The sequence below is a fragment of the Ottowia thiooxydans DSM 14619 genome, assembly GCF_000422885.1.
In the GTDB taxonomy this organism is placed as follows: Bacteria; Pseudomonadota; Gammaproteobacteria; order Burkholderiales; family Burkholderiaceae_C; genus Ottowia; species Ottowia thiooxydans.
This window is the reverse complement of record NZ_AUGX01000008.1, coordinates 57,672-287,622: the sequence shown is the minus strand read 5'-3', so window position 1 is coordinate 287,622 and position 229,951 is coordinate 57,672. Positions and strand designations below refer to the sequence as shown.

General features: G+C 58.6%; 209 protein-coding genes, 2 tRNA genes and 1 pseudogene (2 of these 212 only partly in view). 76 read left to right on the top strand and 136 right to left on the bottom strand.

The features are described from left to right. The 3 genes from G518_RS33945 to G518_RS0105070 form a co-directional block, all read left to right on the top strand. Positions 1 to 356 carry the 3' portion of a YchJ family protein gene (locus tag G518_RS33945; protein WP_036593595.1) on the top strand. The gene continues 82 nt to the left of window position 1, outside the view, so the window shows 356 of its 438 coding nt (coding positions 83–438); its start codon lies beyond the left edge, outside the window; it ends in the stop codon at positions 354 to 356. An 81-nt stretch (positions 357 to 437) separates the two neighbouring features. Further along, positions 438 to 1,826 (top strand): Trk system potassium transporter TrkA, encoded by a 1,389-nt coding sequence (trkA, locus tag G518_RS0105075; protein WP_028601609.1) that lies wholly within the window; start codon positions 438 to 440, stop codon positions 1,824 to 1,826. A gap of 82 nt (positions 1,827 to 1,908) precedes the next feature. Then, positions 1,909 to 3,369: a TrkH family potassium uptake protein gene (locus G518_RS0105070; protein ID WP_028601608.1), complete on the top strand. Its 1,461-nt coding sequence runs from the start codon at positions 1,909 to 1,911 to the stop codon at positions 3,367 to 3,369. A gap of 93 nt (positions 3,370 to 3,462) precedes the next feature. Here the strand turns inward: G518_RS0105070 and G518_RS0105065 are convergent, their stop codons facing one another. From G518_RS0105065 to G518_RS0105055, 3 genes are read right to left on the bottom strand one after another with little or no spacing between them, the layout of a single operon-like run. Further along, positions 3,463 to 5,085 (bottom strand): GMC oxidoreductase, encoded by a 1,623-nt coding sequence (locus tag G518_RS0105065; RefSeq protein WP_028601607.1) that lies wholly within the window; start codon positions 5,083 to 5,085, stop codon positions 3,463 to 3,465. Further along, entirely contained in the window at positions 5,075 to 6,781 is a 1,707-nt protein-coding gene (locus G518_RS33940; RefSeq protein ID WP_084651485.1) for a sugar porter family MFS transporter, read from the bottom strand. The genes G518_RS0105065 and G518_RS33940 overlap by 11 nt, the downstream gene beginning before the upstream one ends. Next, a complete protein-coding gene (locus G518_RS0105055; RefSeq protein WP_028601606.1) occupies positions 6,778 to 8,097 on the bottom strand; it encodes a DegT/DnrJ/EryC1/StrS family aminotransferase in 1,320 nt (439 codons plus the stop codon). The genes G518_RS33940 and G518_RS0105055 overlap by 4 nt, the downstream gene beginning before the upstream one ends. Before the next feature lie 337 nt (positions 8,098 to 8,434). Here G518_RS0105055 and G518_RS0105050 point away from each other — a divergent pair, with 337 nt between their 5' ends. After that, the gene (locus G518_RS0105050) at positions 8,435 to 9,769 is read left to right on the top strand and encodes a sugar porter family MFS transporter (protein WP_028601605.1); all 1,335 of its coding nucleotides are present in this window, start codon (positions 8,435 to 8,437) and stop codon (positions 9,767 to 9,769) included. Positions 9,770 to 9,819: 50 nt separating this feature from the next. Here the strand turns inward: G518_RS0105050 and G518_RS33935 are convergent, their stop codons facing one another. The 4 genes from G518_RS33935 to G518_RS0105030 all read right to left on the bottom strand — a co-directional run bounded on the left by G518_RS33935 (position 9,820) and on the right by G518_RS0105030 (position 13,525). Next, positions 9,820 to 10,356: a DUF421 domain-containing protein gene (locus tag G518_RS33935; protein ID WP_051236046.1), complete on the bottom strand. Its 537-nt coding sequence runs from the start codon at positions 10,354 to 10,356 to the stop codon at positions 9,820 to 9,822. Next, the gene (gene gluQRS, locus G518_RS33930) at positions 10,344 to 11,408 is read right to left on the bottom strand and encodes a tRNA glutamyl-Q(34) synthetase GluQRS (protein ID WP_084651483.1); all 1,065 of its coding nucleotides are present in this window, start codon (positions 11,406 to 11,408) and stop codon (positions 10,344 to 10,346) included. Before gluQRS ends, G518_RS33935 begins: the two co-directional genes overlap by 13 nt. A gap of 77 nt (positions 11,409 to 11,485) precedes the next feature. Beyond that, positions 11,486 to 12,556: an NAD(P)/FAD-dependent oxidoreductase gene (locus G518_RS0105035; protein WP_156909284.1), complete on the bottom strand. Its 1,071-nt coding sequence runs from the start codon at positions 12,554 to 12,556 to the stop codon at positions 11,486 to 11,488. Between the two features lie 33 nt (positions 12,557 to 12,589). Beyond that, the gene (locus tag G518_RS0105030) at positions 12,590 to 13,525 is read right to left on the bottom strand and encodes a LysR family transcriptional regulator (RefSeq protein ID WP_028601603.1); all 936 of its coding nucleotides are present in this window, start codon (positions 13,523 to 13,525) and stop codon (positions 12,590 to 12,592) included. 156 nt (positions 13,526 to 13,681) lie between these two features. Between G518_RS0105030 and G518_RS0105025 the strand changes: the two genes are divergently transcribed. Continuing rightward, the gene (locus G518_RS0105025) at positions 13,682 to 14,380 is read left to right on the top strand and encodes a pirin family protein (protein WP_028601602.1); all 699 of its coding nucleotides are present in this window, start codon (positions 13,682 to 13,684) and stop codon (positions 14,378 to 14,380) included. Between the two features lie 102 nt (positions 14,381 to 14,482). Next, the gene (locus G518_RS0105020; RefSeq protein ID WP_028601601.1) at positions 14,483 to 14,893 is read left to right on the top strand and encodes a DoxX family protein; all 411 of its coding nucleotides are present in this window, start codon (positions 14,483 to 14,485) and stop codon (positions 14,891 to 14,893) included. 150 nt (positions 14,894 to 15,043) lie between these two features. On the opposite strand, the gene G518_RS0105015 is transcribed toward G518_RS0105020, so the two are convergent. The 5 genes from G518_RS0105015 to G518_RS0104995 form a co-directional block, all read right to left on the bottom strand. Next, on the bottom strand, positions 15,044 to 15,403 hold the full coding sequence (locus tag G518_RS0105015; protein ID WP_028601600.1) for a hypothetical protein: 360 nt from the start codon (positions 15,401 to 15,403) through the stop codon (positions 15,044 to 15,046). A gap of 97 nt (positions 15,404 to 15,500) precedes the next feature. Further along, positions 15,501 to 15,866, bottom strand: a complete 366-nt coding sequence (locus tag G518_RS0105010; RefSeq protein ID WP_028601599.1) for a hypothetical protein — start codon at positions 15,864 to 15,866, stop codon at positions 15,501 to 15,503. Continuing rightward, entirely contained in the window at positions 15,863 to 16,255 is a 393-nt protein-coding gene (locus G518_RS0105005; RefSeq protein WP_028601598.1) for a roadblock/LC7 domain-containing protein, read from the bottom strand. Before G518_RS0105005 ends, G518_RS0105010 begins: the two co-directional genes overlap by 4 nt. A gap of 1 nt (position 16,256) precedes the next feature. Next, complete coding sequence (locus G518_RS0105000) at positions 16,257 to 16,793, bottom strand: GTP-binding protein (protein WP_028601597.1); 537 nt, start codon at positions 16,791 to 16,793, stop codon at positions 16,257 to 16,259. Positions 16,794 to 16,801: 8 nt separating this feature from the next. Beyond that, positions 16,802 to 17,482 (bottom strand): hypothetical protein, encoded by a 681-nt coding sequence (locus tag G518_RS0104995; protein WP_028601596.1) that lies wholly within the window; start codon positions 17,480 to 17,482, stop codon positions 16,802 to 16,804. 291 nt (positions 17,483 to 17,773) lie between these two features. Here G518_RS0104995 and dnaE point away from each other — a divergent pair, with 291 nt between their 5' ends. From dnaE to G518_RS0104970, 4 genes are all read left to right on the top strand, one after another. Then, complete coding sequence (dnaE, locus tag G518_RS0104990) at positions 17,774 to 21,283, top strand: DNA polymerase III subunit alpha (protein WP_028601595.1); 3,510 nt, start codon at positions 17,774 to 17,776, stop codon at positions 21,281 to 21,283. Between the two features lie 737 nt (positions 21,284 to 22,020). Next, a complete protein-coding gene (locus G518_RS0104985) occupies positions 22,021 to 22,566 on the top strand; it encodes a hypothetical protein (RefSeq protein WP_028601594.1) in 546 nt (181 codons plus the stop codon). Positions 22,567 to 23,160: 594 nt separating this feature from the next. Next, a complete protein-coding gene (locus G518_RS33925) occupies positions 23,161 to 24,420 on the top strand; it encodes a hypothetical protein (protein ID WP_169457898.1) in 1,260 nt (419 codons plus the stop codon). A 44-nt stretch (positions 24,421 to 24,464) separates the two neighbouring features. Then, positions 24,465 to 25,001, top strand: a complete 537-nt coding sequence (locus G518_RS0104970; protein ID WP_028601592.1) for a hypothetical protein — start codon at positions 24,465 to 24,467, stop codon at positions 24,999 to 25,001. 106 nt (positions 25,002 to 25,107) lie between these two features. On the opposite strand, the gene tolA is transcribed toward G518_RS0104970, so the two are convergent. The 8 genes from tolA to ribBA form a co-directional block, all read right to left on the bottom strand. Beyond that, positions 25,108 to 26,145: a cell envelope integrity protein TolA gene (gene tolA / locus G518_RS0104965; RefSeq protein ID WP_028601591.1), complete on the bottom strand. Its 1,038-nt coding sequence runs from the start codon at positions 26,143 to 26,145 to the stop codon at positions 25,108 to 25,110. Between the two features lie 19 nt (positions 26,146 to 26,164). Next, complete coding sequence (locus G518_RS0104960; protein ID WP_028601590.1) at positions 26,165 to 26,575, bottom strand: ExbD/TolR family protein; 411 nt, start codon at positions 26,573 to 26,575, stop codon at positions 26,165 to 26,167. 4 nt (positions 26,576 to 26,579) lie between these two features. Continuing rightward, the gene (tolQ, locus tag G518_RS0104955) at positions 26,580 to 27,284 is read right to left on the bottom strand and encodes a protein TolQ (protein WP_028601589.1); all 705 of its coding nucleotides are present in this window, start codon (positions 27,282 to 27,284) and stop codon (positions 26,580 to 26,582) included. 102 nt (positions 27,285 to 27,386) lie between these two features. Beyond that, positions 27,387 to 27,818, bottom strand: coding sequence for a tol-pal system-associated acyl-CoA thioesterase (ybgC, locus tag G518_RS0104950; protein ID WP_028601588.1), 432 nt, complete (start codon positions 27,816 to 27,818; stop codon positions 27,387 to 27,389). An 18-nt stretch (positions 27,819 to 27,836) separates the two neighbouring features. Beyond that, entirely contained in the window at positions 27,837 to 29,054 is a 1,218-nt protein-coding gene (locus tag G518_RS0104945) for a pyridoxal phosphate-dependent aminotransferase (protein WP_028601587.1), read from the bottom strand. Then, positions 29,051 to 29,596, bottom strand: coding sequence for a transcription antitermination factor NusB (nusB, locus tag G518_RS0104940; RefSeq protein ID WP_028601586.1), 546 nt, complete (start codon positions 29,594 to 29,596; stop codon positions 29,051 to 29,053). Before nusB ends, G518_RS0104945 begins: the two co-directional genes overlap by 4 nt. Next, positions 29,593 to 30,057: a 6,7-dimethyl-8-ribityllumazine synthase gene (gene ribH / locus G518_RS0104935; protein ID WP_028601585.1), complete on the bottom strand. Its 465-nt coding sequence runs from the start codon at positions 30,055 to 30,057 to the stop codon at positions 29,593 to 29,595. Before ribH ends, nusB begins: the two co-directional genes overlap by 4 nt. 96 nt (positions 30,058 to 30,153) lie before the next feature. After that, positions 30,154 to 31,296, bottom strand: coding sequence for a bifunctional 3,4-dihydroxy-2-butanone-4-phosphate synthase/GTP cyclohydrolase II (ribBA, locus tag G518_RS0104930; RefSeq protein ID WP_028601584.1), 1,143 nt, complete (start codon positions 31,294 to 31,296; stop codon positions 30,154 to 30,156). Between the two features lie 157 nt (positions 31,297 to 31,453). On the opposite strand from ribBA, the gene G518_RS0104925 reads away from it, so the two are divergent. Then, positions 31,454 to 32,410 carry an AEC family transporter gene (locus tag G518_RS0104925; RefSeq protein ID WP_036593592.1) on the top strand — a complete coding sequence of 319 codons (957 nt, stop codon included), beginning with the start codon at positions 31,454 to 31,456 and terminating at the stop codon, positions 32,408 to 32,410. A 23-nt stretch (positions 32,411 to 32,433) separates the two neighbouring features. Here the strand turns inward: G518_RS0104925 and pdxH are convergent, their stop codons facing one another. Both pdxH and G518_RS0104915 read right to left on the bottom strand, forming a co-directional pair. Continuing rightward, positions 32,434 to 33,069: a pyridoxamine 5'-phosphate oxidase gene (gene pdxH, locus G518_RS0104920; protein ID WP_028601582.1), complete on the bottom strand. Its 636-nt coding sequence runs from the start codon at positions 33,067 to 33,069 to the stop codon at positions 32,434 to 32,436. Positions 33,070 to 33,129: 60 nt separating this feature from the next. Then, a complete protein-coding gene (locus G518_RS0104915) occupies positions 33,130 to 33,777 on the bottom strand; it encodes a gamma-glutamylcyclotransferase (protein ID WP_084651481.1) in 648 nt (215 codons plus the stop codon). Between the two features lie 120 nt (positions 33,778 to 33,897). On the opposite strand from G518_RS0104915, the gene G518_RS0104910 reads away from it, so the two are divergent. Beyond that, positions 33,898 to 34,431, top strand: coding sequence for an OmpA family protein (locus G518_RS0104910; protein ID WP_028601580.1), 534 nt, complete (start codon positions 33,898 to 33,900; stop codon positions 34,429 to 34,431). Between the two features lie 41 nt (positions 34,432 to 34,472). Here the strand turns inward: G518_RS0104910 and G518_RS0104905 are convergent, their stop codons facing one another. The 3 genes from G518_RS0104905 to G518_RS38280 form a co-directional block, all read right to left on the bottom strand. Further along, positions 34,473 to 35,990, bottom strand: a complete 1,518-nt coding sequence (locus tag G518_RS0104905) for a CYTH and CHAD domain-containing protein (protein WP_028601579.1) — start codon at positions 35,988 to 35,990, stop codon at positions 34,473 to 34,475. A gap of 99 nt (positions 35,991 to 36,089) precedes the next feature. After that, positions 36,090 to 36,512 (bottom strand): lactoylglutathione lyase, encoded by a 423-nt coding sequence (gloA, locus tag G518_RS0104900; RefSeq protein ID WP_028601578.1) that lies wholly within the window; start codon positions 36,510 to 36,512, stop codon positions 36,090 to 36,092. A gap of 170 nt (positions 36,513 to 36,682) precedes the next feature. Then, a complete protein-coding gene (locus G518_RS38280; RefSeq protein WP_084651479.1) occupies positions 36,683 to 37,558 on the bottom strand; it encodes a metallophosphoesterase in 876 nt (291 codons plus the stop codon). Positions 37,559 to 37,948: 390 nt separating this feature from the next. Here G518_RS38280 and G518_RS0104890 point away from each other — a divergent pair, with 390 nt between their 5' ends. After that, on the top strand, positions 37,949 to 38,332 hold the full coding sequence (locus G518_RS0104890) for a cupin domain-containing protein (protein ID WP_028601577.1): 384 nt from the start codon (positions 37,949 to 37,951) through the stop codon (positions 38,330 to 38,332). A gap of 86 nt (positions 38,333 to 38,418) precedes the next feature. Here the strand turns inward: G518_RS0104890 and G518_RS0104885 are convergent, their stop codons facing one another. From G518_RS0104885 to G518_RS0104870, 4 genes are all read right to left on the bottom strand, one after another. Next, a complete protein-coding gene (locus G518_RS0104885) occupies positions 38,419 to 38,799 on the bottom strand; it encodes a hypothetical protein (RefSeq protein WP_028601576.1) in 381 nt (126 codons plus the stop codon). Between the two features lie 163 nt (positions 38,800 to 38,962). Beyond that, entirely contained in the window at positions 38,963 to 39,670 is a 708-nt protein-coding gene (locus G518_RS0104880; protein WP_028601575.1) for a hypothetical protein, read from the bottom strand. A 140-nt stretch (positions 39,671 to 39,810) separates the two neighbouring features. Beyond that, positions 39,811 to 41,607 carry an acyclic terpene utilization AtuA family protein gene (locus G518_RS0104875; RefSeq protein ID WP_028601574.1) on the bottom strand — a complete coding sequence of 599 codons (1,797 nt, stop codon included), beginning with the start codon at positions 41,605 to 41,607 and terminating at the stop codon, positions 39,811 to 39,813. Between the two features lie 2 nt (positions 41,608 to 41,609). Beyond that, entirely contained in the window at positions 41,610 to 42,602 is a 993-nt protein-coding gene (locus G518_RS0104870; RefSeq protein WP_028601573.1) for a Bug family tripartite tricarboxylate transporter substrate binding protein, read from the bottom strand. 117 nt (positions 42,603 to 42,719) lie between these two features. Between G518_RS0104870 and G518_RS0104865 the strand changes: the two genes are divergently transcribed. Then, entirely contained in the window at positions 42,720 to 43,622 is a 903-nt protein-coding gene (locus G518_RS0104865; RefSeq protein ID WP_028601572.1) for a LysR family transcriptional regulator, read from the top strand. Between the two features lie 141 nt (positions 43,623 to 43,763). Here G518_RS0104865 and G518_RS33915 read toward each other — a convergent pair whose 3' ends face one another. After that, positions 43,764 to 44,990, bottom strand: a complete 1,227-nt coding sequence (locus tag G518_RS33915; protein ID WP_051236040.1) for an ArgE/DapE family deacylase — start codon at positions 44,988 to 44,990, stop codon at positions 43,764 to 43,766. A gap of 12 nt (positions 44,991 to 45,002) precedes the next feature. Next, positions 45,003 to 45,983, bottom strand: a complete 981-nt coding sequence (locus tag G518_RS0104855; protein WP_051236038.1) for a Bug family tripartite tricarboxylate transporter substrate binding protein — start codon at positions 45,981 to 45,983, stop codon at positions 45,003 to 45,005. Positions 45,984 to 46,149: 166 nt separating this feature from the next. On the opposite strand from G518_RS0104855, the gene G518_RS0104850 reads away from it, so the two are divergent. The 5 genes from G518_RS0104850 to G518_RS0104825 all read left to right on the top strand — a co-directional run bounded on the left by G518_RS0104850 (position 46,150) and on the right by G518_RS0104825 (position 50,541). After that, positions 46,150 to 47,076 (top strand): LysR family transcriptional regulator, encoded by a 927-nt coding sequence (locus tag G518_RS0104850; RefSeq protein ID WP_169457897.1) that lies wholly within the window; start codon positions 46,150 to 46,152, stop codon positions 47,074 to 47,076. 218 nt (positions 47,077 to 47,294) lie between these two features. After that, positions 47,295 to 47,801 (top strand): DUF2726 domain-containing protein, encoded by a 507-nt coding sequence (locus G518_RS33910; RefSeq protein ID WP_084651475.1) that lies wholly within the window; start codon positions 47,295 to 47,297, stop codon positions 47,799 to 47,801. Positions 47,802 to 47,975: 174 nt separating this feature from the next. After that, positions 47,976 to 48,494, top strand: a complete 519-nt coding sequence (locus tag G518_RS40610) for a hypothetical protein (protein ID WP_028601569.1) — start codon at positions 47,976 to 47,978, stop codon at positions 48,492 to 48,494. Between the two features lie 526 nt (positions 48,495 to 49,020). Further along, complete coding sequence (locus G518_RS40910; protein ID WP_245597901.1) at positions 49,021 to 49,197, top strand: Eco29kI family restriction endonuclease; 177 nt, start codon at positions 49,021 to 49,023, stop codon at positions 49,195 to 49,197. A 198-nt stretch (positions 49,198 to 49,395) separates the two neighbouring features. Further along, positions 49,396 to 50,541, top strand: coding sequence for a DNA cytosine methyltransferase (locus tag G518_RS0104825; RefSeq protein ID WP_028601567.1), 1,146 nt, complete (start codon positions 49,396 to 49,398; stop codon positions 50,539 to 50,541). Here the strand turns inward: G518_RS0104825 and G518_RS39845 are convergent. The 4 genes from G518_RS39845 to G518_RS40340 all read right to left on the bottom strand — a co-directional run bounded on the left by G518_RS39845 (position 50,518) and on the right by G518_RS40340 (position 54,260). Then, on the bottom strand, positions 50,518 to 51,501 hold the full coding sequence (locus tag G518_RS39845) for an O-methyltransferase (RefSeq protein ID WP_156909281.1): 984 nt from the start codon (positions 51,499 to 51,501) through the stop codon (positions 50,518 to 50,520). The genes G518_RS0104825 and G518_RS39845 overlap by 24 nt on opposite strands. After that, the gene (locus G518_RS0104820; RefSeq protein ID WP_051236037.1) at positions 51,502 to 52,962 is read right to left on the bottom strand and encodes an ATP-binding protein; all 1,461 of its coding nucleotides are present in this window, start codon (positions 52,960 to 52,962) and stop codon (positions 51,502 to 51,504) included. Between the two features lie 225 nt (positions 52,963 to 53,187). Further along, the gene (locus G518_RS33900; protein WP_051236036.1) at positions 53,188 to 53,787 is read right to left on the bottom strand and encodes a helix-turn-helix domain-containing protein; all 600 of its coding nucleotides are present in this window, start codon (positions 53,785 to 53,787) and stop codon (positions 53,188 to 53,190) included. A 320-nt stretch (positions 53,788 to 54,107) separates the two neighbouring features. Continuing rightward, complete coding sequence (locus G518_RS40340) at positions 54,108 to 54,260, bottom strand: hypothetical protein (RefSeq protein WP_169457896.1); 153 nt, start codon at positions 54,258 to 54,260, stop codon at positions 54,108 to 54,110. A gap of 74 nt (positions 54,261 to 54,334) precedes the next feature. On the opposite strand from G518_RS40340, the gene G518_RS39145 reads away from it, so the two are divergent. After that, the gene (locus G518_RS39145; protein ID WP_028601563.1) at positions 54,335 to 54,646 is read left to right on the top strand and encodes a hypothetical protein; all 312 of its coding nucleotides are present in this window, start codon (positions 54,335 to 54,337) and stop codon (positions 54,644 to 54,646) included. Here the strand turns inward: G518_RS39145 and G518_RS0104795 are convergent. From G518_RS0104795 to trxB, 4 genes are all read right to left on the bottom strand, one after another. Beyond that, positions 54,632 to 54,719: transfer RNA gene (locus G518_RS0104795), tRNA-Ser, on the bottom strand. The genes G518_RS39145 and G518_RS0104795 overlap by 15 nt on opposite strands. Positions 54,720 to 54,828: 109 nt before the next feature. Beyond that, complete coding sequence (gene rpmG / locus G518_RS0104790) at positions 54,829 to 54,999, bottom strand: 50S ribosomal protein L33 (protein WP_019425810.1); 171 nt, start codon at positions 54,997 to 54,999, stop codon at positions 54,829 to 54,831. Between the two features lie 22 nt (positions 55,000 to 55,021). Further along, complete coding sequence (gene rpmB / locus G518_RS0104785; RefSeq protein ID WP_028601562.1) at positions 55,022 to 55,255, bottom strand: 50S ribosomal protein L28; 234 nt, start codon at positions 55,253 to 55,255, stop codon at positions 55,022 to 55,024. 256 nt (positions 55,256 to 55,511) lie between these two features. After that, positions 55,512 to 56,465 (bottom strand): thioredoxin-disulfide reductase, encoded by a 954-nt coding sequence (gene trxB, locus G518_RS0104780; protein WP_028601561.1) that lies wholly within the window; start codon positions 56,463 to 56,465, stop codon positions 55,512 to 55,514. 140 nt (positions 56,466 to 56,605) lie between these two features. On the opposite strand from trxB, the gene G518_RS0104775 reads away from it, so the two are divergent. The 3 genes from G518_RS0104775 to lolA all read left to right on the top strand — a co-directional run bounded on the left by G518_RS0104775 (position 56,606) and on the right by lolA (position 60,784). Next, on the top strand, positions 56,606 to 57,280 hold the full coding sequence (locus G518_RS0104775) for a Crp/Fnr family transcriptional regulator (RefSeq protein WP_028601560.1): 675 nt from the start codon (positions 56,606 to 56,608) through the stop codon (positions 57,278 to 57,280). A 247-nt stretch (positions 57,281 to 57,527) separates the two neighbouring features. Further along, complete coding sequence (locus G518_RS0104770; RefSeq protein WP_028601559.1) at positions 57,528 to 59,858, top strand: DNA translocase FtsK; 2,331 nt, start codon at positions 57,528 to 57,530, stop codon at positions 59,856 to 59,858. Positions 59,859 to 60,106: 248 nt separating this feature from the next. After that, a complete protein-coding gene (gene lolA, locus G518_RS0104765) occupies positions 60,107 to 60,784 on the top strand; it encodes an outer membrane lipoprotein periplasmic chaperone LolA (protein WP_084651473.1) in 678 nt (225 codons plus the stop codon). Between the two features lie 66 nt (positions 60,785 to 60,850). Here lolA and G518_RS0104760 read toward each other — a convergent pair whose 3' ends face one another. The 3 genes from G518_RS0104760 to G518_RS0104740 form a co-directional block, all read right to left on the bottom strand. Next, a complete protein-coding gene (locus tag G518_RS0104760; RefSeq protein ID WP_051236035.1) occupies positions 60,851 to 62,167 on the bottom strand; it encodes a glycerate kinase type-2 family protein in 1,317 nt (438 codons plus the stop codon). 19 nt (positions 62,168 to 62,186) lie between these two features. Next, the gene (locus tag G518_RS0104755; RefSeq protein ID WP_156909280.1) at positions 62,187 to 63,116 is read right to left on the bottom strand and encodes a hypothetical protein; all 930 of its coding nucleotides are present in this window, start codon (positions 63,114 to 63,116) and stop codon (positions 62,187 to 62,189) included. A 792-nt stretch (positions 63,117 to 63,908) separates the two neighbouring features. Then, a tRNA-Thr gene (locus G518_RS0104740) sits at positions 63,909 to 63,984 on the bottom strand. Between the two features lie 133 nt (positions 63,985 to 64,117). Between G518_RS0104740 and G518_RS0104735 the strand changes: the two genes are divergently transcribed. From G518_RS0104735 to G518_RS0104725, 3 genes are all read left to right on the top strand, one after another. Continuing rightward, positions 64,118 to 65,032, top strand: a complete 915-nt coding sequence (locus tag G518_RS0104735; protein ID WP_028601555.1) for a dienelactone hydrolase family protein — start codon at positions 64,118 to 64,120, stop codon at positions 65,030 to 65,032. A gap of 84 nt (positions 65,033 to 65,116) precedes the next feature. Next, complete coding sequence (locus G518_RS0104730) at positions 65,117 to 66,076, top strand: ZIP family metal transporter (RefSeq protein WP_028601554.1); 960 nt, start codon at positions 65,117 to 65,119, stop codon at positions 66,074 to 66,076. 349 nt (positions 66,077 to 66,425) lie between these two features. Continuing rightward, complete coding sequence (locus G518_RS0104725) at positions 66,426 to 68,108, top strand: IPTL-CTERM sorting domain-containing protein (RefSeq protein ID WP_028601553.1); 1,683 nt, start codon at positions 66,426 to 66,428, stop codon at positions 68,106 to 68,108. A gap of 304 nt (positions 68,109 to 68,412) precedes the next feature. On the opposite strand, the gene G518_RS0104720 is transcribed toward G518_RS0104725, so the two are convergent. The 3 genes from G518_RS0104720 to rodA form a co-directional block, all read right to left on the bottom strand. Further along, positions 68,413 to 69,939, bottom strand: a complete 1,527-nt coding sequence (locus G518_RS0104720) for a phospholipase D family protein (protein WP_245597900.1) — start codon at positions 69,937 to 69,939, stop codon at positions 68,413 to 68,415. Between the two features lie 129 nt (positions 69,940 to 70,068). Then, positions 70,069 to 70,404, bottom strand: a complete 336-nt coding sequence (locus G518_RS0104715; protein ID WP_028601551.1) for a YegP family protein — start codon at positions 70,402 to 70,404, stop codon at positions 70,069 to 70,071. A gap of 90 nt (positions 70,405 to 70,494) precedes the next feature. Then, positions 70,495 to 71,643 carry a rod shape-determining protein RodA gene (rodA, locus tag G518_RS0104710; protein ID WP_028601550.1) on the bottom strand — a complete coding sequence of 383 codons (1,149 nt, stop codon included), beginning with the start codon at positions 71,641 to 71,643 and terminating at the stop codon, positions 70,495 to 70,497. A gap of 47 nt (positions 71,644 to 71,690) precedes the next feature. Between rodA and G518_RS0104705 the strand changes: the two genes are divergently transcribed. Beyond that, the gene (locus G518_RS0104705) at positions 71,691 to 72,275 is read left to right on the top strand and encodes a YqiA/YcfP family alpha/beta fold hydrolase (protein WP_028601549.1); all 585 of its coding nucleotides are present in this window, start codon (positions 71,691 to 71,693) and stop codon (positions 72,273 to 72,275) included. A gap of 18 nt (positions 72,276 to 72,293) precedes the next feature. On the opposite strand, the gene G518_RS0104700 is transcribed toward G518_RS0104705, so the two are convergent. The 3 genes from G518_RS0104700 to G518_RS0104690 form a co-directional block, all read right to left on the bottom strand. Further along, the gene (locus G518_RS0104700; RefSeq protein ID WP_028601548.1) at positions 72,294 to 74,138 is read right to left on the bottom strand and encodes a patatin-like phospholipase family protein; all 1,845 of its coding nucleotides are present in this window, start codon (positions 74,136 to 74,138) and stop codon (positions 72,294 to 72,296) included. A gap of 116 nt (positions 74,139 to 74,254) precedes the next feature. After that, a complete protein-coding gene (locus G518_RS0104695; protein WP_028601547.1) occupies positions 74,255 to 74,722 on the bottom strand; it encodes a hypothetical protein in 468 nt (155 codons plus the stop codon). Next, positions 74,719 to 75,150 (bottom strand): hypothetical protein, encoded by a 432-nt coding sequence (locus G518_RS0104690; RefSeq protein WP_028601546.1) that lies wholly within the window; start codon positions 75,148 to 75,150, stop codon positions 74,719 to 74,721. Before G518_RS0104690 ends, G518_RS0104695 begins: the two co-directional genes overlap by 4 nt. A 311-nt stretch (positions 75,151 to 75,461) precedes the next feature. On the opposite strand from G518_RS0104690, the gene G518_RS0104685 reads away from it, so the two are divergent. The 7 genes from G518_RS0104685 (at position 75,462) to hmgA (ending at position 83,096) form a co-directional block, all read left to right on the top strand. Further along, positions 75,462 to 77,534 carry a ribonuclease catalytic domain-containing protein gene (locus G518_RS0104685; RefSeq protein ID WP_028601545.1) on the top strand — a complete coding sequence of 691 codons (2,073 nt, stop codon included), beginning with the start codon at positions 75,462 to 75,464 and terminating at the stop codon, positions 77,532 to 77,534. Continuing rightward, entirely contained in the window at positions 77,534 to 78,415 is an 882-nt protein-coding gene (locus G518_RS0104680) for an energy transducer TonB (RefSeq protein WP_156909291.1), read from the top strand. The genes G518_RS0104685 and G518_RS0104680 overlap by 1 nt, the downstream gene beginning before the upstream one ends. Positions 78,416 to 78,565: 150 nt before the next feature. Continuing rightward, a complete protein-coding gene (gene mtgA / locus G518_RS0104675; RefSeq protein WP_028601543.1) occupies positions 78,566 to 79,291 on the top strand; it encodes a monofunctional biosynthetic peptidoglycan transglycosylase in 726 nt (241 codons plus the stop codon). Continuing rightward, complete coding sequence (locus G518_RS0104670) at positions 79,288 to 79,923, top strand: lysophospholipid acyltransferase family protein (protein WP_084651471.1); 636 nt, start codon at positions 79,288 to 79,290, stop codon at positions 79,921 to 79,923. Before mtgA ends, G518_RS0104670 begins: the two co-directional genes overlap by 4 nt. Before the next feature lie 240 nt (positions 79,924 to 80,163). After that, positions 80,164 to 81,168 (top strand): phosphatidate cytidylyltransferase, encoded by a 1,005-nt coding sequence (locus G518_RS0104660; protein WP_028601541.1) that lies wholly within the window; start codon positions 80,164 to 80,166, stop codon positions 81,166 to 81,168. Positions 81,169 to 81,207: 39 nt separating this feature from the next. Beyond that, positions 81,208 to 81,747 carry a crossover junction endodeoxyribonuclease RuvC gene (gene ruvC / locus G518_RS0104655; RefSeq protein WP_028601540.1) on the top strand — a complete coding sequence of 180 codons (540 nt, stop codon included), beginning with the start codon at positions 81,208 to 81,210 and terminating at the stop codon, positions 81,745 to 81,747. A gap of 35 nt (positions 81,748 to 81,782) precedes the next feature. Beyond that, complete coding sequence (gene hmgA, locus G518_RS0104650) at positions 81,783 to 83,096, top strand: homogentisate 1,2-dioxygenase (RefSeq protein WP_028601539.1); 1,314 nt, start codon at positions 81,783 to 81,785, stop codon at positions 83,094 to 83,096. Between the two features lie 214 nt (positions 83,097 to 83,310). Here hmgA and G518_RS0104645 read toward each other — a convergent pair whose 3' ends face one another. After that, positions 83,311 to 84,141 carry an urease accessory protein UreD gene (locus G518_RS0104645; RefSeq protein ID WP_028601538.1) on the bottom strand — a complete coding sequence of 277 codons (831 nt, stop codon included), beginning with the start codon at positions 84,139 to 84,141 and terminating at the stop codon, positions 83,311 to 83,313. Positions 84,142 to 84,441: 300 nt separating this feature from the next. Here G518_RS0104645 and G518_RS0104640 point away from each other — a divergent pair, with 300 nt between their 5' ends. The 7 genes and pseudogenes from G518_RS0104640 to ureG all read left to right on the top strand — a co-directional run bounded on the left by G518_RS0104640 (position 84,442) and on the right by ureG (position 89,382). After that, positions 84,442 to 84,744, top strand: coding sequence for an urease subunit gamma (locus tag G518_RS0104640; protein ID WP_028601537.1), 303 nt, complete (start codon positions 84,442 to 84,444; stop codon positions 84,742 to 84,744). A 38-nt stretch (positions 84,745 to 84,782) separates the two neighbouring features. Beyond that, the gene (locus G518_RS0104635) at positions 84,783 to 85,391 is read left to right on the top strand and encodes a HupE/UreJ family protein (RefSeq protein WP_028601536.1); all 609 of its coding nucleotides are present in this window, start codon (positions 84,783 to 84,785) and stop codon (positions 85,389 to 85,391) included. Between the two features lie 13 nt (positions 85,392 to 85,404). Further along, a complete protein-coding gene (locus tag G518_RS0104630; RefSeq protein ID WP_028601535.1) occupies positions 85,405 to 85,713 on the top strand; it encodes an urease subunit beta in 309 nt (102 codons plus the stop codon). A gap of 44 nt (positions 85,714 to 85,757) precedes the next feature. Continuing rightward, the gene (ureC, locus tag G518_RS0104625) at positions 85,758 to 87,476 is read left to right on the top strand and encodes an urease subunit alpha (RefSeq protein ID WP_028601534.1); all 1,719 of its coding nucleotides are present in this window, start codon (positions 85,758 to 85,760) and stop codon (positions 87,474 to 87,476) included. Positions 87,477 to 87,492: 16 nt separating this feature from the next. Further along, a pseudogene (gene ureE / locus G518_RS0104620) lies at positions 87,493 to 88,023 on the top strand (urease accessory protein UreE); the annotation flags it as partial. Beyond that, the gene (locus G518_RS0104615) at positions 88,010 to 88,723 is read left to right on the top strand and encodes an urease accessory protein UreF (protein WP_028601532.1); all 714 of its coding nucleotides are present in this window, start codon (positions 88,010 to 88,012) and stop codon (positions 88,721 to 88,723) included. The pseudogene ureE and the gene G518_RS0104615, both read left to right, overlap by 14 nt. Beyond that, entirely contained in the window at positions 88,720 to 89,382 is a 663-nt protein-coding gene (ureG, locus tag G518_RS0104610) for an urease accessory protein UreG (protein WP_028601531.1), read from the top strand. Before G518_RS0104615 ends, ureG begins: the two co-directional genes overlap by 4 nt. A gap of 64 nt (positions 89,383 to 89,446) precedes the next feature. On the opposite strand, the gene G518_RS40335 is transcribed toward ureG, so the two are convergent. The 22 genes from G518_RS40335 to G518_RS0104500 form a co-directional block, all read right to left on the bottom strand. Next, entirely contained in the window at positions 89,447 to 89,623 is a 177-nt protein-coding gene (locus G518_RS40335; RefSeq protein WP_169457895.1) for a hypothetical protein, read from the bottom strand. 9 nt (positions 89,624 to 89,632) lie between these two features. Next, a complete protein-coding gene (lpxC, locus tag G518_RS0104600; protein ID WP_028601530.1) occupies positions 89,633 to 90,556 on the bottom strand; it encodes a UDP-3-O-acyl-N-acetylglucosamine deacetylase in 924 nt (307 codons plus the stop codon). Positions 90,557 to 90,713: 157 nt separating this feature from the next. Then, positions 90,714 to 91,925 carry a cell division protein FtsZ gene (ftsZ, locus tag G518_RS0104595; RefSeq protein WP_028601529.1) on the bottom strand — a complete coding sequence of 404 codons (1,212 nt, stop codon included), beginning with the start codon at positions 91,923 to 91,925 and terminating at the stop codon, positions 90,714 to 90,716. 134 nt (positions 91,926 to 92,059) lie between these two features. Beyond that, on the bottom strand, positions 92,060 to 93,289 hold the full coding sequence (ftsA, locus tag G518_RS0104590; protein ID WP_028601528.1) for a cell division protein FtsA: 1,230 nt from the start codon (positions 93,287 to 93,289) through the stop codon (positions 92,060 to 92,062). Between the two features lie 36 nt (positions 93,290 to 93,325). Beyond that, on the bottom strand, positions 93,326 to 94,120 hold the full coding sequence (locus G518_RS33890) for a cell division protein FtsQ/DivIB (protein WP_036593579.1): 795 nt from the start codon (positions 94,118 to 94,120) through the stop codon (positions 93,326 to 93,328). Continuing rightward, entirely contained in the window at positions 94,117 to 95,100 is a 984-nt protein-coding gene (locus G518_RS0104580; RefSeq protein WP_028601527.1) for a D-alanine--D-alanine ligase, read from the bottom strand. Before G518_RS0104580 ends, G518_RS33890 begins: the two co-directional genes overlap by 4 nt. Next, a complete protein-coding gene (gene murC / locus G518_RS0104575; RefSeq protein ID WP_028601526.1) occupies positions 95,097 to 96,530 on the bottom strand; it encodes a UDP-N-acetylmuramate--L-alanine ligase in 1,434 nt (477 codons plus the stop codon). Before murC ends, G518_RS0104580 begins: the two co-directional genes overlap by 4 nt. Further along, positions 96,527 to 97,621 (bottom strand): undecaprenyldiphospho-muramoylpentapeptide beta-N-acetylglucosaminyltransferase, encoded by a 1,095-nt coding sequence (gene murG / locus G518_RS0104570; protein WP_028601525.1) that lies wholly within the window; start codon positions 97,619 to 97,621, stop codon positions 96,527 to 96,529. The genes murC and murG overlap by 4 nt, the downstream gene beginning before the upstream one ends. After that, entirely contained in the window at positions 97,618 to 98,889 is a 1,272-nt protein-coding gene (ftsW, locus tag G518_RS0104565; protein WP_028601524.1) for a putative lipid II flippase FtsW, read from the bottom strand. Before ftsW ends, murG begins: the two co-directional genes overlap by 4 nt. Beyond that, a complete protein-coding gene (gene murD, locus G518_RS0104560) occupies positions 98,886 to 100,406 on the bottom strand; it encodes a UDP-N-acetylmuramoyl-L-alanine--D-glutamate ligase (RefSeq protein WP_028601523.1) in 1,521 nt (506 codons plus the stop codon). The genes ftsW and murD overlap by 4 nt, the downstream gene beginning before the upstream one ends. Beyond that, positions 100,406 to 101,584 (bottom strand): phospho-N-acetylmuramoyl-pentapeptide-transferase, encoded by a 1,179-nt coding sequence (gene mraY / locus G518_RS0104555; RefSeq protein WP_028601522.1) that lies wholly within the window; start codon positions 101,582 to 101,584, stop codon positions 100,406 to 100,408. Before mraY ends, murD begins: the two co-directional genes overlap by 1 nt. Continuing rightward, positions 101,574 to 102,983, bottom strand: a complete 1,410-nt coding sequence (locus G518_RS33885; RefSeq protein ID WP_036593577.1) for a UDP-N-acetylmuramoyl-tripeptide--D-alanyl-D-alanine ligase — start codon at positions 102,981 to 102,983, stop codon at positions 101,574 to 101,576. The genes mraY and G518_RS33885 overlap by 11 nt, the downstream gene beginning before the upstream one ends. Positions 102,984 to 102,988: 5 nt before the next feature. Further along, a complete protein-coding gene (locus tag G518_RS0104545) occupies positions 102,989 to 104,500 on the bottom strand; it encodes a UDP-N-acetylmuramoyl-L-alanyl-D-glutamate--2,6-diaminopimelate ligase (protein WP_036593575.1) in 1,512 nt (503 codons plus the stop codon). Beyond that, positions 104,500 to 106,230 carry a peptidoglycan D,D-transpeptidase FtsI family protein gene (locus G518_RS0104540; RefSeq protein ID WP_028601520.1) on the bottom strand — a complete coding sequence of 577 codons (1,731 nt, stop codon included), beginning with the start codon at positions 106,228 to 106,230 and terminating at the stop codon, positions 104,500 to 104,502. Before G518_RS0104540 ends, G518_RS0104545 begins: the two co-directional genes overlap by 1 nt. Beyond that, on the bottom strand, positions 106,227 to 106,526 hold the full coding sequence (gene ftsL, locus G518_RS0104535; protein WP_028601519.1) for a cell division protein FtsL: 300 nt from the start codon (positions 106,524 to 106,526) through the stop codon (positions 106,227 to 106,229). Before ftsL ends, G518_RS0104540 begins: the two co-directional genes overlap by 4 nt. Continuing rightward, positions 106,523 to 107,437, bottom strand: coding sequence for a 16S rRNA (cytosine(1402)-N(4))-methyltransferase RsmH (gene rsmH, locus G518_RS0104530; protein WP_028601518.1), 915 nt, complete (start codon positions 107,435 to 107,437; stop codon positions 106,523 to 106,525). The genes ftsL and rsmH overlap by 4 nt, the downstream gene beginning before the upstream one ends. A gap of 7 nt (positions 107,438 to 107,444) precedes the next feature. After that, on the bottom strand, positions 107,445 to 107,873 hold the full coding sequence (gene mraZ, locus G518_RS0104525) for a division/cell wall cluster transcriptional repressor MraZ (protein ID WP_028601517.1): 429 nt from the start codon (positions 107,871 to 107,873) through the stop codon (positions 107,445 to 107,447). A gap of 844 nt (positions 107,874 to 108,717) precedes the next feature. After that, a complete protein-coding gene (gene hslU / locus G518_RS0104520; protein WP_036593573.1) occupies positions 108,718 to 110,055 on the bottom strand; it encodes an ATP-dependent protease ATPase subunit HslU in 1,338 nt (445 codons plus the stop codon). Positions 110,056 to 110,164: 109 nt separating this feature from the next. Then, positions 110,165 to 110,710, bottom strand: a complete 546-nt coding sequence (gene hslV / locus G518_RS0104515) for an ATP-dependent protease subunit HslV (protein ID WP_028601515.1) — start codon at positions 110,708 to 110,710, stop codon at positions 110,165 to 110,167. A gap of 56 nt (positions 110,711 to 110,766) precedes the next feature. Continuing rightward, complete coding sequence (locus G518_RS0104510) at positions 110,767 to 112,545, bottom strand: STAS domain-containing protein (RefSeq protein WP_028601514.1); 1,779 nt, start codon at positions 112,543 to 112,545, stop codon at positions 110,767 to 110,769. 173 nt (positions 112,546 to 112,718) lie between these two features. Beyond that, the gene (dksA, locus tag G518_RS33880; RefSeq protein WP_028601513.1) at positions 112,719 to 113,462 is read right to left on the bottom strand and encodes an RNA polymerase-binding protein DksA; all 744 of its coding nucleotides are present in this window, start codon (positions 113,460 to 113,462) and stop codon (positions 112,719 to 112,721) included. Positions 113,463 to 113,739: 277 nt separating this feature from the next. Beyond that, complete coding sequence (locus G518_RS0104500) at positions 113,740 to 114,807, bottom strand: CobW family GTP-binding protein (RefSeq protein WP_028601512.1); 1,068 nt, start codon at positions 114,805 to 114,807, stop codon at positions 113,740 to 113,742. Positions 114,808 to 115,147: 340 nt separating this feature from the next. On the opposite strand from G518_RS0104500, the gene G518_RS33870 reads away from it, so the two are divergent. Both G518_RS33870 and G518_RS0104490 read left to right on the top strand, forming a co-directional pair. After that, positions 115,148 to 115,975, top strand: a complete 828-nt coding sequence (locus G518_RS33870) for a phosphate/phosphite/phosphonate ABC transporter substrate-binding protein (RefSeq protein WP_245597899.1) — start codon at positions 115,148 to 115,150, stop codon at positions 115,973 to 115,975. Between the two features lie 103 nt (positions 115,976 to 116,078). After that, complete coding sequence (locus tag G518_RS0104490; RefSeq protein ID WP_084651469.1) at positions 116,079 to 116,993, top strand: LysR family transcriptional regulator; 915 nt, start codon at positions 116,079 to 116,081, stop codon at positions 116,991 to 116,993. Positions 116,994 to 117,037: 44 nt separating this feature from the next. Here the strand turns inward: G518_RS0104490 and G518_RS0104485 are convergent, their stop codons facing one another. From G518_RS0104485 to G518_RS0104440, 10 genes are all read right to left on the bottom strand, one after another. After that, positions 117,038 to 117,655, bottom strand: a complete 618-nt coding sequence (locus G518_RS0104485) for a glutathione S-transferase family protein (RefSeq protein WP_028601510.1) — start codon at positions 117,653 to 117,655, stop codon at positions 117,038 to 117,040. Between the two features lie 131 nt (positions 117,656 to 117,786). Then, positions 117,787 to 118,614 (bottom strand): amidohydrolase family protein, encoded by an 828-nt coding sequence (locus G518_RS0104480; RefSeq protein WP_028601509.1) that lies wholly within the window; start codon positions 118,612 to 118,614, stop codon positions 117,787 to 117,789. A gap of 26 nt (positions 118,615 to 118,640) precedes the next feature. Then, positions 118,641 to 119,045 (bottom strand): nuclear transport factor 2 family protein, encoded by a 405-nt coding sequence (locus G518_RS33865; RefSeq protein ID WP_051236033.1) that lies wholly within the window; start codon positions 119,043 to 119,045, stop codon positions 118,641 to 118,643. Further along, a complete protein-coding gene (locus G518_RS0104470; protein WP_028601508.1) occupies positions 119,046 to 120,206 on the bottom strand; it encodes a CaiB/BaiF CoA transferase family protein in 1,161 nt (386 codons plus the stop codon). A 91-nt stretch (positions 120,207 to 120,297) separates the two neighbouring features. After that, the gene (locus G518_RS33860; RefSeq protein ID WP_084651468.1) at positions 120,298 to 121,278 is read right to left on the bottom strand and encodes a tripartite tricarboxylate transporter substrate binding protein; all 981 of its coding nucleotides are present in this window, start codon (positions 121,276 to 121,278) and stop codon (positions 120,298 to 120,300) included. Then, on the bottom strand, positions 121,272 to 121,718 hold the full coding sequence (locus G518_RS39140) for a Zn-ribbon domain-containing OB-fold protein (protein ID WP_169457894.1): 447 nt from the start codon (positions 121,716 to 121,718) through the stop codon (positions 121,272 to 121,274). The genes G518_RS33860 and G518_RS39140 overlap by 7 nt, the downstream gene beginning before the upstream one ends. Position 121,719: 1 nt before the next feature. Continuing rightward, the gene (locus G518_RS0104455; protein ID WP_028601507.1) at positions 121,720 to 122,865 is read right to left on the bottom strand and encodes a thiolase C-terminal domain-containing protein; all 1,146 of its coding nucleotides are present in this window, start codon (positions 122,863 to 122,865) and stop codon (positions 121,720 to 121,722) included. A 16-nt stretch (positions 122,866 to 122,881) separates the two neighbouring features. After that, complete coding sequence (locus G518_RS33850; RefSeq protein ID WP_084651464.1) at positions 122,882 to 123,706, bottom strand: polysaccharide deacetylase family protein; 825 nt, start codon at positions 123,704 to 123,706, stop codon at positions 122,882 to 122,884. Further along, positions 123,703 to 124,584: a polysaccharide deacetylase family protein gene (locus G518_RS33845; RefSeq protein ID WP_211231672.1), complete on the bottom strand. Its 882-nt coding sequence runs from the start codon at positions 124,582 to 124,584 to the stop codon at positions 123,703 to 123,705. The genes G518_RS33850 and G518_RS33845 overlap by 4 nt, the downstream gene beginning before the upstream one ends. 39 nt (positions 124,585 to 124,623) lie before the next feature. Then, the gene (locus tag G518_RS0104440) at positions 124,624 to 125,781 is read right to left on the bottom strand and encodes a C45 family autoproteolytic acyltransferase/hydrolase (RefSeq protein WP_028601506.1); all 1,158 of its coding nucleotides are present in this window, start codon (positions 125,779 to 125,781) and stop codon (positions 124,624 to 124,626) included. A 237-nt stretch (positions 125,782 to 126,018) separates the two neighbouring features. On the opposite strand from G518_RS0104440, the gene G518_RS0104435 reads away from it, so the two are divergent. Beyond that, the gene (locus G518_RS0104435) at positions 126,019 to 127,146 is read left to right on the top strand and encodes an oxidoreductase (protein WP_036593565.1); all 1,128 of its coding nucleotides are present in this window, start codon (positions 126,019 to 126,021) and stop codon (positions 127,144 to 127,146) included. Between the two features lie 250 nt (positions 127,147 to 127,396). Here the strand turns inward: G518_RS0104435 and G518_RS0104430 are convergent, their stop codons facing one another. From G518_RS0104430 to dapF, 3 genes are read right to left on the bottom strand one after another with little or no spacing between them, the layout of a single operon-like run. Further along, positions 127,397 to 128,368: a tyrosine recombinase XerC gene (locus G518_RS0104430; protein WP_051236029.1), complete on the bottom strand. Its 972-nt coding sequence runs from the start codon at positions 128,366 to 128,368 to the stop codon at positions 127,397 to 127,399. A gap of 21 nt (positions 128,369 to 128,389) precedes the next feature. After that, positions 128,390 to 129,055 (bottom strand): DUF484 family protein, encoded by a 666-nt coding sequence (locus G518_RS0104425; protein WP_245597897.1) that lies wholly within the window; start codon positions 129,053 to 129,055, stop codon positions 128,390 to 128,392. An 11-nt stretch (positions 129,056 to 129,066) separates the two neighbouring features. Continuing rightward, positions 129,067 to 129,933 carry a diaminopimelate epimerase gene (dapF, locus tag G518_RS0104420; RefSeq protein ID WP_028601502.1) on the bottom strand — a complete coding sequence of 289 codons (867 nt, stop codon included), beginning with the start codon at positions 129,931 to 129,933 and terminating at the stop codon, positions 129,067 to 129,069. A 53-nt stretch (positions 129,934 to 129,986) separates the two neighbouring features. Between dapF and G518_RS0104415 the strand changes: the two genes are divergently transcribed. Then, positions 129,987 to 130,529, top strand: coding sequence for a carboxymuconolactone decarboxylase family protein (locus tag G518_RS0104415; protein ID WP_028601501.1), 543 nt, complete (start codon positions 129,987 to 129,989; stop codon positions 130,527 to 130,529). A gap of 127 nt (positions 130,530 to 130,656) precedes the next feature. Here the strand turns inward: G518_RS0104415 and aqpZ are convergent, their stop codons facing one another. The 3 genes from aqpZ to G518_RS0104400 form a co-directional block, all read right to left on the bottom strand. After that, positions 130,657 to 131,343 (bottom strand): aquaporin Z, encoded by a 687-nt coding sequence (aqpZ, locus tag G518_RS0104410; protein ID WP_028601500.1) that lies wholly within the window; start codon positions 131,341 to 131,343, stop codon positions 130,657 to 130,659. A gap of 356 nt (positions 131,344 to 131,699) precedes the next feature. Continuing rightward, positions 131,700 to 132,773, bottom strand: coding sequence for a Holliday junction branch migration DNA helicase RuvB (gene ruvB / locus G518_RS0104405; RefSeq protein ID WP_028601499.1), 1,074 nt, complete (start codon positions 132,771 to 132,773; stop codon positions 131,700 to 131,702). 80 nt (positions 132,774 to 132,853) lie between these two features. Then, positions 132,854 to 134,335, bottom strand: coding sequence for a trypsin-like serine peptidase (locus G518_RS0104400; protein WP_028601498.1), 1,482 nt, complete (start codon positions 134,333 to 134,335; stop codon positions 132,854 to 132,856). Positions 134,336 to 134,544: 209 nt separating this feature from the next. Between G518_RS0104400 and radA the strand changes: the two genes are divergently transcribed. Next, the gene (gene radA, locus G518_RS0104395) at positions 134,545 to 135,933 is read left to right on the top strand and encodes a DNA repair protein RadA (RefSeq protein ID WP_028601497.1); all 1,389 of its coding nucleotides are present in this window, start codon (positions 134,545 to 134,547) and stop codon (positions 135,931 to 135,933) included. An 18-nt stretch (positions 135,934 to 135,951) separates the two neighbouring features. Here the strand turns inward: radA and G518_RS0104390 are convergent, their stop codons facing one another. The 4 genes from G518_RS0104390 to G518_RS0104375 all read right to left on the bottom strand — a co-directional run bounded on the left by G518_RS0104390 (position 135,952) and on the right by G518_RS0104375 (position 139,813). Then, a complete protein-coding gene (locus tag G518_RS0104390; protein ID WP_028601496.1) occupies positions 135,952 to 136,746 on the bottom strand; it encodes an ABC transporter ATP-binding protein in 795 nt (264 codons plus the stop codon). Then, positions 136,743 to 137,657 (bottom strand): ABC transporter permease, encoded by a 915-nt coding sequence (locus G518_RS0104385; protein WP_028601495.1) that lies wholly within the window; start codon positions 137,655 to 137,657, stop codon positions 136,743 to 136,745. The genes G518_RS0104390 and G518_RS0104385 overlap by 4 nt, the downstream gene beginning before the upstream one ends. A 99-nt stretch (positions 137,658 to 137,756) precedes the next feature. Continuing rightward, positions 137,757 to 138,737: an ABC transporter substrate-binding protein gene (locus G518_RS0104380; protein ID WP_051236028.1), complete on the bottom strand. Its 981-nt coding sequence runs from the start codon at positions 138,735 to 138,737 to the stop codon at positions 137,757 to 137,759. Between the two features lie 179 nt (positions 138,738 to 138,916). Continuing rightward, entirely contained in the window at positions 138,917 to 139,813 is an 897-nt protein-coding gene (locus G518_RS0104375; RefSeq protein WP_211231671.1) for a LysR family transcriptional regulator, read from the bottom strand. Positions 139,814 to 139,905: 92 nt separating this feature from the next. Between G518_RS0104375 and G518_RS38270 the strand changes: the two genes are divergently transcribed. The 3 genes from G518_RS38270 to G518_RS0104360 are packed head-to-tail and all read left to right on the top strand — an operon-like array spanning position 139,906 to position 142,267. Further along, positions 139,906 to 140,226: a hypothetical protein gene (locus tag G518_RS38270; protein WP_156909275.1), complete on the top strand. Its 321-nt coding sequence runs from the start codon at positions 139,906 to 139,908 to the stop codon at positions 140,224 to 140,226. A 9-nt stretch (positions 140,227 to 140,235) separates the two neighbouring features. Next, complete coding sequence (locus tag G518_RS0104365) at positions 140,236 to 141,246, top strand: alpha/beta hydrolase (protein WP_156909274.1); 1,011 nt, start codon at positions 140,236 to 140,238, stop codon at positions 141,244 to 141,246. Between the two features lie 43 nt (positions 141,247 to 141,289). Then, on the top strand, positions 141,290 to 142,267 hold the full coding sequence (locus G518_RS0104360) for a Bug family tripartite tricarboxylate transporter substrate binding protein (RefSeq protein ID WP_051236024.1): 978 nt from the start codon (positions 141,290 to 141,292) through the stop codon (positions 142,265 to 142,267). A 44-nt stretch (positions 142,268 to 142,311) separates the two neighbouring features. On the opposite strand, the gene G518_RS0104355 is transcribed toward G518_RS0104360, so the two are convergent. The 17 genes from G518_RS0104355 to G518_RS0104270 all read right to left on the bottom strand — a co-directional run bounded on the left by G518_RS0104355 (position 142,312) and on the right by G518_RS0104270 (position 163,360). Next, the gene (locus tag G518_RS0104355; protein WP_084651501.1) at positions 142,312 to 143,292 is read right to left on the bottom strand and encodes an ABC transporter substrate-binding protein; all 981 of its coding nucleotides are present in this window, start codon (positions 143,290 to 143,292) and stop codon (positions 142,312 to 142,314) included. 113 nt (positions 143,293 to 143,405) lie between these two features. Continuing rightward, entirely contained in the window at positions 143,406 to 144,143 is a 738-nt protein-coding gene (locus G518_RS0104345; RefSeq protein ID WP_028601489.1) for an enoyl-CoA hydratase/isomerase family protein, read from the bottom strand. Between the two features lie 52 nt (positions 144,144 to 144,195). Then, complete coding sequence (locus G518_RS0104340; protein WP_028601488.1) at positions 144,196 to 146,319, bottom strand: acetate--CoA ligase family protein; 2,124 nt, start codon at positions 146,317 to 146,319, stop codon at positions 144,196 to 144,198. A gap of 267 nt (positions 146,320 to 146,586) precedes the next feature. Continuing rightward, on the bottom strand, positions 146,587 to 148,026 hold the full coding sequence (locus tag G518_RS0104335; RefSeq protein ID WP_028601487.1) for an NAD-dependent succinate-semialdehyde dehydrogenase: 1,440 nt from the start codon (positions 148,024 to 148,026) through the stop codon (positions 146,587 to 146,589). Positions 148,027 to 148,114: 88 nt separating this feature from the next. Further along, a complete protein-coding gene (locus G518_RS0104330) occupies positions 148,115 to 149,758 on the bottom strand; it encodes an ABC transporter ATP-binding protein (RefSeq protein ID WP_028601486.1) in 1,644 nt (547 codons plus the stop codon). Further along, the gene (locus tag G518_RS0104325; protein WP_028601485.1) at positions 149,755 to 150,588 is read right to left on the bottom strand and encodes an ABC transporter permease subunit; all 834 of its coding nucleotides are present in this window, start codon (positions 150,586 to 150,588) and stop codon (positions 149,755 to 149,757) included. The genes G518_RS0104330 and G518_RS0104325 overlap by 4 nt, the downstream gene beginning before the upstream one ends. After that, the gene (locus G518_RS0104320; protein ID WP_028601484.1) at positions 150,585 to 151,562 is read right to left on the bottom strand and encodes an ABC transporter permease; all 978 of its coding nucleotides are present in this window, start codon (positions 151,560 to 151,562) and stop codon (positions 150,585 to 150,587) included. The genes G518_RS0104325 and G518_RS0104320 overlap by 4 nt, the downstream gene beginning before the upstream one ends. Positions 151,563 to 151,587: 25 nt before the next feature. After that, entirely contained in the window at positions 151,588 to 153,168 is a 1,581-nt protein-coding gene (locus G518_RS0104315) for an ABC transporter substrate-binding protein (protein ID WP_051236021.1), read from the bottom strand. 23 nt (positions 153,169 to 153,191) lie between these two features. Next, complete coding sequence (locus tag G518_RS0104310) at positions 153,192 to 154,574, bottom strand: aminotransferase (protein WP_028601482.1); 1,383 nt, start codon at positions 154,572 to 154,574, stop codon at positions 153,192 to 153,194. Between the two features lie 28 nt (positions 154,575 to 154,602). Beyond that, on the bottom strand, positions 154,603 to 155,637 hold the full coding sequence (locus G518_RS0104305; protein WP_028601481.1) for a histone deacetylase family protein: 1,035 nt from the start codon (positions 155,635 to 155,637) through the stop codon (positions 154,603 to 154,605). Between the two features lie 296 nt (positions 155,638 to 155,933). Beyond that, the gene (locus G518_RS0104300; protein WP_028601480.1) at positions 155,934 to 156,971 is read right to left on the bottom strand and encodes an AraC family transcriptional regulator; all 1,038 of its coding nucleotides are present in this window, start codon (positions 156,969 to 156,971) and stop codon (positions 155,934 to 155,936) included. 348 nt (positions 156,972 to 157,319) lie between these two features. Then, the gene (locus G518_RS0104295; protein ID WP_028601479.1) at positions 157,320 to 158,885 is read right to left on the bottom strand and encodes an acetolactate synthase large subunit; all 1,566 of its coding nucleotides are present in this window, start codon (positions 158,883 to 158,885) and stop codon (positions 157,320 to 157,322) included. Positions 158,886 to 158,900: 15 nt separating this feature from the next. Continuing rightward, positions 158,901 to 159,896: a Bug family tripartite tricarboxylate transporter substrate binding protein gene (locus G518_RS0104290; protein ID WP_028601478.1), complete on the bottom strand. Its 996-nt coding sequence runs from the start codon at positions 159,894 to 159,896 to the stop codon at positions 158,901 to 158,903. 102 nt (positions 159,897 to 159,998) lie between these two features. Continuing rightward, positions 159,999 to 160,991 (bottom strand): acrylyl-CoA reductase (NADPH), encoded by a 993-nt coding sequence (gene acuI / locus G518_RS0104285; protein WP_028601477.1) that lies wholly within the window; start codon positions 160,989 to 160,991, stop codon positions 159,999 to 160,001. A gap of 88 nt (positions 160,992 to 161,079) precedes the next feature. Next, positions 161,080 to 161,748: a 3-oxoacid CoA-transferase subunit B gene (locus G518_RS0104280; RefSeq protein WP_028601476.1), complete on the bottom strand. Its 669-nt coding sequence runs from the start codon at positions 161,746 to 161,748 to the stop codon at positions 161,080 to 161,082. After that, positions 161,745 to 162,443, bottom strand: coding sequence for a 3-oxoacid CoA-transferase subunit A (locus G518_RS33835; RefSeq protein WP_036593563.1), 699 nt, complete (start codon positions 162,441 to 162,443; stop codon positions 161,745 to 161,747). Before G518_RS33835 ends, G518_RS0104280 begins: the two co-directional genes overlap by 4 nt. Next, positions 162,440 to 163,360 carry an enoyl-CoA hydratase/isomerase family protein gene (locus tag G518_RS0104270; RefSeq protein ID WP_028601475.1) on the bottom strand — a complete coding sequence of 307 codons (921 nt, stop codon included), beginning with the start codon at positions 163,358 to 163,360 and terminating at the stop codon, positions 162,440 to 162,442. The genes G518_RS33835 and G518_RS0104270 overlap by 4 nt, the downstream gene beginning before the upstream one ends. A 209-nt stretch (positions 163,361 to 163,569) precedes the next feature. On the opposite strand from G518_RS0104270, the gene G518_RS33830 reads away from it, so the two are divergent. Next, a complete protein-coding gene (locus G518_RS33830; protein ID WP_051236019.1) occupies positions 163,570 to 164,355 on the top strand; it encodes an IclR family transcriptional regulator domain-containing protein in 786 nt (261 codons plus the stop codon). A 24-nt stretch (positions 164,356 to 164,379) separates the two neighbouring features. Here the strand turns inward: G518_RS33830 and G518_RS0104260 are convergent, their stop codons facing one another. The 3 genes from G518_RS0104260 to G518_RS33825 all read right to left on the bottom strand — a co-directional run bounded on the left by G518_RS0104260 (position 164,380) and on the right by G518_RS33825 (position 168,279). After that, on the bottom strand, positions 164,380 to 165,438 hold the full coding sequence (locus tag G518_RS0104260; RefSeq protein WP_084651460.1) for a PDR/VanB family oxidoreductase: 1,059 nt from the start codon (positions 165,436 to 165,438) through the stop codon (positions 164,380 to 164,382). Positions 165,439 to 165,720: 282 nt separating this feature from the next. After that, entirely contained in the window at positions 165,721 to 166,707 is a 987-nt protein-coding gene (locus G518_RS0104255) for an NAD(P)H-quinone oxidoreductase (protein ID WP_211231674.1), read from the bottom strand. Between the two features lie 216 nt (positions 166,708 to 166,923). Beyond that, complete coding sequence (locus G518_RS33825; protein ID WP_156909273.1) at positions 166,924 to 168,279, bottom strand: amidase; 1,356 nt, start codon at positions 168,277 to 168,279, stop codon at positions 166,924 to 166,926. Positions 168,280 to 168,419: 140 nt separating this feature from the next. On the opposite strand from G518_RS33825, the gene G518_RS0104245 reads away from it, so the two are divergent. The 6 genes from G518_RS0104245 (at position 168,420) to G518_RS0104220 (ending at position 176,399) form a co-directional block, all read left to right on the top strand. Further along, the gene (locus tag G518_RS0104245; RefSeq protein WP_028601472.1) at positions 168,420 to 169,406 is read left to right on the top strand and encodes a Bug family tripartite tricarboxylate transporter substrate binding protein; all 987 of its coding nucleotides are present in this window, start codon (positions 168,420 to 168,422) and stop codon (positions 169,404 to 169,406) included. A 112-nt stretch (positions 169,407 to 169,518) separates the two neighbouring features. Continuing rightward, entirely contained in the window at positions 169,519 to 170,295 is a 777-nt protein-coding gene (locus G518_RS0104240) for an IclR family transcriptional regulator (RefSeq protein WP_028601471.1), read from the top strand. A 189-nt stretch (positions 170,296 to 170,484) separates the two neighbouring features. After that, complete coding sequence (locus tag G518_RS0104235; protein WP_028601470.1) at positions 170,485 to 171,813, top strand: (Fe-S)-binding protein; 1,329 nt, start codon at positions 170,485 to 170,487, stop codon at positions 171,811 to 171,813. Between the two features lie 339 nt (positions 171,814 to 172,152). Continuing rightward, positions 172,153 to 173,310 (top strand): acyl-CoA dehydrogenase family protein, encoded by a 1,158-nt coding sequence (locus tag G518_RS0104230; protein WP_028601469.1) that lies wholly within the window; start codon positions 172,153 to 172,155, stop codon positions 173,308 to 173,310. A 13-nt stretch (positions 173,311 to 173,323) separates the two neighbouring features. Next, positions 173,324 to 175,423, top strand: a complete 2,100-nt coding sequence (locus G518_RS0104225) for an acetate--CoA ligase family protein (protein ID WP_051236015.1) — start codon at positions 173,324 to 173,326, stop codon at positions 175,421 to 175,423. A gap of 133 nt (positions 175,424 to 175,556) precedes the next feature. After that, positions 175,557 to 176,399 carry an alpha/beta fold hydrolase gene (locus G518_RS0104220; RefSeq protein WP_028601467.1) on the top strand — a complete coding sequence of 281 codons (843 nt, stop codon included), beginning with the start codon at positions 175,557 to 175,559 and terminating at the stop codon, positions 176,397 to 176,399. A 39-nt stretch (positions 176,400 to 176,438) separates the two neighbouring features. On the opposite strand, the gene gcvA is transcribed toward G518_RS0104220, so the two are convergent. After that, positions 176,439 to 177,356, bottom strand: coding sequence for a transcriptional regulator GcvA (gene gcvA, locus G518_RS0104215; protein ID WP_028601466.1), 918 nt, complete (start codon positions 177,354 to 177,356; stop codon positions 176,439 to 176,441). A 158-nt stretch (positions 177,357 to 177,514) separates the two neighbouring features. Here gcvA and G518_RS0104210 point away from each other — a divergent pair, with 158 nt between their 5' ends. Both G518_RS0104210 and G518_RS0104205 read left to right on the top strand, forming a co-directional pair. Continuing rightward, on the top strand, positions 177,515 to 178,444 hold the full coding sequence (locus tag G518_RS0104210) for an SDR family oxidoreductase (RefSeq protein ID WP_036593558.1): 930 nt from the start codon (positions 177,515 to 177,517) through the stop codon (positions 178,442 to 178,444). A 17-nt stretch (positions 178,445 to 178,461) separates the two neighbouring features. Beyond that, complete coding sequence (locus tag G518_RS0104205) at positions 178,462 to 179,319, top strand: MaoC/PaaZ C-terminal domain-containing protein (RefSeq protein WP_028601464.1); 858 nt, start codon at positions 178,462 to 178,464, stop codon at positions 179,317 to 179,319. A gap of 120 nt (positions 179,320 to 179,439) precedes the next feature. Here the strand turns inward: G518_RS0104205 and G518_RS33820 are convergent, their stop codons facing one another. After that, the gene (locus G518_RS33820) at positions 179,440 to 180,369 is read right to left on the bottom strand and encodes an alpha/beta fold hydrolase (RefSeq protein ID WP_051236013.1); all 930 of its coding nucleotides are present in this window, start codon (positions 180,367 to 180,369) and stop codon (positions 179,440 to 179,442) included. Then, the gene (locus G518_RS38265) at positions 180,366 to 181,454 is read right to left on the bottom strand and encodes a mandelate racemase/muconate lactonizing enzyme family protein (RefSeq protein ID WP_051236011.1); all 1,089 of its coding nucleotides are present in this window, start codon (positions 181,452 to 181,454) and stop codon (positions 180,366 to 180,368) included. Before G518_RS38265 ends, G518_RS33820 begins: the two co-directional genes overlap by 4 nt. A 183-nt stretch (positions 181,455 to 181,637) precedes the next feature. Between G518_RS38265 and G518_RS0104190 the strand changes: the two genes are divergently transcribed. Continuing rightward, on the top strand, positions 181,638 to 182,600 hold the full coding sequence (locus G518_RS0104190) for a Bug family tripartite tricarboxylate transporter substrate binding protein (protein ID WP_036593557.1): 963 nt from the start codon (positions 181,638 to 181,640) through the stop codon (positions 182,598 to 182,600). Positions 182,601 to 182,610: 10 nt separating this feature from the next. Here G518_RS0104190 and G518_RS33810 read toward each other — a convergent pair whose 3' ends face one another. Then, the gene (locus tag G518_RS33810) at positions 182,611 to 183,540 is read right to left on the bottom strand and encodes a LysR family transcriptional regulator (RefSeq protein WP_051236009.1); all 930 of its coding nucleotides are present in this window, start codon (positions 183,538 to 183,540) and stop codon (positions 182,611 to 182,613) included. A 658-nt stretch (positions 183,541 to 184,198) separates the two neighbouring features. On the opposite strand from G518_RS33810, the gene G518_RS0104175 reads away from it, so the two are divergent. Then, positions 184,199 to 185,185, top strand: coding sequence for a Bug family tripartite tricarboxylate transporter substrate binding protein (locus tag G518_RS0104175; RefSeq protein ID WP_028601461.1), 987 nt, complete (start codon positions 184,199 to 184,201; stop codon positions 185,183 to 185,185). Positions 185,186 to 185,310: 125 nt separating this feature from the next. Here the strand turns inward: G518_RS0104175 and G518_RS0104170 are convergent, their stop codons facing one another. The 15 genes from G518_RS0104170 to G518_RS0104100 form a co-directional block, all read right to left on the bottom strand. Continuing rightward, positions 185,311 to 186,117, bottom strand: coding sequence for an alpha/beta fold hydrolase (locus tag G518_RS0104170; protein ID WP_051236007.1), 807 nt, complete (start codon positions 186,115 to 186,117; stop codon positions 185,311 to 185,313). 50 nt (positions 186,118 to 186,167) lie between these two features. Continuing rightward, positions 186,168 to 186,944: an enoyl-CoA hydratase/isomerase family protein gene (locus tag G518_RS0104165; RefSeq protein ID WP_028601459.1), complete on the bottom strand. Its 777-nt coding sequence runs from the start codon at positions 186,942 to 186,944 to the stop codon at positions 186,168 to 186,170. A gap of 21 nt (positions 186,945 to 186,965) precedes the next feature. Beyond that, positions 186,966 to 189,137: an acetate--CoA ligase family protein gene (locus G518_RS0104160; RefSeq protein WP_028601458.1), complete on the bottom strand. Its 2,172-nt coding sequence runs from the start codon at positions 189,135 to 189,137 to the stop codon at positions 186,966 to 186,968. Between the two features lie 5 nt (positions 189,138 to 189,142). Then, complete coding sequence (locus G518_RS0104155; protein WP_028601457.1) at positions 189,143 to 190,111, bottom strand: NAD(P)H-dependent flavin oxidoreductase; 969 nt, start codon at positions 190,109 to 190,111, stop codon at positions 189,143 to 189,145. 32 nt (positions 190,112 to 190,143) lie between these two features. Then, on the bottom strand, positions 190,144 to 191,133 hold the full coding sequence (locus G518_RS33805) for a Bug family tripartite tricarboxylate transporter substrate binding protein (RefSeq protein WP_036593555.1): 990 nt from the start codon (positions 191,131 to 191,133) through the stop codon (positions 190,144 to 190,146). Between the two features lie 31 nt (positions 191,134 to 191,164). Beyond that, positions 191,165 to 191,926 (bottom strand): SDR family NAD(P)-dependent oxidoreductase, encoded by a 762-nt coding sequence (locus tag G518_RS0104145; RefSeq protein WP_028601456.1) that lies wholly within the window; start codon positions 191,924 to 191,926, stop codon positions 191,165 to 191,167. Between the two features lie 48 nt (positions 191,927 to 191,974). Next, positions 191,975 to 193,372, bottom strand: coding sequence for an aldehyde dehydrogenase family protein (locus G518_RS0104140; protein WP_028601455.1), 1,398 nt, complete (start codon positions 193,370 to 193,372; stop codon positions 191,975 to 191,977). Between the two features lie 52 nt (positions 193,373 to 193,424). Beyond that, a complete protein-coding gene (locus G518_RS0104135; RefSeq protein WP_028601454.1) occupies positions 193,425 to 194,411 on the bottom strand; it encodes a Bug family tripartite tricarboxylate transporter substrate binding protein in 987 nt (328 codons plus the stop codon). Positions 194,412 to 194,667: 256 nt separating this feature from the next. Then, positions 194,668 to 196,104, bottom strand: coding sequence for an NAD-dependent succinate-semialdehyde dehydrogenase (locus G518_RS0104130; RefSeq protein WP_028601453.1), 1,437 nt, complete (start codon positions 196,102 to 196,104; stop codon positions 194,668 to 194,670). An 18-nt stretch (positions 196,105 to 196,122) separates the two neighbouring features. Continuing rightward, positions 196,123 to 197,250, bottom strand: coding sequence for an iron-containing alcohol dehydrogenase (locus tag G518_RS0104125; RefSeq protein ID WP_028601452.1), 1,128 nt, complete (start codon positions 197,248 to 197,250; stop codon positions 196,123 to 196,125). Positions 197,251 to 197,319: 69 nt separating this feature from the next. Continuing rightward, positions 197,320 to 199,449 (bottom strand): acetate--CoA ligase family protein, encoded by a 2,130-nt coding sequence (locus G518_RS0104120; protein WP_084651454.1) that lies wholly within the window; start codon positions 199,447 to 199,449, stop codon positions 197,320 to 197,322. A 31-nt stretch (positions 199,450 to 199,480) separates the two neighbouring features. Beyond that, positions 199,481 to 200,638 carry an acyl-CoA dehydrogenase family protein gene (locus G518_RS0104115; protein WP_028601450.1) on the bottom strand — a complete coding sequence of 386 codons (1,158 nt, stop codon included), beginning with the start codon at positions 200,636 to 200,638 and terminating at the stop codon, positions 199,481 to 199,483. After that, positions 200,635 to 201,783 carry an acyl-CoA dehydrogenase family protein gene (locus tag G518_RS0104110; RefSeq protein WP_028601449.1) on the bottom strand — a complete coding sequence of 383 codons (1,149 nt, stop codon included), beginning with the start codon at positions 201,781 to 201,783 and terminating at the stop codon, positions 200,635 to 200,637. Before G518_RS0104110 ends, G518_RS0104115 begins: the two co-directional genes overlap by 4 nt. A 62-nt stretch (positions 201,784 to 201,845) precedes the next feature. Then, the gene (locus G518_RS0104105; RefSeq protein WP_028601448.1) at positions 201,846 to 202,991 is read right to left on the bottom strand and encodes a thiolase; all 1,146 of its coding nucleotides are present in this window, start codon (positions 202,989 to 202,991) and stop codon (positions 201,846 to 201,848) included. After that, positions 202,988 to 203,437: a Zn-ribbon domain-containing OB-fold protein gene (locus tag G518_RS0104100; RefSeq protein ID WP_245597896.1), complete on the bottom strand. Its 450-nt coding sequence runs from the start codon at positions 203,435 to 203,437 to the stop codon at positions 202,988 to 202,990. The genes G518_RS0104105 and G518_RS0104100 overlap by 4 nt, the downstream gene beginning before the upstream one ends. 487 nt (positions 203,438 to 203,924) lie before the next feature. Here G518_RS0104100 and proV point away from each other — a divergent pair, with 487 nt between their 5' ends. The 8 genes from proV to G518_RS0104060 all read left to right on the top strand — a co-directional run bounded on the left by proV (position 203,925) and on the right by G518_RS0104060 (position 212,058). Continuing rightward, positions 203,925 to 205,190, top strand: coding sequence for a glycine betaine/L-proline ABC transporter ATP-binding protein ProV (gene proV / locus G518_RS0104095; RefSeq protein ID WP_028601446.1), 1,266 nt, complete (start codon positions 203,925 to 203,927; stop codon positions 205,188 to 205,190). 16 nt (positions 205,191 to 205,206) lie between these two features. Then, on the top strand, positions 205,207 to 206,469 hold the full coding sequence (gene proW / locus G518_RS33800; protein ID WP_051236000.1) for a glycine betaine/L-proline ABC transporter permease ProW: 1,263 nt from the start codon (positions 205,207 to 205,209) through the stop codon (positions 206,467 to 206,469). 24 nt (positions 206,470 to 206,493) lie between these two features. Beyond that, the gene (gene proX / locus G518_RS0104085) at positions 206,494 to 207,537 is read left to right on the top strand and encodes a glycine betaine/L-proline ABC transporter substrate-binding protein ProX (RefSeq protein ID WP_028601445.1); all 1,044 of its coding nucleotides are present in this window, start codon (positions 206,494 to 206,496) and stop codon (positions 207,535 to 207,537) included. Positions 207,538 to 207,619: 82 nt separating this feature from the next. Continuing rightward, positions 207,620 to 208,057, top strand: a complete 438-nt coding sequence (locus G518_RS0104080; protein WP_028601444.1) for a hypothetical protein — start codon at positions 207,620 to 207,622, stop codon at positions 208,055 to 208,057. Positions 208,058 to 208,406: 349 nt separating this feature from the next. Further along, entirely contained in the window at positions 208,407 to 209,345 is a 939-nt protein-coding gene (locus G518_RS0104075) for a branched-chain amino acid transaminase (RefSeq protein ID WP_028601443.1), read from the top strand. Between the two features lie 13 nt (positions 209,346 to 209,358). Then, complete coding sequence (locus tag G518_RS0104070; RefSeq protein WP_028601442.1) at positions 209,359 to 209,565, top strand: zinc-finger domain-containing protein; 207 nt, start codon at positions 209,359 to 209,361, stop codon at positions 209,563 to 209,565. Positions 209,566 to 209,615: 50 nt separating this feature from the next. After that, positions 209,616 to 210,896, top strand: coding sequence for an O-antigen ligase family protein (locus G518_RS0104065; RefSeq protein ID WP_156909272.1), 1,281 nt, complete (start codon positions 209,616 to 209,618; stop codon positions 210,894 to 210,896). Positions 210,897 to 210,960: 64 nt separating this feature from the next. Then, positions 210,961 to 212,058 (top strand): glycosyltransferase, encoded by a 1,098-nt coding sequence (locus G518_RS0104060; protein WP_028601440.1) that lies wholly within the window; start codon positions 210,961 to 210,963, stop codon positions 212,056 to 212,058. 147 nt (positions 212,059 to 212,205) lie between these two features. Here G518_RS0104060 and G518_RS0104055 read toward each other — a convergent pair whose 3' ends face one another. The 4 genes from G518_RS0104055 to G518_RS0104040 form a co-directional block, all read right to left on the bottom strand. Then, positions 212,206 to 213,480, bottom strand: a complete 1,275-nt coding sequence (locus tag G518_RS0104055; protein ID WP_028601439.1) for a sensor histidine kinase — start codon at positions 213,478 to 213,480, stop codon at positions 212,206 to 212,208. A 93-nt stretch (positions 213,481 to 213,573) separates the two neighbouring features. After that, positions 213,574 to 214,281, bottom strand: coding sequence for a response regulator (locus G518_RS0104050; RefSeq protein WP_028601438.1), 708 nt, complete (start codon positions 214,279 to 214,281; stop codon positions 213,574 to 213,576). Between the two features lie 105 nt (positions 214,282 to 214,386). After that, entirely contained in the window at positions 214,387 to 215,766 is a 1,380-nt protein-coding gene (locus G518_RS33795; protein ID WP_051235998.1) for an AmpG family muropeptide MFS transporter, read from the bottom strand. 70 nt (positions 215,767 to 215,836) lie between these two features. Then, a complete protein-coding gene (locus G518_RS0104040) occupies positions 215,837 to 216,316 on the bottom strand; it encodes a winged helix-turn-helix transcriptional regulator (protein ID WP_036593554.1) in 480 nt (159 codons plus the stop codon). A 120-nt stretch (positions 216,317 to 216,436) separates the two neighbouring features. On the opposite strand from G518_RS0104040, the gene G518_RS0104035 reads away from it, so the two are divergent. Then, positions 216,437 to 217,738 (top strand): D-amino acid dehydrogenase, encoded by a 1,302-nt coding sequence (locus G518_RS0104035; RefSeq protein WP_028601436.1) that lies wholly within the window; start codon positions 216,437 to 216,439, stop codon positions 217,736 to 217,738. A gap of 42 nt (positions 217,739 to 217,780) precedes the next feature. Here G518_RS0104035 and G518_RS0104030 read toward each other — a convergent pair whose 3' ends face one another. Further along, positions 217,781 to 218,419, bottom strand: coding sequence for an MBL fold metallo-hydrolase (locus tag G518_RS0104030; RefSeq protein WP_028601435.1), 639 nt, complete (start codon positions 218,417 to 218,419; stop codon positions 217,781 to 217,783). 487 nt (positions 218,420 to 218,906) lie between these two features. Next, a complete protein-coding gene (locus tag G518_RS0104020) occupies positions 218,907 to 219,272 on the bottom strand; it encodes a hypothetical protein (RefSeq protein ID WP_028601433.1) in 366 nt (121 codons plus the stop codon). A 1,829-nt stretch (positions 219,273 to 221,101) separates the two neighbouring features. On the opposite strand from G518_RS0104020, the gene G518_RS0104010 reads away from it, so the two are divergent. The 7 genes from G518_RS0104010 to G518_RS0103980 all read left to right on the top strand — a co-directional run. Beyond that, entirely contained in the window at positions 221,102 to 221,863 is a 762-nt protein-coding gene (locus G518_RS0104010; protein ID WP_028601432.1) for an SDR family NAD(P)-dependent oxidoreductase, read from the top strand. Beyond that, positions 221,860 to 222,630 carry an SDR family NAD(P)-dependent oxidoreductase gene (locus G518_RS0104005; RefSeq protein WP_028601431.1) on the top strand — a complete coding sequence of 257 codons (771 nt, stop codon included), beginning with the start codon at positions 221,860 to 221,862 and terminating at the stop codon, positions 222,628 to 222,630. Before G518_RS0104010 ends, G518_RS0104005 begins: the two co-directional genes overlap by 4 nt. Before the next feature lie 39 nt (positions 222,631 to 222,669). Further along, positions 222,670 to 223,800, top strand: coding sequence for a DUF5938 domain-containing protein (locus G518_RS0104000; protein ID WP_028601430.1), 1,131 nt, complete (start codon positions 222,670 to 222,672; stop codon positions 223,798 to 223,800). 10 nt (positions 223,801 to 223,810) lie between these two features. After that, positions 223,811 to 225,370 (top strand): AMP-binding protein, encoded by a 1,560-nt coding sequence (locus G518_RS0103995; protein ID WP_028601429.1) that lies wholly within the window; start codon positions 223,811 to 223,813, stop codon positions 225,368 to 225,370. After that, on the top strand, positions 225,363 to 226,619 hold the full coding sequence (locus G518_RS0103990) for a lipid-transfer protein (RefSeq protein WP_084651452.1): 1,257 nt from the start codon (positions 225,363 to 225,365) through the stop codon (positions 226,617 to 226,619). Before G518_RS0103995 ends, G518_RS0103990 begins: the two co-directional genes overlap by 8 nt. Positions 226,620 to 226,629: 10 nt before the next feature. Further along, entirely contained in the window at positions 226,630 to 229,371 is a 2,742-nt protein-coding gene (locus G518_RS0103985; protein ID WP_028601427.1) for a winged helix-turn-helix domain-containing protein, read from the top strand. Between the two features lie 75 nt (positions 229,372 to 229,446). Further along, positions 229,447 to 229,951: the 5' portion of an FMN-binding negative transcriptional regulator gene (locus G518_RS0103980; RefSeq protein ID WP_028601426.1), read on the top strand. 146 nt of this gene lie beyond the right edge of the window; 505 of the gene's 651 nt are visible here — the first part of the coding sequence; it begins with the start codon at positions 229,447 to 229,449; the stop codon falls past the right edge of the window.

Genomic DNA, 229,951 nt, shown 5'->3' with positions numbered 1-229,951 from the left:
GAGATTGTTGTGGCCGTTGGATAGAGCAACTCGCTGAAGCTCCCGCGCCTGACGCGCAGGCGCTCATGCGATCACGGTACTCGGCTTTCGTTCGCGAGGACGCGTCGTATCTGCTCGCCACCTGGCATCCTTCAACCCGACCCGGTGCGCTCGAATTTGAGCCAGGGATCAAATGGCTTGGCCTGGAAGTGCGTTTGCACAGAACTATGGATGATCAACAAGCCGAAGTCGAGTTCGTGGCCCGCTCACGCTTGCACGGCCGGGCTACAAGATTGCACGAATTAAGCCGTTTCAAGCGCGAGGCAGATCCCGCCGGGCAGATGCGCTGGTTCTACCTGGACGGTACGCTTTATTGAAGGATTTCACAGACGCGCGAAGAGAAGCCACCAATATGGGGGTTGGCCAAGCTAGTATCGGTAAATAACGGAACGCGACTCATGAGAATCATCATCCTCGGCGCAGGCCGTGTAGGCGAAAGCGTCGCAGAAACCCTGGTGACGGAAGCAAACGACATCACGGTGATTGATACCGACCCAGAGCGCCTTCGCGATCTGGAAGCGCGGCTTGAGCTGCGTGGAGTGGCTGGCAACGGTATCCAGCCTTCGGTGTTGCGCGGCGCGGGGGCGGAAGATTGCGATATGTTCATCGCTTGCACCGCAATGGACGAAACCAACCTGGTCGCCTGCAAGATCGCGCACGATGTCTTCGGTATCCCCACCACCATTGCGCGCTTGCGTTCGCCCGAGTTCCCGCAAGGTGACAAGTTGCTGGACAAGACCGGTTTTGCGGTCGACAAGGTCATTTGCCCGGAGGCCACGGTCACGCGCTATGTGCAGCTGTTGATTGAGTACCCCGGGGCCTTGCAGGTGGTGAAGTTTTCACAGGGGCAGGCTCATCTGGTGGCAGTTCGCGTGGCCCCAGGTAGCCGGCTGGCCAATCATTCCATTGCAGATTTCCGCGCAGAAAATCCGGATGTGCCGCTGCGCATTGTCGCGATCTACCGGCAAGATGAAGCACTTCCCGTAGAAGGTGACACCCGTGTCCAGCCCGGCGATGAAATTTATGTGCTGGTGGCGCGTGAACAGGTACGACAGGCGCTGCAGGCCATTGGCAACCCTGACCGACCGGTGCGCCGGGTGATGATCGTGGGCGGCGGTAAAGTGGGCCTGCGTTTGGCCCGCAGCCTGACCGGCGTGTGTCAGGTCAAGATCATCGAGTCCAACCGCAAGCGGGCCGAATATCTGTCCGGGCAGCTCCCCCCGGAGATGCTCGTGTTGGAAGGCGATGGGGCCGACGAAGACCTTCTTGAGGAGGAAAACGTGGGTGATATGGATTTGTTCATCGCGCTCACCAGTGACGACGAAGACAACATCATGTCGGCCATGCTGGCCAAACGTATGGGCGCGCGCCGAGTGATGGCGCTGATCAACCGCCGCGCTTACGCGGACATGATGCAGGGAAGCACCATCGATATCGCCATTTCGCCTTCACATGCAGTCATTGGTGAGCTGCTGATGCACGTACGGCGGGGCGCGGTTGCGGCGGTGCATAGTCTGCGCAGTGGTACCGCGGAAGCGCTCGAAGGCATTGCCCATGGAGATGCAAAAACATCTCGGTTGGTGGGGCGGCGCATTGGAGACATCAAGCTGCCTGCCGGCGTGCGCATTGGCGCTCTCGTACGAGGGCAAGATGGTGAGGCGCGGGTACTGATGGCAAGTGACGAAACCATGATCGAGTCTGACGACCACGTCATCATCTTCCTGCCTCACAAACGTATGGTGCGGGAAGTAGAGAAGCTGTTCCAGGTGCGAGCTACATTTTTTTAAGAGACTGAATTTCGCGTCCAACACTCACAGGACTTGAGCGCGCAAGAAGTGCACGAACCAGGCCCCACGTCGAACAACAAAAATGAAGCGCTTTTCTGCCACTTTCCTCGTGCTGTCATGGGTCATCATGGGTTTCTCGTTCGCCTTTCTGGTGCCGGCGGCCTGGGATTGGTTTGGGGAAGATGGGCGCAATTGGAGCGTATGGACGTGGTGCTTTCTGTTCACGCTCGCTACGGGGGCCTGGCTGTGGGAGCGCAACCGTAAGTCGCATGGGGAGCTATCTGCGCGAGATGGCTTTTTGCTTGTGACCCTCGTCTGGGTGGTGCTCCCGGCCTACGCCGCGCTGCCGCTGATGTTTGTGGTGAACGGCATCTCATGGACGGATGCGTACTTTGAGGCCATGAGCGGCCTCTCCGCCACCGGCGCCACCACGTTGGCGGGGGTCGACCTGCTGGCCACGTCTGTCAATATCTGGCGTTGCTTCCTGCAATTGGTCGGAGGCCTGGGCATCATGCTGCTGGCGGTGGCCATCCTGCCGTTTTTAGGTCTGGGGGGCATGCAGCTGTATAAGGCCGAGATGCCAGGCCCTATGAAGGAGCAGCGTCTGACACCACGAGTGGCGGAAACGGCTCGCGGCCTGTGGGGGGTGTATTTCGTTCTGTCTGTAGCTTGCCTCCTGGCCTACCGTGCCGGCGGGATGAGCTGGCCAGACGCGTTCATGCACATGTGCACTACGGTGGGTTTGGGCGGTCTCTCGTCGCACGATCAAAGTTTCGGTTTCTGGAATTCAGCGCAACTAGAATGGACGGCGGTGTTGTTCATGGCGCTGTCAGGCATCAGTTTTGCGCGCTATTTCGTTTTGTGGCAGCAACGCTCCCTTGCGCCGGTAGCTCACGATACCGAGGTGCGTGCGTATTTCAGCGTGATGCTGCTGGCCACGGTGGTGATCACCCTGATGCTGATGGGCAGCTCGGTCTATCCGGAGTTTGAAACGGCGCTTCGGCAGGCGGCGTTCCAGGTGGTGTCCGTGAGCACGACGACAGGGTATGCGACGACAGACTATCTGCTATGGCCGACGTTCGTGCCAGTTCTATTGCTGTTTCTGGGTTGTTTCGTTTCATGCGCCGGCTCTACCGGAGGCGGCATCAAGATGGTGCGGATGTTGGTGTTGGTACGCGTGGCGCAGCGAGAGTTGCTAAGGATCATTCATCCACGAGTGGTCCATCCGGTGGCACTGGGCCGAATGGCCGTTCCGCAAGACGTGATCAGCGCGGTCATGGCCTTTATGCTGATCTACGGGGCGGTGATGGTGGGGCTGACCTTGATGATGTTGGCTACAGGCCTTGATGTGGTCACCGCTTTTACGGCCGTGATCGGTTGCCTGAACAACATCGGGCCAGGTATGGGTAAGGTGGGCCCGGCAGGAAACTTCGGTTCGTTGAACGAGATCCAGATCTGGATCTGCAGCCTCGCCATGCTTTTGGGGAGGCTGGAATTGCTGTCAGTGCTGGTGCTCTTTACGCCACAGTTTTGGCGTCGTTGAGCGGAGTAGATCGGGTTTCGCTCTACATCCGCCAGCCTCCTTGAGGGTTGCATCTATCTCGTCGCTCACCGCATATTTCAATGCGTGAGGAGATCATTTGCCCAGGCGCTTGGCTAGGTGTCCACTAAGCCGATCTGCCAACGCCATGATGGTGAGCGTCAGGTGCTTATCTGGCAATACGGGGATGACCCCACCATCACAAATGTATAGGTTGTCCAGGTCATGGGCCTTGAGGTTGGCGTCCACCACGCCTGAACGCGCGTCGTTTGACATGGCGGTGGTACCTGCATAGTGAATGCCCGTGCCGCTGTTGTCTCGGGTGATATGGTATTGCGTGCCAGAGGCGCTACGCAACACGCGCTGTCCCCAGGCGGTCATGGCATCCATCTGGTGATGGGCAGAAGTAGGGATAGTGAAGTCTATGGCGACCTGGCGGGCGCCGTGCACATCCTGGGTGTCACCGGGGCGAACTCGATTTTTCTTCTCAGGCTCCCCGGCGCAGAACAGGCCAAGCGTCACATAGCTGTGGAACATCGTCCGGGCCAGCCGCTTCTTGACGGCTGCAGGCAGCGGTCCCATGGCTTCGGCATAGTGAGGTACCTCGGGTAGCCCGTGAATGGCATGGCCGATGAAGGGGAAGCGGCTGCCGTCAGGCAGACTTCCGTTGGCCATGAGGATGAGCAAGTCACCGTAGCCAATGTCATAGTCGCGCTGCTTACCCCACAGACGGTATAACGAAGTGGACAGCACGACTTTAGGGTTGTCTTGCAGCCGCCTTCCCAATTGATCATGTGGGTTGGCGAGGCCGCCCGGGTGATGTTCATCTGCTGAATTGAACAGGATGCGTGGCGTCTCGACGGCACCCGCGGCCAACACCACGTACTTCGCTCGAATGATGTGGCGAGTTTGGGTGGCGGTATCCAGATACTCTACGCCTGTGATTCGGCTTTCACTACCTTCTTCGGGCTGCGTGAGCAGGTGCAGCACCTTGGCGCCCGTACGCAATTGGTAGTTGGATCGGTTCGCGATTTCCGGAAGCAACCGGGTGGAGAACTTGTAGACGGCATGGACGCTGCAGCCTGAAGTGCAGATGCCGGTGGAGATGCAAGACTGGGGTGTACCGGCTATCGTGTTGATGGCTTTCCGATTGGGGATGGCATAGGCATCAGGCTCATCGAGGCGGCGCACCGCATCGACGATGAGCTGGTCGGCGGGCCGCAGGGGCTTTGGGGGAATGAACTCACCGTCGGGTAATGCGGGGATTCCTTCCCGTGTTCCGCAGACCGTGATTCGACGCTCTACCGCGCTGTAGTGTGGCGCCAGCGTTTCATAGTCCACAGGCCAGGCCGCGAGGTCTTGCGGGGAGAAGCGCACGCTCACGCCGTTCCACAGGTTTTGCAGGCCATCGAGCGCCAGCACCTGAAAGTGCTGGAATGTGCCCGGTGAACGTGCTGTCGCACCGTGGCGACCATCCGCAAAAAGAGGGTGAATGAACAGGTTGTCGTGTGGATCAGATGGCCATGATGTGTTGGGGCCAATGCCGAAACTCTCGCGGGGCAGGGAGGGCGTGACCCGGGTGAACTGGTCTTTGGGGAGAGCGGGGCCTTGCTCCAGTGAGATCACGTTCACGCCCGCCTGGGCTAGCGCGTGTGCCAGTATGCCGCCACCGGCACCCGTACCGACGACGCAAACTTCGCAGTCGAAATCAGTGTGCATTGGGATTCCCAGGCGTGGCGCCACCTTCTCGGACGGAGGCCAGGAACTCTGGCGAAGCGTAATGGATATGTTCCAGGAACCGCCAGATCGTTCCCTTGTGAGCGCTAAGGTCAGAGGCGCGCAGGGTGCCTGTGCGCGCGAACGCACTGTCTTGCCAAATGGCATACAAGGCGGTCCGAATCTGGTGATTTTCGTAGGCCAGTTCCGCAATGCGCGGCAGCATCGGTGTGAGTGTGCTGCGGTAGGGGTTGTGCATCACGATCGCTGCAACCAGCGCACCGGTTTTTTCCCGAGGGAGCGCGAGGCTGGCCTCGGCCGCTGCAGCGTTCGGGCGGCCAGCTGATTCAGGGCGCAACTGGTGAAAGGGCAAGCCTGAGAGCAGATGCGCTTCAATCACTTCCAATGGAACGCCGCTGGTCTCTGGAACGTAGCGCAGGGTGAACCAGATGCCAGTCAGGCAAGCGAGTGCGAACACCGCGAACACACCGCCCAAACCGATGGTGGCGATCAACACCGGAAAAAGGAACACCACCAGGAAGTTCAGGCCCCAATTGGCCAACGTGGCAGCGCTCATGCCCAGGCTGCGCACGCGTCTGGGAAAGACTTCGGCCATCATGACCCAAGGCAGAGCGCCCAGACTGACGGCAAAAGCGGCAATGTAGAGCACCAAGCCGATAGTGGCGACAACATCCAGCGATTGGCTTTCGGTCATCGCGCCAATGGAGATCATGCTCAGGCTGACGGCCGTTCCCACGAAGCCCACTGCCAGCAGACGGCGTCGGCCTATGCGATCGATCAGCAGCATGCCGACGACTGTCATCAGCACGTTCACGATGCCTATGCCAATGGTGGCCATCAGACCCGTAGAGTGGGAGTCAAATCCAGCTTCCTTGAAGACCGTGGGGGCGTAATAGATGACAGCATTGATACCGCTGAGCTGCTGTAGCAGGAACAAGCCCATGGCTACGATGAGTGCGGGGCGCACGGCTGGCGCGGCGAGTTCACGCCAGCGCGCCACATCACGGGATTCGGTCTGCCCTGCCTGAGCGATCTGAGCCAACTCCGCATCAATGCGAGCATCACTTGGCGGGAGTCCGTGCAAGCGAGCCAAGGCGGCCCGCGCTTCTCCGGTTCGACCGCGCGCTTGCAACCAGCGCGGCGTGTCGCGCATGAAGAACATCCCCACGAACAGGGCTATGCCTGGCAACGCACCCAAGAGGAACATGCTGCGCCAAGCATCGCCCAGGCCGAAGTTAGCGAGGTAGGCCAGCAAGATCCCTAAGGTGATGGCCAACTGGTACACCGCCACCAGTACGCCGCGTTTCGCTGGTGGAGCGCTTTCCGAGATATACAGCGGCGCCACCATGGCGGCTATGCCAACAGCCACGCCCAGAGCGAGCCGGGCTGCGCTCAGCATCCAGATGGCTGTGATCATGCTGGCTCCGACAGCGCCCAGGGTAAACAGAATGCCTGCAGCCATCAGCATGGCGCGGCGGCCATAACGTTCGGCCGCGCGGCCAGCTAACATGGCCCCAAAGAGTGCGCCCAGCGGAACGGCAGCCGTCATCAGGCCTTCATCCAGGGGGCTGATGGTGAATGCCCCCCGTAGCGGGCCAAGGGCACCGGCGATGATGCCTTCGTCGAACCCGAAGAGAATGCCAGCCAGGCCGGCTAGTGCAGCAACAAGGTAGATCATGCTTTCAGTTCTGGAGCTACTTTGCGCATGGCTTCAATGATGTCCAGGATGTCCTGATCCGACAAGGTGGAGGCAATCGTCAACAGCACTGACCGGGTATGCAGATCGTCGCAGACCGGCAGGGCGCCTTGGGTGTATTCGTAGTTCTCGGCAAACTGGTTGGCAGGGTGACTCCAAGGGAAGCCATCCCGGCTGTTCGATCGTTTATGGACCAGGCTCGGAATATTGAAGTACCAGTGCATGCCCCATTCACGCATGGTCAAGCAGGCCAGGCTGCCAGCGGGACCGGCGATGCCTTCGGCCCTCAGCGCGCTTACAAAAAAATCCGCCTGTGCAGCATCAGGCAGAGTCATCAGGAGGAACGGTCCGGTGTCGCCAGCAGGATCGGGTACTCGGCGGAAGGAGAGGCCGGGCGTGCCTTCCAGTGCTTCGCGGATACGCCATTTGGCGCGCCGCATGGCGCCGGTAATCTGCGGAAGCTTTCGGGCCTGAGCCAGCCCCAGCGCGCCTGCCAGTTCTGACATACGTGCGCCCTGGCCCCAGAGCTGCACATTGGGGTCACTGGTGTCCAGGCGGCCAGCCGGGGTGCGCGCGTAGCCCAGGTCATGCAAGGCGACGATGCGTCGGTACAGTTTCTCGTCTTCGCAGACCACCATGCCGCCTTCGCCGCAGGTCATGTTCTTGTTCAACTGAAAGCTGAAGATGCCGATATCCCCATGGCGCCCTACGGGAAGGCCCTTGAAGCTGGCGCCCGCGGTTTGGGCGCAGTCCTCGATCAAGGCCAGGCCATTGGCTTTGCAGACAGCCTGAATTTCGTCCAGGCGCCCGGGAACGCCACTCATGTGCACGCACAGCACAGCCCGTGAATGCGAGCCGATCTTGCGGGCGAGATCATCCGGGTCGAGACAAAACGTGGAGTCCACATCCACCAGCTTTGGAATGGCGCCACAGCGGACGATGGCCGAGACACAGCTTACCCAGAGATAACCTGGTACCAGTACTTCATCGCCCGGGCCCAGTTCCAAGGCGCTCATCGCGATGCTGAGCGCTGCGGTGCCTGACGAAACCCCCAGTGCAAATTTATGCCCGTACGCGTCCCGCCACTCCTTCTCGAAGGTGTCGACCATGTGCTGCGCGTCCAGGCCGTAATAGCGGAAGGGACTGCGCGCTTGCAAAACCTGATCGACCAGGGCGCGCTCTTCGGCGCCGATCCAGTGAGCGCCTGGAAGCTCCCAGGGCAGTGGTTCCGTTCGGACGGGGGTGCCACCATTCAAGGCCAGTTTCATCGCGTCGCGTGTCGGGGTGGCGAGGGTCATCTACGAACTCCTGAGGTGTTGCGAGCATGCTGGTATTCCCCTCATGCTCATACTATTTGCACTGAATTGGATAAAAATCCATTCATATTTAACATCATTCTCTAGAAAGTTTTATTTTTTTACAATGAAGTAGACATTAATGCTTCAATGGTTGTAGCTGAGCGAAGTGGCTTTAGTGGTCGCGAGTGAGTGTCGTGAGTGGAAAGCCTGCATGGACGTAGCGTTAGGTGGAGTCAAGAATCAGCGGTTCGGGGTTTCAGCAGTCTTCCCTTGTTTGATGTTCATCCAGGCCAATTCGTTTTTTAGCGAAATTTCAATCCCCAGGAGTACAAACGCCATGGCGTTGCCCAGTTCAGTTTTGCGCGTTGCCTGCATGGTGTGCTCAGCGGGGACCATCTTTGGTTTTGGCATTGCGGCCATCGCGGGAGTGCTCCCCGCTCTGGAGCGTTCTTTTGACCTTGGTTTGGCCAGCGAGCAGAGGCTGGTCTTCTCTTTGGTCATCGCGTGTTTCTTTGGTGCGCTGGCCGCCGGACCGCTGTCACTTCGTTGGGGGCGCAGGCCGGTACTGTGGCTGGCGGCGCTGGTATCAGCGGCAGCCAACGCCTGGATGCTGACGTCACCAAGCTACGGTGCTTTGGTCGCTGCGCGAGTGTTGGCCGGCTTTAGCATCGGCCTGCTGTCCATGGTGGCGCCCATGTATGCCGCAGAGGCTTGCACCGCGAGATATCGAGGGGGGGTGGTTTGCCTGTTTCAACTGGCCATTACAGGAGGCATTCTGGGGGCGTATGGCGCTGCTCTGGCGTTCGAAGGCCAGGGTCAGTGGCACCTGGTCCTGGGCATCGGCATGGTGCCTGCGCTGCTGCTGATGGCCGCGCTGGTCGGACTACCGGAAAGCCCTCGATGGTTGCATCGGCAGGGCCGCGTGGAGGAGTCTGCAGAAGTGGTTGCCAAGCTGGGTTTGCAGCAGGAATGGGAAGCGGCCCCACCTGCTTCGGCTTCAGCCCCGGCCGATTGGATAGCCTTGTTACGCCAAGGTCGTGTCGCCGCAGTTTTGGCACTATGCGCGGGACTCTTTGTGCTGCAGAACTTGAGCGGTATCGACGGCATTCTCTATTACGCTCCACACATCTTTCGGGACATGGGCTTCTCTGGCGAGCGCGCAGCGCTACTGGCCACTTTCGGTCTCGGCCTGGCCAACTTTCTGGCCACCCTGGTTGGGGTTGTCCTGGTTGATCGTCTGGGGCGCCGGCCTCTTCTGATCGGAGGGAGTGCGGCTATGGCGGTCGGGCTGGCTATTGTGGTTCTGGCTGCCTTTCAGGGCTGGCCATTGGTGGGCTTGTTGGGGCTTTGCCTGTATATCGTCGCGTTCGCACTGAGCTTGGGTCCGCTGCCTTACGTGATGATGGCTGAATTGTTTCCTGGCGCGCTACGTGAGCGGGGCATTGCATTCGCGTCGGCGGTCAGTTGGCTTTTCAATGCCCTGATTGCGCTGACTTTTCTGTCCCTGATGGACGCAGTGGGATTAGCTACGGCCATTGGCCTTTTCCTGGGCGTTTGCGTTCTATCGCTGATCGTCAGTTTGCGTTGGGTGCCTGAAACGCGTGGCGTTTCCCTGGAGGAGATTGAAGCCCGGGTTTTGGCGGGCGAGCGCTTGCGGCGGCTGGGGCGTTGAAAGCTGGGTGCCTGCACTCAGATCAGTAGTGGGTATGTGAACCTTGCGTTCTAAGGGGCGCCGGAAGGGCCATCGTTCACAGCCCCAGGCGCACTGTCCGGTGAGTCGGAAGTGGGCACACCGCGCTGGCGTAGAACCACTGTAATTTGACCGCTGGTCTCTATGGTTGCTTGCTGTACCTCATAGCTGTGCAGGCATCCGGCGGCGCGTAACGCGGCTTGCACATCGTCCGGCGTGAGCCGTTCGTTGCGCATCGTCTCCTTGTTCAACTGTCCGGCGTGGATCAGGACCTTCGGTTTGCCATCTATCCACCTGGCAAGGCGAGGGTAGCGCCAGCCCAAGCGCGCCAGCAGCACGTGGCAGCTGATCAGTGTCAGCGCGGAGATCAGCCCGCCAATCAGGGAGTTGTCTCCTGCGTTCATCGAGTTCTGAACGGCATTGGAGAGGATCAGGAGCAAGATTAAATCAAATGGGTCGTATTGCCCAATCTGACGTCGCCCGGTGAGACGCAGAAAGAACAGCAGGAACACATACACCACAATCCCGCGAATAATGAATTCCCACCAAGGCACGCTTAGTTGGAGCATCTGGAATCCTTCTTGTGCGGAGTTGGGTTCAATTGATAGACACCGTTCGGGTTTGTCGAAGCTTCTCGCGGTACCTCGACAGGCTCCGCGTTAACGGCACTTATGTTCGAAAGCGAATGGGTGTCAGAGCTCGTGGACGTCGCGGCATATTTTTCAGCCCATTCACGGGTCCATCTGGACAGTGCGGCAACCAGGCTGTCTCCGGCTTGAGAAGGCGCTAGCCCCAAGTGCTCTGCAGCTTGGGTCAAGGCCCGCAGGGGATTGGTGAGATCAAGCGCTTGAGCGCCATTTTGTTTGCTGAGCTTTTCGCCATCAGTGGCCATGACAAGCGGCGTGTGCAGATAGGTGGGCGTGGCCTGCCCGAGTGCCTGCTGCAGCAGAATCTGCCGGGGTGTGTTGTCCGCTAAATCTTGTCCTCGAACTATGTGGGTCACGCTTTGGGCAGAGTCATCCACCACCACAGCGAGTTGGTAAGCCCAAAGACCATCAGCGCGCTTGAGGACGAAATCACCGACCGCAGATTCCACATGTTGCTGCTGAGCGCCCAGTCGCCTGTCGTGCCAGTGAACGAGGCCATCTTTGAGCAAACCTCTGGCTGCCAGGCCGCTATGAAAACGCCAAGCCCTTGCCTGTCGGCCGAGAAGGGCGTCGGTATCATTTTGTGGTGGCCTGCAGGTGCCAGGGTAGGGCAATTCGCCACCGCGCAAGCGCGCCACCCCGCGCGCAGCCTGTGCTTGCTCGATCTCCTTGCGTGAACAAGCGCAGGGGTAGGCCAACCGCTGAACCACAAGTTCGTCAAGGGCCTGTTGGTAGAGCACGCCGCGCAGCGATTGACGTACCGGAGGCTCATCAGGATGCATGCCGCATGCCGCAAGTTGATTCAATATGAGCTCTGCCCCTCCAGGCACGCAGCGGGGAGCATCGATGTCTTCAATGCGTATCAGCCAGCGCCCACTATGTGCGCGTGCATCAAGCCAGCTCGCCAGCGCGGCGACCAGTGAGCCAGCGTGCAGGGGGCCGGTGGGTGAGGGAGCGAAGCGGCCAACGTACATGGAAGATGCTTGGTGTTCAACGCGAAGAATCACGTGACTTCAAACGCCTGACCCTCCTCACTAACCCCTGAAAGCCTCTACGACTGCTCTAGCGTACGCAGCGCCAGGTCCAGGCCGGAGACGAACGCATCCTCCATCCGGGCTCCCAGGCACCAGTCACCGGCGAGGCCGACACGAAGTTCGGCGTCCCATACGAAAGACTCGCCCAGCGGCTCCGTGGTCTTCGCCTCATGCCAAAGCACCGCCTTGGACCACGCTGGAGCAGCCCGAATTCCGGTGACTTCCGAGAAGGCTTTCAACAGTTTGGCGGTAGCGCGTGCCTCGTCGTCGCTTTCGTGTTCCCGTGACCAGACGGCGCTGGCTTGCACCGTCCAGCGCTCGATGGGGTTGCGCCCGGGTTTCGACGATTCACGAGCAAGCCATGCCACGCGGTGGTGGGTGCTGCGAGCAGCGTTCCACTGCGGTCCCAGCGTTTGCAGGCCGGGCTGAGCAGCATTCGGGAAGGCCATCATCAGTGTCCAGCAAGGAGCCACTTCGACAGCCTCAATGCGTTTGGCCAAACGGGCAGCGTGTTTCGAGCGGGAAAGCAGCAGGCGAAGATCGGACGGCGGCAAAGCCAGCAGGACTGAGTCGAACCCTCCAAAAACCTGTTGGCCGCCATCCGCGCTTTCCGTATGCAGTTGCCAACGGGTTGTATCGAGTGCGTCACGCTGAAGTCGCGTCACGCGGGTGCTGGTCTGAAGCTGGCCTGAAGCCTGCAAGGGAAGCGCCCAGCGCCGCGGCAATTCAGACATGGCGGGGGTGGTCACCCAATGGGCCTCCCGGCCCGGTGGAGAAGCCTCAACCACGCGGCCTCCGGCGTCCAGTACGCGCACCGCATTGGCACTCCAGCGTCGGGCCAAGCCGGGCACCGTAGCTTCGAGCGCTCTGGCGAACCGGTCGTCGCGGACGGTGAAGTATTGCGCGCCGGCGTCGAATCCTCCAAAAGGGGATTCATACGTGGTCACGCGACCGCCAGCAACGTCTGAGGCCTCAAATACTGAAACCTGATGGCCGGCTTGCGCCAGTGTTCGTGCGCAGGCCAGGCCAGCGATGCCAGCGCCGACGATGGCGATACGGCGCGATTCGGATGGGGAGCGATTGGTCACGCAGTCTCTTTCTTCTTTGCAATAGGTAGCACTCTACACGCCGCGGTGCTGTTCCAGCAATGCACGGCGTGTAATTGGTCGGTCAAGCTGCTCCAACCACCATTCCAGAGCCTTGCCAGGTGCCCCGCTGGCACGCCAAGCGTAGGAGAGACTGACCTCACGCGTGCTCCGCTCGACCTGGCGAGCCACCAGCCGACCGGTTTCCAGGTAAGGCCGCGCCATGGGTTCGGCGAGGAAGCCCGAACCCAGTCCCCGTAGTTGGGCATCGAGCTTGGAGGCGATGCTGCTCACAACAAAGCTGTCCTGCCCTTCAATCAGGCCAAACGATTGAGTGGTGGCGCTCTGCGTCGAATCGGAGACCACTACCGCGCGGTGTTTCTGCAGTTCCGCGTCGCTGAGTGGTTCGGGCATTTGCGCCAGAGGATGATGGGGTGCCACGGCATAGACAAAGCGCACTGTCCCGAGTGGCCTGGCCTTGAGGTCAGCCACGTTGGAGGGCTCCAGGATGGCGCCCAGGGCCAAATCCGCTCTGCCCGAGGCCAGCGCCCCAACCGTGCCGCTGAGGATTTCATCGCGAATGCGCAGCCGTGTAGGCGGATTCAAATTAAAAAACTCGCAGGCCAGCTCCATCAAGGCTGGGTGAGCGATCAGCCCATCTACAGCGATGGTTAGCTGAGGCTCCCAGCCGGTGGCCATGCGCTTGACCCGGTTCACAACGGCTTCGACTTCGCCACGCAGGCGTTCTCCCTGGCGCAGCAATTCGGCACCTGCGGCCGTGGGTACCGCTTGGCGCGAGGAGCGGTCGAACAACAGGACATCCAATGCGTCTTCGATCTGACGTACTCGATAGGTCAGTGCGCTCGGCACCACGCCTATCGCACGGGCGGCGCCCGCAAAGCTCCCGGCTTGGGCAATGGCCCGCAAGATTCGGAACGCATCGGGCGTCAGTACATCGCTCGGGTTTTGCATGACAAGGTTTGTTTGATTCAATAAATTTGAATGATGCCATCAATGGCGTGCGGTTTCAGCAGGGTGTGAAATCACTAAAGTTGCTTCTATTCCCACCGGATGAAGGAAATGACGAAAGCGTCCATCTCCGTCATCCACTTCAAAAAGGAGCCCAAAGTGCTTAAAGTTCGCAAATCACTGGATCGAGGCTACGCTGACCATGGTTGGCTGAAGTCGTTTCACAGTTTTTCGTTCGCAGGCTATTACGATCCGGACCACATGGGGTGGGGAAACCTGCGTGTGATCAATGAAGATCGTGTGGCACCGGGCAGGGGTTTCGGCACGCACGGCCATCGAGACATGGAGATCATCAGCTATGTGCTTGAAGGCAACCTGGCTCACAAGGACAGCATGGGTAACATCAAAGGCATTCCGCCTGGCGATGTGCAGAGAATGAGCGCAGGCACGGGCGTGACGCATAGTGAGTTCAATCATGCTGAAGGGCAAACGACTCACTTTCTGCAGATCTGGATTGAGCCTAACGTGACCGGCGTGGCGCCGAGCTACGAACAGATCACGGTGCCGAAAGGCAGTACGCGTGGCCAGCTCAAGCTGGTTGCGGCCGAGCAGCCAGCGGATGGGGCGGTGCAAATAAATGCAGATGCCGCCATGTACGCTGGCCTGTTCGACGGAGCTGAAAGCGCTTCGGTCGACATTGACCCAAGCCGCAAGGCTTATGTACACCTGGTTCGAGGTGCTTTGAGTGTCAACGGTACACCCTTGGCTGCGGGAGACGCCGCGCTGATCGAAGGCGAATCGCGGATCACACTGGATTCCGGCAAAGATGCCGAAGTTTTGTTGTTCGACTTGGTTTGAGCGTGAGAGGGCGGGGCTGCATCTGCGATACAAGCCCTGGCCTTGATCCCCGAGCTGATATTTAGAGTTCTTTTTAAACCACTACTTCCAAAGGAAGCTTTCATGACAGCACTGCAAAATCCCCTGGCTCTGATTGGCCGCCTTTTAATTGCCTATTTGTTCATCCCTGCTGGTTGGGGCAAGATCGGCGCCGGGTTCGCTGGTACCGCAGGCTACATCGCATCAAAAGGGCTGCCCTTGCCGGAGGCTGGCGCAGCGCTGGCGATCATCGTAGAGCTCGGCTGCGGTTTGATGGTGCTCGTGGGGCTCAAGACACGTTGGGCGGCACTGGCCTTGGCACTGTTCACCTTGGCTTCAGCCATCTTTTTCCATAATTTCTGGGCCGTGCCTGAAGCTCAGCAAATGGTGCAAAAGCTTATGTTCAACAAGAACATCGCCATCACCGGTGGGTTGCTGATTCTCGCCGCGTTCGGCGCAGGCGCATTTAGCCTGGATGGCCGCAACAAGCGCTAATTACTTTTGTTGAGGGGACGCCCTTTGTCTTGAGAGCGGTCCGGCGAGCAAAGAAAATAGCCCCTACGCTTCCCAGCATTGCGAGGTGTGCTGCCCCTCAATAAAAAAACCGCGCCGTAGCGCGGTTCTCTGGAAATCCTGAGTCTTGGCTCAGAATGTCATTTCTTTGTCCACGTCTGTCACTTTGCGGCGGGCCATGGCCAGGTTGGCACGCTGTTTGTCGAGCACGAAGTAGATGAACACGCCTTCTTTGCGCGCTGAGGGGCGCAGGATATGGTAGTGCTTGCCCAGAGTGATCAGGATGTCTTCGATCACATCATTCAGGCCGAGCGCCCGCATGGTTTTCATTTTCGAGCGGATCACTTCGGTGTTGCCCGCAGCGGCTACTTCCAGATCCACGCCAGAGCCAATCGATCCCAGCATCATGCCGCTGGAGGAGTCCACTACGGCAGCGCACAAAGCGCCGTCCAACGTCATGAGTTCTTCGAGGGTTTGTTTGATATTTGCCATTTGGTATCTCCTAGGGAGGGTGAGCTTAGCGTGATTGTGAATGAAGCGAGTGCCACGCCGAAAACACTTCCGCTTCTGTTTTAAAAATAAAAACCAATCATAGGGCGTCCACCACCAAAGCCAACTCCTTCGCTTTGGTCTGCACCTTAGTCCAGTCCGTACCTGATTTATCGCGGGTGAGCATCACCAGCAAGACACCAACGCCGCAGGGTAGTAATGTAATACGTCCGTATGCATGCATCATGACCGATGCGCGCAAGTCTCCAAGGCCCTCAAATTGGTGCGAAAGGCGTTGATAAAGACGCCAATAGTCGCTGGCGGCTTCCGCGAAGGTCTGAACGCCTTCGATGTGTCCCACGTGATGCCAGACCATGCCGGCTTCGATCTCAACGAGCGCGCAACCTTCCACTCCCTGCATCGCAGCCATCGACTCCAGGGCCGTGCGCAAGGCTTTTTCTGTCATATGTTCGCGAGTGTCCTGGAGAATTCTGCCGCCCGGTACGCCACCTGGGCCAGGATGGCATTGCCGTCTGCGATCACATTCACAATGAGTTCCGCATCAGTGCGGTGTACCGCATAGACCATCGCGAAACCTGACTCCGTGTTGATCGTGACGCTTTTGCTACGCCCTAGATTGGCTTCCTGGGAAACGACCGAACCGATGGCAGAGATTGAGCTGGCCATGGCCGCGACCCGGGCCGCATCACCATGCTTCATGGCGGCAGCGATGTCGAAGCCGTCAATGCTCGCAACCACTACTGCAGTGACACCATTCACTTCGTTCAAGAACAGCTCTGCCTCCCGGGAAGCAATCTCCTTGACGCCAGGCGCCAAGTTCAAATTCGTGGACATCTTAATCTCCAAACATGCCGGCTTCTAGCTGCGCCAGCAAAGTATCGATCAGCAAAAGTACGTCTTGCCGCTCGCGAACATCCACTTCAAGGACGGGAAGCATACGGTCATGTCGGGCCAACTCGTCAATGTAATCGTCTAACGATGGGGTCGGGTGCTCAGCCAACCTGCCCACGCCGATAGTGCAAGGCATGATATCCAGGTCTTCGGCAAAAGCCTCCAAATAAATACGCAGATCCGCGAGCGGGTCGGGGCGTGAATTGTCCGCGAGGATGACCATGCCGATGGCGTTCTTCGCAAGAATTTTCCAGAGAAAATCGAAACGCGATTGCCCCGGCGTGCCAAACATCCGGATGCGGTCTCCGTTATCCAGTGTGAACTGGCCGAAGTCCAGACCGACTGTCGTGAATGTTTTTGAATGCGACGAGTCGTTGTTGAACACGTCGGTCACGATCGGCGCCTCTTCGCTTACCGTTCCGATGGCCGTAGTTTTGCCGGCACCCATGGTGCCAGTGAAAAGTATCTTGTATTCGCGCACGACTATTTCTACAGGCCCAGGCGACGGCGAATGCTGGAAATGAGACCGCTTGAGAATTTAGGCCGGGAAGCGTGGGCTTTGCTGCCTGATGCTGGAGCGGGAGTCTCCGCCACAGGCTGCTCTACCATGTCAATAAGACTGGCTGCGCGCAGTACTTGCAGAAATGTTTCACATACGCTCACGGGTTGCTGGCATACGATTGAAAGATCGCCAACGCTCAACGCCCGCCGGGAAAGAATCGTAGCCATCCGAATGCGGGTAGCATCGCCTCGCAGCAAGATAGCGGGCGGCCAGCGGCGCAGCTTGAAGCGCGCCTGGCTTGGGAAAGCCGTTAGTTCGGACTCGGGCTCGGGCGCGTGGGAAGAGCTGCTGGACAGGGTCTCCCGCAGGTTTTTCTCAGTGGCGGTGAGCCAGTTCTGCAATTGGTCCGCGCGGATGGGACGTTCCAGCGTGTTCGGGCCTGAGCCTGAATTCATGCGCTTCAAAAAAAGAACCGCTTTCGCCAGGCGGCTGAGGTCTTTGTTCTCGGCATCAAGCGTGGTCCCATCGACCAGCAGGGCGTCATAGGGCGGTGCATTGACAAACGTCCATTGAAACGTGTTGCCATGGGAGAACAAGCGGAAAAGTGTCTTGATCAGCGCGACCTCGGCAGGGGGCAGGTTATAGGCGCCGAGTTTTAAGGAAGACATAATTTATGTGCTACGTTTAGGCATCTTTGCCTGACTTACAAACGGCGCAACAGCTAAGTCGTTGGCCACTAATTGTTTTCTTTGAGACGCTTTTTTTTGGTTTTTTGCATCCGATGGACTGAGTATATTTTTCTAAGCTCCACTGGTGAGAGGTCGATTGGAGTCCGTGAGAAGTAATGCACAACTAGCCCCGTAAAAACCCGAATAAGAGTGTCTTTTTGCAACAGGCGCATGAATGCTTTACAGGTAGGCGCCCCTCCCAATCCATCGTTTGTCGCTCACATATTTGAAATGTTCGTTCACCTTCGTTTGCATACTGAGTTTTCTGTCATCGACGGTACCAATCGTGTCGATGACATCGTGGGAGCGGCTTGCGCGGATGGCCAACCCGCTTTGGCCATCACCGATCTGAATAATCTGTTCGGGGCTATAAAGTTCTATAAAGCGTCTCGCTCGGCGGGGGTCAAACCGCTTCTCGGCGCTGAAATCCTGCTTGAAGGAGCCGATGCAGAAAAAGGCACGCTATCGCGGGTGTTGCTCCTGGTTCAAAGCCACCAGGGTTACCTGAATTTGTCGGAACTCCTGGCTCGGGCGTGGACGCAAGGATCAGTTAAGTCTCAGGCCGTCACTACCTGGGCTTGGCTCAGTGAACTCTCTGAAGGTTTGCTGGTGCTATCTGGTGCGCAGGCCGGCCCGGTTGGGCAGGCTTTGGTGCGAGGTGATCTTGCGCGGGCTAGCGAGCTGGCGCTTCGTCTGGCGGGGATCTTCCCGCATCGCTTTTACCTGGAACTGCAGAGAGCCGGCAGGCCGGATGACGAGAACCATGTGGCTGCAGCGGTTCAATTGGCGGCGCGACTTCAACTGCCGGTGGTCGCAACGCACCCCATTCAGTTTCAGCGGCCAGACGACTATGAGTCACATGAGGCGCGCGTGTGTATCGCCGAGGGCGAGATTCTGGGCAACCCCCGTCGGGTACGCCGGTTTACAGAGGATCAATACTTCAAGTCGCAAGCAGAAATGCAAGCGCTGTTTGCCGATGTGCCTTCGGCGCTGGCCAATACGGGGGAAATCGCGCGCCGATGCAACCTGACGCTCACGCTCGGCAAGCCGCAGTTACCGGATTTCCCCACGCCAAACGGCATGCCCATTGGCGACTACTTCCGCCTTGCGTCGGAAGAAGGCCTGCAGGAGCGCATGGCGCACCTCTACCCTGATGCCACCGCGCGCGCGGCCCAGATGCCGCTTTACCAGGCACGGCTGGAGTTCGAGATCGGCACCATCTTGAAGATGGGTTTCCCGGGCTATTTTTTGATCGTGGGCGACTTCATCAAGTGGGCCAAGGCCAACGGTTGTCCGGTAGGACCGGGGCGTGGATCGGGTGCGGGTTCCCTGGTGGCGTACGCACTGAAGATCACCGACCTCGATCCGCTCCAGTACAACCTGCTGTTTGAGCGGTTCCTGAACCCCGAACGCGTCAGCATGCCTGACTTCGATATCGATTTCTGCCAGGCCAACCGTGACCGCGTGATCGATTATGTGAAGGATAAATACGGCAAGAACGCCGTGAGCCAGATCGCCACCTTCGGCACCATGGCGGCACGCGCGGCCATTCGTGACGTGGGCCGCGTGCTGGACATGAGCTACATGTTCTGCGATGGCATCAGCAAGCTCATTCCTAACAAGCCCGGCCAGCACATCACCATTGATGGCGCCATCAAAGTCGAGCCCGTGCTGGCGGAGCGCTTGGAAAAAGAGGATGAGGTCAAGACCTTGCTCGCGCTGGCGCAGAAGCTGGAAGGTATGACGCGAAACGTCGGTATGCACGCCGGTGGCGTGTTGATCGCCCCGGGCAAGCTCACTGACTTTTGCCCTCTCTACCAACAGCCGGGCAGTGATTCAGCTGTGAGCCAGTACGACAAGGATGACGTCGAAGCCGTCGGCCTGGTCAAGTTCGACTTCTTGGGCCTCGCCACCCTGACGATCCTGGAAATCGCCAAGGATTTGATTGTTCGCCGCCACCCGAGCCAGAAAGATTTCGCTTTCGAAAACATCCCGCTCGTGGATGCCAAGACCTACAAACTGTTCCAGGATGGCCGCACTGAAGCTGTGTTCCAGTTTGAAAGCCGCGGAATGCAAGGCATGTTGCGTGACGCCCGGCCCACCCGGCTTGAGGACCTGATCGCGCTGAACGCGCTGTATCGTCCCGGCCCTATGGATCTGATCCCAAGCTTCGTTGCGCGTAAGCACGGGCGCGAACCGGTCGAGTACCCGCACCCCCTGGTGGCCGAGATGCTGAGCGAGACCTACGGCATCATGGTCTACCAGGAGCAGGTCATGCAGACTGCGCAGATCCTGGGCGGCTATAGCCTGGGCGGCGCCGACTTGTTGCGCCGTGCCATGGGTAAGAAAAAAGCCGAGGAAATGGCGGAACACCGGCAGATATTCCGGGAAGGTGCGGCCAAAAACGACATTTCCCAAAGCAAGGCCGACGAAATCTTCGATTTGATGGAGAAGTTCGCAGGCTACGGCTTTAACAAGTCGCACGCTGCCGCTTATTCTCTGCTGGCGTATCACACGGCCTGGCTCAAGGCGCACTACACCGCCGAGTTCTACTGCGCCAACATGACGGTTGAGATGGACAACACTGACAAGCTCAAGGTGTTGTACGAAGACGCGCTGAAGAGCGGCATGACTTTCGAACCACCAGACGTCAATCGGGGAACCTACCGCTTCGAGCCCATCAGCAATACCTTGATTCGCTATGGCCTGGGGGCCATCAAGGGTACGGGCGAGCAGGCTATTGAAGCCATTGTCGCTGCGCGCGAAGGGCGAGGAGCTGGAGATTCAGGAAGCGAGTCGGGGCCATTCAAGAGCCTGTTTGACTTCTGCAATCGCGTCGATCGTTCGCGCGTCAATAAGCGCACCGTAGAGGCGCTCATTCGCGCCGGAGGCTTTGATTCATTGCAGATGAACCGGGCTGCGCTGGCCACATCCTTGGATCTGGCCTTCGACTATGGGGCTGCCTGCGCGGCGAACGCCAACCAGAGCGGGTTGTTTGATCTGCTTGATGACAGCCATGGATCGGTCACGCAAGAGCCGGAGCTTGCGCAGGTGATGCCATGGGGCGTGAAGGAGCGACTTTCCCTGGAGAAGACCGCCATTGGGTTCTATCTTTCGGGCCATCTTTTCGATGAAGTCGAACGCGAGGTGCGGCAATTCGTGCGCCGGCGTATTGACGATCTGGTCGATAGCCGAGACCCTCAGTTGCTAGCCGGGATTGTGGGAGATTTTCGGGTCATCAACGGCCAGCGCGGCAAGCTCGCGCTGTTCAAGCTTGACGACAAATCGGGTGTGATCGAGGCGCGTGCGGATGAAGCCTTGATCAACCAGCACCGCAACCTCTTGAAAGACGATGAACTGATCATTGTCATGGGCAAGGTGCAACCTGATCGATTCTCCGGTGGAGTTCAAGTCACGATCACGCAAATATTGGATCTGCCATCGGCGCGTTGCCGGTTTGGGAAGTTCCTGCGCGTCGCCGTGAATGGCCAAGTTCCGGATGTGAAACGACTACTCGCAGAGCATCCGCCCAAGTCTGAAGTCACTGAGCATGGCGAGTTGCTGAAAGGCATGCTGGTGCGTTTGGTGCTGGAGCGACGTACAGACGAGCACCGTGGCATCAAAGGCGTCATGGCCCAGATTCAGTTGGGAGAAGAAGCCCGCTTTTTCCCAAGTGATGCCGCGCTCGCCGGTTGGATGGCGCAGGCTGATGAGGGGCGGGCGATGATAGTGTACGAGTGAGCTCCCCCTGAGTCGCTGCCGCGCCTTCCCCCTGAGGGGGACGCAGCCAGCGGCCTGGAGAGATGGGCTCCCCCTGAGTCGCTGCGCGCCTTCCCCCGGAGGGGGACGCACCCAGCGGCCTGGCAAAGCCAGCTCCGCGGCTACACCCGTATGGCCTGCTCCGCGGCCTTTTGGTGGCGCCGCCATTTATGGAACTCCGAGGCAATTCAAGTGTGGTCGCGTTCCGCGACCAGCCATGTATTTCTCCCTCTCCCGCTCGCGGGAGAGGGTTGGGGTGAGGGCCGGAGCGCCACCGATGCAGGGCGCCGTGAGTCTGCACGCTTTTCTACTCCTTCCCCCGCTGGGGGAAGGTTGGGATGGGGGCAAGCGGCATTTGACGGACGCGCAGCTTTTGCATCACTCCATTTCCCCCACACCCGCAAGCAGGTGAGGGTAGCCGCGCCGCCGATGTACAGGGCGCCATGAGTGTCTGCTGACTCATATACCGAAGTGCCGCCGCGGCTATCGGTTCCTAGTGCCTTCCTTGGGTCTCAACTCCTGAAGTCTTGCGCGCACCTCCCTTACGAGGGGCCGTGGTTCCACAGGCGTGTCCTGTGCGGAAAAGTGCAAGACACACACGAAACATCAATTTTTTGAGAACTATAATATTAATTTATACGAATATAAAAGTGCGCGCAACTAAGTCATCCAGCCTAACAAATAGTGCTCGTTCAGTCCGCATTCTGGGGTTAGTAGCGATGTCCGTTCAAGTAGCTCATGCCTTGCTTTCGCTTCGCCGGCTAGTTTTCAGTGCCCTCACATTGGCGATGCTGTTTTTCTCAATTGGCTGCAGCGATGCAGAAGGAGCCGGGCGCGAAGCAGCCGCTCAGATAGAAAACCTGGAAAACATCGGTCAAATACCCCGGCTCGACCGAGGCACCAGCATTGCCGGCGTAGATGTCAATGGGAACGGCGTGCGTGATGACATCGAGGACGTTATAGCCGCACAGCCGTTTAGTGACGTGCAGAAAAAGGCGTTGCTGCAAGCTGGCAGAGCCCTGCAGCTATCTCTGATCACGCCATTAAATGACAAGGTTGCACTTGATCGAATTGGCGCTCTGAGTGCAGCGTCAGTCCGCTGCATCGGCCGTGTTTTTGATTCCCGGGACAGCGACGTTTGGTTAACGAAAATCGAAGCCATGACCGCCAATACGCGGCAGCGCGCACAGCGATATCTCGACTACAACAAGGCAGTTTCCGGCTCGTTTACACGCATGCCGGACGGCGATACCTGTGAGCCATGATAAAGACCCAGCGCGCTGTAGGCACAGTCCGGATCTGCGCCGTTTTCCCGGCAATCCCACGACCGGCGGCGCCGAACAGCTGGCAACCTGAGGGCGAGACCGCCGGCCTTGCCTAATCCCTGAGTTTGAATTGCATCACCATCGGATTCCAAAAACGCCCATTGTCCGAAGGCAGCTCCGCGGCTACACCCGTATGGCCTACTCCGCGGCCGTCTGGTTTTCCCCCTCTCCCGCCTGCGGGAGAGGGTTGGGGTGAGGGTTGGGGTGAGGGTTGGGGTGAGGGTTGGGGTGAGGGTTGGGGTGAGGGTTGGGGTGAGGGTTGGGGTGAGGGTTGGGGCGCCACCGATGTGCCGGGCGACATGAGTGCATGCTGACTCATTTAGCCGAGGTTCTCTTTGCGTCGACGGCTCCGAAGGCCCACCCAGAGCCTCGACTGCGACAGCCTTGCACGCAGCTCCTTACGGGAGGCCGTAGCTCCTCAGGCATAAGCCGCGCGGATAAGTGCGGAGGGCAGCCACCCTTGATTGCCTGTCGGATATATACGAAATTCTCAATTAATTGAGAACTATAATATTAATTTATTCGGTTCTCAAGGTGAGCATATCTAATCTATCCGGCCTAATGAGGCTTGTTTGTGCAGCCTCTGTTGTGTGGCTAGTAGCGATGCTCGCTCACGCTGCCCATGCGACTCCCTACGCATGCAGTTTTAACTCTGAGGGCGATGGGCAAGTTGGCGGATGCAGCGGGTTCAGATTTGACTTATTTGCTCATTCTCCACAGGAGGCATATCAGCTGTATCTTCAAGAAGGAGGCTTTCCAAACGATCCCACCGCTGAAGAGCAGAAGAAAGGCCAAAGGTTTAATCGTCCTTCCTATGCAGATCCTTGGGGGCCACAAGTTGACTCAGGCGGGCGAAGTTCGTTGGTGACCGAAGGATTTTTTATCGATTGCCAATACGGGGGTCGCAGACAGGATGGAACGCCTTGGAGCAAGCGTGGGCGAGTTTTCGCCGTCACATGCACGAAAGAGATCAAGCCAGTTTTCGTAGGTTTCTTCAATGGGGTTTGGAACACACGCTGGCAAGCCGTTGATGGACTTGATGAGATTAAAACGGTGCATGGTCGCATCTACAAGAACCATGTTTTGAGCTATAAGGTGCTCTACAACCAGACCGGTAGCGTCAGTGGCAGCACCGGGTTACAGGACTTGGCCGAGGTTTTTATCCAGCGTGACCGTGAGTTAAATGGGTTACTTAATCAACGCTGGGAGTATTTCTGGGAAATGCTGTCAGGCACCCACCGCCAAGACGGTGCACTGACGCAAAACCTGCTCAGCAAGCTGGGCCACTACGGGGGCGGCCTAATCGAGTTGGTGGACGCGACGGTTGAAAACTTGATCAATAAGGTCGCGAGCGGCTGGGCACATCTACTTAGCAATCCACCCACTGCCGCTGACATCATCGAACAAACTCGTGTTCTCAATGCGTTTGCGCAGGACGGCTATCACTTGGTGCTGTTAGGACATTCACAAGGCAATCTGTTCCTCAACCCGGCATATGACCACGCTAAGAACGCCCATCCCTTCACGAAGGTGGCGGCTGTGCATGTGGCTCCTGCTTCACCTACCCTGCGAGGCGAGCATTTACTGGCAGATATTGATTTGGTGATCAATGGTCTACGCTTGCATGGTGGCCCCAACACAGTGCCGCCAGTAAACATCAACATTCCCGCAAATCTACTCGAAGATGCTAGTGGTCACACCCTGGTCAAAACCTATCTTGATTCGGCTCGCGCTGCGCGAGGCAGCATTAAGGCACTGTTGGGCGCAGCGCTGGACCAGGCTTCGGAGCTTTAACCCACCCATGTTCGATCACAGCTGAGTTTTCCGGACACATTTGCATGACATCTCCTTTTTCTTCCTCTTTTCGCAGAGTCTTCGCCGGCGCTCTTACTTTGCTGACTTTGTATAGCTCGACGGGCTGTAGTGATCCCGATGGCGCTGTGCGTGAAGCAGCAAGCAAAATAGCCGATTTGGAGAGCTCTGGCCAAATACATCGTCTCGACCAAGGTACCAGCATTGCCGGTACTGACTCCAATAGAAATGGCGTGCGCGATGACATCGATGCCTATATTGCTGCCCAACCACTCAGCGATGAGCAGAAAAGAGCATTGTTGCAGGGTGGCAGAGCCTTGCAGTTATCTTTGGTCACGCCCTTGAATGACGAAGCGGCACTTGATCGGATTGGCGCTCTAAGTGCAGCGGCTATCCATTGCATTCGCAGTGTCTTTGTTGAGAGTCGACCTGGGGTATGGACGACAAAAATCGAAGCCATCACTGCCAACACGCGACAGCGCGCCCAACGCTATCTCGAATACAACAAGGCCGTTTCTGGCTCAGTAATACACATGCCGGATGGCGACACCTGCGAGCCATAATGAGTGCATACTGAATCCCACGCCGAGCTGGCATTTGTGCCGTCTCGCTGCCGATCGGGATAGCGGCGACTAAAAACTGGCAATCGAGGGGTTATGCAACAGCTCCCTAATCCCTCAACTTGAACTGCATCACCATCGGATTCCAAAAACGCCCGTTATCCGAAGGCAGCTTTTCCGTCCGATCAAGTGCTCGCAGCACAGCATCGTCCCAGCTCTTCACTCCACTGGATTTGATGATGCGGCGGCTGATGATGGTGCCGGTGGGGCCGGTGCGTACTTCCACTTCAGCGACTGGGTTACCGGGCACATCGTCGGAGAACACGATATTGGGCCGGACGGCGGAGCGGATTCTGCCGGCGTAGTTACCTGATGGGCCGGCGTCGCGTTCGTCAGTACCGCCAGCACTGCCTTTTGTGGCACCTTTCCCATTGGCGGAGGTTCCACCGTCGCTATCTGCACTACCTGCCAGTTTGGCCATGCGTGCAAGCTCGGCTTTGCGGCGGCTGTCGGATTCTTTGGCCTCGCGGCTAGCTTCTGCCTTGGCTTTGGCGTCTGCTGCCTTGCGTTCGGCGGTTTCTTTTTCCTTAGCGGCTTTTTCGGCGAGCTTCTTATCGGCGGCTTTCTTTTCAGCCACTTCTTTGGCTGCAAGATCTTTGCGACGTTTGTCTTCGGCGGCTTTCTTTTGCGCCAATTCTTTGCGCTCAAGCTCTTCTTCGCGTTTCTCTTCGCGGCGTTTCTCCTCGCGCGCTTCAGCCGCTTTGCGACGAGCTTCTTCTTCTTTCTTCTTCTTTTGCGCCAAGGCGATCTCTGCCTCTCGTGCATCGTCCACCGCAGGTTTGGGCGGTGGGGGCGGCTTCACGACGGGTTCGGGCTTGGGGATTGGCTTGGGCGGCACAGGAGGTTCTACCCGCTCTACCGCTGGCTCTGGCGGCGGCTTGGGTGCAGCCTTTGGCGCGGCGCGTTGCACGGCCGGCGCCCAGAGCTCGGCCTCTACTGCGTCTTCTGGCGCTTCGCTGCGCCAGCTGATGCCCCAGGTCAGCGCGAGGATCAGCAGCAAATGGGCAAAAAGTGCCAGCGCCATGGCGCGCCCCATTCCACCTTGTTGGGGAGGGGCGAACTCTTGGCGTTCGGCTGCGGCGTTCATGCGTGTTCAGTCTTCCGGATTACTTGACTGCCAAACCAACCCGCTGAACACCCGCTTCTTGCAACTGCTTCATCATGCTGATGACCTGCTGGTAGCGCAAATCGCTGTCAGCAGCGAGCATCACAGGCATATCAGGTGTGTCCTCCAACGCTTTCTTGATGGCGGAAACGGCTTCCTTTTCACTGGCTTCGGCCAGTTTGACTTCTCCAGAGAGGGACACCTGGCCCTTTGCATCAATGTTCACGCTGATGAGTTTGTCAGGCGCCTTCGACGATTTGCCAGCGCTGGGAACATTGATCACACCGGGTGTGATGAGCGGCGCGGTCACCATGAAGATGATGAGCAGCACCAACATGACATCGATGAACGGCACCATGTTGATTTCATTGATGGTGCGACGGCCACGGCCGCGAGAGCTAACGGCGGGCATGGTGTCAGTGCCCCGAGGCCGTTGTAGATTGCGTATGTACGCCCAGGTTGCGCTGCAGGATGTTGGAGAATTCCTCTATGAACGTTTCCTGCTTGTTGGCGATGCGGTCAATGTCTCGCGCAAAACGGTTGTAGGCGATCACGGCAGGGATGGCGGCGAACAGGCCAAGCGCGGTAGCGACCAGGGCTTCAGCGATGCCTGGTGCCACGGTGGCAAGGGTTACCTGCTGGAGGCTGGCCAAGCCGGTAAACGCGTGCATGATGCCCCACACCGTGCCAAACAAACCCACATAAGGGCTGACTGAGCCCACGGAGGCGAGAAAAGAGAGGTTGGATTCAGTCTCATCCATCTCGCGCTGGAAGCTGGCCCTCATGGCGCGGCGTGCACCGTCGAGCAGTGTCCCGGTGTCCTGAATTCGGCGCTCGCGCAGCTTTTGATATTCCCGCATGCCACTGGCAAAAATACGCTCCATGGGGCCAGTGCTTCTGGCATTTTGGGTGGCGGCAGCGAAAAGATCGTTCAAGCTCGTGCCTGACCAGAATTCGCGCTCAAAGTCATCATTGAGCTGCTTGACCTGCTTGAGGGAGCGAAGTTTTCTGAAAATCGCAGCCCAGCTGGCAATCGACACGCCCAGCAAGAGCAGCATGACCAATTGCACGACAAAACTGGCGTGCAATACGAGTTGGACGATGGAGAGATCCTGGTTCATGCTTGGAGCCTTGGAGTGGAGCGCGGTGCCTGCAAGTGCGTAGCGCTCACATCTGATAGGTGAAGACCAACGAAGTGGCGGGAATCGGTATTCATGTGGCTTCTAGGAAGATGACAAGCGGTCAATGGCTGTTTCTGAATTCAACTGATCAATGATCGCGGCAGGAATGCGCGCGGGTCTGAGCGTTTGAGCGTCCACCCAGCCGATACGGATACTGCCCTGGCAAAGCAGGGCACCGGTCGACTTGAGGGTAGCCCGCTGTTCAATGTTCAGCGTCACCCGGCCCGCTTCTTTGAGCGCTGCGGTGACGATAAGTTCATCGTCAAGACGAGCAGGGGAGTGGTATTTCACATTGGTCTCGCTGACCACGAACATGCCACCTTCGCGTTCACGAAGTATTTGCTGTCCCACGCCCAGGGCGCGCAGCCACTCAGTACGAGCGCGCTCGAAGAATTTTAGATAGTTGGCGTAGAAAACAATGCCGCCAGCGTCGGTATCTTCCCAGTAAATTCGAATGGGAAACTCGAACGCCATAGCTTTCAGAAACAGAGCTCAGGCCAGCAAAGCGCGCAGGCGGCCTACGGCGGCTTCGAGCTGTGCCATGGAATTGGCGGTGGAAAAGCGAATGTAGCGTGCTGTATCTGCACGCCCGAAATCGCGCCCTGGCGTGATGGCCAGATGTGCGCGCTTCATCAGTTCGAAGGCGAATTCCCAGCTGCCGGCGATCTGCATGTCGCTATTATATTCGGAGCTAGCGGGCAGCAATTTCTGGCAAGCCGCAGTGCAGTCGGCCCAGGCGTAGAAGGCTCCGTCGGGTGTGACGGGAACGGGCAATCCCAGGGCGGCCAGTTGCGGCACAAACCAGTCGCGGCGCGCTTTGAATTCCGCTCGCCTGCTTTCGTAGATCGCCAGGCTTTCGGGTTCGAAGCATGCCAGCGCCGCGTGCTGGGCAATCGTGCTTGGGCAAATGAACAGGTGCTGCGCGAGCTGCTCCACCACGTCAACCAACGAATCTGGCACCACCAACCATCCCAGGCGCCAGCCTGTCATGTTGAAATACTTGCTGAAGCTGTTGATGCTGATGATTTGATCGTCCAGCCCAAGCGCGCTGTGTCCGTAGGTCTCTTCGTAGCTGAGGCCCAGGTAAATTTCATCGATCAGGGTCACGCCACCACGCTCCTGCACCACGCTATGGATGCGGCGCAACTCGTGCGGATGGATGGAGGTGCCCGTGGGGTTGGAGGGTGAGGCCAGCATCACGCCGCGCGTGTGGGCGCCCCAGGCCTGTTCTACCTTGTCGGCGCTGAGCTGGAACCGCTCCGCTTCGGTGGCCGGAAGCAGCACCGCTCTGCCCTCTGCCGCACTTACAAACTGGCGGTTGCATGGGTAGCTCGGGTCTGGCATGAGCACTTCGTCGCCTGCATCCAGCAGGGCAAGGCAGGCCAGTTGCAATGCCGCAGAGGCCCCTGCGGTCACCACGATGCGCCGTGCCGGCACCTGCACGCCAAAGCGTTCGGCATACCAATGGCTGATGCGCTCGCGCAGTTGGGGCAGGCCGGTGGCTTGGGTGTACTGAGTGCGTCCGTCGCGAATGGCTTTTTCGGCAGCTTCCTGAACCAGAGGCGGGGCCGTGAAATCTGGCTCGCCGATGTTCAGATAGATCATGGGCCGGTCAGTGCCGGCAGCCTCTTTGGCGATGGCCGCGGCCGATTTGGCCATTTCCATTACATAGAAGGGCTCCACACGCTGAGCCCGGGCCGAGATTTTCATGGAGTAGGCGAGGCGGGGTCCGAAGATTTCTTGGGAGCCGCACGATCTGCCTGCACTTCCGCAGGGCGCAGTGTGGGCGCAATGCCGTTGAGTACGCCGTTGACATACTTGTGTCCGTCGGTGCCTCCGAAATCCTTGGCCAGTTCGATGCACTCGTTCAAAACCACTCGCCACGGTACGTCGGGGCAGCGCAGGAGTTCGTAGGCTCCAATCCACATGCAACCATGCTCAATGGGCGAGATCTGATCCATCTTGCGGTCGAGCAAGGGCAGGATCAGTGCATCCAGATCGTCCTTGAGTTCAATGCAGCCGTAGAGCAGGGCGTCATAGTGCACTGCGTCGGCCTTGGAAAAACCTTGCAATTCACGTGTGAAGGCGTCAATGACAGCGGGATCGCCACCGCCAACGAAGTGCTGGTACAGCGCCTGCAGGGCAAACTCACGAGCGCGTGAGCGCGGCGATTTGGTGGACGACCTGCGTGTGCCATTGGGTTTAGGGGCCAGAGCCTTGCTCGCGGACGCTTTTTGTTCTTCTTCACTCATTTCAGGCGCTCCAGCAGTTGTGCCATTTCCACTGCCACACGTGCAGCGTCTCGTCCTTTTTCGACTTGGCGTGCCACGGCTTGTGCCATGTTTTCCGTGGTCAGGATGGCGTTGGCGATAGGAATGCCGTGTTCCAGGCCTACACGTGTCACGCCAGCCCCGGACTCATTGGCCACCAGCTCGAAATGATAGGTTTCGCCGCGAATGATGCATCCGAGAGCGATCAATGCGTCGTATTTTTCAGAATCAGCCAGGGCTTGCAGTGCCAGCGGCACCTCCAGGGCTCCAGGAACACTCACGTACTCTATGTTGTCACTGGGCACGTTCAGAGCTGCAAGCTCGGTCGTGCAGGCGTTCAGCAGGGCGCTTGTCACGTCATCGTTGAAGCGAGCCCGCACGATGCCGATTCGCAGCTGACTGCCATCCAGCTCGGGTAGTGCGCCTTGGTTTGCGTTTTTCATTGACTGTTTTCTTCTATCTTGTTTCGCGTGGCGCGGGGAAGGGGAGCGGTTTTTTCGACAATCCCTTCCAGGTTATGGTGCGGCGAATGCCAGGCGTTATTCGTTCGGGATGTAGCCTACGACTTCGAGCCCAAATCCGCCTGCCATACTGGGCAAGCGGCGCGGAGTGCCCATCAGTTCCATGCGCTGGACGCCGCAGTCGCGCAATATTTGCGCACCTACGCCGTAGCTACGCAGATCCATCCGGCCGCGCTCGGGCGCATGTGCGGCGCGGGCTTTGCCTTCGAACTGCGCCAGGAGTTGGTCGGCGCTTTCCCCGCAGTTAAGCAGTACGGCCACACCCTTGCCCTGCGCCTGGATGTAGCGAAGGCTGGCATGCACACTCCAGGAATGCATGCCGGTTTGGACTTCCAGCGAATCGAGCACCGAAAGAGGCTCGTGCACGCGAACGGGAACCACGTCCTGCGCGTCCCATTTCCCCATGACGAGGGCCAAATGCAGCTCGCCACTGGGTTTGTCGCGGTAGGCGTGTGTCATGAACTCGCCGTGAGCAGTGGTCAAAGAGCGCGAGGCTACTTTTTGCACCAGGGATTCATTGCGGCTGCGGTATTCGATCAAATCGGCAATGGTGCCTATCTTCAGGCCATGAGTGACCGCGAACTCCTGCAGATCCGGCAAACGAGCCATGGTGCCGTCGTCTTTCATGATCTCGCAGATCACGGAAGAGGGTGAGCAACCCGCCATGGCGGCCAGATCGCATCCGGCTTCCGTATGACCAGCGCGCATTAACACGCCACCGTCTACGGCCTGCAACGGAAAAATATGCCCTGGTTGCACCAGATCATCGGCGCGGGCATTGGCGCCTACGGCGGCTTGCACAGTGCGGGCGCGATCGGCAGCTGAAATACCGGTGGTCACGCCTTCAGCTGCCTCTATGGAAACGGTGAAAGCGGTGGAGTATTTGGTGCCATTGCGCGTGGCCATGGGCTGCAGCTGCAAGTGTTCGCAGCGCTCACGCGTCAATGTGAGGCAGATCAGGCCTCGGCCAAACCTGGCCATGAAATTGACAGCCTCAGGGGTGACGTGATCGGCGGCAAGCACCAGATCGCCTTCGTTTTCCCGGTCTTCTTCATCGACAAGGATCACCATGCGGCCGGCGCGTAACTCGGCGACAATCTCTTCCACAGGGGCGATGGCTGCGGGTGCAAGGGGCGTGGCTTGGGATAGGGGGGCGTTCATGGTGTGCCTGGCGCGTGTGGCCAGCCGCAAGTGCGGCAAAAGGTGACATTATCGGCGCTTTGAGGCCTTCTATTCCTTTAGCTGCATTAGCGGTCCCAAACCTGGGGGCCGTCTTGCCTCTGAAATTTAGCTTTGCTCGCAATCCACCGTTTTCCATATGGCCTTATCGCTCGACCACCCCGTTCTGTCCTCCCTGCTTCCGGTGGTGCTGCTGATTGGTATTGGTTTTCTGGCGGGTCGAATGAAGCTGATTCGCGGCCAAGCCGTGCGCGATCTCTCCAACCTGGTGTTTCTGGTGCTGGTGCAGGCATTGCTATTTCGAAGCATGGCCACGGCGCAATTGGAACGGCTGGATCTGCGCTCTGTCGCGTTGTATTACGTCGTGGCGGGCGTCCTGTTTTTCGTCCTGTTGTTCATTCAAGGCCTGAATAGCCGGTCAGCAGTGGTGGCAATGGCAGCCATTTTTAGCAATACGCTGATGATTGGAGTGCCGCTTGTCCAACTGGCGTACGGCCCGGCGGGCCTGTTGAATCTTTTTACCCTGATTTCAATGCATGCGCTGGTGCTGCTGACCCTGGCCACGGTGGTCATTGAGCTGCTGGTGGCGCGAGAGCAGGAAGCCGCGGGTGAGGGGCGCCAACGCCACATTGCCGCCACCGTGGTGCAGGCGGTCAAGAACGCGATCTTCCATCCGGTTCCGCTTCCCATCATCGCGGGCTTTTTGTATTCACTGACAGGGATCGGGCTGCATCCCATAGTGGAGCGTCCACTCAAGCTGCTGGGAGACGCGTTTGGTCCAGTGGCACTCGTCCTGGTGGGCGTGACGCTGGCTCAAACCGCCATCGGTCCGCATCTGCGCGGTGCGCTGGTCATTTCTACTCTTAAGACCGTCGTGCATCCGGCGCTCATGGCTCTGGCTGGCTGGGCCCTAGGCCTTACCGGCCTGCCTCTGGCGGTGATGGTGGTCGCCGCGGCCTTGCCGGTGGGCGCCAACGTGTTTCTGTTCTCGCAGCGCTATCACAAGGCTGAGGAGCTGGTCACGGCCTCGGTAGCGATTTCCACCGCCATGGCGGTGGTTACGGTGTCTGTGGTGATGTGGCTGCTGCCGCGATAAGCCTGCTCAACTCCTGCGGCCCACTAAGGCGCCAAGCGCTCGCGCAACCAGCCACTCTCACCCATTCGATACTGCAGCCTGTCGTGCAGCCGGCTTTTGCGGCCTTGCCAGAACTCCCAGCGCTCCGGTACCAGCCGAAACCCGCCCCAGTGCGGCGGGCGCGGGGGATTGAGCAGAAATTTGGCACCGTACTTGGCAGCACTTGTCACCAGTACCGAACGGCTTTCAATGATTTGGCTTTGTGGGCTGGCCCAGGCGCCAATGCGGCTGTCTAGAGGTCGGCTGGCATAGTAGGCATCGCTCTCGGCATCGCTTACTTTTTCCACGAGACCTTCGATGCGCACCACGCGCTCCAGTTCTACCCAGTGAAACTGCAGTGCAGCATAAGGGTTGCCGCCCAATTCGCGCCCTTTTCGGCTGTCGTAATTGGTATACCAGACGATGCCACGTTCATCGAAATCCTTGATCAGCACGATGCGCGTGCTGGGTCTTAGATCACCGCTGACGGTCGCCAGCGTCATGGCGTTCGGCTCTGGCACCTCACTTTTCCGGGCTTCGTCGAACCATTTCCCAAACTGGTGAAGTGGGTCGGCATGCGAGGCGTCGTCCGAAAGTTCGGCACGCTCGTAACTCTTGCGCAGGTGTGCGATATCGCTCATGCAGGCAGTGTAAAGGCAGGCGCTGTGATGCCCTTTGTGCGCGACACTCCTGTAGGGTGTTCAGGGCGAATCCGGCTTCGCATGTCCCAGGAGCCTGGTGAGCGATGCATCGTCAATCCCGTGGGCGCGCAGGGCTTCATGGGTTTGGCGTGCGTAGTCCAAAGTGGTGCCGTAGCGCCCGCTCGCTCCGCTGAAAATATGGCTGTATTGCTCTGGCGTCAGCTCGCCGGTGAAAGCGGGGCTGCGCCTCGACAAGGTGAACGCCAGCGCAGATACCGGGCCGTGCGGCGTCGAGCAGGGGAGCCAGCGCGGGTCGTAGACCGCAGTGGGCATCTCGCGGGCCCATAGCAAATCCAGCACCTCGTTCGCATTGCGGTGAGGAATGCGGTAAATCACGCCGCGGCAGCTGCCGCCGGGTAAAAGCGCGAAAACCAGACCAGGAATTTCAGGGGTGCCGCGGTTAACTCGGCTCCACATGGCCAGTGCCCGATGCCAGCCATGCACACGTGTGGCATGACGTTCGGTATGATCGAAATCTGGTCGCCAAATTAAAGAGGCATAGCCGAAGACCCACAAATCCTGTGCATGGCCCTGTTGCAGCCATTGCCGGCGAGCTTTTTCCAGCATTTGAGCGGGCTCTCGGCCCGGTCTGAACAGATGCCGAAATGAATCGGACGCCGGGGTTGGATGGTCTTCCAGGGGCTTCATGGCCAAACTTTATAATTTTCCAGGATGCCTTGCATGGTTGCCTGTGTAGTGCGTGGAGTCTTTTTCTCCACGGTGCGCAGGAAATCACGCAAGGCTTTATTAAAAGCAGGAGCTTAGTTAATGAATTCTCAAGACGACGATAACCAAGGTTTGGCGCTGGGCGTGGTGTTCAGTATGGTGCTATTGGCTGTTGGTCTGACGCTTGGCGTCGGTATCTACAAGTCCAGCAAAAAATCCCCAGCAACGAGTGCGGCGATTGTCGCAACCCCAGGTGCGGGTGTGGCCTTAGGCGGCGCGGCTGCGGGCGCAACGGTCATAGCAGTCGACGCGGCCAGCATCGTGGTCGAAACAGGCGTTGTCAAGTTTTACTTCGCCAGCGGCAAAGCAGAATTGGCACCGGGCGCCAAAGATGCGTTGGGTGACATCGTGAAAGGCGTCGCGGCCGGCCAAATCGCCCTCATCAGCGGTTTCCACGACACTTCCGGCGATCCCGCCTTGAATGAGGAATTGGCCAAGCAGCGCGCCATCGGCGTGCGCGATACCCTGATTTCCCTCGGCATCGGTGAAGACAAGCTTGATTTGCGTAAACCTGAGGTCACCCTGGCCGGTGGCACAAATGCCGAGGCGCGGCGAGTCGAAGTGCGCTTGCAATAACCTTGGCGACCTGAGCAGGTGCTCAATACCTGGTAGCCGATCTACCGGGGTGCCATCCGGGCGGCTGAAATGCCGCGCAGAAACCCCAGGATGGCGCGGTCTACTCCCAGAGGCTCCAGCATCTCTGCCAATATGAGCAGGTCACGTGCGGCGCCTATGCTGCTCTGCAGCTCTGTCGCCTGGTCTGCCCATCGGCGCGTGCGTGCTTTGGGGAGCACGGGCTCCATCGCTTCCAGGCAATAGCGCGTTCGCTTTGCTAGCAATCGCACGCGATGCTGCCGTACCGTGACCTCGGCGTTTTCCGGGGCCGGCAGCGCGTGCATGGCATCCACTTCGCCCGAGAGCCTTGCGTGCAGATCGCGCGTACGGTCTTTAGCCCATTCTCCCAAAGCCTGAGACGCTTCCTGGGTACGTTCCAAGCCATGCAACCAACGGCTCGTGCGCACAAGAGCCAATCCGGTTGAGGGCGCAGCGAGCGCTTTCAGCAGCGAACGACGGCGCGCTTGTCGTTCGGCCTGCAACGTGGCTTCCATGAGGTGCCAGTCTGCACTGCGGTGAGGGTCGCCAGCGATGAACGCCTCAGCCCATGTCGGCAGGCTCTCCAGTGCCGCGACGTCGAGATCACGCACCGCCCCCAGAGCCTTCAGCAATGGACGCAGGTCATCGTCATCAGGTGCAGGGCAATGCTTGCATAGTGGCTTGAATAGCCATAGCCCGCTGCGCCATCTGCGCCAGCCAACGCGCGCTTGATGCACCAATTCCGTGTGGTCTGCATGCAAAATGCCCACAAGATTCTCGGTGAACTGGCTGAACATTTCTCCCAGCACGGCTTGCGCCGCTGGCATGACTGGCTGATCGGGATCAAGGGCGAGCGCGTGCGCCCTCAATGGCGCAGCGCTGATGCCCGCCGCGAGTCGCCAGCCTTGCTGCGCCTTGCTGGTTTGCGCCGGCAAAACGGCTATATGTGAGGCAATTTGTTCGGCCAGGGTAAAGAGTGCATCTGCACTGCCCTGGATCAATTCAAGTTCGAGCTCGCAGATTGGCAAGCGCCTGCCGCTGGCATGTATCGAACCGATGTCGAGCGCCACTTCCACGTGGCTTGCGTCTTCGCCCCTCACTTGCCAGACAGTTCTCGTGCTTCTGGTTTCAAAACACGGCATCAGCTGACCAAACAACTCGTTATGGTCGTCGATCGCACTCCATGGTGTACCTTGTAATGCCATGGGATCGAGTTCTCCACGGCGCAGCGAGGTTTCCCATTCGCCACGTTGGCTCAGCCCGGCTGTACTGTTACCCGCGGTTTTGAACGTTTGAATCCATCGTGGCCTGCTTCCCGCACCTTCGCGGACGCTGCGCAGGCGCAAGGCCGCCTTTTGCTGGCGCAGATTCTGCTCCGGTGTGTCGAAGTAAATGTTGCGCAAACGCAGCACTTGGAATGCCACGCCCGCCAGCGGTGGTGTAGTCGCCAATTGATCGGCAATTCGGCGCCGATCGGCTCCGGGCAGGACCAGTTTCAACTCGATTTCGCTGGATTGCGAGGCCCTTGAAGCATTTTTCATGATGTCATTCTAAGAACGTCCCTACGATTCATACGAAGGGATCGTAGGGACGTTCAAAGACAGAATGAATGCAGAATTTCTGCATTCTGTTTCGCTCATCTAGGAATCCGTTCTAAGCCCTTGTCCGGCGCTGTCTTCGTTGCGCTGGATGAGTTCGATCTTATAGCCGTCAGGATCGGTGACGAAGGCAATGACCGTAGTGCCTCCTTTGACTGGGCCTGCCTCGCGCGTGACATTGCCGCCCGCTGCCTTGATTTTTTCGCAAGCAGCATAGGCATCTGGTACGCCCAGGGCGATGTGACCGTAGGCAGTGCCCATTTCGTACTGCTCCGTACCCCAGTTGTAGGTCAACTCAATCTCGGCTTGGCCGGGATTGCCGCCGCCGTAGCCTAGAAAGGCGAGCGAATACTTGTATTCCGGGTTTTCGGAGCGGCGCAGAAGCTGCATGCCCAGCACTTCAGTGTAGAAATCAATCGAGCGGTCAAGGTTGCCAACGCGCAACATGGTGTGGAGGATTCTCATGCTGCTATTTTCGTCGTAACGGTTGATCTGTGCTGAGCATCACCGTGCAAGCGGTGGGCATGGGCTCGCGTGTTCCACTCTGGCGGAGCAACGTACGATTGCTTCGGGCCGCCACGATCCAAACGTTTAGGCCTTAAAACAAACACCTCGAACATGCGCAGAAAGTTCGGTCATATAGCAAACGGACCAGGGAACGGATTCACGTGGCTGAAATGGCAAGCCATGCCGTCCTCGAGGGACCAGCGGTAGAGGCCGATCATGGGCGGCTCCATCCGGCAGGCCAGGGGTGCCCCAGGCTGCAGATTTAGATCTATCTGGTGGGACGATGAAGGGGCAACTACCACCGGCGCTCCGCCTAACGTGCCAAGAATGAGCCGGTGGACGTGTCCCGCGGCGATCAATTGAACGCCCCCATGTGCCGCCACTAATTTGCCTAGCTGTGGGCCTCCCTCCAGCAGGCCGCAGGCATCCATCGCTGAAATACCGGAAACCAACGGTGGATGATGCATGAACAGCAAGACTGGGTGGCCTGCGCAGGCCGTCAGTTGTGCCTCCAGCCAATGGAGCTGAGCCTCATTCAGATGCCCATGTGCAAAGCCGAGGTGCACCGTATCCAGCCCTATGAAGTGCAGGCCACCGCGTTCGACGTGAAGGCACATAGTTCCGTCGGGCGCATCGGCCGCCACCGGCATCAACTCACCGAGCACGGCTTTCGCTACGGCCGGTGTGTCGTGATTGCCGGGGATGGCCAGGACAAGGGGCCCGCAGGAAGCCAGTGTGGCCAACTCTTCTTCTACGATGGCTGCCAGTGTGATGTAGTCCTCTTCGCGACCGGTTTCACTCAAATCACCGCTTAACAGCAGAACATCGGGCGCCGGCACAAGTTGGCGCACATGGATGAGCGCACGTCTGAAGGCCTCAGTCGTGCCGGGGTGGGCCTGCATCCGGTTGGTTCGCAACCCGATGTGCGGGTCGGTGACATGGGCGATCAACATGATGAGCTTGAAATCATGTAGACACAGGGTGACCGGTCGCTGCGCAACCATCAGAAACCCAGAGAATTTTGCCCATGCTTGTACGCGACGAAATGTTGTAAGTGGTTGAGTTCATTTCCGCGTATTCCCTTCATCCGACTGAGCCAGTTCTTGTTGGTTTTGCGTGCTTAAGAGTCTACCGCTGCATGCTTTTTCCGTATCTGGTGGTCAGGCGCTCGCTTCAGCGAAAGTTGGTAGCGAATCATGAGAGCTTGCGAGCGCGTTGAGCCTTCATTTTGTACCGTTCGCGTGTGCATGTCATGGGCCTAAATCGAGAGATATGTCACAGGGGGGACTTTTTTCAACCCTGCACTCCAGTTTGAACAATAGGTGAAAATCGTCGCCACCGTCGCTTTGCCATTGGCTGCGTCGTCCTGATTGAACGCTGGAAAGAACATCGCCATGACTACGCTCACACAACCCGTGCTCTACACCGATGCCGAAGGCCGGGCCCGCTGGCGCGATGACATCACGCCACTGACAGAGGGCACACCTGCGGCACGCCTCAGTCCGCTGCAGGCGTCAGGCGGAATGCAGTGGCGCCAGAGTCCCATTGGCTTCAAGAGCGATTTCCACTGCACTACAACGCCGCAATGGCTTGTGGTAATTCAGGGACGCATGGAAATCGGATTGCAAGATGGCAGTAAACGCGTATTTGGACCTGGGGAGTTTTTCTACTCCGATGACACGCTGCCGCCTGGGCAGACCTTCAACCCCCTGGTTCACGGCCATTGCAGCCGACAAGTAGGGGACGATCCACTTGTGACGCTTTTCGTTCGTTCCTGACGGCATTGAACGGCTGGCTGACGCTTAACCATTCGACCAAACGTTTCGAGCGGTTGAGTCAGCGTTCAACGATTCGCGAGGCACCGTTAATGTGGGGTCAGATCGCTTAATCGATCTTGAAGTGCAGTGATTTGCTCCTTGACCGCCAAGATTGCGCCCGGATCATTGCCGCACATCTCTAAATATCCCCAGTCATCAGTCGGTGGGTCAATCATATTTTTCAAGATAAGAATCGCTTTGCGCAGGAGCGGTTCTAACTCGTCACTGTGATCCACAGGCCAAACAAAGGTAATTCCTAGTGTTTGAAGCAAGTAACTCGCGGCTCTGATTGAATCGTATTTTTCCTGGCGCTCATCGAATTCTTCGAACTCCCGAATAAGAACCGCAATTCCTCCTTTTGTCCAAAATCTATGGAACCAGTCTGCGGCTTCATCGCAGCCCCAAGGCTTTGTACTCCAATCACCCATATTAATATCCAGTAGTTGGCACTTGCTTTGTCTGGGTCAGCTGTACCTCGCGCACGGACTCGATCTGATCGAAACGGACTGGCGCATCCACGCCGATCACATCGTTTATCTCAAACGATGTTCCCCGCAGGGCAGTGACGATAGAGAAAACTCACTCCTCGATTTACTTGCTCTCCGCCCTATAGCGCTTGAACAGTTGATCATGCATGGCGTCGGGGCTGGTCGCCACGGTAGATAAGATTTGCTTGTTCAGGGCACTGTACGTAGATGGGATCGTGCCAGCGCCTAACTGCTCCAGACTTTTTCTGGCCCGTTGGTACTTGCTAGCAGCATTCTTTTCTTCGAGGGACACGAATTCCAGCAACAAGGCTTCGGTGATGGTGCGGCCCGGTTCCAGGCTGAACTGGCCTTCGGTGTCGTAGCGCACGATGCGCGCAAGGGCAAGAGGCGTGCCACGGGGCGATTCCCAGTAGCCAAGAAAATCGCCATTGTCAGTCTTGACGGCAAAGGTAATTTGCGACATCACCGCATGGGTGGCCTTGACGTTGGCAGCGATGTCAGGATTTTGGCGTTCCTTTTCGTTCAAATACGATGTATCGCGTGGTTCGTGTGCGGTTCGAGGGGTGAGGCAGACCGCACCCATATCGGCCCAAGCGTCGTAACCGGGGTGTTTTTTTCCAGTGTCACGGCGCAGTTGCTGCACGCACATGGCCACTAGATCGGGAGGCATGGCTTGCGATTTGAAAACGTCTTTCGCAATGGCCGAAAGCTGGGTTTGCTCTGTGGCGGACAAGGCAGGCGTCTCCGCCTGTGCCGCACCGGCCAGCAAAACGGCGCAAACACAGCAGTGGACTAGGGTTCGAAACAGCATGGTTTTCCGGATCTTGATATCACCGGTTCAATATAGCGGAAGTCGCTATTGCTGCGATGAATCACAGGGGGGCGGTGCCCGGTTGTTGACGCCGGTATCGCTGTAGTCAGTGGTGCCGGGAGCAGCCGACACACCCTAGATCAGGAGCTCGCTGCGGGGCGAGCAATCTTCATCTCAAGGAGCATTTGCGCCATTCCTTTGCCCATGGGGTCGTTGCGCAGGGAAGAGGGCCCCCCTCCGTCCAAGGCCTGATCCATTACGAAATTCAAGGCGTGCAGGCCAGAGGCTTCGTAGCGATTGATGCCACCTTTTACCAAATGGCCCAGGTGTGTGCGAACGCGTTGGGTGGTCAGAACTCGTCTCAAATGATCGAAGTGCGCCGCGTTCCGAGCGAACACCGCCACGTTAGAGGTATCGCCCTTGTCGCCCGATCGAGCATGCGCAATTTCCATAAGTGGCACACAGGCGGCTTCGGGACTATCCGTGGTGGGCTCGCCCTGCGCGCGCTCAGCTTCAATATAGGGGTGAGGCGCCGAGCCGGTGGTGGTTAGCACCACCTCATGCGTTTCACCCGCCATGATCACCTGAGGCAGGCTCAACCGCGCTTTTTTCACCAAGCAGGTGAACAAACGGTGCAAAGGCTCCACCGCAGGCCTTGTGTTCAGCGTTAGCGAGCTTCCGCTGGTGGTTCCCGGTGCGAAGGAAACCCCCGGCGCTCGCGACTCTCTGGAAAACAGGTCCAGAGCTTGCGCGCAATCATGTGTGACCACAAGCCGAGCAATGGCCTCGCGGCAATGGCTAGGTTGCGCATGCGGCCCGTAGCCGTCTTCGGCACCTACAACGGTCCCCGCATGCCGTACGAAATCCGCGAACCCGCGCTCTTTGAGCAAGCGACGAGTTCGATTCAGCAAGGCTTCGTTGGTGCGACGGGCCTTACCCGTTGCGTTCATTCCAAAAACCGAAACCTGGGCCGTGCATCGGTAACCTGCCTGGTAGCTGGCGGACATTTTGTAGGTGTCGGGCGCAAGGCTGCCGCGCGCCCCTTGCACCAGAACTTGATCGGGTCCTATGGCACTGGTGCTGACTGCGGTGAAATCGCACACGACATCAGGAAGTACGTAATGCGCGGGATCAGCCACTTCGTACAAAATCTGTTCATTCACCGTCATGGGTTCCACGAGACCGCCTGTGCCAGCAGCTTTGCTGAGCACGAAGGAGCCGTCGGCATGGCAGGTGGCGTAGGGATAACCTATATTTTCCCAATCAGGCACGCGCTCCCAATCGGTGAAGATTCCGCCGGTCGCCTGAGCGCCACATTCCAGGACATGGCCCACCAGAGATCCGCTGGCGAGCAAATCCCACTGGTCTGTACCCCAACCAAATTCGTGCATCAAGATGCCCAGCGTCGCTGCACTGTCCACAATCCGCCCGGTCACCACAATGTCGGCACCCAAGGCTAAAGCCTTGGCGATGGGCGGTGCGCCTAGATAGACGTTGGCGCTATCGACGCTGTGGGGCACCGGTGCCTTCGTGTAGAAATCCTGAGTGCCTGACGCACGAAGTTGATCCACCATGTGCATGCAGTCGTCGCCCACCGCATAAGCCACTTTAAGTGGCAGGTTCAGCTTCGCGAGTTGTGCTCGGATGGCGCCGGCACAGGCTTCGGGGTTGAGCCCACCCGCATTGGCCACCAGGCGAATGCCCTTTTCAGCGCAGGCCACGGCGATCTGCGGCAGCACGTACTCAACGAACTCGGTGGAATAGCCCAGCTGCGCATTGGTTTTGCGCGTTTGGGAAAATCCTGAGAGCGTCATTTCGGCCAGGTAATCGAATACGAGGTACTGCATACCCGGCACTTTGACGAGCTGGGTTGGTCCGAGAATGCTGTCTCCTATAAACGCTGAAGCGCCACCAATCAAGACGGTTTTGGGATTCATGCTCAGTCCAGAGAAATGTTCAGCGCTTTGATGACTTTGCCGTTGACGTCTGACTCGCTGATGAGAAATTTGTCGAAATCGGCGGGCGTGCTGCCCACAGGATCGGTGCTGATGGAGGCCAGTTTGGCGACCAGTTCGGGATCCTTGAGCACTTCCGAGATGGTCAGCGCCAACTTGTCAACGATGGCCTTGGGGGTTTTGGCTGGTGCCAGCAAGCCAGACCAGGCGTAAGCCACCATGTCGGGGTATCCCGCCTCGCGCATGCTCGGAGCTTCAGGCAAAAGGGGTGAGCGGCTCCCCCCGGTAACGGCCAGTGCGGTCAAACGACCGCTCTTGATATGCGCGCCCATGGCAGAGACGGCGTCGAACATATAGCCAACGCGCCCCGCCAAAAGATCTGAAACAGCTTCAGCAGAACCCTTGTAAGCCACGTGCTGCGTGGAAGTCATACCAGAACTTCTTGAAAAACGTTCCCCGAGCAGATGCGCGGCCGAGCCCACGCCGCTGCTGGCGAAGGTGAGTGGGGCATTCTTGTCCTGGCCTGAAGTCAGCAATTGCTTGACGCTTGTGATGCCCGGCCGGCCTGTGACCAGCACCAGTGAGGTGTTCGTCAGTTGCGAAACCGGCGCGAGATCCGAGCGGGCATAGGGCAGCTTTTTGTAAAGCGCGAAATTGTTGGCGTAAGCGCCAATCGCCATCAACAGGGTATAGCCGTCTGGCGCAGCCTTGGCCACAGCTTCAGTCCCAATGATGCTGTTGGCGCCCGGCTTGTTGTCGATGATGAAGTTCTGACCAAGTTTCACTGAGAGGCGTTTGGCCACCTCCCGCGCAATGATGTCGGTGTTCCCTCCAGCAGGGTAGGGCACTACCACGCGCACGGGGCGATCGGGGTAGGCCGTATCGGCGAATGCTTGCGGGCTGGTGGCCAGAAGCCACGTGGCGGTTAGCGTGGCGAGGAGGCGGGTGATGCCGCCGAACTTGAAAAGTGTGTTCATTCCATGTCTCCTTTGATGTCTCGTTGTCGTCCTGATTATCGGAATCGACGTGGAATTGCGCTATGCTGAAACACGGTTTATTGTGATAACTACCAGGAATCACCTGCTCGGACCTCTATGGAACTCAACGATCTGCTCTGGTTCAAGCGCGTCGCCGAGCGAGCGAGTGTCCGGCGGGCAGCAGCCGAACTGGGAGTAAGTCAACCCGCGCTCTCAAAATCCATCCGGCGGCTTGAAACTTCGTTTGGTCTGAAGCTATTCGAACGCTCGGCACGAGGAGTGCTGCTGACGGATGCCGGTCGCGTGGTTTATCAACGCGCCATTGAAATATCAGACTGGAGCCTGAACGTCTCGGCTGACGTCGCTGGCCTGAAGTCTGGGAGCACTGGCTCCCTTCGCGTGGGCGTGGTGCCTGCCCTCATTCAAACCTTACTGATACCGGCTGTCAAAGCCATGCTGGAGCAAAGCCGCTTCGCGATCCGTGTGCAATTAAGCGATCAGCTGTTTCAGCTACTGAGTAATGGCGAAATTGATTGCGCCATTGCGGCCATGGACGATCGTGTGTCGAATGAGTTCAATCATCAACTGCTTGGCCAGCAGCGGAGCCTGGTGGTGGGGCGTATCCATCATCCGTTGCAAAAAAGAGCATTCGATGTCGCTGATCTGGGTGCTCAGCAGTGGGTCTTGTCATCCAGAAACATCGTGCTCAGGCAGTGGGTGGACCGTTTCATGAGAGACGAGGCGGGCGTGCAGTTGGTGCCGGCGGTGGAGGTAGACGCTACGCCGGCGGTGTTGGCTCCGTTGATCGAATCGACGGACCTGTTAACCGTCATCACGGAAGACGCGCTGGCGTCAGCGGCATGCAGAAAGCTGCGTGCCTTGCCAGCGCCTGCGCCGGTCTGGCGTTTGGATATTGGCCTGTTCTGGCGTCGCACGGCGCAGTTTGGCCCGCAGATGGAGCGTTTTCGCAGCTTGGTGGCTGGCGCTCAAGCCAGTAGGAGCGGAGGGGCATTTCAATGAGGCTTGCGCCGCAGGTTTGCCAAGTGATCGAGCAGAATCAGCGCGGTGCCCGCACCTGCCCAGAAGGTCGATCCGCTGGCGACGCAGTCCGTCCGTTCCCGACAGCGTGACAGGGCGGGGTAGGCTGGGTGTAGTGTCCGCTCATTCAATAGATAGCAACTCCTTTGCCACCGCCAGTTGTACCTGGAATACGGACTCGACCTGTTCAACAAGCACATGCTCATCCACGCCGCCCATGTTGAAAGCGGTGGGTCCGTAGACTACGGCGGGCATGCCTGCATGCCGGAACAGCCGAGCATCCGTCAGGCCCACTCGCATATTGGCCACGGCCTCAGGCGCTACTTTTTCTCGGGCATGTTTCAAGAAGCACTGAACGAGGCGGTTGTCTGGTGAAGTGAGTGCCGGCTCTGTCTCACTACCAGGGATCGTTTCCCATTGAACGCCGGGGTGCGTTGACAGACGCTCTGCGATCAAACGCTTGATTTCCTCACCGCTGAAGCCCGATGGGAATCGGATGTCCACAGTGGCCTCCGCATGGCCAGGAACGATATTGGGAACATGTCCGGAATGGAGGGAGCCGATATTCATTGTGATATCGCGCAGATTCTCGAACTCGCCCACGCCACCCTCCTGCTCGGAAACCTCGCGTGCTTCTTCCATAGCCTTCAGCACATGGTCCGGTAGCCTGGTGGGCAATTGGCGCAATGTCAATAAATCCTGAAGCGCGGCCATCAACAATTCGATGGCGTTGATACCCAGGTGAACGTGGGCGCCATGGCAAGCCTTGCCGGTGCTGGTGAGCTTGAGCCACATGACGCCTTTTTCACCGTAACGCACCACCCGTGGATGCCCGGCATCTGCATTGAGCAGGTAGTCGCCCCGAGACTCAGGCACGTTCGCGAGCAACCAGCGCGTTCCCCATATGCCTCCAGTTTCCTCATCGGACACCAGAGTGAGAACCAGCTCGCCCTTCATTTGGCTCTGTTTTTGCGCCAGCTCCCGCACCACCGTGACGAGGATGGCAATGCCAGATTTCATGTCTCCGGCGCCGCGTCCATAGAGTCGGCCGTCGCGCACCTCACCACCAAAAGGGTCTGTTGACCATCCGGCGGGATCGCCCACCGCAAAGGTATCCAGGTGGCCATTGAGAACCACGCGAGGCCCAGTTTGGGCGCCGCGAACGATGGCCACCAGATTGACAACGCCTTTTTGCGGCTCGAACCGTTTGATCTCGACGTTGGGAACATTCAGCAGCTTAGTGAGCGCCTCAGCCACGGCAGTGGTGTCGCCTGGAGGGTTCTCACTTGGAATTTGAATCAGGCGACGGGCGATCGAAATCAGCGCTGTTTCTGCGACGGGAGTAGTCATGCCTTGCACTATCTAGTTCACGGTAATGTTTCGCGTTTTGACGACCTCGCCCCAACGCTTGTATTCAGCCTGAATGGCGCGAGTCAGCGCGGGCCCAGAAGTGTCGGTGGCCTTGGTGATGGCAAGCGCAGTGAATTTCTCCTGGACTCCACTGGACTGCAGCGCTTTATCGAGTGCGGTTCGGACTCGGTCCACCACCGCCTTGGGTATGCCCGCCGGGCCTACGATGCCCAGCCAATAATCGACCGTTACGTCGCGATAGCCGACTTCAGCAAAGGTCGCAGCAGAAGGAAATTCGGGCACTCGTTGGTCAGACGCAATGGCAAGCATGCGGAGCTTTCCGCCGTCGAGGTAGGGTTTCGTGGCCAGGTAGCTGTTGAACAATCCATCGAGGCGCCCCGCCAATAAATCAGGAATGGCCGGCCCGGTGCCGAGGTAGGGAAGATGCGTCAGCTTGAATCCGGCAGATTGGGCGAACACCTCCGCCATCAGGTGGGTCAAGCTTCCATTGCCGCCCGAGCCTATGCGCATGCCTTCCGGTCGGGCGCGGGCCAGCGTGACGAACTCAGCCAGCGTTTTCGCCGGCAAAGCATCTGGCACCACAAACCCGAGGGATGACCCGCCAATCAGGCCAATGGGTTCGAGATCCTTCACAGGGTTGTACTTGGCCGATGCTTTCAGCACGTGCGGAACGATGGTGACCGGCAGATCCGTGAGGAGCAAGGTGTAGCCGTCGGCTGGGCTTCGCACCACGATCTCGGTTCCCACCATGGAGCCTGCGCCTGGCTTGTTGTCAATCACCAAAGGCTGGCCCAAAGAGCGGCTCATTTCATCGGCGATCACGCGCGCCACGATATCCGAGGGGCCACCTGGTCCGTAGGGCACGACGAGGCGGATGGGCTTGCTGGGATAAGCCGCTGGTTGGGCGATGGCAGCGGCGCACGCCAGCGATAGCAAGCTTGTGAAAAGAGATTTTCGGATAAAGCGAATCATGTTGAGTTCAGCTCGATTGAAGAACGGCCAAAGGACCCTTTGTAAAACCCATCGCGGGCCCTGCGAGGGGGGGGTTACAACGGATCCTGGAGTTTCCCAAGAGACCAAAGCATGAGTCAAATGAATGTTTTGAGATATATCCAAACCTGGGGTTATGATTTTTTGCATGAAAAGTGCTCCCATACGCCCCCATCACATTGCTTTGCTGCAGGTGCTCTCAACTTCGAGCACATTGACCGAAGCTGCGCACCGCTTAAACGTTACCCAGCCGGCTGTCAGCAAGCAGTTGTCTCAACTGCAAGAAGCTCTGGGGTATCGGCTCTTTGAGCGACGCGGCCACACGTTGCGACCTACGTTTGAGGCACGTGCCTTGTTCGATCAGATCGGCCGCGTGAACTCCTCCTTGCTGGTGCTCAATGAACTTGCGACCGAGTTTAGAGAGGCCCGCCCGGGGCATCTGCAGATCGGATGCATTCCATCGGCGGCCATTCACGTCTTGCCCCATGCCTTGTTGCAGATTCAGTCTGCGAACAAAGACCTTCTTAGCACCATTCATACCGGTAATACCGCTCAAGTGATTCAATGGGTGGACACCCGGCAAGTGGATGTGGCGATTGGTATGAAGGTCAGCGACTCGGAAAAATGGCACTACGTGCCTTTGCTGCCACTCAAGCTGGAGTGCCTGATGGCTCGCGACCATCCGCTGGCGAAACTGAGCATGATCACGGCGAGCGATTTGAATGGGTGTCAGGTAATCGGCATCGAGTACCCGTCGGTCGTTTGGCGAGGGGGAGGGCAGCAGCCATCGTGGGATCACGAGCTCTTGTCCGTGCAAACGCGAGTAGATTCCGCTCACGTCGCGTGCAAGATGGCTGAGCTAGGCATGGGCGTGGCCATTGCAGACAGCTTGTCCGTGGCTTCATTTGCAAACGAGCGCATGTGCCGCAGGCCTTTCAAGAACCTGGTGCGGGCAGAAATCGGTGTTTACATGGCCACGGATCGTCCGGGCAATGATTTCTCCAAAAGTCTGGTGAGCGCACTGCAAAGGTATGTGTCTTCGCTCGAACTGTCGTCTGAATTCAATCCGGCATAGATATCTATCGGACGCGCGCAAGGTGCGTGTGGAAGATCGATGAACTTCCAATTCCCATCAGCGATAGCACGCACAAGTTGAATCGTTGTGGGCGCCTGCGCTATCCCCGGTCATGGCGGAGCGGTCAAGATCAACCGTCGTAGTGTTTTGGGCGAGAGCGCGATAAGAGCACGCTGGTGTGGATGAACCCCTTAAGATGCGATGAAAGGGAGGAAGCCATGACGTTAGCGATACTTGCTATTTTTTTTATAGCTTTGCTGGTGATCGTTTTAAAGCTAACGAAGCAAGGGAAGGTGCCGGAAGAGCCAGTTCAGGAGTTACTAGAACCCACCTCAGAAAAGCCGGTCGCTAAAGCCTTGCTGACTGATCGAGAGCAAGCCATGTTCAATCGATTAAGTGAAGCCTTGCCTTCATTGATCGTATTGACACAAGTGAGCTTTGGGGCCATCTTGCACGCGAATCTGCAAGGAACGCGCAACACGTTCTCCCGGAAAATTGCAGACTTCGCGATCTGCTCAAAAGCGTTCGAAGTATTGGCCGTCATCGAACTGGACGATGCCACGCACCGCAGCAAAAAGGCCGAGGACGAAAACAGAGATCAGATGCTCAGAAGCGCTGGGTACGAGGTATTGCGATATCCGAACGTTCCCGACAGGGAACAAGTCCAAAAGGATTTTGTCGCGCTGCTGACGAAACGAAGAAACATGACGGCTGCGGCAAGCTAAGCGATTTACCAATGAGTGAGAAGTGCCTAGTCGCCGACGAAATTGAACAACTAGCAGGGCTTGTTGGACGGGACTAGGGCCAGACCTACTTTCAATTCGCTCGGCGGAGGGGACTCTCGCACGCATGCCTTCAACAGGCACTCCTGTAACATGGCGTGACATGCAGAGAGAGCCATGATCAAAGTGCTTCTAGCCGTGCTTGCAACCACACTGGGTATGCCCGCACCCACATCAGCGCAGGTGTTTCGATGCGGTAGCAAGTATCAGTCATCACCTTGCGCGAACGGTCGAGAAGTGAACGTGAGCGCGCCGCTCTCCAGCGACACCCCAAGCTCAGAACTTGTGTACCTGTGCAAGCAGCACAACGGGCAGCTTTTTTGGATAGACAAGCCGTGCTACCACTACCAAAAGGCGATGCTAGAACGCGAGGTGCGTGTGCCGTACGGACTGACATGGGAAGAGCGCGTGGCATACGCACAGCGAGAGAAGTACGCGGCAGACACCCTTCAAATTGCACCAGCGCACCCAGTGTTTAGACACGCTGGAAAGACAGCGCCAAACTGCGACGGATACAGGCAAGCACTCGAGAGCAACGCTTCAGCAGCTCGAGCAGGAGGGACTGCCAGATATATGGAAGGGCTGGCAGAGCAAAGACGAGCCATCTCTAAGCAAATGCACGCCGCGGGATGCTAGCCCGTCTCCGTTGGATGTTACATAGAAAAGAGACACATTTTCATGGATCCCTTTTGACCGCTACGTCGATTGGCGCGTTGCAAGATAGAGGCCACTGCCGTTGAATCGAAATCCCAAAGATCTCGCTGTGAAAAATATAGTGTCAGGCCACTAGTTGCGCGCCGGTTTCGTGACCGAAGCGGCGATGGTAGGTGTGCAGACCAGTGTGATCATGGGACCGACGGGACACAAATCTATGGAAATGCTGTTGCGACACATGCGACCTGTTCAAAAGCGCCAGAACCTGCTCTAGTGGCACGGTAAGGCCTCGTGCCGCTGGGAAGGACTTCTTCGCCAGCTGAAAAACGACCTGCCCGATGCTGGTGGTTTTCTCCGTCATAACCACTACGTTGTATCGCTGGGCGATGTCCTCGATGGCTTTGGCCTGGGCTCGAAATCCATGCCCCTGAACTGCTGTGTATGCAGCACCCGCATCTGCCGTTGCTTGGTGGTGGATGAAATCTAGATTCCGCTGAGCAAGTCGCTGATGATTACTAAGTTCTCACCCCTGTGGAACCAATTTCTGGAAGGCCTTGTGAATCACGACGCTGGGAATGGAAGCTACAACGGGCTGAGCCCCAAGTGGAACAATTTGCACCCAGGCCGGGCGTGGGCACTCGAAGTGCAAGCAGCGAGAGGAAACGCTGAGCGACATACAGAGTAAAGTTCAGAACTAGCTTACGAACACGATGTCGCCTGAACCGCCTCACTTCCTGGGCCGGTTGGACATCTAGATCGAGAGCCATCCATTTGGAGCGTCGCCCATAGCAGTGCGCGCCGCGCCCACACGCCTGTAAAGGTTTGTCGATCGACAGGGTACCCGTGAACTGATAGAGTTCCGCGCAACTCATAAAAGTGTGCCATGTCGCTGAAAAAAAATAAGGTTATAGATTTGTACGCAGGGGCAGGAGGACTGTCTCTGGGGGCCGCACGAGCAGGTTTCACGCTGGCTGCCGCCGTGGAGATAGACAAGCATGCGAATGAAACGCATAGGCGCAATTTTCCTGCCACTTGCCACCTGGATCAAGACATTGCCACGCTTTCTGCAGCTGACATCCTGCGTCAAGCAAATATTCAAGACGGGGAGCTTATGGGCGTCATTGGCGGCCCGCCTTGTCAGGGTTTTAGCTCAATTGGTCGACGTGACCCTAAGGATGTGCGGAACAAATTGTTCGCACATTTCATGCGAATTGTGGCCGAAGCCAAACCCATTTTTTTCTTGGCTGAGAATGTGCCTGGCATTCAGGATGACAAAAACATAGGGATGCTTGAAGACGCCTTTCAGTACGTAACAGACGACTACCATTGCCTTCAACCAATAGTTGTTAAAGCGTCTGAGTACGGCGCGCCTACTTCGCGTACACGCCTATTTTTTATTGGTTTGCGAAAAGATGTCTGCCAAGATCCGGAGGCTGCCCGTGCCTTAATTTCTGCACCGGCTGAAATCCCTGCTGTGACCGTTGCCTACGCACTCAAGGGCTTGCCTAAGCGGGTTCGCTCCGATTGGCAAACGGAAGCCCAAGGAGTTAGAGCAGTAGAGAAGCTGCCCGAATCACACTACGCACTACGCATCCAGGGGTTGATTCCCGAAGGTGTCGGGGATTTGGCAGCCATTGCCCAATTCACTAAACAGCAGTTGGTCAATGGCAACATGGGAACGGTTCATAGCGAAGATGTGCGCAAGCGGTATGCAGCCTTACTTCCAGGAAAAACCGACTCCATTTCAAGATCATCAAGGCTTGAAGCCAATGGGTTTTGCCCGACACTCAGAGCAGGCACAGGCTCGGACAAAGGCAGCTACCAAGCGGTGCGACCTATTCACCCAACGATCGGAAGGGTGATTACGCCGAGAGAGGCTGCAAGACTGCAGGGTTTTCCTGACTGGTTCTCATTGCATCGCACTAAATGGCATAGTTTTCGGCAAATAGGAAATAGCGTCTCCCCTATAGTTGCCGAGATAATTTTGAAAAATATTAAAAATGCGTTAAACAACGATTTTTGTAAATAAACTATACGATCTATAGTATTCTGCATAATTTTCTAGTGCTGCAATTCCAGCGTCCTCGGTTTCTTCAGGATGAAAGTTGAGGGTACTCTTCAAAAATAGACCCCTGTTCTTATCATCGCAAGGCAAATGACTATCAAGTTCTATGCGCTCTTTGATAGACAGTGACGGCACCCTTATAGCACGAGGATTCTCCCAACTGGTGTTATGAAATTTCCAATGGGCTAGCCGTGTATTTTTCTCAAATGCTGAAATGGTCTCAGCATCATTATTATTCAGAACAATTCCCGTCACAGTCAGCATTTTATTGTTGGTATCTTGGTAGATGAAAGATGCCACCGGATGAAAATGAATTTTTCGCCCGGACGCTATTCCATCAAGGGATAGTTTTATACATTTCATTAGCGTATTCGGGAAATTAGCTGCCAATAAATTTTCTTCAACTAAGTTGACGGGGGAAAATCGTGACATTCGCGACTTAAAGCTAGCGACTTTGTCCGGTCCTTTTAAGGTGGCGGGATTCGCATTCAATGTTATTTTAATGACATCATTAGGTGATGAATTAGCAACAAGTTCCCTGAATTCTTGCAACTGCGGCAATGTTTGTTTTGCATCAGCATAGTCTAGCCAAGTTATAGCATTTGCCTCACCTTTGTGTGACTGATAAAATTCATCTTCCAAGAAGCTTTTAAAACTTTTGTTGTAGTACTCAATAAAACTTGGGGAGTAATTGAATTTTTGTCGCCTGAATACATTTTCATCAATTTCTAAGCTTTTCATTTTTGTTATGCGGAGCGCACTATGAATGAGTTTGAAATCTTCGGAAAATGGCCCAGCAAAACCAACATACCAATAGTCCGAAATATTTGTATGTCTACTGACTATTTTCAGTAAATCAATAAACAAATTTCTCTCTATGGATTTGTTTAGTCTTAAATGGTACGGTGAACTTCCGCCGCTCATTTATTTGGTCTTTCCGAGATAGATGTCAAAACATTGCTCACCTACTTCACTCGGCGTCTTCTCTTCATCTCCAAAAATAAACTCTTTTACCCTCATATATTCATCGCGAGGTTTCGTGTATTGAATCTTAACCCTTCTAGACTGCGTAGCTCTCTCAGGCACTGGCAAGCTTGGCTTGAATCTGACTCCACCAAGCTGTGAGGTTACACGCCGGAGACTTGCAGAGGGAATGCCGGTCTTTGCAGAAAGAACGTCCACATTCTTAGAGGACTCTTGAATTTCGTCTCGCTCGACACTACGAGATTTCCATTTATTAGTGAAGGCAACCATGACTTTGATTGCCTGCTTCATTTCTTCTTTGACTTGCATATACAAGACGGAACCTTGGTCAATCTCACGCTTGGTGGTAGTCAAAGGAAGTTTCTTCGGATCTGTCGCATTAAATATTACATAACCACCGATCGCCGCGTACTGTGTATGAAAATGCGGAGTCGTTGGATAAAGCCCCCAACCAGTTTTTTCAGAAATATCATTGCTTAGAATAACGCGATCATTGCAGACCACAGTCCACCCAGCATTGTATTTAGATCGTTCCATTGATTCCGCGATACCCGACTCCACTTCATCGGCCTCTTCATTCTCATTTTCATCGGCCAGCTGTGGGAATTTTGCATAAAATCCCATTATCAGCATTATCGAAACCCCATCACTTATCGTCTCGTAGAAGTATGGAGCAATGCCACTGCCTTCAAAGCCGTTATCGGAAATTTGTAGGGTGCTATTTTTTTGAGGCACCCGCACTGAGTTAACTTTTACAGAAAATCCCTTTTTTATAAGGAAGCTGTAATTGTTTGATATTGATTTGATCAATCGATCGGCATATGAATTTAAATTATCATTGAATTCAATTCTTATATGCTCCTTTAAATCACTCACCTCAATGAGACTTCCATCGGCCTCAAGCTCCTGATGAGTTTCATCCTCAATTACAAGGTCCCAATTATCTTTATTTTGAATCCAATCTTTTGTAAATTTAACAAGATATTGATCTTGTTTGTTTTTTGTCTTTATTACCGCAGATGATCCTATTTTAAATATAGCTCGCTTCATCCCTATGCCGTAAAGACCAACTGTTGCGATTCCATCGTCGCGATTTACATCTTCACGCCCAAACTTAAAAGCATAGTTTTTTGCGATTTCTTTGCTTATGCCGCCACAATTATCTTTTATCGAAAATTTATCAGGCTCGATGAAAATTTCTGCCCAATAACCGTGATACGGGTAATTCAAATCTGGAGTGGAAATCTGCTCTTTGCTATTTCTAAGTGCACCATCCACACAGTTATCTATCAGATCTAGGATTGCCCCGTCTAGATCAATGTCTCTGGTCAACATGTCAACGAAAAACCGTTTGACAGGAACAGCATGAATTGTGTTTTCCTCAGTCATTGCAGTACTCATAGTCAAGTTTCCTATCGATTTCAAAAATTTTTAAGCAAAATTCATTGCATGTGCGAATGGCAAGGCTAATGTGACTTGACGATCAAGGCATTACAAACATGGTCTAAAACCGCCACCCGTTCCACCAGTACACAATCCGCCCGCAGATACGAACTTGGTGCGATCCTCGAGGCACTTCCACAGTACGCACGTTGGGGTTGTCGCTGGTGATTTCGCGGCTGCCATCTAGAAGGCGGGACACGCGTTTAATGAAGAGCTAGTCGTTTGCCTCCAGAGCATGGAAACCACTGACGTCGGCCACGCGGTGGTCGGTGTCACGAAAGCGAAATCACCAGAGCGCAGCGTGTCGCCCATGCTGTCGCAGTGTGAGTGCACCAGCTGCAAGGCGCCGGGCCGACAACCGGGCAGGTGTAAAGCGCTCCACTTACGCGATACAGGCACTTCGCCCGGGATCACATCTTCTGTGATGAGGTGGTTGCACTGCCCCAGGCTGCCCGTGGCACTGAGCAACAGCAACGGCAGGTAAATGGCTTTCGAATCCCCAGCCGGAGCGGGTGCGGGGCCAGACAATGTTCTGACTGAACGGTGCCCCGCGAGGATGTAGGCCACGTCAAAGCCAAGGTCTTGGGTGCTTGCGTAGAACTCGGATTTGGGAGAGGCCTTACCCGCTTCCCATCCATAGGTCGTGCTGGCAGACCAACCACCATGATTATCGAGATCCGCAGTCCTTAAGTTGAGCCGCTTGCGCTGACTCCTGAACCTACAGCCATTGTTGACCCTGAGACTATGGTTTTTCGTAGTTGCTTTATCGATTTTCGTCGTCATAGTTGTTTGCTAGGAATTTCCGTAGCAATATTCGGCGAAACATGTAAACACGCCATCTAACACTATGGTACACGCGCCGAAATCGGTGGGGCGCGTTTCAATGTCAACTTGCACTGAGCGATCACAGGCGATGCGCCCCACGCCGGCAGCAAGGCGCTGCTGAAGCAGCGCAAACCCAGTTGGGTGACGGGCTGCAATAGATCGAAACATATGGGCCGCAGGTCGCAGCTGGACGGCTATATGTGCTGGCGCAGCAGATCGGTGGCGGAGCTTTCCCCATAGCCGTGTTTCTGTATGTGGGCGATGATGCGGTCGAAAGGCTATTGCTTGACCGAAACTTCCATCACGCTCTCGTGGTTGAAACCGAAGGAGAGATCGAGTTCATTGAAAGCGATCGGTTCAATATGGTTTTCATCCCGGCAAGCGGAGGTAAGAGCTAGCTCGAAGTTACTGACATCACAAACGACTTGCATTGAAGGCTCCGGTAAGATGAGCAATCCGCCAACGTTGTCAAAATGCTAACAAATGCCGCTGGAGTATTGGCAAAATGCCAACATTTGATAAAATAAGTCAACTAATAGAGCGCGCCAGTCTTGAAGCCGGAGGGCAAAACAAGTTAGCTGCGCTTATAGAAATTGATTCGCCCAGCCTTACGCAGATGAAGCAGGGGAAAAGGCCTACGAACTGGCGCGTACGCGGCAAGCTGCGGGCGATCTTGGGAGAAGACCCCGCTCAAGCTTTCATGGCCGCGATGGCAGAAGACCTGGAGCAGTCGGAAAATGCAGACGAAAAAAAAGCCGCCGATGGCTTGAAGGCCATACTGGCGGCGTTCCCTGAGAGGGATTGGCGGAAGCGGTGAGATTCGAACTCACGAACGGTTTCCCGTTGCCGGTTTTCAAGACCGGTGCAATCGACCACTCTGCCACGCTTCCTGCAACTTGAGACTTGGATTCTAGCTGCTCAAGATGAGCAACTTTCCTCCGACTCTCTTCAAAAAGAAGCCCGCTGCGCACAGCGGGCTCGCTTTTTGGAAAAGCTGAATTACTTCAGCTTGATTTCCTTGTATTCGACATGCTTGCGAGCTTTAGGGTCGAACTTCATGATCGACATTTTCTCGGGCATGGTTTTCTTGTTTTTGCTGGTCGTGTAGAAATGACCTGTGCCGGCAGTGGATTCCAGCTTGATTTTTTCGCGTCCGCCTTTGGATGCCATGATGCTGTTCCTTTAATTAGGTTTAGGCTTGGCCGCGGGCACGCATGTCAGCGAGCACGGCATCGATACCATTCTTGTCGATCAGGCGCAATGCAGCGCTTGACACGCGAAGGCGCACCCAACGGTTTTCGCTTTCGACCCAGAAACGGCGGTATTGCAGGTTCGGCAGGAACCGGCGTTTGGTTTTGTTGTTGGCGTGGGAAACATTGTTTCCGACCATCGGGCCTTTGCCCGTTACTTCGCACACGCGTGCCATGATGTGACTCCACTGTCATCGGCCGTTACTGACGCCGCAAAAATGCGACTCGCTTCGGCCTCACCTCGCCAGAATAAGGGTGGCGGTAACCCGTCAGCCGGCAAGCCAATTAAGGCAAGCCGACCTTCCAAAATCAGCGAGCCAAAAGCCAAGCCAATCCAGAAAAGCCCTCGATTATAGCCAGATTCCTAAGCGTTGGCTCACAGGAGCTTGCCAGCAAGCTTTTTGAGGGGGCTAAAGTGCCCGGCGAAAGCTCTTATTCGCCTTCTTGGTCCAGAAAGCGCTGGGCGTCCAACGCGGCCATGCACCCCGTCCCAGCACTGGTGATGGCCTGGCGGTAAACGTGATCCTGAACGTCGCCAGCTGCAAACACGCCCGGTACAGACGTTTGGGTGGCAAAGCCCTTCAAGCCACCTTGCGTCACGATGTAGCCATTCTCCATGCTCAGGTGGCCCTGGAAAATCTCGGTATTGGGAGAGTGACCGATGGCGATGAAGCAGCCTTTGAGCTCAAGGTCTTCTGTACTGCCATCGGCGGTGCTTTTCAGGCGTATGCCTGTCACGCCAGAGGCGTCGCCCAGCACTTCTTCCAGTGTGCGAAAGGTTTTGAGTTCGATCTTGCCTGCGCGCACCTTGTCCATCAGCTTGTCTATGAGGATGGGCTCCGCGCGAAAACGATCGCGCCGGTGCACGAGGACAACCTTGCTCGCAATGTTGGACAAATAAAGTGCTTCTTCCACAGCCGTGTTCCCACCGCCGACCACGCACACCGGCTGTTCACGGTAGAAAAAGCCATCGCAGGTAGCGCAGGCCGAGACGCCTCGCCCCATGAACGCAGTCTCTGAGGGCAAGCCGAGGTATTTGGCCGAAGCGCCAGTAGCGATAATGAGCGCATCGCAAGTGTAGGAGCCGTTGTCGCCCGTAAGGGTAAAAGGGCGTTGACTGAAGTCGACTTGGCTTATATGGTCGAAGACGATCTCAGTATTGAAGCGTTCCGCGTGTGCCAAAAAGCGCTGCATCAAATCAGGGCCCTGTACGCCATCAACATCCGCAGGCCAGTTGTCGACCTCCGTAGTGGTCATAAGCTGGCCGCCTTGAGCCATTCCAGTGATCAGCAGGGGCTTCAAATTGGCGCGAGCGGCATAGACTGCTGCGGTGTAGCCGGCGGGACCTGAGCCTAGTATCAGGACTTTGGCGTGTTTGGCATTCATTCAATAACTCTTGGGGAAGTTTGCGTGCTACGTTACGATACAACTAAGTGAATCATTCCACATCGCTGCTGAGCACGCGTAAGTAGGGTGATTCTAAGAAGTTGGGGGGAGGGAAGAGTGAAGAGTGGAGATTATTTGATATGACGATGTTGTCGAGTCTCGATCTAATCCGCAGGGTGCCATTGTTCTCGATGCTGACAGATGCCCAGGCGGCATCTGTGGCGGAAGCCGTGGTGAAGCGCCGCTTCAAGCGTGGCGAGACAATTGTTGAGCAGGGTAAAAAGAGCAATGCGCTGTTCATCTTGCTCAACGGCCGGGCTCGGGTCATTACGGCTGACGGCCGAGGTCGTGAAGTCATTCTGGCCACGCTGCAGCCGGGCGATCATATTGGTGAGATGAGCCTGATCGACAACGAGCCGCACTCAGCCACAGTACGCGCCGAGGTGCAGACCGACGTGCTGATGCTTGGCCGCTTGGAGTTCGCTCGCTGTTTGCCGGAAAACTCGTCCATGGCCTACGCCATCATGCGAGGCTTGGTGCAACGCCTGCGCCAGGCTGACCGCAAGATTGAGTCGCTGGCGCTGATGGACGTTTATGGGCGTGTTGCTCGCTCGTTGTTGGAAGCCGCCACCGAGGGCGCCGACGGAGAGTTGCTGATTCGCGACAGAATTTCGCGCCAGGATATTGCCAAGATGGTTGGCGCTTCGCGCGAAATGGTGAGCCGCGTGATGAAGGATCTGGAAGAGCGTGGCTTTATCAAGACACAGGAAACTGGCCTGATTCTTGTCAAAGAACGCTTGACCATGCTGGGCTGAGATTGGTGATCCGCCGGGTGCTGCGGCCCGGCGGGGAAACGGGCCCCTGAGCTTTCTCACTTCGTGAGATTCTCTACCCCCCGAGGGGGTTTTTTTCCCCTTGGGACGGCCCGGCGGGGAAATGACCCCTTGAGCTCCTTCACTTCGTGAGATTCTCTACCCCCCAAGGGGGTTTTTTTCCCCTTGGGGCGGCCCGGCGGGAAAAACCGCCTCTCATGCGGTAAGCTTGATGGCTGTAGTTATATCCATGGCCTACTCACTCAACACTCTCAATACGCCAGTTGGTACACCGGCGCCTCGCACAGGTGCAAGCCGCTTCGCGCAAGAGCTTGTCTTGGTGCTCGGACTTGCCGCGCTGATTTTTTTCATATTGGCTCTTGCCAGCCATTCACCGCAAGACGCCGCCTGGTCTACCTCCGGCTCCGGTGGTCCTATCCGTAACTGGACGGGTAAATTGGGCGCCTGGATTTCAGATCTGGCCTATGTGTTGCTGGGTTTTTCCGCTTGGTGGATTGTGGCTGCGGGCGTCCGCTCCTGGATCTCGGGCGTTGTCAGGTGGTTGAGTGGAGGCGCCGTAGAGGCGCCCACTGATATCTGGGGTAAGTTCTTACACACCCGCGTCGCGTTCTGGATCGGACTTGCGCTGCTGCTCGCTGCCAGCACCGGGCTTGAATGGACTCGCCTTTACCGCTGGGAAGGGCTTTTGCCCGGGTCAGCCGGTGGCGTGCTGGGCTATCTTGGCGGTCCGGTAGCGGTCAAATGGCTGGGCTTTACAGGCTCAGCGCTGCTCGGTATTGCCGCTGGCCTGGTGGGTGCGGCACTGACTTTCCGGTTCTCCTGGAGCCGAGTAGCCGAGCGCATTGGTTCTACCCTGTATTCGCTGCTTGAGACGCGGCGCGAAAAGCGGGAGGTCGCCCAAGACAAGGCGCTGGGACAGCAGGCCGCTCGGGAGCGTGAAGAGGTGGTGCACCTTGAACGTGAGGAAATTGAGGAGCAGCACCCCATTCCCGTTCTGATCGAGCCAGCCATTGCCCCCGTTCCCAAGAGCGAACGGGTCGTGAAAGAGAAGCAAAAGCCGCTATTCACTGATTTGCCGGACAGTCGCCTGCCGCAGGTCGATCTTCTCGATGGTGCTCTGGCGCACCAGGAAACCGTGGCGCCGGAAACGCTGGAGATGACCAGCCGCCTGATCGAGAAGAAGCTGAAGGATTTTGGTGTCGAAGTCCGAGTGGTCATGGCCTCACCGGGACCAGTCATCACGCGATACGAGATTGAGCCTGCAACAGGAGTGAAGGGCTCTCAGGTGGTCAATCTCGCCAAGGATCTGGCCCGTAGCCTGAGCCTGGTGTCTATCCGCGTCATCGAAACGATTCCTGGCAAGAACTTTATGGCGCTGGAGTTGCCCAACGCCAAGCGGCAATCCATCCGTTTGTCTGAAATCCTGGGCTCTCAGGTCTATCACGAGGCCAAGTCCATGCTGACCATGGGCTTGGGCAAGGACATCGTTGGTCACGCCGTGGTCGCAGATCTGGCCAAAATGCCGCATGTGCTGGTGGCGGGTACCACTGGTTCGGGTAAATCGGTTGGTATCAACGCCATGATTCTCAGCCTGCTCTATAAAGCAGAGCCCAAGGATGTGCGCTTGCTGATGATCGATCCAAAAATGCTGGAAATGTCCATGTACGAAGGCATCCCGCATCTGCTGGCGCCGGTCGTGACTGACATGAAGCAAGCTGCCAACGGCCTCAATTGGTGCGTCGCCGAGATGGAGAAGCGCTATAAAATAATGAGCAAGGCCGGGGTGCGAAACCTGGCAGGCTTCAATCAGAAGATAGACGAAGCCAAGGCGCGCGGCGAATTCATCTTCAATCCATTCAGCCTCACCCCAGATGACCCCGAGCCACTGGAGCGCCTGCCTCACATTGTGGTGGTGATCGACGAACTTGCTGACCTGATGATGGTGGTGGGTAAGAAGATCGAGGAATTGATTGCACGCCTGGCCCAAAAAGCGCGGGCTGCCGGCATTCACCTGATCCTGGCCACGCAGCGGCCCAGCGTGGATGTGATCACGGGTTTGATCAAGGCGAATATTCCTACGCGCATCGCGTTCCAGGTTTCCAGCAAAATCGATAGCCGTACCATCCTCGATCAGATGGGTGCTGAAGCACTGCTGGGCATGGGCGACATGCTTTACATGCCGAGCGGCACCGGTTTGCCGATCCGTGTGCACGGCGCGTTCGTCAGCGACGATGAAGTGCACCGGGTAGTCCAATACCTGAAGAGCCAGGGTGAGCCCAATTACATTGAAGGGGTGCTGGAAGGTGGCACTGCCGACGGCGAAGACGGCGGTCTGGGCGAGGGTGGCGAAGGCGGCGGAGAGAAAGATCCTATGTACGACCAGGCTGTAGAGGTCGTGCTGAAGAACCGCAAAGCCAGTATTTCGCTTGTGCAGCGCCACTTGAAGATTGGCTATAACCGAGCTGCACGCTTGGTCGAGGATATGGAAAAAGCGGGGCTCGTCAGCGCCATGAGCGGTAGCGGCCAGCGCGATATCCTGGTGCCGACCCGCAACGAGTAAATTGCTCGCGGCGTACTGCCACGATGTATCCAATCGTTGCGCAGTTGAACCTTGCCCGGGCAGATGCACTCCAAAGGGGGCTGTCGGGCTTGGAGCGCCGATAGCGAGAATGAGCCCCAGCGAGGACAGTTTTCGCTGGATTCGCAGGCCCATAGCCCAAGCTGTGGGTCAAGAAGCCGGGGGAAATGGACTGCTGTGGTTCATTTGCAGCCGGCGATTTCCAAGTCCGGCAGTCTCCTACAGGTACCATGAAATCAAGTGTTTTTTTCACGCGCGGCTTGGTCAAAACCGCCACATTCGCACTCATAGCCGTTGCTGCCTCTACCGGGGCGTGGGCAGGTGGCCTCGAAAGCCTTGAACAGTTTGTGAAGTCCGCCCACTCCGGTAAGGCTGCATTTACTCAAGTCGTCACCGCGCCTGCCAAGCAGGGGCAAACCCCGCGTAGCAAAACGCAAAGCGGCACGTTCGAGTTTCAAAGGCCAGGGAAATTCAGGTTCCATTACGTCAAGCCTTTCGAGCAGACCATCGTCGCTGACGGAAAAACGCTCTGGCTCTACGATGTGGATCTGAAGCAGGTGACTGCCCGCGGTCAGGAGCAGGTCCTGGGGTCTACGCCTGCCGCTATCGTTGCAGCGGCACCTGATGTGAAAGCGCTGGAGAAAGACTTCAGTCTTGCGGAAGAGCCCGACAAAGACGGGCAGCAGTGGATTAAAGCAACTCCTAAAACGCGCGATGGCCAGCTACAAAGCATTCGGGTGGGCTTCAAGCCAGGCACCAAGGGGCCTGAACTTAGCACTCTGGAGATTCAGGACAGCTTTGGCCAGCGCTCCGTGTTGACCTTCACCGCATTCGAAATGAATGCCCAACTGCCCTCCAATGCCTTTCAGTTCACGCCTCCCGCGGGTGTGGATGTGCTGCGCAATTAATCGCCGGGTTTTTGGATCAATCGAACTTGCAGCGCTCTAGGAAAACTCGGTGGGGCTCACCAAGTTTCAGTGAACCAGCAGTGCTCGAAAGTCATTCACGTTGGTATGCGTGGGCCCGGTGATGACGAGATCACCTAGTGCTTCAAAAAAACCATAGGCGTCGTGCCGTGACACGTGATCGGCGAGATCCAGTCCTAGGGTTTTGGCCCTCGTGAGCGTGTCTGGCTTGACGAGGGCGCCAGCGTTGTCTTGCACACCGTCGATCCCATCAGTATCGGCCGCCAGGCCCCAGACCATTTCTTGCCCTTGCAGGGCTTGAGCCAAACCCAGGCAGAACTCACCGGCCCGGCCTCCTCGGCCTGGCTTCGCACCAGGCCTCGTGGCCTGAACGGTGACCGTAGTCTCACCGCCACTTAGAAGCACGCAGGGCTTTGCGAACGGCCCATCGCCGCGCGCCACTGCCCGTGCCAGTGCGGCGTGTACTTTGCCGACCTCGAGAGACTCTCCTTCGATCTCGTCGCTCAGAATGTGTGCAGCTAGGCCCGCTGCGCGGGCAGCCTCAGCGGCGGCCTGAAGGGACTGGCGGGGTGTGGCAATCAGCTTTGCCTCATGGCGCGCGAAAAGCTGGGCGCCGGGCTTGGGTGTCTCCAGTACCCCGTTTTCCAGCGCTTCCCTCACTGATGCAGGGAGGTCTATGCTGTAGTGTGTGGCCACGGCAAGAGCCTCTGCGCAGGTGCTTTCATCTGCCACAGTGGGGCCACTTGCAATGACCGAAAGCTTATCTCCTGGCACGTCACTGATGGCCAGTGTCAACACGTGTGCGGGTCCACAAGCTGCTGCGAGGCGACCACCCGTGATGCGGGAAATGTGTTTGCGCAGCGCGTTCATCTCATGGATGCTGGCGCCGCTAGCGAGCAATTGCCGGTTGATGCGCTGTGCATCTTCCAGACTCAAACCTGCCGCTGGCAGCGTCAAGAGTGCCGAACCACCGCCTGAGATGAGGCAAAGCACCAAATCATCCGCTGTCAATCCTTGGGTCAAGGCCAACAGGCGCTCGGAGGCATGCATTCCCGCGATGTCTGGTACCGGGTGAGCGGCGTGCGCAATCTCGACGCGCGGCACCTGGCCTGCCGGGCGCGGAGCGCTGTGACCATAACGTGTGATGACCAACCCTGAGAGCGGTGCTGCTGCCGGCCACGAGGCTTCCACCGCGTGCGCCATCGCTGCGGCTGCCTTGCCGGCCCCTAAGACCAGTGTGCGGCCTTTGGGTGGAGGAGGTAGGAAACCCGGTAAGCAATGGCTTGGTTGCGCGCGCGCAATAGCGACACGGAGCAGGTGATGCAAAAACTGGAGCGGCGCAGTGGCGTGATCGGGCATTTGCATCGGGTTCGGAGCGAAAGGCTTACTTCACAATCACATTGAAAGGCAGTGGCAGTTGGTAGGTTTCAAGTGAAAACTCGCTCCAGAACTGAAGCCCGCTCAGCTGCAGAGTAGTGGTTGTTTGAGTGCCGTCGAAGCGAAGCGAGCAGATCAGAGGGCTGCCTTGAATTCTTGGTTTGGGCTTGATCACTTGCATTTCGCTGATAGGCTGATTCCACATGACTCGGAGCTGATGCAATTCACTCTCGAACTTGATCATGAGGTCATCCCGCCATTCCGTCAATGTGCTCAGATCTTCTTCTGATAACAAAAGGCCGAAGGGGTGTTTGCTCGGGAGTTCGTCGTTGTAGCGTTTCCACGCCTGTTGAAACGTGGCATCGGCCAGACGAGCGCTATCCGAGGCATGCAGGCGCTGCCCACAATCGTGGGCCCATTCGATCTCCTGATCCGTGAACCGGCGATCGCGTAAGGGCTTTTTTGGCTCATTCCGCACAGCCGCTACAAGGGCTTTCGCAGCACGAACCATGGCGAACCCGGACTGTACCGTTTGGCGGCTCTTGACCGCATCCCGAATGGTCTTGACCTCTTTTAGCTTGTCTGCGAAATCATTCGGAAGCGTGGCCCAGCAATCGGCCAGATCGAGCATTTCATCTTCTGTGAAGGCCAAATGGATGGGGCGGGCCGGGAGGTTTGCTGAATCCTCATTCGGATAGCGACCACGTGCGGTATCGACTATCTGGCGGACCTTTTGTGCCGTGACGGTTTTGTACAACCCCGCGCGGCAAGTTGTTAGCGTGCGCAACTCGTCGATCGTCAGGTGTAGGCGCGAGCGGTGATAGTGCGCGGGCAATGTGTTGCGGAAGTCTTGGTTCTCGTTCTTGCGAAGCCGAGTCAAGAGTTCCACGAGCTCCCGGCGAACGGGATCGGTATGGTTGTCAAGGGTGTCAAACACCTCTTCAGCGTCTCTTATCGCCGCCACAAGGTTCATGAGCTCAAGGGATATTTCCGATCGTCTCGCGATCGGGGTGAAGTGTGATGCTTGCGCGCGCACTGCATCGCCTCCTCTAAAGTCGACCTCATGCCGACCTGCCCTTCGATGGTTTTCTGCAAGAAGTGCGGATCTCTCATGCCCGTGTCCTACCGAAATCCTGTTGGCTTTATGGTGGCCGTGAGGCGCTGATGTGTGTCGGGATGTCATTTTTCAAATCTATTCGGCGGGGTACTTAAGACTCTGGCACCAGTCACCAGGTGCCGAAGTCATTCGGAAAGTCGATGCATGGTCAAGCGCGCGACTTGCTGGCGCGCATTGAGCGCATAGGGGCAAGAAGCAGATCGCAGGATCGGGGAAATCTCATCGAACCTGCTGAAAGTCCGGTGATCTACAGGTAAGTAACCGCTCGCCCTTGAGGGTTCCATTTGTCGGTTGGATGAGGGGCGCGCGCTACCGCCATGTGAAGGCCCGCAGGCCAGTCCTTGACGGCAGGCTGCGTGAACCAGGTTTCGCAGGTGTTTGGCTTGGCGTCTGCGAACTTGCCAAGTCGCTTCTCCGGGGCGAACGCGTTATTTTTCCCCCAGGCTACCAGCCAGCCCCTGTTTTTTTGAGCGCTTCAACTGCACTGCCGCCGTGAGCACGGGTGCCGTTTTTGGGAGCAATATTCACGCGAGACATCTGCAGCCAAGAAAAAACCCGCATCACTTGGAAGTGAAGCGGGTTTGAGGTTTTTTCGTCTGCTGGAGACTATTTTGGTGCCGATGACCGGAATCGAACTGGTGACCTACGCGTTACGAGTGCGTTGCTCTACCAACTGAGCTACATCGGCTAATTTTCGAAAGACAAAATTATAGCCGCAGCATTTGGTAAGGTTCATGCGCGCCCTAAATCGCCTTGGCTGTCGGCGGAAGGCGCTATCCCAGCTAGACTGCAGTGTTTTTACCGACCCAGGAGTGCTTGCCATGCTGAAGACCGATCACGTTCTTGATGCCCAGGCTTTGTTGTCTGCCTCGAACGACCAATCAGGCGGAGCGACTCGCCGCACCGCGCTCAAGATGAGTATCGGCGTCGGTTATGCAGCCTCCACATTGCCCATCATGGCGCAGACGGAGATCAAGACCAGCGCTGATGGTCTGGACGCGGGAGAAGTGACGATCGATGTGGCGGGCTTCAAAATGCCGGCCTACCGCGCGCGGCCAGCCGGCAAAACCAATCTGCCCGTCGTGCTGCTCCTCTCCGAGATTTTTGGAGTGCATGAATACGTGGCAGATACTGCCCGCCGCTTCGCCAAGGCGGGCTATCTTGCCATTGCGCCTGAATTGTTTGTGCGCCAAGGCGATGCTCAGAGCTATGGCGAGATGGCTAAGCTGATGAGTGAAGTGATTTCCAAGGTACCTGATGCCCAAGTCCTGGGCGATCTGGACGCCGCGGTGCTCTGGGCTGCGGCCAACGGGGGCAATACAGACAAACTCGGTGTGACCGGATTCTGCTGGGGAGGGCGCCAGACTTGGCTCTACGCTGCGCACAACCCAAAGGTGAAGGCAGGTGTGGCTTGGTATGGCCGGCTTGTGGGCAATGCCTCGGCACTCACCCCTACCAATCCTGTCGATGTGGCGAACAAGCTAAAAGGGCCGGTGTTGGGGCTTTACGGTGCTGCAGACACAGGAATACCACTTGACACGATTGATAAGATGAAAGAAGCCCTGGCAAAAGCTGGTGAACAGGGCAATGCGGCCGCCAAGGCATCTCAGTTCGTGATTTACCCGGATGCGCCGCATGCTTTCCATGCCGACTATCGGCCGAGTTTCCGTAAAGGCCCGGCTGAAGATGGGTGGACACGCGCCTTGGCTTGGTTCAAGCAACAAGGCGTAGCCTGAGCAGGGGTGCTTCAGGAATGCGAGCCGCTTCGCCGAAGCGGCTTTTTTGTTTTTCGCACGTAGGCGGATGTACCGCGAGCAGTTATGTTATTGATATCGATTCTCTTGGGTACCCTGATTGCGGGTATCGGCAGCGTCTGGATAGCTGCAGCGCTATCCTTCGGTGTGCTCGCGCGCTACACGCAGCATATGCTGAGCATGGCGGCTGGCGCGCTGCTGGCCACGGCTTTCACTCACCTTTTACCCGAGGCATTTGAGAGTCAGATCGATGCGCATTCGCTGTTCATGGTGCTGCTTGGCGGATTGATATTTTTCTTTCTGCTTGATAAGGCTGAGCTGTGGCACCACGGGCATGAGCATGCTCCAGCCCTACCTACGTTAGCCCAAGCGATGCGCGATGACGGAGCGGCTCAGGCTCATCAACACGGCACGCCTCATGATCATGGCGCTCATAGCCACGCCGCTCACGACCACGCCGCTCATGCCTCGGCCGCTCATGGGCATTCACACGGACATACGCACCATGCTACTGGCGGATGGGCCGTGCTTGCCGGAGACACTGTGCATTGCTTCGGCGATGGGGTGTTGATTGCTTCCGCTTTCATGGCGGATACCCGCCTGGGCGTGCTCGCTGCAGTGGCGGTATTGGCGCATGAGGTGCCGCACCACATGGGTGATCTGGCGGTCTTGCGCCAGGCTTCCAGCAACCGCCGTGCAGCCCTTACCAAGGTGTCGCTTGCAGGAGCCATGACGGCGTTGGGCGGTCTGGCAGGCTATGTGCTCGTAGGGCAACTGCACCATTGGCTGCCTTACTTTTTAGTCGTCGCCAGCAGCAGCTTTATCTATGTGGCGTTGGCTGATCTGATCCCGCAGCTACAAAAACGTCTCAGCGCGCCGCAAACTTTAGCCCAACTTACCTGGCTGGCTGTGGGAATGGGGCTAGTGATACTAGTGGGAAGCCTTAGCGGTGAACACGAGCATTCCCATGCCCCGGATCATGAACATCACCATGCGCCAGGTGAGGTGCATGACCACAAGCACTGACGCCTTCAATTTCGAAGCTCGCTGAAAACTCAGCGGGTTTTCATGGATGAAGCGCATCGCACCTATAAGTAGTTAGTTTGCCGAAACGTGATAAGTTTCATGCGTTCGCTTTCTTCATCTCGCTAACTGGTTGTAATTCCCGAACCTGCGCAGTCCAATACTTACTCTGGTTATTTGGGTAGTTTGGTGAAAATGGGGTGGAATCATGACTTGTGCAAAAGTCTCAGTTCGTAGTCTCGCAATCGGGATCTTTGAGGCATTAGCACTCGTTACATTGAGTTCTACGGCGTGGGGTGCGGCCGGTAATCCATTACCTCGCTGCTCGGCAGATGCGCGGTCTTTCTATTTGATGCGCTACTCAGAGGCCCCAAGCACGGCCACCAACACCCCACCTACGACAGCCTTGGAGCTCGCCACAGTGCCAGCAACAGGTGACGTAACCCTCAGCACAATATGGAACGGGGCCACTGCTCCTACCCCATCACAATGGGATGGCTCTGCCGCTGCCGGGGCCACAGTCGCTGCGGGGATGGGAAAAGACGGGTATATCTACGCCATGCGAGCTGTCGGGACTCAGGAAGGCTGGACCTATCCTGGTACATGGGGTCCTCCTGGCAATGCATGGCAAACGCATTCGCGGCGCTACGAAATGCTGCGTTATGGCCGCAGCGGAGTGGACAACCTGGGAATCGTCAGCGGCCTGGGCACCTATCGGACCGTCGCCAACAATCCAGCGACTCAAGTCAATGGAGTGGTGGATAACCGTATTGGGGTCAACTTCAATGCGGCGGACATTCACCCGATAACAGGGGTGATGTATCTCGCCAGCTTTCAGAGCGGCGGGTTCCTCAATAGGCTGTATTTGATCGATGTCACTCAAACACCACCGCAGTACCTGAGTACACTGAATCTGGACGCCAACATTCCGGGCGCTCAGTCTGGTGATTTCGCGATTGACGCCGCAGGCGAATATGCCTACGGCGTTGCCAAAGCGACAGGGTTCCTCGGCACCTCCACCAGTTACCGGATCCGGCTTTCTGACGGCCACGTAGAAAGTCTCACAGCCAATCTCGGCATCTTTCCATTTGGCGCGGCAGCACGGCTTCCCAACGATCCCACGAAGATGGCTTTCTATGGGGCGTTCACTCAGGTCATGAACCTACCGGCGGGAACTTTGGGGGCGATTCAAAATACAGCCTTCTCTGATAGTGCTGACGCTGCATCCTGCTTACCCAAGCTTAAGGCGACGCTTCAATGTACGCCTCTGTCGTTGTTCGACGCGGATGCCAACGTTTCTACGTGCACGGTCACGTTGGATCAGCCTGCACCAGTGGGTGGAATAGACGTGGCGTTGACACCCCCAGCGAGCAACCCTCGCTATAGCACTACATGCGGCACCTCGATCGCCGTTCCTGCAGGGCAGGCCACAGCTCAATGCACCATCACAGCTACGCCGAACACCGTGCCGGCCGATGGCAACGTGACTGCAGACATCGCTCTTGCGGCTCCAGCGGCCACGGCAGACTACGAACTGGGTACCCCAACGAGCGCGGCCGTCTTGGTCCAGAACGACGACGCGCTACTTGCCAGTGTGATCTGCACTCCCACAGATCTTGTGGATTCTGCTGGCAATGTGTCTACATGTACGATAAGCCTGAATGGGCCAGCTCCCGAGGGGGGCATCATGCTGAATCTAAGCCCTCCCGGCGCCAATCCCCGCTACACCACCGATTGTGGAAGCTCGGCGCAGATCGCTGCCGGTGCCAGCCAGACTCAGTGCACCATCACTGCAACGCCCAACACCACGCCAGGCGACGGAGATGTGCAGGCTCCCCTCGCTCTGCTGGCAGGCAATGGTTACTCCCTGGGTTCACCAAATGCTGCCATCGTGAACGTGAAGAACGATGACCAACCCGTCGTGCCACCATCCCGAGACCGGGTTGAACCTGTTCCCACCCTCGGTGAATGGGCTATGTTCTTCCTCAGTCTCTGTATGGTCGGCCTGGCAAGGCGGCGGAATTTTCTACGCTGAGAAACTAGGCTAGGGCGTGTTCACACTAAATTCACCCCCGCGTGAGGTTCTGGCGAGCCGCAATCAAGGCGCAAACCGCAGCCGGGTTGGACACCCGGCGAGGGTTTGCGCGGCCGGCGTCGGCAACGCCGAGTGCGGTTTGCCAGAGCCTCACCCTTCGGGCCGGGGCTTGCCGGGCCGCATTGCCGCGTTGCGCCTCTTGCCAAGGATCGCTACCTTGGCGGCACGCGCGCCTTGCACTACAGCGCGGCCGGCTTCGGTACGGCAAACCCCGGCGCGGGGGCGAATTTAGTGTGAACACGCCCTAAAGCATCTCATCAGGCGCAAACGGCCCAAGCAACCTGAGAATCACACGCAGCATCAGGCTGGCGTCTGGCTCAGTAGTGGCATCGTCAAAATCTGCACCGGGCGGAGCGCGCCAGACCAAACTGTCATCGGCTCCGTCCAAGCCGAGCAGCCAGGCGCCTTCATCGAGCGTCTCCTGAATGAGTTTGCTCGCCTGGGTGGAGAGTGCTCGGCTGCGGATGAGCAAGGCAACTTCGCTGTTTTGCAATTTGGATCGGAGGTCCAGGTTCATTGAACCTATGCTGATCAACCGGCCGTCGATCACAATCAATTTGGCATGCAGGCTGGCTTTGGAGCCGCCACCGGATGAACCAAAGACCGTGCGCGCCATCTGCCGTTGCAAAGCGCGCATCTCATGCACCTCTGCTCCGATCTTGATCAACTCCCGCCTGTAGCGCGCATACCCGACATGGGCCAATGGCGCATCATTTGAAGCCAGGGAATTGGTCAATATGCGTATGCGCACGCCGCGAGCGCGCATCGCGGTGAGCACCTCCATCATCTGGGCGCCCGGCACAAAGTAGGGAGAAACTATCAGCACCTCTTGCCTTGCCTGCTGCATCAAAGAAAGCAGCCCGTCTACCACCGTATCCTGGGCTTTTTCTGTGTGTACTTCGTTTTCCTCTGGAACCAGCTTGGCTGGTTTGTCCACCAGCAACGCCGCAGATGCCCAAATCAGCGGCTCCTTGCGCAAATCCATCGCTGCGGGAAGATCTGCGGCGATCTGCCGAGCGGGTACAGGGGCGTCAGCCTGAGCCGCAGCTTCACGGAGTACTTTCAGCTCATCCTGACTGATGAGCGAAGGTACCGGATAAGCCAATTTATCGTTCCAATAGCGGTCAAAACTGCCAGACATCTCTTGAACTATTGGCCCCGCAGCCAGCACATCCATATCGATGAAGTTGCTCTCCTCTGAATAGCCGAAATAGGCATCACCCAGATTGCGCCCGCCGGTGATACCCCATGCGTTGTCGGCGATATACAGCTTGTTGTGCATGCGGTGCTGAATTCGCGTGAAGTCATTCAACGCACCAAGCGCGCGCAAGGTGCCAGAGCCGCGCCCGCCAGGAATGGGGTTGAACATGCGCATTTCCACCCCTGGCACGAAGGCCATGCGCATCACCTGCGCGTTCTGTCCGGTGGAGTGGAAGTCATCCAGCAAGATGCGTACCCTGACACCCCGGGCCGCTGCCGCACGCACCGCACGCAGCAATTCCCTCGTGCTGGGGTCAGAGTGGATGGCGTAGTACTGGATATCGAGGGTTTTTTGAGCCTGTTGGGTCAATGCCAAGCGACTCGAATACGCCGATTCTGCGGAATCGATCAGCGTAAAACCTGAAACGCCGGGGCGCGCTGCCGGGCGACGAGACTTCGCCAAGTCACCAAGAGGTGTGGCCACATCTGGCTGCAGCGCTCTGGAGACTGGCCTGGCCACATCAACCGGTAAGCTGCTACACCCCACGAGCGCCAGTAGGGCGCACGCCATCAGGCATACCACCCAGCTACGACGAAATTCGAACCGGAGGCAAAAAAAACTATGGGAAAGCGCTGGGGACATGCTGCGCACATGATAGTGCGCGACTGTGTATCCAGTGCATTGCGCTTTCCCGAAATATCAGACGGTCTGATCGTCTACGGTGGCGTCCGGAGCGTTTTGCACGCAAGAAGCGATGCCGCCATCACGCGCGGATTCGCTGGAATACATCTGGCTTTGCCCTATGACCTGGTGGTTGGCCGCTTTGAGCGTGAAATAAGGAGACCCGTCCTTGCCGGTGAGTTTTTCGTAATTGGCTGCATTGCCGCCGTTCTTTTTCACAGATTCGATGCCTCCCTGTGCACTCCCCTTGGCCTCGTACATCTCGCTGCTCAGGATGATCTGACCGTTACTGGCGTGGAGATTGAAAAAAAACTTCTCGTTCTTCGATTTCTTGAGTTCGAACTTGCCTGCCATGAGAATTCCTTCCTGAATGAATGTGGGCGCATTTTGGCCCGGCCTACCGCGCTTTACAAGTGAGCGAAAACCCGGCCGTAAGCACGCGCTTTAGTTGGACCGCCTGGATTTGGCGATGGACATCAAGATTCCCAACCCCAAACCCAGCGTCACCATGGCGGTTCCACCATAGCTGATGAAGGGAAGCGGCACACCCACCACAGGCAAAATTCCGCTGACCATGCCCATGTTGACGAAGGCGTAGGTGAAGAAGATGCTAGTCACGCCAGCCGCCAGGAGCCTGGAAAACAGCGTAGACGCTTCAGCCGCGATCATCATGCCGCGAGACACGAGGAAAATGAAGCCGGCGATCAAAGCCAGGTTGCCAAGAAGGCCAAACTCCTCCGAGAACGCGGCGAATATGAAATCTGTGGTGCGCTCAGGTATGAATTCCAGGTGCGTTTGCGTGCCCTGCATGAAGCCCTTGCCATGCAAGCCCCCGGAGCCGATCGCTATCATGCCTTGCAAAATGTGGAACCCCTTTCCCAGAGGATCGCGGGAGGGATCAAGCAGCGTGCAGACCCGTTGTTGCTGGTATTCGTGGAGCACCGGCCAACGGACGCCCTCCGCGCATATCTGGGGCTCATAGGCAACGATCATCACGATACCGATGACTCCCGCCAGCACTGGTGGCACAACCAACTTCCAGGGAAGGCCTGCAAAGAAAATCACCGCCAACCCGGCAGACATCACTAGCAGCGCGGTCCCCAGATCCGGCTGCTTCATGATCAGCCCCACTGGCACCGCCAGCAATATGAACGCGATGACGAAATCGAGCGGCCTTTTGTGCCCCTCGCGCTGCTGAAACCACCAAGCCAGCATGAGCGGAGTGGCGATCTTCAGTAGCTCACTCGGCTGGATCACCACCCCGACATTAATCCACCGCTGCGCCCCCTTTTTCGTAATGCCGAACAGCGCTACGGCCACCAGGAGAGCCACACCGAACGCATAGAGCGGAGGCGCCAGGGCCATGAGCCGCTGCGGGGGGATCTGGGCGACCACGAACAGGATGCCAGCCGCCAATATCATGTTGCGGCCATGATCGAGAAAGCGCGTGCCATGGTCAAAGCCAGACGAGTACATGGCCAACAGGCCGGCGCTCGCCAACAACATGACCGCCAACAGCAGCAGCCAATCAAAGCCGCGCAGCACAGGCAGCATGCGTTGCCACAGGGGGGGTCGTTCTATCACTACAGGCATGACGAATTATCCGCTCTGAAGGGCATGACCACCACTACCATTGAGCCATGAGCACCACTCACCTTATTTACTTGCACGGATTCCGCTCCTCACCTCAATCAGCCAAGGCGCGCCAAATGGCAGCCCGCGTGGCGACCGAGTACCCCGATGTCACTTGGTGGTGCCCGCAACTCCCTCCCTCGCCCGCCCAGGCTGCCACCTTGATCGATCAAGGCACGGCGAACTGGCCCTCTGAACATATGGCGGTGGTTGGCTCCTCCCTGGGAGGTTTCTATGCCACCTGGCTAGCTCAGCGGCGTGGGTGCAAAGCGGTGGTGATCAACCCAGCCGTGGACCCCGCACGCGATTTGGCGGCCTACATTGGGGAGCAAAGCACGTGGCACGATCCAGCTGAGCATTTTTTCTTCCGGCCTGAGTACATTGATGAGTTACGCAAGCTGGAAAGCGGCGCAATTGTGGAGCCAGACCGCTTCTTCGCGCTTATTGCAAAGGGCGACGAACTGCTTGACTGGCAAGAAATGGCTTCGCGCTATGCCGGCTGCCACCTTAAGTTGCAGGAAGGTGGTGACCATGCGATGTCAGACTTTGACCAGCACATTGGCGATGTGCTGGAGTTCCTGAGCCTTCAATAGAACGCGGCAGGGGCAGACTCAAGCAAACCCTCCAATCGGAACCTGTGCCAACGCCAACTCGTGAATCACACTGTCTCTCGGCGCCATATTCGGCTCATTTTGCTGATCATTCGAGATGGCCATGTGGTACAGCGACAGTTGGGCGCGATAAGCGGGGTCAGTCACATAGTCCTGATAGTCAAAGGGACTTGGCGCGCCCCCTCGTTTTAACTCCGCCTTCTCCGAATTTGTGAGCAAGGAGAAACACTCTTGCACGCTGTTGCAATCCACCGCGTAGGCTTGGCCTCGGCGCTGATCAATTTGCTCAAGTGTCTTGAGCGTGGACATCAGCTTGGCCTTTTCAACCCGCTCGGGTGAGGCGCGAAGATCCAGGGTGCCCATATCGCCGTGAAAAATCACGAACGCGTTAGGGCCCATGTCCCGGACCTTGGAGTCGTCGCTAGCGGCCGCCTGCCCGTAGTTTGGGTTGCCGCTTAGCATGGACACGATCCAATCGATGAAGCCGCTGCGTTCTGCCGGGGGCCGGTGCATCACATCGTATGCCTTACCGGCCTCATCGAAAGTCATGATGGCGGTCCGCGAGCGGGCCTCCTCCGCATCCCTTCCTTGCAGATTGCCCATGATGACTTCGGTGGGCATGTTGCTACCCACCCCACCATCCACAAAGGTGCGAACGCCCAGCCCATCACCGGGATCCACGGTGACGGGTTTGAATATGATGGGAAAGCTCATGGAAAGGCGCCCGGCAACGGCAATGGGCATGGAGGGCGTGCTTTCCGCGCTGAAATAGCTCATGCGGTTGTTCGTATCATCCCAGCCCGTGAGCACCAACTCTTTGAATATGGTGGGGTCGAGGCGGTGCATCCGTGCCAGATCGCCAAACGTAATCATCTGGGCGGTACGATCCGTCCCGAAATCCTGCGCCCGTAAGCCGGCCAGACGAGCCACTGCTGCATGGCCTTCTGAATCGCGCAAAGCCAGGAATTTCTGCTGGAACTCCCGGTTATTCCAGTTTTCCTTGAGATAGGCGGAAACATTGCCGGCAGAGACTTCGTCAAGCAATTCGAGGGCGCGGCCCGCATGAAACCCGATCCGGCAGCTCAGGTCGATGCCCGGATAGCGCTCTCCAAAGTTCTCGGGCTTGTTCCTGAATGTGGTCATGTCGAGCCCAACGGCCAACCCTGAAAATGCTTGGGCATCTTGACCGCTGGCCAGACTCACTGCGGTAAGAGCGCCTACCGAAGTTCCTACAATCTTCTTCAGATTGGTCAGTAAACCTGCTTGCTCCATCTCCACCAGTGCCGGTGCATTACCCACGCCCTTGGCTCCACCGCCACGCAGCACCAGATTCTCGATGCGTGGTGCCGGCCGAATCAGTTGAATGGATTGGTCGGCGCGGATGACGATCTGGGGACGAAGGTCAGACATGGGTTCGTCAACCAGCCGTGCGCGCAAGGCGTGCGCTTGCAATTGCATCAACGCCAATTGCGCCTCGTCATTGGCGCGTGCAACGGTTTTGAGCAGCTCCTCCTCACGGATCTTGCCGTCACCTCGGGCTATGGCTTCCTCCATGGTGTTATCTAGCGAGTCCCTCAGGATCTGTTGCATCAGGCCCTGTGCCCTGTCCATCAAGCCGGCCCGGTGCGACAAAGGGACGTCTTGACCCAGAGCGCTGGCTTGTTCCTGGAAAAAACTCTTGAAAACCTCGCGAACGTTGATGAGGCTCTCCACGCCTTTTACAGGCCTGCTGAACAGCCCTTTGAGCCTATCCCATAGCCCTCGAGAGCCCTCCGCATCCACGGCGAATTGCCACCGTGGGGTATGGCTACCATTCCCTTGAACCGTGCTTGTGAGTACCTTCATGTTGCTTCCTGTTCAGATGGTTTCAGAAAAAATGGGGGCAAGTCGTCATTGAAAGTGGGTCGGACTCAGGGGCTCGAACGAATCCGGCACGAGGGATTCACTCACTCCTTCTCAGTTCAGTGCAGGCGGCGCTCTCGCTCGGAGGCTGAGCCTTCCCCAGCGTCTTCGCCCCCCTCATGAGTGCTCAATAAGGCTCTCACTCGCCGCCCTTGCTCCACTAACCTGGAGAGCCAAGTCACAAAGGAAACGGCTTGCAGCCGCTCCAGCGCTTGGCTGGCGTGCACCAGAATGAGGCCTCTGCTGTCCATGCCAATACGCAGCGCCTGGCCAGACAGCGTGGCCTGATTCATCAAGAGAAGCGCCTTGACCAAGGTACGGCGGGCAGCCCCAGTCAGCGGTGCGGCGTCGTAACACCAGACATCGATGGCGACATCCGTCCCATTAGGGTGAAGCGAAACGGAGACGGGCAAGCCGCCTTCGAACACCAGGTCGAAAGAGCGCGGCGTAGAAAGCACCAATGGGACTTCCAAGCCATCGATCAGCCGCTGGAAAGCCACGTTGGGGACGAAAGCAGTGCCATTCATACAAACTCCCATGAAAACTGGCGCTTTGTTGCGTTCATAGAGGGCGCGCGAATGGATGCCGCAACCATGAGAGCCTGCAAACGGCTCAGCGCACGCCCCAGGCCCGCTTCCACCTGTTTGGCATCTCCTGTTTCGCGAAGGGTGAATGCGATGCAGTTCCAGCCGTCTTCGTCGATCCCACCGGAGAGGCCTTCGGTCCAGCGCGTTTCGGCACTGAGGCCCAGAAGCAGCGATTCCACGGCGTCGGCATGGGCGGTGGTGCGAGGCACGGGCCGCTGTGCCACGACGGCCATCAAACCAGGCTCTCTTGACACGCTCAGCAGGCGCACTTCATGCCGCTCATCAAGGGGAATGTGCAGCCACTGGCCAGGCTGCAGGTTGTAAGTGCTCTCTGAAAGAGCAGCGGCGATGGCGGAAAGAGAGTTCATCTCAAACTTGATTGCAAAGTCCCTCAGCACTCCCGAAAGCTGACTCGCAAACGCGCTTTGCGAGAAGGCCTTCGTTCAAGATTGCTTGAGTCATGACAAGCATCATTTCAGCCAATTCGAGTTTGGCAAAGCAGGTTTTATACGTATCGAAATAACATTAAAGTATGTATATACTTCTTATCAAATTTTTAAAAGAATACTTAGATACCTAAAATTTAATAGAGAGTTGCTCATCTCCAAGATGGTTCGCAGTTCAGCAACAAGCTGCGATCAAGCTTGGCGGGTACCCAAGGTGCGAGACAATGCGGGTCATGTTTGCATTGTTTGATGAAGCCGGGAAATTCCTGGCAGGAAAAATACTCTCCGAAACCGATTCGTCGGCCCAAGTGGAACTTGATTCGGGTAAACGCCTGAAGGTCAAGTCCGCCAATCAGTTGCTGCGCTTCGAAAAACCCGCGCCTGCCGCCCTGATAGCTGACGCCTCAGCACTGGCAGCAGAGATCGAGTTGCCACTGGCCTGGGAGTTCGCGCCCGAGGAGGAGTTCGGCTTCGCCGAACTTGCCAGTGAGTACTTCGGCAATACACCCGGGGTAATTCAGCAGGCCGCCATGCTTATGGCGCTACAAGAAGCTCCCCATTATTTCCGGCGAGCCGGAAAAGGACGTTTTCGCCGGGCACCAGCCGAGATCGTTGCTCAGGCGCTGGCTGCCATTGAAAAGAAAAAGCAGATTGCCGCGCAGATCACCGCATGGGCAGCAGAACTCGGTGAAGGGAGTTGCCCTGCCCCCATTCGCGAACAGCTCTACAAGATCCTGTTCAAGCCCGACAAAAACGCGCCCGAATACAAAGCCGTGGTGGAGGCAAGCCGTGCCACTCGCGCGGCGCCTCTGGCGCTGCTGCAAAAGGCAGGTGCCATCGAATCGGCCTACCAGTTTCACTGGCAGCGTTTTCTGTTCGATAACTTCCCCAAGGGCACGGGCTTCGCGCCGCTGGCAGCGCCCGTTATCACCGAGGAGTTGCCACTCGCTACGGTGCAGGCCTACTCGATCGACGATTCACAGACCACCGAGATCGACGATGCCCTCTCCCTTCAGGGATTGGGTAGCGGCACGGTGATTCTGGGCATTCACATAGCGGCCCCCGCGCTGGCCATCCAGCCAGGCGACCCCTTGGACGACGTCAGCCGAAGCCGACTTTCCACCGTCTATATGCCCGGCTACAAGATCACCATGCTGCCGGACGACGTGGTGCAAACCTATACCTTGAGCGAAGGGCGAGCAGCCCCGGCGGTGTCGCTTTATGTCACGCTCGATGAGGCCACGCTTGAGATCAAGAGCAGCGAGACGCGCCTGGAGCGCGTGCCGATTGCAGCCAACCTGCGGCATGACCAGCTGGATCACCTCATCACCGCGGAATGGTTGGCGCAAACCGATGCCCCAAACGACGCAGAAAGCGCGTCGCTTCCCATCAAACGTGAGGCGCTGTCCTTCCTGTACGCCCTCGCCAAGCACCTGAAGGCCAGGCGAGAGGTGGTGCGTGGCAAACCTGAAACTTTCAACCGCCCTGACTACAACTTCAGGCTGATCGGCAACGACGGGGAAATCCCCAAAGGGAATGAGACCGTTCAGATCACCACGCGCCAGCGCGGTGCGCCACTCGATTTGATGGTCGCGGAAATGATGATCCTGGCCAACAGCACCTGGGGGCAATGGCTGGCCAGCCTGGGAGTACCGGCGATTTACCGCAACCAGGCCAGCATGGCGCCAGGCGTGAAGGTGCGCATGGGCACCAAGGCACTGCCCCATGCGGGCATTGGCGTGCCAAGCTACGCCTGGAGCACCTCGCCCCTGCGCCGCTATGTCGATCTGGCGAACCAGTGGCAAATCATTGCGGCCGCCCGCCACGGGCAGACGGCCGCGCTGGTAGCGCCTTTCAAGCCCAAAGACGCGCAGCTGTTTGCCATCATCAGCGCCTTCGATGCCGCCTACAGCGCCTATAACGCGCATCAATCGAGCATGGAACGATTCTGGACATTGCACTACCTGCGCCAGCAAGGAATCACGGAGCTGACCGCCAGTCTCCTGCGGGAGCAAGGCGGTGGTGCATGGCTCGCGCGCGCAGATGAACTGCCGCTGGTGTTCACCGTGATGGGCGCCCAGGGCTTACCGAGGGGCACCAGTGTGCGGGTAAAACTGGGTGACATTGATGACATCGCACTCGACGTAGGCGGCACGGTCCTGGAAGTGCTGACCGATAGCAGCGCTGAAGCCAGCGACGCCAACAACGAGGCCGAAGACGAAGACGATGACGCCGCCGCTGGCCCGATTGCGATCGCGGTCGACGTGAACGAAGCCGAAGCATCCAACGATAATTCAACCCCGTGATCGGCCGCTTCCTCAAGTCACTCTCTGTCCTCCAATGGGCGTTGGGAATATCGTTCGTAGTGCATGCCGTACTACTGACGGTGCGCTTTGTCGACCCCGAAGGCTTCAAGCGGGTGTTCGAAGAGTCGCCTCTTGAGGTGATCCTGGTCAACGCCAAATCAGACACCAAACCAGAAAAAGCCCAGGCGCTTGCGCAAGCCAGCCTGGCAGGTGGCGGAGAATCGGCCGAAAAGCGCATTGCCAGCACACCCCTACCCCCGAGCGTGGTCGAGGTTCAGGGCGACAGCGCCATCGACCAGAACCAGCGCAACATCGATTCCATGCTGCAACAGCAGGAACAGCTGATGGCGCAAATACGTGACCAGATGGCGGCTCTCCCCCCGCCCGAGCAGGAGCAGAAGAAGGCCAGCCCGGAGGCCCAGGCGCAGGAGGAAAAACGCAGGCAACTGGCCAAGATGCTGGCGGCTATCGAAAGACGGGTAGAAGAAGAAAATTCGCGCCCCAAGAAACGTTACCTTAGTCCCGCCACGCTGGGAACGACTTACGCCCTGTACTACGACGAGCTGCGGCGCAAGATCGAAGCACGAGGCACGCGCAACTTTCCTGAAGTGGCAGGCCGAAAGCTCTACGGCGAATTGATGATGGCTCTGCTGGTCAACCATGATGGGCGAATCCTCGACGCCCGGGTAGTGCGCGGCTCCGGCAACCGCGTGCTGGACCGGCTGGCCGAAGCCATCGCGCAGGCGGCGGCTCCCTTCGGGAGTTTCAGCACGGCCATGCGCAAGGAAACCGATCAGATCGACATCACGGCGCGCTTCGTATTCACGCACGAGATGACTTTGGAAACGGCGCTACTAGATGAAGCTCCAACAGGTAAATGATTTCCTGGGGAGCCCCTGCAAAACCCGTTGGGGATGCAGGACGCTGGCGCCCGAAGCGGCTTCGGCGGTCGCAGAGTGCATGGGCGCTGCGACACTTCACCCTCACCTTCTCCATAGGGGGAAGGAAGTCCCACCACATTGCTCGTGAAAATGCGCAAAGTTGTTCATTGGCTACTGCTCGTAGCACTATCCTTGCTGATGCTGGAGTTGTTTTTCATCGGCCGTATCGCGCTGATGGTGGTGATTGACCCTCAGTCCACCAGCTTTCAACGTTCGGAAGCCTGGCGCCTGGCCACTGACGGCAGGCTCCGTTGGCGTCAGCAATGGCTCCCCTACGACGCGATTTCGGACAATTTGAAACGCGCCGTGATCGCCTCGGAAGACGATGATTTCATCAACCACGACGGCGTGGAGTGGGAGGCCATTGAGAAAGCCTGGGACCGCAATGCCAAGGCTGAGGAAGCCGCCGCCAAGCGCGCGGAAAAGAACCTCCCGGCGCGGCAGGTGAAGATCCGCGGGGGATCCACCATTACCCAGCAATTGGCCAAGAACCTGCTGCTGTCAGGAGAACGCACGCTGCCGCGGAAAGGGCAAGAATTGGTACTGACTTACGCCTTGGAAAAACTGCTCGACAAGCAGCGCATCCTGGAGATCTATCTCAACAATGTCGAATGGGGCGAAGGCGTTTTTGGTGCCGAAGCGGCCGCACGGCACTACTTCAAGAAAAGCGCTTCGCAACTGAGCGCTTATGAGGCTGGGCGTCTGGCCGTCATGTTGCCCAGGCCACGTTATTTCGAGAAGGTTCCGCGCTCGGCCTATTTGAACCATCGCGCGCAAGTGATCATGACGCGCATGCGCAGTGCTGAATTACCATGAAACTATTCCTAGGTAATCAGCTGGCCGCCAAGGCCATGGGCTATCTCTTACTCGGCATCGTGCGGCTACTTACGGGGGCGCAGGCGCGTTGGTACGGCGCGCCACCCAAGGCAGAGCAACGCATTTACTTCGCAAACCACCAAAGCCACGCCGACCTGGTGATGATCTGGGCGGCACTTCCGGAAGAGTTACGTGGCATCACGCGCCCTATCGCCGCCAAGGACTACTGGACCAAAAGCAACTTCCGGCGCTGGATCACCACGTCTGTATTCAACGCCGTTTACGTGGAACGCGAACGCAAGGGCGATGAAGATCCGTTGCAGCCGCTGATAGATGCGCTGACGAGCGGTGATTCGCTCATCATCTTTCCAGAAGGCACGCGCGGCAACGCACCCGAGCCGCAACCGTTCAAAGCCGGTTTGTACAACCTCGCACAGAAGTTTCCTGAAGTCGTGCTCGTGCCAGCCTGGATCAACAACGTCCAGCGCGTGATGCCCAAGGGGGAAGTGGTGCCGGTTCCTGTGCTGTGCTCGGTCACCTTTGGCGTACCGATCCGATTGGAACCTGATGAGGAGCGGCGCTCATTTCTCGATCGTGCGCGGCAGGCGGTCATAGCTCTGAGAGACATATAACCTTGAAACGGCAATTGACCGCTTTATAGCTGCACAAAATCCGCATGAATACAGGCTTTACGCGATTAGCGTCCGTTCACTCCTCAGGTGAGAGCGCTACACACCCGATCAGACCGACCTCAAACGCGCTGGCGGCGTTGCTCGTTCTTGCAGGCACTAGCCTGTCGCGTCCTCTCGTCTTGCCAGCCCGCTTGATGCCGACCTGCTCGGGCGTGTTCAACTGCCGTTTCCAGCTTAACAATGATTGAGTTCCTTGGCCGCCTCACACCTGATCAGCAGGTGACCGCACTCTTTCTGCTCGTTTTCGGCATATTGATTTTGGCCACAGCGGCATTGTTGGCACTCTCACTGCGGGAGCGCGGCAGCGAAGATCCGGAAGAAGGCAAGCCCGGCTTCGGCCATGCTGCTGACCTCCACCACGGCCGTACCCTCCTGCGACATTCCTGGTTCATGGCGCTGGTATTTTGGTGCGCCTGGGCCTCTGGCAGTACGGCAGCCACTGTGCTTTTCGCGCTGGTTTCCTTCCTGGCGCTACGCGAATTCATTACTCTGTCTCCTACGCGGCGAGGCGATCACCGCAGCCTGGTGCTGGCGTTCTTCGTCGTGCTGCCTATCCAGTACTGGTTGGTGGGGGGAAGCTATTTCAACCTCTTCACAGTGTTTATTCCCGTCTACGTATTCCTTGCCATTCCAGTGGTGAGTGCACTGGCGGATGACCCGCAGGGTTTTTTGGAACGCACAGCCAAAGTTCAGTGGGGCATCATGGTCTGCGTATACGGACTGTCCCACGTACCGGCTCTGCTGCTTCTCAATTTTCCCGGTTGGAGCGGACGCAGCGCCTTCCTGGTCTTTTTTCTTGCCATTGTGGTGCAGACCTGCATGCTGGTACAACACTTGGCCAACCGGTATTGGCCCGGGCGTGCGCACGCGCCCAATGTCAGCTCCAGTTTTTCCTGGCGCAATTGGTTCATAGGTATTGGAGCTGGCGCCCTGATCGGCGTCATGCTGACTGGCGTCACGCCCTTCGATCTCGGTCAGGCTGCCGCGATGTCCCTGGTCGCCGGCGTGGCTGGCTCGCTCGGCCATCTGGTGATGAAAGCGCTCAAGCGCGACCGGGGAGTGACCAATTGGGGTGGCCACACGCCGTCGGTCACAGGAGCCAGCGGTTTGCTCGACCGCGTCGACGCCTTGTGCTTTGCGGCGCCGGTGTTCTTTCATTCCGTGCGTTGGTATTTTGGGATCTAGGCGCCTGGCCTTGGAAATTTGCTATAAAATGAGTAGCAAATGAGAATTCTCGGCATTGATCCCGGCTTGCGCACCACAGGCTTTGGCGTGCTTGATGTCGAAGGGTCTGCTCTCCGGTATGTGGCCAGTGGGGTCATCCAGACCTCCAGCGCTGATATCGGCAATCTCCCTGCCCGGCTAAAAATCCTCTTCGACGGAATTTGCGAGCTGAAGGCTCGCTATCAGCCCGACTCCGCCGTGGTGGAGATCGTGTTCGTGAACGTAAACCCCAAAGCCACCTTGCTGCTTGGCCAAGCGCGCGGCGCCTGCGTGACTGCTCTGGTGTCCTGCGATTTGCCGGTGGCCGAATACACCGCGTTGCAGATGAAGCAAGCAGTGGCCGGGCACGGCCGGGCCGCCAAGGAGCAAGTGCAGGCGATGGTGCAGCGACTGCTCGAACTGCCCTCAGCTCCCCGGCCAGACGCAGCCGATGCCCTGGGCCTTGCCATCACCCACGCACATGCCGGCCGCACGATTGACCGGTTGCATGCTGCCGGTCTCGCGCGCAGCACCAACAGCATGTATAGGCGTGCGCGTTGAAAAAACAAGTCAAAACTTGCAACTGAGGAATCTGCATGAATGATCAATTCAATACAGAGCGCCGCTACCAAAGCGGCTTTGGCAATGAATATGCCACCGAAGCCGTGGCCGGCGCGCTGCCGCAAGGCCGCAACAGCCCCCAGCGTGCGCCCTTTGACCTCTACCCGGAACTGATCTCAGGCACTGCCTTCACCGCGCCACGGCATGAGAATCGCCGCTCCTGGCTCTACCGCCGCCAGCCCTCCGTAGTGGCAGGCCGCTATCAAGCTTACGAGCAGAAAACCTGGCGCACTGGCGGCGACCGCACGATGGCCGTGCCGCCCGAACCTATGCGCTGGCATCCTGCGCCGCTTCCGGCCAATGTGGCCGACATCGACTTCATCGACGGTGTCCACACCATGGCGGCCAACGGCGATGCCGATTCGCAACAAGGCTTGGCAGCCCACGTGTATCTGGCCGGCCGCTCCATGGAGCGCCGGGCCTTCGTCAATGCCGATGGTGAAATACTTTTGGTTCCCCAGCAAGGCCGCTTGGTCATCACGAGCGAGATGGGCGTGCTGGAGGTCAAACCCGGTCAGATCGCCCTGATACCGCGCGGCGTGGTGTTCAAGGTGGGATTGCCCGATGGCCCCTCGCGCGGCTACCTGTGCGAGAACTACGGTGCGCATTTCCGCTTGCCTGAGCTAGGCCCCATTGGTTCCAACGGCCTGGCCAATGCGCGCGATTTCCAAGCCCCGGTAGCTGCTTTTGAGGAAGGCGAGGTCGCCTATGAGCTTGTGAAGAAATTTGGTGGCCGCTTCTGGCACGCACCCACCAGTCATTCGCCCTTCAACGTAGTGGCGTGGCACGGCAATCTTTCACCTGTGAGGTATGACACGGCCGATTTCATGACCATCGGATCGATCAGCTTCGATCACCCGGATCCGTCCATTTTTACCGTGCTCACCTCACCCAGCGACACCCCCGGCACCGCCAACTGTGATTTCGTCATTTTCCCGCCGCGTTGGCTGGTGATGGAAAACACGTTCCGCCCGCCCTGGTACCACCGCAATGTCATGAGCGAATTCATGGGATTGGTCTACGGGGAGTACGACGCCAAGCCCGGAGGCTTCAAGCCGGGCGGCGCAAGCTTGCACAACCTGATGGTGCCGCACGGGCCAGATGAGGACGCCTTCGACAAGGCCAGCCATGCAGATCTCAAGCCGCAAAAGCTCGACAACACCCTGGCCTTCATGTTTGAAAGTCGCTATCGCTTGATTCCCACTGAAAGCGCCTTGAACAGCCCCACGCTAGACACGGAGTATGCCGATTGTTGGGCGGGGTTGAAGGATCAGTTCAAGCCGGGGTGATTTTTTCAACGGGAAACGCGGAGAAATAGGGCGATGTCGTGAACACGCCCTAGGAGGCTGTCGGACTTGGAAATCGCCGGCTGCAAATGGGCCGCAGCGGTCCATTTTTCACGGTCTTTTTGACCTATAGCTAGGCTATGGGCCTGCAAATCCCATGAAAACTGTCCTCGCTGGGGCCCATTTTCGCTATCGGCGCTCCAAGTCCGACAGCCTCCTAGGTCGACCAGATCCTGGGCGCCTCGCCTTTCAAACCCCAAAGCTCCGAGCGCCAATGCGCCCACACGGTTTTCCAGAGCTGCATTGCGGGCTCCACCACCGGAGCGAGCCCGCGTAACACCAGCATATGGTCGTTAGGCGCGGTCACCCCGGCGATCAGCCCTTCCGGCGCAGACTGCAGCAGCGCATGGGTACTTTCCTGCAGCGCCTCACGCTGACCACGCGGTAAAGGCGTGCCACTGGCCAGGATCAGGTTGGCCATGCAGCGGTGCCCGGCCAAGCCCAAAGCGCCATCGAGCAGCAGCTTATCCTTTGCGGCGATCACGCCGTGCTCCAGAAAGTGCCCCGGCCACTCGATGTGTTGCGTCAGCGCGCCTTGCTCGAAGTGCTGGCCAGCCATAGGCAAGCCGAAGGCAGTGACATCCCAGGTCAGTAACTGCGCACCGTCAGCCAGCGCAAACTCCACGTGATTGGCGGCATCGCAGGCGTTATATGCAATGGCCTCAAGCGGTAGCCACTCCAGCCGCGCGCCAGGGTCAAGCTGCAAGCGCGTTCGCTGCTGCGCTTTCTGTCCGTTGCTTTTGTAAAAACGCGTGGCCCCTGGGGTCGTGACCAGCGCATGGGCGCCCTCGCCCACATGCACAGAGATGTCGAGCACATCACCCCCGACCAAGCCACCAGGCGGGTGCACAAGCACGTTGTGGCAAACAGCATGCCCTTCTGGATACAGGCTTTTGAGGACGCGTAAAGGCCCATCGTGCAGGAACTGCACTGTGGATTTTCCTTGCCGCGCTTGATAGTCAAGCGCGAGTTTTGCGTGCCATGCCATGGATCGAAAAGTGTGAGTGAGTTCGGCATGCCCGTGCAGACCACAAAAACTTCAACGTACTGCCCTGCTCTTGTTCGAACGTGTTCCTGATCACCTTGCAAGATCTACGCCGCCACTTCGGCGAGGCCGGAGCGCCGCGGCCGCGTCATGCGACAGAGGGCCTGATGGCACCATGTCGGTGCACTGACGCACCATAAGTTGGCGCGTCGAACCACCTTTGCACATTCATATCCCCTTCTTGGTGAATTCTCGCCCCAATTTCAAAAGCGACTTGGCATGGTGCTTGCGCACATCCTATGCATGGAACTCACCCCTCGCGAAAAAGACAAGCTGCTGATCTTCACCGCTGCCCTGCTGGCCGAGCGGCGCAAGGCGCGAGGCGTGAAGCTCAACTATCCGGAAGCGGTGGCTTTCATCAGCGCCTTTGTGATGGAAGGTGCGCGCGATGGACGCACGGTGGCCGAACTCATGAGCGCGGGCCGCACCGTACTGAGGCGAGAAGACGTGATGGTGGGCGTGCCGGAAATGATTCCAGACATCCAGATCGAAGCCACCTTTCCGGACGGCACCAAACTGGTCACCGTACATGACCCCATCGTTTGACCCGCCAGACACTCTTTGACTTCTCTTTCGTACGTCTTATGAAAATCAAACAACTGATCATCTCGGCGACCGCTGCGGCCTGGGCGCTACCCCTACCCGTTTTAGCGCATACGGGTACCGATGGCGGCGGCCATCATGGCCTGCTGGACAGCTTCGCCCATGCATTCACGCATCCGTTCACCGGTGCCGATCATCTGGCTGCCATGCTCGCAGTGGGAGTGTGGAGCGCTTTGACGGTGACACCTGCGTGGCGAGCACCAGCTGCTTTCGTGGCGCTGCTGGTGGCCGGTGCCCTCGCCGGCTTTGCCGGATTGTGGATACCGGGCGTGGAACCCATGATTGCCGCTTCTGTGCTGGTGCTGGGTTTGTTGGTGGCCGTTCAGAAACAGATGCCCTGGGCGGTTGCTGCGGCGCTGGCGGGCGTATTCGCGTTCTTCCACGGGGCAGCGCACGGCCGGGAACTGTCCGCAAGCAGCGGGGAGGCTGTGATCGGCGCCCTCGTTGGCGTGGCACTGGGTTCGGGAGCCTTGCATATTGCGGGCATCGTGTTGGGCCGAGCAGTGATGCAGCGCCATCAATGGCTGGCCACACTAGGTGGCGGGGCCACGGCTTTGCTGGGTGCGTTCATGTTGGCTCGATTGGCTTGACGGTGAGGCGAGCATGACTCCAGGTGAATTCTTGATAGACGAGGGCTCGCATGTCCTCAATCCCGGCCGACGCACTTTGACCCTCGTGGTGAAGAATGCAAGCGATCGCCCCATACAGGTGGGATCGCACTACCACTTCGCGGAGACCAATGCCAGCCTGGATTTCGACCGCCCCGCCGCGCGGGGCATGCGCCTGAACATTGCCAGCGGCATGGCGGTTCGCTTCGAACCCGGCCAGCAGCGTACGGTGGAGTTGGTTGATATAGGCGGTGATCGGCACATCTACGGTTTTCGCGGTTTGGTCATGGGAGCACTGAAATGAGCCAGCCTGCTTCGTACCGTTACCACTCAAGGGAAGACTTTTAAATGGCCACCATGAACAGGCGCGCCTACGCCGAAACCTTTGGCCCGACGGTGGGTGATCGCGTGCGCCTGGCGGACACCGATCTCATCATCGAAGTGGAAAAAGACTTCACCCTGGTCGCTGGCGGTTATGGCGAAGAAGTGAAGTTCGGCGGCGGCAAGACCATACGCGACGGCATGGCGCAAAGCCAGCGCACCCGTGCGCAGGGTGCGATGGACACGGTGCTCACCAATGCACTGATCATTGATCACTGGGGCATCGTCAAGGCCGACATAGGCCTCAGAGACGGCCGCGTGGCCGCTATTGGCAAAGCAGGAAATCCGGATACGCAGCCCGGCGTGGACATCGTCATCGGTCCGGGCACCGAGATCATCAGTTGCGAGGGCTTGATCGTCACCGCAGGCGGCATAGATACACACATCCACTTCATCTGCCCTCAGCAGATTGAGGAGGCTCTGGCCAGCGGAGTGACCACCATGATAGGAGGGGGCACCGGCCCTGCTACAGGCACCTTTGCCACCACCTGCACCCCCGGACCCTGGCATATGGAGCGCATGCTGCAGGCGGCCGACGCCTTTCCCATGAATCTCGGGTTTCTTGGGAAGGGCAATGCCAGCCTGCCAGACGCGCTGCATGAACAGATCAATGCGGGCGCCATTGGCCTGAAGCTGCACGAGGACTGGGGCAGTACGCCTGCCGCTATCGACAATTGCCTGACGGTCGCAGAGGAAACCGATACCCAGGTCGCGATTCACACAGATACGCTCAATGAAAGCGGCTTTGTGGAAGATACCGTGGCCGCTTTCAAGGGCCGAACCATTCACACCTTCCACACCGAAGGCGCGGGCGGCGGCCATGCACCCGACATTCTGAAGGTAGTGGGTGAAGCCAATGTGTTGCCCAGCTCCACCAACCCTACACGCCCCTACACGGTGAACACCCTGGACGAGCACGTGGACATGCTCATGGTCTGCCATCACCTGGATGCGGGTATTGCCGAAGACCTGGCATTTGCCGAAAGCCGTATTCGCAAGGAAACCATTGCGGCGGAGGACATCCTGCACGATATCGGCGCCATCAGTATGTTCAGCTCCGACAGCCAGGCCATGGGACGTGTGGGCGAAGTCATCCTGCGTTGCTGGCAAACCGCACACAAGATGAAGCAGCAGCGCGGTGCACTGCAAGGTGATGGCGCGCGAAATGACAACTTCCGCGCCAAGCGATACATTGCCAAATACACCATCAACCCCGCCATCGCTCACGGCATCAGCCACGAGGTGGGTAGCCTGGAAGTGGGCAAGTGGGCCGACATCGTGCTCTGGAAACCCGCATTCTTTGGCGTGAAGCCTGCCTGCATCCTGAAGGGCGGCAGCATCGCCATGGCAGCGATGGGCGACCCCAATGCCAGCATTCCCACACCTCAACCTGTGCACTACCGCGCCATGTTCGGCTCGTTCGCGGGAAGCAATGCGCGCGGTTCGCTCACCTTTGTCTCACAAGCTGGCCTGGCAGCAGGTATTGGCGCGCGCTTTGGGCTGCACAAGAGCTTGTCCGCGGTCAAAGGCATACGCGGCGTACAAAAGCGCCACATGATCCATAACGATCTGGCACCTCATATGGAAGTGGATGCCCAGACCTACGCCGTGCGTGCCAATGGAGAACTGCTGACTTGCGAGCCGGCAGTCAGCCTGCCAATGGCTCAGCGATACTTTCTGTTTTGAGCGCAATTCGGGCCATATGCTGAACGTCAACAAACTCCTGGCTCAAGGGCAAGGCCTTTCATCAGCCCTCATCAAACGCGCAGCCACCATAGAGCTGGATTGGGATGTGCGCCAAAAAAGCCGCTTCTCTGCGATCGATAGCCAGGGACGCAGTGTGGCCGTTTTCCTGCCGCGCGGCCAAGCCGTGCGCGGTGGCGACGTGCTGGTCGCCGAGGATGGCAGTTTGATCAGCGTATTGGCCTCGCCACAAAAAGTGCTGCGCATCACAGCCTGCGCCCAGCATGGTTCGCCCTTTGACCTGATGCGAGCTGCCTACCATTTGGGCAACCGCCATGTGCCCATAGAACTGCAGCCGGATCACCTGAAGATCGAACCCGATCATGTGCTGGCAGACATGCTGCGCGCCATGCACATGACGGTGATCGAAGCTGAACTTCCCTTCGAACCAGAAGGCGGAGCCTATGGCGGCCATGTCACCAACGACGGGCATGGCCATGGTCACGGCCACAGTCACGACCATAGCCATCAAGGGCATGGGCATGAGCACTGAGCCCTCTCCCGCGACCCTCCTTCAGCTGATGTGGCTGGCCTCGCCCGCGCTACCCGTGGGTGGGTTTTCCTACTCCGAAGTGCTTGAAGCGGCCATCGATGCTTCGCTAGTGACCACGGAAGCCGAAGCGGCCGACTGGCTGGCGCAGCAACTTCACTTAACGCAGGCACGCGGCGACATGGCTGCCATTGCGCAAGCACTTCCAGCATGGCATGAGGGCGATGTAACCCGCGTGGAAGAACTCAATGACTGGATTCTTTTCACCCGGGAAAGCAGGGAACTTCGCCTGCAAACGGAACAAATGGGCCGGTCGCTGGCTGATTGGCTGCGCAATCAACACACCAACGATGCTGAGCGCACGAGCCAGGTAGCTCGACTGGCAGCGTTGTCGCAGCAGCGGCCCACTTACCCCATCGCTTTCGCACTGGCCACAGCCTTCTCCGAGGCATCCGTGCAAAACGCTTTACTCGCCTACGCATTCGGCTGGGCAGAAAACATGGTGCAAGCCGCCCTCAAGGCCGTGCCACTGGGCCAGAGCGCAGGGCAGCGCATCCTGGCGCAGTTAGCCCACGAGATTCCCATCGCAGTCGCGCACGCCCAAGCACTCTCTAACGAAACACGCCAGGCGTTCTCACCCATGCTGGCGATTCACTCCGCCCGGCATGAACATCAGTATTCACGATTGTTCCGCTCATGACCTCTACGGCACTTCACCATATTCCTCATCGCACAAAAAAACTGCCGCCCTTGCGCGTAGGCATCGGCGGCCCTGTGGGTTCGGGCAAAACCACCATCCTTGAAATGCTGTGCAAGGCCATGCGAGACAAGTGGGATCTGATCGCCATCACCAACGACATCTACACCAAGGAAGACCAGCGCATCTTGACCGTCAGCGGCGCGCTACCCGCTGAGCGCATCATGGGCGTGGAGACCGGGGGCTGCCCGCACACTGCCATCCGTGAAGATGCTTCTATCAACCTGGAGGCCATCGACCGCATGCTGGCGCAGTTTCCCGATGCTGACATCGTATTCATTGAATCGGGGGGCGACAACCTGGCTGCCACCTTCAGCCCCGAGTTGTCAGACCTTACGATTTACGTGATTGATGTCGCCGCTGGTGAAAAAATCCCGCGCAAAGGTGGTCCGGGCATCACCAAAAGCGATCTGTTCGTGATCAACAAAACCGATCTGGCGCCCTACGTAGGGGCCAATCTGGACGTGATGCGGGAAGACACCACGCGGATGCGCACCACACGCAAGGAACTCAAGCCCTTCGTCATGACCAACCTGAAGACCTTGGACGGTCTGGATGAGGTGGTGGCATTTATCGAAAAGCAGGGGCTGTTGGTCGCCTGAAGCGCATCCCCCTCTCACTGCGCGGGCTACGCCCGCTGGCGTTCACACGCCCAGGAGCGCGGGCCTAGAGCACCCGTTCGGCGATCAATACTGCGAAGAATCCGAGCGCGGCGAGGATAGTCCACCTAAGTACAACCCAGCCGATCCGCTTGAAACGGGCATCACCGGTTGCAGCGTAATACGCAAAGCAAACTCCTGAGAACAGGAGGAAAAGCAGGATGGCCCAGCGAAACAGCAGCACGCTGACTCCTTACCAGGCACGCGCTAATTGCGCGAATCCGGCGGGGGCTTTTCTCTCATCGGGAAAAGTCACCATATCGTAGGCGTCGGGCTGCGCCAGCAACTCGCGTAGCAGTTTATTGTTGAGCCCATGGCCCGAACGGAAAGCTCCGTAGGCAGCCAGCATGGGCTTGCCTATGCAGTAAAGATCGCCAATGGCATCCAGAATCTTGTGCTTGGCGAACTCCTCGGCGTAGCGCAGGCCATCGCTGTTGAGTACTTTGAAATCATCCATGACGATGGCATTGTCGAAACCTCCGCCAAGGGCCAGGCCACTGGCCCGCATCATCTCGACATCCCGGCTGAAAGCGAAGGTGCGCGCCCGAGCGATATCGCGGCTGTAACGGCCAGAACCCATGTCAAACTCGACGCGCTGCGCAGTGGAATCCACCGCGGGGTGATCGAAATCAATTTCAAAGCTCAAAGTGAAACCGTGATGGGGGTCAAGACGAGCCCATTTCAGTTGGTCACCCTCCCCTTCACGCACTTCTACCGCTTTCTTGACACGGAGAAACTGCTTGGGAGCCTTTTGCAGCTCAATCCCAGCGCTCTGCAGCAAGTAAACAAAGGAAGAAGCCGAGCCATCAAGGATAGGCACTTCTTCTGCAGTGATGTCGATGTAGAGGTTATCCAGCCCCAGACCGGCGCAGGCCGACATCAAGTGCTCAACGGTGCGCACTTTGGCATGACCACTGGAAATAGTGGACGCCAGGCGGGTGTCAGTGACAGAAGTGGCATTGACCGGAATATCTACCGGCTCCGGCAAATCAACGCGCCTAAACACGATGCCTGTGTCTGGCGGGGCGGGGCGCAATGTCAACTCCACCCGTTCGCCACTGTGCAGGCCGACGCCCACGGCGCGGGTGAGTGATTTCAGGGTGCGTTGCGAAAGCATGGCGCTATTTTAGGTTTTCCAACAAAGACGCTCGGCACTTGGGTGAATTCAAAGAAAAATGACAGGGCTTCCGCCGTCGCGAAAGCCACTGTCATTTGTCATTGCCAGCGATGCACAACACCTGCACAACGCCTTAATGCCTTACCAGGCCCAACAATTAGTCGGCTTGCTTGCGCAGGAAGGCTGGAATCTCGAAATCATCCATACCACCCGAAGACAAGGCGTCAACCCGTGCAGCAGCGTGGGTACGATCCGGTGGCTTACGCCAGACGCTCGGGACGCTCATCTGTCCGTAGTCGTGGGGATTGCCAACACCCATTCCGTTCGCGGAGGGCATGGAGAACGGCACGTTGTCGGTACCCGTACGCAGACCGCCCTGCACCACAGTGATGGGCTGACGGCGCACGCCTTGGCGTGACAAGCCTGTAGCTACCACCGTCACGCGGATGGCCTCGCCCAGGCTGTCGTCGTAGGCAGCGCCGTAGATGACGTGAGCATCTTGTGAGGCATAAGCACGGATCGTGTTCATGGCTTCGCGCGATTCGCTCAGTTTGAGTGAACCCTTGGCGGCCGTGACGAGCACCAGCACGCCTTTGGCGCCGGAGAGATCGATCCCTTCCAGCAGCGGGCAGGCCACAGCTTGCTCAGCGGCAATACGGGCGCGGTCCGGACCGTTGGCCACTGCGGTTCCCATCATGGCCTTGCCAGGCTCACCCATCACGGTACGTACGTCTTCGAAGTCGACGTTCACATGGCCGTATTCATTGATGATCTCGGCAATGCCGCCCACTGCGTTTTTCAACACGTCGTTGGCGTGAGCGAAAGCTTCGTCCTGAGTGACTTCGTCGCCCAGCACTTCGAGCAGCTTTTCGTTGAGCACCACGATCAGCGAATCAACGTTGGCTTCCAGTTCGGACAAACCCGACTCGGCGTTGGTCATGCGGCGCCCGCCTTCCCAATCGAACGGCTTGGTCACCACACCGACGGTGAGAATGCCCATGTCTTTGGCAATGCGGGCGATCACTGGCGCCGCGCCAGTTCCCGTACCGCCGCCCATGCCTGCTGTAATGAACAGCATGTGCGCGCCGCGAATGGCCTGGCGAATGTCGTCGCTGGCTGCTTCAGCTGCCTCGCGGCCTTTATCAGGCTTGCTGCCCGCGCCCAGGCCACTCGTGCCGAGCTGGATGCTGGCGTAAGCCTTGGTGCGACCCAGAGCTTGCGCATCCGTATTGGCGCAAATGAACTCCACGCCCTGCACGCTGCGCGAGATCATGTGATCGACGGCGTTGCTGCCACCGCCGCCAACTCCAATCACCTTGATCAGGGTGCCTGCGTGAAATCCGTCCGTTTCAATCATCTCGATGCTCATGATGTCACTCCTTGCCTGCAGTTGCCGTTAATTGGGAAAAATTGAATTTGTTTTTTTTCATTGACCTGATGCTCTTTACTCGGGGGCCCAGGTCGGAGGCCCCGTGCTTTGATGCTTGGTGGCTCGTGGGGTCATCAGAAATTACCCACAATGAAATCTTTGATGCGGCCAAATGCGGTTTTCATGCCACCGCTCTTTTGCGCCACTTTGAAACCGCGCAGGCGAGCCTGCCGGGCTTCTTCCATCAAGCCCATGACGGTGGCGGCTCTTGGTTGTGCCACCATGTCTGACAAAGCCCTGGAATACTTGGGAATGCCGCGCCGCACAGGCTTGAGGAAGATGTCTTCCCCCAACTCGAGCATGCCAGGCATGACGGAGCTGCCACCAGTCAGCACCACACCGGAGGACAGCACTTCCTCGAAGCCCGATTCACGAATCACTTGCTGTACCAGCGAGAAAATTTCTTCGACGCGAGGCTCGATAACGCCGGCCAGTGCCTGTTTGGACAACATGCGTGGCGTGCGATCGCCCAGCCCCGGTACCTCTACCTGGGTTTCTGCGTCGGCCAACAGCTGTTTGGCAAAACCGTGCTCGACCTTGATGTCTTCGGCATCCATGGTGGGCGTACGCAAGGCCATGGCGATATCACTGGTGATCAGATCGCCTGCAATCGGGATCACTGCGGTGTGCCGAATTGAACCTCCGGTGAAGATGGACACATCGGTTGTGCCGGCACCGATATCGACACACACGACGCCCAATTCGCGCTCGTCATCAGTCAGCACGGCCTGAGCCGATGCCAACGGGTTGAGCATGAGGTGATCGACATCCAGCCCGCAGCGGCGCACGCACTTGATGATGTTCTCTGCTGCGCTTTGCGCACCCGTGACGATATGCACCTTGGCCTCCAGGCGCATACCGCTCATGCCCACAGGCTCTCTGACATCTTGACCGTCAATGACAAATTCCTGAGGTTCGACCAACAACAAGCGCTGGTCACTCGAAATATTGATGGCCTTGGCGGTCTCCACGACTCGCGCGACATCCGCAGGGGTAACTTCCTTGTCCTTGACCGCGACCATTCCGCTCGAATTGATGCCGCGGATATGGCTGCCGGTGATGCCGGTGTAGACGCGTGCAATCTTGCAGTCGGCCATCAACTCAGCCTCTTTCAAAGCTTGCTGAATGCTGGCGACCGTAGCGTCGATGTTGATCACCACACCTCGCTTCAAGCCGTTGCTGGGCGCCACGCCCAATCCGGCGAGTTTCAGGTCGCCGCCGGGCAATACCTCTCCCACCACCACCATGATTTTGGCGGTGCCGATATCGAGGCCGACGATCAGATCCTTGTACTCTTTTGCCATCTTTTCACCAGTGTTTCTTTTGCTTTTCGCTTCATCTCATCGCTTGGGCCGCACGGGCTTTGGCTCAGGCTTGCCCGTCGCCACGCCGCGCAAGCGCAGCGCGTAGCCGGATATATGCCGTAGATCGGCGAACTCAATCGCCTCTACGCCGCGTTGGTGCCGTGCTGCGACATCCCCCACCGTGCTGGCGAACTGCGTTAACCGGGCTTTCAATTCCTCCGCCGATCCTTGCCCCAACTCCAGGACGGCACCGTTCTCCAGTTCCGCGCGCCAGTTTCCGCGTGCCTCCAGCGCAAGCTCTTCCACTGGCTGACCCAGCGGTTTGAGCAGCGGCGCTAGAAGACGGTACATCTGCAGCAATTCCGAAGCACGACCCTCCGGACCAAGCAATCGAGGCAAGCCTTCTTCCTCAGCGTCGTCAGCGACGGCTTCGAAAACCTCACCCTGCGCGTTGACCATGTGCGTGTTGTCTTCGCCCCAAATGGCAGCAGGCACATGCTCTTGCAAAGTCACGTTGAGCTGATCAGGAAAGACGCGTTGCACCATGGCTTTGCGAACCCAGGGAGTCGACTGAAAAGCCGCACGCGCCGCATCCAGATCAAGCGTAAAGAAATTGCCTGCCAGACGCGGGGCCACATTGGCCCGCAGACTCGCCGAACTGTTATGGGTGGTATCGCCTTCGACGGTAATGCGGCCAATCGCAAAAGCGGGGTTGCGCATGACCCACCACAAGCCTGCGGCCAGGCACCCCAGCACCAAGGCCGTGGCCAGGATGGAGGTGGTCAGGTTCATCAACCTGACGTCCAGCGGCAATGGCATGGCCGTATTCATGCAGCCGATCCTTGCGCTTGCCTGGCGGGGTAATCGAGCGTTGCCGATTCGAGCAGGTGGAGACACAAATCTTCGTAGCTGATCCCGACGGCCTTGGCGGCCATGGGCACCAGCGAATGGCTGGTCATGCCAGGTGCTGTGTTGATCTCCAGCAGATAAGGTTTGCGGGTGACCCCATCGATCATGACATCAAGCCGCCCCCAACCGCGGCAGCCGAGCACTCGGTACGCCTTGAGCACCAGGGACTGAATAGCCTCCTCCTCGCCTGGCGGCAGACCGCAAGGCACCCGATATTGCGTCGAGTCGGTGAAGTACTTGTTCTGGTAGTCGTATTGGCCTTCAGGCGCCACGATATGAATAACGGGAAGTGCACATGCGCTATCACCCGTCCCCAACACTGCGCAGGTGACTTCATCTCCCGAAATGAATTGCTCGCACATGATGTCAGCATCCATGGCGGAGGCAGCATTGATAGCCCCCTGCACTTGCGAGTGATTCACAACCTTGGTCACCCCGAGTGACGAACCTTCGCGCACGGGTTTGACAATCAGAGGCAAGCCCAATTCACCAGGCAAGGCGAGCACCTGCTCGGGAGTGCATTGCCCCTTTTGCAGCAAAACGTGACGTGGGGTGGAGAGACCTTCGGCTACCCAGACGCGTTTGGTCATGGCCTTGTCTATGGCCATGCTCGAAGCCAGCACGCCAGCACCGGTATATGGAATGCCCAGCAATTCCAGAGCGCCTTGCACCGTGCCATCTTCACCGTAGCGGCCATGTAGCGCGATGAAGCAGCGAGCAAAGCCCTCACGGCGCAATTCATCCATGCCACGTTCGGCCGGATCGAAGGCGTGGGCATCAACACCACGGCTTCGGAGCGCGGCCAGAACGCCGGCGCCGGACATCAGCGAAACCTCGCGTTCCGCTGACTGGCCACCCATCAGGACAGCCACTTTTCCGAGTTGAACAATGCTTGTCGTCATGATGGATTGATAACGTTCGAATTATGCTCTATTTTTTGTAGCAACTCAACGATTTTCCCCGGTATGGCGCCTATAGAACCGGCCCCCATACACATCACGACATCACCACCGCGCGCGTGCTCGACCGCAAAAGCAGGAAGATCAAATACGTCAGCTACAAAGACCGGCTCGACCTTGCCCGCCACGCGCAGTGCCCGCGCCAGCGAACGGCTGTCAGCAGCGACGATGGGCTCTTCACCGGCGGCGTACACCTCGGTCAGCACCACTCGATCGGCGGTGCCTATGACACTGACAAAATCATCAAAGCAGTCGCGCGTGCGGGTGTAGCGATGCGGCTGGAACGCCAGCACCAGGCGGCGGCCAGGGAACGCGCCGCGCGCCGCCGCCAACGTGGCAGCCATCTCCACCGGGTGGTGTCCGTAATCGTCGATGACCGTGAAAGTGCCGCCGCCTTTTGCAGGCAGGTCTCCATAGTGCTGAAAGCGCCGGCCAACCCCCTTGAATTCGGCCAACGCTTTCTGCACGGCCGCATCAGGGACATTGAGCTCAACCGCCACCGCGATGGCAGACAGTGCGTTGAGAACGTTGTGCTCGCCCGCCAAGTTGAGCACCACGGGAAGATCAGGCAGTTGCACGCCGTTACGGCGTTGAACTGTGAAATGCATCTGCCCTTGCACGGCGCGCACATCCACGGCACGAACCTGCGCGTCTTCCGCAAACCCATAAGAAGTGACGGGGCAGGCCAGGGTGTCTGCGATCTCGCGCACCGCTGCACTCTCCAGACAAAGGATGGCCGTGCCGTAGAAAGGCATGCGGTGCAGGAAATCTACGAAGGCCTTCTTCAGACGATTGAAGTCGTGGCCGTAGGTTTCCATGTGGTCGGCGTCGATGTTCGTGACCACTGCCATCACGGGCAGAAGATCCAGAAATGACGCGTCCGACTCATCCGCCTCGACCACGATGTAGTCACCTGCTCCCAGGCGCGCGTTGGCCCCGGCACTATTGAGCCGCCCACCAATCACGAAGGTAGGGTCGAGCCCGGCTTCAGCCAACACGCTGGCGACCAGACTGGTGGTGGTGGTCTTGCCGTGTGTGCCGGCAATTGCAATGCCCTGCTTGAGTCGCATCAACTCAGCCAGCATCATCGCGCGTGGCACCACCGGAATACGCTTTTCCCGGGCTGCCAATACTTCAGGATTGTCTGCCTTGACCGCTGTAGAGGTCACCACCGCATCAGCACTTTCAGTGTTCGCAGCGTCATGCCCCACAAACGTCTTGATGCCAAGCGCTGCCAAGCGTTGCAAGGTGCTGCTGTCTGAAAGATCAGAGCCGGAAATCTTGTAGCCCAGGTTGTGCAAGACCTCGGCAATACCACTCATGCCAGAGCCGCCGATGCCGACGAAGTGGATATGGCGAATGGCGTGCTTCATGCGGCCAACTCCTCACAGGCCGTGACGATGTTCTCGACGGCGTTCGTTTTTCTCATTATTCTGGACTTTTCCGCAAAGGAAAGCAGCGTGGCCCGGTTGGTGCCCTGCAGCAAATCGGCAAGCACCTGGGGCGTCAGATCACGCTGCTGGATCAACCAGCCAGCACCTTGGTCGACCAGGAACTTCGCGTTAGCGGTCTGGTGGTCGTCCACGGCTGCGGGGAATGGCACAAACAGTGCGGCTGCACCAATGGCCGCAATTTCGCTCACCGTGGTGGCGCCGGCGCGGCAAATCACCAGATCAGCTTCTGAATAAGCACTGGCCATATCGTCTATGAAAGGAACAAGCGTCGCTTCAACACCAGCCTTCTCATAGGCCGCGCGCAATTCATCGATCTGCTTGGCCCCGCTCTGATGTGTGACGACGGGTCGCTGTCCGGCGCCCAGCATGGCCAGCGCCTGAGGCACCACTTCATTCAAGGCTCTAGCGCCCAAGCTTCCGCCCACAACCAATACACGCAGTGGGCCACTTCGTCCGGCAAAACGCTCTGAAGGTGCGGGGCCCTGCGTGAACGCTGCGCGCAGGGGATTGCCCACCCACTGCACTTTTCGCGCCTTGGGCAGCACTCCGGGAAACGCTGTGAACACCCGATCCGCGATGCCCGCCAAAAACTTGTTGGCCATGCCCGCTATCGAGTTTTGCTCATGCAAGACGAGAGGCTTGTTCAGGGCCACGCCCATCATGCCGCCTGGGAAGGTGATGTATCCGCCAAAGGCCACCAACACGTCTGGCTTGACCCGACGGATCACACCCATGCTTTGCCCGAACGCCCTGAGCAGACGCAGCGGAAGCAGGAAAAGTGTCTTCGCGCCCTTGCCGCGCACACCACCAAACACCACTGGCTCGAAGGCATAGCCGCGAGGCGGAACCAGTTGCTCTTCCATGCTTCCCGGCGCGCCCAGCCAGTGCACACGCCAACCGCGCTCACGCAACTCATCGGCGACCGCGAGACCTGGGAAGATATGCCCTCCAGTGCCTCCGGCCATCACCAGCGCGCACTTGTTGGAGGAAGCCTTGATCACAGCGCTCATGCCCGCCCCCCACGCATCAGTTGGCGGTTCTCTACGTCTACTCTCAGTACGATGGCGATCGCCACCAGGTTCGCCAAGATGGCCGAACCTCCATAGCTCATGAAGGGCAGCGTCAGCCCTTTGGTCGGCAAGGCACCCAGGTTCACACCGATATTGATGAACGCCTGAAATCCCATCCACAAGCCGATACCTTGCGCGACCAGACCGGAAAAGACCCGATCGAGAGCAATCGCCTGACGGCCAATGTGCATGATGCGCCTGGTCAACCACATGAACATGCCGATCACACACACCACCCCGATGAGGCCGAACTCTTCGCCGATCACGGCGAGCAGGAAGTCGGTATGGGCTTCGGGCAGCCAGTGCAGCTTTTCAATGCTGCCACCCAGGCCAACGCCGAATATCTCACCCCTGCCGATCGCAATCAAGGAGTGCGAGAGTTGATAGCCTTTGCCTAGCGCGTGCACCTCGCTCCATGGATCGAGATAGGCGAAGATCCGCTCACGCCGCCATTCAGAAGAAGCAATCATCAATGCGAAAGCGACCACTAGGACAGCGGCGATGAGAAAGAACATGCGCGCGTTCACACCGCCCAGGAACAAGATGCCCATGGCGATGACCGCAATCACCATGAAAGCGCCCATGTCTGGCTGAGCCAACAACAGCAGACCCACCACGCCCACCGCAACCCCCATGGGCAGTACCGCGCGAAAGAACCGCTCCTTCACATCCATCTTGCGGACCATATAGTCAGATGCGTAAAGCAACACGGCCAGCTTGGCGACCTCGGACGGCTGGAAATTCATGGGGCCGAGTGAGATCCAACGACGAGCGCCATTGATGACACTGCCCACGTGAGGGATCAGCACCGCTATGAGCAACGCGAGTGCCACCACAAAAAGCCAGGGAGCGGCTTTCTCCCACCAGTCCATGCGCACCTGGAACGTAATCAGCGCCGCCACAAAGGCAACGCAGATCCACAAGGCGTGGCGATAGACGAAGAAATTGGGCCCAAAGCGCGCAAAGCGCGGGTTGTCAGGCATGGCGATAGTGGCCGAGTACACCATCACCAAGCCCCATGCCAGCAGAAACAGGCAGGCCCAGATAAGCGCTTGATCAAACCCCAGGACACGCGTGGGAGTATTGGCCGTGCGGGCGTATTCCATACCGCCAATACGCACTGGCAGATGCTCACTGGCCGCTCTCGCGGCACGGCGCTTGCGGCCCTTGGGCTCAATCACGGGCGATGGCTCGACGGCGGCGTTCATGCCGGCACCTCCATTTCCACCCCTTCGGCGTGCGCGATCTCCCGCACTGCGGTACAAAACGCATCTGCGCGATGGCCGTAATTTCGGTACATATCCAGGCTGGCACAAGCTGGCGAGAGCAGTACAGCATCACCTGCTTGCGCGTGCTCACGGGCAAGCGCCACCGCTTGCTCCATATCGGCGGCATCCATGAGCGGCACGCCAGTTCCCTCCAATGCGGAGCGGATCAGGGCTGCATCTCGCCCAATCAATACGACCGCACGCACGAAGTGCCCCACGGGATCTGCCAGCGGGGAGAAATCCTGTCCCTTGCCGTCCCCTCCCAAGATCACGACGAGCTTCCGATCAGCACCCAAACCATTGAGCGCCGCCACGGTGGCGCCCACGTTTGTACCCTTGCTGTCGTCGAAATACTCCACATCACCCAACAGACCGATGGATTCCACTCGGTGCGGCTCACCACGGTATTCGCGCAGGCCGTACAACATGGGAGCCAATTGGCAGCCGCAGCTGACTGCCAGGGCCAGTGCAGCCAAGGCATTGACAGCGTTGTGGCGTCCGCGAATGCGCAGTGCATCCACGGGCATCAACCGCTGCAGATGAATTTCCTCGGCGGCGTCTTTGCGACGCCGCAAAGTTTCGTCGGCTTCAAGCGCACGCACCAGCCAAGCCATGCCGTTGACGACTTCGATGCCGAAGTCTTCAGGCGCGAGAGGCAGTCCGGCTCCAAATGTCAGGACCGGGCGCTGAGGCAGGCGGGCCGCTTTACCAGTGGGAACTGGAGGCCGGAGCGCAGCGACCAAAGGGTCGTCACGATTGATGATCATCACGCCGTTGGCACCGAAAATCTTCGCTTTCGCCGCGGCGTAGGTGGCCATGTCGCCATGCCAGTCGAGGTGATCCTGCGTCAAGTTCAGCACGGTGGACGCGGTAGGTTCAAAGTGCGCCACCGCGTCGAGTTGGAAGCTCGAAAGCTCAAGCACCCAGACCTCTGGCAGAGCGTCCTGATCCAGCGCCTGGCCAAGCATATCGAGCAGAGACGGGCCAATATTGCCTGCCACCACGACTGACTTTCCAGCGCGCTCCACCAATTGACCTGTGAGCGAAGTCACCGTGGTCTTGCCGTTGGTTCCTGTGATGGCCAGCACGGAAGGCTCGTAAGCGCGCTCGGCTTTCAGGTGTTCCAACGCCTGAGCGAAAAGGGTCAACTCGCCCTCCACTATCAAGCCGCTCTCACGCGCGGCCGCTGTGAGCGCAGCCAGCTCAGATGGCGCAAGACCTGGGCTGCGATAGATCGCGTGAAACCCTTCTTCTCCTATCAACCCAGCATCCAAAGGACCCGCAATGAAGTGAGCTCCCGGAATTTCTGCCCGCAACTCTTCCAGTTGTGGGGGTGCTTCGCGCGTGTCAGCCACCGACACTTGCGCCCCATGACGCGCGCACCAACGAGCCATGGCCAAACCAGAAAGGCCCAGACCCAGGATCAGGATGCGGCGATCTTGCAGGAGGGTGTTCATTACCTGAGCTTCAGTGATGACAACCCCACCAGGCAAAGCAGCATGGTGATGATCCAGAAACGAATAACGACCTGAGTCTCAGCCCAACCGCTTTTCTCAAAATGGTGGTGCAACGGCGCCATCTTCAGCAACCGGCGGCCTTCGCCATAACGCCGTTTGGTGAACTTGAACCAAGCCACTTGCAACATGACCGAAAGAGCTTCCACCACAAAGATGCCACCCATGACGGCCAGCACTATTTCCTGGCGCACGATAACGGCAATAGTGCCAAGCGCACCACCTAAAGCAAGCGCGCCTACATCGCCCATGAACACTTGCGCTGGATGGGCGTTGAACCAGAGGAAGGCCAAACCGGCCCCCGCCATGGCGGCGCAGAAAATCAGCAGCTCGCCAGTGCCTGGAATATGGGGAAACAACAGGTAGCGGGCATAGACCGAGCTACCAGTGACATACGCGAAAATTCCCAGTGCCGAGCCGACCATGATGACCGGCATGATCGCCAAACCATCCAGGCCGTCAGTCAGGTTGACCGCATTGCTGGAGCCCACGATCACGAGGTAGCTCAGGATCACAAAGCCCAGCACACCCAGCGGGTAGCTCACTTCTTTGAAGAACGGCACCATCAGCCCCGCAGCGTGCGGCAGATCAATGGTGAAGCCTGAGCGCATCCAAGCCACAAACAACTCCAGCACGCGCTCGTTCGAACTCTCCGAAATACTGAACACCAGGCAAAGCGCAGCCAACAAACCGATGATGGATTGCCAGAAATACTTCTCGCGCGAACGCATGCCTTCAGGGTCTTTGTTGACCACCTTGCGCCAGTCATCCACCCAACCAATGGCGCCAAAGCCAAAGGTAACCAGCATCACAATCCAGACGAACCGGTTGGATAAGTCGAACCAGAGCAAAGTCGAGATGGCAATAGAGATCAGGATCAGTACGCCACCCATGGTTGGCGTACCTCTCTTGCTCAGATGCGTTTCCATGCCATAGCCGCGGATAGGCTGGCCGATCTTGAGCTCAGTCAGGCGGCGAATCACAAACGGGCCAGCCAGAATGCCAATCAGCAGCGCGGTGACGGCCGCCATCACAGCCCTGAAGGTGATGTACTGAAAGACGCGGAAAAACCCGAATTCGGGTGACTGCGCCTGAAGCCACGTGGCAAGGCTAAGCAGCATGGGTGCCCTCCACTTGCGCATCAGCAGGCGTTGCGAGTGCTTGCACCACGCGTTCCATGCGCATGAAACGCGATCCCTTCACAGCAATGCTGACGCATTGCCCCATAGATGTGCGCACGGCGTCTATCAATTCCGTGATGTCCTTGAAATGCCGGCCGCCACCAAAGCCCATGGCAGCGTGTATGGCCAAAGGCCCGTGGGCGAGCAGACGCTCAATGCCGCGCTCGCGCGCATAGGCTCCCACCTCGGCATGGAATGCCGGGCCTTGGTCACCGACTTCACCCATATCGCCCAGCACCAGCAGACGTGGGCCGGGCAGTTCGGCCAGTACGTCGATGATGGCGCGTACCGAGTCAGGGTTAGCGTTGTAGGTATCGTCCACCAGTGTGATGGCACGTCCGCGTTGGCGCAAAAGCAAGGAGCGCGTACGACCCTTGACTGGACGAAACGCGCTGAGTCCTTGCGCCATGGCTTCCACCGGTGCACCAGCCGCTGCCGCACATGCCAGCGCGGCCAGCGCATTGGCTACGTTGTGGCGGCCAGGCATATGCAACTCGAAGCGCACTTCGCCCGACGGCGTGGCGGCATTGATCTTCCAGTGATCGGCCAACCATTCTGCTGACGTGGCATGCACCGCAGCGCCCGAGTCCTTCGCCCCGAACAGGGACTGCCGGCGCCCCTCAGACAGGGAACGCCAAAGGCTTTCAAACGAATCGCCTGCCGGAAACACTGCGGTTCCATGAGCTTGAAGCGCCCCGAACACCGTGCCGTTTTCAAGCGCCACTGCCTCCACGGAAGCCATGAATTCCAGATGCTCACGCTGAGCGTTGTTGACCAGTGCCACCGTGGGGCGCGCAATAGCCGCGAGCGTAGCGATTTCGCCCGGGTGGTTCATACCCAGCTCCACCACCGCCACCAGGGAAGAGGCGCGCAGGCGCAATAAGGTCAGCGGCAAGCCGATGTCGTTATTGAAGTTGCCCTCCGTCGCCAGCGCGGCCTCGCCACGCCACGCGCTCAGGATGCCGGCGATCATCTGCGTCACCGTGGTTTTGCCATTGCTGCCGGTCACCGCAATCAGCGGCAGATCAAATTGGTTACGCCATCCAGCAGCCAGCGCGCCCATCGCCGCCCGAGCATCAGGCACCAGCAAGCCAGGCAAGCCCGCAGCGTGCAAAAGCGCTTGCGCTTCTGTATTGCAAAGCGCGGCCACGGCCCCTTTGGCCTTGGCCTCCACAAGAAATTCAGCGGCGTCGAAACGATCACCCTTGATGGCGACGAACAAGTCACCCGGCGCTAACGTGCGGGTATCTGTATGCACGCGTGCCACTTGCACGGTGCCATCACCGGCGACCTGCGCGCCTGGAATCCAGGCGGCAGCTTGGTCAAGGCGCAAATTCATAGTGCTCATGACCCCAACCTCCGCGCCAGAAGTGCGGAACGCGCCTGCTCCTGATCGGAAAACGGAAGACGCTCACCGTTCGTTTCCTGATAATCTTCGTGGCCCTTGCCAGCAATCAACACCACATCCGCCGCCGCCGCCTGGGCCAGCGCCTGCGCAATAGCCAATGCGCGATCAGACTCGACCAACACGCTGCCGGTTTGCGAAAAGCCCGCCAAGATTTCCTGGATGATGACCAAGGGATCTTCGCCACGGGGGTTGTCGCTGGTGACCACAATCCGGTCGGCTCCCGCTTCCACAGCAGCCGCCATCAGCGGGCGCTTGCTGGCATCGCGGTTGCCACCGCAGCCAAACACGCACCACAACACCCCGCCTCGCTGCTCCGCCAACAAGCGCAACGCTTCAAGCGACTTTTGCAGCGCATCCGGTGTATGCGCATAGTCAATGAGGGCCAAGGGCTCGCCCTCAGATCCCACACGCTCCATACGACCTGGAACAGCCGGAAGATGCGTGCAAGCACGCGCAGCATCGGCCAAAGGCACGCCGAGCGCGCGCAGCGCACCCATGACGCACAGCACGTTCGATGCGTTGTAATCGCCGATGAGGGATGTGTCCAGGGATTGCGCTTGAGCATCTTCCTGGACATCAAAAACCAAGCCACGTGCACCGTAGGCCAAGCCAGCACCACGCAAGCGTGCGGACTGATGGAGAGAAACCGTCCACACGTCCAAACCTTGGGCACGCGCCTTGGCTTCCAGTTCAACCCCACGTGGATCATCCAGGTTGATCACCGCAGCCTGCAGGCCGGGCCAGTCGAACAACGCGGCTTTCGCCTCCCAATAGGCCTCCATGCTGCCGTGGTAATCGAGGTGATCCTGTGTGAAATTGGTGAACACAGCGACCTTGATCGCCATGCCATCCAATCGATGCTCCGCGATGCCAATGGAAGAAGCCTCAATGGCGCAACTCTTCACACCTTGGTCGACGAAATCGCGCAAGCGGCGGTTCAACAACACCGGATCGGGGGTAGTCATGCCAGTGGGCCGAACTGCGGGTGGCACCCCCGTGCCCAGCGTACCGATCAGGCCGCAAGGAGATGTGTTGGGCAAGTTGAGACTAGAGAGCGCAGACGCCAACCACCAAGCCGTGGAGGTTTTCCCGTTGGTTCCGGTAATGGCTACTACGCCAAGCTCGCGTGAAGGCGATTCGTAGTAGGCATCCGCGACGCGGCTGGTAGCCGCTTTCAGCCCAGGATAAGCCCCAATGCTTTCCTGATCAAAGCCAAACCCCTCTGCCCCTTCCAGTTCAATCAGGCAGGCGCCTGCGCCTTGTTCAAGGGCAGCTCCCACGAACTTCCGACCATCGACAGCCGCACCGGGCCAGGCAATGAACCCATCACCTGGCTGTACTTTTCGGCTGTCCGCGTGCAGCTTCCCGGTCACGCGCGCACGAAGCCAGCGCGCTGCCTCAGAAGGCGAACGAAGCTCGACGAGCGGTGACTTGATAGAGTGCGCCATCAAAACGACTCCTCAACCGAACGAGCCGTGATTTCAGGCTTGACCGCCATATCCGGTTGCACGCCCATGATGCGCAGGGTCTGTTGTACGACTTCGCTGAATACCGGCGCCGCCACCGCTCCGCCGAAGTAGACCCCATTGCTAGGCTCATCTATCATCACCGCCACAATAATGCGGGGCTTCTCAATAGGCGCCATGCCCGTGAACCAGGCGCGGTACTTATTGCTGGCATAACCCTTACCCACCTGCTTATGCGCAGTGCCAGACTTGCCACCAACTGAATAACCAACAGTCTGTGCGCGCTGCCCAGTTCCTCCCGGGCCAGCAGCCATTTGCAACATCTTGCGGATCGCACGGGCATTGGTTTCCGAGAAAACCTTGACGCCTTGCGCAGGCTCCGAACGCTTGAGCAATGTGGCCGCAATTACCTCACCATCGTGCGCGAAAGCGGTGTAGGAATGCGCCATTTGAAACAGCGACGCGGAGAGACCATATCCGTAAGACATGGTGGCTTGCTCCACCGGACGCCAGCTCTTCCAGGGCCGAAGCCGTCCAACGGCTGCACCAGGAAACGCCAGCTGAGGCTTTTGCCCATAACCCAGCGCCGTATAGGTGTCCCACATTTCCTGAGGACGCATCTTCTGCGCGATCTTCAGTGCGCCCACGTTGCTCGATTTCTGGATCACACCCTCAATCGTCAGAGAACCGTAGTTGTGTGTATCCCGGATGGTGAAGCGGTCAAGTTGATAGCTCCCCGGCGACACATTGATGACGGTCTGCGGCGTAATACGCCCGGCCTCCAACGCCATGGCGGCCGTGATCGGCTTCATCGTGGAGCCTGGCTCGAAGGTATCAGTGATCGCGATGTTGCGAAGCTGCGCACCGGTCAGCTTGCGGCGGTCGTCAGGGGTGTAACTTGGATAGTTGGCCAGTGCCAGCACTTCACCGGTGATGGTGTCGATCACCACCGCGCTACCGGATTTGGCCTTGTGAGCAGTCACGGCATCGCGCAGTTTCTGATAAGCAAAAAACTGCACTTTGGAATCAATGGACAGCTGGATGTCCTTGCCATCCACGGAAGGCAGCTCATCGCCCACAGCCTCAACCACCCGACCAAGACGATCCTTGATCACTCGGCGGGAGCCTGCCTGGCCTGAGAGTTGCTTCTCGAACGAGAGTTCAGCGCCTTCCTGGCCTTTGTTTTCCACGTTGGCAAAGCCTACGACGTGCGCTGCGGCCTCGCCCTCTGGATATTTGCGCTTGTACTCTTTGCGCTGATAAACACCGGCAATATTCAGCGCCACGATTTCTTTCGCCACGGGTTCATCAACCTGCCGCTTCAGCCAGACAAATGTCTTGTCTTCGTCAGCCAGTTTTTTATTCAGCTCGGACAAGGGCATGCCAAGCAAACGTGCCAGCTTCCGCAGTTTTTCAGCATCGCGCTCCACGTCTTCCGGGATCGCCCAGATACTGGGCGCCACTACGCTGGAGGCCAATATCAAGCCGTTGCGATCCAGGATACGGCCCCGGCTGGCCGGCATCTCCAGCGTGCGCGCGAACCGGACTTCCCCTTGGCGCAGAAAGAAGTCGTTACCGAAGACTTGAACATAAGCCGCGCGTGCCACCAACCCCAGGAAGGCCAACGCCAGGCACGCAACGATAAATTTGCTGCGCCATACCGGCGTCTTCGATGCAAGAAGGGGGCTGGAGGTGTAGCGAATGCTTTTCATGGCTTGCCACCTCGCGCTACAGACGAGGGCGACGCACCAGCCGTGACGTATTCCGTGATGGCCGGCGTCACGGTGCGCATAGCCAACTTCTCCTTGGCCAGCTTCTCAACGCGCAGGGAGGTGGCCTCCGCCCGTTTTTCAACCTCCAGGCGACTGCGCTCGGTTTCCAGGCGATGCGCTTCGGCATTGGCGCGATCAAGTTCGGTGAAGAAACGCCGAGAGTCGTACTGCACGCGCACCAGGTAGAGTGCACTGAAGATCACCGCTGCAAACAAGACCACGGAAAGGCGCGTCATAGAGGCACCTCCGTACGTTCAGCCACACGCATGATCGCGCTGCGGGCGCGCGGATTGGCGGCAACCTCCGCCGGGCTGGGGCGTATGCGACCCAGCGCACGTAAACGCGATGGCGGCGGCTCGGCAAAAGGAGCGCGGCGATCCACCACAGCACGCGAATGCCGCGCAATGAACTGCTTGACGATACGGTCTTCCAGGGAATGGAAGCTGATCACCACGAGCCGCCCTCCGGGTTGCAGCACCTCAAGACTCCCTTTCAACGCCTGTTCGAGCTCTTCAAGTTCGGCGTTGACGAAAATCCGAAGAGCCTGAAATGTGCGCGTTGCAGGGTTCTGGCCCGGCTCGCGGGTTTTGACCGCACCAGCCACGAGCTCGGCCAGCTCAAGGGTGGATGAAAACGGGCCCCGTTCCTCTCGGCGAGCGACAATCGCCTTTGCAATGGGGCCAGCAAACCGTTCTTCACCATATTCACGAATGACCTCCGCGATCTGCTGCTGAGAAGCGGACGTTAACCATTCGGCCACACTCTGGCCGCGGGTGGTGTCCATGCGCATATCCAGCGGACCGTCCGCACGAAAAGAAAAACCCCGCGCGGGGTTGTCGATTTGTGGCGAGCTGATTCCGAGGTCCATCAGAACCCCCGCCGCACTGCGCGGCGGCAACTCGCCCAGGCTGGCAAAGCCTTGATGACGGATGGCAAAACGCGCATCCTCGATCTGAGAAGCTGCGGCCAGCGCCTCGAGATCCTTGTCGTAGGCAATCAATCGCCCTTCCGGAGCGAGCCGCGACAAGATCAGACGCGCATGCCCGCCGCGGCCGAACGTGCCATCCACGTACGAGCCCTGTGGGTCCGCAACCAGAGCGTCTACCGCCTCCTGGAGCAGGACCGTGATGTGTGACCATTCGCTCACCTGTCTCCTAAAACGCGAGTTCTTCAAACGCTTGGGTCATACCGGCCTGAATAGCCTCGGCCTCCTTCGCGTCATACGTGACTTTGTCCCACAGCTCAAAGTGATTGCCCATACCGAGCAGCATGAGATCGCGCGCGAGTCCCGCCGCTTGGCGAAGCTCGGGCGAAACAAGGACGCGCCCGGTCCCATCCATCTCGACGTCCATGGCGCTACCCAAGAAGATGCGCTTGAGCCATTGAGCAGACATGGGCAACTGGGCGATGCGTTCGCGAAACTTTTCCCACTCTGGGCGCGGGAATACCATCAAACATCCGTGCGGATGCTTGGTGATGGTGAGTTGACCGGAAGCAGTGGCCGCCAGGACATCCCGATGCCGAGTCGGCACGGAAAGCCGCCCCTTTGCATCCAGACTTAGCGACGATGCCCCTTGAAACACTTAGATCCCTTTTGAAATAGCGACAATTGGACGGCGAAGGCACTTTTCACCACTTAATTGCACTTTTTTGCACTGTATCAGGAAAACCGCTACAGGCAACACGGGATCTACAAATTATTTCAATGAAATCAACGCTTTAGCTTGCTTTGAAGTGAAGGGCCATATGGGTTTGTTCTTTTAAATAAAGAACTTAGGAGAGATATCGAAAGTAACCCTGGAATCGAACGCGAAATAACCCAAAATCAGCGTCTCCGTGAACTGGTTGGCAGGTGAGGCGTGAGAATGCAACCAGAGGTTCTCAAGGTTCGAACCAGAAAGCTTAAAAGCCGCCTGGGATGAGGCGGCTTTTGGAGGAGAGATCACTGCTTCGGGAGGTTTGTGAGTTCAGGAGGCAGTGTTGGACGGGATGGTTGGAATTCCTCCCCCTCTGAGAGCCTGATGCAGGCACGCCTGTCGACCTGAGCCCCTGAGCCCCAGAACTCGAGACTGTGAGCTGGTTTTACTCCTTCCCCCGCTGGGGGAAGGCGGGGATGGGGGCAAGCGGCGGTTGATTGAAGCGCTGCGGTTGCTAATGGCCTTGTGCTCTTCTCTCAAGGTCGGAGGCCGGGATTGCGCCCGGCAGCGCAGTCCCTTTCTTTGCTCGCACCCGGAGCGCCGGCCGAAAGCAACGAACCAAAGAAATGCGACCCCAAGTCCGTGTCCCTGCGCTGCGCTCCGGGCACCCTCCGGTGCTCGGTCAAGGGGTGGGGAGCCTCACTCGGGCCATTGCTGCGCTCGGCCTTCGAATAGTTAGTCTTTCCCCATTCCGGGAAAGACTAATTAAAGACTTTGAAAGGCGTGCCCTTCAGAGGATGTAACGCGAAAGATCTTCGTCGCGGCTTAGCGCCGAGAGCCTTTCGTCCACGTAAGCGGCATCAATGCTCACCGTCTGGCCTTCCAGTTTGGTGGCGTCGAAACTGATTTCATCCAAGAGGCGCTCCATCACGGTGGATAAGCGGCGTGCACCTATGTTCTCGGTCGATTCATTGACCGCGCAGGCGATTTCAGCCAAGCGCGAGATGCCCTCAGGGGTGAATTCCAAGTTCACGCCCTCAGTGGCCAGCAGGGCTTGGTACTGGCGCACCAGAGAGGCATCTGTCTGGACCAAGATGGCTTCAAAATCCTGCACGGTGAGCGAGGCAAGCTCCACCCGGATCGGCAACCGGCCTTGCAGCTCGGGAATCAGATCGCTCGGTTTGGCCAGATGGAAAGCGCCGGAAGCAATGAACAGGATGTGATCAGTGCGGACCATGCCGTACTTTGTGTTGACCGTGGTCCCCTCAACCAGAGGAAGCAGATCGCGCTGCACCCCTTGGCGCGACACCTCGGCCGTACCGCCTTCACCGCCGCGTGAGGCCACCTTGTCAATTTCGTCAATGAAGACGATCCCGTTTTGCTCCAGGTTTTGCAGCGCCTGGGTGCGGGTTTCTTCCTCGTTGACGAGTTTGCCCGCCTCTTCATCAACCAGCAGCGTCATGGCCTCGCTGATCTTCACGCGCCGCATCTTGCGGCGGCTCGCACCCATGTTGCCCAACATGCCCTTGAGCTGCTCCGCCATGTCTTCCATACCAGGAGGACTCATGATCTCGAGCGCGGGCTGCGGCTGCGCCAGCTCGAGTTCGATTTCCTTGTCATCCAACTGACCTTCCCGCAGCTTCTTGCGAAAGCCTTGGCGTGCGGCGCTGTCGCCGGTTGGTTGAGCCACAGCACCTTCCGGAACACGAGCGGGTGGAATCAGCACATCAAGGATTCGCTCTTCAGCAAGATCTTCCGCACGGGTACGCTGCTTTTTTACGGCGCCTTCGCGCGCCTGCTTGACGGCCATTTCGGCGAGATCGCGGATGATGGAGTCGACATCCTTGCCGACATAACCCACCTCAGTGAACTTGGTGGCCTCCACCTTGATAAACGGAGCCCCCGCCAAACGAGCCAGGCGGCGTGCGATTTCAGTCTTACCCACACCGGTGGGACCGATCATGAGAATATTCTTTGGCGTGATCTCGGGCCGCAGCTTCTCATCCACTTGCTGGCGGCGCCAGCGATTGCGCAGAGCAATGGCCACGGCGCGCTTGGCGTCCTTCTGGCCGACGATGTGGCGATCGAGTTCGGAGACTATCTCCTGCGGAGTCATAGAGGAGGACATTTGCGTTGGGCGTTAGCCGTTAAACGTGAACTGGGGCGAGTGGCAGAGGCTGATGCCTTACCAGAGAAAACGGGCACTGAACGCGCGGCACGTTCAACGCCGTACCAGCTTAGAGAATCTCGATGGTGTGATTCATATTGGTGTAAATGCACAACTCACCGGCGATCTCAAGGGAGCGTTTGACGATCTGGTCAGCGGGAAGATCCGTGTGATCGAGCAGCGCCTTGGCAGCGGCCTGCGCGTAAGCGCCACCCGAACCGATAGCGACCAAACCATGTTCTGGCTCCAGTACATCGCCGTTGCCAGTGATGATGAGCGAGCTTTCTCGATCTGCCACCGCAAGCATCGCCTCAAGACGGCGTAGCACACGATCCGTACGCCAATCCTTGGTGAGCTCAATGGCGGCGCGTGTCAAATGGCCCTGGTGTTTTTCCAGTTTGGCCTCGAAACGCTCAAACAATGTGAAGGCATCAGCCGTGGCCCCAGCGAAACCGGCCAGGACCTTGTTGTGATGTAGCTTGCGAACCTTGCGCGCCGTGCCTTTAACGACGATATTGCCCAAGGTCACCTGCCCGTCGCCACCAATGGCGACTTGCCAACCTTCGGGCGTCTTGCGCCGGGCGCTGATGATAGTAGTGCCGTGAAATGCTTCCATCGCGCGCACATGGGGATGTTTGGACGATTTACAAGGGCCGACTCAAGTGAAGATTGTCAGTCCTTACGCAGCCTGACACGAGCTACTTCACTAATGCCCACGACGCCAAAAAACGCCGCCACCAGTCGATTGACGTGTTTGAACACGACCTGGCGGCCCTGCTCCTGCTGCGTGGTCGCCCAGTTGAGCAAAGTGCCCGCGGCGCCAAAGTCGACACGCTCAAGATGGCTGCAGTTGAACTCAATGGAAACAACCCCTTCGGCGATATCCAGGTCTCGGAGCACCAACTCGGCATCACCCAGCAGCTCGCCTTTCAGCTCGCTTTTCAAAACGCCTTGATTCGCAAGCTCGCCCATCGCCAGAGGGGACAAATCAGTCACGCCAAGCGTCTCAGGGGCGCCTTGAGGCGCATCCCGGCCATCGTCAACCCCCAGGATGGACTCTCCATCGCTGGTCATGGCTGTAAAGACGTTGGACGGCTCCTGCCATGCCGGCGGAGAGACCTCGTAGGTCACGCAATACTTGAGCGCCACCAGCTCAAATTCATCCATTTCATTGAGCACCCGCAGCAGGGCCAGGCGCGCCACCCACCACATGGGATCGACCGAACGATCATCAGTAGGCGAATTGTCGACGAGCAACTGTATGAGCGTCTCGCCGCCGATGAATTTGAAGCGTGCCGACGTATCTGCCCAGCGCTGCAATGCCTCGGTAAACACAGGAAGCGCCGCCGGCTCGACAACCTTGAGATAACGCCAGTCGACACGCCATGGAGGGGCATGACGCCCCAGTGTGGCGTTGAGAGCAGCCACTGATTGCACACCCAGCACCGAAGGGGCCACCCAATGCGCTAACGCGTTACTGGGCGTTCCAGTTTCCTGAGGGAGCAGCGCTGCGTTTTGAGAAGATAGCAGTGGCCCCAATGCCCATTGGGGCGCTGAACGGCCAAAGCGGCTGGCGAAATCTACCGCCGCGTCATCAAACTTGCCCTGCTCTCCAGTGGCGCGGTAGAGATCGAACAGGGTCAGCCACGTGTCCTGGGATTGATTGAGAGGATCGGCGTCGCGAAGCAGCTCCCGCAATCCTGACTCGGCGCCGGCCGTATCTCCATTGGCGAACCGAATGGCAGCTTCCTCGACTTCAGGCTCTTGCTTGGCATTGCCAGGGCCCTCCAAATCCGCCGAGACACTGCCCAGCGCCTGGCTGACCGGCGTGTGCTCTCCAAGCATGTCCAGCAAGGGGGGTAAGTCTTCGGTTGCGTAGGGTGCGGGCTCTGCACTCAGGAGCTCTGTCTTTTCCGGGGTGGGAGCCTCAAAATTGATGGTCGGCGCAAATGCCCGTGTCATCGAAATGCCAGGAGCGATAGTTGTCGGCTCGCCGGAGGCCGAATGAGCAGCTGAGACCTGGGTGGACACGGGTGTCGCCTGAGGCGAGGACGACTCCGGTGACTGCGCTGAAGGAGATTCGCTTTTGTGCCTGAGCCAGGCACTGGACATCTGCTTCTCGATCTCGTCGATTTTCTTCAAGGTGCGAGCGCGCTCGCCGGTATTGGCAAATTCGCTGTTTTGAGAAAGCGAGGAAGAAACTCCGAGCTCTTGAACAGTAGGCGTCTCCCGGCGACGCGCTTTTCGCAAGAGATCAAACTCACGGTTACGCACGAAATCATTGCGCCGCTTGCGTTCAATCATCTCCTTTAGCGCCAGCCGTGAGTCGTTTTCCTCGCTGGTAGCTTCAGGGCGATCGAGATCCGCCCAGTGGGTGGTCGGACTGCTGACGAATCTGACCACCTTGGACAGCAAACCGCCTTTGCCTGATGAGCCGGGGTCCTTGCTCATAGTGCTGCGCCCAACGCGATTCGCGAGCAAACAGCCCAACGCAGCATGACGCTTTGCCCCCCTGGTACTAACCTGGGCTTGTCGGCATCACCGCGCTGTACTCGTTCTGCGTACGTTTCGCTTTGGCGGCGTCGGCCGCTCAGACTTCTAGTCATGCCGTCCAAAAGGGTTAATCAGTCACCAAACATCTTTTGCTTGAGCTCGCGCCTTTGCTGAGCTTCCAGCGACAGCGTCGCGGTAGGCCGGGCCAACAGGCGGCCTACTCCGATGGGCTCTCCGGTCTCGTCGCAATAGCCATAATCTCCAGAGTCAATCCGGGAGATGGATTGCTCGATTTTTTTCAGCAGCTTGCGCTCACGGTCGCGAGTCCGCAGCTCCAGCGCGTGCTCTTCCTCGATGGTGGCACGGTCGGCAGGATCCGGGACCACCACGGTGTCTTCGCGCAGATTCTCTGTGGTCTGCCCCGCATTGGCGTGAATGTCATCCTTGAGGCGCACCAGCTTGAGGCGGAAAAACGCCATCTGCTTGTCGCTCATGTACTCGCTATCGGGCATGGCGATGATTTCGGCATCCGTCAATTCAGCGGGCGTTTTGGTTTTCCAATTGTTAGCCAGGCTCATATCCTTTTTGATCGGAGTAGGCACGGGCTGAGAGGCAACGATAGGCATGGGCAAATTCTTCGGGGCTGCTGGCGCAAGGTCTGCAGCCGTAGGGGTAGCGGTTGGACGGATGGTTTTCAGTGCGCCCGTCTTGGCGGGTGCACTCTTGGCCGGTGCGGGTGCCCGAGCCACTTTGGGTGGCGAGGGAGTTTTAGCAGCCGCGGGCACCTTGGAAGGGGCCGCGGACGCCTTGGCTGGCACCGCTTTTGACGGAGGTGCCTTAGTTTTCGCCGTGCTCTTGGCAGCCGCAGATTTCACTTTGTCTGTCTCCCGTGGACGATAGTGCCGGAGGGCGCTAATCGGTCCACTGAATGTACAACGGATGAAGCGGGTCTTTCTTCATCCCGCAAAGCCCTCTTATAGACCTTCTTGGGCGACTTCTCCATGGAACATGAACTCCTTGTTCGCTGCCCCACCGGTTCAAAGTGCGGCGATTGTATCGGCGTTCTGGCCGAACGCACACCTTAAACCGTTATTACTTCACAGGAAGGGGTTTTAGAGCGTGTTTAAAGGCTCCTATTGAGGATTTCCCCAATCAAGACACCAGACTCTGCTCAAGCCCCTGCATGAGGATGTCTTTGGGTAAATCTATACCAATAAACACCATTTTGCTGATACGTGGTTCCTCTTCGCCCCAGGCAGGCCCCAGGTCACTGCCCATCAATTGATGGACCCCCTGGAAAATAACCTTGCGCTCCGTGCCCTTTATAGCCAGCACGCCCTTGTAGCGCAGCATCCTTGGGCCATAAATGTTGACGATGGCGCCCAGGAAATCCTCTAGCTTGGCAGGATCGAAGGGGCGCTCCGAGCGGAAAACGAAACTTTTGACGTCGTCGTCATGGTGATGGTGGTGACCATGCCCATGTTCATGCCCATGATCATGACCGTGCTTGTGAGAGGGATGATCGCAGTCTTCGCCCTCATGGTGATGATGATCGTGCTCATCTTCCTTGAGAAAATCGGGGTCGATGTCCAACTTGGCATTCAGGTTGAAGCCACGTAAATCCAGCACTTCGCTGAGGGGGACATCGCCGAAATGGACCACTTTTTGTGGCGCACGAGGGTTCATGTGCTTCAGGCGGTGCTGAAGCGCGCCCAACTCGTCTGCGCTCACCAGGTCGGATTTGCTGATGAAGATTTGGTCAGCGAACCCTACTTGCCGGCGCGCTTCCTGCCGATCATTCAGCTGTTGGGCGGCGTGTTTGGCATCCACCACGGTAATGATGGCGTCCAGCAGGAAGCTTTCTGCGATCTCATCGTCCATGAAGAATGTCTGCGCCACGGGCCCGGGGTCAGCCAGGCCCGTCGTTTCGATCACGACACGCTCGAAATCCAGCAAACCCTTGCGCTTCTTGGCGGCCAGCAACTGAAGCGTGCTGCGCAGGTCTTCCCGAATGCTGCAACAGATGCAACCGTTGCTCATCTGGATGATCTGCTCTTGCGTATCGTTGACCAGAATGTCGTTATCGATGTTTTCTTCACCGAATTCGTTTTCGATGACGGCGATTTTCTGGCCGTGGGCCTCGGTCAGTACGCGCTTCAGGAGCGTGGTCTTGCCCGCGCCTAGAAAGCCGGTAAGGATGGTAGCGGGAATCATGGACATGGTGGGTGCCAGTGAAAGATACCGGCACAGCGCCGGCGGACTCAGAAGGTGTGAATGAATCCGGCGTGTCCGAAAGGGCCGTCAAAAACCGCCCGATCAAGGCGCAAAGCGCAAGCATAGCTCGGGCTATGGCGAGCATTTGCAACGCAGAGCGGGTGGTTTTGGACGGTCAAGGCGGGTATGAGGGATTCGTTCACACCTTCTCAGCCCGCCAGTTTAGCGCTCTCAGAACCCCTCTGTATGAATGCCACCACATATGTGAAAAATGTCACACAAATGTGCACTTCCGATATGATCGCTCCGAGCATCCCTGGAGGGGGAAATGATGAAGTTTCGATCATTGTTGATCACTGGCATGTTGGCTGTTTGCGCGCACCAGGCGCAGGCGCGCGATTTGATTTTGGGAGTAAGCGAAGGCACTTCCGGAGGCACCGACCATGCACGGGTGCTGCTCAAATACGGCGGTTTGGCCAAGGTCTTGAGTGGCGCGCTCAAAACTAACGTCAATGTTGTGTTCGTTCGCGAATTTTCCCAGCTCGAGGAGGGCATGCAAAGCGGCCGTCTCGATCTGGCCTTGGCGCGGCCCAGCGATTTCCCGGCCCGCGGATTGCGCGACTATGGCTATCAATTCGTCGCAACGGCCAAACCAGACGGCCAGTGCTTCATTACCATCCCGAAGAACTCCCCCATCAAGTCACTGGCGGACATCAAGGGTAAGAAAATCGTGATGCCGGAGAAGATCTCCTACATGACGAAGTTTTGCGCCGCCGAACTGCGCAACCACGGTATAGATATCAACAAAGAGGCCGTGACCTACGTTCGAGAACAAGAGGCTGTGAGCTTCTACATCTCTAACGGGTTCGGTCAAGTCGGTGCGCTTGCGTCCTATTCTGGAGCCGCTAAGAAATGGGTCAAGGAAGGCGGACCAGTTTTGCACAAAAGTGTGACACAGCCCTTTTTCCCACTAATTGCGGAAAAATCCTTCGACAAAGCTGCGATTGTTGCCATGCAAAAAGCCCTGACCGATCTTCCTAACTCGGCAGATGGGCAAGAGGTGCTCAAGTCAATTGGCATTAATGGTTTTGACACCAGCACCGAGGGGAAGTTGCGGCAGTTGCTGGATTGGCTGGGGTGTAAGGCGGGGGATTGTGTGGCAGCGCGGAAATAATCTTCTGCCCAGGCCATCCTGAGTCCAGTAGGCCAATGATGAAAGCGCAGAAAGCAGCCCTATCGCAACTTGATTCACTAGGGCCCTATGGGACAATCTGACCGTGGACTTGCAAACGTTGCGGATTTTCACCAGGGTCGCTGAAGAACAGCACTTCGCGAAAGTTGCTCGAAGCATGGGCATTTCTCCCGCTGGCGTCAGCAACGCGATCAAGCGGCTTGAAGCTCACTTTGGTGTGCAACTCTTTGCCCGCACAACTAGATCCGTTCAGCTTACGAACGAAGGACAGCAGTTTTTCGAAAGCTGCAAGCAAGCACTGCAGCACATTGAAGAAGGAGAGCTGAATCTCTCCAAATCGCGCCAGACTCCACGCGGCAGACTTCGCGTCCGAATGCCTCTTGGCTTTGGCAAGAATATCTTCATTCCGGCGCTCGGCAAGTTCATGGAGGCCTATCCAGAAATTCTTGTCGAGATCGAAAGCAGCAAAGCTGAAAAGGCTCATGGCAACGCGGACGTGGAAATCCGCGTCGGCAAGGTGACGGAACCGGGAGTTGTCGCTCGTCAGTTGCTCATGGCGCCGGCCGTGATTTGCGGTTCGCCGGGCTACTTTGCGAAATATGGCAAACCGCAACAGCTGAGCGATCTCGCGGGCCACAAGCGCATCTCCTACATCGAGGAAAAAAGCGGTACCGCGACTGAATGGATACTAAAGGGCGCCAATGCCACAGAACTTAAAATGTTCCATTCTTCGTTCGACAGCCGGATCTTTGCTGACAATGTCGATCTTCTTGTGAGCGGCGCTTGCGCCGGCCTTGGCCTGATACAAATCGCCAATTACCTCGTCATTGAGGAGTTGGCCAGTGGCAGGTTGGAGACAGTGCTGGATGAGCACAAGCTTCCTGGTCGAAGCATCAGCGTCGTCTATCAACCGCATCGTTTTAGATCGCTCAAGGTGCGGGCCTTCATCGACTTCCTGTCAGAGACCCTGACCAAAAAGGAAAAAGCTGGCAAGGGCTGAATACCCCGTAGAACGGCCTTGCCTCGATGCGCGTCTGGATGCGATCAAAGTTTGGGTGGCGACGACGGTGGCGTGTTCTGCATTGAGGGGCGTGCCGCGAATTCTGGGTACCACTGTGCGAGTTTCGGACGCCCCACACGCCAATCTTGATGGCCGAATCTGAAGTCTAGCCAAGCCAGCGTACAGGCGGTGGAGATGCTGCCAATACTCGGACCGCCGCCGAGAACTCCCACTTCGGCTTCCAGCAGGTCCAAACCACCGCGCATTTTTTCCGACAAGGCGAACGCCCAATCCTTGCGATGCTCTGGCCTATCCACGGTCTCAAATCGGAAGAAATTTCCCGAATCCAAAATCTCATCACACGTCGCTTGCAATCTTAGGTGGCGCCACCGCTTCGTACCTTCCGGCGGAAAAAGCTTTATCCCAGTGTGGAGGCAGTCAAGGTATTCGCAGATGACGGCCGAATCGAAGATTGACATGCCATCCTCGGTAATCAACGTAGGTATTTTCACTAGGGGATTGATAGACGCGTACTCGGTGTTGACCTTCGACCGCGAAACGGCCGTGAGGACTTCTTCGACGCGTGGGTGCAAGCCCGCCTCACGAGCAAAAACCCTCACCTTGCGGGAAAACGGCGAGGCGGCGTTGTAGTAAAGCTTCATGTTGTATTCCGGTAAATGGCCAATCTCCTGCCTGAGCAGTCGAGTGGAGTACGAGCGACCCAGCCCAGTGTCGATGAAGCCAACTGCTGCCCGCTCGGTTTCCTCAAACTTGCGCTGAATCTTCCTGTGGGCTAGGCAGTGAAGCCAAAGAGACGCGCTGGCGTGTCCCAGAGGACTTTCTGCCTATCCTCCACATCAGGCAGCCACCTTGCTATACAACTGGCGGTTGGCCCGTAGTCGATACGCTGGTGCATATCGACGAATGGCCAGTCAGATCCCCAAACGCAGCGATCAAGGGTGAAGGCATCCATCGCGGAGCTCACAAACTGGTCCACATCCTTATAAGGAAATCCAGCGACGGACGAGCGGAAGGGGCCTGAGAGTTTGACGATCGCATTACCGGATCGTCCAAGTTCCAGCAGAGCTTGGAAGCCTTGCTGCGCGATGCCCTGGCTTATGTCCGGGCGACCGAAGTGATCAACCATGACCTTCACCCCGGATCTCCGCAGGATGGGCATTGCCGTGACGAGATCATCCTTCTGACAGATGATCTGCAGAAACAGGCCCATCTCCTTCAACATCGCGAGCAGGCGATCGGCCGCAGCCCCAGTGATCTGACTCAGACCAAACCCGGAAAGATTGACCCGGATGCCAACGATGCCATGCTCGACGAAGCTCTTCATTTCATGTTCGTCAATGTCAGGTTCGACCAAAGCAATGCCTTTGAATCTGCCGGGAAATGCGGCGATAGCAGCCAGCATGCCACTGTTATCCGTGCGGTACGGGCCCGCACCCACCAGCAAAGCGTGGCTAAATCCATGCGCATCCAGAACGGCACAAAACTGATCTGCCGTACCCATTTCGGTGGAATGCGGCGTATAGAGCCTGTGGGGCGACATCGGATGCTCTGGTCCGCAAAAAATGTGAGCATGTGCATCGACTGCAGGGGACTGCTTCATTCGAAACTCCTTATTGGATTTTCATCTCAGGATGGCTGCGTAGGCGGCTGCGTGTTGGGAGCCGCAATCCAATGCACGTTCAACCAGCGACCGTCGATGCGGCTCCAGATATTTGAAAATCGCAGCACGAGCACACGCGGCTGGCTTGGTAACCGCATGTCCATGACAACATCTCCCCAAACGATGGCTGTGTCGCCCAGAAGCTTGATCTGCACGTTGCTGAAGTCCAGCGAGTGGTAGTTAGACTTACCCGTCAACACCCTATCGATATAACTGGCGAAAGTATCGATACGCCCCGAGCAGTGAATGTAGACATGATCGGGAGCGAGCAGTTCTCTCAGAGTAGCGTGATCTTTGGAAACGATCGCCCTGGCCCTGCGATCCTCGAGTTGCAGGATCTCCTGCATTGCTGCATCTTGTTCCGGGTTCATCTAGAACACTCCCTCTTTGGTCAGCCGAGCGACATCGTCGGATGAATATCCGAGTAGATCGCCATAGACCTCCGCATTGTGTTGCCCAACGGCACCGCCAGCATGCGTGATCTTGGCGGGGGTATCGCTAAAACGGATCCAGGGACTGAGCAGCTTCATCTTGCCGCGTTCGGGATGTTCAACCTCTGTGAACGCTCCGCGCGCCTTGATGTGTTCGTCCTCTATCACCTCTCCGATTGCAAGGACGGGAGCGCTGGCAATGCCGAGCTCACGGAATTTCTTCCATAGCTCATCCTTGGGCTTCTCCATCAGCCACATCGACACCATTTCCTGAAGCTCAGCCAAATTGTCGCGCCGGTCGTTTTCGGTGGCAAAGCGGGGATCCGAGCCCATGTCGGGATGCCCCATCGCGGCAGCAAAACGCCGCCAGATAGCATCTGTCGTACCACCGAAATGAAATGCCATATAGCCATCCTTGCAAGGCTGCGGCTTGGCACCTGTGGTCATGTTCTCGAAATGGCTATGAAGCGTGCTAACCATGAAACCAAGCAAGGCTTCCTGCATGGAAACTTCAATTTTCTGCCCCTTGCCTGTAACAGAGCGGCTGTACAGCGCTGCGCAAATTCCCATGGCCATCGAAACGCCCGAAGCCTCATCCCCAATTCCCAATGTCTTGGTTCCGTAGGCGCCGGAGTATTCCCAACTCTTATTAATCCAGCCGCTGATTGCCATGATGGTGTAAGCATAGGCGCGAGCTTCCGCGTAGGGCCCGGAGTCTCCGAAGCCACGCGAGCTCGCATAAATTATGCGTGGATTGATCTCTTTGAGTTCTTCGTAGGAAAACCCCATCCGCTCCATCACACCGAGTGAAAAATTCTCGACGATGACATCGCTTTTGGCGACCATCTCCTTGAAAATCTGACGCCCTTCTTCGTTTTTCAAGTTCAAGGTAATGTGCTTTTTGTTCGCATTGACGGCCAGGAACTCATAGCCATCTTCAGTCGAACCTGGCGGCATCCAGGAGCGGCGAAAGCGGTCACCGTCGCCATACTCGATCTTGATCACTTCGGCCCCCATATGAGCCAGAAACATGGTGCCGAACGGCCCGGCAAGAATGTGCGTTAGGTCTAGAACTCTCACACCGCTCAATGGCCCTGTCATATTTGATCTCCCAGTAATGAAATGTGTGCATCCATGCAAGCGGCAGCTGTTCAGCGGCCGCGACGCAAATTGAGCTCGGACTCGCGCGCAGCTATTGCGCTTCTATGCGACCTTCTGTGACGATGTGTTCCCATTTCTTGACTTCCGCGGCGATGAACGTCTTGAACTCGGTTGCGGAGCTTCCGACGAATCTGTACCCCTCCTGTTCGAGCTTCTCCTGCATAGTAGGGGTCTTGAGAAACTCGTTGATCGCGACGTTGAGGTTTTGAACAGTTTCGGCAGACGTGCCAGCCGGCGCGAAGAACCCCAGCCAATGACTGGCCAGATATCCAGGCAAGCCACTTTCGTTGACTGTTGGGATATCTGGGTAGGCAGGCGACCGCTGCTTTGACCCGACCGCAATCCAGCGCAATTTGCCGTCTTTGATAAGAGGCCTTGCGGATCCTTGAGAATCGGCAAACACTATTTGCGCTTCATTCTTCGCCACTGCCATCACCGCAGGGGCTCCGCTGGCGTACGGAACATGGCGAATATCAACCCCTGCCATTAACTTGAACATCTCCGCATGAAGATGCCCGGATGATCCGACGCCGAACGAGGCGTAATTCAATTTCCCTGGGTTGGCCTTGGCGTAATCGATCAGCTCCTTGATCGTCTTGGCGGGAACTTCGGGATTGATAAAGACGCCAACATTGCCTTCGACGATCTGCGTGATTGGCACAAGGTCTTTGCGGACGTCATACGAAGGCTTCTTGCGTATCGTTGGAATGATGACCACCGCGGGCGCCTGAAACAGCAAGTGGCTACCGTCTGGTTTGGCACGGACAACTTGCAGCGTGCCGATCTCGCCCCCGGCACCAGGTTGATTGACTGGTATTGCCGGACGATTGAGTTTCCTCGACAGCGAATCACCGATCAACCGGGCATAGGTGTCGGTCGAACTTCCTGCGGCATAGGGGATGATGATCCTGATCGACGCCGTGTTTTGCGCGTTCACAGACGTGGCAAGAGCACACGACATTACTGCGCTCGCCAGGAAAGCCGTCAGGCGACAGAAATGATTGGTTAGCATTCGTCCTCCAGTTGATGAAATGCGGGGGCAACATCCGGCTCGAGACCGAGCAGAGTCAGTTCAGTAGTGACGTTCTCAAAGATCGCGCGCACCGGCATACCGAGATGGAGATTCGAGACGGAGGCTGTGTGCAACTTCGCCTGCACCCGCGCCCCTTCCTCGAGATCCGCTATAGCCAGGATGTAAGGGAGATCCAGCTGGAATGCAGGCAGGAACGCGTGATACGCAACCATCCAGGAATGCAGCCGTCCGCGACCACTCGCCACGATCCAATCGACATGGCTGGAGTAGCACCCATCGCAGATCAGCCGTGGATAGTGGCGGATGCGACCGCACGTCTTGCAACACTGAAGAGCGAGCTTGTGCTGCCGCAGAGCTGCCCAGTACGGCTCGGATTCCGGTGAGATTTTTGGGGTTGGTTTGTCGTAGAAGGTAGACACGTTAAGCCCTCTGCATGATGGCAACGGCGCCGTCGCCGAGGTCGCCGAAGCCGGTGACCAATCCCGTCGCCGCATCCTTGACCTGTGCCGCCCCGGCCTCTCGCCGCAGTTGTCGAACCAGCTCAATGACGTGATTCATTCCGCCGATGTGAGCCTGAGACAACAAGCCTCCGTGGGTATTGACTGGCAACTTCCCGCCAAGTCTGATGGCTCCGCTTTCGACGAACGGCCCACCTTCTCCCTTTTTACAGAAGCCCAGATCTTCCAACTGGCACAACACGATATAGGTGAAACAGTCATAAATCTGCGCAACGTCGATCTCATCGTGAGTGATGCCAGCCATTGCAAAGGCTCTCACTGCCGCCTTGGCAACACCGAGCGTGGTGATGTCGGTGCGCTGGGTGATGGTGCTCGGCGAGTCCGGATGTCCCTCGGCAATGCCCGTGACGAGGATGGGATGTTTGCGCAGGTCCTTCGCCCGATCTGCGGCACTGACTACGATGGCCGCTCCGCCGTCACTTTCCAGGCAGCAGTCGAGCAACCGAAAGGGATCGGCGATCAGGCGAGAACTTTGATGGTCCTCGACCGTGATCTCCTTCTTCATCATCGCCCTCTCATTCAGCAACGCGTGCGCACGCGTTGCCACCGCGATCTCCGCGAACTGCCGGCTTGTCGTGCCGAACATCTCCATGTGACGCCGTGCCATCGGCGCATAGAGCTGCGCAGCGGTAATCGCGCCTATCGGGGTTTCGAACTCGGCAATCAGTCTTCGATGAGGCTGATCAGTGATGCGCGCTGCCATGCGCGCCCCTGAGTAACCGTTGCGACCTGCAGGTAGCAGAACATGCTTGCATATTCCGAATGAAATCGCCGCCGCCGCACATTGAAGGGCCGCGACGGTGCTCGCACCTCCCATCGGAATGATTGCGGAGAAGCGCAGATCGGGAATGCCAAAATTCGCAATGAAATCCTCCGCGATACTTGTACCCGCGGACAATGGAATGATGCCGTCGATGTCCTTGGGGGTCAGACCAGCGTCCTCTATTGCACTGAGCGAAGCCTCCAGCTGCAGCATCAGGGCAGATCGCCCCGACGAGCGGCTGTATTCAGTCTCGCCGACGCCGCTGACAGCTACTGCATGAGCCACTTTTCATACCCTCTCATCAAGCGCGATGCTCGCCGTGGCCTGGAATCGGCTCGGCCACAGCGGTTTGAGCTACCAAAGCGGCCAACTCATCCGCCCGATAGAAATGAACGCCAGGATGCGATGCCATGTGACGGAGAAAATCGGCCATGACCTGAACACGCACCGGACGCGAGGATCCAATGTCGCCCCTCGAATGCAGCGTTAACGGAACGTAGGCACCTGCGGCATACATGGCGGCAAATTCCTCCGTCCATACTTTCTGCACCCGCAGATGGGAATGCCTGGGCGCGTAGAACGTGGAATCACTTAGATAGTCCCAGACAGGAAGCTCCACCAAGGTACGGCCTTTGCCGTCGGAAAACGCGTATGGCCGGTCATCGTCCTGAAAAGTCGAGTCGTAGAGGAAGCCGAGGTCGGCGAGCTCCAGCATCGTCTCCACCGTCAACAATCCATTGGTAGAGCGCCAGCCCTTCGGCTCAATACCGATCACATCTGCCAGTGCCGCCTTGGTGCGCGCGAGCAAGGCGAGATCGGCGGGCCCTTCTGGCAACTTATCGAAAACGGGCGCGCCCTGTGCTGCGATCTCATGACCACCGGCCACAATAGCCATCAACAGGGATCGATGGCGCTTAGCCTCATCAGCAGGGACAAAGAACGTAGCACGAACACCGCATTCCTCCAGCGCATTGAGTATTCGCCACAACCCTTCCCGCGCGCCGTAACGGCCATAGGAGTAGCGTCCGAACAGCCCTGCAGCTCCTGCAACCTGCGCATCGAGCGTTTCAACATCAAAGTTAACACTCACGACAACAGGACATGGAGCCATGGTTTCTACAGTCATGTCCGCATCTCCTCGAAAGCCTGGGGGCACGCACGCACCACGTTGCACATCTCAGCGCAAGTCATGAACGTGACGCCTTCATGAGCTTGCATGTAACGTACCAGGCTTTCTATAGCGGCCGTTCGCGATGGCGAACCTGAACCCCAACCGCTGCGCGGATGCACGCTCAGGAAGAAAAACCCTCGTTCAGCATAGATGGAATCGAACTCCCGCTTCCAGACCTCCAGCACCTCCGATACCGGGGTCATGGAGTAGTGAAACCAAGGGTGGTCATCGAGGCTGTAAGTGTTATTGGGAACTTCCACCAGCGATCTACCATGCCCCAGATCGAGCATGTATGGCATGTCGAAGTCTTTGTCACTCGCGTCATAAAGATAGCCGAGTTGATGCAACACTTTGAGCGTGGTGTAGGTCTTCTGGCCGGAGGGGGAACGCCAGCCCACCGGTGGTGACCCGGTCATGTTGCCAAGGATCTCGTGAGTCAGCCTGAGGCGGCGCTCTTCCTCTTGGGGCTCGAACAACGTACGCTCATGTAGATAACCGTGTGCGCCTATTTCATGGCCCGCCGCGGCAATATTGCGGATGACCTGCGGGTAGCATTCGGCGTCGTAGCCAGGAACAAAGAAGGTTGCCGGAATCCCCAGGCGGCTCAGCATATCGAGATGGCGCGGAACGCCCCTGCGGCCCGAATAGCGTCCGGTCGAGTGCGACCCGAGCGGCGGAAACCCCTGTGTCAAATCGTGCGACGGACCATCGAAATCGATAGCGATCACAACCGCGGCGCGTGCCCCACCCGGCCATTCGGTCCGATGTTGCCGCCAGCGTCCGTCCGAAAAGGTGCGCAGACTTCGGGAGATGGTCGGGTAACTTATTGTCATATTACTCTCCGTGCACAAACCGCATGACGACGATCCACGTCACTGGACACGAATATCAGCATGGGATTTTTTTTCACCTACGTCGACCTGAGCGCCGAGTCGATAGGTCGTGAAATGACGGTTCAACGCAGGTAGCGGCGCCACTTCCATGATTCCGGCTTCAGGCTGCATGACCACCATGGCCACAGTGGCAGTCATGACACCGGCCGTGTTCAAGCGTGGGGGGCGGCATACCGACCAGGGCGAAAGGAGCTCGTCGAAGAGCGCTGCTTTCACATCATCGACCGTGATCGCCCCAACCTTCGGCTCAAGCAACATTCTTACCCTGGTATCTCGATAAAGAGTGTCTGGCATCGCGGCAATACCCTTTTCCAGGAGCTTGATGCGCGCTGGCACGTTAATCCAGTGATTCGCATGCACCATTAATCCGCGCTCTGGCAGAATCTGAAACGCTTCGTTGGGGGCGCATTCAAAGTTGATGCCTATGCCTGCAGCATGGCTCACCATCATGTTGCTCGACGCAGACTTTTGTGTGGTGCAAACGGCATGCATGGCGAGAGCGAGGTGCTCGTTTTCCAACACCTTGCGGCGTACCAGGGAAATCGGAACACCAACCTGGGAATAGTCTCTGTCGCATTCCAGATAGTTCCCTGTAATCGCTACGCCTGCCGCATTCAATCCGGCGCGAGCCAACGTACCCGCTTCCGTAAACGTCAAGATATCCGGCCCGTCGTCATTGCGAATACGTAAGACGATGGAGCTATCGACGCAATCGCGTTTCCAATCCCAATTGAGGGCATGGATCAGCGTGCGGCGCTCACTGGCTTCAGGCAGGACCATAAGTCCAGTGCAGCCATCCGCGCCTTGCTCCGTCAGCAGTTTTCGCAAGTGTGGCCGCTCTCCCAACTTGAGAATTTCGGTGCGCGCATTGAGCAGCACGATGTCTTCGAACGGCAATCCTGAACCTTGCGCTATTCCCCGCATCTCCTTGACGTGGTTCGCATCGAACGCCTCCATGACGGGCAAGTACTCCTCTACCAATTGCTTCACTTCGTTTGGTGTGAGCGACAGTTTTTTCAACTGCGCCATATAGTGAGCAACCCCAGCACGGATTCGCTTTTCAGCCAAGTTTCCATGTTGAAAACCTCGCTCGAAAGGTGCGCCGGAAACGTCGATGAGGGGAAACGGTTCAATCATTTATTTCTCGGACAGCAATCAATCGGCGTACGGATTTTTTGTCACGACTCGATGAGTTTTCAGAAGTTGGAATGATTCTAGGCAGGACATGTCCCACTACACAATGACCGTCCGAGTGATATCACTACACACAAAATGTGATGAATCGAATCGTGGTCTGATGCCTTAGCATCGTGCAACGCAACTGCTTCGACACGCCATTGGGGATGCATATCGTCCGAAGGCAAACATCCAGAAATGACGCGCGATCCTATTCAGAAATCCGTGCTTTTTGCGCCGTTCCAATTGCGCGGCGTTGAGTTCACAAACCGTATCGCGGTCTCTCCGATGGCCCAGTACTCGGCCAGGCAAGGCGCGGTGCAGCCTTGGCATCTTCAGCACCTGGGGAGCCTCGCGGTATCCGGCCCGGCGCTTGTTTGCATCGAGTCGACTTCCGTCGAAAGACAAGGTTATGGCTCCAGAACCTGCCTTGCGTTACACGACGATGCGCAAGAGTCAGCACTGCGCGAACTGATCACACAGATTCGAACGTTTTCAAGTGTCCCGCTCGGAATACAGTTCGGACATTCCGGCCGCAAAGGCGCAAGCTGCGACCCCTCCGAAGGAAGACGAGCTCTCCGTGTAGATGAGGGTGCCTGGGCCTTGTATGCGCCTTCTGCCCTGGCCTGGTCAGTATCATGGCCGGTACCACGGGAGATGGACCGCAGCGACATCGATCGGGTGATAGAAGCCTACGGCCAGGCAGCGGAGCGCGCGGCCCGCCTGGACATTACAGTGATTGAGTTGCATAGCGCACATGGCTATCTTCTGCATTCTTTCCTCTCGCCTATTTCGAACCGTAGGACGGACGGCTACGGGGGCTCGCTTCAGGGGCGGATGCGATTGATCATGGAAATCACAGACCGGGTGCGCGCAGCCTGGCCGCAAGATCGCGTATTGGGGATTCGGCTCAACAACCACGATTGGATCGAGGGGGGACTGACCATAGACGATACGGTCGAAACTGCGCGGTGCTTCGGTGCGCATGGAGGTGACTACGCTTGCATCTCCGCAGGCGCCTTGACCGATGAGGCCAGGATTTCTGCGGCACCCAGTTACCTGGTGCCGTTTGCATCCGAAATTCGCCAACGAGCGACCATCTCCACCTTCGTGACCGGGATGATCATTGACCCGCGGGAAGCGGAGGAAATTGTCGCGCGCGGCGATGCCGACATGCTGTCAATTGGCCGTGCTTTCCTGGACGATCCGCGCTGGGTCTGGCGTGCCGCCCAGATGCTCGGTGCGAAGGCCTGCTACCCCATGCAATACGCGCTGTCCCAGCCAAATGTCTGGCGTGGAGCGGAAATTCTGAGGCCACCGCGATGATCGCTAACTGCTCTTATTTCAGGAGCATTAACAAGTCGCGTAACCACGGATGCACTGCCAACCTTCACCCCGCCCTACCCAAAAACGCTGATAACGCGCTGATTTTTCATGCTGACATGAATATATGAACCTGCGCGTTTCAGTCGGGAGTCTAATATCTCGCGGAGGCGGCACACTCTTGAACTCCCACCCCCTTTGGGGCGCCCGGCGTAAGGGAAGGCGCATCAATGTCTCAGGGGGAGCCATGTCATCAGGGGGAGCTTTTTTTTGCCCTTGGATGCGCCGCATCGTAAGCTTTGGCCAGATGCTGAAAGTCCAGGCGGGTGTAGACCTGTGTCGTGGCGATGTTCGCATGACCTAAAAGCTCCTGAACGGCGCGCAAGTCGCCGCTCGATTGGAGCAGATGGCTGGCAAATGAATGGCGAAGCATATGCGGATGCACGGGCGTAGCCAAGCCAGCCAGCAGGCTGCGGCGCTTCAGGCGCTGCCATACCGAGGCGGAGGTCAAGCGTGTGCCGTAACGCCCGGTGAACAGGGCTCGTGCAGCATCGGCGTCCGCTCCAGCCGGTGTGGCAATGCGCAGCTCCAGCCAGCGGCGCAACGCAACATCAGCGGCTCGGCCTAGAGGTACGGCGCGCCGCTTCCCCCCTTTGCCCCGCACCTGCGCTTCGCCAGCCTCCAGATCTATCCAACCCCTGCCGCCCCGCTCCGCTTCCCTACTGGCCGCCATATCGAGCGTCACGAGCTCGCCCACACGCAGGCCGCAACCATAGAGGAGCTCCACCATGGCGGCGTCACGCGCTTCAAGCCAAGGGTCATCGTCCACCTGGTGGTGTTCAGCCAACTGAACGGCTTCATCCACACCGAGCGCTTTGGGCAAAGGGTGCGGTTGGCGCGGCGCACGGATATCTTGCACGGGGTTGGAGGCAATCCGGCCTTCGCGTCCCAGCCACACATAGAAGCCACGCCAGCCAGAGAGAATCAGGGCGATACCGCGGCCACTGCGGCCACCTCCGTGCATCTGGGCTACCCAGCGGCGCACGTGATGGCTTTGCACATCTTTAAGAGGCACCGCAGCCTGTACAGCATAGGTCGCCAGTTTTTCAAGATCCAGGCTGTAGAGCGTGACCGTGCGGGCTGCCAGGCGCTTCTCAACGCGCACGTGCTCCAGATAGCGCTCGATCAGCGCCGCATCTTCATCCGCCAACGAAGATTGCGCCATATGGAGTCTTCGGTCTGGGACTTAGCGTTTAAGCCGTGAAAGCGCCGCGCTGGCGATTTCGGCAATACGCTCCAGGAAGTCCGTAGCCATGCCGGCTTGGTAACGCTGGCTATCCGGCGAAGCGAGCACCAGCAGGCCAAAGGCCGGCGCCGCTTCGCCGGATCGCAAGGGGATCAAAGCCAGGGATGCGGCAGCTTCCGGGTCTTCCAGCCAGCGCACGGCATCAAAACCAGCGTTCACGCCGCAATAAGGCGTGACCAGGGAAGACGCCAGGCTTTTGACGTCATCGCTGACATCCTGGGCAAAGGGCTCACCCGCGTAAGCGTCGGCGACATCCCATAGTTTGAGGCCGGCTTGAGGCACGCTGAATTGGCTCTTGATCTCGCTGACCGTCACCACGGGCAAGTCGGCCGGGCGTGGAACCAGAAACAACTGCTTCGACCAGCGCTGGAGTTTGTCGCCAATGAGCATGTTCTCATTGCCATGACGCATCATTTCCATCAGGCGCTGCTCCAGCACCTTGATTTTCTCGCGAAGCATCTCTGCCTGGCGCTCCTGCAAACTGACTGCACGACCACCGTGGGGGCTGGTCATTTGTACCGCGCTCAGCAAATCTGCATGTCGCTCAAAGAAATCAGGCGTATGTACCAGAAATTGAGCAATATCTTCTTCAGTGATGGGGTTCATGCCGTTTGGAGTCATATGCTTTCTGGAATCTCAATTTCGCCCTCAAAAACGGTGCTGGCCGGGCCGGTCATCAACACCGGGCTGCCGTCATGGCCCGCCCACTCAATGGTTAGTGCACCACCCCGCGTAGCCACCTGCACCCGCTGATCGAGCAGGCCCAAGCGGATGCCTGCCACGACCGCCGCGCAAGCGCCGGTGCCGCAAGCCAAGGTCTCTCCGGCACCGCGCTCGTAAACGCGCAATCGAATCTGGCTGCGATTTTCAATCTGCATGAAGCCCGCGTTGACGCGGTTGGGAAACGCGGGGTGTGACTCAATCAGGGGGCCTTGAGTCAGCACGGGAGCAGTGTCCACATCATCCACCAGTTGTACGGCATGGGGGTTGCCCATGGAGAGTACGGCCAGATGAACCGTGGCCGCCGGCGAAAGAACGACCGGCCAAAGTGACCATCCGCCACCCAAAGGCTCCATACCGGCAGGATTGAACGGCACCAAAGGAAGATCGAACACCGGGGCGCCCATATCCACAGTGACGCCTCCGTCTTCATTTTCGGTAAGCTCAATGATGCCGCGCTGGATCTTCACTCTCACCGTGCGCTTGTCCGTCAGGCCGCGTCCGCGCACAAAGCGCACAAAGCAACGCGCGCCATTTCCGCAATGCTCGACTTCGCCGCCATCATTGTTGTGGATTACATACTCAAAATCCACATCAGGCTGAGGTGCCTGCCTGACGCCGAGGATCTGGTCTGCCCCCACACCGAAGTGCCGGTCCGCCAGCCAGCGATACTGCGCAGGCGTGAGCCCCAGCGGGCCAGCTGTCTCGTCGAGCACGACAAAATCGTTGCCCGCGCCCTGCATCTTGGTGAAGCGAATGTGCATGGAGCGATTATCCCTTTATCCTCTGAGTTAGTTCATTTCGAAAGGCTTCTCGCATGCGCATTCCCCATTGGACTCCAGATCTCAAGGCCCAACCCGAAGAGTTGGTGAACGCCATCCTGGCCCGCCGCGCGGGCAACTTGCTCAATCTGGATCGTGCCCTTCTGTGGAGCGAACCGCTGGCACGTGGCTGGAATGTTTACCTTAAGGCAGTGCGTAGCGAGCTTCCCACCAGTCGAAAACTCCGTGAGTTGGGTATATGTACCGTCGCCCTATTGACGGGGGCCCACTACGAATATCACCACCATGCACCGGATTTCCTGGCGGCTGGGGGCACACAAGACGAGCTAGACGCCCTTTCGCGCGTGATGGCACAAAACCCCCGCCAGGCCAAAGATGAGGCCCTGGGGCCTGTAGAACAACTGGTAATCAGCTATGCCGCCCAAATGACGCTGGATGTGAAGGTCGACGATGCGCTGTTCGCGGCTCTGAAAAGCCACTTCAACACCACGGAAATTGTGGAATTGACCAGCGCCATCGCCACCTACAACATGGTGGCGAGGTTTCTAGTGGCACTGGGCGTGACACCGGAAAACTGAACCTGAGCGGACATGCACTCCAGGCACCACTGCGTAAAAGCCGCGCGCGGTGACGCTAGAACGTGTTGACCCAGGGAGAGGCGGGAGCCTGTGAATGAATCCGGTTGAAGGATTCATTCACACCTTCTCAGTCCTCGTTAGTGGCTACCATCTTGTAAACCACCGCACCAATGATGCCGCCAACGATGGGTGCCAGCCAGAAAAGCCACAGCTGTCCCACGGCGCCGGTTTGCGCAAAGAGTGCGACACCCGTCGAACGCGCTGGGTTGACCGAAGTGTTGGACACCGGAATGCTGACCAGGTGGATCAGCGTCAGGCACAAGCCGATGGCAATGGGAGCGAACCCAGCTGGCGCCCGCTTGTCCGTGGCGCCCATGATGACGAACAGGAATACGGCTGTCATCACAACTTCACATACGAGCACCGCCATCATCGAGTATTTGCCCGGCGAAAGCGCGTCGTAGCCATTGGTGGCGAACCCGCCAGCCTGCCAGCCGGCTTGGCCGCTGGCGATCACGTACAACACCGCCCCTGCCGCCACGGCCCCTATGACCTGCGCAATGACGTAAGGAGCCAAATCCTTGGCAGGAAAGCGGCCACCAGCCCATAGCCCAAAGGATACGGCTGGATTCAGGTGGCAACCAGAGATATGGCCTATGGCAAAGGCCATGGTCAACACGGTCAGGCCAAACGCCAGCGCCACGCCGGCAAAGCCTATACCCAGCTCAGGAAATGCCGCGGCCAGCACGGCACTACCGCAGCCGCCCAAAACCAGCCAAAAAGTCCCGATCAGCTCGGCCAGATATTTTTTCATTCGAAACCTCCAAATGCAATGCTTGAAGGACAGGTCAGAGAATTCCCACCAGTCCGAGTTGGAAGTGGATTGCAACACGGACCTCCAGTCAAGCGCTAGCGCGACTGTTGTGTTTGAACTCAAAAATTGAGAACTTTTTCTTGAGATATCAGGATAAATTTTAGGTAACGCCGAGTAAATCTCACGACGTAGCGCGCTCTTGACCGGAGCGTCCAGCCAGGCACTTGAGAGCGCAAAGGACAGCTATATAGGGCGCGATCGCGCGCGGCATAGGGTATAGGCCGGGCAGACGTTGGCCCCCGTAGCGCACCCGAAACCAGCGCGCTACGGTACGCGAGCACTTGTTCAGCTCTGACTCAAGGAGTGTCGCCAAATAGACCGCTCGCAGCCTGAGGTGCCGCCACCCCCAGGTGCCGGTAGGCGGCCAGCGTGGCAATGCGCCCTCGCGGCGTGCGTTGCAGGTAGCCTTGCTGGATCAAATAGGGTTCAATCACGTCTTCGATCGTGCCTGGCTCCTCACCGATGCTGGCGGCGATATTGTCCAGGCCCACGGGGCCGCCATCGAAGCGGTGGATCACGGCTTCAAGGAGCTTGCGGTCCATGACATCGAGTCCTATTGGGTCGACATCCAGCATGACCAGCGCCCGGTGTGCGATGTCATGCGTGATGCGCCCATCGCCCTTGACGTCCGCATAGTCGCGCACACGACGCAGCAATCGATTGGCTATACGTGGTGTGCCCCGGCTGCGGCGGGCAATCTCACGCGCTCCCTCTGTATCTGTCTCCACTTGCAGGAGGCCAGCCGAGCGCGTGACGATACGGGTGAGTTCCTCCGGCGTGTAGAACTCCAGCCGGGCGACGATACCGAAGCGATCGCGGAGCGGGTTCGTAAGCATGCCAGCGCGGGTGGTGGCACCAACCAGCGTAAAAGGCTGCAGATCAAGCTTGATCGAGCGCGCCGCCGGGCCTTCGCCGATCATGATGTCGATTTGAAAATCCTCCAGCGCCGGGTAGAGAATTTCTTCCACCACAGGGCTCAAGCGGTGGATTTCATCAATAAACAAGACGTCATTGCGCTCCAGATTAGTGAGGAGCGCCGCCAGATCCTTAGGTTTTTCCAGCACCGGGCCGCTGGTCTGACGCAGGTTGACACCCAGTTCATGCGCAATGATGTGAGAAAGCGTCGTTTTTCCCAGGCCTGGTGGGCCGAACAGCAGCACATGGTCCAGCGCTTCGCCGCGCTTTTTTGCAGCGCCTATGAAAATTTCCAGTTGCTCGCGCGCCTTAGCCTGGCCTACATATTCATCCAGCAGCTTGGGCCGCAACGCACGCTCCAACGCCTCTTCCTTGGGAGACGCGGCAGCGGCCGACACCATGCGCGGTGCCGTGCGTTCGGGTGGTAAGGCGAAGTCGTCAACGGTGATGCTCATAACCCGATTGTGACGCGGGTTGGCACCACCCCAAAACGCATGACCATCTCGGGAATTCGATCAGCAGACTCCTAGAGATCCTAGTTGAGCCACTTGTTAATACCCTGGGCATAGGAGTTCTGGAAACGCCCATAGTAATCAGCACCCGAAGGGTTCTGGCAACTGGATGCACCACCCCATAGGGTTCCCACCACATAGCGGGTGCTATTCAACTGCGCGAAGAGTGGCGCTCCACTGCTTCCCAACTCGGTAGCACCCTGCTGCCAGGAGACCCGGAGCCTGCTGCCCACGTTGGCATTGGTGTCCGCACAATTGTTGTCCGTGCACACGGCGTAGCTCATGATTTGGCCCACGCTGTACTTCTGCAGATCACCTCTAGGTTGGTGAACGCTCGTCACACCGAATCCAGGCCCTACGTCGGCACCAAAATACGAGCCGGCATAAACAACCCGCGCAGGCGGCCGCGTATTGAGTTGCAACAAGGTGTTGTCAATGGCCGTATTCGCGAACAAGAGCTGAGCGCCCCCCACGGTGCGCGTCATGGCCGAGTCCAACCTGGGAGCGCTATTGCAAGATGCCGCACGGAAGAACCAATAGGCAACTAGCGTGGAGGCAACGTCCTGGGTGCCTATGCAATGGGAGGCTGTCAGGAAATACGGTGTTCGGCTGCTGGCGGCATCGTTCAGCAGCGCGCCGGTGCACATAAAAGTACCGGCGCTAGTAGAGAACATGATTTTTGCGAGCGAGCGGCTTTCTGCCTCCAGATCGGGTCTGCACATGACATCCAGGTGACAACTTGCGGCATCGCCGATGCTGGCGACGGTCTTCGGTTGCATCACGCTCTCCTCCACAGTCGTTGTCAGGTGCGACAGATGTGGCACGGCGAGGCGAAGGCGGCCAGGATCTACGTTGGCAGGTAGCTGCACCTCCAGCGTGCTGACCGCACCGGTGGTGTCAGGCCCCCAAACCATGCGCGCTGCATCACCAGTAACGCCCCCCATCATGTTCGCAGCCCGAAGATCGGCGATTTGGGTCGTGTTCATTTCCACGACTTCATCGCCCTCCGCGCCATAAAAGCGCAGCACGGTGCCCTCGGGCACGTCTTCGGCGAGCACAGCTAATCGGATCGCCCGGGCACCCTCGGCCGAAAACGCGACGGCAGCAACCTTTCCACCGTCGGCAGTTGGGTTCCAGCTTAGCAGCGAAGCCAGATCCTGTGCACTGGCGGTAGCGGGAATGGCACGGCCTTCACCGATTTTCAAAGCCGTCCCATTACCCGCCTGGATGAGGGATTTTCCTGCGACCAAGGCCCCCAAGGTGACCCGCGGAACGGGAGCTCCAGCCGGATAATTCTTAGTCGCCCCACTCGCAACCTTGAGCACTGCACTGCTCGGCCGAAGAGCGGTGTCCAGAGGTTCGATGCGGTCACTGGCTATAGGGGTAGGCGCGGGTGCCGGTGTAGGAGTGGGTGCCGGCGTGGGCGCAGGAGAACTATCGGAGCCGCCGCAGGAGGCCAAAGCGGCGGCCGCGACAAGCGCCCACAAAATATGAAGCTTCATCATCGGGTTTCTCCAGACTGGGTTCTCAATACAAAAAAAATGGGGACGTTCAGCACGCTACAGCCTCACCAGCATGGTGATGATCGATGCAATTCATAACGGGCATGTTCATACTGGCCTTGTGAAGGTCATAAGCAGTCTAACGCCGCTTTAACGGTTCAATCTCATGCCACATTTTCCACGATGCCTGAATGCACCAGTACGATCGGGACATGGCAAAAGAAAAAAGCATCTATACCTGCAATGAATGCGGCGCTACCAGCGCACGCTGGTTAGGGAAATGCCCCTCCTGCGGGGCATGGAATTCACTCATCGAGTCAGTGGCCGAAGCCCCTTCCTCTGGGAAAAATCGCCTGGGTACTGCATTTTCTGCACTGGCACCCAGCAGCGAAGTACGTGCGCTGGCTGCCATTGAAGCGGTGGAGGTGGCGCGGACCCCCACCGGACAGGGCGAGCTTGACCGGGTTCTGGGAGGCGGCATCGTTGAAGGCGGCGTGGTGCTGATAGGTGGTGATCCGGGCATTGGCAAATCAACTCTGCTGTTGCAAGCACTGGACACCTTGCAACGCTCGCAGCTGAATACGCTGTATGTGACCGGGGAGGAAAGCGGCGCGCAAGTAGCCTTGCGCGCCAGGCGGCTCGGCATTTTGGGCTCCCAGGTCAATGTGCTGGCGGAGATTCAGCTGGAGAAAATTCTTGCAACGCTCTCCAGCCGGCAACCAGCCGTCGCTGTAATCGACTCCATACAAACCGTTTACAGCGACCAACTGACCAGTGCACCGGGCAGCGTGGCCCAAGTACGCGAGTGCGCAGCCCACCTGACTCGGTACGCCAAATCGAGCGGTTGCGCCATCGTGCTGGTCGGCCATGTCACCAAGGATGGCCAACTGGCCGGGCCCCGCGTGCTGGAGCACATGGTGGATACGGTGCTGTATTTCGAAGGTGACACCCATTCGAGCTATCGCCTGGTTCGCGCTATCAAGAATCGGTTTGGCGCGGTCAACGAGATCGGTGTCTTCGCCATGACCGAGCGGGGTTTGAAGGGCGTCAGCAACCCAAGTGCGATTTTCCTGAGCCAGCACCCCCACCCTGTGCCCGGCAGTTGCGTGCTGGTCACGCTGGAAGGCACGAGGCCGATGCTCGTTGAAATCCAGGCTTTGGTGGATTCCGGGGGGCCCAGCCCGCGCCGCCTGTCAGTAGGTTTGGAACGCGACCGGCTGGCCATGCTGCTGGCCGTACTGCATCAACACGCCGGTGTCGCTACCGGAGATCAGGACGTTTTCGTCAACGCGGTGGGGGGCGTGCGAATCAGCGAGCCTGCGGCCGATCTGGCAGTGATGTTGGCCATCACCAGCAGCTTGCGAGGAAAACCGCTACCTAAAGGCTTCATTGCCTTCGGGGAAGTTGGCCTGGCGGGTGAAGTGCGCCCAGCGCCGCGTGGGCAGGAGCGACTGAAAGAGGCCGCGAAGCTTGGCTTCTCAGTAGCGATCGTGCCAAAAGCCAATGCGCCCAAGAAAGCGGACAAATCCTTCGAGGGCCTCACCATCCACGCCGTGGAACGGGTGGATGAAGCTATGGCACTGGTGCGCGGCCTGGACTGAGGCCGTTTTCCTTACGGCTTAGCCCAGCAGCAGCGCGTCGTCGCTCACTTTTTCGCCACGCGTACGCTCAAACATTGCGAGCAGGTCAGGCACATCCATGCGGGCACGTTCTTCACCTGCTACATCGAGCACGACCTCCCCCTGATGCAGCATGACGGTGCGTGTTCCATGGTCTAGCGCCTGCCGCATGGAATGGGTGACCATCAACGCGGTAAGCTTATTTTCATTGACGATTCGATCGGTCAGCTGGAGCACGAAGGCGGCTGTCTTGGGATCAAGTGCGGCAGTATGTTCATCCAGCAACAGAATGCGGGAAGGTTGCAGCGCCGCCATCAGCAGGCTTACAGCTTGCCGCTGACCGCCAGAGAGCAGGCCCATGCGATCGCCAAGGCGGTTTTCCAGCCCAAGATTCAGCTGGGCCAGCTTCTCGCGAAACAGCCCGCGCAACTCAGCCCGCACCGCACGGCCGAAGCCTCGGCGCTGACCACGTTGCCAGGCCAGTGCCAGGTTTTCCTCAATGCTGAGGGCCTCGCAGGTACCTGCCATGGGGTCCTGGAATACGCGTGCGACCAAGCTGGCTCGCTCCCAGGAGTTAAGGCGCGTGACATCTCGGCCGTCGATGATGATCTGGCCATCATCAACCAGAAGATCTCCGCTGATGGCATTCAGCGTGGTCGATTTTCCTGAACCATTGGATCCGATGACGGTGACGAACTCCCCGGCGGAGACGTTTAGCTCTACACCACGAAGCGCGGGGTTCTCAATCGGCGTTCCGGGGTTGAACGTTTTGTACAAACTGCGCAGTTGCATCATGGTTGACCCCCTCCAGCAGATTTGGCCGCTTTGACGGGCTTACGCCATTTGGCCTTCAAGCGCGGCAACACCAGCGCAAGCGCCACCAGCAGTGCAGTGATCAAGTTCAGATCCTGCGCCTTCAAGCCTATGAAATCAGCTTCGAGAGCCAGTGCAATGAACAGGCGGTACAACACCGCGCCCACTATCGTGGCCAAGGTGATGATGAAGAGCGTGCGGCTCGGTATCAGCGTCTCACCAATAATGACCGCGGCCAGACCGATGACAATAGTGCCCAGGCCCATGGAAACATCCGCGCCGCCCTGTGTTTGGACGTAGAGCGCGCCGCCCAGCGCGATCAATCCGTTGGACAAGGCCATGCCTCCCAGAACTACGCGCCCTGTGGAAACACCTTGCGCGCGCGCCATGCGAGGATTCGCACCCGTGGCCCTCAGGGCCAAGCCCATTTGCGAGGCGAAGAACCAGTCGAGCAGGAGCTTGACCACCAACACAATCCCCGCGAGCACCAAAGGCTGCACCCAATAGGCATCGGTTTCACCCACAAAGTGGCTGAATACGGTGGGCTCACCCAGCAGCGGCACGTTGGGCGCCCCCATGATGCGCAGGTTGATGGAATACAGCGCGATCATGGTCAGGATCGACGCGAGCAGTTGCAAAATCCCCAAGCGCACATTGAGCCAGCCAGTGACGAACCCAGCCGCGGCACCGGCCAACATGGCTGCTACGCAGGCCAGCCACGGGTTGCAACCTGACACAATGAGCACCGCAGCCACCGCGCCCCCCAGAGGGAAGCTGCCATCTGCGGTGAGATCAGGGAAATCGAGCACGCGAAATGAGATCCACACCCCCAGCGCCACCAGCGCGAAGATGAGTCCAATTTCCAGCGCGCCCATGAATGAGAGCATCGACATGGGATCGGTCCTTTAGAACGGCACCGGCGCCATGAAGGCGCCGGTAACGAAACGAGATGTTATTTCACCCTTGGAGCGTGTTCATACAGACTCATGAATTCATTTCACGACTTCTGCGGCTTCCTTGATCAAGGCTTCCGGCAACTTGACGCCTTGCTTCTCCGCCGCACCGGGATTAACCACCAGTGACATTTTGGTACCGACTTCAGGCGCAATGCTGCCAGCTTTGGCCCCTTTGAGGATGCGATCAACGATCTTGCCAGTCTGCCGGCCCAGGTCGTAATAGCTCATACCCAGCGCCGCCACAGCACCTCGTTTGACTGAATCTGTGTCTGCCGCCACGAGTGGGATATCCGCCTCTTCCGCCACACGAACCATAGACTCGTATGCAGAAACCACGTTGTTATCGGTCGTGGTGTAGATCACATCCACCTTGCCGACCAGGCTCTTGGCTGCGGAAGGAATGTCTACTGTGCGTGGCGCTGCCGCCTCCACCACAGTCATGCCTCTCTTGGTCAGTTCAGTCTTCAGTTCTTTCAGAACGATGGTGGAATTAACTTCCCCTGGGCTATAGACATAGCCCACGCGCTTGGCGCCCGGCTTCACCTTCAGAAGCAAATCGATCTGCGCTGCCAGCGGCAGGGCATCAGACGCGCCAGTGACATTGGTGCCCGAAGGCTGCCAACTCTTGACCAGCTTAGCCGCCACGGGATCCGTCACGGCGGTGAAAACCACGGGGATGGTTTTGGTGGCTGCCACAGCGGCTTGCGCGCTGGGCGTAGCCACAGCGACGATGACGTCCACCTTGTCGCCAGCGAACTTGCGTGCGATCTGGCCGGCGGTGGCGGAATTGCCCTGCGCGCTTTGATAGCTGAGCTTGAGGTTCTTACCCTCTTCCCAACCCAGCGCTTTCAGTTCGTCCTGGACGCCCTTGCGCGCAGCATCGAGCGCCGGGTGATCAACGATGGCGGTCACGCCGACCGTTTTCATTGCCTGCGCTTGTACGCCAGGAGCAAGCAACAGTGCGGCGACGGCAGCTATGGTGCCCACCGCGAATCGACGAGCGAAAAAATTGGTCATGATCGTGCAATCTTTCTTTGTTCAAAAACCATGAAGGAATGCGTAATGTTCGCACAATCCTTGGCCAAATCCATTCATACAAAACCTAATAGCCGGTTTCGGACGCTATCACGCGGTTCGCAAGCCCTGATCGGCTCAAGGCCCGCTCGCTTCGTCAAGCGAGCCTGCTTGAGGATAGTTCAGGAGTAACGCGCCATGTGCTCACGCAGCATGTCCCAAAGCACGGCAGCCGGTTGGCTCAATTGGGTGTCCTGCCGCCTGAACAGCCCGATGCGCCGGACGATATCGGGCGAGTGCAGCGGGCGCGACAACAAGTCAACCGCCGCGCCCGAATGCAAGGCCAGATGAGGCAGTACGCCAATACCCACGCCGCCCCGCAGCAGGCCCAGCATGGACGACAAATGCTCCACCTCATCGAACCAGGGCGACGCAATGCCCTCGGCTGCCAGCGCCTCATCGATCTGCTGGCGGTTGGCGCTGGTCGAACGAAGCGCCACCACGCGCCAAGCCTGGAGGTCCGTCCAGGCTACGCGCTTGCGCTTTTGGAGCGCGTGACCGGCGCGGAAGGCGATCACGTAGGGATCGTCAACACAGTGCTCAGCGTAAAGCTCGGTTGACGGGTGACCCAGCACGCCAATGCCGAACTCCGCTTCGCGCGCGAGCACAGCCTGAGCCACGCGCTGGCCAGTGTCGTCGCGCAGATGCAGGCGCACGTGCGGGTAGCGTTTTCTGAAGGCATCCAATACTGGTGGCAGCAGCGAATAGGCCACCGTGGTGAGACAAGCCACGTCAATACGACCGGATTCACCTCGTGCACAACGTCCGGCCTCTACGACGGCATCGTCCAGTTGATCGAGCAATAGAGCGGTCTTGCGAATCAGCTCGAGCCCGAGTGATGTCAGCGCAACACGGCGGGTGGTGCGCTGAACCAGACTGCCCCCAATCACCGCCTCCAACTGCGAAATGCGCCGGCTCAGAGCCGACTGGGTGATGTGCAAACGCTCTGCCGCCCGCACGAAACTTCCCGTGGCATGCAAGGCCGCCAATGCCCTCAGGTCATCGACGCGGTAATTCATGATTGCCATGCATTAAATCTTGAAAATTGAGCAATTTACAGAATGTAAGCTACCGCCAAGAATGCGCCATTCCCTTCTTGCCAGTTTTTTTCATGCCTGTCATCAAAGTTTTTAGCGCGGCGTCCATAACGTCCGATCAGGTCGAGACCGTCGGAGCTGATCTAGAGAGGCTTTGTCTTGATGTGTTGCGCGCGCAGCCTACGGCGATTCAGATCGTCTTTGTGCCCGCCGTCATGGCCCGTGGCGCACCGGCTCTGCTTGAAATGCACTACCGCGCCCAGCCCTATCGAGATGCCGATGCACTGACGAGCTTCATGGACGGCGCGGAAGCTTCGCTATTGAAGCACCTCGGTCAAACGGCCCGCATCCGGTGTTTCTCCGTGGATGTGGTCGGGCTGTCCGCACGCAACTGAGGCCTGGCGATGAGCGAAATCGATCTAGACACTTCCAACCAACCTGCGCCCCTGTGCTTGCGTGAGATCCGCAGCTTCTTCGTTGGGGGCACTGTGCGCACGCTGCAAGGATTGCCGGTTGAACAGCGTCGTTTGGCCCGGAACGGGCCCACACGCGGCGTAGATCCCAATGGAGACCAGATCAGCGGCCAGATGTATGTGCAGGCCTACCTGCAGGCACATCCCACGCGGCGCGTGCCGCTTCTGCTCTGGCATGGAGGCGGCATGACCGGCGCCAATTGGGAAACGACACCAGATGGCCGCCCTGGCTGGCTTACGTTCTTCTTGCGGGCAGGCTTTGATGTGTATGTGAGCGATGCAGTCGAGCGTGGCCGCGCGGGCTGGTCACGCTGGCCCGAGATCTATGCCGACGCCCCTTTGCACCGCACCCTTGATGAAGGCTGGGACATGTTCCGCATCGGCCCGCGCGCAGGCTACGCGACCGAGCAAGAAAGCCGGCAGGCGTATGCGGATCAACAGTTTCCGGTGACTGCTTTCAACACTTTTGCCGCTCAATGGGTGCCCCGCTGGACCGACCACGAGGCGCAGACGCTGGATGCCTACGATGCGTTGCTGCAGCAGGTGGGACCGTGCATCGTGCTGGGCCACAGCCAGGGCGGCGGCTTCGCCCTGGAGGCGGTACGCCGCCGACCGAACGCCGTGTTGGGTGTCATCGTGGTGGAGCCGTCCGGTGCGCCGGGAGCCGCCGACCACCAAGGCATGGCCGCGCTGCCAGCCCACTTGTACGTATGGGGGGACCACATCGCAGAGCATGCTGTCTGGCAGCGCTATCGCGCCAACGTGGATGCCCACGCCATGGCGCTCAAGGCGGCCGGTGCGCGTGCAGACGTATGCGACTTGCCCAGTGAAGGTCTTCGAGGCAACTCGCACTTTCCGATGATGGACCTCAACTCTGACGCGGTCGCCGCTCGCATCTTGCGCTGGCTCGACACCATCGCACCGGCAGTGGCCGCCAACTGATTGCTCTTTTCACGCTTTGCTACTCTTCAGGAGACATAACCAAATGACCCGACGTCAATTTCTTCAAGCCGCCGCCTGTGCCGCCGCTACACCTGCCTTGATCGCCATGCCGGCCTTTGCTCAGGATGCCAGCTGGCCCTCACGTCCGCTGCGCATCATCGTGCCGTTTGGTCCAGGCAGCGGTAACGATATCGTGGCACGCCTGATAGGCGATCATATAACCCGCGCACTCGGCCAACCCGTGGTGATAGACAACCGAGCGGGTGCCAACGGCACCATCGGAGCGGTTGCGGCAGCTCGCTCGGCACCCGACGGCTACACCCTGTTCGTGACCACGAACACCACACAGGCTGCCGCACCGGGCCTGATGAAGAAGCTCAGCTACGACCCCATCAAGGATTTCGCGCCAATCGGCCGTATCGCCAACACGCCAGCCATGCTGGTGGTCAACCCCGCGGTACAGGCAAAAACACTGCCGGAACTGATCGCGCTGGCCAAGGCGCGGCCTGGCAAGCTGAGCTACGCTTCTGGCAGCGCTGGGACCTTGGTGCCAGGCGCCATGCTGACAAGCATGGCGGGCATCGATATGCTGCACGTGCCGTACAAATCAATTCCACTCGGTCTTAACGACGTCGTCGCGGGGCAGGTCGACATGATGTTCACAGACATGGCTACCGGAACACCCCAGGTCAAAGGTGGCAAGTTACGCGCGCTCGGCGTGAGCAGCGCCACACCTTCGCCCGTGCTACCTGAAGTACCACCCATCGCGCAGACGCTCAAAGGCTTTGAGTTGCTCGCATGGTATGCCATGTACGCGCCAGCAGGCACCCCTGGATCTGTGATCGAACGTCTCAACCGCGAGATAAGCATTGCAGTCAGCAGTCCGGCAATGCAGGAGCGGCTGGGCGTCTTAGGCTTACAACCAATGACCAGCACCCCTCAGGAACTGGCCGACTTCAGTCGCAGCGAACTAACGAAGTGGACGCGGTTGATGCAGCAGGCGGGCATTCAGCCTGAATAGGAAATACCGGCAAGAACTCAACCGGTCGGGGCTCCTTGCGCACCTCATTTCACAATCTCGGCGGCCTCCTTCAGTAACGCCTCGGACAGCTTGACACCTTGCTTCTCAGCTGCCCGAGGGTTCAACGCCAGCGACACCCCTTTACTGATCTCCGGCGCAATGGTGCCCGGCGGGGTACCCCGCAGAATTCGATCCACGATTTTGCCGGCCTGCCTGCCCATTTCGTGGTTGTGCATGCCCAGAGCAGCCACAGCGCCGCGCTTGACTGAATCAACATCGGCCGCCACCAGCGGCAGCTTGGCTTCCATGGCGACGCGCACCATAGACTCATATGCTGAAACGACATTGTTGTCTGTCGTGGTGTAGATGACATCTGCCTTCCCCACCAGACTCTTGGCAGCTGAGGGAATATCTACCGTGCGCGGCGCCGCGGCCTCAACCACGCTCATACCTCTTTTAGCCAGTTCTGCTTTCAGCTCCTTCAGCATGGAGGTGGCGTTGGCCTCGCCCGGGCTGTACACGTAGCCCACGCGTTTGGCTCCTGGTTTCACTTTGAGGAGCAGGTCCACTTGCGCCGCCAGCGGCAGATGATCAGAAACGCCTGTGACATTGGTGCCCGAGGGTTTCCAGTCTTTAACCAACTTGGCGGCAATCGGGTCTGTGACAGCCGAGAACACCACGGGAATGGTCTTGGTCGCCGCAGCAGCGGCTTGCGCACTGGGCGTGGCAATAGCGACGATCACATCGACCTTGTCCCCTGAGAACTTGCGTGCAATTTGCCCGGCAGTTGCGGTACTGCCTTGCGCACTTTGGTAGAGAAGCCGCAAGTTCTTGCCGTTTTCCCAGCCAAGCGCCTTCAGCTCGTCTTCCACACCCTTGCGTATCGAGTTGAGGGCCGGATGGTCCACGATGGCCACCACGCCAACGACCTTGACCGGTTGCGCCTGGACAAGGGGCGCCGCGCCCAGAGAAACCAGTGCGGCAAGCAAACTGACGGCCAAACGCCGAAATTCGAAACGAGGCATCAACACGCGTTCTTTCCGTATGAAAAGGCGCGATGTTCGCATACCCCGCCAAGGTGCAAGGCCACGCTGAAAAACTTCAGCTAAGCCTTCTCCCTGAACACGCCCTACCTTGATTACCGACCCGTGTAGTTGGGTACGCGCTTTTCCCGGAAGGCCGCCATACCTTCCCGGGTATCGGCACTCTCACGCACCACTTCCAGCTGGCGCATGGTCTCGGACATGATCTCAGAAGGGCTTTTTGGCAGCACATTCTGGTTGACGAACCGCTTGATGGTGGCAAGTACCAGCGGTGCGGAGTTCGCCATGGTTTGCGCCTGCTCCATGGCGACTTCAAGCTGCTTGCCGGTTTCCACCACATCGCTGGCCAGGCCAACGCTGTAAGCGCGCTCAGCGCTCATGGGGCGACCCAGCAGCATCAGATCCATGGCGGCCTTGTGCGGAATGCGGGCTGCCAGGCCAGCAATCATGCCGCCGGTAAAGCCCAGCCTGGCCTCAGGATATGAAAAGCGGGTGTTCTCAGCGGCGACGATGAGATCGCACATCATGGTCAGTACCAAGGCACCTCCCACCACCCAACCCGCAGTGGCCGCAATAATGGGTTTATCGGTGGTGAAGCCGGAACCAGGGATGCAGCGCCATAGCTCAGGCAGGTTGGTCACATCCGCGCCAGAGGAAAAGGCATCATTTCCAGCGCCTGTGATGACGGCTACCCGCTGCTCCGAGGCATCAAATTCGGCAAACCCGGCCTGCAACTGCAGCGCCGTTTCCTTGCAAATGGCGTTTTTTCGCTCCGGGCGGTTGATAGTGAACAGAGTGACTTTTCCGTGCTGCTCGATGATGACTTCCGACATACGCATCTCCTGAATAGGGGGTTGAGAAAAAAATTTGAAAGGCGTGCGCTGCTCAAGCGCTGCCAATGCGCGCACGCGCATCTACCGCGACCACGCCTTGGCCAGCCAGCCGGACCTTGAGAGGATTGACTTCAATCTCGAACTCCCGCTCGGCGTTGCCGTCATTCGCGGTGCCTTCCAGATCATGCGCCAGCCAACTGAGGCGTACGATGGCATCCACCACCGCGTCCACATCCAACGCGCCTCTGCCGCGGTAAGCGCCGAGCAGGCGCGCAATCTTGAGACCCTGCACAGCACGTCGCGCGCTTTCCGCATCAACAGGCGCTGGAATGACCGCCACATCTTCTAGCAATTCCACCAGCACGCCACCAGCACCAACCACGATCTGAGCGCCAAACTGCGGATCGCGCCGCGCGCCGACGATCAGCTCCAACTCGCCGCTTTCCTGTTTTTGAAGCGAATATCCTTCAACGCGAGCCTGAGGAGCCTCCTTGGCCACACGAGCCTGCATCACCGCCACCCGGCTGCGCAAATCGTCTGCGTCGGTGATATTCAGCGCCACACCGCCCACATCAGATTTGTGCGCGATATCGGGCGAGACGATCTTTAGCACTAGCGGATATCCCAGCTCATTGGCGGCGGCAACAGCTTCATCCGCGCTCTTCACCAAGCGCTCAAGATTCACCGGGATACCTGCACAACCCAACAATGATTTGGAGGCGGCTTCACCCAGAGTACCCTCCGCGGGGATTGCCATGGTTTCCATGCCAGCGGGCCGGTACGGAGCATTGGGCTCCTCGTAAATCGACCAAGCCTTCCATCCACGCAACATGGCCGTTGCCTCGGCCAAAGTGTCCACATAGGGTAAGCCTCGCTCCACCAGCATCTGACGCGCGGGCTCTGCAACTCGGCCTGGGAGCATGACGTAGAGCGTAGGCTTGCCGCCTGCGGCAGGTTGCTCAGCCCCATCGGCCAGTTGACGAGTGAAGCCGGGTACGTCCGGCGCCGTGGTAAGCACCATCAGCGCCAGATCGGTGGCGGAATCAGCCATGGCAATCTCAGATGTCAACATGCCCAGCTTGGGCGTGGCATCAGCCTTGCGCCCACCAATATCCACGGGATTGGTAGCCTGGCCTTCCGAATAGTGTTCCGCCAAGGCTGCAAGCGTGTCTTCATGAAAACGCGCCAGACCAATGCCGCTCTGTGAAAGCTGATCGGCCGAGATCGCGCCGCCGCCGCCTGACGTGGTGAGCACAGCCACCTCTCGCACGCGGCGCTTGGGGTAGCGCACCATGGCACGGGCCAGGCTGAGCATGTTCAGGGGATCATCCATCATGATCACGTTCTCGCGCGCGCAGATGGCCTTGAGCGCAGCGAAATCCCCAGCGAGGCTGGCTGTGTAAGAGTAGGCGGCGCGGCGGCCGTCATCGCTGGCGCCGGCCTTGACCATCAGCCAGGGTTTTCCGGCGGCACGTGCACGCCGCGCCAGGTCAACGAAGCGCTGAGGTGATTTGATGCCCTCTACGTAGCTGCAGATCACCTGTGTGCTCTCGTCCTCTATGAGGAACTCGATGAAATCACAGAGCTCAAGGTCAGCCTGGTTGCCTACTGAGACGCAGTGCGAAAAGCCTATTCCCATGCCATAGGAACGGTCGAAGAGTGTGCCCATGAGGGCGCCACTCTGGCTGATGAAGCCAATGGGCGCTTCTATCAGGCTGGGCACGTTGAGCGCAGGAGATGAGCACAACACCAGCTTGTTGGTGGGGCTGATGAGGCCGAGGCAATTGGGGCCGATCAGGCGCATCCCATGCGCTTGCGCGGCGGCCACCACTTCACGCTCCAGCGCCAGGCCCTCGGCACCTTCATCCGAGAATTTGGAGGTAATGATGATCCCGGCCTTGGCGCCGCGTGCCGCGCAGGCGGTGATCGCATCTTTGACCTTGTCACGCGGCAAAGCCATAACCACCATATCAGGCGGCTCGGGAGTGGCGTCAATCGAAGGGAAGGTTTTCAGGCCAAAGAGGCTCTCCCGGGTCGGGTTGATGGGATAAACATCTCCGCCGTACTGATGTTGCAACAAGGTCTTGTACAACCTGCCACCAAATTTGGTCTGGTCTTCAGACGCGCCGATCACGGCCACAGAGCGGGGATTCAGGAGATTCTTGAGGCTGGTCATGTTGCAAACAACTGGTTCAAAGGAAAACGGACGGAGAACTCTGGTAGCGGATCTGCGGCAGTGCATTGGCCCCTCCCTACTTGCCAGTTGACAGATACGGAGATGAGACCACGCGCATTCTCCCTGCCAATCACAAATTCAGGCTGCACAGATCGGTACGCGTGGCTCACTCGAATATATGCGCCAGACGCAGAGTCCCACTCGCCACCATAGCGCCCAATCGCCCGCTTGCCAACAGCTTGGCCGCTGGCGACGACGCCGTCAGGGTCAATCCATCTGGGTGACGAACTTGGTCACAAGATAGCCATCGAAGGTTTCAGTGCCGCCTTCGCTACCGATGCCGCTGTCTTTGACACCACCGAAGGGGGCCTCCGGCAAAGCTTGTCCGAAGTGGTTGATGTTGACCATCCCTGCTTCGATGCCATTCTGGATTCGGAGCGAATTGCGGGTATTGGTCGTGAAAGCGTAGGACGACAGACCGTAGGGCAGGCTGTTGGCACGCTGGATGACATCATCCAGATCCTTGAACGGCACACAAGCCGCAATGGGACCGAACGGCTCCAACTGCATGATCTTGGCATCATCAGGCGCGGCAGAGATCACGGTAGGTGCAAAGAAGTTGCCTGAGCTTCCGATCCGGTCACCACCTGCTTCGATGTTTGCCCCACGCGCCCTGGCATCTTCAACGAACTCGCTCATGGCCAATACCCGGCGTTCGTGGGCAAGCGGGCCCATCTTCGTATCTTTTTCCAAGCCGGCGCCCACCTTGATTCCGCGGCTCAGCTCAATGAACCGAGCCATGAAACGGTCATAGGCCGGCTCTTCAATATAAAAGCGCGTGGGCGAGACGCATACCTGCCCGGCGTTGGCGAATTTGAACGCTGCCAGCATGGTCGCCGCACGCTCCACGTCCGCATCAGCACACACGATCACCGGGGAATGCCCGCCCAACTCCATAGTGATGCGCTTCATATGGCTTCCCGCCAGGGCTGCGAGCTGCTTGCCCACAGGAACGGACCCTGTGAACGAAACCTTGCGCACGATGGGCGAAGCAATCAGGTACTCCGACACTTCGTGAGGCACGCCCCAGACCACGTTAAGCACGCCAGGAGGAAGCCCCGCTTCATGGAACAACCGAGCAATGGCCACCACGGCGCTCGGCGAATCCTCAGGGCCTTTCAAGATGATGGTGCAGCCTGCCGCAATGGCGGCGGCAATCTTGCGGATGGCCTGGTTGAATGGGAAGTTCCACGGCGTGAACGCAGCGCATACGCCGATGGGCTCGCGCAAGACGAACTGGCGCACGTTGGGCAACCTGGGTGGAATCACCCTGCCATAGATGCGTCTGCATTCCTCTGCATGCCAGTCGCAATGATCTGCGCAACGAAGCACTTCGCCCACCGCTTCAGCCAGAGGCTTCCCCTGATCCAACGTAATGTTGCGACCAATCTCCGCCGAGCGATCACGGCTGAGCTGCCCCACCTTGCGCAACAGGGCGCCGCGCTCGGTTGGAGATACATGGCGCCAAGTCGCAAATGCGCGTTGTGCCGCGGCAAGCGCGCGGTCGAGATCCGCCCGCGTGGCGTGGGGAAGCTTGCCTAGGGTCTCACCGGTAGCGGGATCGAGCACGGCCTGCTCTACACGGCCCTCACCTTCACAGAACTCACCGTCGATGTAGAGCGCCAGTTTCTCGTAGGCGTTGGTCATGGAAAACTCCTTGAAAAATGTCTGAATCGGTTCGGTCAAGAATTAGTGAAGGCGGTCTGAAAATCCGTCTTTGAACGCACCTTACACCTTAGGCAAGCAAGCGCTCTGCCTCGTCGATATCGCGCTCCCAGGCCTGCCCAGGCATGGCCGCGAACAAGCTGCGGGTATAGGGATGTTCAGGCGCGTGGGAAATGGCCTGCACGGTGCCGGTCTCCACAATCCGGCCTTTGTGCATCACGGCAATCCGGTCGCAGATCTGGCTTGCCACCCTGAGATCATGGGTGATGAAAAGCATCGCCAGCCCCAAACGATCACGCACCTCCCGCAGCAGGCCAAGCACCTGCTGCTGCACAGACACATCGAGCGCCGACACCGCTTCGTCGGCAACGATCAGGCGCGGCTGCATCACCAGCGCTCGAGCAATGCCAATACGCTGCCGCTGCCCGCCGCTAAATTCATGCGGGTAGCGGTTCACGACGCTTTCATCCAATCCCACCACCTTGAGCACGTCGCGCATACGACGCTCGGCTTCGGACTTTTCCACGCCGCACAATATGGCGTTCTCCGTCACGATCCGCCCCACCTTGTGCCGAGGATTCAGGGAGGCAAAAGGATCCTGAAAGATCATCTGTATCTGCGGACGCAGCGCCTTGAGCTGCCGCCCGCGCCAGTCGTGCACAGGCTGGCCTTGAAACAGGATTTGGCCGCTGTCCACATCCAGCAGGCGCATCACGCACTGACCCAGCGTGGTCTTGCCTGAACCTGATTCACCAATCAAGCCCACGGTCTCGCCTTCTCCAATTTCAAGGCTCACGTCGTCAAGCGCCAGCGTGCGGGACTTGCCTCCGAAGAGTCCAAGGCCCCGCGCTCGGTAACTCTTGCTGACATGATCAATTCTCAGAAGAGGTGCGGAGATTTTTTCTTCACCAGCGGCGTCCCGCATGCGTGGAACCGCGTCAATGAGCCGCCGGGTGTAAGGATGGACAGGCTGCCTCAGCACCTGTTTCGTCTCACCGCTTTCAACCACCTTGCCATGCTGCATAACAACGACGTGATCAGCGATGTCAGCGACCACCCCGAAATCGTGGGTGATAAACAGAACCCCTATTCCATGTGTAGCCTGCAGCCGCTTAATAAGTGCGAGGATCTGGGCCTGCGTGGTGACATCCAGCGCGGTAGTGGGTTCGTCAGCGATCAGCAGACGAGGCTCCAAGGCCATGGCAATGGCGATCACGACGCGTTGCCTCTGCCCTCCGGAGAGCTGAAATGGGTACCGGTGGCGTAGCGTTTCAGGCGTTGGGAGATTCATCTCCGTCATCAGCTCAATGACTCGGCGCTCGCGCAGCTTCGCATCCTGCTGGCCGTGCACCATGAGCACTTCATCAATCTGATTGCCGACGGTCATCACAGGGTTGAGCGCCGTCATGGGCTCCTGAAAGATCATGCCCATGCGCGCGCCGCGCATGCGGCGAAGTAACTCGGCATCCAGTGAGAGCAGATTCACCCCCTCCAGTGCAATCTCACCTCCTGTGACGCGTAGCGTTCGCTCCGGCAGCAAGCGCATCACTGCATTGGCCATCACCGATTTACCGGAACCCGACTCCCCCACCACGCACACGGTCTGCCCGGCAAATACGTCAAGGGACACGTCTTCCACGGCGAACTCGCGATCACCGCCAGGGGGCAGGGCCACGCTTAAGGCCCGAATGCTCAGCAAGGATTCCTGGCTCATGCATGCCCCCTGCGCCTGGGGCTCAGTGCATGGTTCAATGCGTCCCCCAAGAAGTTCAAGCCCAGTACGGTCACGAAAATCGCCGCGCCTGGAATGGCGGAAAGCCACCAGCTCTGCAGCAGGGTTGTACGACCGGCACCGATCATGAAGCCCCACGAAATCATGCTGCGATCTCCCAAGCCCAGGAAGCTGATGGCCGACTCCAGCAAAATGGCCGTGGCCATCATGAGCGAGGCAGCCACCACAATGGGTGAAAGCGTGTTGGGCAATATCTGCCGGAAGACGATTCGCAGATCAGATTGCCCCCCAAGCACGGCCGCCTTGACGAAATCACGCGTGCGCAGCGAAAGGAATTCCGCTCGTACTAATCGTGCGACGGAAGGCCAGGAAATGACCCCAATCGCACCTACTATCGAATACATCGAAGGGCCGAAAATGGCCACCATGAGCAGAGCGAGCAGAAAACCAGGGATGGTCTGAAAAATTTCGGTAAAACGCATGATGGTGTCATCCACCCAGCCACCGTGGTAGCCGGCCACGGCACCCAGCACAGTCCCAACCGACACAGCCACCAGGGTGGCCACAAAGCCGATCAGCAGCGACACCCGAGCGCCATGCGCCACGCCAGCGGCCACATCACGACCAAGCATGTCGGTTCCAAACGGATAGCCCGGACTAAGGGGAGGAAGATTGGGATCGGCCACCATGGACCAGGGGTCACCCGGATACAGCCAATGCGCCCCAACGGCCACCAACAAGATGAAAGCCAGCATCGTGGCGCCAGCAATGCCGGCAGGCTGACGCAGCAATCGGGAAAGCAGATCCTTCATGTTTGGAGCTCGATGCGCGGATCCGCCAAGCTGTAAAGCATGTCGGCAATCAGGTTGAAGATCACGACCATCACCGAGCTGACGAAGAACACAGCCAGCAGCAGGTTGTAGTCACGCTGGAAGAGCGCGTCGAAAGCCAATCTTCCGATGCCAGGCCAAGCAAAGACGGTCTCGATCAACACGGAGCCGCCGAGGATGTGCCCCGCTTGAAGCGAAATGAATGTGATGACCGGCAGCACCGAGTTTCTAAGAATGTGGCTTCGCCACACGCGCCCTTCGGGAACACCTTTGGCTCTGGCGGTTTTCACAAAGTCCTGGTCCATCACTTCAAGGGCGGCGGCGCGTGTCACCCGGGTGTAGATAGCGACATAGAACAGCCCCAGGGTCACGGCCGGCATGACCAAATGGTGTGCCACATCAAGAATGGCCGCCCAGCCCGTGAGGTCGGCACCCACGCTACTCATGCCATAGGGTGGGAACCAGCCCAGCTTCATTGAGAACAACACGATGGCCAGCAGGCCGATCCAGAAAAGAGGCATGGCGAAGAACACGAGAGAGCCCGCGGTGATGAAGGTGTCAAACCAGGTACCCGCCCTTCTCGCCGCCGCGATACCCAGACTCACCCCTACGGCGACAGAGAAAAGGAACGCGCTCAGTGTGAGCAGCAGTGTGGCCGGAAGTTTTTCCAGCACGATCTCTTTGACGGGCCTGTTCTCACGATAGGAATTTCCCAACTCGAAACTGAGCAACTGCTTCATGTATGTCAGCAGTTGCACGGGAACCGGCTTATCCAGCCCGTAGTCCTGGCGAATCCTCTCCACGAAACCGGCATCAACCGCTCCGGCTTCGCCGGCCAAGATAGTGGCCGGATCGCCGGGTGCCGCGCGGATGAGCGCGAAGTTGATGGCGATCACACAGAGGATGACGAGCACTGCCTTGAAGCAGCGCCGCCCGAAAAATAGAAGCCGGTCCATGTGATCCCTCTACTCTTGACGCGGCTTACTTGTCCAACCAGACGTCGGCGAAGTTCTCGTTCATCCCCAGACCGGTGCTGATCAGGTTCTTCACCTTGGTGCGGTACACCGTAGGCATCACCATCTGGTGTGTCCAGAGAATTGGCAACTCTCGCGAGAGCGTCTTCTGCAACTGCGAGTACAGCTTGGCCCGCTCCGCCTTGTTTGTTTCCTGTTCGGCCTTGATCAGAAGCGCATCGACGTCCTTGTTGACGTAGCCATCAATGTTCGCAGCCGTTCCCCGGTTGAGCTGATTGGTCGAGAGGTAAGTCTGGCTCACCCCAATCGCCGGATCACCTAACAGGTAGACGAAGTTGTAGGCCAGGTCGAAATCACCCGAAGAAGCGCGAGAGAACCAGCCAGGAACGTCTGTGGCCACGATGGTGGTCTTGATGCCCACCGCATTCAGACGCTCACGGGTGTATTCAGCCAACCGCTGCCAGGTTTCCCCATAAGGCAAGGGTAGCAAGCGCAGGCTCACACGCGTGCCGTCAGCGCCAGGTTTGAGCCCCATCTCGTCGAGCAAGGCTTTGGCACGGGCCGGATCGTACGGGTACTTGGTTTCCACACTGGCGTCGCGGAAGGCATAGCCAGGAGGAAATGCACCGTTCACCGGCTCACCAAAAGTCGAGAAGATATTCTTGATGATGAAATTGCGGTCAATGGCGTGAGCTATTGCCTGCCGGAAGCGCAAGTCTCCAATCGGCTTGTTGCGCAAATTCATGTTGAGAAAACCAACAGGTTGCAGGAACTCCCACCCGGCCTTGGTCAGACCGACGCCAGGTGCGGCGGCAAGGCGTGCAATCTCGAAGTTCTCCACGTCGCCCGCGCGGATAGCGTCCACCCTGCCGCTTTCGAAGGCAATCGAACGACCGACCGCATCAGGAACAATGTGGAAGAACAGGTTGTCGAGATGGGGTTTGCCCTTTTCCCAGTAATCCGTGTTTTTCACCAGCTTGATGAAAGACCCCCGACGCCATTCACCGATCTTGAAAGGTCCAGTCCCTACGATGGTGTTGTTGATCTGAGTCGTGCGGTAATCGGTCACACCTTCGTACAGGTGCTTGGGCATGATGGTGCCACCCGTCGCCTCAAAGATGTACATGAACGCCGGGTAGGGCTGCTTCAAAGTAAACACCACGGTCAGATCATCAGGTGCCACTATCGTGGCGACCTGCTCCATGATCAGCTTGGTGCGTGCGAACGTGACGGGCAAGTAGTCTTTAAAGCTGAACAGCACATCCGCCGAGGTGAATGGCTTGCCGTCGTGCCACTTGACGCCCGGGCGAAGCTTGAACGTATAGACCTTGCCATCGGGAGAAATCGTCCATGACTGGGCCAACCGTGGAATGGGTTCCAGCTTCGGCGTGAGCGAGATCAGACCCTCATAAATTTTGCTGCCCACGAAGGAGCTGGGGCCCAGCTTGGCGTGGCCAAGATTGATGGCAGGCGGCTCCGGATTCACGATGAGATTGAGAGACCCACCCGCACGCGGCGCCTGAGAAAAAGCGCTACTTGCGAACAGGGCCGCACCCAGAGTGAGCGCAATTCTATGAACGATGTTCATTGGTAATCCTCTAGATTGGGGAGTCAAGCTGGAACAGTGGCGCCAAAATGCGCCTGCGCTTCATCAAGAGCTTTGGCAAGCCCATCAACCAGCTCATCAATATGGCTGCGTTCGCTGATGAGCGGTGGGCACAAAGCGATGCAAGTAGAGATGGCTCGAACGATCACCCCATGCTCCATGGCCTTGTTCTGAATCCACGCGCCGATTCCGGCCTCGGGCGGAAACGGGGTTTTCCTGGCCTTGTCGGAGGTGATCTCCACGGCAGCGAGCAGTCCCATGCCCCGCACCTCGCCCACCAATGGATGGACAGAAAGCTTGTTGAGGCGCTCGAAAAAGTAGGGCGCTACCGACTGCACATGCTCGACCACCTTGCGCTCCTGATAGATCTTGATCGTTTCCAGCGCCACCGCTGCAGCTACCGGATGCGCCGCATAGGTCAGGCCATGGGCAAAGGCACCATGCTTGCGGCTGCCGGCTTTCAGCGCGTCGTGAATCGCATCTGTCAGCAGCAAACCGGAGATGGGCTGATACGCTCCTGAAAGCCCCTTGGCCACGGTCATCATGTCGGGCTTCAGGCCAAAGCTATCGCTACCAAACATCTGCCCGGTGCGCCCAAACCCGCAGATAACCTCATCGACGATGAAGAGGACATCGTATTTTTTGAGTATGGCCTGCACGCGTTCGAAGTAACCCTTGGGAGGTACGATCACCCCGCCTGAGCCGCTGATGGGCTCGGCAATGAAGGCCGCCACGGTTTCAGGGCCCTCTTCGATGATCATCTGCTCCAGGTTGTTGGCCAGGCGCTCGGTGAACTGCTCTTCGCTTTCCCCAGGCTTTGAGAAGTGGTAGTAGCTCGGGCAATCAGTATGTTTGACCTGAGGAAGGGGCAAATCGAAATCCCGATGCACGTGCACCAGCCCGGTGAGGCTGCCTGACGCGACAGTTACACCGTGGTAGCCGTAAAGGCGTGAGATGATTTTTTTCTTCTTCGGCCGGCCTAACAGATTGTTGTAATACCAGACTAACTTGATGGCCGCATCGTTGGCCTCGGAACCAGAGTTTGCGAACAACACATGGTTCAAGCCCTCCGGTGCAATAGCGGTGAGCGCTTCAGCCAGTTCAATCCCCGGTGGGTGTGAGCGGTGATTGAACAGGTGATAGTAGGGAAGCGTGTTGAGCTGCTTGGTGGCGGCCTCTACAAGGCGTTTTTCCGAGAAACCCAGTGATGCGCACCAAAGGCCTGACATACCTTCCAGGTAGCGGTTTCCGTTTTCGTCTTCCACATAACAACCATCGCCACGTGTGATCACCAATGGACCTCGCGTGTCGTGAGCATCCAGGTTGGAATAGGGATGGACGACGTGCGCGACGTCTTTCTGCCAATTGGCGCTCTTGGGGTTACTCATGAAATTTCTATCCTGGTGAGTGAACAAATTAGCCGGCGCTGCGAGCACGCATGAAGCCTTCGAGAAAGGCTGCGAGGTTCTCGCCGAGCTTTTCAACGAGATAGCCTCCTTCCTGAATCAGTACCACCGGGCCGCGATAGGCGCCAATGCGCTCGCCTGCACCGCGAAAACCTTCTGTACTGACCGCCAGATCCGAAGAAGGATCTCCTTTGAAAGGGTCGAAGCCGAGTGAAATGAGAAGTGCCTTGGGCGCATAGGACTGGATTGACTCCATCCCTTGGTCAATAGCGCCAAGCCAGACAGGGTCTTCGGACTTCAGAGGCAAGGGCAAATTGAGGTTGTGACCTTCTCCCTCGCCTTCCCCACGCTCATCAGCATAGCCCGCATAGAACGGAAACAACACGTTGGGATCACCATGCACCGAAACAAAATGCACATCGCTTCGCTTGTAGAAAATGGACTGGGTGCCGTTGCCGTGGTGGGTATCTATGTCGAGAATCGCCACGCGCCCCAACTGGCTGGCCAAATAGTTGGCAGCGATCGCCACGTTGTTGAGATAGCAGAAGCCGCCGCCAAAATCTGCGTACGCATGATGGCCAGGAGGACGGCATAGCGCATAAGCTTCGCGCTCACCTTCCTGGACCAGCTTGGCAGCTTCCAGCGCCACATGCGCTGAGCCCACTGCGGCGTCCCAGGTACCTTCCGCCATCGGTGACGATCCGCCTGCGAGATAGAAACCCACTTGCCCCTGAATGCTGGAGGGACACCGCCGGGAGCTGTAATGCGCGAATGCGTGCGGGTGAATCAAGGGGGTGGCGTTGGGTAGTTCGCGCCAACGGGGATAGGCGGTCGACAGGAATTCGAGATAGCCGGCGTCGTGCACGGCAGCGATCCACTTCTGATCCCAGCCCTGTGGGCTGACCTGTTCATGACCTTGATCCAGAAGCTGCTTGAGGAGCGCGTCAGCGCGCTCAGGGGATTCCAGGTTGGCGACCATGGTGCCGCGCACCACGATCTGAGCGGGGGCGTGCTGACGATGCAAGGGAGAGAAGGTGAATTTCACGGCAAATTTCCTGAATACGTATGCACAGCGTAGTCAGTGCGGGCCGAAATTAATTGACCAATCACGACAATCCACGGGGCGACCGCTCAGAACGCGCTCGCGATACGTCCGGGGCCGCTCAGGAAGGAATACGAAATGGATTGCGACGCGCTTCGCGCAGCCAATAGCTGCTGATAGACGTCGTTTTTTGTGGGGAGTGCCCGTATCCGTCGGACCACGTCAAGGGCCGGCGAAACAGATGAAGCGCCCGCTGCACTCGCGTTCCGTTCCGTTTCCGATTTCAGTGCATCAGTAAATCAGTGAATTCGTGCGGCGAAGGCGGACTGGCGAAACGCACTCGGGCTTTGCCGCGTATAGCTGCGAAAGGCTCTGGTGAATGCACTGGTCTCGCTGAAACCCAGTTGCTCCGCAATATCCATCACAGCAAGGTTGCTCTGGGAAAGCATGTGCTGCGCCGTCTCCATGCGAACTTGCGCCAGCAGTGGCTGGAAACTGATGTTCTGCTCCTTCAAACGTCGCTGCATGGTTCTCGGGGTTACGCCGAAGTCGGTAGCAGCGTAGTCCAACGTGGCGCGCCCCCACCGCACCGCATGCACCATCCATGCACGAAGGGCATCCTCCAGAAGTTCAGATTCTTGCCCGCCTGGCATCAGTTGCTCTAGGTGGGCACAAAAATCTGCGTACCGCAGGGGATCAGCCGAAGCGATGGGTTGACTAAGAAGCCGTGGTGAAAAATACAGCGCTGTATGCTGAGCATCAAACACTACCGGCGCCCGGAAAACGCGCTGATAAGGCGCTTGCAACCGGGGCGTAGGAGCCGCCAGCGTCACGTGATCCAAGGCCCACGATTCACCCACCCCGCGGCGCAGCGACCGACAAAGCTTGCCCAGCGTATAGGCTGCATCATGCAGACGGTCAGTGCCCGCGAGATTGTGAATATCGTAGATCAAACGGGCGCTGCCCTGGTTCTGGACCAGCTCAACACGGGTACCTGTCTGCACCACGGAGAAATAGCGCGCCAAAGACTCCAATGCACTGCCTACAGTAGGCGCGTAGAGAAACAAGCCACCAAAGATACTATGGCTGGGCCCCATATCGGTGCACGCCATGTCCAGTCCCAAGTGACTGCGCCCACTTTGCTCAGCGGCGCTGGACAGCATTCGGGTAAAGCCCAGCAACGAGGTCTTGGAGGCCAGAGGTGAAGGGCGATGTGCTGGCCAAGCCACGGCCGCTCCGTCCGCCGGCGTTTCATCGCGCAGCAGATGATGCATGAGATTGGTGGCCACACGATTGGCTTCAGCACTGATCGCGCCCACCACGAGTCGAGTGGTCATTGCAGCAGGTTCCGGTTGGATGAGAAGCGAATAGTCACATCCGGATCGTGGCATGGAGTTCCGCAAAATAGAACTACCGTTTTATAATTTGCAAATGCGGTTTTCACATTAGGGAAAACCCAGGGTTAGATCCAATACCTCTTCATCAGCAAAAAACGAGCCAACACTACGCGCCTACTGCGATAGATCTATATAGACTGCTCCAAGGAGTGTGCTGCCTGTTGGGCGTGGTGGCCAGTGGCCCGTGCAACTCAAAGCGTTTCCGAATTGATGAACGGCGCATTCGTAACGTGCAACCTGGGGCCAACCGCATGAGGGTGGCCGCCTGCCCGAGCAGGCTAAGAAAAATCAGATCAGTGCTTCGATCAGGAATGGTCCGCGCGTGGAGAGTCCGACACGCAATTGGCGGATAAACTCTTCTGCGGTGCTAACCCGTACGGCTTCTACGCCCATACCCCGCGCCATCATGGTCCAGTCCAGCGCGGGATTGTCCAAATCGAGCATGCGCTGCGCATTTCCGCCGGCAAGCGCACTGCCCCCTACATTGACCATCTCGCCGTTCAAGATAGCGTAGCTGCGGTTAGCCAAGATGATGGTCAGGCAGTCGAGTGATTCTCGGGCTTGTGTCCACAGCGCTTGCAAGGTGTACATCGCGCTGCCGTCGCCCTGGAGCGAGATGACCCTGCGCTCCGGACACGCCACCGCTGCGCCTACCGCCAAGGGCAACCCCATACCAATGGCGCCGCCTGTCAACTGCAGATAGTCATGAGGGGCCGCATTCAGACTTGCGGCCGGGAAATCGCGCGCCTCGGTCACCCCTTCATCACAAACGATCGCATGCTCGGGTAGGTAGTAAGCCAGAATTCGGCTGACGACAGTCCCAGAAAGGGGGCCAGCCGATGGCAGTGTCGTCGTTTCATTTTGTAGGCGCAGAGATGGTGCACCCACGGGAACGCCTAGTTCCTGCGCCAGCAATTGCAGGCCGGCCAGGATGTCCTGCCCCGGCGCAGCCAGGGGAACACACGCACAACCCTCAGGCGTGAGAACACTGGGCATGTTCGGGTACGCAAAAAAGGCCACAGGTTGACGCGCCCCAACAAGCACGAGTTGCTGCACGTCGCCAAGAGCGGCCAGCGCCTGACCAACGGAATAGGGAATGCGAGCGATGGGCACACGACTGCGACCACGTTCCATGCGCTGATTGGAGGTCTCTGCGAGCAGTCTCACTCCGGTGGCGTGCGAAATCGCGCCCGCCAGATCCAGCGCCTGACCTCGCAAGGCGGCTCCACCCAGCAAAAGCAGCGCTCCAGGACCTCCTGCTCGGATCGCATTGGCGGCATCACGCACCGCATCATGAGAAGGCACTGTCAAGGGTGCTGGCTCGTTGGAATCTTGAGGTTTCTGCACGGACGGCAACTTTGACCATGCAGCATCTGCCGGGAGAATCATGGTGGCGATCTGCCCACCGGCCTCTCGAGAGACGCGAATCGCGTCGCGGGCGTCATCCGCGACGGTGGCCGCACTGCGCGTCCTGCGAACCCAGTGCGACATGGGGCTGGCAAGGGACACGATGTCACTGGTCAGCGGTGCGTCGTGTTTCAGGTGATAGGTGGCGTGGTCTCCAACAATATTGACCATGGCGCTGCCCGCACGCTTGGCGTTGTGGATGTTGGCCAAACCGTTCGCCAAGCCGGCACCGAGGTGCAACAGGGTCGCTGCGGGCCTTTGCATCATGCGCGCATAGCCGTCAGCAGCGCCCGTCACCACGCCTTCGAACAACCCAAGAATGCACCGCATTTCCGGTCGGCGGTCCAGGGCACTCACAAAGTGCATCTCGGAGGTCCCTGGATTCGCGAAACAGACGTTCACGTTGTTCGAAAGGAGCGTGTCGCACAGGCTCTCGGCGCCAGTCATTGGGTATCTCATTGTTCAGAGGGCGCCGAAGGCCCTCATCTGCGCGGGCATGGCGGCGTACTGGCTGCGCATGTAGTCGTCATAGGGCTTTCCGATGCGCACCCACTGCGCCATGTTCAATCTGTCGACTATTTGTTGGTGCTCCGGGTCTGCTACCGCCTTGCGCATGGCGTCTTCCAGACGCGCGATCACCGCAGCCGGCATTCCAGCCGGTCCGCCCAAACCATATGGCAGAGTGGTCGTAGCGTTGACTCCCAGCTCACGGGCAGTGGGTACTTCTGGCCATTGCGGCAAGCGCTGCTCAGAGGAGACGGCCAGCATGCGCAGACGCCCGCCGCTTACAGTACCGGCCAGGGCGCCGATCGCGTCGCAGATCAAGTCGATCTGTCCTCCGATCGCGGCGGTAATGATGGCGGCGCTGCTGGGGTAAGGCACACCCAGGTAGCTGGCTCCCGTCTGGCTTTCCAGCAACTTCATGGCCCAGGAAGGCAACTTGGGCGAGCCCGCAGCGCCATAGCTCAATTTACCGGGAGACCTCTTGCCTTCGTCGACCAACTGATTGAGTGACTTAATCGGAGAGTCGGCCCTGACGGCCCAACCAAAAGGAACCGAGGCCCCCACACCTATGTAGCTGAAGTCTTTCGCAGGGTCGTACTGAGTATTGCCCAGTAACTGCTCGCGCATCATTACCTCGGTTAGATTTCCGATGGTGTATCCGTTCGGCGCCGCATTCTTGATGTAGGCCGATCCCACAGCGCTGCCTGCACCCGGCTTGTTGACGATCACGACCGACTGCCCCAACTGCCTGGAAAGGATCTGTCCAAGGCCACGATAGTAGCTGTCGCTGCCGCCTCCCACACCGTAGCAAACGACCAACTCGATGGACTTGCTTGGATAGGAATTTGCATGGCCCGGAAAAGCTACCGCGGCGGCGCCTGCGCCAAGTAGGCTCAAGGCTTGCCGCCGGTTGGGCTGCTTGCGCGATGGTATGGAGGTGGGCGGGGTGCACATACGGTTTATCTCTCGCTGTTCTAGATAAAAAGGAATCGAAGAAGCGATTGCTCGTCTCAGCAATCGTGAGTCAAGAATGTGTTGGCAGAAGGGGAGCCCATTTCATGGGACTAGATTCGGATCGACCATCACCCTGCCCCGGATCTGACCATCGAGCAGCGCACTGGCTGCGTCAATGGCGTCCTCCAGGGAAAGCACACGCGGACACAAAAGGCGAAGGGTGTCGGCGTCGATCTCACGAGCCAACGCCTCCCAGGCCAAGTGGCGACGCGCCAACGGGGCCATGACACTATCGATACCGGCCAAGGTGACGCCACGAAGGATGAACGGTGCTACCGATGCAGGAAAGTCCATGCTCTGAGCCAGGCCACACGCGGCGACCAACCCACCGTAACGCGTGGCTGCGCAGACGTTGGCCAATGTCGCGCCACCCACACTGTCGACCGCGCCAGCCCAGCGTTCTTTTTGCAATGGCTTTCCCAGAGTGGAAAGCGTCGCCCGGTCAATGACTTCAGCAGCGCCCACCGCGAGCAGGTGTGACGCTTCCTCCATGCGTCCAGTCGACGCAACGACTCGATACCCACGCCGGGCCAACAACGCGATCGCAAAACCGCCCACGCCGCCATTGGCGCCAGTGACCAGCACGTCCCCGGCGTCAGCTCGGATTCCGGCTTTCTCCAGCGCCTGCACACACAGCATCGCCGTATAGCCAGCGGTTCCGATGGCCATCGCATCCTTTGTCGACAATGCGGGGGGCAGATCGATCAGGTACTCCGCCGGCACGCGCGCTATGGCGGCGAGCCCACCCCAGCGCGTTTCCCCGACACCCCAACCGTTGAGCACCACCGGTGCTCCGGGCACAAAGCGAGGGTCGGTACTGGACTTCACCCGTCCGGCGAAATCGATGCCGGGCACCATAGGCCAAGTCCGCACCACGGGCCCTCTGCCGGTCATGGCCAGTGCATCCTTATAGTTAAGTGTGGAGTACTCCACCTCCACGGTCACGGCGGCGTCGGGCCAGTGCGCCTCATCTAGGTCGGTCACTTGGGCGTGGGTTGCACCGCCGTCCTGCGTCAGCAAGATTGCTCTAGGCATGAATCGTTCTCCATTTCAAGTAGGTGTGAGGAATCCGGGGAGCGAGAGGCCGCGGTCACTTCGAGCTCAGCGGCCCAGTGAAGCCAGCTCAGAACGGTGCGCACAAGCTCGCCACGTTCGTTGCAAACTTCAACGGCAAACCAGTTCGGGACTGCAACTCCTCGCGCGACAGGCCCGGCAGCATGTCGCTCACGACGGCGCCTTCGCTGGTCAGATCTATCACGGCAAGATCTGTATAGACCCGCTGAACCACTCCCGCACAGGTCAGGGGGTAGCTGCACCGATCCATGATTCGGGGTGTGCCATCAGATTGGTTGTGTGCCATCAGGACCCAAACGCTGCGTGCGCCACGTGCGAGATCCATAGCACCGCCTATGGCCGGCAGATGATCTTCCTGCGCTCGCGACCAGTTCGCGAGATCACCGTTGCCCGCTACCTGGAAGGCGCCGAGCAGGCAAAGGTCAATGTGGCCGCCACGAACGAGCGCGAAGGACTGCGCCTGATCGAAGATACTCGCTCCGCGAGCCATGGTGATGGGAACCTTGCCGGCATTGATGAGATTTGGATGCACCTCATCGGGCCCGGCCAAGCGGCCCATACCAAGAATGCCGTTCTCGCTGTGCAAGATGACTTCATGGCCAGGCCGAATATGGTTGGCCACGCCTTCTGGCAATCCAATACCCAGATTGACGGCCATGCCGTCTTCAACATCCTGCGCAGCGCGCCAGGTGATCTGATCTCTTGTCAGCGGCTTCATGCCAGAGCCCTTTCCCAGACACGCGCATCGACGGGCTGCGTGCGAACCACCGAATCAACCAGAATGCCCTGAGTCACCACGTGTTCGGGGTCAATATCCCCGAGCTCAACCACCTCATCCACCTCGGCGATGACCGTGCGAGCCGCCATGCACATCAGCGGCGAGAAGTTTCGCGCCAGCCTGTCATAGGTGAGATTGCCCCAGCGATCAGCGCGCCCCGCCTTGACCAGGGCGACATCGGCCGTGAGCCCGGTCTCCAGCACACAACCAAGCCCATTGAACTCACGCGTTTCCTTGCCTCGCGCGGTGGTCGTACCAAATCCAGTGGGGCAATAGAACGCGGGGATACCGGCCCCCGCAGCGCGCATGCGCTCGGACAGCGTGCCCTGCGGCATCACTTCAAGTTCGATGGAGCCGGCGCGCACCATCCGCTCAAGCTCACTCGCCAGATCGCCGCGAGGGTATGAGCAGATCATCTTGCGCACGCGACCACTAAGCAGCAGCGCAGCCAGTCCGATGCGCCCCGTACCCGAGTTGTTGCTGACCAGTACCAGGTCACGAATCCCCATATCGAGCACGGCGGCTATCAACATGTTGGGGCGTCCGCATTCGCCGAACCCGCCAATCATGAGGCTGCTCCCATCTTTCAGGCACGACAGCGCTTTTTCGACATCCGAGCGTATCTTGTCGATCATTTGCTTGCGTCCCCTGCACCGTTCTCCGCGGCGGACGCCAGACTCGTGCGAGCAGACTTCGGTCCAAAGGGTTCTGGCCGAAACGGTCCATCCCGCTGCGCCACGAAGGCGCGCATTCCCTTCAGACGCATCGTTTCCCACAGATGCAGCCGCTCGTCGTTGTTTGATGCATGCGCCAAAGCCGAGAGCGGCGCGTTCAGAGCCAGCCCCGCCTGCAATCCCGCGGCCAACAGGCCGGAGCAGGTCACCGCCTTGTTCAGGCGAACTGAAGGCTCGGGTACAAGTGCGATGCGTTCGGCCAGGGCGCAAGCCCGCTCCATCAACTCATCGTGTGGCACGACCTCGTTGACTATGCCCAACCGGTAGGCCTCGGCCGCATCCATATGGTCGCCGGTCAGCCCGAACCGGTGGGCCGCTTTCCAACCTGCCAGGGCGGCAAAGAGAAAGCTGGTGTTGGAGACATGCCGCACCTCGGGTTGCGCGAAGACAGCTTTGTCTGACGCGAGCGTGATGTCCGATGCCAAGGCATACCAGAAGCCCGCGCCCATCGCCCAGCCATTGATTGCCGTAATGACGGGAATGGAGATGTGCCAGATGCGCATCAACCGTTCCAACCCTCCTCCGTCAATGTTCATCCAGCCCTTGAGCAACTCAGCGTTGGACAAATCGTTGCCGCCCAGCAGCGACGGCCGGTCATCGCCGGGGCCACGGGAAATGTCATAGCCAGAGCAAAACGCGCTGCCTGCACCTGTGAGCACAACAGCTCGGATCTCGGGATCGGCATCGGCGCGGCTGATGGCGTCCCACATCTCCATTTCCATCTCTGGAGAAAGCGCATTCATGGATGCAGGGCGGTTGAAGGTCACCACCACGATGGAAGCACGGCGGTCGACGACGATGTTTTGATAGGCGGTCACTGAATCTCCATGAGCCGAATACGGCCAAACCCGGTTTAATTTCTTGCGCTATGCGCAAACTTTTGCGCATAGCGTAATCATAAATTTCCCTTGCTGGGTTTGTCAAGCAACGCCCAGCGCATAATTGCGGACCGCCCTAGGAGGCTCCGATAGCGCTCCTAGGACGCGGCATCGATCAAATTGAAGCGATAACTGAGGAGAGCAGGGACTTGAGCAAGCAAAGTGATGAGGTGGAATCGACGCGCTCGGACAGGGTCAATTCACTTGCTAAGGGTCTTCAAGTCTTGTTGGCGTTTGGCCGCCGCCACACCCCCATGACCATCAGCGAAGTCGCCAAGGAGGTTTCGCTCACACCGGCTTCTGCACGGCGTATGCTGCTGACGCTCGTCGAACTTGGTTATGTCGACCAAACTGGCAAACGGTTTTCTGTGGGGCCCCGGGTGCTTGATCTGGGTTACTCCTATCTCGCTTCGAAACCCATATGGCAGCTGACGCAGCCCGTGCTGGAACGCTTCAGCGACGCGCACCATGTCTCGGCCGCCGCAGCCGTACTGGATGGCTGCGATGCGCTGTACACGATCCGTGCGAATTCCCATCAACCCATCCAGGTGATGGTCAGCACGGGGACCCGACTGCCGGCGCACATCACGGCGATGGGAAGAGTGCTTTTGGCCGCCCTGACGCCCGCGCGCCTGGACGAAGTCATCAGCCAGATCAAATTCGACAGCCCGACCGAAAGATCTGTCACCAACGCCCAGGAGCTGCGCGCCATCCTCGCAGACATCCGCCGGGACGGATATTCCATAGTCGACGAAGAATTGGCCTTCGGCCTGCGGGCAGTGGCCGTGCCACTTCGTAATCGAGCGGGCGACGTGGTGGCTTCCATCAATGCCTGCGGCACTCTGCGCAGCCTGGAAATCTCCGATCTGCGCGAGAGGGTGCTACCAGCCCTTCAGTTAGCCGCACAAGAAATCCGCATGCACTTGGCTGACTAGGCGCGTGAACCGCTGATCAGCGAGTCACAAATCCAACACCATTCGATCAGAGCGGCAGCGTGAAACGCAAACCATCATCGACTTCTGAGCCGCCTTCTGTGCGCCGCTGAGCACGCTGTCCCGGTGTTCCGCCTCGCCTTCCAGAATGCGGGTTTCGCAAGCCCCGCACACGCCCTCTTCGCAGCTGAACTCGATGTCCACGCCGGCATCCAGAAACGCCTGCAGCGCAGGTTTGTTCTTGGGTATCTCCATGGTCACTCCACTCTTGCGAAGTTCCACGATGCAACTACCCGTCAGCGCCATTTTGGGACTGGCTGGCTGATCAGCCTTGAAACGCTCGACGTGCACGTTGGCAAAGCCCAGCTCTGCGCAAGTGGACTCAAAGTTGGTGAGCATGGGTGACGGGCCGCAGCAATAGAAGTGATCGTGCTGCTGGTGTTCCATCAGGAGCGAACGAAGGGATGGCGGGCCCCCAGCCTCGTCATCGAAGTGCGTGTGCAAGGTGATGCCTTGGTTGGTTAGCTGCGTCAACTCATCCAAAAATGGCGCACCACCGCGGCTGCGAGCACACAGGATGACGTGGGCACCTCGCCCCAACTGCACCAGCCTGCGCAGCATCGACAGGATGGGTGTGACACCAATGCCACCGGCCACAAACACGGAATGTGCGGGCTGCTGCTCATTCAACGCAAAGAGATTTCGCGGTGAGGAAATGGGAATGTGATCACCCGCACGCAGATGCTCGTGGATCCAGCGTGATCCACCACGACTGGCGCTGTCGTTGAGTACGCCAATGACATAGCGGTTCGACTCTCCAGGGGCATTGTGCAGGGAGTAGCTTCGCACCATCCCGCCTTGCAAATGCAGATCAATATGCGCGCCCGCCTCGAATGCAGGGAACGGCTCTCCTTCTGCAGCGGGGCAGAGCTCGATGCTGACCACACCCGAGCAGACGGTGTTGACCGCTTTCACCAGCGCGGTTCGGCGCCCTGACTGAGGTGCGACTGGGGAGATGGGTAAGCGTTGATCACTGGAAATCAGCAACTCAGTGGTGTGGTTTTGTGCGACCGGATGCGGGGTCATGGTGGTTTCTCCTGGGTCGTCGCAGGCAGCGATGCACAGCGACTGGTGATCTGCGAGGGAAGGTAACTGTCTGCGTATGTCGCCGGCGCGTCTTCGGAACACGCCACCGCGCGAGCACCGCAAGAGGCTTCGACAGGCTCAGCCCGAACGGTATCTATCGTTTAAACGGAACTCAGTACCAGCCCGAAGTGGGGGGTGCAAGCGCAGCAGGTTTGAATGAATCCGGCTTGCCCAAAGGGGCCTTCAAAAGCCGGAGGGCGTGAGCGATTCGTTCACGCCTTTTCAGTCCTGCGGCACTTCCAGCATGATCTTTCCGATATGCGTGGACGACTCCATCAACTCATGGGCCGCACTGGCATCTGCCAACGCAAACACCTTGTGAATGACAGGACGTGCCTGGCCCTGGGCTAGCAGAGGCCACACACTGTGCTGCAAAGCCTGCACGGTGCGCGCCTTGTCCTGCTGAGAGCGTGGGCGCAACGTAGAGCCGGTGTAGGTGAGCCTGCGTGTCATCAGCGACAGCCAATCAACATCCACCTTGGAGCCTTGCAGGAACGCGATCTGCACCAGCCGACCGTCTAGCGCCAGGCTGGCGATGTTGCGGGCGATGTAATCGCCACCCACCATGTCAAGAATCAAATCTACGCCCCGGCCATCCGTCAGTTCGGCAACGGCCTTGGCAAAGTCCTGCTCGCGGTAGTTGATGGCTTTTTCGGCCCCTGCAAGCTCACAGGAGCGCGCCTTTTCTGCATTGCCCACGGTGGTGTAGACCCTTGCACCACGCGCCTTGGCTAGCTGAATCGCCGTCAACCCTATGCCCGATGAGCCTCCATGGACCAGGAAAGTCTCGCCCCGCTCGAGCCCTCCGCGCTCGACCACGTTGCTCCAGACAGTGATGTAGTTCTCCGGCAGCGCGGCGGCTTCAACCATCGACATCCCTTCAGGCACAGGCATCACCTGACCCGCAGGAGCGGCCACATACTGCGCATAGCCCCCGCCATTAGTCAACGCGCATACGGCATCTCCCACTGCCCATTGACTCACCTCGCCGCCAACGGCTGCGATCACCCCTGAAACCTCCAAGCCCAGCCCGGGCGCGGCACCCGGCGGAGGTGGGTAGGAGCCACTGCGCTGCAGCACATCCGGCCGGTTCACACCTGCGTATTGCACGCGGATCAACACCTCATCGGACCTTACCGTGGGTATGGACCCATTCTTCAACTGCATCACGGTGGGTGGGCCACCGTCTGCATGGCATATGCGGCGCATGGTTGCGGGTGTGGACATTAGATTCTCCTGGAGCGAATTTCAAGATCCAAAGCGCTGCATCGAGTTGAGTGAACTGGATTCATGCGGTGCTGCGTTTCGGGTGTACCGTGATCAAGGTTGCCTGATCTCGATGCGAGTAGGCCGCAGCGCCCACTGCTGCGTCAACGCCCTGCGCCAAACATCCACATGGTGAGACACCACACTCCGCTCGCTAACTCATCGCATTGCAGGACGTGTCAGGCGCTTGCCCACATGCTCCTGCAGCCATTGGCCTTGATGCAGCAGGGCATCGTCTGTTCCGCGCGCAGCCACCACCTGCAGACTCACGGGCAACCCATCGATAAGTCCGGTGGGTATCGACAAGGCGGGTACCCCAGCAAGGGAGAACGGCAAGGTCTGGCCCAGCACCGCTTCACGCACCGTCGTAGAGCCACTCTCCACCTGCACCTGGGTCTGGCCGCGCAGTGGAGGTACGACAGCTGCGGTGGGCAACAGCATGGCATCACACCCTGCCAGGATGGCATCGAGCTCGTCAGCGATGGCCGCACGCGTATGCAGCGCATCGATGTACTCGCCGGCTTTCAATGTCTGCCCGCGCTGAAGCGGTGGCATCACCAACTCAGAGAATCCCCCGCCACCTTGCTCCAGCGCATCGCGATGCACCCACGCGGCCTCTGCCTGCACGATGTCGGTGAAGCACTGCGACGCTCGGGGCAACTGCGGCGTGGCAACCTCTACCAACTCGGCACCCAGCGCGGCCAGATGCTTGAGGGTCTGCTCGAAATGCTCGCGCACTTCTACCGAAAGACGGCCACGCAACCAGCTCGCCGGCACCGCAAAACGCAGGACTCTGGCGATGCGTTTCACCTCCACGCTGCGCCCAGCCATGACCTCAAACAACAGAGCGCAATCGGCTACGCTGTGCGCCAAAGGGCCTGCGTGGTCACAGGTCCAGGAAAGGTGCAAAGCACCCTCCAATGGAATCGCACCATGCGTGGGCTTGAAGCCTGTCACCCCACTGAAGTTGGCCGGAATGCGGACGGAGCCCCCCGTGTCGCTGCCAATGCTCGCCACTCCTACGCCCGTGGCCACCGCCACGCCCGATCCGCTGGACGATCCACCTGCCTGGCGCAACGGATTAAACGGGTTTTTCACATCGCCCGTCCAGACATTCTCACCCGTCGATCCCAATGCGATCTCGTGCATATTGGTCTTGCCGAAAATGACCGCTCCCGCAGCACGCAAACGTGTGACCAGCACGGCCTCGTTGGCGGGGACATCCATCGCATCGATCGGCAATGCGGCCCGGGTTCCGGCCCGCGTGGGCATGCCGCGCACAGGGTACAAATCCTTGATGGAGATGGGAATGCCCCTTAGCGCACCACGTGTATTTCCTGCGGCCACGCCCGCATCACACTGCACGGCCACGGCATGGGCGGCATCCCAGTCCACATAAGCCAAAGCATTTAAATCAGCGGTTTGAATGGCTTGTTGCTGCGCATTTTTCAGGAGCGAAACCGCGCTGATAGTGCGCTCGTCAAGCTGGCGTACGAGGTCTGAAATGGAGTGCATGAAGGGGGTCCGATCAAAAACGGCGCACACGTTATCACGCGAAACAGACGTCTCATGATGTGGACAATCTGAGACGCTGCTTTGCGTTGTCGAGTGCTTATGAAAGACTCCACTCGCCTTCAAATACAGGAACTGTCTAAATGCTCCGCCCCACGTTTTTCAAGCTTTCCGCCAAGCTCTGCCTGGCGCTTTCTTTCTCGATTTCCGCGCAGTTCGCAACGGCTCAGACCTACCCCAACAAACCCGTGAAGATCGTCGTCGGGTATTCCCCAGGAGGCCCCGTTGACATTCTGGGCCGCGTGCTGGCGCAGGGACTTTCCACCTCGATGGGTCAGTCCTTCATCGTTGAAAACAAAGGCGGCGCTGCCGGGGCTATTGGCGCTGAGCAGGTGGCTCGCTCGCCCGCCGATGGTTACACACTGCTCACAACCGTGCCCAGCGTGTTCACCATCGTTCCGCACACCCTCGACAAGGCGCGCGTGCAGGCTGAAGACTTCGCACCAGTCATCCAGTTCGCGGAATCGCCGCTGGTGTTGGCGGTGAACCCTTCCGTTCCGGCCAATAACCTGAAAGAGCTCATCGCGCTGCTGAACAAGCCAGACTCCAGGTTGTCCTACGCTTCCGCGGGTGATGGCACCCTGCCCCATCTGGCCATGGAATTGCTGTTGTCGCGCACCGGCGGTCGTCCAGTGCACGTGCCCTACAAAGGCAGCGGCCCGGCGGTACAGGATCTCGTGGGCGGTCAGGTGAATATCGCACTGGAAGTGCTGCCCACCATTCTCCCCATGGTCAAAGCGGGCCGCGTGAAAGCGTTGGCCGTGACATCCCGCACGCGAGTAACTGAGTTGCCAAACGTGCCCACCGTGTCAGAAGCAGGTGTGAGCGGATATGAGGCGGTGAACTGGTTTGGCCTGTACGCGCCCGCTGCTACGCCCAAGCCCATCATCGAGCAATTGCGCTCGAACGTGGAAAAAGTCGTGACGGACAAGGAAATGCAGCAGCGCTTCAGTGAACTTGGAGCCGTCGTTGCGGTGCAAGGCCCCGCCGAAACGGCCGAGCGCCTCAAGCGCGAATCTCAGCAGTGGGGATCGTTGATCCAGAAGCTTGGACTTAAGTCCAAGCCGTGATGCCGCACCAAGAAGCTGTTTAGATTCTTTGAACAAGTTCTTGGTACCCCGGTCACAATAGTCCTGTCGATCCGGTACCACCGATCGGCCCCGTCCTCTCATGGAGATCCCCATGTCGTTCTTGCAAAAAAGCCCTCAAGCTGGAACACAGAGCCTTCGACGCACAGTGCAACTCCTGCGGGAGCTTAGCCATGCAGGTGAGCACGGCGCCAGCGCCGGTGAGCTGGCCGAACGTTGCGAATTGACGCGCGCCACGGCGTACCGATTGCTCGGTGCGCTGGCGGAGGAAGGCCTGGTTGTTCACGCCACGGGCGTTCGACGCTACTTTCTCGGCCCTTTTGCGTACGAGATGGGACTCAGGGCATTCCCGCGCCTGGGCCTGCGCGAACTGTGCGCAGGCACGGTGAGCAAGTTGGCCGAGAAGACTGGAGAATGCGTCTTTCTGGTGATGCGCAGCGGGCTCGATTCGGTATGCCTGGACAGGCAATCTGGCGAATTCGCTGTGGAGGAAATGCCGGTGGACATCGGCTCACGGAGACCGCTGGGCGTAGGTTTGAGCAGCATAGCCATATTGGGTGCGCTGCCTGAATCGGAGCGAGAGGCCATCATGAGGGCCAACGGCATGCGTTACCGGGAAACCGGTTTGCTAGCTGCCGAACGCATCCGGCTAATGGTCAAACGCACGGCGAAAGACCGCTTTGCCTTTACCGCCAGCGACTACATCGACAACGTGGGCGGATTTGCACTGCCCATCCGCAATCCTGCCGACGGCGTGGCATTTGCCGCGCTCAGCATCGCATCCGGGGTGAAGCGCATGACTGCGCCACGCGGCAAGGAAATTGTTCCGTTGCTGGAGACAGCGGTACACACGATCGAATCCCGATTGTGAACATCACTCACACCTGACTACGCCGGCACATGCCGGAGCCTGGCCCTCGGCAGGCACTCTTCAACCGCGCTACTTATTCCAACAACCCACCGCGCGCTCGAAGTCGTTGACATCGAGCGCAGCGGATGAACTCGCCCCTATAAAACACGCACGCACGAGGGGGCGGCGCAAAACTCAACGAGGCACCCCATGGAAACCCAACAGAACAACGCACCCAAAACCCTGACTTCTTTCTACGCACACGCATGGGAGGACCTGTTGTCCAACTGCACACGCTGCGGTAAATGCGTGGAAGTCTGTCCTGTGGTGCCGTTCGATGCCACATTGACGGCCGCCAGGCCAGTGGATGTGGTCACCGGGGTGCTCGAATTCATGAAAGACAGCAGCCAACCGATGCGCGAAGACTCGGCCCTGTGGACCTACCAATGCAACGGCTGCGACGAGTGCATTCCCGCCTGCCCTGTAGACATCAATCCACGCCGAATGCTCATGCTGGCCAATGCAGAGGTGTCTGCAAAGACACACCCCACGCCACACATGTTCCAGAAAATGGCACGCGCCATCCGCATTCTCGTGTCCATGCAACTGGTTCCGGAGGACGCTGCACGCCTGCTCAAGCTAAAGAAACCCAAAGACGTGGACGTGGTGTTCTTCACCGGTTGCAACCCGGTACGCACACCGCAGCTGCTATTCAACGCCATGAGCGTGCTCGAAGCACTGGGTGTGAACTATGAGGTGATGGGAGGCCCGGCTTCATGCTGTGGCGTTATCCACAGCAAATGGGAAGGTGATTTGCAGCGCGGTGGCAAAGTGAGCGAGCAGACACTGCATCGATTCGGCACTTTCAACCCGAAGAAGGTGTTGAACTGGTGCCCCTCATGCAGCATCCACCTGACCGAAACCATCAAGGACTACCGCTCTGTCAGCTTCGATTTCGACCACCTCACCAAGTTCCTGATCGAACGCGAAGATGAGCTGCACAAACTTTTTACTACACCCGTGAATATGCGTGTGGTCGTTCACACGCACCACGGCATGCATGATGTGGGGCAAAACGTAATGCGCCTGATGCGAGCGATTCCGGGCCTCACCATCGTCGACGAGATCGAAGAGCCCGGCTACATGTGTGGCGTATCAAGCGCAGAACGCGCGCCTGCTTTGAAAGAGCAAGTGCGTGCGCAGACCATCGCGCGCTGCAAACAGGGTGATGTGGATGCACTGGTATCGCTCTATCACGCCTGCCACCGACAGCTCGCGTCAGACGGCAACACGCATGGCTTCCAGGTGCTCAACTATGCGGATTTACTGGTGCGAGCGCTGGGCATGGAACCCTATGCCGACACATTGGAGCAGTTCCGAGGCCGTACCGACTATCGAGAAATGGTGCGCGAGGCAGCGCCCCTGCTAGAGGCCAACGGCATCGATATGGATCCCGATGAACTGGCCAAGGTGCTGCCCGAGATTTTCGCCATGGCGGAATGGCGGGGGGGCTTGTGCAGTTTCGCACCGGAGGAGTAAATAGACGATCCAAGCGACCATAACAATACAAAAGACCGCCGCTTGAATCGTTTTGTACAAACAACGTACTCTTATCAATTTCCCGTGGAGAGGTGTTCACCACCTTTTGGGGCTCGTTCAACGGAGTTGTCAGAAAAAGATAGGAACGCCTGCCAGCGCAGGCGCCAAGGAGGCAACTCGGGGTTGATGATGAAACGACATTTTCATGAGCGCCCCAAATTTGCCGAAATGGGATTATTGGAATGACAAATTCTCATGCCTTACATCCAATCCTGAAGTGCTCACACCCGGCTCGCTCATGCACTATCGCTGCCAGTCTCACCTATCTGGAACAGCCCCATGAATTTCGAGCTCAGCGAAGAGCATCAGGCGTTTGCCGACTCCGTCCGGCGCTTTGCGAATGATCACCTGGCAGAAGGCGCACTTGCTCGCGCGCACTCTGAAAGCTACCCCTGGGAAACAGCCAAGCTGTTGTCCCAACAGGGCTTGCTAGGCATTGCATTCTCCGAAGCCGATGGCGGCCAAGGGGGGACGCTCATGCACGCAGTGCTCGCCATTCAGCAGGTCGCGCTCGCCTGCCCAAAAAGTGCAGATATCGTGCAAGCGGGCAACTTTGGCCCCATCCGTACCTTCGTGGAATACGCCACGCCCGAACAGAAGGAACGCTTTCTTCCAGGGTTGCTGGCAGGCCAGAAGCTGATCTCGCTGGGCATGTCCGAACCTGATGCCGGCTCGGCCGCCACTGACCTCAAAACCAACGCTCAGGAAGATGGCGACAGCTACGTGATCAACGGTAGCAAGGTGTTTTCCACCCATAGCAGCGATGCCGAGCTCTATCTTGTATACGTGCGCTTCGGCCCTGGTGTGGGCGGAATTGGTTCTGTATTGGTGGAACGCGGCACACCCGGGCTGATCGTGGGCGAACCTTCTTCGTTCATGAACGGAGAGCGCTGGTCGCAACTTTATTTTGATAACTGCCGCATTCCCAAGCGCAACGTGCTGCTTGGCGCCGGTGGTTTCAAGAAGCAAATCTCAGGCTTCAATATTGAACGCTTGGGGAATGCCTCACGCGCATTGGCCCTGGGTAGGTACAGTTTCAATCAAGCTCGCGAGCACGCGAAGATCCGCTCCCAGTTCGGGCGCCCCTTGTGCGATTTCCAGGGGCTGCAATGGAAATTCGCCGATATGTCGATGAAGCTGGAGCAAGCCCAACTGATGCTTTACCGCGCCGCCATGGAAGGTGAGCACGGTTTGCCTACGGCGCAGAGCACGGCTATGGCCAAGCTGGCATGCAACCTGGCGGGCTGGGAAGTTTCCAATGAAGCCATGCAGGTCATGGGCGGGATGGGCTTTAGCCAGGAGTCCCTGGTGGAATACTGCGTGCGCCGTACACGCGGCTGGATGATCGCGGGCGGATCGATAGAAATGCTGAAGAACAAGATTGCCGAGGGAGTGTTCGAGCGCACCTTCTCGCAGCGCGCGCCCAAGGCCGCGTAAAGTGGACACCTGCATGAATGACCGCTTTTCTCCCGATCGACTGATGTCTGCGTTATTGAGTCCTGCCAGCGTGGCGCTGGTAGGGGCCTCCGATGATCCCGGAAAAACCGCCGGCCGGCCTCAGCAATTCCTGCGCAGAGCCGGATTTCAAGGCCGCATCTACCCCATCAATGCCAAGCGCACCCTAGTGCAGGATGCTCCGGCCTGGCCCAGCCTGGAAGCGCTGCCGGAAGTACCGGACCACGTGTTTGTAATGACTCCCACGGACACCGTGCTGGAGGTGGTAGGCCAGTGCGTGATGCTCGGCGTGCCTCTGGTCACGGTGCTGGCCAGCGGGTTTTCTGAATCCGGCCCCGAAGGGGTAGCCCGCGAAGAAGCTTTGCGTGCGCTGGTCGCTGGTAGCCGCACCCGATTGTTGGGGCCCAGCAGTCTGGGCGTTGTTCGCGCCAGTACCGGGCTCATGCTGACCGCCAATGCGGCCTTTGCCGAACCCGACGTGCCAGTTGGCCGGCTGTTCGTTGCCTCTCATAGCGGCAGCATGCTGGGCGCCCTGGTCTCGCGAGGCAAGGCGCGCGGCGTGGGCTTCGCCGGTATGGTTTCCGTAGGAAGCGAAGTGGACCTAAGCATTGGCGAGATTTGCCAAGCCACGCTGGACGACCCCTCTATCGACGGTTATTTGCTCTTCATCGAAAGCCTGCGCCATGGCGCCAAGCTCCAGGCCTTTGCGCGCGAGGCCGCACGACGCGGAAAACCGGTGATCGCCTATAAGCTGGGGCGCTCTTCAGCGGCAGCTGAGATGGCTGCTACCCACACCGGCGCCATTGCCGGCGAGGACGACGTAGCAGATGCTTTCCTGAAAGACTTAGGGATCGCCCGGGTCGATCAGTTCGAGACCTTGCTGGAAACTCTTCCTCTCGCGCGCCGGTTTCCGCTGCCCCCACCGGGAACACCGCGCAGACCGCTGCGCGTGGGTGTGGTCACAACGACCGGCGGTGGTTCCGCCATGGTGGTCGATCAACTAGGCGTGCGTGGAATAGATGTCACGCACGCAACGCCTGCCACGCTGGCGCGTTTGGCGGCCGCAGGGGTGGCCACCAATCCTGGCCGTGTGCTCGATTTGACTTTGGCCGGCACGCGCTATGACGTGATGAAGGCCACCCTGGATATCTTGCTGGATGCGCCGGAGTTCGACCTCGTGGTGAGCGTGGTGGGATCGTCCGCTCGATTCCAACCCGATCTTGCCGTTCAGCCATTGCTCGACCATGCCAGTCACAAGCGACCGCTGGCGGCCATGCTGGTACCTGATGCGCCTGGCGCCCTGGCCAAGCTGACCAGCGCCGGAATACCCTGCTTTCGCTCACCGGAAACGTGCGCCGATGCCATTGCAGCCATCGCGGCACGGCGCCCGCTTGGCACCCCCGCAGCCACCCAAAAGGCATCTGCTACGCCACCTCGCCCCATCAGCGAGGCCGAAGCCTACGGCGTACTCGATGCCCTTGGTGTACCCCATGCACCGGCCGCCACCATCCGATTGAGCGCACCGCCCGCACCGCTGCCCTTTGGCTTTCCCGTGGTGGCCAAGGTATGTTCTGCGGAGATCCCGCACAAGACCGAAGTGGGTGGCGTGGTTCTGGGCATCTCCAACCAGGAGGAGTTGGCTGCCGCACTACTAACCCTGAAGCAAAATCTCGCGCAACATGCCCCGGGCATTGCCTGTGATGAAGCCTTGATACAACCCATGGTCAAAGGGTTGGCCGAAGTTCTGGTGGGCTACCGCGTGGATCCTGAAGCAGGTCCGATCGTCATGTTGGCGGCCGGTGGGATCTGGGCAGAAGTGGCCAAAGATCGGAGCATCCGGCTCGCGCCCGTCAGCATCGAGACTGCCCGGGAAATGGTGGACGAGGTACGCTCTCTTGCAAGCGTGCGGGGGCTGCGCGGGAAACCGCGTGGTGATCTGGAAGCCCTGGCCGCTGCGGTGTCTGCGTTGTCCGAATTGGCGATGCAACCAGACACAGGCATTTCCGAAGCTGAAGTCAATCCCCTGCTGGTGATGCCCGAAGGGCAAGGGGTGCTGGCTGTGGATGCGTTGGTTTTAAAATTAACGCGTCCGTGATGCCAAGTTACCTCTTGACCGATAGACACCGTTCGAGCCCGAACGGATTTCTACTCTTGAAAGCAAGTTAGAAAATCGTTCGCAGCGCCCTGCTCCGCGATGCGATTGACGCGAAGAGTTATGAAATACTGAGATGACGATCTCCCAATCAAGCGAAGACATCCTTACCCGCATGGCCGCCACCGCTCGGCGTGAAGACGTGCACCTTCCCTCTGGCAATGTGGCCTGGCGAGCTTGGGGAAATGGACCACCGCTTGTGCTGCTGCATGGTGGCCATGGATCATGGCGGCACTGGGTCCGCAATATTGAAGCATTGACTCCCCGGCACACCGTGTGGGTGCCAGATATGCCAGGCTACGGCGATTCAGATACGCTGCCGGGCGATCCGCGTGACCCCATGCTGCTGGAACGGCTGGTAAAAGCCTTGGCGGACAGCCTGAATGCCCTGATCGGTGAGCAAACACCCGTGGATCTGGCAGGCTTTTCGTTTGGTGGCTTGGTTGCGGGGAGCCTGGCAGTCCATCGCGGACATGTGCAGCGGCTGGCCTTGCTGGGACCGGGCGGACATGGCGGCACTCGCCGCCAGCAGGTCGACATGGTCGAATGGCGCGGCCTGGGAGACACAGAGCGACACGCCGCGCTTCGTCACAACCTGGCCGCGTTCATGCTGCACGATCCGGTGAGCATTGATGCGCTCGCACTGGAAGTGCACGAGACTTCAGCCAAGCACACGCGCACGCGGAGCAAGAACTGGTCGCGCAAACCTGTGTTGATCGAGGCGATGAAGTCTCTCAGCATGCCCGTGCTAGCCCTCTGGGGCGAGCACGATGTGACTGCGGTGCCAGAAGAAGCTGCCGTAGCGCTGGTGCAGGGCCGCCTAAACCGCGAGGCCCACTATGTGCGCGATGCGGGGCACTGGGTTCAGTTTGAGCAAGCAGAAGCGGTGAACAAGTGGCTGGACAACTGGTTCAGCTAACTTCCATGGATACGCGCACTGCAAAGGTCTGAACGCGTTTTACTGTGTTTGCTGGCGCGTCTGTACCGGCTCGCATACTGACAAAAGCCAGTCCCTGAACACGCCCACCTTGTGGGTTTCCCTTTGTGCCTGCGGCCGAACAAGGTAGTACGCACGTGAACTCAGCAAGGGCTTGGAAAATGGACGTAGCAAATGGCCTGACGCGAACTCGCCGGACAACAGCTCCGTTTGCCCAATAGCCGTACCCAGTCCGTCCGCTGCAGCTTGCCAGCACAAAAGCGTACTGCCGAAATCCATGCGTTCAGCCTGGGCCGCTTCCTCTGCCAGCTCGCTCGCGCGCAGCCATTCATCCCAATCGTTTCGCCGGTAGCGAGACACCAGCAATCGCTGGCGCAGCAAGGAATGCGGGTATTTGGCCTCCGGAGCATGGAGTGCCAGAAAACGTGGTGAACATACAGGCTCAATTTCATCGTGAAACATCAGGTCGGTCTGCACGCCCTTCCACTGCCCATTGCCGAACTGAATGGCTACATCCACGGGGTCTCGGTCAAAATCTACGTCCGGAACATCGTTGGAGATACGCACCTCGATGCTGGGATGCAGCGCACGGAACTCCCCGAGCCTTGGGATCAGCCACTTGGCCGCGAAGGTGGTGTAAGTACGCACCCGCAGCGGCCCTTGGCTGGTTCCTTTGGTCAAAGCCTTGGTAGCTTCAGCAATCATCTCAAAGGCCGGCAGGACCTGCGCCGCGTAGCGGGCACCCGCACGCGTGAGCGACACGCCATGGCGCTCGCGCCGAAACAGCTGTATCCCAAGGTAATTCTCCAAAACCACGATCTGCCGGCTGGCGGCAGATTGCGTGACGTGCAATTCCTCCGCTGCCAAGGTCAGATTCTGTGTTCTGGCAGCGACTTCGAAGACACGCAAAGGGTTTAGAGGCGGGATGCGTCGGCTCATGAGCAATTCGTTAAGGGTGGATGCCGGACGAAACCTAACATGAGTTTTTATTATGTCAGACGGTTGAAAAAGCAAGGCTTGCCCCCCGTGCATACCCGCAGAATCCAAGGCTATCCCGTCCAACAGGACACTGACTGCATATATAGGAGGCAACTGCCATGACCACCCCCACACAATTGCTCAAGGACAAAGTCGTGATCGTGACCGGCGCCGGCGGCGGCGTTGGCAAAGGAGTCGCCCTTGAGGCCGCGCGGCAAGGGGCTCGCGTGATCGTGAACGACCTGGGCGTTTCTCTCAATGGCGAGAGCAGCGGCACCTCGCCTGCCGACGAAGTGGTGGCAGAAATCAAGGCCGCTGGCGGCCAGGCGATCGCGGATGGCGGCAGTGTGGCGGAGTGGGAGTCTGCCAGCGGTATTGTCGAACGTGCGGTTTCCACCTTCGGGCGGATTGATGCCGTCGTACACAGCGCAGGCATCTTGCGTGATTCCATATTCCACAAGATGGAGCCATCAGACTTTGAAACCGTGATGCGTGTGCACCTGTTCGGGGCTTTCAATATGGCTCGTGCGGCTGCAGGCCATTTCCGCGAGCAAAACAGCGGAGCACTCGTCCACATGACCTCTACCGCAGGCTTGATCGGCTCAGTGGGCCAAGCCAATTACGCTGCGGCCAAAATGGGCATCGTAGGGCTTTCGCGCTCCATCTCCATGGACATGGCTCGCTTTGGCGTCCGCTCCAATTGCATCGCACCACACGCCTTCAGCCGGATGATCGAGAGCGTGCCTGGGCTGTCACCTGAAGAGCAGGAGCGCTACCTCGAAAAGCGCCGCCAGACCACGCGCCCAGAACAGATCGCTCCACTGGCCGTCTTTCTGTGTTCAGACGCTGCCAAGGACGTCACCGGCCAGATTTTTGGCGCCCGTGGCAATGAGGTCTACCTCTACAACCAGCCCCGCCCGGTCCGCACCCTGCACCGCAGCGAAGGCTGGACACCCGGCACGCTCGCCGAAATGCTGGTGCCCGCCTTCCAAAGCAGTTTCACTCCTGCCGAACGCACCAAGAACGTATTGGGCTGGGAAGCGATTTAAGCACCGGAAGAATCACCATGCCTTTGAACGCCAGCGCCCTGAGAGAGTGGACTTTCGAGCCACGGCATCAAACCTATACCGACCGCGAAACACTGCTCTACGCCATGAGCGTAGGCTTTGGGGCCGACCCGTTGGACGTGCGGGAGCTGCCGTTCTTCTATGAGCGAGACCTCAAGGCGGTACCAACCATGGCCGCAGTGCTGTGCCATCTGGGAGCATGGACCGTCGACCCCCGCACCGGCATCACGCGCAGCAAGGTGGTTCATGGCGAGCAACGGCTCACCTTCCACGCTCCCCTGCCTGCAGCCGGTCATCTCGTAGCCAATTCCCGGGTGATAGGCGCTGAGGACAAAGGCGCCGACAAAGGCGCCTTGGTCCATGTCGAACGTGTCATCTCCAACGCGGACACGGGCGAGGCACTGGCGACCATCGTCCAAACCTCCTTTTGCCGTGCGGATGGCGGGTTCGGGGATTCGTTCGGGCCCACCTTCACGCCTCACGCTCTTCCCGAACGCGCGCCGGACCTGGTGGTTGACACAGCCACCCGCCTTGATGCCGCGCTGCTATACCGGCTCAACGTGGACCGCAACCCTCTGCACGTAGACCCGGAAGCGGCCACACGCGCTGGCTTTCCGCGCCCCATTCTGCATGGGCTATGCACCTACGGCATAGGCGCACGTCTGGTCATATCCAAGCTGCTCAATTACGCCCCAGAACGCCTACGCGCGTTCGATGTTCGATTCTCTTCTGCGGTATTCCCTGGAGAGACTTTGAGCTTCGAGTTCTGGCGCGATGGCGATGTGATCAGCTTCCAGGCCTTCGTCCGCGAACGCGGTAAGAAGGTGCTGGACAACGGCCGGGCGCTGGTGGGATAAGCACCATAGGTTTTGTTGATTGGATGATGAAGCCCTTCTCGAGTGGGGCTCTCTTAATGCACACAGCCCTTCCCCAGCCACAGCGACTGGGAAAGGGCCAGAAAGGGGCAGCAAACAGGTTCAGCTTTTTGCGGACTGGTGTTTGGCAATGAAACCAAGGACGTAGTCATTGAAGACATCTGGCCGCTCCCAGTTGGGAGAATGCCCCGATTCACTGATGAATTTGCACTCTGCCTGAGGCATGCAGGCCGACTGAACACGCAGCACCGCGGGCGGGGTGTACAGATCTGCATCACCCGTCATCAAAAGAACCGGCATTCGCAAAGCGCGCGCTTCGCCCCATGACATCTTGCTAAGAAACGTGGGCATGACTCGCCCACCTGGCCTGGCTCTCTCAGTGATCTCATTCCAGAAGGCCACCCCCGCCGGACATCCTGCCCTATACGATGGCCCCAGCTCCTGAAAGTCATGCGGTAGTTGCGCAAAATACTTCGGCAGATACAGGCCATAGAGCTCCCGATAGTCAGAGTCTGTAATGCCCAGCATGGAGGAAGACAGACAAAGGCTCAGGACCTGATCTGGAAACGAAATCGCAAAGTCAAGGGCGAAATACGACCCATGGGCCACACCCACCAAGTGGGCTCGCTTCACACCTAGAAATCCCATGAGATTTTTGAGATCTTGCGCACCGCAGCCGGGGTTGGCTTTGTCTCCAAGGTCCGAGTTTCTGTAGCCGCGCCGTGAGTAGGCAATCACCCGGTAGCCCGCCTTGGAGAACACAGGTTGCTGAAACGCCCACGATTCGCAGCTTTGCGTAGCTGCATGCATAAGAATGATGACTTCGCCCTCGCCGCCGGTGTCCCAATACCAAAGCCGGGTGTCACGGAGATCTGCCATCCCCTCTTTGACTGCCACTTGTTCAGGTGGATCGAAGGGTTCAGGCCAGGCGATGGCATAGAAGGGGTTGCGGTGCTGGACTTCCAGCATCTGGCCAGGGTCAAGACCCGCGATGCCCAGGTCCTGAGTGTCGTAGGGGTCGAAGGCCTTCATGCGGTTTCCACAGGTTGAGTGGTTTGCAGTCCCATTCCGATGCCATGTCCGGCAGGCAGCTCAATGTAGCCATTCTCGACATTCAAGGCCTGGAAGGGGTCGTTATCCAGATGCAGGTGTTCAGAAAGCTCTGAGGCATGACGATCAGAACGCAGTAAACACGCTGCGTGAACGCCAGCAGCTTGCACCAGCGAAGGGCCGAACATCGCACCCACCCGGCAATCAATACCGCCCGCTTCGCAAATCTGCGCAGCCCGCATGAAATTCCTGAACCCACCGATTTTCGTGAGCTTGATGTTCACCACATCAACTGCCCGCTCACTTACCAGCTTGAAGACATCTTCTACCGTCTGCGCGCTCTCGTCCGCCTCGATATCGACCGGCAGTGCACGGGTAATCAATGCGAGGCCGCTCCAATCAGCTGCAGGAACCGGCTGTTCTACAAGCGCAATATCGTACTTATCCATTCGCGAGAACGCGCGGATAAAGCCTTTACTTGTGTAGGCTTGATTAGGATCCACAGTGATCACCACGGCACTTCCTACCGCGCTGCGAACTTCACGGATTCGTTCAATATCCTGAGCCTCATCGCCAGAGAACTTCAGCTTGATGGTGCCAAACCCTTCCTGCACGACGCGCGCCGCGTTCGTGGCCATATCCGCCGGGGACTTGAGTGCCAGCAGACGCGCCTGCTTGATGCGCTTGCGGTGCACGCCTCCCAGCAAAGTTGTCAGGCTGACCTGGTGGCGTCGTGACATCAGATCGTGCAGCGCCATATCAATCGCCACCTTGGCAGTGGTGTTGCCCGCGATCGCTTTGTCGATCTCGACCAGGGTTTCGGCGAGGCTTTCAATTGGCCGCTCCTGGAGCAGTGGCACCATCCATTCAAGCGCGGCCAATGCAGCGCCATGAACGGTGGAGATCGCGGGAATGGCGTGCAAGTATCCGAAGCCAGAATTTCCCTCGTCATCCGTCAATTCCAGGATATTTCCAAATATCTGGCTGATCTTGGAACGCGAGAATTTCCACTCCTGATCTTTCAAGGATTGGACACACGGCCATATCTTGACTCCGGTGATGAGCATCGCAAATTTCCGTTGTGGGTAACGAAATTATTCTAGGTTCGCCCTCACGGCTTTACGGCGATTAAGGCACTCGAATCGCGCACTTCTGCATTGCATCTTGTGCAGTTGCGATCAGCCTGAATGCCCCATAGAGTGCACCAATCTCACCAACGCTCTGGTGCGTTCAATCTTCGGAGACATGCAATGAAAAGAACACTGACCGCCTTCGCACTGGGCGTTACCGCGTCGCTGACCTGGGCGAACTCGCCGGACTACCCCACTCGCCCCATCAAGCTGGTAGTAGGCTTCTCTGCCGGAGGCACAAGTGATCTGATTGCACGCGTGGTGGGAGAGTCACTTCAAAAGCGCCTTGGTCAACCGGTAGTGATAGAGAACCGTCCAGGCGGCGGCGGTACACCCGCGACTCGCGCAGTATCCCAGAGCCCGGCTGATGGGTATACCTTGATCATCGGCAGTGGCGCCTCCTTCGTGATCAATCCGCACCTTACAAAGGTGGGCTACAACCCCTTGCAGGACTTCACCCCCATTGCCCCGCTGGTCAAGCTCAACTACGTGGTGCTCACTCGCGCGGGCGCGCAGATCACTGATCTCAAAGCTTTGATCTCCAAAGCCAAGCGGGAACCCAATACGCTGATGTATGGATCCCCTGGGGTTGGTTCCAGCGCTCATGTGGCGACCGCATCGTTTGCCATCAAATCCGAAATTCAATTGCGGCACGTTCCATATAAAGGAGCTGCCGACGCCCTCAGGGACTTGAGTGGCGGACACATTGATCTGCTATTCGAAGCCATACCCACGGGCGCGGCCTCCATCGCAACCAAACGCGTCATTCCACTTGCCACCACAGGTCTTCAACGCGCCTCTCAGATGCCTGATGTTCCCACTATTCAAGAGTTGGGTGTTCCTGGCTACGAAGCTGGCAACTGGTTCGCAGTATTCGCGCCGGCTGGAGTCAAACCCGAGATTGCAGCCACACTGAACCGTGAAATCAACGCAGTCCTGAAGGAGCCCGAGATTGTCAAGCGTCTGACCGACGCCGGAAGCATTGTTCTGGGGGGCACATCCAATGATCTAAGCAAGCTGGTCAGCAGCGAATTCGGGGCGAACAAGGAATTGATCAACACCCTCCAGATCAAGCTTGAATGAGTGTGCCGGACTAGCGCGTGGGAAGCTCCGCCATCTCCGCAGCCAGTTTATGAATCGCGGCGGTGGCCACTCGCAGGATGCGCCCGGACCCTTTGCTTTTAGAGGGGCTCAAGGTCACCACCCGCTTAAGACGTTCTTCTTTGACCAAAGCCCCCTGGAGTTCGCCCCGTTTTAGTTCAGCCCGGATCGCGTGTATGGGTAAAAGCGTATGAAAGCCCTGTTCGACCACAAGCGCTTTCATAGCAGCTAGCGAGTTGGTATGAATTCTCTCGGTGATGGAAACCAGTTGCTCGAATTCCAACTGATTGATCACGTCTATCAGGCCGTTGGGCTTGATGGGTAACACGAGCCGAATACCCCTCAATGCACTGACCTCTATTTCCGGCTCCCGGGTGACAGGGTCGCCAGGCGCGCCAATCAGATAGGTGTCAAGCCGGGCGAGGGGCGTCTCCTCAGGTCTCAGCGTATGGCCGTAACGGTAGAGAATTCCCAGGTCGATCTTGCCCTTGTGAAGCCAATCCTCCATCTGAGCGCTCGGCCCTTCAAGTAGCGTGAAAGCCACGCGAGGAAACTGAGATCTCAGCGCTGGCAAGACACTTCGGATGACCATGGGTGCCATCGACTCCAGTGCGCCAATAGAGATCCTTCCGGCCGGATCGTCGAGCTGGTCTTGAAGAAATTTCTCAAATACCTCGGCATGAGATAACAGCTTCTTGACCTCTTCAAGAACGGCCGCTCCTGACTCCGTCAGGTTCATGCCTCGGCCATGTCGCATGAACAGACGCATCCCGCAATCCGTCTCCAGGGAATTGATCTGCCGACTGACGATAGAGGAGTCCAATTCCAGGACTTCAGCGGCACGGGCGATCGAGCCGTGATGGGCTACTACCGCGAAGGCTTTCCACCTGCTCAGGTTGCTGGATGTCGTGATCGTGAACATGCTGCAGGCCACCTTCGCTGAAGTTGTTCGGGTTCGCAGAGCGGAGATTGTGCAGCACACAGCGCGCTGGGCATGTTTGTATGGGTAATGCACTTGGCTCCAGAGAGACGGGCTTCAAAGCGGTCTGCATCGCAGCTGATCTTCCGCGGTTGAAATTCGGCTCTCATCTACGGTCTTCCCGGTGATGCGTGAAGCGCTCGGTCTTGACCCGAAAGATCAGCGTCAACTTCCAAGCCTTCACGCAAGCGAAGAGAAAGCACCCCTGCCATCGTTTGAACGCGGAGACCAACACGGCATGTATTCCCAGGCATTCGCGCAGGTCATTTCTCAAAGCGAAAGCGGAAGTTCTCGCCAACGGAAGACTGTCGAACAATGCCTCCCATATCGCGCAAGCATTCAACGCGAAGTTAAAAAAAGTGGAGACCATCATTAGTGCCAATCGCCGAAATCTTCTACCAGGTTTGGCAACTGGGGGCTCACGCCCACAGCCCGCGTGGATAGCCTCCTAACTGCAAGGCCTATCCCAACAACACAAGCAAGCAGTAGTCACCAAGCGTCAGCCACTCTGGCACCACGAATAGCTAACAAAGTCTGAGTCGAATGCTGGCTCAGGTTTGCTGGCTCCGCTATTGCTCATCACATCAACCCGGAGATACACATGAACATTCCTCGTCGTACCGTCTTGGCTGGCATAGTCAGCAGTGCAGCAGCACCGTGGCCAGTCTTTTCCGCCACAGACAACTGGCCTCGTCAGCGGCCCATCACTTTCATCGTGCCTTATCCTCCTGGCGGCGTGACGGATGTACAGGCACGCACCCTGGCCCCGCTGGTTTCGAAAATACTCGGTCAAACCATCGTCATCGAGAATCGCAGCGGCGCCGGTGGTTCAATCGGCGTAGGATACGCAGCCCACCAACCAGCCGACGGCTACACCATGGTGATCGGCACGCAAGCCACACACGGAGCCAATGCAGCCCTCTACAAGGAATTGCGCTACCAAGCGATTCGGGATTTCGCTCCGGTGCACGGACTTTTTGACAGCATCCCGCTGTTAGGGGTGCACCCCTCGCGTCCTTACAAGAATCTTAAGGAATTTGTTGCGTTCGCAAAAGCCAATCCTGGCGCTATCCGATATGGCTCAGCAGGCGTCGGCAGTGGAGGCCATCTGGTGGGCGAGATGTTCCAGCAAAGCGCCGGCATTCAGCTCACCCACGTGCCATACAAGGGCGTCGGCCCAACCATCAACGATCTTGTTGGTGGTCACATCGATGCAGCTTTCGACTACCCGATCACCTTGCTGCAACAGGTACTAGGCGGTCGTGTGCGGGCACTCAGCTTCATGGGCTCAACAAGGCTGGCCTCTTTGCCTGACGTGCCCTCCATTGTCGAGGACGGATTTCCCTTGCCGGCTGCCAAGACCTGGACAATCCTCTACATGCCCTCCGGCACGCCGGCGCCAATTGTGTCGGCAATGGCCGACGCGGTGGAAAAAGCCATTGCATCACCAGAGATGCGCAAGCTGATCGACAGGTTTGGCGGTGAACTGATGAGCCTGCGCGGTGCTGCGCTCGATAAATTCTCTCAGGATCAGTATGACCGTTGGCGCGAAATCGTGCGCCGCTCAGGCGCAACTTTGGAAGGCTGAGCCTATCGGCCGAGCGAGGAAGCTCGGCCTCTCCAATGCTTAGAACATGAACAATGGAATGACCACTTAAGAACGCCGGAGTCGTGGCGAGGCAGAAGCTCTTACGAATTCTGCCTCTCAGGCTCCTAGGCAAACTCCAGGAAAAGCCGGGTCACTTCTTCAGGTTTATCCACCATGGCATCGTGACCGGCATCGAGCTCATGAACTCGCCAACCGGGTGTCTGCCCAAGATTTTTCACGTAGCCATCAAAGCGCTCGTTCTTATAGCGCGTCGTGCGAATGTAGGCCTTGCGTGCCACCTTCTCTCGGCCTCCGGTCAGGCGGATTTTCTGCAGCGCCACGCGGTTAGGCTGCGCCGTCATCTTCGAAGTGACCCAGGCGGCATCTTCTGGGCGATCAAAGACAAAGACCTCGGCCTTGGGAGGATTGCGGGAGACCTGGCCTTGGGCCATTGCATCATCAAGCAGCTTGCGCAGGCCAGGAGAGACCAGATCGGCTCCTGATTGGCCGTTCTCCGGCACAAAGGAGTCCAGGTAAATCACCGAGGCAACCTTGTCATGGATCTGTTCGAGCGCGCCCGAGACCGGCCATCCGCCATAGGAGTGCGCCACCAGAACGGCTTGGTCAATATCTTCCCATTTGAACAGGTTGACGATGTCCGTGATGTGCGTGTCAAGCGTGATGGCATCACTCATCAAGTGGGAGCGATCGGCCAGACCCGTCAGCGTGATGGCATAGACCTTATGCCCTTGCTGACGCAAGCGGTCTGCCACGCGTGCCCAGCACCATGCGCCGTGCCAGGCCCCGTGCACCAGGACAAAAGTGCGTGGCGCCTTGTCCTTGGCTGTTTGCGCTGAAGCCGAAGTCGCGGCCAGGGGAGCCAGTGCACCTAAAGCGGTCGTGGCTAGAAAATTGCGTTTGCTGTTTTGCATCTCTGCTTGTCTCCTCTTTCTCAAAATCGGGTTCTCGGGCGGGATGAATGTCAGCGGCCGACGAAACGTGGCGGGCGCTTTTCCTTGAACGAAGCAATCCCTTCTCGATAGTCCAGAGTCTGGTGAATCTGGGGTTGCATCAAGGCTTCGTATTCCAGGAAATGGTCAAACGGAGGTGACAGCGAGAACTGGAACATCTTCTTGGCCATGGCTAACGCGTAGGTGGGCTGAGCCGCCATCCGTTCGGCGAGCGCCTGGGCTTCGGCTTCCAGATCCGCGTCGGCTACGACGCGGTTGACCACCCCCAGGGCAAGGGCCTCCTGCGCGGAGAAGAAATCCGTGGTGAACACCATCTCGCGAGCCCGAGCCAAGCCGATCAGGCGCGAGAGAAAGAACACCGCGCCCGAATCTGGCGCCAAGCCTCGGCGAGCAAAAATGCAGGAAAAGCGCGCAGTCTCCGAAACCACTGCCATATCGCAGGCCAGCATCATGCTTAGGCCAATGCCCACCGTGGAGCCGCGCACGGCTGAAATCACTGGTTTTTCAATATGGTAGAGCGCTCGAATCAGCGCGTGCGCGTTCTGCTGAAGGTTGTTTCGTGCGCCCTTGACATCGCGTGGTGCCATCCGGGAGACATCCGCTCCGGCGCAGAAAGTGTCTCCTGTGCCAGTCAGGATGACCGCGCGCACCTCATCGTCTGCATTGGCCTCATGGAAGGCTTCGGTCAGTCGCGTGCGCATGTCATTGGCCAGTGCATTCTTGCGCTCGGGACGGTTGATAACGATGCGTGCAATGGCGCCATCGCGCTGGTATTCAATCTCTGCCATGGGAATCGCCTAAGTTGGAGTTCAGTGAGATTCTCGGGTAGCCGGCGCGCCGGCCACCACGAGTGCATCTACGGCTACCGCACCACGGCCTACCGGGTACAAAAGCACAGGGTTTAGATCAATCTCTGCAATGTCATCCGCATGGGCTGCCGCCAACCGAGACACTGACACCAGCAGTTCGGCCAGCGCACCAATATCTGCCGGCGGCTCGCCGCGCACGCCATCAAGAATAGCCCGCCCCTTCAGGCGACCGATCATGCCCTGGGCATCGTCCAAGGTCAGCGGGGCGAGGGCGAAGACGGCGTCGCGCAAGACCTCTATGTAGATCCCACCCAAACCAAGCATCACCATGGGGCCAAAATCAGGATCACGCACCACACCCACCACCATTTCACGGCCAGGTGGCATCATCTGCTGAACCTGCAGACCTTCAATGCGAGCATCAGGCAGGCGACTACGCACGCGCTCCAAAATTCGCTCGGAGGCGGCGCGCACTTCCTGCTCGTTCTGTAATCCCAGCTCCACACCACCAGCTTCGGTCTTATGGGCAATATCTGGCGAGACGATCTTGATGGCTACGGGCCAGCCGATCCCTTCAGCGGCGTCCACCGCCTCCTCCACACCGGGCACGATTTGCTCGCCTGGCTGCGGCACCTTCCATGCATCAAGAAGCGCGCGTGTCACCTTGGCGTCCAACACACCTGCAGGAAGTGAGGGCGCGTTCGAAGGGATGACGAGTGGCTCTAACAGGCTCTTTCGCTTCTGCTGCCAACGCTCGCGGAAAAGCCGGTACTCATCCAGCCTGTACATGGCGCGGGCGAACTCGGGCAGGCCCAGCTGCAAGCCTCCCACGCGCGCCAAGGCCGTCAGCGCCTCAGCCCCTGCCACCCCGGGCGAGTGAAAGACAAGGGGCCGCGCAAGCTTGGTGTGCAGGGCAGCCAATTCTGTCTCTATGCCCGTGATGCGCTCGGATGCCACCAGCGACATGATGACGAGACCCATATCAATACCAGGCGCCGTATCAAGCAGATCGAGAATGCCGAGCAAAGTGCGGCCGCCGTCTTCCACCACACGAGCCGTCACATCCACCGGGTTCTCTGCAGAGCCGTAGTCCGGCACGATCTCTCCAAGGCGCCTCTTGAACTCCGGTGCGAACTCAGGCACCTCAAGCCCCGCCTGTTCGCAAATATCCGCAGCCCACCCACCAGCACCACCGGAGGTGGTGACAATGGCGACACGCTTGCCCTTAGGATAGGCTCCGGCGCTGATGGCCGCAGCTATGGCCAGCATCTCATCTGGCGTATCCACGCGGATCACGCCGTAGCGTTCGAACGCAGCGTCATACGCCGTATCAGCGCCGGTCAGATGCGCGGTGTGCGACACCGCCGCACGCTGGCCCGCACTGGAGCGCCCAATCTTGGCCACCACCAGCGCCACACCTGCGTCAGCGGCCCTGGCGGCTACCTCAGCGAAGCGATGTGGATCGCGAAAGCCCTCCACGAAGAGCAAGATCACGCGCGAGCTGCCCTGTGCGACGAGATGCTCCACCACTTCCAGCAGCTCTACATCTGACTCGTTCCCGGTAGATACCAGATGACGAATCGGAACATGCTCCCTCATGGCTCGGCTGTAGAGCGCAAACGCCATGGCGCCAGATTGGGAAACGATGCTCACACGCCCACGCCGTGGAAGCGCCCCCGGCGGCAGCGGTGGCACATGAATCAGCGTGGGGCTGAAGGTGGCCAGGAGACCGCCTTCCGTATCAATGAAACCTTCTGCATTGGGGCCAAGAATACGCATGCCGCTCTGACGAGCAAAAGCGGCCACGTGATCCTGCAAACGTTGCCCTACCGGCAAACCATTGGCCCCCGCAGTGAAGATGGCCGCAGCCCGGATGCCTCGCCTTGCGCACTGCGCCAGAACTTCCATGATCTGGTCAGCCGCCACCGCGATCAGGGCCAGATCCACGGCCTCGGGTAGGGCATCTACGCTGGGATAAGCCTTCAGGCTTTGGATAAGCTCGCTGCTCGGGTTGACCGGATACACCGGTCCAGCAAAGCCCCCGTCCAACAGTTGCCGCAGCAGCCTGCCGCGAATTCGCTTGGTATCCTGGGAGGCGCCCACCACCGCCACACTGCGAGGAGAGAACAACGGCTCCAGTGTGCTCAAAGCGGGGGTTGATTGAATTGCCATATCCATCATGCGAACCGTTTCCGTGACTCTTCGCGCGCCAACTCGTATTCCGTCGTCAACCTATCGACCAATTCCGCCGTACCAGGCAGATCCTGAATGTTGCCCACGCCCTGTCCCGCACCCCAGATGTGCTTCCAACGTGTCTGGCGGTCACCGCGGGCACGCACTTCGGCCGCGTTCACTTGCGGCAAGTTATCAGGGTCCAGCCCTGCAGCCACCAGGCTGGCTTTTAGATAGTTCGCCGGAATCCCAGAAAAATGGGGCGTATAAATGATGTCGGTCGCACTGGCTTCCACCAGCATGGCCTTGTACTCCGGTACAGCACCGGACTCCCGTGTGGCGATGAACCGAGTGCCCATGTAGGCAAGATCGGCCCCCATCACCTGCGCCGCCAATACCGAGCGGCCATCGGTGATGGCACCTGCCAACACAATCAGGCCATCGTAGAAGGCACGCACTTCTCGCAGCAGCGCGAACGGACTCAGCGCTCCAGCATGGCCACCGGCCCCGGCGCACACCAGGATCAAGCCATCGACCCCAGCCTCCAGGGCGCGGCGAGCATGCCGCGCTGAAGTCACGTCGTGCAGCACCAGACCGCCATAGGCGTGAACTGCCTGCACCACCGCCGCCGGATTTCCCAGGCTGGTAATGACCACCGGCACCTTGTGGCTCACACAAGTGGCCAGATCCGCCTCGAAACGCGGGTCGTTAGGACGAATCACCAGATTGACCCCGTGCGGAGCCACCTTCCGTCCGGCCGCGCGCTCACTTTCAAGCGCAGTTTCGATGCGCGTCAACCAGACGCTCAGCTCTTTCTGAGGCCGGGCATTGAGAACCGGGAAAGTGCCAACCACCCCACTACGGCATTGCTCAATCACCATCTCAGGATTGGAGATGATGAACATCGGTGAGCAAATCACGGGCAATCTCAATTGCTCGGCTAAGCGAGCGCCCGGCTTTTTGGCTTTGTCCATTTTTGAGCGGCGTGTTTCTACGGTTGCGTGACTTAGCGGGCTGGGCCCATGATCTTGGTGAGCAGCGGTGTCACCGTTTTTAGTTCAGTCTGGATACGTTGCTTCATCTGATCCGATGTGCCTCCAATGATCACGTAGCCGTTGGTCTGGAAATACTCTTTATTGGCTTCCAGGGCTGCATGCACGGCTTTGTTCAAGCGAGCAATGATGGCCGGCGGCGTTCCAGCAGGCGCCGTCAACCCGGTCCAGGTGTCGGCGTCAAAACCCGGTTGACCCAGAATTTCTCCGACAGTGGGTGTGTCGGCAATCAAGGGAAGGCGCTTGGGGCTGCCGATGGCCAGTAACCGGTATTCGCCAGTCTTCACACTGGGCATGACCGAGCCCACGTACGAGAACATCATGTCCACTCGGCCACCACGGAAATCGGTCACTGCAGGACCTGCACCTTTGTAAGGCACGTGCAGAATATTCACGCCTGCCGCATCTTTGAACATTTCGCCGTTCTGATGCAATGAGGAGCCACTGCCGGCACTTCCGTAGGAGAGCTTGTCCGGGTTCTTTTTCGCGAAATCAATGAGCTCCTGAGCTGTCTTGAATGGAGACTTGCTCAAGACCACCAGGGCCAGAGGAGCGACCACAGATTGGGAGATCGGCTCAAAGCTTTTGAGCGGATCGTAAGGCAGTTTTGGGTAGATCGCGGGGTTGACCACATGCACCCCTGCTGTCGTTGACAGGATGGTGTAGCCGTCCGGCTCGGCCTTGGCCACCGCCTCCGCACCAATGATGCCGCCAGCTCCACCACGGTTATCGACGATGACGGTCTGGCCCAGATCCTTCTCCATCGCCAGTGCCATGCGGCGCGACACCAGATCCGTGGCACCACCGGGCGGGAACGGCACGATCATGCGAATGGGGCGATTGGGGAAGTCCGAGGCGAACGAGGCCAACGGGGCTGCCAGAGAAGCCGTGGCAAACAAGGCCAGGACGGCGCGGCGCGCGACCGAAGAACGGGAATGCGTCATGGAATGCTCCTTTGAATAATTGAAATAGTCTTCAAGCCATCAGCGAGAGGCCGCCACTAACCTCAAGCACTTCACCAGTGATGTAGTCAGCTAATGGCGATGCGAGAAACAGGACAGGGCCCGCGATATCGCCAGGCGCGCCAACCCGCCGCAGCGGAATGGTCTTCAATCGCTCGGCATATTTGTCCGCCACGTTGACATCGCCATAGAACGGCGTGTCAATCAGGCCAGGCGCCACAGCGTTGACAAGAATGCCTTTGGCACAGAAGTCTTTGGCGAAAGCCTTGGTCAGCGTCGAGACAGCGCCCTTGGCAGTCGCGTACGCCGCTCCGCCGGGTGCACCACCATTGCGCGCAGCTGTGGAACTGATGTTGATGATGCGGCCACGCTTGGATCGCTCCAACAGCGGCAGGCAGGACTGCGTCACCAGGAAAACAGAACGCAAGTTGATGGCCACGATCTTGTCCCATATGGCCGCCGGCGTCTCGGGGAATGGCATCTTGTCAGGCGAAGCTCCGGCGTTGTTCACCAACACATCCAGGCGACCAAAGGTTTCGTCGATTTGCTTGACCATAGCCTGCACCACAGCCTGGTCGGTCAGATCGCCTTCTACGAGTAAATGCGGTGTGCCTAACGCCGACAGGTCCGCGCATAGCTGCTGAGTCGCGTCAGCTAAGCCGTAGTTGTGAACCACCAAGCTCGCGCCCGCACGGGCGAAATCTCGAGCCATCTGTCCACCCAGTCCGCCGCTGGCTCCGGTTATAAAAACTATCTTGTCTGAAAAATCGAGCATCTTGTGTTCTCCATGAACGACGCAGCTACCAAGCGTGCGCCGTTGCTATCAGTTCTGAATGAGGTAAGCCTTCTTACGCATGAATCGCGTGATCGAGTCATAGCCCAGCCGCGAGCCAGCCAGTCCGGATTGCTTGAAGGCGTTCTTTTCGTGAAAATCACCCTCGCCAATGGCCGCAGTCCCTAGACCGCTGCTGTTGATGCTCACCGCACCCACCTCCATCCGCCTGGCTATACCCAGCCCCTCCTCAGAAGATCCTGAGAACACGGCGCCGCTCAACCCATAGGTACTGTCGTTGGCCAATTGCACAGCGTCTTCGATGGTGTCGTAGACCATGACAGGCATGATCGGCCCGAACGTCTCATCCGTCATGAGCATCATGTCGTGATCTACATCGGTGACGACAGTAGGCGACGCCCACCAGCCGCCATCCCGTTGTTCGACCAAACCACCGCACCGAATGCGTGCGCCCTTGGCCACTGCGTCATTCAAATGCTGATTAATGGCATGCGCCTGTCGTTCGAGAATGATGGGGCCTATGGTTCCATCCTTCAACGTGGGATAGGCCAGCTTGAGTTGTTGCGATTTTTCAACCAGCTTCTCAACAAACGATTCCGCGATTTTTCGGTCTACATAGATCCGTTCGAGCGATACACACACTTGACCAGCGTTCGCAACTGAGCCGCTCAAAATGCCTGCCGCCGCCTTGTCGATGTCGGCGCTGGCCGTGACAATGACTGGATCCTTGCCACCCAACTCCAGGAAGGCCGGTATGAAGGCCCGGCCAGCGGCTTCAGCCACTTTCTGGCCCGTGGCTGCGCTGCCAGTGAAACAGATCGCATCAACCTGGCCGATCAGAGCTTCGCCGATTTCCTTGTCGCCGTTCACGTAGCGAAGCACCGCGTACATCTCTGGCACCTTGCGGAGAGTTTCGAGCAGAGGCTCCACAAAGCGCGGCGTAATCTCACTAGGTTTGACGATCGCGGTGCAACCTGCGACCAGCGCTGGAATGGTGTCCAGCAGAGAACTCGACAATGGGAAGTTCCACGGGCTGATCACGCCTACCAAAGGGAAAGGGCTGAGACCACCGTGCACCTCCACGCCCTTCATTGAACGCAAGGAAAGCGTCCTCTCGGCAAACACCTCGCGAGCCATGATCGCCAACCGATCGATGCTGGCCGGCAGGCGTTGCATCTCCTTTTCTGACTCGATGAGCCGGCCTGTGTCCGCCACGACCGCATCGAGGATGGCGCCACGCGCCTTCTCGACCTCTACACGCCAGGCGTTAAGCACCTTGAGGCGGCCCTCCAGCCCTAAGGCCACCCAGTCGGCGTGGTGGCTCCTTAACTCGGCGGCAATTGCGGGTAAAGAATGGACGTCGGTCGTCTTGAGCTCGTAGTCATACTGACCCGTACGTGGATTGCGAACTGGAATGATCTTGGACATGATGTTTCTCGTGTGTGGAGCGGTGGGCCTCAAGCGGCCCGCCGAACGCGATTTAGTCGATCTTGATCTTGGCGTCCCGGATGATCGCGCCCCACTTCACCCGCTCGACATTGATGAAATCCCGGATCTCGGCAAGGCTCATGGGACGCGCTGTGAAGCCAATGTTGAGCAGCGCCTCACGCACGCCTTTATCGGCCATCAACTGATTAACCGTAGCGTTGAGTTTGGCGTCGATCTGCGCAGGCGTACCTTTGGGCAGCACTAACAGATTCCAGATGTCTGCCTCGTAGCCATTCAGGCCTGCCTCAGCCACTGTTGGCACGTTGGGAAAGGATGCAAGACGCTCGCGGGAGGTCAACCCCAACGCCGAGATGGAGCCCGCATTCATGTGCGAGAACACGCTGGCGATACCGACCGTCGCGATGTCGATGCGGCCTGACATCAGATCGCCCATCAAAGCGGAGTCTCCCGCGTAAGGCACGTGGGTCATCTTGATTTTCGCCATGCTGGCGATGTATTCCGTGGCCAGGTGTCCTGGCGACGCGTTACCCGCAGAACCAAAGGTCACTACGCCAGGATTGGTCTTCGCATGCTCAATCAGTTGGCGCAGGCTCTTGAAGTTCGAATCCTTGCGCGTGATAACGACCATGCCAGAGGAGCCCATATAGGCGACAGAGTTAAGGTCGGTCTGCGGGTCATAAGGAAGCTTGCGTCCCAGCAGCTGGTGCAGCATCGTCGAAGACACTCCTGACACCGCCATGGTGTAGCCGTCCGGCGCCGAACGCACGGCCTGTGCTACCCCCACCGAACCTGCTGCACCCACCTTGTTTTCGACCACCACGGTTTGATTCAACTGTTCACCCAGTGCCTTGGCCACAATGCGACCCGCCAGGTCGGTGGTACCGCCCGCGGCGTAGGGAACGATGACCTGGATTGGACGCGATGGATAGTTCGATTGCGCCATCGCGGACTGAGCAAAGATCGATCCCGCGATCGCGAGCGTCTTGATAAGCCAGCCGGCTCGGTGTCCCATTTGCATTGTTGTCTCCTGATTTTTTAAGATGCCCCATTCGGCTGATGAGCGTGGTGCTCACCTGTGGGCGTGCAATGAATGATAGGGATCGCCCTCGGAGCGACATCTTCCAAATGAGCCCCCTGGTATTACCTTTTGTCATTTCTTCACGCATCGCTGCCCCGGCTCCATTCACTAACTGCACGCCAAAAAAATGCCCTCGGAGCAAGAGCTCGCGAGGGCATTTCGAAAACTACGAGAATCGGTGATGAGCGGCCGTGTCTCAGTAAATTTTGTGGGAAACAAACTTCGTGCTTGTGAACTCCAACAAGCCTTCAGGCCCGCCTTCACGGCCATGCCCACTATCCTTGACACCGCCAAAGGGAGCTCCAGGCGGCGCCGCAGTGCAATGATTGATAGAAAGCATGCCAGCCTCTATACGCTCCGCGATAAGCCGCGCAGACCGCGCCGATTCGGTAAAGGCATAGGCGGCCAGTCCGTAGCCCAACGAATTGGCGCGCTGCAGCCCTTCCTCCAGAGTGTCAAACGGCGCTATCAATGCCAATGGACCAAACGGCTCCTCGTTCATCGCTCGCGCTTGCGGGGGAACGTCCCCGAGCACAGTTGGCGCGTAGAAGAAGCCGCGCGTTCCTATCCTTGTGCCACCCGCCAACAATTTGGCACCACACGACAGCGCGTCTTGAACGAGGGACTCAATAGCCGTGCGTCGACGCTCGTGGATCAATGGCCCCATTTGCACGCCATCCTCATTCGAGGGGCCTACACGCAAACCGCGCGCAGCTTGCGCGAGTGCTTCGCAAAATTCTGCATAGCGTGGACGAGCCACAAACATGCGGGTTGGAGCAACACAAACTTGCCCGGCGTTGTTCAGAAACTTGGCACCAATCAAGGCCTTTACTGCCTTCTCAATATCCGCATCCTCACAGACGAGCACGGGTGCATGACCACCCAGCTCCAAAACTGACCGCTTGATGTGCTCCGCACACAGTTGTCCTAAGGTTTTACCCACCCCGGTGGACCCAGTAAAGCTGACTACCCGCACGGCGGAGGCCGAAATTAACCGGGGCGCGATGCGCGTTGGATCTCCGATCAGAAGGCTGACCAAACCGGGAGGCAAGCCTGCGTCGACAAAACACTCCAAATAGGCCACACAAGTTCCCGGCGTTTCCTCGGTGGATTTGAGCACCACCGCACAGCCGGCGGCCAGTGCCCCGCCTACCTTGCGTGCCATGAACCCCACTGGAAAGTTCCAAGCAATCAAGGCGGCAACGACCCCCGCTGGCTCACGCATCGCTTCGAGGTGCATTCCAGGCTCGGCCGGGATCACCCGACCATAGAGCCGCCGCCCTTCGGCCGCATCCCATTCAATGATGGTGGCCGAGCGCAGCACTTCACGCCTCGCATCGTGCAGCGGCTTTCCGCCTTCAGAAGACAGAAGGTGCGAGATTCGATCTACGCGCTCTCGAATTAGTGCCGCTACGCGGTGCAAATCAATTTGTCGCTGTTCGGGTGAGCGCGCCCGCCATACCGCAAAGGCTTGCTCAGCGCCAGCCACCGCTCGATCCACGTCGTCATCGCTGGCGTGGCGAAATTCCCCCAGTTGCTCCTCTGTTGCAGGGTTAACGACAGCACGCACATCATCGCCACGGCCTTCTCTCCACTCACCGGCGATGAGCTGACGGAGTTGCGGATAAAGCATCGCTAAAGTCCTCTTCTTTTAAAACGCATCTTCGAGGATGCTGCGGTAACCTGCGACATCTACGGGTCTCGGATTGGTACGGGTTGACGGATCGCCCGGCGCGGCCTCAGCCATCGCGGCAAGGCAATCGGCCGGCACGCCCATTTCACTCAAACGAAGCGGAAGCCCCAGGCGCACATTGAGTTGCTCGACCGCCTCTGCCAAGTCTTGACCTTCAGGCAAACCAAGAGCCCGAGCCAGTGCCTGGGACCGGGAAGCAATGTATTCACGGTTGTAGCGCAATACGGCCGGCAGAAGTACCGCGTTGAGCGTGCCGTGGTGCAACAGCGGCTCCTTGAGAGCCCCTAATTGGTGTGCCAGTGCATGCACGGCACCCAGGCCCTTCTGGAAAGCAAGCCCTCCCATCAAAGCGGCAGTCATCATGTTGTGACGCGCTTCGATATTAGTGGTATCCCCCAAGGTGACTGCCTCAATGTTGCTGTATGCCAGTTGCGCACCATGTAGCGCGATAGCCTCCGCAACCGGGTTATCCACCGGCGAAAGATAAGTTTCAAAGCAGTGGGTCAAGGCGTCCATTCCAGTGGCCGCGGTCAGCCGAGCTGGCAAACCAAGCGTGAGCTCTGCATCGCAGATGGCCACGCGCGGCACCAAATGAAAACTGCGCACACTACGCTTGCCGCCACTGCGCATGCTGATCATGGCTGAGCGGCCTACCTCGCTGCCAGTACCGGCTGTAGTGGGTACCGCGATGATGGGGGATGCCGTCGGCAAGATACGTGCCTCGCCGCCCTCCACCACGGTGTATTGCGACAGCGGCCCCTCATGAGTGGCCAACACTGCGGTCGCTTTGGCCAGGTCCATGGGAGAACCGCCGCCAAAGGCCACCAAGCCATCGCAGCCGCTTGCAAGATACTGCCGCACCGCGGCCTCTACAGCGTCCTCTGTAGGGTTTTGTGGTGTATCAGCAAATACCACGGTATGGGCGGGGCATTGGGCCAATAATCGCTGCAAAACCTCTGAGCCCGCCAGGCCGGGGTCCGTCACCACCATTGGACGCGTGATCTTCAAGGTCGCAAGTTCATTCGGCAGTTGCTTAAGTGCTCCAGGCGCAAGATGCACCCGATTCAGGTAGTTGATTAGTGCCATGACGTCTCCTAAGTTGAATGTCTGATCGGCTTGGTATCCGAATGGATCTGGTGCCCGCCCGGGCGTCTGTCAGCGCTTCACAATCAGGGCATCCACAGCGCAGCCACCCGAAGGCCGCGCGATGAATGGGTTGATCTCCACACTGTCCAACTCACCGGCATGCGCAGCCGCGAAATTCGATAAGGCCACCAATGCGCTGGCTACAGTCTCCAGGTCGACTGGGGGCTTGCCTCGCGCGCCCGTCAGCAGTGGGAGCCCTCGAATACCGTGAATCATTTCGTGTGCCGTAGCCAAGCTCACAGGCGCGCGCCGGAACGTGACATCCTTGAAAACTTCCACAAAGACACCGCCTAGACCAAACATCACCATCGGTCCGAACACTGGATCGTGCGTAACGCCCATCACGGTCTCAACACCTCCGGTGATCATGGGAGAAACCATCACCCCGTCTATTTGGGCACTTGGGCACGCTCGCCCCACTGATTCCATCATGACGGTCCAGGCGGTGCGCACAGCTTCGGCATCACCGAGGCCAAGTGCCACGCCTCCTACGTCGCTCTTATGAGCGATATCGGGCGACACCACCTTCATGACAACCGGATAGCCCATCGCCTCTGCCGCCCCTACGGCCTCCTGCGCGGTCGCGGCGAGTTCGAGCGGCGCAAACGGAATTCCGTGCTGTGCGAGAAGCGCGCGGGCCGCCGCTTCGTCTAGCGTTCCCGCCGGCAGCGGCACGATCTGAAGAGCCTCCGATTTTTCAACCCTGGCGGGCGGGCGATCAAAACCCGCCGCGATTTGCGCCACTGCGGCAATAGTGACAGCGGCCCGCGCCGGATCGGAGAACACCAGAATGCCCTCGCGCTGAATCTCGGCTGCAATTTCAGGTTTGGCGCGCATACTCAGGGCCACCAAGCGATCCGGATAGGCGCGGCGCAGCGTGAACAGCTCGTCGCGGATCTTTCCGAACTCAGCCTCGCTGCGCCCCATATTGGCCGTAAAAACCAGCAGACTGTCGAACTCAGGATGGGCAAACACGAGCTCCAGGATGCGCGTCAAAAGAGTGCGATCCCCCATGGTCTGCGCCGTCGTGTCCACTGGATTGACGCCGCTGGCGAACGGAACTATCTCCAAAATCGCCGCCTGTGTTTCTTGCGGCAAGGTAGGCAACACAAGACCAGTCCGGGTGGCTTCGTCCGTGGCGATCACACCCACACCACCCGAGGACGTGACGACGCCCAGGCGATTGCCGCGCGGCATAGGGCCCACGGAGCAGGCGTAGGCCAAGTCCACCATCTCTTCGAGCGAATTGGCCCGCCAGGCATTGGTTTCCCGCAGTACGGATTCATAGACCACGTCGCTGCCGGCCAGCGAGCCTGTGTGTGAGGCGGCAGCAGCCGCACCCTGTTCGGTTCGGCCGACCTTCATCAAAATCACAGGCTTTCTGCGCAACCGTGCTTGCTCAAGCGCACGGTACAGACGCTCACCATCCCGACAGCCCTCCAAGTAAACCATTACGGCGTGGGTCTGCGGGTCACTGGCCATCCAGTCTATGCAGTCGGCCACATCCAGACCAGCCTCATTGCCGGTGGCGACGAAATGGCTGACGCGCACTCCCCGGTCCCCAGCCAGGCCATACAGATATGAACCTATGGCGCCACTCTGACTGACGATGCCCACGTGCCCGGGTTCGAACTGTTCGTGCTCCAGCGCAGTGATGAAGGTGGCGTACATGGCTTGGTGCGAATTGAATACGCCAATGCAGTTGGGCCCCAGCAAGTGCACACCGGCCTGGGCGCACCGGGCCGCGATGCTCTCTTGCAACTGGCGGCCTTCATCTCCCATCTCCGCGAACCCCGAACTGAACACCACAATAGTGCTCGCCCGCTGTTCAATCGCATCCTCCACCACCGCGGACACATGAGCCCCACCGACTGCCACGATGACGAGATCGACCGGCTTGCCAATCGCGCGAAGCGAAGGGTAGGCTTTCACACCTTGCACCTCCGTCTGAGCGGGGTTGATAGGAAACAGCTCGCCAGCGAAGCCGCTGCGCAGCATGTAGGCGATAGGCCGTCCGCCGATTTTCCGGGGATCGGACGATGCCCCCACCACCGCCACAGAGCGAGGGTGGAACAGTGGATCCAACGCATGAGGTTGACGGGCTGGCGATGAAGATGAACTGGACATATTTGAAGTCATGGATGCATTGGAAGAAGCGCTGGTGCAGGCTTCAGGTTTTAGGCAGCTTGAGCGCCCGCGCAGCAAGCAGGTTGCGCTGGACCTGGGCCGTGCCTCCAAAGATGGTCAGCGGACGGGTAATCATGTAGAGCCATTCGAGATCGTCTGGCAGACCAAGGTGCGGCGCCGCGCCGATCAGACCGCCATGTTGCCCCGCCAGCTCCTGTACGGCCTCGGCGATACGCTGAGTGGCCTCAGCGTTAAAGAGCTTGAGCATCGAGAAATCGTCATCAGCGTCACCACCGGCAAGAGCAGTCTCGCAGACTTGCTCGTACAAGGCTGAGGCATCCGACACGTCACAGGCATGGCGCTCCAGCGTGTCCCGGTAGCGCTCGTCGTCACGCAAGCCCAGCGCCGCCCCGGTGCGTTGAAGCACCAACAGCGCGTGACGCAAAAGCTCCGGCGAGCCGTGGCTGAACCGCTCGAAGCCAAGTAGCGCTTTGCCCACCGCCCAGCCATCACCCACCTGCCCCACCAGGTTGGCACGCGGCACAGCCACATCGTCAAAGAAAACTTCGCAGAAATGTTCTTCGCCTGCCAAAGTGCGAATGGGCCGGACGCGAATCCCTGGCGTCGCCATATCCACCAGCAGGAAAGTAATGCCTTGCTGCTTTTTTTCCTCCACGCAGGTGCGCACCAGCATGAAGATCATGTTGGAATCACTGGCCATCGTGGTCCAGGTTTTCTGGCCATTGACAACGAAGTGATCGCCCCGGTCTTGCGCCGCGGTGCGCAAATTGGCCAGGTCAGAGCCGGCATTGGGTTCCGAATAGCCTTGGCACCATACGTCCTGGGCTGACAAAATGCGTGGCAGATGGATGGCTTTTTGCTCGGTTGTGCCGTAGCGCAGCAACACGGGTGCCAGCAAGCGTAACCCCATATCCATAGGCCGTGCCACACGAAAACGCTCAAGCTCTTGCTGGTAGATGAGTTGCTTTCGCAGCGACAAACCCATGCCGCCATGCTCTGCAGGCAGCGCAGGCGCCCGCCAGCCGTCCCTGTGTTGCGCCTTCAGCCACTGCCGGGCCTCATCGCCAGTCAGGCGGCGCATGGGGTCGCGCAGGGGTGACAGGTAGTTGACCTCTATCCAGGCGCGAAGCTGAAGCCGAAACTCATCGTCATTGAGCTGGTTGCGATCAATGCGCGTCATAGGCTTGCTCCGTGCAGCCCGGCCTGCAGAGCATATTGCCGGCGGTGGTGGCTACCATTGCCAAGGAACGCCGCCCACCGCAATGCCGCTTTCAAATAACAACCAATAGCCGCTTCCGCCGCAAACCCTATGGCGCCATGCGCCTGTACACCAAAGCGGCCAGCCAGCAAGGCTGCATCCGAGGCGCGGGCTTTTGCCGCTGCAATCGCAGCCTGCGCCTGCGCGCTCCCCGCAGCTTCCGCGTGGCGTTGCAGCGCACTCTGGCAAGCGGCGCGAGCCAAAGCCTGTTGCAGCCTGACGTCCACACTCAAATGCTGCATTGATTGGAAGCTGCCAATGCGGTGGCCGAACTGCACCCTCGTGCGTTGGTATTCGAGCGTGATCTCCAGCGCACTGGAGGCCAGGCCTACTAGTTGCCAGGCGGCCAGAAGCTGAGCTTCTTCGATAGCAGCTGATAAGGCTTCGATGACCGTTGGCCCTTTTGCCAACAAAGCTTCGGCGGTCAACTCCACATCTTCAAAAGAGACCACCGCAACGCTAGCACCATCGCTGGCGAGTGATTCATCCAGACTGACACCGTCCATGCCTCTTGCAACGAGCCACAGGGTTACCTCACCCTCCAGTAGTGCCGCGACCAGGAGGCTGTCTGCGAATGAGCCACACGCTACGCCAAGCTTTCGGCCACGCAGGCGGTAGGTCCCGTTGGTTTGGCGTTCAACCATCGTGGTGGCTGGCACCGGGTCCAGGCTACGGGCATCTTCCTGCCAAGCCAGTGTGGCCACATGAGATCCGTCAATCAATCCCTGCGTTACCAGCTGCCAGCCGAGGAAGCCGGGAAATCTTGATGCCATCACCGCAGGCATGACAGCGCAGGCCAGCAGCGGCTCCGGCACCGCATGGCGGCCGAACTGCTCGGCAACGATGGCGGCGTGCACAGGCTCCAGGGAACTGCCGCCCATGGCTTCAGGCAGGCGCAGCGCCAGCCAGCCCTGCTCAGCCATGCCGGTCCACAACGCGCGGTCGAGAACCGTCTTTCCTTGATAAATCGCCTGCAACCGCTCCAGGTGATGTTCCTGACTCAGGAAGTCCTGAGCCGAATCCCGCAGGAGGATCTGTGTCTCGTCTTGTGCGTCGAGGTAAGTCACGTCGATTCGTATCTCTCAGATGCTCTCAATGAATAAACCCTGGCCAAGCGCGCACTTCGCGCTTAAACAGTGCTCGCGTTTCCGAGGATCACCGTGCTCTGGCTCGACAGGACGCCGCCATTGCCATGGGCCAGAGCCACATTGCAATCTGCCACCTGACGCTGGCCACATTCGCCTCGCACCTGCCGCACCGCCTCTATCAGCAGGAACAAGCCGTACATGCCAGGGTGACAGTAAGAGAGCCCGCCCCCATTGGTATTGGTAGGAAGCGCGCCACCCGGACGAAGCTTGCCGTCCGAGACAAACGCCCCGCCCTCGCCTTTAGGACAAAAGCCCAGATCCTCCAGAAACAGCAAGGTGGTCAGCGTGAAGGCGTCATAGACCTCTCGCACGTCGATATCTTTCGGCCCCAGCCCGGCCATGGCGTATGCGCGCGCGCCAGAATCCCGCGCTGCCGTACGAGTAAGGTCTGCCATGTTGGAGATGGATGTGTGGCTCGCCGATTCGCCGCACCCCAGCACATAAGCCGGTTGCTTGCGCAGATCACGCGCACGCTCGGCCGAAGTCATCACCAGAGCGCCCCCGCCGTCGGTCACCAGGCAGCAGTCCCGTACGGTCAGCGGGTAGCTGACCATGCGCGAACTCAGCACCTGCTCGATCGTCAGATCCTTCTTCTCCCACGCCGCAGGGTTGAGCTGAGCCCACTTGCGCGCTGCCACCGCGATCTCCGCAAGCTGCTCTCGGGTGGTGCCGAATTCATGCATGTGGCGGGATGCCGCCAGCGCATAAGCAGTGGACGGCAGAAAGGGGCGAAATGGCGTTTCATAGGGATTGATGTCACGCCCCCGGGTTGCGGTGCGGCCTTCCGTGCGCTGCGTACTGCCATAGGTCACCACCGCCACCTCACAAAGCCCCGCCTCAATGGCCGCTTGAGCATGAGCCACGTGCGTCATGAATGACGAGCCGCCCAGATAGGTCGAATCACCATGGCGCGGATCGATGCCCAGGTATTCGCGCAAAGCCAGGGTCACCATCCGGCTTTGGGTCGCAGCGCCGAACAGCCCGTCGACATCGCGCAGATTCAACCCACAGTCATCCAATGCTCGATGAATCCCCTGGGCCATCAGGTCCAGCGGGGACATTCCCTGGGCTACTTCGCCCAGATCGGATTCGGCCACCCCGACGATGGCACAGCTGCCGCGCTTCATGACGCATCTCCTGCCAGGTCAAACACGGGCAGCGGCGCTTCTTCGCCGGCTTGCTCCACCACGCGCACCTGCACGCGCTGGCCTATGCGCACCTCCAGTGGCGCCAAGCCCTCTACCCGCGACATCATCCGAAACCCCTCGTCAAGATCGATCAGGGCCACGTTGTACGGATGGCCTTCGCGGGGGTACACGACCGTGGTGGCATGCACCGTTCCCCGGCCTTCGCTCACTCGCCATTCCAATTCGCTGCTGCCGCTATAGGGGCAGACAAGCCTCGGGAAAAAGACCGCTCGGCCCGCCGATGGGCTGAACTGGTAGGCGAGTTGTCCGGCTCGCAAATGGCGGTGGTAAATCGCCAGGGGCGACTCGGACACAGGGGAGGAGAGAGACATGGTGGCCGCCTGGAAATGGCGCGTTGATTTTTCACGCTCAAGTGTCTTGTCCACACGAGGCATCCTGCCCTTCCGCTTGCGAGATGAGGTATGCGATTAATGAATGGCAGAAATCATGGGGAAATGCAAACCACTCACACGTGCACCGCTGTGAAGGGACGGAAAGCGATCACAAACGTAGGACTTCCTAAAGAGCATTAGTCCGCCCTTCATTCCCGTGAAAGGCATTTTTCAAAGTCTTCATATTAATTTTGATATAATGCTTTCTTTTCGATACTTGGCGACACCATTTCGGTTCGCCAAGTTTGTTCGCAGTGGTCTGCACTTGCGGTCTTCAGGCCGCCCATGACCGCTGTGCCACGGGCGGTGCACCACTTCCCACAGCACTGGCTCCCTCGTCTCGAGGGCACAGGCCAGCGAACTCTCCACAACCCACAACCAGGCTCGGCTTTGCGCTCGCCTGTCGTTGTCGGCGTCGTTGGCGTCGTTTCGGCTCGCAGCTCCAGCCTCCTCGGTTGTCCTAACACCGGAGGAAATCATCGTGGCCAAGCAAATCCAGATCGAGCACCTGTTCAAGGTCTTTGGCGATACGCCTGAGCGCGCCTTGACATTGGCAAGCCAGGGATTGAGCAAACAGGAGATCGTTCAGCAGACCGGTCAATCGATAGGCGTGTTCGACGCCAGCTTCACCATAGAGGCAGGTGAAATTTTCGTCATCATGGGTTTGTCCGGCTCCGGGAAATCGACCCTGGTTCGCATGTTCAACCGCCTGATTGAGCCTACCGCCGGCCGTATCGTGGTGGATGGGGAAGACATCGCACAGTACACCGACAAGCAGCTGCGCGATTTCCGCCGTCGGCACATCAGCATGGTGTTTCAGTCGTTCGCGCTGCTGCCGCATCTCACCGTATTGGAGAACACTGCCTTCGGCTTGGAGCTGGCGGGCGTGCCGCGTACAGAGCGAGAGACCGCCGCCCGTGCGGCACTGGATCAGGTGGGACTGGCGGTGTGGGCAGGCAGCTACCCAGACGAGTTATCCGGCGGCATGCAACAGCGCGTGGGTTTGGCTCGGGCGCTGGCGGCTGACCCATCCATCTTGCTGATGGACGAAGCCTTCTCTGCGCTCGATCCCATCATCCGCTTCGAGATGCAAGGCGAGTTACTTCGGCTTCAGCAAGACAAGCGCCGCACCATCGTCTTCATCTCGCACGATCTGGACGAGGCCATGCGCATTGGCGATCACATCGCCATCATGAAGGACGGACAGGTGGTGCAAGTGGGCACCCCGGAAGACATCCTGCGCCGCCCGGCCAACGACTACGTGCGCCAGTTCGTGCGCGGCGTGGATGCCGCCGCCGTATTCAAGGCCGGAGATATTGCCCGCAAGACGCAAGTAGAGATTTCAGAGAGCCCCACACGCGGTTGCCGGCCCGCCCTGAAGCGCCTGCAGGATCATGACCGCGAGTGGGCTTACGTCGTAGACACCAAGCACCGCTACCTCGGCGCGGTATCCGCCGATTCACTGCGCACCGCGCTGCAAGAACACGAAGGCCCCCTGGGTCTGAAGAACGCCTTCGTCGACGCGGTGCAACCCATTGCCGCCGACACACCCATTGTGGATTTGTACGGCCACATGGTGTCTCAGCCAGCACCACTGCCCGTAGTGGGTGCCGACGGCAGTTTCGTCGGCACCATCAGCAAGAACCGGTTGCTGACCTTCCTGGATCCAAATACCGACACAGAAGGCAACCCACTGCCGCAAGCCACAACCGCACCGTCAGCTGGGGCTTCAGCTGCGGCTGCCTGAGCACAGAAAGCACCGTATGAACACATCTGACAACACCACCTTTGTGGATCCTTATCAGGCGGCACCCGCTGAAGCGGGCCCTCACTGGTTGCAAGGCCCTCAGGCCAGCGCCAGCCCACCCGAAATGAGTGCCTCGCCCGACGCATTCCAAGATCCCTATCAAGCCGCTCCTGCCAACGCTTCTCCCGAGTGGTTAAACGGCCCACAAGCGGTCACGCAGGACCTGACAGGGCAGATGAGCGGGTTTGGGGGCGACAGCCTGACCGCTGCAAGCCACGCCGCCGCTCAGCAAGGAGCAGACACCACAGCTTCCATAGCCGATTGGCTCGATGGCGCACTGCCTGTGCAAGACTGGATCAACCAAGGCTTGCACTGGTTCGTTGACCACTTCCGACCGGCTTTCCAGGCGTTGCGCCAACCAGTCGATGCGCTGCTGGGAGGAGTTGAGGCCGCGCTGCAGTATCCGCCCACCCTGGTGATGATCGGCCTTCTTTCGCTGTTGGCCTGGCAGTTGGCAGGTGCCCGCATGGCCGTTGGGGCGTTGATTTCGCTCACAGTCATCGGCCTTCTGGGTATCTGGTCTGAGGCCATGGTCACACTGTCCCTTGTACTGACCGCGCTTTTCTTCTGCGTGCTGATTGGATTGCCCCTGGGAATATGGTTGGCCAGCTCCGAACGCGCTAACCGCCTGATGCGCCCCCTGCTGGATGCCATGCAGACCACGCCGGCCTTCGTGTACCTGGTACCCGTGGTCATGTTGTTTGGCATAGGCAACGTGCCGGGCGTGATCGTCACCATCATCTTTGCGCTTGCGCCGCTGGTTCGCCTCACCAACCTGGGAATTAGACAGGTGCGGCCTGATCTGGTGGAAGCGGCGCAGGCCTATGGCGCGTCGCCCTGGCAGCTCCTCGCCCGCGTGCAGATTCCTCTGGCCATGCCCTCCATCATGGCCGGCATCAACCAGTCTTTGATGCTGAGTCTGTCGATGGTGGTGATCGCCTCGATGATCGCGGTAGGCGGGCTGGGCCTGATGGTATTGCGTGGCATTGGCCGGCTCGATATGGGCTTGGCCACGGTGGGTGGTCTGGGGATCGTGCTCCTGGCGATCGTGCTGGACCGGCTGACTCAAGCCCTCAGCCAGCCTCGCCGCCACGGACAGCCGTGGCATCAACGCGGACCGATCGGCTTGCTGCGCCGCCTTGCCAGTCGACCCGCTGCACCTGCCGCCCCTAGCGTACCTACCGGCTTATCCGGCACGGCTACTGCGCATTCTGCTTAGTCCAAACAATTTGAGGAACTCCAGGTGACCCTTGCTCTCTCCAGCCCCTTCTCCTTCCTGCGCCGCGCTGGTGTGGCCCTGGTTTCGGCCAGTCTGCTGACATGGGCTCCTGCGGCTTTCGCTGCAACCGATCTCCAACTGCCTGGCAAAGGCGTGCGCGTGCAGCCGCTTAAAAGCTCTATCGCCGAGGAAACTTTCCAGACCTTGCTGGTCATGAAAGCGTTGGAAAAGCTCGGTTATGAAGTGCAGCCCATTCGTGAAGTCGAATACCCCACCGCCCACCTGGCCATTGCCAATGGCGACGCCACCTTCATGGCAGACCACTGGGATCCCATGCACAACGATTTCTACAAGAATTCCGGCGGAGACGCCAAGCTATGGCGTGACAACACCTATGTGGCGGACAACATTCAAGGTTATCTGGTCGACAAGAAAACCGCCGACGAACACAAGATCACGAACATGTCCCAGTTGGCCGACCGGGCCATCGCCAAACTGTTCGACACCGACGGCGATGGTCGCGCCAACCTCACCGGATGCCCGCCAGGCTGGGGCTGCGAGACCATGATCGAGACGCACCTCTCGGCCTACAAGCTGCGCGATACCGTACAACACCAGCAGGGCAGCTATTCGGCGCTGATGGCGGATGTCATTGCGCGCTATAAATCCGGCCAGCCTGTTCTCTACTACACCTGGACACCCTATTGGGTCAGCAATGTGTTGGTGCCAGGAAAAGATGTGGTGTGGCTGCAAGTGCCGTTTTCAGCTTTGCCTGGCGAGCAAGCCGGGCAGGACACCACGCTGCCCAACGGACGAAATTACGGCTCGGTCATCAACAACCAGCGCATCCTGGCCAGCCGAGCCTTCATCGAAGCTCACCCTGACGCCGCCAAACTCTTTTCCCTCATGAGGCTGCCCGTGGCAGACGTCACGGCGCAAAACAACGCCATGAACGACGGCCAGAATTCCAGCGCCGATCTCGAACGCCACACTGAAGGGTGGATCAAGGCCCATCAATCGCTGTTCGACGACTGGCTGGCGCAAGCGCGGGCCGCCGCAAACCGTTGAACTAACCCCCAGTCAAGACCTTACTTGCGCTGCCGGAACATCCGTTCTTGGAGCACTTCAAAAGAAACGCGACAATCACCCCATGACTTGGCAACGCATTCTTACTCTTTTAGCAGCTATTGCCCTCGGCGCCGGTGCTTGGCGAGCCGGTGGCTGGGCGGGTATCGCCCTGGTCGGTAGCGCTCTGGTTCTGTGGTTTTTGTTGAACTACACACGCCTGATCACCATCATGAAGCGCGCCGCGGATCAGCCCATTGGGTACGTGGGCAGCGCCGTGATGTTCAACGTCAAACTCAGGCCCAAACTGCCCTTGCTGCATGTGATCGGCATGACTCGCTCGCTCGGCGAACGCTTGTCGGCCGAGGGCGTCGAGCCTGAGGTCTACCTTTGGCGCGATCCCGGCGACTCTCAGGTCATTTGCGAATTTGAGGGCGGACGCCTTGCCCGGTGGCGGCTGGAGCGGCCCACGCAAGCTGCGGAAAACGTAGAGTCTGGCGAAGCATCAGGCAAACCGGAATAAGTTCTAGGAGGCTGTCGGACTTGGAGCGCCGATAGCGAAAATGGGCCCCAGCGAGGACAGTTTTCACGGGATTTGCAGGCCCATAGCCTAGCTATGGGTCAAAAAGACCGTGGAAAATGGACCGCTGCGGCCCATTTGCCGCCGGCGATTTCCAAGTCCGACAGCCTCCTAGCCTACGGCTCAGCCCAGACCCTTTGGGCTCGGCATCCCTTGGCTAGCTGGCCCTGACCCCTCCCCGCATCGATCCCGGGCGCGCCGCATCGTTCGGCCTTACTCGGCCTTGCCTTAAAATCCGCGGGACAAGGTGGCCATGCCGCCACTCCAACAATTTTGAGCTGAGGAATACCCCATGAGCGCCCCTGCCCTCAACCTGGACGATCGCGACGGCAAAATCTGGATGGACGGCCAGTTGATCGATTGGCGCGATGCCAAGATCCACGTGCTGTCCCACACGTTGCACTATGGATGCGGCGCGTTCGAAGGCGTCCGCGCCTACAACACGGTGAACGGCACGGCGATTTTCCGCTTGGAAGAGCACACCGACCGCCTGTTCAACAGCGCCAAGATCCTGCGCATGAAGATCCCCTTTACCAAAGAGCAGATCAACGAAGCGCAAAAAACCGTGGTGCGCGAGAACAAGCTGGAAAGCTGCTACATACGGCCGTTGGTGTGGCTGGGTTCGGAAAAACTGGGTGTCAACCCACGCGGCAACACTGTCCACTTGATGGTGGCGGCTTGGCCATGGGGCGCCTACCTGGGTGAAGACGGTATGAAACGCGGTATCCGCGTCAAAACCAGCAGCTACACGCGCCATCACGTCAACATCACCATGACGCAGGCGAAGGCCGTCAGCAACTACAGCAACTCCATCCTTGCCAACATGGAAGCCCTGGATGATGGCTACGATGAAGCCCTGCTGCTCGATGCGAGTGGCTTCGTGAGCGAAGGCGCGGGGGAGAACGTATTCGTGATCAAGGATAGCGTGGTCTACACACCCGATCTGTCCGCCGGCGCGCTGAATGGGATTACCCGCAACACCGTGCTTCACATTTGTGAAGACCTGGGTGTCAAGTTGATACAAAAACGCATTACCCGCGACGAAATTTATATCGCGGATGAATGCTTCTTCACTGGCACTGCAGCCGAAGTCACCCCTATTCGAGAACTGGACCGCATAGAAATCGGCACCGGCTCGCGTGGCCCGCTCACTGAGAAGATCCAAAGCGCGTTCTTCGACATCGTGAACGGCCGCAATGCCAAGTATGGCAAGTGGCTCAGCAAAGTCTAAACGGAGCAAGCGCATGAGCCAGAACATCATCGAGCTAAACGCCCAGGACATCACGCCTGAGGGCGGCGCTTTCTGTCCCAACCCCAAAGCGGACATGCAGCTGTGGAACACGCACCCGCGTGTTTACCTGGATGTCGCGCATTCCGGTGAGGCCAAGTGCCCTTATTGCGGCACGGTCTACCGGTTGAAAGACCCCTCTTCTTTCCACGCGGCCCATTGAGCACGGCATCCGTCTCCGACCGCTCGAGCTCTCTACCGCCTTCCGCTGAATTGTCATTTAAAAGCGCGCCCCTGGAGCTGAAGGCCCTGGATGCCGCGGTTTTTCTGCTGCTGGCACTTTCGCTATCCATCCCCTCGGGTTATTCCTGGGGAGCTGCTCTGTTGCTCTTGCTCGGCCTGTATCGCTGGCCTGCGGTGCTCCGTGGCCACGTCGCGTGGCCCAGGGATATGCGGGCCTGGGCCCTGGTGATCGTCCTTATGGGCATGCTCTGGAGCTTGCACATCGTCGTAGATGGCAAGCTCATCACGCATTCGCTGGGGGTTGATCGCAGCATCAAGTATTTGTTGGTGTTTCTTACCCTGCCTGCGCTGCTGGTGGGGCGCCCCTCTGAAAAGGCCTTGAATTGGGGCTGCTGGATAGGCGCCTGTGGCGCTGGACTGACGGCCATATGGCAGCTCGGCTTCCTGGGATGGGACCGGGCCGCCGGATATACCAACGCCATTCAGTTCGGCAATTTGGCCTTGCTTCTGGCCGCCTGGAGCGGCGTGCGTGCACTACGTGCCCCCGTTCGCTGGCAGAAAGCCATCGGCTGGCTCGCGGTGCTGCTGGGCATGGTGGCCAGCGTGACCTCTGGAAGCAGAGGCGGTTGGCTGACGCTTCCTGCACTCATGTTGCTGATTTTCTGGTTGAAAGCGCCACCACCGTCTGCCGGAAAATCCTTGTCGCATGCCTTGCGCGCGGCTGCCCTGACGTTGGCGGCATGCTTGGCTCTGCTAGCTTTGCCCCCGGTGCAGCAGAGAGTCAGCATCGCTATCGATGAATGGCAGGCGCATGAACAGCAAGCGGAAAACACCTCGGTCGGGCTGCGCCGCTCGTTCTGGAAACTGGCGTTGGATGTAGGCCAATCAAACCCCTGGGTAGGCGCCGGCCAGGTCGGTTACGAAGCGCTGCAACGCGAAGCAGTAGAGCGAGGCGAAATGCCAGAGGCGGCGCTGGAATTCAACCATGCGCACAACGAGTGGCTTGATATGTTCGCCAAGCGCGGGTTACTCGGCGTTGCCGGGTTGGCGCTTTTCTTCGCCGTGCCCGCAGTGATTTTCGTGCGAGGCCTGCGTCGCCAACCGGAAGATGCGCAAAACCTGGGAGCACCGGGGAGCCCTGATGCCGATGAGCGTCGCGCCAATGCAGCGTGTGGCTTGATGACGGTGCTCGGTTTTCTCGGTTTCGGCCTCACGCAGGTGATGTTTGCCCACAATAACGGCAACATGATGTACCTGCTTCCGGTGACGTTGTGGCTAGCCTGCTTGCAGCGTCCGGCCGCCAAACCGTGACACCTCCCACCCCCGGCCCAGGGTTTCAGCCTCTCGGGGGAGATAAGACATTCAAGGACTTGCCATGGCGACTTCACAAGACACCCGCCCGTTACGCGTGCTGCACTTTGTCTCCGGTGGGTTTTCGGGGGCCACGCAGGTAGCGATCGATTTGTGTGGGCAACAGCCGGGCCAGGAAACCCTGCTCGTACTCAGGCGCCGTGCCTCTGTTGATCCCACACCTCGTGTGCAGGCCTTGCGCGCGCAAGGCCTGCAAGTGGAGGTGGTGCCTCGTTGGTCTCATACCGTCACCATCATGGCCTTGAAGCGCATCTGTCGCGAATGGAAACCCGATGTACTGGTGGCGCACGGTTTCAGCGAACACCTTTGGGGCCGCTACGCAGGACTGGCTGCAGGCGTTCCCCGGTTGATCCACGTCGAACACAACGTCCGGGAACGCTATGGGTTCTGGCGTCTCAGAAAATCTCTGTGGCTGGCCCAGCGCACGGAGCGGATCATCGGCGTCTCTCAAGCAGTGCGCGATGCCTTGGTTCGTCTCGGCCACCCCGCCGACCGCTGCACCGTGGTCCTGAACGGCATCGAGCTCTCACGCTGGACACAAGGGCGACCCTGGAACGAGCGCGAAGACGCCATCGTCATGCCCGCACGATTCGCAGGCCAAAAAGACCATTTCACGCTTATTCGCGCCGCGGCCCTCATGGCAGAGCAGGGGCTGCGCCCCACCGTCTATCTGGCGGGCGAAGGAAAATCCAGTTGGCGTCAGCGCGCTGAAGCCCTGGCCCGCAAGTTAGGTGTGGATCAACAGGTGCGTTTCATGGGCCATGTGAGCAATCTTCCTGAATTGCTCGGCCGCGTGAAGCTCTGCGTCCTGTCCACCCATTACGAAGGTCTGGGATTGGGGCTGATTGAAGGCATGGCCTCTGGCTGCTGCGGAATCGGTACCGACGTGGAGGGTGTTCAGGAGGTCCTGACCCACGGCGAAACCGGGTTTTTGGTGCCACACGAAGATGCGCAAGCGTTGGCGCAAACACTCACGCGCCTGCTTGGCGACCCCGAAACCGCCTCTCGCGTGGCTGAGGCTGGCCGATCTCATGTACACGCAGTGTTCGATCGCCGGCGCATGCGCCAGCAGTACCTGGACCTGTTTCTTCAGAATCGCTGAGTAAGTACACACCAACTTGTTTCCGCGATAAAAGCCCGAACGGTTACTTGAACACCATTCGGCATCAGAGGATCGCTCGATCTTTAAGCGCTGAGCCACTAACAGGGCGTGTGAGAAAAGCGGGTGAGTGAAAGGAAGGCCACCCGTTTATGCAGAAAAGCCTTCTTTTGAAGCCGGCAGCCGCAACTCAAAGCATGCTCCGCCGCCCTCGCGGTCAGCGCATGCCACCGAGCCACCATGGCGCAGCGCAATGGAGCGGACCAGCGAAAGCCCCAGACCCACACCGCCGTCGCGCTCGCTGGCACCGGGCAGACGATAAAAGGGATCAAAAATCCGCTCACGCTGCGCAGGCGGTACACCTGGACCCCGGTCATTCACACGCAATACGGCTTGCCCGCCCTCCAGGCTCAACTCCGCACTGACTTCACCCGAACCGCCCACACGATTGCCGTGGCGGCAGGCGTTTTCTAGCAAATTGCGCACCGCGCGGCGGAGCAACTTGGCGACACCGGGCACGGTGACCTCCGGCGTATCGGGTGCCAGATCCATCGTGGCATCCACGCGGGCACACTCCTCGGCCAACAGGCCGATGAGGTCAATGGGCTCCACCGTGCCCATGTCTGCCTGATTCGCATCGAGCCGGCTAGCCAGCAGAATTTCATCGATCAATTGATCCAGCTCGATGATGTTGCGCGAGATCTCTGCCCTTGCCGCCGGCGGGGTCTGAGGCCCCATCAACTCGATCGCCATACGAATACGCGCCAATGGCGAGCGCAGCTCATGCGATGCGTTGGCCAACAGGGATTTCTGCGATTGCAGTAGCGCCGACTGGGAATCCATCAATCCTTCGATGCGTGTGGCTGCGGCATTGAAATGGCGTGATAAATCCGCCACCTCGTCTTGACCGCCAGTGGGCAATCGCACGGACAGATCGCCCTCCCCCCAGCGTTGCACACCACGCTGTAGCGATTCCAGACGCTGAGTCAGTCTCCGAGCCACCGGGAACACGCCCAGCATCACCACTAATCCGGCGAGCGCCAGCGTCCACATGAAACCGTAGGGGGGACGCAGCCACGCCAAAGGCGGGTCTTCTCGTCGTTTACCGCCCGGTCCGCCTGCGCCCCAAGGGCGTGGCCCGAGATGCAGGTTCAGTTGCTGGCCGTCGTTTAAGGTCACTGAAAAATCCAAGCCCTGGCCTGGCGGTCCTCGCCGGGGTGGCACATCAGCTCTTCCAATCAACTCTCCAGCGGCATTGCGTACGTACACTTCACGGGGAGCCGGGGGCTGACGGTCTCGCTCGCGCTCCTGTTCGGCAGCATGCCAGGCCCAGCCCACCAATAGGCTCAAGACCGCCACGCTACCCACTACGGCCAGCCATATGCGCAGGTAGAGTTTGCGGGCGATGGGAGAAGTCCAACTCATGGAACGGTGCTCAGAACGTGTTGACTATCCATCTGGTGTCGCGTTGTGTCTATTTCAGCAGGCTTGCGCGTGGCTCCATACCGAAAGGAAAGGTCAGGCTTGCTGCTTGGCAAACACATAGCCCACCCCTCGCACGGTCAAGATGCGTTTGGGATTTTTCACATCCTGCTCAATGGCTGCACGTATGCGGCCCATATGCACGTCAATGGATCGGTCAAATGCTTCCAGCTCGCGCCCGCGCACCGCTTCCATGATTTGATCGCGCGTCAAAACGCGACCAGCGCGTTCCGCGAGCGCCACCAGCAAATCGAATTGATAGCTGGTCAAATCGGCGGCCTGCCCCCCCACTGTCACGACGCGAGCATCGCGGTCAATTTCCAGGATGCCAAAGCGCATCAGCTTGTGTTCCGGGACGGAGCCTGTCTGATGGCGGCGCAGCACCGCCCGAATGCGGGCAAGCAGTTCCCGCGGCTCAAAAGGCTTGGGCAGATAGTCATCAGCACCCAACTCCAGGCCAATGATGCGGTCCATGGGATCGCCCTTGGCGGTGAGCATCAACACCGGAACGCGCGCCATATCGCCGGAGAGCGCTCGAATTCGGCGGCAAACCTCCAGGCCATCAATGTCCGGCAACATCAGATCGAGAATGACCAGATCTGCGGGCTTGTCCCGTAGCGAGGCGAGGCCAGACTCGCCATCCACCATGTGCGTCACAGAAAAGCCAGACTGAGACAAATACTCGCTCACCATGCCCGCCAGGCGGGTGTCGTCCTCAATCATCAACAGGTGGTGTGTACTCATGCGTTCCTTAATCCTTCAAGGCCATATTGCCGGCATTGAACGAGTGACTCTTGTCGGTGACGTAAAGATAGGTAAATCCGCACCCTTTCGATGCAGCTGGATTCCCTATGTCAGCGGGGCGATGCTTTGGTTGTCCGGCTTGCTGCCGGGATCAGGGTTGCGTCGCTGAGCCCGTATGGCCAGAGCCACGAGCACGAGAACCGGCAAGCCTAGCAACGCAGTACTCGTAAAAAACGTACTGTATCCAAAGGCATTGACGTAGTCCCCTGAAAAGCCAGCCACGAACTTCGGCAACATCAGCATCAACGAAGAAAAGAGCGCATATTGCGTGGCCGAATAGCTGATGTTGGTGAGGCTGGACAAATAACCTACGAAGGCCGCTGAAGCAATGCCGGACGCAAGGTTGTCCATGGAGATCACGGCGATCAGTGCGGGAACACTGTGGCCGTACCCCGCAAGCCATGCGAACAGCAGATTACTGCCCGCGCTGAGCACAGCGCCGAGCATCAAGATGCGCATGACACCAAAGCGCAGTGCCAGGCTGCCGCCTACGAAGGCCCCCACCAGCGTCATGATGACGCCATAAATCTTGGTCACGGCCGCCACCTCATCCTTGGTGTAGCCCATGTCCACATAGAAAGGATTGGCCATGATGCCCATCACCACATCGCTGATGCGATAAACAGCGATCAGGGCAAGGATAAGCGCCGCTTGCCACTTGTAGCGACGAAAGAAATCCGCAAAAGGATCGACGAGGGCCGTGCGAACCCACTCCTGCGCACTGCGCGCCGCTTTCAACGGAACGTTCACCGGCTCAGGTGAGAACAGCACGGTGAGCACGCCGATCACCATGGACGCCGCCATGATCAGGTAGGCGACCTGCCACGCCGCATTGTCGTAACCACCAGCACCGCCTTCTGCCCGCGCAGCAAGCCACAGCACGCCGGCACCCGCCCAGATCATGGCTAACCGGTAACCTGTCTGGTAGCTGGCGGCCAGAGCTGGCTGCTGATCCGCAGGGGCTGATTCAATACGATAGGCGTCCAGCGCAATATCTTGCGTGGCTGAGGCAAACGCGACTGCCAGTGAACACCACACCACCGTCATGAGCGAAACACTGGGGTCTGCCAGAGCCACCCCCACCAAGCCCGCTGCCACGCCGCACTGAGCCAGCAGCAGCCAACTTCGCCGACGACCCATCCAGGCCGTAAGACCCGGCAACGGCACCCTATCCACCAGCGGTGCCCAAACCCATTTAAAGCCGTACGCAAGGCCCACCCAGCTCAGGTGACCAATGGTGCTGCGGTCGATGCCAGCCTCGCGCAACCGAAACGACAGCGTTCCGAGAACCAACATCAAGGGCAAACCGGCAGAAAAGCCCAGCGCCAGCATGCGCAGGCTGGCCGGCTGCAAATAGATCTTCAGGCTTTCAAGCCAGGAGGGCTTGCGCGCAGGCACGGCGGCGCCTAGCGCCTCCTCAGACAAGGGCTACTCCCGCAGCAGTTGGATCGCAAGGAGCGTGAAGGGAAAGTTCTCTATTCATCCGCTCTATTATTCACGGTGTCACGACGGGTTCGACGGGCATCAGCAGGCCCTCCTTGATTTCTTCCATCACTACGTAGCTATTGCTTTGTGCCGGCACGGGCACCTTGCGCAGGATTTGCCCCAGAAGATCCCGGTATTCGCGCATGGCAGAGAGCCTGGCCTTGATCAGGTAATCGAACGTGCCTGATACGAGGTGGCATTCCAGCACACGCGGTTCGTGCAGGAGCTCCCGCCGCACCTGCTCGAAAACCTCTGCGGACTTGGATGAGAGCGTCAGCTCCACAAACACCAGCAAACCTCTTCCCAGGGCTTCAGGATCCACCCGCGCGTGATAGCCCTTGATCACGCCTTCGCGCTCCATGCGCCGCACACGCTCAGTGCATGGCGAGGTGGACAACCCCACTCGTTCAGCGAGTTCGGTCATGGAGATGCGGCCCTCCCGTTGCATTTCGTGGAGGATTTTTCTGTCAATTCGGTCGATAAAGTGCATTTCACTGTGAAATTTATAAATCCTGGTGAATTCTCATCCTAAACCCACAAATCATCAACAAGATCAGTGATTTTTTCTGGGCACTCTTTCTTAGACTTCCCTTCATTCGAGGAGATGTCGATGAAAGCAATTGTTCTTGGCGGCGGAGTGATCGGAGTCAGCACGGCTTACCACCTGGCGCAGGCCGGCGCGGAAGTAACCGTGCTGGAGCGCCAACCAGGCGTGGCGCTGGAAACCAGCTTTGCCAACGCGGGCCAGGTTTCACCCGGCTATTCAACGCCCTGGGCGGCTCCCGGCATCCCTCTCAAAGCAATCAAATGGCTGATGCAGCGCCATGCGCCTCTGGCTTGGCAGCCAGACGGTTCGCTTTTCCAATGGCGCTGGATGGCCGCCATGCTGCGTAACTGCACGGCCGAGCGTTACGGCGTGAACAAGGAGCGGATGACACGCCTGGCTGAATACAGCCGGGATCGCCTGCGCCAGTTGCGCCTTGAGACCGGCATCGAATATGAGCAACGCACCCTGGGCACACTGCAAGTCTTCCGTACCGCCGCTCAAATGGAATCGGCGCGGCGCGACACGCAGGTCCTGGATGCCTGTGGAGTTCCGTACCGGCTGATGACCGACAGAGACGCGCTACCCGAGATCGAGCCCGCACTCGCTCACGCGGCAGGTCTGGTGGGCGGCCTTCATCTGCCGGGTGATGAAACAGGCGATTGCCAGCGTTTCACTACACAACTGGCCGAACTGGCAAAAGCCAAGGGCGTCCGTTTTCGCTTTGACACCCGCATTGCCAGCTTGAAAACCAGCGGCGACCGCGTGACTGGCGTCCAGTTGGAAGGCGGCGAAGTCCTCGAAGCGGATCGCTACATACTGGCGCTTGGCTGCTATTCGCGCGAACTGTTGCAGCCATTGGGCTTGGATCTGCCTGTCTACCCCGTCAAGGGCTATTCGCTCACCGTGCCGCTGGTGGATGCATCACGGGCGCCCAGGTCCACGGTGATGGACGAGACCTACAAAGTGGCCATTACACGCTTTGACCAGCGCATCCGTGTAGGCGGTATGGCCGAACTGGCCGGATTCGACCTCCGTCTGAATCCACGCCGGCGGGCCACATTGGAGATGGTTCTGGGCAACCTGTTCACTGGTGGTGATATCCCCAAGGCTGAGTTCTGGACCGGTCTGCGCCCCATGACGCCAGACAGCACCCCCATCGTGGGCCCCACCCGCTATGACAACCTGCTGCTCAACACCGGCCACGGCACCTTGGGCTGGACTATGGCAGCGGGGTCAGGCAAGCTGGTCGCGGACTTGGCAATGGGACGCTCCACCGACATCTCGATCGACGGTTTGACGCTCGGCCGCTACGCTAAAAACAGCTTCAGCCCATCTGCAGATTTGCATCGCGCGTCTCCCGCCTGAGCCCGTAGGAGCGTGCTCAGGAACCGGTTTTAAACCGGTTCCTCAGGTCCCGCCCACAAACGGATTAGTACGCCGCTCCCGGCCGAAAGTGCTCTCGAGTCCATGGCCGGGAATGAACACGGTGTCGTCCCCCATTGGCCAGAGCCGCTCGGTAATGCTGGAGATCAACTCCGGATGACTGCCCCCGGGAAAGTCGGTGCGGCCAATCCCGCCCGCGAACAACACATCACCCACAAAAGCACGCTTGGCCTGCGGTGAGTGAAAGACGACATGCCCTGGCGTATGACCGGGTGTGTGGCGAACGTCCAGCACGCATTCCCCCACCTGCACGGTGTCGCCATCCTTAAGCCAGCGCGTTGGCGTGAAGGCTTCTGCCTGGGGAAATCCAAACATCTGCGACTGCTGGGCCAGGCCATCGATCCAGAATTGGTCGCCCGGATGCGGCCCTGTGATCGGAAGGCTATGCCGCTTCGCCAATTCAGCAGTACCGCCGGCATGGTCAATGTGCGCGTGCGTAAGCCAGATCTGCTCCAGATTGAGGCCAAGCTGCTGGATAGCAGTCTCAATTTTTTCCAGATCACCACCTGGGTCAATCACAGCGGCCTGCAATGTCTTATCGCACCAAGCAATGGAGCAATTTTGCGCAAAAGGGGTAACGGGAACAGTGAGGTATTTCAGCATCACTCTGCATCAGTCGAAGTTATCAGAACGTGTCACGATCTATCCAAGATCACACCCAGTCTAGCCGCTTCAATGGCGGGCATTCGAAAGATCAGATAGATCAAGGCCGATGTCTGTAGCTCACCGACTTTTTTCTCAAAGCCGAATTACATGCACAGTAGAGATTCGGGGTGGCCTACCCTTGCAAACTTCAAGGCTGCTACATCTACCTACTGCAGCATTTCCTGAATAAAGCCAAAGGGGCTCATCGCATCATCAGCGCCAATCCTCTTCGCATGCTGCACGTGCAAACCCCGTCCGGCAGAACGGTCAGAGATGACAATGAAACGGTAACCCGCCAAGCTCGATAATCACCGGCGGATGCCTACCTGAAACTACTTAGACCGTGTCGTCCAGAAATGTTGGCACTCCCATCAGCCAGTAAAACCAACATCACGTAAATCCAGACTCCGTGTCTGGCAAGACTTGAACGCCGAAGTGCACAGTATCAGAACTGAGCTGCCGATCTCCTGCACACGTAATCATATTCAAACGTCTTCGTGGCCGACGCAGCGCGCCGTACCTGGGTAGTTTCAACCCGCATCTCCATGGTGACGCGGTCAACCGAGTAAGTTTTTTTGAAGTCAAGACCCAAATCTGCCATAGCGAAACTTCTTTTGCCGATGAACTTGTTTCCGACCTCCGTGGTTGAAACCGATCTGCCGTCGACCTCCATCTCCACGGCAGTGGTGTCGATCTTGAGGACTATAGGATCCTCTTTTTCATATTTATCGCGACACGTCAACTGCACCATGGCAGCGTGTGCAGTCGAAAAAATCAGGGTCAGAATGACGGCGGCAAAAAATTTTGGCATATTTTGATGTGTTCATTTGAATCGATTCGCTCACGCTGGAATACACCGGTAGGCCGGTTTAGCGAAGATTCTCGCCCGCAATCGGTTCTGGTTCAGTATTGCACACTGCAGCGCAGAAGGACAGCATTGTTCTGATTGCACCAGGCGAGATTAATACCCCGCCGCACATCGTTATGGAAACGTCGAGTTCAGGCTGGATGATGCCCGCGGGACGGCGCTGCCAACCTCTACGGCGGCACAGGGGAGCACAAACGCCTTGCTTCTATCTTGCTGCATGTAGCTGGGAGCACCTCAGTGCGCAGAATGCTGACCGGCTGAATAAATAGTAAAGCGATGAAGCTCGATATGGCTTGGAGATTTTTCAGGAAAACCGTGTTATTAAAGCTGGTCGCGCTCAACCAAGAATCGAGCTCGCGCAGGTGGACACAGTGCCATTGAAGCCATCTAGCACTGAACGCCCGGCCACCTGTTCTCGTGTAAATCACCTGTTCAGGTGATGGTCAAGGCCTTGCTTTTTCTGTCTAATTCTAATTTTGAGCGAATGCATCGCCTCTTCATAAAGGAGAAAAAATGACAACGAAATCCAAGACCCTTATCAGGCATGCACTTGTTGCCGCCAGCCTGTTGCTAGGTGGTTCTGCGATGGCTGACAGCTGTGATTCTTGGACACACAACGCATATCCGGTTCGGTTCAGTGCCTGTTCGTATCCGGATGGAAAGTCTGGCTACACGATCGTCCAAAATAACGGCAATCGCGAGGCGCGGATTTGCTGGACTGCTGTTTTCAACGACGGGCGGACCCGCGACGGTTGCGCTCCGATTTCTGCAGGTGAGAGTCGGACCGCTTCGTGTGCGTCTTGCGGTCATCGGAATGCAGGCGTGACACACATCCTGCTCAAGAGCTATCGCTGACAAGCGGTTCGATTGTGGCGAGAATCACATCGATGCCGAACTTCGTTTTCTATCGCTCGCGTGATCGCCTGTTTTCGTCACTTTTTTTGTCGCCTGTTCGTCTACGTCCATAACCCAGAGCGGTTCTGGCTCGCCCGGCCTGCCAATCGCCGAAGTCAACACCCCGACCTCCTGGTTCCAGGTCTAAGACAAGGCGGCTCTGAGACGCCGCATCCGCGAGATATCAGAAGAAGACCCGTGAATTCGCCCAAGTTTCCGCTGCACTTCCGCTCCAAAAGCGCATAGACGCGCTACCTGCCATGTTCAGGCACGGCAGCGTCTGTACATCAACTGTGACTGTTCGAGAAACCCGGCCGGCCACCAGTGGGCACTGTGCAATTTCCTGATCGGTGTGCGCCATCTGGGAGTGTGAAGACGCCAATCCAGCGGGCCTGCGTCCACCGAGAAAGTGCCGACGGTCATATGTCACCGCCGCCCTAGAGCTGCTGAATCATCGGTTGGCTCTTATAACCAAGCATGCCGAAGACCTAGTACGCCCCTGTGATGGGAAGGCCGTACCGCTTCGCCAATTCAGCGGTACCACCGGCATAGTCAATCTGTGCGTGCGTAAGCCAGATTTGCTTCAGATTGAGGGCAAGCTGCTGGATAGCTGCTTCAATTTTTAACAGTTCCGAGCAAAGGGAGCGACGAGGTCCGCCTGGTACTTTAACATGGAGTTGGATTTTTTTGGCTATTGCTGAAGCCGCAACCCAACTTGCTGGAGAGCCATTCGGAACGTCAAAGCCATTTTTTTTGCTGCAATGCAGCAATAAAAACCAACCTTTAGATAGGTGCCTGCCAAGCCTCAACACTGTTCGAATGCAGTCACCCCTTGGGCCTCTGAGCCTTGGGTGATTTTAGAACAAGGAGACAAAGGCATGATCGAGCTGCAGGGTCGCAAGGCCCTCATCACAGGAGCGGCGCAGGGCCTGGGCAAGGCTATCGCCGAACTCTTCATTGAGCGGGGCGCACAGGTAATGATTGCGGACATCGACGCCGAAGGCGCTGTTCGGACGGCCAAGGCGCTCGGCCCCCAAGCCCGGGCGATCCGTTGCAATGTCACGGACTCCGCCGAGGTCGCTGCCGCCGTTCAGGCCACAGTCTCGGCCTTTGGCGGGATGGACACGTTGATCAACAACGCGGGCATAGAAATTGTCAAACCGCTCTTTGACAACAGCGACGAAGAGTACGACCGCCTGATGAACATCAATGTCAAGGGCGTGTTCCTGGGAATGAAGCACTCGCTGGGCCCGCTGGTGGCATCAGGGCGTGGCTCCATCGTCAACATTTCCTCGCTCGCAGGCACCAACGGCGTACCGCTGTTCGGCACTTACGCTGCCTCCAAGGGAGCAGTTATCCAGCTCACGCGCACGGCTGCGGCCGAGCTGAGACCCACTGGCATTCGGGTCAATGCGGTGTGCCCGGGGTTTGTGGGCACTGCCATGGTTGACCGCCTGGTCCCTATTGTGGAATCCATCATCGGCGTGCCTTTTGACGCCTTGGTGGCTGCCAAGCAAACGCGCCTGGGCACGCCTCGTGAGGTTGCTGAAATGACCGCTTTCCTGGCATCTGACGCCGCCAGCTGGACCACCGGCTCCCACTACATCCTGGACGGCGGACTCTCCGCTGGATTGCTATGAGCAGCGCACCTCTCCTCCAAGACAAAATCGCCATAGTTACCGGCGCAGCACGTGGCTTGGGTGAAGCCATCGCCCGTGCATATGCAGCGGAAGGAGCCAAGGTAGTGGTCTCCGATATCGACGCCGCCGGCGCTCGCCAAGTGGCGGCATCGCTTCCCGGTGCCATCGCCGCAGGTTGCGATGTTCGGGTGCCGGAACAGGTCGAAGCATTGGTCAACACTGCCGTCAGCCACTACGGCCGGCTTGACATCATGGTGCCCAATGCGGGCGTGGCCCATGTGGCGCCACTTGTCGCCACCAGCTACGAGCAGTGGCGCGAAGTGACTTCGGTCAACCTGGACGGTGTGTTCCTCTGCATCCGATACGCCGCCCCGGCCATCATCGCTGCAGGTGGTGGGCACATCATCCCGATCGCCTCGGTGACGGCCAAGGCAGCCTGCGCGCTCATTGGAAGCTATGCCGCTGCCAAGGCTGGCGTGATGTCGCTAACGCAGACGGCAGCGATCGAGCTGCGCGCGCACAAGGTGCAGGTCAACGCCATTTTGCCGGCCTTCATAGAGACGGAACTGGTGACCTCGCATCGCGCGGAGTTTGAACAGCAACTGAACATTCCTGATTTCAATGCCGTGATCGCGCAGCGCCAAGGGCGTTACGGGACAGCGCAGGAAGTCGCGCAACTGGCGGTATTTCTCGCTAGCGGACGCGCCAGCTTCTCCAATGGAAGTGGCTTCGTCCTCGATGGCGGTGTGAGCTCTTCGCTCCTTTGAACTCCCACCCACATTACCCACACAACCCGGAGACATCTCATGACCAAGAAAAAGCCTGTCGTCGTCTATGGCGCCAGCGGCTATACCGGCCGCCTGGTATGCGAATACCTGCGCGAATATGGCATCCCCTTCATCGTGGCCGGCCGCAGCAAGGAAAAAATCGAAGCGGCAATGAAGGCCAATGTGCCCGGAATTGAAACGGCCGACTACGACATGGTGGAAGTAGCCCACACGCTAGAAGCATTGACCGAGCTGTTCCAAGGCGCTTCTGTGGTCATCAACACCGTGGGCCCTTTTGCCAAATTCGGGCCTGAGGTCGTACAAGCGTGCCTGGCGACTGGCTGCCACTACACGGATACGACCGGCGAGCAAGACTGGTTGATCACCTGCGATGAACAATACGGCTCCCAGTTTGCCAGCGCGGGCCTGCTGCTCTCGCCCGGATTGGCGCAGATGTACACCACGGGCGAAATCGCGGCGCAGCTGTGCCTGGAGACTCCCGGCCTAGATACGCTGGATATTGCGGTTTTCTGGGGTGGTAGCCCCACCATTGCCTCCACCCAGACCATCTTGGTGAATGCCGCGACCTCCAAGGCGTTCTTCCTGGAACAGAACCAGTACAAGGAATGGCAGCCCGATGCCGGCCTGTACAACCTGGCCATTCCCGGCCAGCACGAAATGGCGTTGGCACTTCCGTGGGGTGGCACTTCGCACCCTGTATGGTTCAAGCGTGATCCGCGCGTGGCCAATGTCAAAGTGCTAGGTGGCGTATTCAACAAGCCGCTGATGCTGGGAGTGCCCAAGATTGTGGAAGCCGCACTGGAAGCCACCAAGAACATGGGCGCCGAAGAAAGGTACGCCGCACTGGCCCAGACGGCTGCTGGCGTGATGAACACCATGCCGCCACGTGAAAATCCCCGCATCAACAAATCAGTCGACTCGGTGCATGCGTCAGGGCCGCTGGGCCGAGCGCACTGCGTGATCTATGGAAATTGCAACTACAAGCAAACTGGCTTGCTGAACGCATTCGCTGCCTCGTGGTTGCTGCAGCAATCCCCTAAGCGAGTCGGCTTTGCATCCGGTTGCCAGGCATTCGGCCACCACGAGTTGTTGGGCACGCTGCGCAGCTTCGGGCTGGTGCAACCGCCCCTTTTGACCGTACAAACCTGAGGCGAACGTCATGCGGCTGGTTGATTACCTCGACAAGGGGGCGCAGCTCGGCGGAGCACGCCCTTGCCTGACCATGGGCGAGACTGAACTGAGCTACAGCGAGGTACAAGGCATTAGCCACCGCGTAGGACGCGCCCTGCATCAGAAGGGCATCAAGCCGGGTGACAAGGTGGCCGTGCTCTCGAGCAATGACGCCACTGCGTTCGCATGTGTTTTCGGCATCTCGCGCGCAGCGGGCGTGTGGTGCCCTGTCAACCCACGCAATGAAGTGTCGGAAAACCGGTATGTACTCGATGCCTTCGATTGCGCCTGCCTGATCTTCCATAGTGCCTACGCACCAATGGTGGAGCAGATGCGCAACGAGCTCCCCAAGTTGCGCCAATGGGTATGCCTGGATCAGGAACTGCCTTACGCACCATCGCTAGCGCGGTGGCTCGAAGGCGTGAGCGACGCGCCATTTGAAGTGGCGCCGGTGGACGATCTGGCGATGATTGCCGGCACGGGCGGCACCACTGGTCAACCCAAGGGCGTCATGCTGGGGGGAGGCAACCTGGAGACCATGTCGGCTCTCACGCTGATGGGCTACCCCTTCGAAGGGCGCCCCAGCTATCTTGCACTGGCACCGCTCACACACGCGGCGGGCGTGCTTTGCTTTCCAATCATGGCTCTGGGCGGACGCATCGTCGTCATGCCCAAGCCCGATCTGAACGATTTCCTGCAACTGATAGAGCGGCACCGCATTACGCACACTTTCCTGCCGCCCACCCTGATCTACACGCTGCTGGCGCATGCAGACCTGGCCAAGACGCGCCTGGATTCACTGCAGTGCTTCTGGTACGGGGCAGCCCCCATCTCGGCGGCGCGTCTTGAGGAAGCCTTGACCAAAATAGGCCCGGTCATGGCCCAGCTTTTTGGTCAGACGGAGGCACCCATGATGATCTCCATGATGGCGCCCAAGGAACACTTTCATGCCGACGGCAGTATTGCTCGTGAGCGCCTGGCCAGCGCCGGCCGTCCGGGGCCGCTGGTTCAGGTGGCGACCATGGATTCAGACGGCAAGCTGCTTGCCAGCGGTGAAACCGGTGAGATCGTGGTGCGCAGCTCTCTCGTCATGATGGGCTATTACAAAGACGAGAAAGCCACCGCAGAAGCTGGCCGCAACGGCTGGCACCACACCGGCGACATAGGGCGTCTGGACGAGGATGGATTTCTCTACATCGTTGATCGCGCCAAAGACATGATCATCACGGGGGGCTTCAACGTCTACTCAGTGGAGGTGGAGCAGGCCCTGATGCAGCATCCTGACATCCAGGACGGTGCGGTCATTGGGCTACCGGACGACAAGTGGGGAGAGCGCGTGGTCGCGGTACTTCAGCCGCATGCGGGCCGCACGTTGCAGGCAGATGAAGTGCAGGCTTTCGTGAAGGCTCGCATTGGCAGCGTTAAATCGCCCAAGCAAGTGGAGGTCTGGCCAGACCTTCCTCGCTCCAAGGTAGGCAAAGTGCTCAAACGGGACATACGCGCGGAGCTATTGCGTAGACTGACCACAGGATCAACCACACATGACTGAAGTCTTTTCCAACGAGCCCCTTGCGGCAGATCTTCAAGGCCAGAGCACAACTGCTGGCAAGGTCTGCGTGGCCGGTGTCGGCATGATCCCATTTGCCAAGCCCGGGAACAGCGAGCCCTATCACCGCATGGGCGAAGCCGCCGCCCGCGCTGCACTTCAGGATGCAGGACTCGCTTACGACGCCATTCAGCAGGCTTATGTGGGATACGTCTACGGAGACTCTACAAGTGGCCAGAAGGCTTTGTACGGGCTAGGCATGACAGGGGTCCCGGTATTCAACGTCAATAACAATTGCGCTACGGGATCCACCGCACTCTTTCTCGCCAGGCAGGCCATCGCATCGGGCGCAGCCGATTGCGTTCTGGCGCTAGGTTTCGAGCAAATGAATCCGGGCGCACTGGGCACCCTGTTCAATGACCGGCCGACACCCTTTGATGATTTCGACCGTGAGGTTGCCAGCCTGGTCGGCATGCCCGAGCTACCCCTTGCCTTGCGTTACTTTGGCGGCGCGGGTCTGGCCCACATGCAGCGTTATGGCACGCCCCTGGCCACCTTCGCGAAGGTGCGGGCGAAAGCCAGCCGGCATGCGGCGCGCAACCCCTTGGCCTTGCTGCGCAAGGAGTTGAGTGTGGACGATGTCCTCAATGCCCCTATGCTGTGGGAAGGCGTATTGACCCGGCTGATGGCGTGTCCACCCACCTGTGGCGCCGCTGCGGCGGTATTGGTGTCCGAGCGCTATGCGCGCAGGCATGGATTAAAGAGCGACGTGCGCATCAGCGCCCAGGCGATGACCACAGACTCGCCAGATAGCCTGCAAAGCCACGACATGATGCGGGTAGTCGGTTATGGAATGAGCCAGGCTGCAGCGAAGCAAGTTTACGAACAGGCTGGCATCGGCCCCAAGGACATCCATGTTGTAGAGATGCACGACTGCTTCGCACAAAACGAGCTGATCAGCTATGAAGCCTTGGGCCTGTGCCATGAGGGAGAGGCCGCAGCCTTTGTTGAAGTGGGGGACAACACCTACGGTGGCCGGGTAGTGACCAACCCCTCGGGTGGTCTGTTGTCCAAGGGACATCCGCTGGGAGCCACAGGCCTGGCGCAATGCTACGAGCTCACGCATCAACTGCGGGGCAGTGCCGGCGAGCGTCAGGTTGAAGGTGCGCGCCTCGGGTTGCAGCACAACCTGGGACTGGGCGGTGCCTGCGTAGTCACCCTGTACGAAGCCCATCACCCTGGTTTTAGTTGAGAATCGGCATATGCAGGAGACAGGCCCGCCGCCGGGCTCGGCGAATTTGCTGATCGAATCCAAGCTGGTGCCACCCCAATTGGCACTGCACACGCTTGTGCGCGCGCAACTTTCCGCCTTGCTGCATGCAGGACTTACCAAGCGATTGATCTCCGTCACGGCGCCGGCCGGTTATGGCAAAACTACTGCGCTGGCCCAGTTTGTCGCTCAGGTGGAGGTATTGGGGGCATCCTGTGCATGGCTGAGTCTGGATACGCAAGATGAGGATCCGCTGCGCTTCATGCACCATCTGGCCGCGGCGCTGCACCGGGTTAATCCTCAACTGGGCCGCAGCGTGCTCGCGCAGAGCGGCGCGGGCACCATGGCCTCACTGGACGCCATCGTCGCCGCTCTCTTGCACGACATGATGTCCCACCCCGGGCGCTTGCTGGTGGTACTGGACGATATGCATCTGGTGCAAACCGAAGCCGTGCATCACAAGCTCGAATGGCTGCTAGCTCACCTGCCCCCGAACGTCGGCATGGTGCTGGCCAGCCGCCGCAGGTTGCCCATCTCTTTGGCTCAATGGCGGCTGCGCGATGATTTACTGGAGGTGGACGCTGTTCACTTCGGCCTGAACCTGGAAGAGACCGCCGACTTCGTCGGCAGAGTCAGCGGCACCTTGCTTGATCAGGCGCAGCTTCAAGCCCTGCATGAACGCACGGAGGGATGGATCGCCGGGCTGCAACTGGCCTCGCTGGCACTGCGCGAGAGCGACGACAAGATAGCCTTCGTGGCCGCCTTCTCCGGATCCGATCGCGACATTACCGACTATTTGGGCGAGCAGGTACTGGACAAACTGCGGCCAGCCCTGCGCGACTTTCTACTCGACACCGCTCCGCTGGACCGTTTCTGCGCGGAGCTGTGCGACGAAGTACTTTCACGCAGCGACAGCCGTGCCATATTGGCTGAAGTGCAGGGCCGCCAGCTCTTCCTGTCCGGCCTGGACCGCTCGCGCACCTGGTTCCGCTACCACCACCTGTTCGCAGACTACCTGCGCAGCCGCGGCCGTGAACGAGCCGATGATCCCTTGCGGGTAGTTTGCCGGCGCGCCAGTGACTGGTTTGACCGGCATGGCCTTCCGCATGAGGCAGTGCGCTACGCCTTTGCGGCCCAGGATCTGGAGCATGCTGCTGATCTGGTCGCTGCCTTTTCAGTCGAACTGGTCCAGCACAGGGGCGAGCATGCCACCTTGCTGGCCTGGCTTTCTGGCCTGCCACCGTCCCTGGTACGAGCCCGGCCCGGTATCCGCATCGGCCATGCCTGGTCCTTGGTGTTGACGCGACGGCATGTTGAAGCCGATGCCGAACTGCGAGCTCTTGAAGGCGACAGTCTGGACGACAGCGATTCCAACGGCAGCCTGCGTTGCGTGGTGGAGATGGTTCGCTGTGTGTACTACGCACTATCGGATCAGCCCTTGCGCGCCAAGGCGGCCGCTGAAACCTGGTTACGCTGCTGGCCGCAGGCCGAAGCCTTTCGTACCGGCGTCGTGGCGAATGTGCTGGCGGCTGGTTGCTGCGCCACCGACTCCTTCGAGCAAGGTATACAGGCACTGGCTATTGCTCGCCGCGCCTTCGAGGAATGCGGCGCTCACTATGGTCTGGCGTGGGCCCACGCGCTGGCCACCATGCTGGCCCTGCGCCGGGGAGAGTATGGCTTGGCGTTGACGCAGGCGCGCAGTGGCATCGCGGTGGTGGAGCACAGCTTGGGCGTGGTTTCGTATGCGGGTTCCATGCTCACACTGTTGGCTGCAGAAGCCTGCTGGGAGCAAGGCGATCTCCAGCAGGCTGAGCGCTATCTGGATCTGGGTCTGCCGTTCATAGATCAGCACGGCTTGGTGGAAATGAGCACGGCGGGCTATCTCACGCGAGCGCGCTTGTTGCGCCAGCATGGGGATATGGCCGGTGCTGACGCCTGCCTGCTCGAAGGCGAATCCCTGGGTCACCGCCTTAAGTTGCCGCGCCTGGCACGCATTCTGGCGGCTGCGCGCTGCACACTGCGCCTGACCCGAGCTCCTCTGGAGGAGGCTCTGCAGCTTGCTCAGTCTTATGGATTCGCTGGCCACGGCGGCGGAGCCCTGCCCCCTGCCGACACCACAGGCGTCCTGGCGCACGAAGATAGTGTGGAGCTACTGACTCTGAGGCTGCATCTGGCACGCAGCCAGGGTAGCGAAGCTTTGGGGCCGCTCTCGGCCGCCATACGACGTGCTCAGCGCCAAGGTCACCAGGCCCACCAGGCCCGGCTGATGGCCCTGAAAGCACTGGTCCACCATCGCAGCCTGGATCGTGCACAAGCGCTGCGCACGCTGGATGAAGCTTTGGCACTCGCCGCTCGATGCAGCTTATTGCGCAGCTTGCTCGAACTTGATGCGCAATTGCTTGACCTGGTGGAGGCCATCGCGGAAAGCCGGCGTGGTGTCCCAACGCACTCGCACGAGACGCCTCTTGCCTACCTGGAGCAGCTCTTGCATGCTGCTGGACGCAGTGTCACCCCGGTGGCGGCAGCGCCTGCCATGGCTACTGAGGAACTGACCGAGCGCGAAGTCAAGATTCTGCGCCTGCTCAAAGCCGGCCTGGGAAATCGTGAATTGGCTCAAAGCCTGTTTCTTTCTGAAGCCACTGTCAAATGGCATCTGCACAAGATTTTTGCCAAACTAGGGGTGAAAAACCGAACCGGCGCGTTGGCTCGGGCAGAGCAAATTGACTTGCTCTGAGCGAGGCCTGCGGATTTAATAAGCTTGCCCCTCAGGCAGGCGTATGCTTGCTCTCGAAATCACCAGGGCCGCCACATGTATCTACCGCAGCACTTCGCCGAATCCAACATCGAAGAGACGCACCGCATCATCCGAGCCAATCCTCTCGGCATGTTGGTCCGAAGCGCGGGCTCGGGCTTTGAAGCAGATCACGTGCCGTTCCTGCTTGAAGCCAACCAAGGCTCCTGTGGGGTGCTGATCGCCCATGTGGCACGAGCGAACCCTGTTTGGCAGGAAGTCCGCGATGGCGATGAGGTCCTGGTCGTTTTCCGGGGTGTAGAAGGCTACATGTCGCCGAACTGGTATCCGGGCAAGCTGGAGACTCATCGCCGTGTGCCCACCTGGAATTACGAAGTGGTTCATGCTCATGGCAAGATCCACGTGCGCGATGAAGAGAAGTTCGTGCGGCGTGTCGTGGCGCGCCTAACGCACGAGCACGAGGCCAGTCAACCTCAGCCGTGGAAAATGGGCGATGCTCCAACAGACTACCTCGCAGAGCAGCTCGGCCGCATCGTTGGCATAGAGGTCATCCTCACGCGCG

Excerpts from the sequence above, each read along its gene's own strand:
- G518_RS0104720 (WP_245597900.1), bottom strand. The coding sequence starts at position 69,939 with ATGGCGTGCGCCCTACTGGCGCTCGTGGGGTGTAGCAGCTTACCGGTT.
- G518_RS0104160 (WP_028601458.1), bottom strand. The coding sequence starts at position 189,137 with ATGGCAATTCAATCAACCCCCGCTTTGAGCACACTGGAGCCGTTGTTC.
- G518_RS0104145 (WP_028601456.1), bottom strand. The coding sequence starts at position 191,926 with ATGCTCGATTTTTCAGACAAGATAGTTTTTATAACCGGAGCCAGCGGC.
- G518_RS0104105 (WP_028601448.1), bottom strand. The coding sequence starts at position 202,991 with ATGAAGCGCGGCAGCTGTGCCATCGTCGGGGTGGCCGAATCCGATCTG.
- G518_RS0104470 (WP_028601508.1), bottom strand. The coding sequence starts at position 120,206 with ATGACAGGGCCATTGAGCGGTGTGAGAGTTCTAGACCTAACGCACATT.
- G518_RS0104770 (WP_028601559.1), top strand. The coding sequence starts at position 57,528 with ATGGCCTACTCACTCAACACTCTCAATACGCCAGTTGGTACACCGGCG.
- murD (WP_028601523.1), bottom strand. The coding sequence starts at position 100,406 with ATGAACACCCTCCTGCAAGATCGCCGCATCCTGATCCTGGGTCTGGGC.
- lpxC (WP_028601530.1), bottom strand. The coding sequence starts at position 90,556 with ATGCTTTCGCAACGCACCCTGAAATCACTCACCCGCGCCGTGGGCGTC.
- G518_RS0104775 (WP_028601560.1), top strand. The coding sequence starts at position 56,606 with ATGACGATGTTGTCGAGTCTCGATCTAATCCGCAGGGTGCCATTGTTC.
- G518_RS33910 (WP_084651475.1), top strand. The coding sequence starts at position 47,295 with ATGACGTTAGCGATACTTGCTATTTTTTTTATAGCTTTGCTGGTGATC.
- G518_RS0105015 (WP_028601600.1), bottom strand. The coding sequence starts at position 15,403 with ATGGCAAATATCAAACAAACCCTCGAAGAACTCATGACGTTGGACGGC.
- G518_RS0105005 (WP_028601598.1), bottom strand. The coding sequence starts at position 16,255 with ATGTCCACGAATTTGAACTTGGCGCCTGGCGTCAAGGAGATTGCTTCC.
- G518_RS0104035 (WP_028601436.1), top strand. The coding sequence starts at position 216,437 with ATGAAAGCAATTGTTCTTGGCGGCGGAGTGATCGGAGTCAGCACGGCT.
- mtgA (WP_028601543.1), top strand. The coding sequence starts at position 78,566 with ATGCGCAAAGTTGTTCATTGGCTACTGCTCGTAGCACTATCCTTGCTG.
- G518_RS0104210 (WP_036593558.1), top strand. The coding sequence starts at position 177,515 with ATGACCACCCCCACACAATTGCTCAAGGACAAAGTCGTGATCGTGACC.
- G518_RS0104580 (WP_028601527.1), bottom strand. The coding sequence starts at position 95,100 with ATGACGACAAGCATTGTTCAACTCGGAAAAGTGGCTGTCCTGATGGGT.
- G518_RS33900 (WP_051236036.1), bottom strand. The coding sequence starts at position 53,787 with ATGACGACGAAAATCGATAAAGCAACTACGAAAAACCATAGTCTCAGG.
- ftsW (WP_028601524.1), bottom strand. The coding sequence starts at position 98,889 with ATGAACGCCGCCGTCGAGCCATCGCCCGTGATTGAGCCCAAGGGCCGC.
- G518_RS0104545 (WP_036593575.1), bottom strand. The coding sequence starts at position 104,500 with ATGGCGCACTCTATCAAGTCACCGCTCGTCGAGCTTCGTTCGCCTTCT.
- G518_RS0104135 (WP_028601454.1), bottom strand. The coding sequence starts at position 194,411 with ATGCAAATGGGACACCGAGCCGGCTGGCTTATCAAGACGCTCGCGATC.
- G518_RS33825 (WP_156909273.1), bottom strand. The coding sequence starts at position 168,279 with ATGCACTCCATTTCAGACCTCGTACGCCAGCTTGACGAGCGCACTATC.
- G518_RS0104945 (WP_028601587.1), bottom strand. The coding sequence starts at position 29,054 with ATGAAAATCTCGGCCCGGGCTCAGCGTGTGGAGCCCTTCTATGTAATG.
- G518_RS33940 (WP_084651485.1), bottom strand. The coding sequence starts at position 6,781 with ATGATCTACCTTGTTGCTGCACTAGCCGGCCTGGCTGGCATTCTCTTC.
- G518_RS0104140 (WP_028601455.1), bottom strand. The coding sequence starts at position 193,372 with ATGTCCAAGATCATTCCAGTTCGCAATCCACGTACGGGTCAGTATGAC.
- G518_RS0104375 (WP_211231671.1), bottom strand. The coding sequence starts at position 139,813 with ATGAATTACCGCGTCGATGACCTGAGGGCATTGGCGGCCTTGCATGCC.
- G518_RS40610 (WP_028601569.1), top strand. The coding sequence starts at position 47,976 with ATGATCAAAGTGCTTCTAGCCGTGCTTGCAACCACACTGGGTATGCCC.
- G518_RS0104970 (WP_028601592.1), top strand. The coding sequence starts at position 24,465 with ATGACATCTCCTTTTTCTTCCTCTTTTCGCAGAGTCTTCGCCGGCGCT.
- G518_RS0104070 (WP_028601442.1), top strand. The coding sequence starts at position 209,359 with ATGAGCCAGAACATCATCGAGCTAAACGCCCAGGACATCACGCCTGAG.
- G518_RS33890 (WP_036593579.1), bottom strand. The coding sequence starts at position 94,120 with ATGAATACGGCCATGCCATTGCCGCTGGACGTCAGGTTGATGAACCTG.
- G518_RS38270 (WP_156909275.1), top strand. The coding sequence starts at position 139,906 with ATGCCTGTCATCAAAGTTTTTAGCGCGGCGTCCATAACGTCCGATCAG.
- G518_RS0104240 (WP_028601471.1), top strand. The coding sequence starts at position 169,519 with ATGTCGTTCTTGCAAAAAAGCCCTCAAGCTGGAACACAGAGCCTTCGA.
- G518_RS0104320 (WP_028601484.1), bottom strand. The coding sequence starts at position 151,562 with ATGGACCGGCTTCTATTTTTCGGGCGGCGCTGCTTCAAGGCAGTGCTC.
- G518_RS0104435 (WP_036593565.1), top strand. The coding sequence starts at position 126,019 with ATGACGCGCGATCCTATTCAGAAATCCGTGCTTTTTGCGCCGTTCCAA.
- G518_RS0104855 (WP_051236038.1), bottom strand. The coding sequence starts at position 45,983 with ATGATTCGCTTTATCCGAAAATCTCTTTTCACAAGCTTGCTATCGCTG.
- G518_RS0104330 (WP_028601486.1), bottom strand. The coding sequence starts at position 149,758 with ATGAGCCAGGAATCCTTGCTGAGCATTCGGGCCTTAAGCGTGGCCCTG.
- G518_RS0104640 (WP_028601537.1), top strand. The coding sequence starts at position 84,442 with ATGGAACTCACCCCTCGCGAAAAAGACAAGCTGCTGATCTTCACCGCT.
- G518_RS33860 (WP_084651468.1), bottom strand. The coding sequence starts at position 121,278 with ATGCTAACCAATCATTTCTGTCGCCTGACGGCTTTCCTGGCGAGCGCA.
- G518_RS0104725 (WP_028601553.1), top strand. The coding sequence starts at position 66,426 with ATGCGCTACTCAGAGGCCCCAAGCACGGCCACCAACACCCCACCTACG.
- G518_RS0105070 (WP_028601608.1), top strand. The coding sequence starts at position 1,909 with ATGAAGCGCTTTTCTGCCACTTTCCTCGTGCTGTCATGGGTCATCATG.
- G518_RS0104390 (WP_028601496.1), bottom strand. The coding sequence starts at position 136,746 with ATGATGCAACTGCGCAGTTTGTACAAAACGTTCAACCCCGGAACGCCG.
- G518_RS0104360 (WP_051236024.1), top strand. The coding sequence starts at position 141,290 with ATGACCCGACGTCAATTTCTTCAAGCCGCCGCCTGTGCCGCCGCTACA.
- rodA (WP_028601550.1), bottom strand. The coding sequence starts at position 71,643 with ATGCCTGTAGTGATAGAACGACCCCCCCTGTGGCAACGCATGCTGCCT.
- G518_RS0104995 (WP_028601596.1), bottom strand. The coding sequence starts at position 17,482 with ATGTCTTCCTTAAAACTCGGCGCCTATAACCTGCCCCCTGCCGAGGTC.
- G518_RS0104280 (WP_028601476.1), bottom strand. The coding sequence starts at position 161,748 with ATGAAGCCGCTGACAAGAGATCAGATCACCTGGCGCGCTGCGCAGGAT.
- G518_RS0104985 (WP_028601594.1), top strand. The coding sequence starts at position 22,021 with ATGTCCGTTCAAGTAGCTCATGCCTTGCTTTCGCTTCGCCGGCTAGTT.
- ruvC (WP_028601540.1), top strand. The coding sequence starts at position 81,208 with ATGAGAATTCTCGGCATTGATCCCGGCTTGCGCACCACAGGCTTTGGC.
- ureG (WP_028601531.1), top strand. The coding sequence starts at position 88,720 with ATGACCTCTACGGCACTTCACCATATTCCTCATCGCACAAAAAAACTG.
- G518_RS0104235 (WP_028601470.1), top strand. The coding sequence starts at position 170,485 with ATGGAAACCCAACAGAACAACGCACCCAAAACCCTGACTTCTTTCTAC.
- radA (WP_028601497.1), top strand. The coding sequence starts at position 134,545 with ATGGCAAAAGAAAAAAGCATCTATACCTGCAATGAATGCGGCGCTACC.
- G518_RS0104175 (WP_028601461.1), top strand. The coding sequence starts at position 184,199 with ATGAACATTCCTCGTCGTACCGTCTTGGCTGGCATAGTCAGCAGTGCA.
- G518_RS0104170 (WP_051236007.1), bottom strand. The coding sequence starts at position 186,117 with ATGCAAAACAGCAAACGCAATTTTCTAGCCACGACCGCTTTAGGTGCA.
- G518_RS0104960 (WP_028601590.1), bottom strand. The coding sequence starts at position 26,575 with ATGCCCGCCGTTAGCTCTCGCGGCCGTGGCCGTCGCACCATCAATGAA.
- G518_RS0104380 (WP_051236028.1), bottom strand. The coding sequence starts at position 138,737 with ATGACCAATTTTTTCGCTCGTCGATTCGCGGTGGGCACCATAGCTGCC.
- G518_RS39845 (WP_156909281.1), bottom strand. The coding sequence starts at position 51,501 with ATGAGCGGCGGAAGTTCACCGTACCATTTAAGACTAAACAAATCCATA.
- G518_RS0105020 (WP_028601601.1), top strand. The coding sequence starts at position 14,483 with ATGACAGCACTGCAAAATCCCCTGGCTCTGATTGGCCGCCTTTTAATT.
- G518_RS0104885 (WP_028601576.1), bottom strand. The coding sequence starts at position 38,799 with ATGGGTGATTGGAGTACAAAGCCTTGGGGCTGCGATGAAGCCGCAGAC.
- G518_RS0104000 (WP_028601430.1), top strand. The coding sequence starts at position 222,670 with ATGACCAAGAAAAAGCCTGTCGTCGTCTATGGCGCCAGCGGCTATACC.
- ftsZ (WP_028601529.1), bottom strand. The coding sequence starts at position 91,925 with ATGAGCATCGAGATGATTGAAACGGACGGATTTCACGCAGGCACCCTG.
- G518_RS33805 (WP_036593555.1), bottom strand. The coding sequence starts at position 191,133 with ATGACGCATTCCCGTTCTTCGGTCGCGCGCCGCGCCGTCCTGGCCTTG.
- G518_RS0104870 (WP_028601573.1), bottom strand. The coding sequence starts at position 42,602 with ATGAACACACTTTTCAAGTTCGGCGGCATCACCCGCCTCCTCGCCACG.
- G518_RS0104205 (WP_028601464.1), top strand. The coding sequence starts at position 178,462 with ATGCCTTTGAACGCCAGCGCCCTGAGAGAGTGGACTTTCGAGCCACGG.
- G518_RS0104635 (WP_028601536.1), top strand. The coding sequence starts at position 84,783 with ATGAAAATCAAACAACTGATCATCTCGGCGACCGCTGCGGCCTGGGCG.
- G518_RS0104540 (WP_028601520.1), bottom strand. The coding sequence starts at position 106,230 with ATGAAAAGCATTCGCTACACCTCCAGCCCCCTTCTTGCATCGAAGACG.
- rpmB (WP_028601562.1), bottom strand. The coding sequence starts at position 55,255 with ATGGCACGCGTGTGCGAAGTAACGGGCAAAGGCCCGATGGTCGGAAAC.
- ribBA (WP_028601584.1), bottom strand. The coding sequence starts at position 31,296 with ATGAACGCCCCCCTATCCCAAGCCACGCCCCTTGCACCCGCAGCCATC.
- G518_RS0104910 (WP_028601580.1), top strand. The coding sequence starts at position 33,898 with ATGAATTCTCAAGACGACGATAACCAAGGTTTGGCGCTGGGCGTGGTG.
- G518_RS0104125 (WP_028601452.1), bottom strand. The coding sequence starts at position 197,250 with ATGGCACTAATCAACTACCTGAATCGGGTGCATCTTGCGCCTGGAGCA.
- G518_RS0104225 (WP_051236015.1), top strand. The coding sequence starts at position 173,324 with ATGAATGACCGCTTTTCTCCCGATCGACTGATGTCTGCGTTATTGAGT.
- G518_RS0103990 (WP_084651452.1), top strand. The coding sequence starts at position 225,363 with ATGACTGAAGTCTTTTCCAACGAGCCCCTTGCGGCAGATCTTCAAGGC.
- ftsA (WP_028601528.1), bottom strand. The coding sequence starts at position 93,289 with ATGGCAAAAGAGTACAAGGATCTGATCGTCGGCCTCGATATCGGCACC.
- ftsL (WP_028601519.1), bottom strand. The coding sequence starts at position 106,526 with ATGACGCGCCTTTCCGTGGTCTTGTTTGCAGCGGTGATCTTCAGTGCA.
- G518_RS0104670 (WP_084651471.1), top strand. The coding sequence starts at position 79,288 with ATGAAACTATTCCTAGGTAATCAGCTGGCCGCCAAGGCCATGGGCTAT.
- G518_RS0104430 (WP_051236029.1), bottom strand. The coding sequence starts at position 128,368 with ATGGCGCAATCTTCGTTGGCGGATGAAGATGCGGCGCTGATCGAGCGC.
- G518_RS33820 (WP_051236013.1), bottom strand. The coding sequence starts at position 180,369 with ATGAAGGCCTTCGACCCCTACGACACTCAGGACCTGGGCATCGCGGGT.
- G518_RS0104875 (WP_028601574.1), bottom strand. The coding sequence starts at position 41,607 with ATGAATCCCAAAACCGTCTTGATTGGTGGCGCTTCAGCGTTTATAGGA.
- hmgA (WP_028601539.1), top strand. The coding sequence starts at position 81,783 with ATGAATGATCAATTCAATACAGAGCGCCGCTACCAAAGCGGCTTTGGC.
- rpmG (WP_019425810.1), bottom strand. The coding sequence starts at position 54,999 with ATGGCATCCAAAGGCGGACGCGAAAAAATCAAGCTGGAATCCACTGCC.
- G518_RS0104245 (WP_028601472.1), top strand. The coding sequence starts at position 168,420 with ATGCTCCGCCCCACGTTTTTCAAGCTTTCCGCCAAGCTCTGCCTGGCG.
- G518_RS0104115 (WP_028601450.1), bottom strand. The coding sequence starts at position 200,638 with ATGACGCGCATTGATCGCAACCAGCTCAATGACGATGAGTTTCGGCTT.
- G518_RS0104315 (WP_051236021.1), bottom strand. The coding sequence starts at position 153,168 with ATGAACATCGTTCATAGAATTGCGCTCACTCTGGGTGCGGCCCTGTTC.
- G518_RS0104630 (WP_028601535.1), top strand. The coding sequence starts at position 85,405 with ATGACTCCAGGTGAATTCTTGATAGACGAGGGCTCGCATGTCCTCAAT.
- G518_RS33845 (WP_211231672.1), bottom strand. The coding sequence starts at position 124,584 with ATGACAATAAGTTACCCGACCATCTCCCGAAGTCTGCGCACCTTTTCG.
- trxB (WP_028601561.1), bottom strand. The coding sequence starts at position 56,465 with ATGAATGCCAAACACGCCAAAGTCCTGATACTAGGCTCAGGTCCCGCC.
- G518_RS0104730 (WP_028601554.1), top strand. The coding sequence starts at position 65,117 with ATGTTATTGATATCGATTCTCTTGGGTACCCTGATTGCGGGTATCGGC.
- G518_RS0104735 (WP_028601555.1), top strand. The coding sequence starts at position 64,118 with ATGCTGAAGACCGATCACGTTCTTGATGCCCAGGCTTTGTTGTCTGCC.
- ribH (WP_028601585.1), bottom strand. The coding sequence starts at position 30,057 with ATGAAAAACGCAAACCAAGGCGCACTACCCGAGCTGGATGGCAGTCAG.
- gluQRS (WP_084651483.1), bottom strand. The coding sequence starts at position 11,408 with ATGTACGTTGGCCGCTTCGCTCCCTCACCCACCGGCCCCCTGCACGCT.
- G518_RS0104340 (WP_028601488.1), bottom strand. The coding sequence starts at position 146,319 with ATGACCAGCCTCAAGAATCTCCTGAATCCCCGCTCTGTGGCCGTGATC.
- G518_RS33850 (WP_084651464.1), bottom strand. The coding sequence starts at position 123,706 with ATGACTGTAGAAACCATGGCTCCATGTCCTGTTGTCGTGAGTGTTAAC.
- G518_RS0104865 (WP_028601572.1), top strand. The coding sequence starts at position 42,720 with ATGGAACTCAACGATCTGCTCTGGTTCAAGCGCGTCGCCGAGCGAGCG.
- trkA (WP_028601609.1), top strand. The coding sequence starts at position 438 with ATGAGAATCATCATCCTCGGCGCAGGCCGTGTAGGCGAAAGCGTCGCA.
- G518_RS0104705 (WP_028601549.1), top strand. The coding sequence starts at position 71,691 with ATGAGCACCACTCACCTTATTTACTTGCACGGATTCCGCTCCTCACCT.
- G518_RS0104415 (WP_028601501.1), top strand. The coding sequence starts at position 129,987 with ATGCGCATTCCCCATTGGACTCCAGATCTCAAGGCCCAACCCGAAGAG.
- G518_RS0104925 (WP_036593592.1), top strand. The coding sequence starts at position 31,454 with ATGGCCTTATCGCTCGACCACCCCGTTCTGTCCTCCCTGCTTCCGGTG.
- G518_RS40910 (WP_245597901.1), top strand. The coding sequence starts at position 49,021 with ATGATTACTAAGTTCTCACCCCTGTGGAACCAATTTCTGGAAGGCCTT.
- gloA (WP_028601578.1), bottom strand. The coding sequence starts at position 36,512 with ATGAGAATCCTCCACACCATGTTGCGCGTTGGCAACCTTGACCGCTCG.
- G518_RS0104480 (WP_028601509.1), bottom strand. The coding sequence starts at position 118,614 with ATGAAGCAGTCCCCTGCAGTCGATGCACATGCTCACATTTTTTGCGGA.
- G518_RS0105030 (WP_028601603.1), bottom strand. The coding sequence starts at position 13,525 with ATGCAAAACCCGAGCGATGTACTGACGCCCGATGCGTTCCGAATCTTG.
- hslV (WP_028601515.1), bottom strand. The coding sequence starts at position 110,710 with ATGGAAGCATTTCACGGCACTACTATCATCAGCGCCCGGCGCAAGACG.
- G518_RS0104050 (WP_028601438.1), bottom strand. The coding sequence starts at position 214,281 with ATGAGTACACACCACCTGTTGATGATTGAGGACGACACCCGCCTGGCG.
- G518_RS0104080 (WP_028601444.1), top strand. The coding sequence starts at position 207,620 with ATGACTTGGCAACGCATTCTTACTCTTTTAGCAGCTATTGCCCTCGGC.
- G518_RS0104260 (WP_084651460.1), bottom strand. The coding sequence starts at position 165,438 with ATGACCCCGCATCCGGTCGCACAAAACCACACCACTGAGTTGCTGATT.
- dapF (WP_028601502.1), bottom strand. The coding sequence starts at position 129,933 with ATGCACATTCGCTTCACCAAGATGCAGGGCGCGGGCAACGATTTTGTC.
- G518_RS0104355 (WP_084651501.1), bottom strand. The coding sequence starts at position 143,292 with ATGCCTCGTTTCGAATTTCGGCGTTTGGCCGTCAGTTTGCTTGCCGCA.
- G518_RS33935 (WP_051236046.1), bottom strand. The coding sequence starts at position 10,356 with ATGCTCCAACTAAGCGTGCCTTGGTGGGAATTCATTATTCGCGGGATT.
- ruvB (WP_028601499.1), bottom strand. The coding sequence starts at position 132,773 with ATGAGCATCACCGTTGACGACTTCGCCTTACCACCCGAACGCACGGCA.
- G518_RS0104120 (WP_084651454.1), bottom strand. The coding sequence starts at position 199,449 with ATGACTTCAAATATGTCCAGTTCATCTTCATCGCCAGCCCGTCAACCT.
- G518_RS0104905 (WP_028601579.1), bottom strand. The coding sequence starts at position 35,990 with ATGAAAAATGCTTCAAGGGCCTCGCAATCCAGCGAAATCGAGTTGAAA.
- G518_RS0104500 (WP_028601512.1), bottom strand. The coding sequence starts at position 114,807 with ATGTCCATGATTCCCGCTACCATCCTTACCGGCTTTCTAGGCGCGGGC.
- pdxH (WP_028601582.1), bottom strand. The coding sequence starts at position 33,069 with ATGAGCGATATCGCACACCTGCGCAAGAGTTACGAGCGTGCCGAACTT.
- G518_RS0104075 (WP_028601443.1), top strand. The coding sequence starts at position 208,407 with ATGAGCGCCCCTGCCCTCAACCTGGACGATCGCGACGGCAAAATCTGG.
- G518_RS40340 (WP_169457896.1), bottom strand. The coding sequence starts at position 54,260 with ATGCAAGTCGTTTGTGATGTCAGTAACTTCGAGCTAGCTCTTACCTCC.
- G518_RS0103995 (WP_028601429.1), top strand. The coding sequence starts at position 223,811 with ATGCGGCTGGTTGATTACCTCGACAAGGGGGCGCAGCTCGGCGGAGCA.
- G518_RS0104685 (WP_028601545.1), top strand. The coding sequence starts at position 75,462 with ATGTTTGCATTGTTTGATGAAGCCGGGAAATTCCTGGCAGGAAAAATA.
- G518_RS0104230 (WP_028601469.1), top strand. The coding sequence starts at position 172,153 with ATGAATTTCGAGCTCAGCGAAGAGCATCAGGCGTTTGCCGACTCCGTC.
- G518_RS33915 (WP_051236040.1), bottom strand. The coding sequence starts at position 44,990 with ATGACTACTCCCGTCGCAGAAACAGCGCTGATTTCGATCGCCCGTCGC.
- G518_RS0105050 (WP_028601605.1), top strand. The coding sequence starts at position 8,435 with ATGGCGTTGCCCAGTTCAGTTTTGCGCGTTGCCTGCATGGTGTGCTCA.
- G518_RS38265 (WP_051236011.1), bottom strand. The coding sequence starts at position 181,454 with ATGCTCATCACCGGAGTCAAGATATGGCCGTGTGTCCAATCCTTGAAA.
- G518_RS0104040 (WP_036593554.1), bottom strand. The coding sequence starts at position 216,316 with ATGCACTTTATCGACCGAATTGACAGAAAAATCCTCCACGAAATGCAA.
- G518_RS0104850 (WP_169457897.1), top strand. The coding sequence starts at position 46,150 with ATGAAAAGTGCTCCCATACGCCCCCATCACATTGCTTTGCTGCAGGTG.
- G518_RS0104510 (WP_028601514.1), bottom strand. The coding sequence starts at position 112,545 with ATGAGCAAGGACCCCGGCTCATCAGGCAAAGGCGGTTTGCTGTCCAAG.
- gcvA (WP_028601466.1), bottom strand. The coding sequence starts at position 177,356 with ATGAGCCGACGCATCCCGCCTCTAAACCCTTTGCGTGTCTTCGAAGTC.
- G518_RS0104400 (WP_028601498.1), bottom strand. The coding sequence starts at position 134,335 with ATGATGAAGCTTCATATTTTGTGGGCGCTTGTCGCGGCCGCCGCTTTG.
- proW (WP_051236000.1), top strand. The coding sequence starts at position 205,207 with ATGAACACATCTGACAACACCACCTTTGTGGATCCTTATCAGGCGGCA.
- G518_RS0104290 (WP_028601478.1), bottom strand. The coding sequence starts at position 159,896 with ATGTGCACCCCGCCCACCTCCATACCATCGCGCAAGCAGCCCAACCGG.
- G518_RS0104695 (WP_028601547.1), bottom strand. The coding sequence starts at position 74,722 with ATGAATGGCACTGCTTTCGTCCCCAACGTGGCTTTCCAGCGGCTGATC.
- G518_RS0104345 (WP_028601489.1), bottom strand. The coding sequence starts at position 144,143 with ATGTCGGAAGTCATCATCGAGCAGCACGGAAAAGTCACTCTGTTCACT.
- murC (WP_028601526.1), bottom strand. The coding sequence starts at position 96,530 with ATGAAGCACGCCATTCGCCATATCCACTTCGTCGGCATCGGCGGCTCT.
- G518_RS0104485 (WP_028601510.1), bottom strand. The coding sequence starts at position 117,655 with ATGAAGCTTTACTACAACGCCGCCTCGCCGTTTTCCCGCAAGGTGAGG.
- G518_RS0104055 (WP_028601439.1), bottom strand. The coding sequence starts at position 213,480 with ATGAGTTGGACTTCTCCCATCGCCCGCAAACTCTACCTGCGCATATGG.
- G518_RS0104335 (WP_028601487.1), bottom strand. The coding sequence starts at position 148,026 with ATGACCAACGCCTACGAGAAACTGGCGCTCTACATCGACGGTGAGTTC.
- G518_RS0104385 (WP_028601495.1), bottom strand. The coding sequence starts at position 137,657 with ATGTCGATGCTCTCATTCATGGGCGCGCTGGAAATTGGACTCATCTTC.
- ureC (WP_028601534.1), top strand. The coding sequence starts at position 85,758 with ATGGCCACCATGAACAGGCGCGCCTACGCCGAAACCTTTGGCCCGACG.
- G518_RS0104645 (WP_028601538.1), bottom strand. The coding sequence starts at position 84,141 with ATGGCATGGCACGCAAAACTCGCGCTTGACTATCAAGCGCGGCAAGGA.
- G518_RS0104190 (WP_036593557.1), top strand. The coding sequence starts at position 181,638 with ATGAAAAGAACACTGACCGCCTTCGCACTGGGCGTTACCGCGTCGCTG.
- G518_RS33835 (WP_036593563.1), bottom strand. The coding sequence starts at position 162,443 with ATGATCGACAAGATACGCTCGGATGTCGAAAAAGCGCTGTCGTGCCTG.
- acuI (WP_028601477.1), bottom strand. The coding sequence starts at position 160,991 with ATGCCTAGAGCAATCTTGCTGACGCAGGACGGCGGTGCAACCCACGCC.
- G518_RS0104255 (WP_211231674.1), bottom strand. The coding sequence starts at position 166,707 with ATGCGCCGCATATGCCATGCAGACGGTGGCCCACCCACCGTGATGCAG.
- murG (WP_028601525.1), bottom strand. The coding sequence starts at position 97,621 with ATGAGCGCTGTGATCAAGGCTTCCTCCAACAAGTGCGCGCTGGTGATG.
- dnaE (WP_028601595.1), top strand. The coding sequence starts at position 17,774 with ATGTTCGTTCACCTTCGTTTGCATACTGAGTTTTCTGTCATCGACGGT.
- G518_RS0104440 (WP_028601506.1), bottom strand. The coding sequence starts at position 125,781 with ATGATTGAACCGTTTCCCCTCATCGACGTTTCCGGCGCACCTTTCGAG.
- G518_RS0104010 (WP_028601432.1), top strand. The coding sequence starts at position 221,102 with ATGATCGAGCTGCAGGGTCGCAAGGCCCTCATCACAGGAGCGGCGCAG.
- G518_RS0104690 (WP_028601546.1), bottom strand. The coding sequence starts at position 75,150 with ATGAACTCTCTTTCCGCCATCGCCGCTGCTCTTTCAGAGAGCACTTAC.
- G518_RS0104660 (WP_028601541.1), top strand. The coding sequence starts at position 80,164 with ATGATTGAGTTCCTTGGCCGCCTCACACCTGATCAGCAGGTGACCGCA.
- G518_RS0104155 (WP_028601457.1), bottom strand. The coding sequence starts at position 190,111 with ATGGACAAAGCCAAAAAGCCGGGCGCTCGCTTAGCCGAGCAATTGAGA.
- G518_RS0104220 (WP_028601467.1), top strand. The coding sequence starts at position 175,557 with ATGACGATCTCCCAATCAAGCGAAGACATCCTTACCCGCATGGCCGCC.
- hslU (WP_036593573.1), bottom strand. The coding sequence starts at position 110,055 with ATGTCCTCCTCTATGACTCCGCAGGAGATAGTCTCCGAACTCGATCGC.
- G518_RS0104130 (WP_028601453.1), bottom strand. The coding sequence starts at position 196,104 with ATGCTTTATCCGCAACTCCGTCAGCTCATCGCCGGTGAGTGGAGAGAA.
- G518_RS0104700 (WP_028601548.1), bottom strand. The coding sequence starts at position 74,138 with ATGAAGGTACTCACAAGCACGGTTCAAGGGAATGGTAGCCATACCCCA.
- G518_RS0105065 (WP_028601607.1), bottom strand. The coding sequence starts at position 5,085 with ATGCACACTGATTTCGACTGCGAAGTTTGCGTCGTCGGTACGGGTGCC.
- G518_RS0104880 (WP_028601575.1), bottom strand. The coding sequence starts at position 39,670 with ATGCTGTTTCGAACCCTAGTCCACTGCTGTGTTTGCGCCGTTTTGCTG.
- G518_RS38280 (WP_084651479.1), bottom strand. The coding sequence starts at position 37,558 with ATGGTTGCGCAGCGACCGGTCACCCTGTGTCTACATGATTTCAAGCTC.
- G518_RS0104300 (WP_028601480.1), bottom strand. The coding sequence starts at position 156,971 with ATGACCACTCGACTCGTGGTGGGCGCGATCAGTGCTGAAGCCAATCGT.
- lolA (WP_084651473.1), top strand. The coding sequence starts at position 60,107 with ATGAAATCAAGTGTTTTTTTCACGCGCGGCTTGGTCAAAACCGCCACA.
- tolQ (WP_028601589.1), bottom strand. The coding sequence starts at position 27,284 with ATGAACCAGGATCTCTCCATCGTCCAACTCGTATTGCACGCCAGTTTT.
- G518_RS33865 (WP_051236033.1), bottom strand. The coding sequence starts at position 119,045 with ATGAACCCGGAACAAGATGCAGCAATGCAGGAGATCCTGCAACTCGAG.
- G518_RS0104060 (WP_028601440.1), top strand. The coding sequence starts at position 210,961 with ATGGCGACTTCACAAGACACCCGCCCGTTACGCGTGCTGCACTTTGTC.
- G518_RS0104820 (WP_051236037.1), bottom strand. The coding sequence starts at position 52,962 with ATGAGTACTGCAATGACTGAGGAAAACACAATTCATGCTGTTCCTGTC.
- G518_RS0104165 (WP_028601459.1), bottom strand. The coding sequence starts at position 186,944 with ATGGCAGAGATTGAATACCAGCGCGATGGCGCCATTGCACGCATCGTT.
- G518_RS0104295 (WP_028601479.1), bottom strand. The coding sequence starts at position 158,885 with ATGACTGGCGCCGAGAGCCTGTGCGACACGCTCCTTTCGAACAACGTG.
- G518_RS0104425 (WP_245597897.1), bottom strand. The coding sequence starts at position 129,055 with ATGAACCCCATCACTGAAGAAGATATTGCTCAATTTCTGGTACATACG.
- G518_RS0104020 (WP_028601433.1), bottom strand. The coding sequence starts at position 219,272 with ATGCCAAAATTTTTTGCCGCCGTCATTCTGACCCTGATTTTTTCGACT.
- G518_RS0105055 (WP_028601606.1), bottom strand. The coding sequence starts at position 8,097 with ATGACCCTCGCCACCCCGACACGCGACGCGATGAAACTGGCCTTGAAT.
- G518_RS0104615 (WP_028601532.1), top strand. The coding sequence starts at position 88,010 with ATGGGCATGAGCACTGAGCCCTCTCCCGCGACCCTCCTTCAGCTGATG.
- tolA (WP_028601591.1), bottom strand. The coding sequence starts at position 26,145 with ATGAACGCCGCAGCCGAACGCCAAGAGTTCGCCCCTCCCCAACAAGGT.
- nusB (WP_028601586.1), bottom strand. The coding sequence starts at position 29,596 with ATGAGTGAAGAAGAACAAAAAGCGTCCGCGAGCAAGGCTCTGGCCCCT.
- G518_RS0104890 (WP_028601577.1), top strand. The coding sequence starts at position 37,949 with ATGACTACGCTCACACAACCCGTGCTCTACACCGATGCCGAAGGCCGG.
- ybgC (WP_028601588.1), bottom strand. The coding sequence starts at position 27,818 with ATGGCGTTCGAGTTTCCCATTCGAATTTACTGGGAAGATACCGACGCT.
- G518_RS39145 (WP_028601563.1), top strand. The coding sequence starts at position 54,335 with ATGCCAACATTTGATAAAATAAGTCAACTAATAGAGCGCGCCAGTCTT.
- G518_RS0104825 (WP_028601567.1), top strand. The coding sequence starts at position 49,396 with ATGTCGCTGAAAAAAAATAAGGTTATAGATTTGTACGCAGGGGCAGGA.
- aqpZ (WP_028601500.1), bottom strand. The coding sequence starts at position 131,343 with ATGAAAAAATATCTGGCCGAGCTGATCGGGACTTTTTGGCTGGTTTTG.
- G518_RS0104365 (WP_156909274.1), top strand. The coding sequence starts at position 140,236 with ATGAGCGAAATCGATCTAGACACTTCCAACCAACCTGCGCCCCTGTGC.
- G518_RS0105010 (WP_028601599.1), bottom strand. The coding sequence starts at position 15,866 with ATGACAGAAAAAGCCTTGCGCACGGCCCTGGAGTCGATGGCTGCGATG.
- G518_RS33810 (WP_051236009.1), bottom strand. The coding sequence starts at position 183,540 with ATGTTCACGATCACGACATCCAGCAACCTGAGCAGGTGGAAAGCCTTC.
- G518_RS0104915 (WP_084651481.1), bottom strand. The coding sequence starts at position 33,777 with ATGAAGCCCCTGGAAGACCATCCAACCCCGGCGTCCGATTCATTTCGG.
- G518_RS0104760 (WP_051236035.1), bottom strand. The coding sequence starts at position 62,167 with ATGCAAATGCCCGATCACGCCACTGCGCCGCTCCAGTTTTTGCATCAC.
- G518_RS0104310 (WP_028601482.1), bottom strand. The coding sequence starts at position 154,574 with ATGAGTAACCCCAAGAGCGCCAATTGGCAGAAAGACGTCGCGCACGTC.
- G518_RS0104005 (WP_028601431.1), top strand. The coding sequence starts at position 221,860 with ATGAGCAGCGCACCTCTCCTCCAAGACAAAATCGCCATAGTTACCGGC.
- G518_RS0103985 (WP_028601427.1), top strand. The coding sequence starts at position 226,630 with ATGCAGGAGACAGGCCCGCCGCCGGGCTCGGCGAATTTGCTGATCGAA.
- mraY (WP_028601522.1), bottom strand. The coding sequence starts at position 101,584 with ATGCTGCTTAGCCTTGCCACGTGGCTTCAGGCGCAGTCACCCGAATTC.
- G518_RS0104325 (WP_028601485.1), bottom strand. The coding sequence starts at position 150,588 with ATGAAGGATCTGCTTTCCCGATTGCTGCGTCAGCCTGCCGGCATTGCT.
- G518_RS0104030 (WP_028601435.1), bottom strand. The coding sequence starts at position 218,419 with ATGCTGAAATACCTCACTGTTCCCGTTACCCCTTTTGCGCAAAATTGC.
- G518_RS0104715 (WP_028601551.1), bottom strand. The coding sequence starts at position 70,404 with ATGGCAGGCAAGTTCGAACTCAAGAAATCGAAGAACGAGAAGTTTTTT.
- G518_RS33885 (WP_036593577.1), bottom strand. The coding sequence starts at position 102,983 with ATGAATTTGCGCCTTGACCAAGCTGCCGCCTGGATTCCAGGCGCGCAG.